This is a genomic window from Nonomuraea sp. NPDC049714 (genome assembly GCF_044465295.1).
In the GTDB taxonomy this organism is placed as follows: Bacteria; Actinomycetota; Actinomycetes; order Streptosporangiales; family Streptosporangiaceae; genus Nonomuraea.
The window spans coordinates 56,175-274,898 of record NZ_JBITLM010000004.1 but is presented as its reverse complement, the minus strand read 5'-3'; the positions used below and the strand labels follow the sequence as shown (position 1 = coordinate 274,898).

General features: G+C 69.5%; 242 protein-coding genes, 1 tRNA gene and 1 pseudogene (2 of these 244 running past the window's edge). 151 read left to right on the top strand and 93 right to left on the bottom strand.

Going from position 1 to position 218,724, the window contains the following annotated elements; translation table 11 throughout:
• From terL to ACIBQX_RS18695, 19 genes are all read left to right on the top strand, one after another.
• Positions 1-1,090: the 3' portion of a phage terminase large subunit gene (terL, locus tag ACIBQX_RS18785; protein ID WP_397006022.1), read on the top strand. The gene continues 464 nt to the left of window position 1, outside the view; the window shows 1,090 of its 1,554 coding nt (coding positions 465-1,554); its start codon lies off the left edge, out of view; it ends in the stop codon at positions 1,088-1,090.
• 17 nt (positions 1,091-1,107) lie between these two features.
• Positions 1,108-3,186 carry a hypothetical protein gene (locus ACIBQX_RS18780; RefSeq protein ID WP_397006020.1) on the top strand — a complete coding sequence of 693 codons (2,079 nt, stop codon included), beginning with the start codon at positions 1,108-1,110 and terminating at the stop codon, positions 3,184-3,186.
• Between the two features lie 9 nt (positions 3,187-3,195).
• Positions 3,196-4,437, top strand: coding sequence for a head maturation protease, ClpP-related (locus ACIBQX_RS18775; protein ID WP_397006018.1), 1,242 nt, complete (start codon positions 3,196-3,198; stop codon positions 4,435-4,437).
• A 3-nt stretch (positions 4,438-4,440) separates the two neighbouring features.
• Positions 4,441-4,833, top strand: a complete 393-nt coding sequence (locus ACIBQX_RS18770) for a capsid cement protein (protein ID WP_397006016.1) — start codon at positions 4,441-4,443, stop codon at positions 4,831-4,833.
• A gap of 9 nt (positions 4,834-4,842) precedes the next feature.
• Positions 4,843-5,769 (top strand): hypothetical protein, encoded by a 927-nt coding sequence (locus tag ACIBQX_RS18765; protein ID WP_397006014.1) that lies wholly within the window; start codon positions 4,843-4,845, stop codon positions 5,767-5,769.
• 9 nt (positions 5,770-5,778) lie between these two features.
• Complete coding sequence (locus tag ACIBQX_RS18760; RefSeq protein ID WP_397006012.1) at positions 5,779-6,111, top strand: hypothetical protein; 333 nt, start codon at positions 5,779-5,781, stop codon at positions 6,109-6,111.
• A 76-nt stretch (positions 6,112-6,187) separates the two neighbouring features.
• Positions 6,188-6,637 (top strand): hypothetical protein, encoded by a 450-nt coding sequence (locus ACIBQX_RS18755; RefSeq protein WP_397006010.1) that lies wholly within the window; start codon positions 6,188-6,190, stop codon positions 6,635-6,637.
• A gap of 9 nt (positions 6,638-6,646) precedes the next feature.
• A complete protein-coding gene (locus tag ACIBQX_RS18750; protein WP_397006008.1) occupies positions 6,647-7,096 on the top strand; it encodes a hypothetical protein in 450 nt (149 codons plus the stop codon).
• The gene (locus ACIBQX_RS18745) at positions 7,097-7,516 is read left to right on the top strand and encodes a hypothetical protein (RefSeq protein ID WP_397006006.1); all 420 of its coding nucleotides are present in this window, start codon (positions 7,097-7,099) and stop codon (positions 7,514-7,516) included. It begins immediately after the preceding gene.
• Positions 7,517-7,569: 53 nt separating this feature from the next.
• Entirely contained in the window at positions 7,570-7,893 is a 324-nt protein-coding gene (locus ACIBQX_RS18740) for a hypothetical protein (protein WP_397006004.1), read from the top strand.
• Complete coding sequence (locus ACIBQX_RS18735; RefSeq protein ID WP_397006002.1) at positions 7,893-8,171, top strand: hypothetical protein; 279 nt, start codon at positions 7,893-7,895, stop codon at positions 8,169-8,171. Before ACIBQX_RS18740 ends, ACIBQX_RS18735 begins: the two co-directional genes overlap by 1 nt.
• Complete coding sequence (locus ACIBQX_RS18730; protein ID WP_397006000.1) at positions 8,171-8,722, top strand: hypothetical protein; 552 nt, start codon at positions 8,171-8,173, stop codon at positions 8,720-8,722. Before ACIBQX_RS18735 ends, ACIBQX_RS18730 begins: the two co-directional genes overlap by 1 nt.
• Position 8,723: 1 nt before the next feature.
• Positions 8,724-9,182 (top strand): hypothetical protein, encoded by a 459-nt coding sequence (locus ACIBQX_RS18725; protein WP_397005998.1) that lies wholly within the window; start codon positions 8,724-8,726, stop codon positions 9,180-9,182.
• Positions 9,183-9,211: 29 nt separating this feature from the next.
• On the top strand, positions 9,212-9,424 hold the full coding sequence (locus ACIBQX_RS18720; RefSeq protein WP_397005996.1) for a hypothetical protein: 213 nt from the start codon (positions 9,212-9,214) through the stop codon (positions 9,422-9,424).
• A gap of 27 nt (positions 9,425-9,451) precedes the next feature.
• The gene (locus ACIBQX_RS18715) at positions 9,452-12,871 is read left to right on the top strand and encodes a hypothetical protein (RefSeq protein WP_397005994.1); all 3,420 of its coding nucleotides are present in this window, start codon (positions 9,452-9,454) and stop codon (positions 12,869-12,871) included.
• The gene (locus tag ACIBQX_RS18710) at positions 12,864-14,048 is read left to right on the top strand and encodes a hypothetical protein (protein ID WP_397005992.1); all 1,185 of its coding nucleotides are present in this window, start codon (positions 12,864-12,866) and stop codon (positions 14,046-14,048) included. The genes ACIBQX_RS18715 and ACIBQX_RS18710 overlap by 8 nt, the downstream gene beginning before the upstream one ends.
• 2 nt (positions 14,049-14,050) lie before the next feature.
• Positions 14,051-16,807, top strand: a complete 2,757-nt coding sequence (locus ACIBQX_RS18705; protein ID WP_397005990.1) for a hypothetical protein — start codon at positions 14,051-14,053, stop codon at positions 16,805-16,807.
• Positions 16,808-16,809: 2 nt separating this feature from the next.
• Positions 16,810-17,412: a hypothetical protein gene (locus ACIBQX_RS18700; RefSeq protein ID WP_397005988.1), complete on the top strand. Its 603-nt coding sequence runs from the start codon at positions 16,810-16,812 to the stop codon at positions 17,410-17,412.
• Entirely contained in the window at positions 17,412-17,585 is a 174-nt protein-coding gene (locus ACIBQX_RS18695) for a hypothetical protein (RefSeq protein ID WP_397005986.1), read from the top strand. Before ACIBQX_RS18700 ends, ACIBQX_RS18695 begins: the two co-directional genes overlap by 1 nt.
• 2 nt (positions 17,586-17,587) lie before the next feature.
• Here the strand turns inward: ACIBQX_RS18695 and ACIBQX_RS18690 are convergent, their stop codons facing one another.
• The gene (locus tag ACIBQX_RS18690) at positions 17,588-17,803 is read right to left on the bottom strand and encodes a hypothetical protein (protein ID WP_397005984.1); all 216 of its coding nucleotides are present in this window, start codon (positions 17,801-17,803) and stop codon (positions 17,588-17,590) included.
• A 152-nt stretch (positions 17,804-17,955) separates the two neighbouring features.
• Between ACIBQX_RS18690 and ACIBQX_RS18685 the strand changes: the two genes are divergently transcribed.
• The 4 genes from ACIBQX_RS18685 (at position 17,956) to ACIBQX_RS18670 (ending at position 20,781) form a co-directional block, all read left to right on the top strand.
• On the top strand, positions 17,956-18,276 hold the full coding sequence (locus ACIBQX_RS18685; RefSeq protein WP_397005982.1) for a hypothetical protein: 321 nt from the start codon (positions 17,956-17,958) through the stop codon (positions 18,274-18,276).
• 608 nt (positions 18,277-18,884) lie between these two features.
• The gene (locus ACIBQX_RS18680; RefSeq protein WP_397005980.1) at positions 18,885-19,586 is read left to right on the top strand and encodes a peptidoglycan recognition family protein; all 702 of its coding nucleotides are present in this window, start codon (positions 18,885-18,887) and stop codon (positions 19,584-19,586) included.
• 211 nt (positions 19,587-19,797) lie between these two features.
• A complete protein-coding gene (locus ACIBQX_RS18675; RefSeq protein WP_397005978.1) occupies positions 19,798-20,361 on the top strand; it encodes a hypothetical protein in 564 nt (187 codons plus the stop codon).
• Positions 20,362-20,415: 54 nt separating this feature from the next.
• Positions 20,416-20,781, top strand: coding sequence for a hypothetical protein (locus ACIBQX_RS18670; protein ID WP_397005976.1), 366 nt, complete (start codon positions 20,416-20,418; stop codon positions 20,779-20,781).
• 207 nt (positions 20,782-20,988) lie between these two features.
• Here the strand turns inward: ACIBQX_RS18670 and ACIBQX_RS18665 are convergent, their stop codons facing one another.
• From ACIBQX_RS18665 to ACIBQX_RS18575, 19 genes are all read right to left on the bottom strand, one after another.
• Positions 20,989-21,246 (bottom strand): hypothetical protein, encoded by a 258-nt coding sequence (locus ACIBQX_RS18665; protein WP_397005974.1) that lies wholly within the window; start codon positions 21,244-21,246, stop codon positions 20,989-20,991.
• On the bottom strand, positions 21,243-21,383 hold the full coding sequence (locus tag ACIBQX_RS18660) for a hypothetical protein (protein WP_397005972.1): 141 nt from the start codon (positions 21,381-21,383) through the stop codon (positions 21,243-21,245). The genes ACIBQX_RS18665 and ACIBQX_RS18660 overlap by 4 nt, the downstream gene beginning before the upstream one ends.
• Before the next feature lie 75 nt (positions 21,384-21,458).
• Complete coding sequence (locus ACIBQX_RS18655) at positions 21,459-21,596, bottom strand: hypothetical protein (protein WP_397005970.1); 138 nt, start codon at positions 21,594-21,596, stop codon at positions 21,459-21,461.
• Between the two features lie 216 nt (positions 21,597-21,812).
• Complete coding sequence (locus ACIBQX_RS18650; protein ID WP_397005968.1) at positions 21,813-21,992, bottom strand: hypothetical protein; 180 nt, start codon at positions 21,990-21,992, stop codon at positions 21,813-21,815.
• Between the two features lie 85 nt (positions 21,993-22,077).
• Complete coding sequence (locus ACIBQX_RS18645) at positions 22,078-22,257, bottom strand: hypothetical protein (protein ID WP_397005966.1); 180 nt, start codon at positions 22,255-22,257, stop codon at positions 22,078-22,080.
• Between the two features lie 248 nt (positions 22,258-22,505).
• Positions 22,506-22,718: a hypothetical protein gene (locus ACIBQX_RS18640; protein ID WP_397005964.1), complete on the bottom strand. Its 213-nt coding sequence runs from the start codon at positions 22,716-22,718 to the stop codon at positions 22,506-22,508.
• The gene (locus ACIBQX_RS18635) at positions 22,718-22,933 is read right to left on the bottom strand and encodes a hypothetical protein (RefSeq protein WP_397005962.1); all 216 of its coding nucleotides are present in this window, start codon (positions 22,931-22,933) and stop codon (positions 22,718-22,720) included. The genes ACIBQX_RS18640 and ACIBQX_RS18635 overlap by 1 nt, the downstream gene beginning before the upstream one ends.
• A gap of 266 nt (positions 22,934-23,199) precedes the next feature.
• Positions 23,200-25,317, bottom strand: a complete 2,118-nt coding sequence (locus ACIBQX_RS18630) for a hypothetical protein (protein ID WP_397005960.1) — start codon at positions 25,315-25,317, stop codon at positions 23,200-23,202.
• Positions 25,314-25,613 (bottom strand): hypothetical protein, encoded by a 300-nt coding sequence (locus ACIBQX_RS18625; RefSeq protein ID WP_397005958.1) that lies wholly within the window; start codon positions 25,611-25,613, stop codon positions 25,314-25,316. The genes ACIBQX_RS18630 and ACIBQX_RS18625 overlap by 4 nt, the downstream gene beginning before the upstream one ends.
• Positions 25,613-26,074 carry a DUF3307 domain-containing protein gene (locus tag ACIBQX_RS18620; RefSeq protein WP_397005956.1) on the bottom strand — a complete coding sequence of 154 codons (462 nt, stop codon included), beginning with the start codon at positions 26,072-26,074 and terminating at the stop codon, positions 25,613-25,615. The genes ACIBQX_RS18625 and ACIBQX_RS18620 overlap by 1 nt, the downstream gene beginning before the upstream one ends.
• On the bottom strand, positions 26,071-27,333 hold the full coding sequence (locus ACIBQX_RS18615) for a hypothetical protein (protein WP_397005954.1): 1,263 nt from the start codon (positions 27,331-27,333) through the stop codon (positions 26,071-26,073). The genes ACIBQX_RS18620 and ACIBQX_RS18615 overlap by 4 nt, the downstream gene beginning before the upstream one ends.
• Positions 27,330-27,659, bottom strand: coding sequence for a hypothetical protein (locus ACIBQX_RS18610; protein ID WP_397005952.1), 330 nt, complete (start codon positions 27,657-27,659; stop codon positions 27,330-27,332). Before ACIBQX_RS18610 ends, ACIBQX_RS18615 begins: the two co-directional genes overlap by 4 nt.
• Before the next feature lie 96 nt (positions 27,660-27,755).
• Positions 27,756-28,055, bottom strand: coding sequence for an HU family DNA-binding protein (locus ACIBQX_RS18605; protein ID WP_397005950.1), 300 nt, complete (start codon positions 28,053-28,055; stop codon positions 27,756-27,758).
• 99 nt (positions 28,056-28,154) lie between these two features.
• Positions 28,155-28,295 carry a hypothetical protein gene (locus ACIBQX_RS18600; RefSeq protein ID WP_397005948.1) on the bottom strand — a complete coding sequence of 47 codons (141 nt, stop codon included), beginning with the start codon at positions 28,293-28,295 and terminating at the stop codon, positions 28,155-28,157.
• Entirely contained in the window at positions 28,292-28,429 is a 138-nt protein-coding gene (locus ACIBQX_RS18595; RefSeq protein WP_397005946.1) for a hypothetical protein, read from the bottom strand. The genes ACIBQX_RS18600 and ACIBQX_RS18595 overlap by 4 nt, the downstream gene beginning before the upstream one ends.
• A gap of 124 nt (positions 28,430-28,553) precedes the next feature.
• Complete coding sequence (locus tag ACIBQX_RS18590) at positions 28,554-28,697, bottom strand: hypothetical protein (protein ID WP_397005944.1); 144 nt, start codon at positions 28,695-28,697, stop codon at positions 28,554-28,556.
• A complete protein-coding gene (locus ACIBQX_RS18585; RefSeq protein ID WP_397005942.1) occupies positions 28,694-28,918 on the bottom strand; it encodes a hypothetical protein in 225 nt (74 codons plus the stop codon). Before ACIBQX_RS18585 ends, ACIBQX_RS18590 begins: the two co-directional genes overlap by 4 nt.
• A gap of 76 nt (positions 28,919-28,994) precedes the next feature.
• Positions 28,995-29,159, bottom strand: coding sequence for a hypothetical protein (locus tag ACIBQX_RS18580; protein ID WP_397005940.1), 165 nt, complete (start codon positions 29,157-29,159; stop codon positions 28,995-28,997).
• 9 nt (positions 29,160-29,168) lie between these two features.
• Positions 29,169-29,375, bottom strand: coding sequence for a helix-turn-helix domain-containing protein (locus ACIBQX_RS18575; protein WP_397005938.1), 207 nt, complete (start codon positions 29,373-29,375; stop codon positions 29,169-29,171).
• A gap of 270 nt (positions 29,376-29,645) precedes the next feature.
• On the opposite strand from ACIBQX_RS18575, the gene ACIBQX_RS18570 reads away from it, so the two are divergent.
• The 7 genes from ACIBQX_RS18570 (at position 29,646) to ACIBQX_RS18540 (ending at position 34,507) form a co-directional block, all read left to right on the top strand.
• A complete protein-coding gene (locus ACIBQX_RS18570; protein WP_397005936.1) occupies positions 29,646-29,846 on the top strand; it encodes a hypothetical protein in 201 nt (66 codons plus the stop codon).
• A complete protein-coding gene (locus ACIBQX_RS18565) occupies positions 29,843-30,388 on the top strand; it encodes a DUF6879 family protein (protein WP_397005934.1) in 546 nt (181 codons plus the stop codon). Before ACIBQX_RS18570 ends, ACIBQX_RS18565 begins: the two co-directional genes overlap by 4 nt.
• 17 nt (positions 30,389-30,405) lie before the next feature.
• Positions 30,406-31,263, top strand: coding sequence for a helix-turn-helix domain-containing protein (locus ACIBQX_RS18560; RefSeq protein ID WP_397005932.1), 858 nt, complete (start codon positions 30,406-30,408; stop codon positions 31,261-31,263).
• 45 nt (positions 31,264-31,308) lie between these two features.
• Positions 31,309-31,668 carry a hypothetical protein gene (locus tag ACIBQX_RS18555; RefSeq protein WP_397005930.1) on the top strand — a complete coding sequence of 120 codons (360 nt, stop codon included), beginning with the start codon at positions 31,309-31,311 and terminating at the stop codon, positions 31,666-31,668.
• A gap of 364 nt (positions 31,669-32,032) precedes the next feature.
• Positions 32,033-32,401 carry a hypothetical protein gene (locus ACIBQX_RS18550; protein ID WP_397005928.1) on the top strand — a complete coding sequence of 123 codons (369 nt, stop codon included), beginning with the start codon at positions 32,033-32,035 and terminating at the stop codon, positions 32,399-32,401.
• A 72-nt stretch (positions 32,402-32,473) separates the two neighbouring features.
• Positions 32,474-33,259, top strand: a complete 786-nt coding sequence (locus tag ACIBQX_RS18545; RefSeq protein ID WP_397005927.1) for a hypothetical protein — start codon at positions 32,474-32,476, stop codon at positions 33,257-33,259.
• Positions 33,260-33,277: 18 nt separating this feature from the next.
• A complete protein-coding gene (locus ACIBQX_RS18540; RefSeq protein WP_397005925.1) occupies positions 33,278-34,507 on the top strand; it encodes a tyrosine-type recombinase/integrase in 1,230 nt (409 codons plus the stop codon).
• Between the two features lie 80 nt (positions 34,508-34,587).
• Here the strand turns inward: ACIBQX_RS18540 and ACIBQX_RS18535 are convergent.
• Positions 34,588-34,661, bottom strand: a tRNA-Pro gene (locus tag ACIBQX_RS18535).
• A 61-nt stretch (positions 34,662-34,722) separates the two neighbouring features.
• Positions 34,723-35,616, bottom strand: coding sequence for a metallophosphoesterase (locus tag ACIBQX_RS18530; RefSeq protein ID WP_397005923.1), 894 nt, complete (start codon positions 35,614-35,616; stop codon positions 34,723-34,725).
• Between the two features lie 59 nt (positions 35,617-35,675).
• Here ACIBQX_RS18530 and ACIBQX_RS18525 point away from each other — a divergent pair, with 59 nt between their 5' ends.
• On the top strand, positions 35,676-36,131 hold the full coding sequence (locus tag ACIBQX_RS18525; protein ID WP_397005921.1) for a GatB/YqeY domain-containing protein: 456 nt from the start codon (positions 35,676-35,678) through the stop codon (positions 36,129-36,131).
• Between the two features lie 115 nt (positions 36,132-36,246).
• Here ACIBQX_RS18525 and ACIBQX_RS18520 read toward each other — a convergent pair whose 3' ends face one another.
• The gene (locus tag ACIBQX_RS18520) at positions 36,247-38,517 is read right to left on the bottom strand and encodes a transglycosylase domain-containing protein (RefSeq protein WP_397005919.1); all 2,271 of its coding nucleotides are present in this window, start codon (positions 38,515-38,517) and stop codon (positions 36,247-36,249) included.
• 241 nt (positions 38,518-38,758) lie between these two features.
• Between ACIBQX_RS18520 and ACIBQX_RS18515 the strand changes: the two genes are divergently transcribed.
• A complete protein-coding gene (locus tag ACIBQX_RS18515) occupies positions 38,759-39,055 on the top strand; it encodes a WhiB family transcriptional regulator (RefSeq protein ID WP_148036282.1) in 297 nt (98 codons plus the stop codon).
• Between the two features lie 44 nt (positions 39,056-39,099).
• On the opposite strand, the gene ACIBQX_RS18510 is transcribed toward ACIBQX_RS18515, so the two are convergent.
• Positions 39,100-40,227, bottom strand: a complete 1,128-nt coding sequence (locus ACIBQX_RS18510) for an ArsA family ATPase (protein ID WP_397005917.1) — start codon at positions 40,225-40,227, stop codon at positions 39,100-39,102.
• Positions 40,224-41,225, bottom strand: coding sequence for an ArsA-related P-loop ATPase (locus ACIBQX_RS18505; protein ID WP_397005915.1), 1,002 nt, complete (start codon positions 41,223-41,225; stop codon positions 40,224-40,226). Before ACIBQX_RS18505 ends, ACIBQX_RS18510 begins: the two co-directional genes overlap by 4 nt.
• 78 nt (positions 41,226-41,303) lie before the next feature.
• Between ACIBQX_RS18505 and ACIBQX_RS18500 the strand changes: the two genes are divergently transcribed.
• The 4 genes from ACIBQX_RS18500 to ACIBQX_RS18485 are packed head-to-tail and all read left to right on the top strand — an operon-like array spanning position 41,304 to position 43,544.
• Positions 41,304-41,459, top strand: a complete 156-nt coding sequence (locus tag ACIBQX_RS18500) for a hypothetical protein (RefSeq protein WP_165959776.1) — start codon at positions 41,304-41,306, stop codon at positions 41,457-41,459.
• On the top strand, positions 41,456-41,914 hold the full coding sequence (locus ACIBQX_RS18495) for a RidA family protein (RefSeq protein ID WP_397005913.1): 459 nt from the start codon (positions 41,456-41,458) through the stop codon (positions 41,912-41,914). The genes ACIBQX_RS18500 and ACIBQX_RS18495 overlap by 4 nt, the downstream gene beginning before the upstream one ends.
• A 38-nt stretch (positions 41,915-41,952) precedes the next feature.
• Positions 41,953-42,759 (top strand): NUDIX hydrolase, encoded by an 807-nt coding sequence (locus ACIBQX_RS18490; protein ID WP_397006794.1) that lies wholly within the window; start codon positions 41,953-41,955, stop codon positions 42,757-42,759.
• Positions 42,756-43,544, top strand: coding sequence for an MBL fold metallo-hydrolase (locus ACIBQX_RS18485; RefSeq protein WP_397005911.1), 789 nt, complete (start codon positions 42,756-42,758; stop codon positions 43,542-43,544). The genes ACIBQX_RS18490 and ACIBQX_RS18485 overlap by 4 nt, the downstream gene beginning before the upstream one ends.
• Here ACIBQX_RS18485 and ACIBQX_RS18480 read toward each other — a convergent pair.
• Complete coding sequence (locus ACIBQX_RS18480) at positions 43,526-44,257, bottom strand: Crp/Fnr family transcriptional regulator (RefSeq protein ID WP_397005909.1); 732 nt, start codon at positions 44,255-44,257, stop codon at positions 43,526-43,528. The two genes, ACIBQX_RS18485 and ACIBQX_RS18480, sit on opposite strands and share 19 nt — an antisense overlap.
• A 199-nt stretch (positions 44,258-44,456) precedes the next feature.
• Here ACIBQX_RS18480 and nth point away from each other — a divergent pair, with 199 nt between their 5' ends.
• Both nth and ACIBQX_RS18470 read left to right on the top strand, forming a co-directional pair.
• On the top strand, positions 44,457-45,212 hold the full coding sequence (nth, locus tag ACIBQX_RS18475; RefSeq protein WP_397005907.1) for an endonuclease III: 756 nt from the start codon (positions 44,457-44,459) through the stop codon (positions 45,210-45,212).
• A 125-nt stretch (positions 45,213-45,337) separates the two neighbouring features.
• On the top strand, positions 45,338-45,985 hold the full coding sequence (locus ACIBQX_RS18470; RefSeq protein WP_397005905.1) for an NUDIX hydrolase: 648 nt from the start codon (positions 45,338-45,340) through the stop codon (positions 45,983-45,985).
• Here the strand turns inward: ACIBQX_RS18470 and ACIBQX_RS18465 are convergent.
• Positions 45,962-46,480 (bottom strand): HEAT repeat domain-containing protein, encoded by a 519-nt coding sequence (locus tag ACIBQX_RS18465; protein ID WP_397005903.1) that lies wholly within the window; start codon positions 46,478-46,480, stop codon positions 45,962-45,964. The genes ACIBQX_RS18470 and ACIBQX_RS18465 overlap by 24 nt on opposite strands.
• Positions 46,481-46,561: 81 nt before the next feature.
• Here ACIBQX_RS18465 and ACIBQX_RS18460 point away from each other — a divergent pair, with 81 nt between their 5' ends.
• The gene (locus tag ACIBQX_RS18460; protein WP_397005901.1) at positions 46,562-47,752 is read left to right on the top strand and encodes a MarP family serine protease; all 1,191 of its coding nucleotides are present in this window, start codon (positions 46,562-46,564) and stop codon (positions 47,750-47,752) included.
• 19 nt (positions 47,753-47,771) lie between these two features.
• Here ACIBQX_RS18460 and ACIBQX_RS18455 read toward each other — a convergent pair whose 3' ends face one another.
• The 4 genes from ACIBQX_RS18455 to acs form a co-directional block, all read right to left on the bottom strand.
• Positions 47,772-48,215, bottom strand: a complete 444-nt coding sequence (locus tag ACIBQX_RS18455) for a DUF309 domain-containing protein (RefSeq protein WP_397005899.1) — start codon at positions 48,213-48,215, stop codon at positions 47,772-47,774.
• Positions 48,212-49,132 carry an alpha/beta fold hydrolase gene (locus tag ACIBQX_RS18450; protein WP_397005897.1) on the bottom strand — a complete coding sequence of 307 codons (921 nt, stop codon included), beginning with the start codon at positions 49,130-49,132 and terminating at the stop codon, positions 48,212-48,214. Before ACIBQX_RS18450 ends, ACIBQX_RS18455 begins: the two co-directional genes overlap by 4 nt.
• Complete coding sequence (locus ACIBQX_RS18445) at positions 49,122-49,550, bottom strand: phage holin family protein (protein ID WP_397005895.1); 429 nt, start codon at positions 49,548-49,550, stop codon at positions 49,122-49,124. The genes ACIBQX_RS18450 and ACIBQX_RS18445 overlap by 11 nt, the downstream gene beginning before the upstream one ends.
• 373 nt (positions 49,551-49,923) lie before the next feature.
• Positions 49,924-51,897 carry an acetate--CoA ligase gene (gene acs / locus ACIBQX_RS18440; RefSeq protein WP_397005893.1) on the bottom strand — a complete coding sequence of 658 codons (1,974 nt, stop codon included), beginning with the start codon at positions 51,895-51,897 and terminating at the stop codon, positions 49,924-49,926.
• Between the two features lie 316 nt (positions 51,898-52,213).
• Between acs and ACIBQX_RS18435 the strand changes: the two genes are divergently transcribed.
• The 5 genes from ACIBQX_RS18435 to ACIBQX_RS18415 all read left to right on the top strand — a co-directional run bounded on the left by ACIBQX_RS18435 (position 52,214) and on the right by ACIBQX_RS18415 (position 57,603).
• Positions 52,214-52,993 (top strand): oxidoreductase, encoded by a 780-nt coding sequence (locus ACIBQX_RS18435; protein WP_397005891.1) that lies wholly within the window; start codon positions 52,214-52,216, stop codon positions 52,991-52,993.
• A 708-nt stretch (positions 52,994-53,701) separates the two neighbouring features.
• Positions 53,702-54,751, top strand: coding sequence for a septum site-determining protein Ssd (gene ssd / locus ACIBQX_RS18430; protein WP_397005889.1), 1,050 nt, complete (start codon positions 53,702-53,704; stop codon positions 54,749-54,751).
• Positions 54,748-55,908, top strand: coding sequence for a TadA family conjugal transfer-associated ATPase (locus ACIBQX_RS18425; protein ID WP_397005887.1), 1,161 nt, complete (start codon positions 54,748-54,750; stop codon positions 55,906-55,908). Before ssd ends, ACIBQX_RS18425 begins: the two co-directional genes overlap by 4 nt.
• On the top strand, positions 55,905-56,615 hold the full coding sequence (locus ACIBQX_RS18420; RefSeq protein WP_397005885.1) for a type II secretion system F family protein: 711 nt from the start codon (positions 55,905-55,907) through the stop codon (positions 56,613-56,615). The genes ACIBQX_RS18425 and ACIBQX_RS18420 overlap by 4 nt, the downstream gene beginning before the upstream one ends.
• 457 nt (positions 56,616-57,072) lie before the next feature.
• Positions 57,073-57,603, top strand: a complete 531-nt coding sequence (locus ACIBQX_RS18415) for a type II secretion system F family protein (protein ID WP_397005883.1) — start codon at positions 57,073-57,075, stop codon at positions 57,601-57,603.
• Between the two features lie 1,064 nt (positions 57,604-58,667).
• On the opposite strand, the gene ACIBQX_RS18410 is transcribed toward ACIBQX_RS18415, so the two are convergent.
• Together ACIBQX_RS18410 and ACIBQX_RS18405 are read right to left on the bottom strand one after the other, a co-directional pair.
• Positions 58,668-58,946, bottom strand: a complete 279-nt coding sequence (locus ACIBQX_RS18410) for a DUF397 domain-containing protein (protein WP_397005881.1) — start codon at positions 58,944-58,946, stop codon at positions 58,668-58,670.
• 11 nt (positions 58,947-58,957) lie between these two features.
• Positions 58,958-59,782, bottom strand: coding sequence for a helix-turn-helix domain-containing protein (locus ACIBQX_RS18405; RefSeq protein WP_397005879.1), 825 nt, complete (start codon positions 59,780-59,782; stop codon positions 58,958-58,960).
• An 844-nt stretch (positions 59,783-60,626) separates the two neighbouring features.
• Between ACIBQX_RS18405 and ACIBQX_RS18400 the strand changes: the two genes are divergently transcribed.
• Genes ACIBQX_RS18400 through ACIBQX_RS18390 form a run of 3 tightly spaced genes read left to right on the top strand, consistent with a single transcriptional unit; the run spans position 60,627 to position 61,484 of the window.
• Positions 60,627-60,950 carry a hypothetical protein gene (locus ACIBQX_RS18400; RefSeq protein ID WP_397005877.1) on the top strand — a complete coding sequence of 108 codons (324 nt, stop codon included), beginning with the start codon at positions 60,627-60,629 and terminating at the stop codon, positions 60,948-60,950.
• On the top strand, positions 60,947-61,231 hold the full coding sequence (locus ACIBQX_RS18395; RefSeq protein WP_397005875.1) for a hypothetical protein: 285 nt from the start codon (positions 60,947-60,949) through the stop codon (positions 61,229-61,231). The genes ACIBQX_RS18400 and ACIBQX_RS18395 overlap by 4 nt, the downstream gene beginning before the upstream one ends.
• A complete protein-coding gene (locus ACIBQX_RS18390; RefSeq protein WP_397005873.1) occupies positions 61,224-61,484 on the top strand; it encodes a hypothetical protein in 261 nt (86 codons plus the stop codon). The genes ACIBQX_RS18395 and ACIBQX_RS18390 overlap by 8 nt, the downstream gene beginning before the upstream one ends.
• A gap of 558 nt (positions 61,485-62,042) precedes the next feature.
• Here the strand turns inward: ACIBQX_RS18390 and ACIBQX_RS18385 are convergent.
• Together ACIBQX_RS18385 and ACIBQX_RS18380 are read right to left on the bottom strand one after the other, a co-directional pair.
• Entirely contained in the window at positions 62,043-62,531 is a 489-nt protein-coding gene (locus ACIBQX_RS18385; RefSeq protein ID WP_397005871.1) for an RDD family protein, read from the bottom strand.
• Between the two features lie 158 nt (positions 62,532-62,689).
• A complete protein-coding gene (locus ACIBQX_RS18380) occupies positions 62,690-62,893 on the bottom strand; it encodes a hypothetical protein (RefSeq protein WP_397005869.1) in 204 nt (67 codons plus the stop codon).
• Positions 62,894-63,156: 263 nt separating this feature from the next.
• Between ACIBQX_RS18380 and ACIBQX_RS18375 the strand changes: the two genes are divergently transcribed.
• The 5 genes from ACIBQX_RS18375 to ACIBQX_RS18355 all read left to right on the top strand — a co-directional run bounded on the left by ACIBQX_RS18375 (position 63,157) and on the right by ACIBQX_RS18355 (position 66,276).
• Positions 63,157-63,582, top strand: coding sequence for a hypothetical protein (locus ACIBQX_RS18375; RefSeq protein WP_397005867.1), 426 nt, complete (start codon positions 63,157-63,159; stop codon positions 63,580-63,582).
• 82 nt (positions 63,583-63,664) lie between these two features.
• The gene (locus tag ACIBQX_RS18370; protein WP_397005865.1) at positions 63,665-64,315 is read left to right on the top strand and encodes a hypothetical protein; all 651 of its coding nucleotides are present in this window, start codon (positions 63,665-63,667) and stop codon (positions 64,313-64,315) included.
• A 155-nt stretch (positions 64,316-64,470) separates the two neighbouring features.
• The gene (locus ACIBQX_RS18365; protein WP_397005863.1) at positions 64,471-64,794 is read left to right on the top strand and encodes a DUF4244 domain-containing protein; all 324 of its coding nucleotides are present in this window, start codon (positions 64,471-64,473) and stop codon (positions 64,792-64,794) included.
• Entirely contained in the window at positions 64,791-65,171 is a 381-nt protein-coding gene (locus ACIBQX_RS18360; RefSeq protein ID WP_397005861.1) for a TadE family type IV pilus minor pilin, read from the top strand. The genes ACIBQX_RS18365 and ACIBQX_RS18360 overlap by 4 nt, the downstream gene beginning before the upstream one ends.
• 703 nt (positions 65,172-65,874) lie before the next feature.
• Positions 65,875-66,276 (top strand): Rv3654c family TadE-like protein, encoded by a 402-nt coding sequence (locus ACIBQX_RS18355; protein ID WP_397005859.1) that lies wholly within the window; start codon positions 65,875-65,877, stop codon positions 66,274-66,276.
• 48 nt (positions 66,277-66,324) lie between these two features.
• Here the strand turns inward: ACIBQX_RS18355 and ACIBQX_RS18350 are convergent, their stop codons facing one another.
• Positions 66,325-66,705 (bottom strand): winged helix-turn-helix transcriptional regulator, encoded by a 381-nt coding sequence (locus tag ACIBQX_RS18350; protein WP_397005857.1) that lies wholly within the window; start codon positions 66,703-66,705, stop codon positions 66,325-66,327.
• A gap of 169 nt (positions 66,706-66,874) precedes the next feature.
• Between ACIBQX_RS18350 and ACIBQX_RS18345 the strand changes: the two genes are divergently transcribed.
• Together ACIBQX_RS18345 and ACIBQX_RS18340 are read left to right on the top strand one after the other, a co-directional pair.
• Positions 66,875-69,106, top strand: a complete 2,232-nt coding sequence (locus ACIBQX_RS18345) for an LLM class flavin-dependent oxidoreductase (protein ID WP_397005855.1) — start codon at positions 66,875-66,877, stop codon at positions 69,104-69,106.
• Positions 69,107-69,171: 65 nt separating this feature from the next.
• Entirely contained in the window at positions 69,172-69,855 is a 684-nt protein-coding gene (locus ACIBQX_RS18340) for an FMN-dependent NADH-azoreductase (protein ID WP_397005853.1), read from the top strand.
• 100 nt (positions 69,856-69,955) lie between these two features.
• Here the strand turns inward: ACIBQX_RS18340 and ACIBQX_RS18335 are convergent, their stop codons facing one another.
• Entirely contained in the window at positions 69,956-70,090 is a 135-nt protein-coding gene (locus ACIBQX_RS18335) for a hypothetical protein (protein WP_397005851.1), read from the bottom strand.
• A gap of 146 nt (positions 70,091-70,236) precedes the next feature.
• On the bottom strand, positions 70,237-70,986 hold the full coding sequence (locus ACIBQX_RS18330) for an SDR family NAD(P)-dependent oxidoreductase (protein WP_397005849.1): 750 nt from the start codon (positions 70,984-70,986) through the stop codon (positions 70,237-70,239).
• Between the two features lie 92 nt (positions 70,987-71,078).
• Between ACIBQX_RS18330 and ACIBQX_RS18325 the strand changes: the two genes are divergently transcribed.
• Entirely contained in the window at positions 71,079-71,687 is a 609-nt protein-coding gene (locus tag ACIBQX_RS18325) for a TetR/AcrR family transcriptional regulator (RefSeq protein ID WP_397005847.1), read from the top strand.
• A 315-nt stretch (positions 71,688-72,002) separates the two neighbouring features.
• On the opposite strand, the gene ACIBQX_RS18320 is transcribed toward ACIBQX_RS18325, so the two are convergent.
• Positions 72,003-74,399, bottom strand: a complete 2,397-nt coding sequence (locus ACIBQX_RS18320; protein ID WP_397005845.1) for a DEAD/DEAH box helicase — start codon at positions 74,397-74,399, stop codon at positions 72,003-72,005.
• A 395-nt stretch (positions 74,400-74,794) separates the two neighbouring features.
• Between ACIBQX_RS18320 and ACIBQX_RS18315 the strand changes: the two genes are divergently transcribed.
• The 4 genes from ACIBQX_RS18315 to ACIBQX_RS18300 all read left to right on the top strand — a co-directional run bounded on the left by ACIBQX_RS18315 (position 74,795) and on the right by ACIBQX_RS18300 (position 79,090).
• Complete coding sequence (locus tag ACIBQX_RS18315; RefSeq protein WP_101786510.1) at positions 74,795-75,145, top strand: STAS domain-containing protein; 351 nt, start codon at positions 74,795-74,797, stop codon at positions 75,143-75,145.
• Between the two features lies 1 nt (position 75,146).
• On the top strand, positions 75,147-75,572 hold the full coding sequence (locus tag ACIBQX_RS18310; protein ID WP_397005843.1) for an ATP-binding protein: 426 nt from the start codon (positions 75,147-75,149) through the stop codon (positions 75,570-75,572).
• Positions 75,573-76,112: 540 nt separating this feature from the next.
• A complete protein-coding gene (locus ACIBQX_RS18305; RefSeq protein ID WP_397005841.1) occupies positions 76,113-78,398 on the top strand; it encodes a sodium-translocating pyrophosphatase in 2,286 nt (761 codons plus the stop codon).
• A 215-nt stretch (positions 78,399-78,613) separates the two neighbouring features.
• Positions 78,614-79,090 (top strand): SixA phosphatase family protein, encoded by a 477-nt coding sequence (locus ACIBQX_RS18300; protein WP_397005839.1) that lies wholly within the window; start codon positions 78,614-78,616, stop codon positions 79,088-79,090.
• Between the two features lie 23 nt (positions 79,091-79,113).
• Here the strand turns inward: ACIBQX_RS18300 and serB are convergent, their stop codons facing one another.
• The 3 genes from serB to ACIBQX_RS18285 all read right to left on the bottom strand — a co-directional run bounded on the left by serB (position 79,114) and on the right by ACIBQX_RS18285 (position 82,164).
• Positions 79,114-80,331 carry a phosphoserine phosphatase SerB gene (serB, locus tag ACIBQX_RS18295; protein ID WP_397005837.1) on the bottom strand — a complete coding sequence of 406 codons (1,218 nt, stop codon included), beginning with the start codon at positions 80,329-80,331 and terminating at the stop codon, positions 79,114-79,116.
• 61 nt (positions 80,332-80,392) lie between these two features.
• Positions 80,393-81,403, bottom strand: a complete 1,011-nt coding sequence (locus ACIBQX_RS18290; RefSeq protein ID WP_397005835.1) for an S-adenosylmethionine:tRNA ribosyltransferase-isomerase — start codon at positions 81,401-81,403, stop codon at positions 80,393-80,395.
• Between the two features lie 104 nt (positions 81,404-81,507).
• Positions 81,508-82,164: an SDR family NAD(P)-dependent oxidoreductase gene (locus tag ACIBQX_RS18285; RefSeq protein WP_397005833.1), complete on the bottom strand. Its 657-nt coding sequence runs from the start codon at positions 82,162-82,164 to the stop codon at positions 81,508-81,510.
• Positions 82,165-82,257: 93 nt separating this feature from the next.
• On the opposite strand from ACIBQX_RS18285, the gene ACIBQX_RS18280 reads away from it, so the two are divergent.
• A complete protein-coding gene (locus tag ACIBQX_RS18280) occupies positions 82,258-83,373 on the top strand; it encodes a GAF domain-containing sensor histidine kinase (RefSeq protein ID WP_397005831.1) in 1,116 nt (371 codons plus the stop codon).
• On the top strand, positions 83,370-84,011 hold the full coding sequence (locus tag ACIBQX_RS18275) for a response regulator (RefSeq protein WP_397005829.1): 642 nt from the start codon (positions 83,370-83,372) through the stop codon (positions 84,009-84,011). Before ACIBQX_RS18280 ends, ACIBQX_RS18275 begins: the two co-directional genes overlap by 4 nt.
• 27 nt (positions 84,012-84,038) lie before the next feature.
• Here the strand turns inward: ACIBQX_RS18275 and ACIBQX_RS18270 are convergent, their stop codons facing one another.
• Positions 84,039-84,755 carry a hypothetical protein gene (locus ACIBQX_RS18270; protein WP_397005827.1) on the bottom strand — a complete coding sequence of 239 codons (717 nt, stop codon included), beginning with the start codon at positions 84,753-84,755 and terminating at the stop codon, positions 84,039-84,041.
• Between the two features lie 70 nt (positions 84,756-84,825).
• Between ACIBQX_RS18270 and ACIBQX_RS18265 the strand changes: the two genes are divergently transcribed.
• The 4 genes from ACIBQX_RS18265 (at position 84,826) to ACIBQX_RS18250 (ending at position 87,684) form a co-directional block, all read left to right on the top strand.
• A complete protein-coding gene (locus tag ACIBQX_RS18265; RefSeq protein ID WP_397005825.1) occupies positions 84,826-85,614 on the top strand; it encodes an ABC transporter ATP-binding protein in 789 nt (262 codons plus the stop codon).
• Positions 85,615-85,692: 78 nt separating this feature from the next.
• The gene (locus tag ACIBQX_RS18260) at positions 85,693-86,622 is read left to right on the top strand and encodes an SPFH domain-containing protein (RefSeq protein WP_397005823.1); all 930 of its coding nucleotides are present in this window, start codon (positions 85,693-85,695) and stop codon (positions 86,620-86,622) included.
• Positions 86,623-86,679: 57 nt separating this feature from the next.
• The gene (locus ACIBQX_RS18255) at positions 86,680-87,435 is read left to right on the top strand and encodes a sulfite exporter TauE/SafE family protein (RefSeq protein ID WP_397005821.1); all 756 of its coding nucleotides are present in this window, start codon (positions 86,680-86,682) and stop codon (positions 87,433-87,435) included.
• A 30-nt stretch (positions 87,436-87,465) separates the two neighbouring features.
• A complete protein-coding gene (locus ACIBQX_RS18250) occupies positions 87,466-87,684 on the top strand; it encodes a hypothetical protein (protein ID WP_189142088.1) in 219 nt (72 codons plus the stop codon).
• Here ACIBQX_RS18250 and ACIBQX_RS18245 read toward each other — a convergent pair whose 3' ends face one another.
• The 7 genes from ACIBQX_RS18245 to ACIBQX_RS18215 all read right to left on the bottom strand — a co-directional run bounded on the left by ACIBQX_RS18245 (position 87,685) and on the right by ACIBQX_RS18215 (position 93,559).
• Positions 87,685-88,518 carry an NAD(P)H-binding protein gene (locus tag ACIBQX_RS18245; protein WP_397005818.1) on the bottom strand — a complete coding sequence of 278 codons (834 nt, stop codon included), beginning with the start codon at positions 88,516-88,518 and terminating at the stop codon, positions 87,685-87,687.
• Between the two features lie 28 nt (positions 88,519-88,546).
• Positions 88,547-89,368, bottom strand: a complete 822-nt coding sequence (locus tag ACIBQX_RS18240; RefSeq protein WP_397005816.1) for a Rieske 2Fe-2S domain-containing protein — start codon at positions 89,366-89,368, stop codon at positions 88,547-88,549.
• Between the two features lie 120 nt (positions 89,369-89,488).
• A complete protein-coding gene (locus ACIBQX_RS18235) occupies positions 89,489-90,100 on the bottom strand; it encodes an HD family hydrolase (RefSeq protein WP_397005814.1) in 612 nt (203 codons plus the stop codon).
• Position 90,101: 1 nt separating this feature from the next.
• Entirely contained in the window at positions 90,102-92,291 is a 2,190-nt protein-coding gene (locus tag ACIBQX_RS18230) for a molybdopterin-dependent oxidoreductase (protein ID WP_397005812.1), read from the bottom strand.
• Between the two features lie 100 nt (positions 92,292-92,391).
• Positions 92,392-93,039, bottom strand: a complete 648-nt coding sequence (locus ACIBQX_RS18225; protein ID WP_397005810.1) for a hypothetical protein — start codon at positions 93,037-93,039, stop codon at positions 92,392-92,394.
• Positions 93,040-93,255, bottom strand: a complete 216-nt coding sequence (locus tag ACIBQX_RS18220) for a hypothetical protein (RefSeq protein ID WP_397005808.1) — start codon at positions 93,253-93,255, stop codon at positions 93,040-93,042.
• Positions 93,256-93,415: 160 nt separating this feature from the next.
• On the bottom strand, positions 93,416-93,559 hold the full coding sequence (locus ACIBQX_RS18215) for a hypothetical protein (protein WP_397005806.1): 144 nt from the start codon (positions 93,557-93,559) through the stop codon (positions 93,416-93,418).
• A gap of 328 nt (positions 93,560-93,887) precedes the next feature.
• Between ACIBQX_RS18215 and ACIBQX_RS18210 the strand changes: the two genes are divergently transcribed.
• Both ACIBQX_RS18210 and ACIBQX_RS18205 read left to right on the top strand, forming a co-directional pair.
• The gene (locus ACIBQX_RS18210) at positions 93,888-94,751 is read left to right on the top strand and encodes a helix-turn-helix domain-containing protein (RefSeq protein WP_397005804.1); all 864 of its coding nucleotides are present in this window, start codon (positions 93,888-93,890) and stop codon (positions 94,749-94,751) included.
• Positions 94,752-94,804: 53 nt separating this feature from the next.
• Positions 94,805-95,026, top strand: a complete 222-nt coding sequence (locus ACIBQX_RS18205) for a DUF397 domain-containing protein (RefSeq protein WP_397005802.1) — start codon at positions 94,805-94,807, stop codon at positions 95,024-95,026.
• A gap of 121 nt (positions 95,027-95,147) precedes the next feature.
• Here ACIBQX_RS18205 and ACIBQX_RS18200 read toward each other — a convergent pair whose 3' ends face one another.
• Together ACIBQX_RS18200 and ACIBQX_RS18195 are read right to left on the bottom strand one after the other, a co-directional pair.
• Entirely contained in the window at positions 95,148-96,596 is a 1,449-nt protein-coding gene (locus tag ACIBQX_RS18200) for a catalase (RefSeq protein WP_397005800.1), read from the bottom strand.
• Positions 96,597-96,607: 11 nt separating this feature from the next.
• Entirely contained in the window at positions 96,608-97,015 is a 408-nt protein-coding gene (locus ACIBQX_RS18195; protein ID WP_397005798.1) for a Fur family transcriptional regulator, read from the bottom strand.
• A 167-nt stretch (positions 97,016-97,182) separates the two neighbouring features.
• Here ACIBQX_RS18195 and ACIBQX_RS18190 point away from each other — a divergent pair, with 167 nt between their 5' ends.
• From ACIBQX_RS18190 to ACIBQX_RS18180, 3 genes are all read left to right on the top strand, one after another.
• A complete protein-coding gene (locus ACIBQX_RS18190; protein ID WP_397005796.1) occupies positions 97,183-98,259 on the top strand; it encodes a CapA family protein in 1,077 nt (358 codons plus the stop codon).
• Positions 98,260-98,278: 19 nt separating this feature from the next.
• Positions 98,279-100,072: an SDR family oxidoreductase gene (locus ACIBQX_RS18185; RefSeq protein ID WP_397005794.1), complete on the top strand. Its 1,794-nt coding sequence runs from the start codon at positions 98,279-98,281 to the stop codon at positions 100,070-100,072.
• A 122-nt stretch (positions 100,073-100,194) separates the two neighbouring features.
• Positions 100,195-100,764, top strand: a complete 570-nt coding sequence (locus ACIBQX_RS18180; RefSeq protein WP_397005792.1) for a TetR/AcrR family transcriptional regulator — start codon at positions 100,195-100,197, stop codon at positions 100,762-100,764.
• Here ACIBQX_RS18180 and ACIBQX_RS18175 read toward each other — a convergent pair.
• Positions 100,761-101,093: a hypothetical protein gene (locus tag ACIBQX_RS18175; RefSeq protein WP_397005790.1), complete on the bottom strand. Its 333-nt coding sequence runs from the start codon at positions 101,091-101,093 to the stop codon at positions 100,761-100,763. The two genes, ACIBQX_RS18180 and ACIBQX_RS18175, sit on opposite strands and share 4 nt — an antisense overlap.
• A 166-nt stretch (positions 101,094-101,259) precedes the next feature.
• Here ACIBQX_RS18175 and ACIBQX_RS18170 point away from each other — a divergent pair, with 166 nt between their 5' ends.
• Positions 101,260-101,790 carry a tetratricopeptide repeat protein gene (locus ACIBQX_RS18170; protein ID WP_397005788.1) on the top strand — a complete coding sequence of 177 codons (531 nt, stop codon included), beginning with the start codon at positions 101,260-101,262 and terminating at the stop codon, positions 101,788-101,790.
• A 72-nt stretch (positions 101,791-101,862) separates the two neighbouring features.
• Here ACIBQX_RS18170 and ACIBQX_RS18165 read toward each other — a convergent pair whose 3' ends face one another.
• The 7 genes and pseudogenes from ACIBQX_RS18165 to ACIBQX_RS18135 all read right to left on the bottom strand — a co-directional run bounded on the left by ACIBQX_RS18165 (position 101,863) and on the right by ACIBQX_RS18135 (position 109,964).
• The gene (locus ACIBQX_RS18165; protein ID WP_397005786.1) at positions 101,863-102,522 is read right to left on the bottom strand and encodes a hypothetical protein; all 660 of its coding nucleotides are present in this window, start codon (positions 102,520-102,522) and stop codon (positions 101,863-101,865) included.
• A gap of 221 nt (positions 102,523-102,743) precedes the next feature.
• Positions 102,744-105,314, bottom strand: coding sequence for an ATP-dependent chaperone ClpB (gene clpB, locus ACIBQX_RS18160; protein ID WP_397005784.1), 2,571 nt, complete (start codon positions 105,312-105,314; stop codon positions 102,744-102,746).
• Positions 105,315-105,381: 67 nt separating this feature from the next.
• Positions 105,382-105,669 (bottom strand): annotated as a pseudogene (locus ACIBQX_RS18155) (heat shock protein transcriptional repressor HspR); the annotation flags it as partial.
• 3 nt (positions 105,670-105,672) lie between these two features.
• Entirely contained in the window at positions 105,673-106,860 is a 1,188-nt protein-coding gene (gene dnaJ, locus ACIBQX_RS18150) for a molecular chaperone DnaJ (protein WP_397005782.1), read from the bottom strand.
• A gap of 19 nt (positions 106,861-106,879) precedes the next feature.
• Positions 106,880-107,470 carry a nucleotide exchange factor GrpE gene (gene grpE / locus ACIBQX_RS18145; protein ID WP_397005780.1) on the bottom strand — a complete coding sequence of 197 codons (591 nt, stop codon included), beginning with the start codon at positions 107,468-107,470 and terminating at the stop codon, positions 106,880-106,882.
• A complete protein-coding gene (gene dnaK, locus ACIBQX_RS18140; protein WP_397005778.1) occupies positions 107,470-109,341 on the bottom strand; it encodes a molecular chaperone DnaK in 1,872 nt (623 codons plus the stop codon). The genes grpE and dnaK overlap by 1 nt, the downstream gene beginning before the upstream one ends.
• 158 nt (positions 109,342-109,499) lie before the next feature.
• The gene (locus ACIBQX_RS18135; protein ID WP_397005776.1) at positions 109,500-109,964 is read right to left on the bottom strand and encodes a hypothetical protein; all 465 of its coding nucleotides are present in this window, start codon (positions 109,962-109,964) and stop codon (positions 109,500-109,502) included.
• A gap of 77 nt (positions 109,965-110,041) precedes the next feature.
• On the opposite strand from ACIBQX_RS18135, the gene ACIBQX_RS18130 reads away from it, so the two are divergent.
• Together ACIBQX_RS18130 and proC are read left to right on the top strand one after the other, a co-directional pair.
• Positions 110,042-110,923 carry a proline dehydrogenase family protein gene (locus ACIBQX_RS18130; protein WP_397005774.1) on the top strand — a complete coding sequence of 294 codons (882 nt, stop codon included), beginning with the start codon at positions 110,042-110,044 and terminating at the stop codon, positions 110,921-110,923.
• Between the two features lie 45 nt (positions 110,924-110,968).
• The gene (proC, locus tag ACIBQX_RS18125) at positions 110,969-111,763 is read left to right on the top strand and encodes a pyrroline-5-carboxylate reductase (RefSeq protein ID WP_397005769.1); all 795 of its coding nucleotides are present in this window, start codon (positions 110,969-110,971) and stop codon (positions 111,761-111,763) included.
• Positions 111,764-111,825: 62 nt separating this feature from the next.
• On the opposite strand, the gene ACIBQX_RS18120 is transcribed toward proC, so the two are convergent.
• Both ACIBQX_RS18120 and ACIBQX_RS18115 read right to left on the bottom strand, forming a co-directional pair.
• Positions 111,826-112,494, bottom strand: a complete 669-nt coding sequence (locus ACIBQX_RS18120) for a response regulator (protein ID WP_397005767.1) — start codon at positions 112,492-112,494, stop codon at positions 111,826-111,828.
• On the bottom strand, positions 112,491-113,618 hold the full coding sequence (locus ACIBQX_RS18115; protein WP_397005765.1) for a sensor histidine kinase: 1,128 nt from the start codon (positions 113,616-113,618) through the stop codon (positions 112,491-112,493). Before ACIBQX_RS18115 ends, ACIBQX_RS18120 begins: the two co-directional genes overlap by 4 nt.
• A 107-nt stretch (positions 113,619-113,725) precedes the next feature.
• Between ACIBQX_RS18115 and ACIBQX_RS18110 the strand changes: the two genes are divergently transcribed.
• The 9 genes from ACIBQX_RS18110 (at position 113,726) to ACIBQX_RS18070 (ending at position 120,855) form a co-directional block, all read left to right on the top strand.
• Positions 113,726-114,889: an acetoin utilization protein AcuC gene (locus ACIBQX_RS18110; RefSeq protein WP_397005763.1), complete on the top strand. Its 1,164-nt coding sequence runs from the start codon at positions 113,726-113,728 to the stop codon at positions 114,887-114,889.
• Positions 114,890-114,900: 11 nt separating this feature from the next.
• Positions 114,901-115,683: a phosphatase gene (locus tag ACIBQX_RS18105; protein ID WP_397005761.1), complete on the top strand. Its 783-nt coding sequence runs from the start codon at positions 114,901-114,903 to the stop codon at positions 115,681-115,683.
• 312 nt (positions 115,684-115,995) lie between these two features.
• Entirely contained in the window at positions 115,996-116,199 is a 204-nt protein-coding gene (locus ACIBQX_RS18100) for a helix-turn-helix domain-containing protein (protein ID WP_026214222.1), read from the top strand.
• Between the two features lie 180 nt (positions 116,200-116,379).
• Positions 116,380-116,478, top strand: a complete 99-nt coding sequence (locus ACIBQX_RS18095) for a 30S ribosomal protein bS22 (RefSeq protein WP_018654693.1) — start codon at positions 116,380-116,382, stop codon at positions 116,476-116,478.
• Between the two features lie 22 nt (positions 116,479-116,500).
• Positions 116,501-117,496 carry an NAD-dependent epimerase/dehydratase family protein gene (locus ACIBQX_RS18090; protein WP_397005759.1) on the top strand — a complete coding sequence of 332 codons (996 nt, stop codon included), beginning with the start codon at positions 116,501-116,503 and terminating at the stop codon, positions 117,494-117,496.
• 16 nt (positions 117,497-117,512) lie between these two features.
• Complete coding sequence (locus ACIBQX_RS18085; protein WP_397005757.1) at positions 117,513-118,346, top strand: lysophospholipid acyltransferase family protein; 834 nt, start codon at positions 117,513-117,515, stop codon at positions 118,344-118,346.
• Between the two features lie 68 nt (positions 118,347-118,414).
• On the top strand, positions 118,415-119,209 hold the full coding sequence (locus ACIBQX_RS18080; protein WP_397005755.1) for an SDR family NAD(P)-dependent oxidoreductase: 795 nt from the start codon (positions 118,415-118,417) through the stop codon (positions 119,207-119,209).
• A 72-nt stretch (positions 119,210-119,281) separates the two neighbouring features.
• Entirely contained in the window at positions 119,282-119,863 is a 582-nt protein-coding gene (locus tag ACIBQX_RS18075) for an RNA polymerase sigma factor (protein WP_397005753.1), read from the top strand.
• Positions 119,863-120,855: an LCP family protein gene (locus tag ACIBQX_RS18070; RefSeq protein WP_397005751.1), complete on the top strand. Its 993-nt coding sequence runs from the start codon at positions 119,863-119,865 to the stop codon at positions 120,853-120,855. Before ACIBQX_RS18075 ends, ACIBQX_RS18070 begins: the two co-directional genes overlap by 1 nt.
• 57 nt (positions 120,856-120,912) lie before the next feature.
• Here ACIBQX_RS18070 and ACIBQX_RS18065 read toward each other — a convergent pair whose 3' ends face one another.
• The 3 genes from ACIBQX_RS18065 to ACIBQX_RS18055 all read right to left on the bottom strand — a co-directional run bounded on the left by ACIBQX_RS18065 (position 120,913) and on the right by ACIBQX_RS18055 (position 123,148).
• Entirely contained in the window at positions 120,913-121,788 is an 876-nt protein-coding gene (locus tag ACIBQX_RS18065) for an HAD family hydrolase (protein ID WP_397005749.1), read from the bottom strand.
• 14 nt (positions 121,789-121,802) lie between these two features.
• On the bottom strand, positions 121,803-122,438 hold the full coding sequence (locus tag ACIBQX_RS18060; protein ID WP_397005747.1) for a DUF5667 domain-containing protein: 636 nt from the start codon (positions 122,436-122,438) through the stop codon (positions 121,803-121,805).
• Positions 122,439-122,509: 71 nt separating this feature from the next.
• Positions 122,510-123,148, bottom strand: coding sequence for a sigma-70 family RNA polymerase sigma factor (locus ACIBQX_RS18055; RefSeq protein WP_397005745.1), 639 nt, complete (start codon positions 123,146-123,148; stop codon positions 122,510-122,512).
• A gap of 178 nt (positions 123,149-123,326) precedes the next feature.
• On the opposite strand from ACIBQX_RS18055, the gene ACIBQX_RS18050 reads away from it, so the two are divergent.
• A complete protein-coding gene (locus ACIBQX_RS18050; protein ID WP_397005743.1) occupies positions 123,327-124,793 on the top strand; it encodes an antibiotic biosynthesis monooxygenase in 1,467 nt (488 codons plus the stop codon).
• On the opposite strand, the gene ACIBQX_RS18045 is transcribed toward ACIBQX_RS18050, so the two are convergent.
• A complete protein-coding gene (locus tag ACIBQX_RS18045; protein ID WP_397005741.1) occupies positions 124,790-125,026 on the bottom strand; it encodes a glutaredoxin family protein in 237 nt (78 codons plus the stop codon). The two genes, ACIBQX_RS18050 and ACIBQX_RS18045, sit on opposite strands and share 4 nt — an antisense overlap.
• A 126-nt stretch (positions 125,027-125,152) precedes the next feature.
• On the opposite strand from ACIBQX_RS18045, the gene ACIBQX_RS18040 reads away from it, so the two are divergent.
• From ACIBQX_RS18040 to hemL, 7 genes are all read left to right on the top strand, one after another.
• The gene (locus ACIBQX_RS18040; protein WP_397005739.1) at positions 125,153-125,830 is read left to right on the top strand and encodes a redox-sensing transcriptional repressor Rex; all 678 of its coding nucleotides are present in this window, start codon (positions 125,153-125,155) and stop codon (positions 125,828-125,830) included.
• Positions 125,827-127,083 (top strand): glutamyl-tRNA reductase, encoded by a 1,257-nt coding sequence (locus tag ACIBQX_RS18035; RefSeq protein ID WP_397005737.1) that lies wholly within the window; start codon positions 125,827-125,829, stop codon positions 127,081-127,083. Before ACIBQX_RS18040 ends, ACIBQX_RS18035 begins: the two co-directional genes overlap by 4 nt.
• Complete coding sequence (gene hemC, locus ACIBQX_RS18030; protein ID WP_397005735.1) at positions 127,080-128,003, top strand: hydroxymethylbilane synthase; 924 nt, start codon at positions 127,080-127,082, stop codon at positions 128,001-128,003. Before ACIBQX_RS18035 ends, hemC begins: the two co-directional genes overlap by 4 nt.
• Positions 128,000-129,547 carry a uroporphyrinogen-III synthase gene (locus ACIBQX_RS18025; RefSeq protein ID WP_397005733.1) on the top strand — a complete coding sequence of 516 codons (1,548 nt, stop codon included), beginning with the start codon at positions 128,000-128,002 and terminating at the stop codon, positions 129,545-129,547. The genes hemC and ACIBQX_RS18025 overlap by 4 nt, the downstream gene beginning before the upstream one ends.
• A complete protein-coding gene (gene hemB, locus ACIBQX_RS18020) occupies positions 129,544-130,527 on the top strand; it encodes a porphobilinogen synthase (RefSeq protein ID WP_397005731.1) in 984 nt (327 codons plus the stop codon). Before ACIBQX_RS18025 ends, hemB begins: the two co-directional genes overlap by 4 nt.
• 129 nt (positions 130,528-130,656) lie before the next feature.
• Positions 130,657-131,286, top strand: coding sequence for a bifunctional DNA primase/polymerase (locus ACIBQX_RS18015; RefSeq protein ID WP_397005729.1), 630 nt, complete (start codon positions 130,657-130,659; stop codon positions 131,284-131,286).
• Between the two features lie 85 nt (positions 131,287-131,371).
• A complete protein-coding gene (gene hemL / locus ACIBQX_RS18010; protein ID WP_397005727.1) occupies positions 131,372-132,661 on the top strand; it encodes a glutamate-1-semialdehyde 2,1-aminomutase in 1,290 nt (429 codons plus the stop codon).
• On the opposite strand, the gene ACIBQX_RS18005 is transcribed toward hemL, so the two are convergent.
• On the bottom strand, positions 132,658-133,950 hold the full coding sequence (locus ACIBQX_RS18005) for an ATP-binding protein (protein WP_397005725.1): 1,293 nt from the start codon (positions 133,948-133,950) through the stop codon (positions 132,658-132,660). The two genes, hemL and ACIBQX_RS18005, sit on opposite strands and share 4 nt — an antisense overlap.
• 150 nt (positions 133,951-134,100) lie before the next feature.
• A complete protein-coding gene (locus tag ACIBQX_RS18000; RefSeq protein ID WP_397005723.1) occupies positions 134,101-134,964 on the bottom strand; it encodes an EamA family transporter in 864 nt (287 codons plus the stop codon).
• Positions 134,965-135,147: 183 nt separating this feature from the next.
• Here ACIBQX_RS18000 and ACIBQX_RS17995 point away from each other — a divergent pair, with 183 nt between their 5' ends.
• The gene (locus tag ACIBQX_RS17995; protein ID WP_397005721.1) at positions 135,148-136,086 is read left to right on the top strand and encodes a LysR family transcriptional regulator; all 939 of its coding nucleotides are present in this window, start codon (positions 135,148-135,150) and stop codon (positions 136,084-136,086) included.
• A gap of 6 nt (positions 136,087-136,092) precedes the next feature.
• Here ACIBQX_RS17995 and ACIBQX_RS17990 read toward each other — a convergent pair whose 3' ends face one another.
• A complete protein-coding gene (locus tag ACIBQX_RS17990) occupies positions 136,093-136,953 on the bottom strand; it encodes an EamA family transporter (protein WP_397005719.1) in 861 nt (286 codons plus the stop codon).
• 91 nt (positions 136,954-137,044) lie between these two features.
• Between ACIBQX_RS17990 and ACIBQX_RS17985 the strand changes: the two genes are divergently transcribed.
• From ACIBQX_RS17985 to ccsB, 5 genes are read left to right on the top strand one after another with little or no spacing between them, the layout of a single operon-like run.
• The gene (locus tag ACIBQX_RS17985) at positions 137,045-137,686 is read left to right on the top strand and encodes a histidine phosphatase family protein (RefSeq protein WP_397005717.1); all 642 of its coding nucleotides are present in this window, start codon (positions 137,045-137,047) and stop codon (positions 137,684-137,686) included.
• Between the two features lie 55 nt (positions 137,687-137,741).
• Positions 137,742-138,320: a TlpA family protein disulfide reductase gene (locus ACIBQX_RS17980; protein ID WP_397005715.1), complete on the top strand. Its 579-nt coding sequence runs from the start codon at positions 137,742-137,744 to the stop codon at positions 138,318-138,320.
• A gap of 18 nt (positions 138,321-138,338) precedes the next feature.
• On the top strand, positions 138,339-139,061 hold the full coding sequence (locus tag ACIBQX_RS17975) for a cytochrome c biogenesis CcdA family protein (protein WP_397005713.1): 723 nt from the start codon (positions 138,339-138,341) through the stop codon (positions 139,059-139,061).
• A complete protein-coding gene (locus ACIBQX_RS17970; protein ID WP_397005711.1) occupies positions 139,061-140,620 on the top strand; it encodes a cytochrome c biogenesis protein ResB in 1,560 nt (519 codons plus the stop codon). The genes ACIBQX_RS17975 and ACIBQX_RS17970 overlap by 1 nt, the downstream gene beginning before the upstream one ends.
• Entirely contained in the window at positions 140,610-141,635 is a 1,026-nt protein-coding gene (gene ccsB / locus ACIBQX_RS17965; protein WP_397005709.1) for a c-type cytochrome biogenesis protein CcsB, read from the top strand. The genes ACIBQX_RS17970 and ccsB overlap by 11 nt, the downstream gene beginning before the upstream one ends.
• A 105-nt stretch (positions 141,636-141,740) precedes the next feature.
• Here ccsB and ACIBQX_RS17960 read toward each other — a convergent pair whose 3' ends face one another.
• Positions 141,741-142,040 (bottom strand): PLD nuclease N-terminal domain-containing protein, encoded by a 300-nt coding sequence (locus tag ACIBQX_RS17960; RefSeq protein ID WP_397005707.1) that lies wholly within the window; start codon positions 142,038-142,040, stop codon positions 141,741-141,743.
• A 181-nt stretch (positions 142,041-142,221) separates the two neighbouring features.
• On the opposite strand from ACIBQX_RS17960, the gene ACIBQX_RS17955 reads away from it, so the two are divergent.
• Both ACIBQX_RS17955 and ACIBQX_RS17950 read left to right on the top strand, forming a co-directional pair.
• Positions 142,222-143,355 carry a hypothetical protein gene (locus ACIBQX_RS17955; protein ID WP_397005705.1) on the top strand — a complete coding sequence of 378 codons (1,134 nt, stop codon included), beginning with the start codon at positions 142,222-142,224 and terminating at the stop codon, positions 143,353-143,355.
• Between the two features lie 10 nt (positions 143,356-143,365).
• On the top strand, positions 143,366-143,608 hold the full coding sequence (locus ACIBQX_RS17950; RefSeq protein WP_397005703.1) for a hypothetical protein: 243 nt from the start codon (positions 143,366-143,368) through the stop codon (positions 143,606-143,608).
• 161 nt (positions 143,609-143,769) lie between these two features.
• On the opposite strand, the gene ACIBQX_RS17945 is transcribed toward ACIBQX_RS17950, so the two are convergent.
• On the bottom strand, positions 143,770-143,991 hold the full coding sequence (locus ACIBQX_RS17945; protein WP_181616591.1) for a BldC family transcriptional regulator: 222 nt from the start codon (positions 143,989-143,991) through the stop codon (positions 143,770-143,772).
• Positions 143,992-144,271: 280 nt separating this feature from the next.
• On the opposite strand from ACIBQX_RS17945, the gene ACIBQX_RS17940 reads away from it, so the two are divergent.
• Positions 144,272-144,466 carry a DUF4229 domain-containing protein gene (locus ACIBQX_RS17940; protein ID WP_397005701.1) on the top strand — a complete coding sequence of 65 codons (195 nt, stop codon included), beginning with the start codon at positions 144,272-144,274 and terminating at the stop codon, positions 144,464-144,466.
• On the opposite strand, the gene ACIBQX_RS17935 is transcribed toward ACIBQX_RS17940, so the two are convergent.
• A complete protein-coding gene (locus ACIBQX_RS17935; RefSeq protein WP_397005700.1) occupies positions 144,463-145,668 on the bottom strand; it encodes a hypothetical protein in 1,206 nt (401 codons plus the stop codon). The two genes, ACIBQX_RS17940 and ACIBQX_RS17935, sit on opposite strands and share 4 nt — an antisense overlap.
• 77 nt (positions 145,669-145,745) lie before the next feature.
• Between ACIBQX_RS17935 and ACIBQX_RS17930 the strand changes: the two genes are divergently transcribed.
• From ACIBQX_RS17930 to ACIBQX_RS17850, 17 genes are all read left to right on the top strand, one after another.
• Positions 145,746-146,474: a demethylmenaquinone methyltransferase gene (locus ACIBQX_RS17930; protein WP_397005698.1), complete on the top strand. Its 729-nt coding sequence runs from the start codon at positions 145,746-145,748 to the stop codon at positions 146,472-146,474.
• A 156-nt stretch (positions 146,475-146,630) separates the two neighbouring features.
• Positions 146,631-147,884, top strand: coding sequence for a geranylgeranyl reductase family protein (locus ACIBQX_RS17925; RefSeq protein ID WP_397005696.1), 1,254 nt, complete (start codon positions 146,631-146,633; stop codon positions 147,882-147,884).
• Positions 147,885-147,960: 76 nt separating this feature from the next.
• Positions 147,961-148,356 carry an NADH-quinone oxidoreductase subunit A gene (locus ACIBQX_RS17920; protein ID WP_219504483.1) on the top strand — a complete coding sequence of 132 codons (396 nt, stop codon included), beginning with the start codon at positions 147,961-147,963 and terminating at the stop codon, positions 148,354-148,356.
• A gap of 2 nt (positions 148,357-148,358) precedes the next feature.
• Complete coding sequence (locus ACIBQX_RS17915) at positions 148,359-148,910, top strand: NADH-quinone oxidoreductase subunit B family protein (RefSeq protein WP_327108391.1); 552 nt, start codon at positions 148,359-148,361, stop codon at positions 148,908-148,910.
• On the top strand, positions 148,907-149,611 hold the full coding sequence (locus tag ACIBQX_RS17910; RefSeq protein ID WP_397005693.1) for an NADH-quinone oxidoreductase subunit C: 705 nt from the start codon (positions 148,907-148,909) through the stop codon (positions 149,609-149,611). The genes ACIBQX_RS17915 and ACIBQX_RS17910 overlap by 4 nt, the downstream gene beginning before the upstream one ends.
• Entirely contained in the window at positions 149,608-150,933 is a 1,326-nt protein-coding gene (locus tag ACIBQX_RS17905; RefSeq protein ID WP_397005691.1) for an NADH-quinone oxidoreductase subunit D, read from the top strand. Before ACIBQX_RS17910 ends, ACIBQX_RS17905 begins: the two co-directional genes overlap by 4 nt.
• Positions 150,930-151,586 carry an NADH-quinone oxidoreductase subunit NuoE gene (nuoE, locus tag ACIBQX_RS17900; RefSeq protein ID WP_397005689.1) on the top strand — a complete coding sequence of 219 codons (657 nt, stop codon included), beginning with the start codon at positions 150,930-150,932 and terminating at the stop codon, positions 151,584-151,586. Before ACIBQX_RS17905 ends, nuoE begins: the two co-directional genes overlap by 4 nt.
• Positions 151,583-152,872 (top strand): NADH-quinone oxidoreductase subunit NuoF, encoded by a 1,290-nt coding sequence (gene nuoF / locus ACIBQX_RS17895; RefSeq protein ID WP_397005687.1) that lies wholly within the window; start codon positions 151,583-151,585, stop codon positions 152,870-152,872. The genes nuoE and nuoF overlap by 4 nt, the downstream gene beginning before the upstream one ends.
• Positions 152,869-155,256 (top strand): NADH-quinone oxidoreductase subunit G, encoded by a 2,388-nt coding sequence (locus ACIBQX_RS17890; RefSeq protein WP_397005685.1) that lies wholly within the window; start codon positions 152,869-152,871, stop codon positions 155,254-155,256. The genes nuoF and ACIBQX_RS17890 overlap by 4 nt, the downstream gene beginning before the upstream one ends.
• Positions 155,253-156,563, top strand: a complete 1,311-nt coding sequence (gene nuoH, locus ACIBQX_RS17885; protein WP_397005683.1) for an NADH-quinone oxidoreductase subunit NuoH — start codon at positions 155,253-155,255, stop codon at positions 156,561-156,563. The genes ACIBQX_RS17890 and nuoH overlap by 4 nt, the downstream gene beginning before the upstream one ends.
• The gene (nuoI, locus tag ACIBQX_RS17880; protein ID WP_397005681.1) at positions 156,550-157,065 is read left to right on the top strand and encodes an NADH-quinone oxidoreductase subunit NuoI; all 516 of its coding nucleotides are present in this window, start codon (positions 156,550-156,552) and stop codon (positions 157,063-157,065) included. The genes nuoH and nuoI overlap by 14 nt, the downstream gene beginning before the upstream one ends.
• On the top strand, positions 157,058-157,816 hold the full coding sequence (locus ACIBQX_RS17875) for an NADH-quinone oxidoreductase subunit J (protein WP_397005679.1): 759 nt from the start codon (positions 157,058-157,060) through the stop codon (positions 157,814-157,816). Before nuoI ends, ACIBQX_RS17875 begins: the two co-directional genes overlap by 8 nt.
• On the top strand, positions 157,813-158,109 hold the full coding sequence (nuoK, locus tag ACIBQX_RS17870; protein WP_397005677.1) for an NADH-quinone oxidoreductase subunit NuoK: 297 nt from the start codon (positions 157,813-157,815) through the stop codon (positions 158,107-158,109). The genes ACIBQX_RS17875 and nuoK overlap by 4 nt, the downstream gene beginning before the upstream one ends.
• Before the next feature lie 73 nt (positions 158,110-158,182).
• A complete protein-coding gene (nuoL, locus tag ACIBQX_RS17865) occupies positions 158,183-160,039 on the top strand; it encodes an NADH-quinone oxidoreductase subunit L (RefSeq protein ID WP_397006792.1) in 1,857 nt (618 codons plus the stop codon).
• A complete protein-coding gene (locus ACIBQX_RS17860) occupies positions 160,039-161,604 on the top strand; it encodes an NADH-quinone oxidoreductase subunit M (protein ID WP_397005675.1) in 1,566 nt (521 codons plus the stop codon). The genes nuoL and ACIBQX_RS17860 overlap by 1 nt, the downstream gene beginning before the upstream one ends.
• Complete coding sequence (gene nuoN / locus ACIBQX_RS17855) at positions 161,601-163,187, top strand: NADH-quinone oxidoreductase subunit NuoN (protein ID WP_397005673.1); 1,587 nt, start codon at positions 161,601-161,603, stop codon at positions 163,185-163,187. The genes ACIBQX_RS17860 and nuoN overlap by 4 nt, the downstream gene beginning before the upstream one ends.
• Before the next feature lie 10 nt (positions 163,188-163,197).
• Positions 163,198-164,187, top strand: coding sequence for a polyprenyl synthetase family protein (locus tag ACIBQX_RS17850; RefSeq protein ID WP_397005671.1), 990 nt, complete (start codon positions 163,198-163,200; stop codon positions 164,185-164,187).
• On the opposite strand, the gene rarD is transcribed toward ACIBQX_RS17850, so the two are convergent.
• On the bottom strand, positions 164,155-165,075 hold the full coding sequence (gene rarD, locus ACIBQX_RS17845; RefSeq protein ID WP_397005669.1) for an EamA family transporter RarD: 921 nt from the start codon (positions 165,073-165,075) through the stop codon (positions 164,155-164,157). The genes ACIBQX_RS17850 and rarD overlap by 33 nt on opposite strands.
• Positions 165,076-165,195: 120 nt before the next feature.
• Between rarD and msrA the strand changes: the two genes are divergently transcribed.
• Complete coding sequence (gene msrA / locus ACIBQX_RS17840) at positions 165,196-165,855, top strand: peptide-methionine (S)-S-oxide reductase MsrA (RefSeq protein ID WP_397005667.1); 660 nt, start codon at positions 165,196-165,198, stop codon at positions 165,853-165,855.
• Positions 165,856-166,353: 498 nt separating this feature from the next.
• Here the strand turns inward: msrA and ACIBQX_RS17835 are convergent, their stop codons facing one another.
• From ACIBQX_RS17835 to ACIBQX_RS17825, 3 genes are all read right to left on the bottom strand, one after another.
• Entirely contained in the window at positions 166,354-167,025 is a 672-nt protein-coding gene (locus tag ACIBQX_RS17835) for an SMI1/KNR4 family protein (protein ID WP_397005665.1), read from the bottom strand.
• A 753-nt stretch (positions 167,026-167,778) separates the two neighbouring features.
• Positions 167,779-168,051 carry a hypothetical protein gene (locus tag ACIBQX_RS17830; protein ID WP_397005663.1) on the bottom strand — a complete coding sequence of 91 codons (273 nt, stop codon included), beginning with the start codon at positions 168,049-168,051 and terminating at the stop codon, positions 167,779-167,781.
• Positions 168,052-168,210: 159 nt separating this feature from the next.
• Entirely contained in the window at positions 168,211-169,446 is a 1,236-nt protein-coding gene (locus ACIBQX_RS17825; protein ID WP_397005661.1) for a helix-turn-helix domain-containing protein, read from the bottom strand.
• Between the two features lie 86 nt (positions 169,447-169,532).
• On the opposite strand from ACIBQX_RS17825, the gene ACIBQX_RS17820 reads away from it, so the two are divergent.
• Complete coding sequence (locus ACIBQX_RS17820) at positions 169,533-170,093, top strand: flavoprotein (protein WP_397005659.1); 561 nt, start codon at positions 169,533-169,535, stop codon at positions 170,091-170,093.
• A gap of 88 nt (positions 170,094-170,181) precedes the next feature.
• On the opposite strand, the gene ACIBQX_RS17815 is transcribed toward ACIBQX_RS17820, so the two are convergent.
• The 4 genes from ACIBQX_RS17815 to ACIBQX_RS17800 form a co-directional block, all read right to left on the bottom strand.
• Entirely contained in the window at positions 170,182-171,567 is a 1,386-nt protein-coding gene (locus ACIBQX_RS17815; protein WP_397005657.1) for a replication initiator, read from the bottom strand.
• A 663-nt stretch (positions 171,568-172,230) separates the two neighbouring features.
• On the bottom strand, positions 172,231-173,751 hold the full coding sequence (locus ACIBQX_RS17810) for a recombinase family protein (RefSeq protein WP_397005655.1): 1,521 nt from the start codon (positions 173,749-173,751) through the stop codon (positions 172,231-172,233).
• Positions 173,752-173,933: 182 nt separating this feature from the next.
• Positions 173,934-175,736 carry a sensor histidine kinase gene (locus ACIBQX_RS17805; RefSeq protein ID WP_397005653.1) on the bottom strand — a complete coding sequence of 601 codons (1,803 nt, stop codon included), beginning with the start codon at positions 175,734-175,736 and terminating at the stop codon, positions 173,934-173,936.
• 5 nt (positions 175,737-175,741) lie between these two features.
• Positions 175,742-176,428 carry a response regulator transcription factor gene (locus tag ACIBQX_RS17800; protein WP_397005651.1) on the bottom strand — a complete coding sequence of 229 codons (687 nt, stop codon included), beginning with the start codon at positions 176,426-176,428 and terminating at the stop codon, positions 175,742-175,744.
• A gap of 364 nt (positions 176,429-176,792) precedes the next feature.
• Here ACIBQX_RS17800 and ACIBQX_RS17795 point away from each other — a divergent pair, with 364 nt between their 5' ends.
• Entirely contained in the window at positions 176,793-177,269 is a 477-nt protein-coding gene (locus tag ACIBQX_RS17795; RefSeq protein ID WP_397005650.1) for a L,D-transpeptidase, read from the top strand.
• Between the two features lie 30 nt (positions 177,270-177,299).
• The gene (locus tag ACIBQX_RS17790; protein ID WP_397005649.1) at positions 177,300-177,503 is read left to right on the top strand and encodes a hypothetical protein; all 204 of its coding nucleotides are present in this window, start codon (positions 177,300-177,302) and stop codon (positions 177,501-177,503) included.
• Between the two features lie 135 nt (positions 177,504-177,638).
• On the opposite strand, the gene ACIBQX_RS17785 is transcribed toward ACIBQX_RS17790, so the two are convergent.
• The 4 genes from ACIBQX_RS17785 to ACIBQX_RS17770 form a co-directional block, all read right to left on the bottom strand.
• Positions 177,639-179,054 (bottom strand): oxygenase MpaB family protein, encoded by a 1,416-nt coding sequence (locus tag ACIBQX_RS17785; RefSeq protein ID WP_397005647.1) that lies wholly within the window; start codon positions 179,052-179,054, stop codon positions 177,639-177,641.
• Complete coding sequence (gene uppS / locus ACIBQX_RS17780; protein ID WP_397005645.1) at positions 179,051-179,788, bottom strand: polyprenyl diphosphate synthase; 738 nt, start codon at positions 179,786-179,788, stop codon at positions 179,051-179,053. Before uppS ends, ACIBQX_RS17785 begins: the two co-directional genes overlap by 4 nt.
• A gap of 193 nt (positions 179,789-179,981) precedes the next feature.
• A complete protein-coding gene (locus ACIBQX_RS17775) occupies positions 179,982-180,488 on the bottom strand; it encodes an SRPBCC family protein (protein WP_397005643.1) in 507 nt (168 codons plus the stop codon).
• A complete protein-coding gene (locus ACIBQX_RS17770; RefSeq protein ID WP_397005641.1) occupies positions 180,485-180,847 on the bottom strand; it encodes a metalloregulator ArsR/SmtB family transcription factor in 363 nt (120 codons plus the stop codon). Before ACIBQX_RS17770 ends, ACIBQX_RS17775 begins: the two co-directional genes overlap by 4 nt.
• A 44-nt stretch (positions 180,848-180,891) precedes the next feature.
• Here ACIBQX_RS17770 and ACIBQX_RS17765 point away from each other — a divergent pair, with 44 nt between their 5' ends.
• The 5 genes from ACIBQX_RS17765 to ACIBQX_RS17745 all read left to right on the top strand — a co-directional run bounded on the left by ACIBQX_RS17765 (position 180,892) and on the right by ACIBQX_RS17745 (position 187,424).
• Positions 180,892-181,221 (top strand): alpha/beta fold hydrolase, encoded by a 330-nt coding sequence (locus ACIBQX_RS17765; protein ID WP_397005639.1) that lies wholly within the window; start codon positions 180,892-180,894, stop codon positions 181,219-181,221.
• A 332-nt stretch (positions 181,222-181,553) separates the two neighbouring features.
• Positions 181,554-182,225, top strand: coding sequence for a hypothetical protein (locus ACIBQX_RS17760; protein WP_397005637.1), 672 nt, complete (start codon positions 181,554-181,556; stop codon positions 182,223-182,225).
• A 125-nt stretch (positions 182,226-182,350) separates the two neighbouring features.
• Positions 182,351-182,860, top strand: coding sequence for a hypothetical protein (locus ACIBQX_RS17755; RefSeq protein WP_397005635.1), 510 nt, complete (start codon positions 182,351-182,353; stop codon positions 182,858-182,860).
• Between the two features lie 95 nt (positions 182,861-182,955).
• Positions 182,956-187,197 carry an HAD-IC family P-type ATPase gene (locus tag ACIBQX_RS17750; RefSeq protein ID WP_397005633.1) on the top strand — a complete coding sequence of 1,414 codons (4,242 nt, stop codon included), beginning with the start codon at positions 182,956-182,958 and terminating at the stop codon, positions 187,195-187,197.
• A 101-nt stretch (positions 187,198-187,298) separates the two neighbouring features.
• Positions 187,299-187,424 (top strand): hypothetical protein, encoded by a 126-nt coding sequence (locus ACIBQX_RS17745; RefSeq protein ID WP_397005631.1) that lies wholly within the window; start codon positions 187,299-187,301, stop codon positions 187,422-187,424.
• Positions 187,425-187,437: 13 nt separating this feature from the next.
• On the opposite strand, the gene ACIBQX_RS17740 is transcribed toward ACIBQX_RS17745, so the two are convergent.
• The gene (locus ACIBQX_RS17740) at positions 187,438-188,574 is read right to left on the bottom strand and encodes a hypothetical protein (RefSeq protein WP_397005629.1); all 1,137 of its coding nucleotides are present in this window, start codon (positions 188,572-188,574) and stop codon (positions 187,438-187,440) included.
• 76 nt (positions 188,575-188,650) lie between these two features.
• On the opposite strand from ACIBQX_RS17740, the gene ACIBQX_RS17735 reads away from it, so the two are divergent.
• Together ACIBQX_RS17735 and ACIBQX_RS17730 are read left to right on the top strand one after the other, a co-directional pair.
• On the top strand, positions 188,651-189,853 hold the full coding sequence (locus tag ACIBQX_RS17735) for an MFS transporter (protein ID WP_397005627.1): 1,203 nt from the start codon (positions 188,651-188,653) through the stop codon (positions 189,851-189,853).
• Between the two features lie 66 nt (positions 189,854-189,919).
• Positions 189,920-191,038, top strand: a complete 1,119-nt coding sequence (locus ACIBQX_RS17730; protein WP_397005625.1) for a hypothetical protein — start codon at positions 189,920-189,922, stop codon at positions 191,036-191,038.
• Here ACIBQX_RS17730 and ACIBQX_RS17725 read toward each other — a convergent pair.
• A complete protein-coding gene (locus ACIBQX_RS17725) occupies positions 191,035-191,802 on the bottom strand; it encodes a MerR family transcriptional regulator (RefSeq protein ID WP_397005623.1) in 768 nt (255 codons plus the stop codon). The genes ACIBQX_RS17730 and ACIBQX_RS17725 overlap by 4 nt on opposite strands.
• 53 nt (positions 191,803-191,855) lie before the next feature.
• On the opposite strand from ACIBQX_RS17725, the gene ACIBQX_RS17720 reads away from it, so the two are divergent.
• The 4 genes from ACIBQX_RS17720 to ACIBQX_RS17705 all read left to right on the top strand — a co-directional run bounded on the left by ACIBQX_RS17720 (position 191,856) and on the right by ACIBQX_RS17705 (position 195,263).
• Positions 191,856-192,518: a hypothetical protein gene (locus ACIBQX_RS17720; protein WP_397005621.1), complete on the top strand. Its 663-nt coding sequence runs from the start codon at positions 191,856-191,858 to the stop codon at positions 192,516-192,518.
• Positions 192,515-193,093 carry a TetR/AcrR family transcriptional regulator gene (locus tag ACIBQX_RS17715; protein WP_397005619.1) on the top strand — a complete coding sequence of 193 codons (579 nt, stop codon included), beginning with the start codon at positions 192,515-192,517 and terminating at the stop codon, positions 193,091-193,093. The genes ACIBQX_RS17720 and ACIBQX_RS17715 overlap by 4 nt, the downstream gene beginning before the upstream one ends.
• 95 nt (positions 193,094-193,188) lie before the next feature.
• Complete coding sequence (locus ACIBQX_RS17710) at positions 193,189-194,076, top strand: SDR family NAD(P)-dependent oxidoreductase (protein ID WP_397005617.1); 888 nt, start codon at positions 193,189-193,191, stop codon at positions 194,074-194,076.
• An 89-nt stretch (positions 194,077-194,165) separates the two neighbouring features.
• Positions 194,166-195,263, top strand: coding sequence for a helix-turn-helix domain-containing protein (locus ACIBQX_RS17705; protein WP_397005615.1), 1,098 nt, complete (start codon positions 194,166-194,168; stop codon positions 195,261-195,263).
• Positions 195,264-195,726: 463 nt separating this feature from the next.
• On the opposite strand, the gene ACIBQX_RS17700 is transcribed toward ACIBQX_RS17705, so the two are convergent.
• Positions 195,727-196,761: an ion channel gene (locus ACIBQX_RS17700; RefSeq protein ID WP_397005613.1), complete on the bottom strand. Its 1,035-nt coding sequence runs from the start codon at positions 196,759-196,761 to the stop codon at positions 195,727-195,729.
• A gap of 99 nt (positions 196,762-196,860) precedes the next feature.
• The gene (locus tag ACIBQX_RS17695; protein ID WP_397005611.1) at positions 196,861-197,841 is read right to left on the bottom strand and encodes an NAD(P)-dependent alcohol dehydrogenase; all 981 of its coding nucleotides are present in this window, start codon (positions 197,839-197,841) and stop codon (positions 196,861-196,863) included.
• A 162-nt stretch (positions 197,842-198,003) separates the two neighbouring features.
• On the opposite strand from ACIBQX_RS17695, the gene ACIBQX_RS17690 reads away from it, so the two are divergent.
• Entirely contained in the window at positions 198,004-198,639 is a 636-nt protein-coding gene (locus ACIBQX_RS17690) for a DUF2306 domain-containing protein (RefSeq protein ID WP_397005609.1), read from the top strand.
• On the opposite strand, the gene ACIBQX_RS17685 is transcribed toward ACIBQX_RS17690, so the two are convergent.
• Entirely contained in the window at positions 198,620-199,285 is a 666-nt protein-coding gene (locus ACIBQX_RS17685) for a response regulator (RefSeq protein ID WP_397005607.1), read from the bottom strand. The genes ACIBQX_RS17690 and ACIBQX_RS17685 overlap by 20 nt on opposite strands.
• Entirely contained in the window at positions 199,282-200,415 is a 1,134-nt protein-coding gene (locus tag ACIBQX_RS17680) for a sensor histidine kinase (protein ID WP_397005605.1), read from the bottom strand. Before ACIBQX_RS17680 ends, ACIBQX_RS17685 begins: the two co-directional genes overlap by 4 nt.
• Before the next feature lie 123 nt (positions 200,416-200,538).
• Here ACIBQX_RS17680 and ACIBQX_RS17675 point away from each other — a divergent pair, with 123 nt between their 5' ends.
• The 4 genes from ACIBQX_RS17675 to ACIBQX_RS17660 all read left to right on the top strand — a co-directional run bounded on the left by ACIBQX_RS17675 (position 200,539) and on the right by ACIBQX_RS17660 (position 205,303).
• The gene (locus tag ACIBQX_RS17675; protein ID WP_397005603.1) at positions 200,539-201,756 is read left to right on the top strand and encodes a sensor histidine kinase; all 1,218 of its coding nucleotides are present in this window, start codon (positions 200,539-200,541) and stop codon (positions 201,754-201,756) included.
• A 15-nt stretch (positions 201,757-201,771) separates the two neighbouring features.
• Positions 201,772-202,398 carry a response regulator gene (locus tag ACIBQX_RS17670; protein WP_397006790.1) on the top strand — a complete coding sequence of 209 codons (627 nt, stop codon included), beginning with the start codon at positions 201,772-201,774 and terminating at the stop codon, positions 202,396-202,398.
• 81 nt (positions 202,399-202,479) lie between these two features.
• Positions 202,480-204,006: a choice-of-anchor I family protein gene (locus ACIBQX_RS17665; protein WP_397005601.1), complete on the top strand. Its 1,527-nt coding sequence runs from the start codon at positions 202,480-202,482 to the stop codon at positions 204,004-204,006.
• A 142-nt stretch (positions 204,007-204,148) separates the two neighbouring features.
• Positions 204,149-205,303 (top strand): serine hydrolase domain-containing protein, encoded by a 1,155-nt coding sequence (locus ACIBQX_RS17660; protein WP_397005599.1) that lies wholly within the window; start codon positions 204,149-204,151, stop codon positions 205,301-205,303.
• A 30-nt stretch (positions 205,304-205,333) separates the two neighbouring features.
• Here the strand turns inward: ACIBQX_RS17660 and ACIBQX_RS17655 are convergent, their stop codons facing one another.
• The gene (locus ACIBQX_RS17655) at positions 205,334-205,987 is read right to left on the bottom strand and encodes a TetR/AcrR family transcriptional regulator (protein ID WP_397005597.1); all 654 of its coding nucleotides are present in this window, start codon (positions 205,985-205,987) and stop codon (positions 205,334-205,336) included.
• Between the two features lie 104 nt (positions 205,988-206,091).
• Here ACIBQX_RS17655 and ACIBQX_RS17650 point away from each other — a divergent pair, with 104 nt between their 5' ends.
• Positions 206,092-206,280 (top strand): hypothetical protein, encoded by a 189-nt coding sequence (locus ACIBQX_RS17650; RefSeq protein ID WP_397005595.1) that lies wholly within the window; start codon positions 206,092-206,094, stop codon positions 206,278-206,280.
• A 21-nt stretch (positions 206,281-206,301) separates the two neighbouring features.
• A complete protein-coding gene (locus tag ACIBQX_RS17645; protein ID WP_397005593.1) occupies positions 206,302-206,697 on the top strand; it encodes a VOC family protein in 396 nt (131 codons plus the stop codon).
• An 8-nt stretch (positions 206,698-206,705) separates the two neighbouring features.
• Here the strand turns inward: ACIBQX_RS17645 and ACIBQX_RS17640 are convergent, their stop codons facing one another.
• The gene (locus tag ACIBQX_RS17640) at positions 206,706-207,557 is read right to left on the bottom strand and encodes a DUF72 domain-containing protein (RefSeq protein WP_397005591.1); all 852 of its coding nucleotides are present in this window, start codon (positions 207,555-207,557) and stop codon (positions 206,706-206,708) included.
• A gap of 102 nt (positions 207,558-207,659) precedes the next feature.
• Here ACIBQX_RS17640 and ACIBQX_RS17635 point away from each other — a divergent pair, with 102 nt between their 5' ends.
• The 12 genes from ACIBQX_RS17635 (at position 207,660) to rfbD (ending at position 216,997) form a co-directional block, all read left to right on the top strand.
• Positions 207,660-208,814: an alpha/beta hydrolase family protein gene (locus tag ACIBQX_RS17635; RefSeq protein ID WP_397005589.1), complete on the top strand. Its 1,155-nt coding sequence runs from the start codon at positions 207,660-207,662 to the stop codon at positions 208,812-208,814.
• Positions 208,815-208,833: 19 nt separating this feature from the next.
• On the top strand, positions 208,834-208,959 hold the full coding sequence (locus tag ACIBQX_RS17630; protein ID WP_397005587.1) for a hypothetical protein: 126 nt from the start codon (positions 208,834-208,836) through the stop codon (positions 208,957-208,959).
• A gap of 42 nt (positions 208,960-209,001) precedes the next feature.
• Positions 209,002-209,358 carry an MmcQ/YjbR family DNA-binding protein gene (locus tag ACIBQX_RS17625; RefSeq protein WP_397005585.1) on the top strand — a complete coding sequence of 119 codons (357 nt, stop codon included), beginning with the start codon at positions 209,002-209,004 and terminating at the stop codon, positions 209,356-209,358.
• On the top strand, positions 209,358-209,846 hold the full coding sequence (locus tag ACIBQX_RS17620; RefSeq protein ID WP_397005583.1) for a GNAT family N-acetyltransferase: 489 nt from the start codon (positions 209,358-209,360) through the stop codon (positions 209,844-209,846). Before ACIBQX_RS17625 ends, ACIBQX_RS17620 begins: the two co-directional genes overlap by 1 nt.
• A 68-nt stretch (positions 209,847-209,914) precedes the next feature.
• Positions 209,915-210,292, top strand: coding sequence for a hypothetical protein (locus tag ACIBQX_RS17615; RefSeq protein ID WP_397005581.1), 378 nt, complete (start codon positions 209,915-209,917; stop codon positions 210,290-210,292).
• An 18-nt stretch (positions 210,293-210,310) separates the two neighbouring features.
• Complete coding sequence (locus ACIBQX_RS17610; protein WP_397005579.1) at positions 210,311-211,201, top strand: DMT family transporter; 891 nt, start codon at positions 210,311-210,313, stop codon at positions 211,199-211,201.
• Between the two features lie 10 nt (positions 211,202-211,211).
• The gene (locus ACIBQX_RS17605) at positions 211,212-211,844 is read left to right on the top strand and encodes a GntR family transcriptional regulator (RefSeq protein WP_397005577.1); all 633 of its coding nucleotides are present in this window, start codon (positions 211,212-211,214) and stop codon (positions 211,842-211,844) included.
• A 106-nt stretch (positions 211,845-211,950) separates the two neighbouring features.
• Positions 211,951-212,301: a hypothetical protein gene (locus ACIBQX_RS17600; protein WP_397005575.1), complete on the top strand. Its 351-nt coding sequence runs from the start codon at positions 211,951-211,953 to the stop codon at positions 212,299-212,301.
• Between the two features lie 268 nt (positions 212,302-212,569).
• On the top strand, positions 212,570-214,015 hold the full coding sequence (locus ACIBQX_RS17595; RefSeq protein WP_397005573.1) for a sugar transferase: 1,446 nt from the start codon (positions 212,570-212,572) through the stop codon (positions 214,013-214,015).
• Between the two features lie 2 nt (positions 214,016-214,017).
• Complete coding sequence (locus ACIBQX_RS17590) at positions 214,018-215,085, top strand: glucose-1-phosphate thymidylyltransferase (protein WP_397005571.1); 1,068 nt, start codon at positions 214,018-214,020, stop codon at positions 215,083-215,085.
• On the top strand, positions 215,082-216,011 hold the full coding sequence (gene rfbB, locus ACIBQX_RS17585; protein WP_397005569.1) for a dTDP-glucose 4,6-dehydratase: 930 nt from the start codon (positions 215,082-215,084) through the stop codon (positions 216,009-216,011). The genes ACIBQX_RS17590 and rfbB overlap by 4 nt, the downstream gene beginning before the upstream one ends.
• Positions 216,008-216,997, top strand: coding sequence for a dTDP-4-dehydrorhamnose reductase (gene rfbD, locus ACIBQX_RS17580; protein WP_397005567.1), 990 nt, complete (start codon positions 216,008-216,010; stop codon positions 216,995-216,997). The genes rfbB and rfbD overlap by 4 nt, the downstream gene beginning before the upstream one ends.
• Here rfbD and ACIBQX_RS17575 read toward each other — a convergent pair.
• Positions 216,979-217,557, bottom strand: a complete 579-nt coding sequence (locus ACIBQX_RS17575; RefSeq protein ID WP_397005565.1) for a dTDP-4-dehydrorhamnose 3,5-epimerase family protein — start codon at positions 217,555-217,557, stop codon at positions 216,979-216,981. The two genes, rfbD and ACIBQX_RS17575, sit on opposite strands and share 19 nt — an antisense overlap.
• A 61-nt stretch (positions 217,558-217,618) precedes the next feature.
• On the opposite strand from ACIBQX_RS17575, the gene ACIBQX_RS17570 reads away from it, so the two are divergent.
• Positions 217,619-218,724, top strand: partial view of a methyltransferase domain-containing protein gene (locus tag ACIBQX_RS17570; protein WP_397005563.1) — the 5' portion only. Its footprint extends 97 nt past the window's final position; 1,106 of the gene's 1,203 nt are visible here — the first part of the coding sequence; the start codon lies at positions 217,619-217,621; the stop codon falls past the right edge of the window.

Here is a 218,724-nt window from a genome sequence, read left to right as displayed (position 1 = left end):
CGTCGACGTGCTCATCGTGGACGACCCGGTCGAGGGCCGGGCCGAGGCTGAGTCGGCCACGTACCGGAACGCGGCCTGGGACTGGTGGGAGTCCAACGGATCCACCCGCCTCTCGTCGCGGGCACGCGTGGTGCTGATGATGACCCGCTGGCACGAAGACGACCTTGCCGGCCGGATGGAGATCCGCGAGCCGGGCGACTGGCGGATCGTCCGCGTGCCCGCCATCGCAGGCCCCCGAGACCCGCTCGGCCGCCGACCGGGCGAGGAGCTCGCCTCCGTTCAAAAGCGCAAACCGGGCTACTTCCGGAAACTGGAGAAGACCCGGTCGGCGTACGTGTGGAACAGCATCTACCAGCAGGCGCCGACTGCGGCCGAGGGCAATCTATTCAAGCGGGCTGACTTCCGGTACTGGCGGGAGATGCCCGCCGATCTGGGGCGGCACGGCGTCATGGGTGGCCGCCGGATGGACCTCGGCGGCCGTGCGGTGATGCTGGACGACTGCTGGCGGTTCATGACCGTCGACCTCGCCGCGTCGAAGCGCACCTCGGCCGACTTCACGGTGGCCGCCGTGTGGGCCATCAGCTTGGACGGCGACCTGATCCTCCTCGACCGGGCCCGCGCCCGCGTTGAAGAGGCCGGCCACTGGGACCTGGTGCGTCCGCTGCGCGAGCGGTGGTCGGTCGACAGTGTGTTCGTGGAGCGCGGCTTCATCGGCACCACGCTGGTGATCGACGCGACGCAGTCGGGGATCCCGGTGCAGCCGCTGGACGCGGACACGGACAAGCTGACGCGGGCGCTCCCGGCGACGAACCGGGTGAAGCAGCACAGGGTGTGGTTCCCGGCCGGGGTGGAGTGGCTGGACGAGTGGTGCGACGAGCTCGCGTCGTTCCCCAGCGCCGCGCATGACGACCAGGTGGACACGCTCTCGTACGCGGCCCGGGTCGTCAGTGCGCACTGGCTGCCGATGGAGTCCGCTGACCAGGCGCACGCCCGTCGCGCGGCGCCGCCGTTGGATGACGTGATCGGGCAGGCGTACGCGGCGGCGACCGGCGGCAGCAATGGCCTCGACCTGATGAACCTCAACTATTGAGCGGGGTGAACACCGTCATGGCTAGCGCCCCGACCCGAGACATCGGACACCTCGACCAGCACTACGGCTTGTGGCTCGGCGACTGGCTGGAGCTCATCCCCGACCTCATCTGGCCCAACTCGGTCCAGACGTACTCCAGGATGCGGCACGACCCGCAGCTCACCGCCGTCCTCGCCGCCTACACGCTGCCCATCCGCAGGGCGACGTGGGCCATCGACCCGGCCGGCTGCCGTGACGAAGTCGTGCAGCTCGTCGCCGACGATCTCGGCCTACCCATCCTGGGCGCCGACGCAGAGCCCGGCCCGGCGCGCAGGCGCGGTGTGCGCTGGGCCGACCACGTCCGACTCGCGCTCGGCTCCCTGACCTACGGGTTCGCGCCGTTCGAGCGCCGCTACGAGATCGTCAACGGGCAGGCCCGGCTCGTCAACCTCGGCGAACGGCTGCCGCACACCATCGGCGCGATCAACCTGCACCGCGACGGCACCATCCAGTCGATCCAGCAGGACATCGCCCCCGTCTCAAGCCCGATCCCCGCCGAAAGGTTGGCGTGGTACGTGCACGAGCGGGAGGGCGCCAACTGGGCCGGACGCTCCATCCTCCGCGCGAGCTATGGCCCGTGGCTGCTCAAGCACGAGGTGTGGAGAGTCCACGCCACGTCGATCAGGCGTTTCGGCATGGGCGTCCCATCGGTCACCGCGCCCGTCGGCGCGACCCCGGGACAGGTAGCAGAAGCGCAGCGGCTCGCATCGGCGATGCGCGTCGGTGACCAGTCCGGCGTCGGCATGCCGGACGGGTTCAAGTTGGCGATCACCGGCATGACCGGCTCGGTGCCCGACGCGATGGCGTTCATCCACTACCTCGACCAGCAGATGAGCAGGTCCTGCCTGGCCGGGCTGATGGACCTCGGCGACACCAGCAACGGATCCCGCGCGCTGGGCGCCAGCTTCCTCGACCTGTTCCTCCTGTCGCTGCAGGCCGTCGCCGACGAGATCGCCGACGCCGCCACCTCAGGCCAGCCTGGCATCCCCGGTATCGTCACCCAGCTCGTCGACTACAACTGGGGCGAAGACGAGCCCGCACCGAAGGTCGTGGCACCGGACGTCGGCGACCGGCACGAGGTCACCGCCGAGGCGCTCGACCAGCTCATCACCTGCGGGGCGATCACGCCTGACCCCGAGCTTGAGGCGTACGTCCGGGCGTCGTGGAAGCTCCCCGAGCGCTCACAGACCGCGCTCCCGACGCCGCCGGCCCCGCGCCCCGACCCGGAGCCCACGCCCGCACCGCAGGCCCGTCGCCGCCCCCGCACCCCGCGTGCACGCCGGCCCCGCGCCGCCGCTGAGGAGGGCGCCACACGGCGCCAGCTCACCCTCGACGAGAGCACGTCCGGTATGGACCCGGCAGCCATCCAGCAGGCGTGGCAGGAGCAGCTCGACCAGCTGCTCGCCGACTGGCAGCCGATCGCCGAGGCCTGGCGGGCCGAGCTGGGTGAGCAGGTCGAGCAGGCCCTCGAAGACGGCGACCTCGCAGCCCTGGCCGCCATGAGTCTGGACAGCGCGGCAGCCGCGGCGCTCATCGCCGCCGCGATGGTAGCGATGGCGGGGACGGCGTCCGAGCAGATGGCGGCCGAGGCCGAATCGCAGGGCGTCACCGTCGAAGCGCCCGCCGTGGATGAGGAGGCGCTGGGCGCGATCGCCGCAGCGATCGCCGTCCTGCTCGCCGCGTGGCTCGCAGGGGCAGCCGCTCGGGAAGCGCTCCGCCTGGCCGTGCCCGGCGCTGCTGCCGCGGTGGTGGCCGCCGCGGTGGTGGCGTTCCTGGCTGGCCTGTCCGACAGGTTTTTGCGCGACCAGCTCGGTGCCGCGCTCTCCCAGGCGCAGGCGTCCGGCCGGTTCGCGGTGCTCGACGCCGCACCCGCCGCCGACCAGTACATCGCCTCCGAGGTGCTCGACGCCGCAACATGCGGGCCGTGCCGCGACATCGACGGCCACACCTTCGACGACCTCGACGCTGCCCGCGCCGCCTACGGCAACGGCAGCTACGTGCTGTGCGAGGGCGGCATCCGCTGCCGCGGCACCGTATTCGCCCTCTTCAACGACTAGGAGACGCCGGTGAGGCTCAAGACCGCACGCCCCCAGGCGCGCATCGGCGCCGCCGACTGGTACCGCATCCGCAACCTGGCCGACAACGAGGCCGAGGTCGTCATCTACGACGAGATCGGCTGGTTCGGAGTGTCCGCCCAGGACTTCATCCGCGAACTGCGCGACGTCACCGCCAACCAGATCACGCTCCGGGTCAACAGCCCGGGCGGCGAGGTGTACGACGGCATCGCCATCTACAACCTGCTCAGGAGCCACCCGGCGCATGTCACCGTCTACGTCGACGGCATCGCCGCCAGCATCGCCTCCGTCATCGCGCTCGCTGGCGACGAGATCATCATGCAGCCGCACTCTCAAATGATGATCCACAACCCGTGGGCGATGTGCATCGGCAACGCCTCCGACATGGCCGACATGGCAGCCCGGCTCAGCAAGCACGCTGACGACATCGCCGCCGTCTACGCCGACCGCGTCGGCGGCACCGTCGACGAGTGGCGTGAGCGCATGGCCGCCGAGACGTGGTTCTCCGCCGAGGAGACGGTCGAGGCAGGCCTGGCCGATCGGGTCGGGCAGCACACCGCCTGCCCCGCCGACGGCAACACTGACGCCGCCGTCAGCAACTCGTGGGATCTGTCCGTGTTCCGGTACGCCGGCCGCGAGCATGCGCCCGCCCCTGTCGCGGTCATGGCCGCGGCTTCACAGACTCCCCCGGCCGAGCCGGCCGCGGGGCCCCAAGAAACCCAGGAGGGGGACACCATGTCCACTCTGACCGAGGGGCTGCGTGAGCGGCTCGGCATCGCTGATGACGCCGAGCTCGACGACGACGCCCTGCTCGACGCGGTCGACCAGGCTCTGGCCGAGCGTGCCGAGCCATCCACTGCGGGGCCCGCCCCGGGGCCGGAGCCGGTCGCGGCCCGCATCCCGGACGGGATGCAGCTGATCGACGAGGCCACCCTCGCCGAGTTGCGCGCCAGCGCCGCCCAGGGCGTCGAGGCTCGCGCCCTGCAGCGGACCGAGGCCCGCGACCAGGCGCTCAACGACGCCATCCGCGTCGGCAAGTTCCCGCCCGCCCGGCGCGACCACTACGCCGCAGCGTGGGACGCCGACCCGGAGGGCACCCGACAGCTGCTCGATTCCCTCGCCGAGGGGCTCGTGCCTCTCGCCGACGTCGGCCAGCCCGGCGGCGAGCCCACCGACAACGGCTTCGACGCCGAGGTCGACCGTCTCTTCACCACGCCTGGACGGAGCGCCTAAGCCATGGCTGACTACCTGCCTATCTACACCCCGGCTGAGACTGCCACGTTCACCACCAGCGCCGCCGTCATTGGCGGGCAGCTGCTGCACGTGTCCGGCAACGGCACCGTCTCCCCGGCGCCCGCGGGTAGCGCGGCGTGGATCGGCGTCGCCTCTGGTGACGCCGCCTCCGGCGCCCGTGTCACTGTGTTCTGCCGCGGCACCGTCCACGAGTCCACCGCCGCTGGCGCCATCACGGCGGGCGCCCAGCTCGCCACCGGCGCGGCCGGCACCGTCGCCACGCTCGCGGCCGCCGCCGGCGCCGCAGCGGGCGACATCAACAACGCGCGTGGCGTCATCGGCGTCGCGCTCACCACAGCAGCGGACACAGCGCTCGTCCGCTGGATGGCCTGGTAAGGAGCCACGATGCCTGTTAACCCGTACGCTCCGCCGAGCCTGGCCGGTGACCTGCTCACCATCCACCGCCTGCTCGCCTCGCCGACGCAGATTCGGCGCCGCCTGCAGACCATCACCGACATGCGGTTCATCTCCGACCAGATCCTCACCCAGCGTTTCCGGTCCTCCGGCGGCGCGGTGCTGTACGAGGTCTCTGAGCCGATCTTTAACGAGCGTGACCCCGAGGCGGTTGGGCCGGGCTCGGAGTATCCGAAGGCCGTCACCCCGATCGGCGCTGCGGCGCTGGCCTCGGTTCTGAAGTGGGGTCAGGCCACCCGCATCACCGACGAGGCCATCAAGCGGAGTGTGCCCGCTGGTGCGCCGGTGGACCGGGCTCTACGCAAGGTGATCAACACGGTGATCCGGCACATCGACGGCATCACCATGTCGGCGGTCGCGTCCGCTGTCACGCAGACGCAGGCCGCCGGCGACGACTGGATCGCGACCACGGCGACGATCCTGCGGGACATCGAACTCGCCACGGCGAAGATCGACGACCTGCAGATGGGCTACATGCCCGACACGATCGTCATGTCGTCGACGAAGTACGCCTACATGGCGTCCGACGACAAAATCTCCAACCTGCGACGCAGGGAGGCGACCGACAACCCGGTCTACGGCGGAGACATCGAGCGGCTCGGCGGCCTGGTCGTCATCAAGGCGCCGCTGTCGTCGCTGCCGTCGGATGACGTGTGGATCCTCGACAGTAAGCAGCTCGGCGGCATGGCCGACGAGGCGAACGTCGACCCGGGCTACACCGTGTCGGAGATGGCGGTGCAGATCCAGACGGAGCGTCTGGCGACGAAGGACTCGTGGGAGATGTGGGGCCGGCGTATCACGGTGCCGGTCGTGCAGGAGCCGGGCGCCGCCATCAAGATCACCGGAACGAACCCGTAAGGAGGGGCCGTGACTAAGCAGTACAAGGTGACCGCGCCGTGCGTGGTCAACGTCCCGGTCTCCTCCGAGCAGGGCGCCCAGCTCACCACCTTCTACCGTGGCGCGCTCCTGCCCGAAGGGGTGCCCGCGGCACGGGTCAAGCACCTGCTCGACTCGAACCTTATCGAGCAGGTGAAGGACGGCGACGCCCCCGTCGAGCAGCCGCTCACCGTTAACTCCCGCTCCAGCAAGGAGCAGCTCGTCGCGTACGGGGTGGCTCAGGGCGACGACCGGGCCGCGCTGGAGGCGATGACGGTCAAGGAGCTGAAGGAGCTCTACGTCAAGGACGCCGAACCCCAGTAGATCGTGGCCCGGCCAGCGCGGATCCCCAGTACCCGCCGGCCGGGCCACCACCACAACCACATAGAGGAGGTGCGCGGTGGCCGATCCGTCGTGGACGCCGAGCCTGGAGCAGGTGGCCGACCACATCCCCACCCGCACCCGCGACGCCGCTCAGGCCGGCGACACGGCGCTTCTGGGCACCTTCAACAGCCAGACCGAGCCGACCGACGAGCAGGCGCTCCGGCACATCAAGGCCGCCGTGGCCGAGGTGCTCGGCGCCGTCGGCGGTGACATCCCGGCCACGCCTGCCTTCCTCGGCGAGCTGGCCGGCGAGGCGGCTGCTCTGCGTGCGGCGGCGGACATCGAGCTGGGCTACCCGAACCGGAACGCTGACGCGGACCGGTGGGCGCAGCTGGACCAGCGGGCGAAGGACGTGCTGCAGCGGCTGATCGACGCCGTCAACGACGCCGGGAGCGGCCCTGAGGGCGCGCTGCTGCCGGTCTACTCGTTTCCGGATCCGCCGTGGCACGGCGACTACCACCTCTGAGGAGGCGCTGTGGCTGACGTGCTGTGGGTGTGGAACGAAGCGGAGCTGTTCCGCGTGCTCAAGAGCTACAACGGGCCGGTCGGACTGCACATCGCCAAGCTCGCCCGCGAGGTCACACGGACATCCAAGCGGTACGCCAACGTGTCCCCGGCCGGGGACATCGATGCGGGCCGGCCGCCCGGCTACATGCGGGCAAAGATCCGGTGGGATCGCGGCCGTGACCTGATCGGCGTGTACGCCGACATCTCCTCCCCGGCGCGCACAGCGAGAGACGGCGCCCCGTACGGCCTGTTCATGGAGGTCGGCACGCGGCCACACATCATCCGGCCGAAACGCCCCGATGGCTGGCTGCGGTTCATGGTCGACGGCAAGGTCGTGTTCGCCCGCGTCGTCCACCACCCCGGCACCCGGCCGTACGCCTACCTGCGGCGCGCCCTCGCCACCCTGCGCGGAGCCTAGATGGCCCGCGTCGCGGCGACCGCCGCAGTCCTCGCCTGGGCCAACGCCCACCCGACCCTCACCGGCCCCGGCAACCCCTTGGATCAGGGCGCGTTCCGCGACCAGATCCGATCCCCGTCCCGGGGCGCCTATCTGGTGCTCGCCCGCATCGACGGCGCTGACGCGCTCGTTGCCGAGGCCCCGATCGATGAGGCCCGCGTCGCCGGGCTGGTGTTCGCCGCCACCGACGAGGCTGCGGAGACGGCCGCCGTGGCGTACGCCAACGCCCTGTCCGCGCTCACCGGCACGCCGACGCCGATGGGCGACGCGACGTGCCTGGTCGTGGACGCGATCACGGGCCCGCAGTTCCTCGACGACGGGGCCGGCGCGCGCGGGGAGCTCTACGCCTACCAGGTGGACGCGACGTTCTTCTTCGCTTGACCCCGCCCTTCTCCTCTCTTCTCCTTCCGCCGTGTCCTGACCTGGAGGTTCTTATGGCGGCTCTAACCCTGCAGGTGCTCGTACCTGGCGGGTCCGAATCCACCCTCGTTGCCGCGACCAGCGGCGGCGACACCTGCCCTGCCGGGCCGGGCGTGTTCCTGGAGGTTGACAACGGCGGCGCGTCGCCGTGCTCCGTCACGCTGGCCGCCCAGTACTCCACGTACGGCCTGGAGCTGGAAGATCTCGTGGTCGCGGTCCCGGCCGGCGAGCGGTGGAAGATCCCCGTTCCGAAGCTGTTCGCGGCGGCGGACGGGGCTGCGTCCATCACCTACTCCGGCGTGGACACGGTCACCGTCGGCGCCTTCAAGGCCGCGTGATGGCCGGCCGCCGCGACGCCAAAACGTCGCCCACCACCGCCGCCCAAGCGCCCGCCGCGCCGCCGTACTACATCGCCACCCGGCCGCTGTTCATCGGCGGCAGCCAGTTCAACCGGGCCCACAACGTCGGCGACCGCGTGCCGCCCGACCACGTCGAGGAGTACGGCTGGCACGCCGGCGTGCGCCTCCCGGACGGCTACGAACCGCCTCCGTCCAACCCCACCCCCGAGCCTGAGACCGCCACTGGCCAGGCCACCAGCAAGGAAGGTGACGTCTGATGGCTCGTGGAAACCCGGCCAACCTAGCCCTGGGCCCTGGAAAGCTGTACATCGCCGTGCTCGGCACCACCGAGCCGACCGATCTCACCACCCCGTGGGAGACCGTCTCCGCCGCGTGGATTCCGCTCGGCTACACCGACGAGGGCTCGACGTTCAACTACTCGGTGGACTCTGAGAACGTTGAGGTCGCCGAAGAGTTGGACCCGGTCGCCGTCGCGCTCACGTCGCGCGAGCTGGGCCTGTCCTTCGCCCTCGCGGAGATCACCGCCAGCAATCTCAAGCGGGCGCTCAACGGCGGCACCATCACCCCGGGCACCGGCATCGTCGTCTTCGAGCCGCCCGCCCTCGGCGAAGAGGTGCGCACCATGCTCGGCTGGGAGAGCGAGGACGCGACCGAACGCTGGGTGTACCGCAAGTGCCTCCAGATCGGCGCCATGGAGATGAGCAGGGCGAAGGGCGCGGCCAAGGCCACCATTTCGTGTGACTACCGGCTGGAGAAGCCCGCCGAGCTCCCCGCCTTTAAGGCCATCATGACGACGGCGAGGGCCTGACATGGCCAGGCGCTCCTACACCTCCCGCCGCGGCGACCAGCCCACCGCAGCCCTGCGGCCGTTCGACCTCGACGGCGTCACCTTCACCCCGCAGGGCAACGTGTCCATGATGGACGTGTCCGAGTTCGCCCGCCTCGCCTCCCAGGGCCTCGACTCCCAGAGCCCGGAAGCGGTCGGCTTCCTCGCCGACGTCTACCGGTCCCTGCTCGGCGACCAGTACGCGGCCTTCCGCGAGCACTGCCGCAAACACGGCACCGACGGCGCCGTCCTCGTCGAGATCCTCGGCGACATGGTGGCCGGAGCTGTGGAGGAGGAGACCGGCCGCCCTACCGTCAGGTCCTCGGACTCCTCCGATGGGCCGCCACCCGCCCCGGCTACGCAGACGGTCGTTTCCTTCTCCAAGCACACGGTCGAGACCCAGCCGGTGGAGGAGACCCCGCAGCTGGTCTCCTACGGCTGAGCGACCTGCCCCTGCCTGATCTGCTCGACGTGCTGCATGCCTGCTGGATCGACTGGCGGCAGCAGACGCTGCAAACCGAAGCGCTGCTGGCGCTGGCCGGGGCGGCGGAGAAGGTCGAGCCGGACGTGCATGTCCAGTTCGACGACCTGTACGGGGCTCCTACCCCGCCTCCGCCGCGTAGGCCGATGACCCCGCAGGAGCGCGAGGAGCGCATGCAAATCATCGCCCAGCTCGCCACATAGCTACCGAAGAGACGGGCTGGGGGTGCGATGGCTGCCACCCCCCTCGCCGAGGCGTTCGTCCGCGTCAGAGCGTTGACCGACCGGTTCAAGGACGACGTCGAGAAAGGCTTCTCCGGGCTCGGCGACGACTTCGGCAAGCAGTTCTCCCGCGAAGCGTCCGCCCGGCTCCGCAACGAACGTGGCCAGTTCGCGGGCGCCGGCAGCGAGGCCGGACGCGCCTTCGGCCAGGCCATGGCCACCGAAGGGGTTCTGACCTTCACCCGCGTCCAGGAGTACTTCCCCCTCGCCCGTGATCTCGGTGAGGCGGCGGGCGAGGAGGCCGGGGAGGCGTTCGGCCGTGGCTTGGCGGAGGAGGGCGCCGTCCGGTTCGGTGAGGACGGCAACACCTTCGTCCGGGCCGGCCGTGAGGTGGGCGGCGACGCGGGCGAAGCGGCAGGGGAGTCCTTCTCCTCCCGGTTCTGGCGTGACGCGAACGGCCGGTGGCGGGACGAGCGCGGCCGGTTCGTGTCGGAGGCCGAAGCGCTCGGCGAGGCTGCCGGGCGTGGCTTCTCCGACGGTTTCGACCGTGGCCAGGGCGGCGGGCGTGGCCGCGGGCAGCGGCATGGCCGGGACTTCGGTGACGGCTTCTCTGATGGGCTCGCAGGCGCTCTGTCCCGGGTGGGGGATCTGGGGCGGCGTGCGCTGGAGGCGATGCTGCCGTCGCTCGGCCGGCTCACCGCCGGGTTTGGTGGTGCCGCCTCTGCGGCTGGCGGGCTGCTGGCGACGGTCGGCAAGTGGACTGCGCTGGCGGGTGGCGTGGCTGCGGTCGGCGCCGCGGCGGCGTCGGCGGCCGGCTACGTGGTGGCCTTGTCGGCTGCGCTGGCGCCGCTGGGCGGGCTGCTGGCCGCGCTGCCGGGCGTGGCGCTGACGGGTGCTGCGGCGTTCTCAGTTTGGCGTCTGGCGACGGGCGGGCTCGGCGAGGCGATGGGCGCCGCCCTGTCGGGCAACGCGGAGGCGCTCGCCGCGGCGATGGGCAAGCTGTCGGAGGGCGGCGTCCGGTTCGTCAGCGAGTTTCAACAGGTCATCCCGCTGCTGAAGGACTTCAAGGCGGCGGCGCAGGACGCGTTCCTGTCGCAGATCGCGGGCGAGTTGGCAGGCTGGGCGTCGGCGATCGGCGGGTTGAAGCCCGCCGTCAAGGACCTGGCGTCCGAGTTCGGTGGGCTGGTCCGCACGTTCTTCGAGTTCGGCACCGCGCAGGGCACTCTCGTCCAGCTCGACGGCGTGCTGCGGGATACGCACTCGCTCGTCGGTGCGATCCACTCGGCGCTGGAGCCGCTGTTGCAGGGCTTCCTCGACCTCGGTGTGGTCGGGTCCGGCTGGTTGGCCAGCATGTCCGGCGGCCTGCAGGACGTGCTGGTCAGGTTCGGCCAGTGGATGTCGCGCATCGCCGAGAGCGGTCAGGCGCTGGCGTGGATGGACGGCGCCCTCCGGGTGCTCAAGCAGCTGGGCGCGCTGGTTAAGGACGTTTGGGACATCTTCGACGGGTTGATGGATGCCGCCAGGGAGGCGGGCGGCGACGTTCTCGGCGTGCTCGGCAGCCTGGTCGATGGGTTCGCGAAGTGGGTGAAGTCGGCTGAAGGCCAGGAGGTGCTGGTCGCCGTTTTCAGGGCGCTCAACGACATCGGCTCCGCGTTGCTGCCTGTCATCACCGCGCTCGCTGGTGCCATCGGTGTGCTCGCCCCGATCGTCGCTCAGCTGGCCGAGCTGATCGGCCCGATCCTGACGACGGCGGTCAACGCGCTTGGCCCGGCCATCGCCCAGCTCGGGCCTGGCGCGATTGCCGTGTTCACAGCCCTGGGCGCGGCGGTGCAGACGTTGGCGGATTCCGGCGCGTTGACGGAGATCGCGCAGGCGTTCGCCGCTCTTCTGACGGCCCTGGCTCCGCTACTTCCGGCGCTGGCTGATCTTCTGGTCCCGATTCTGCAGGGCTTGGCGGTGCTGGTCACGACGGCTGTTGCTCCGGCTCTGTCCACCTTGGTCGGCTGGATCCAGCAGGCTGTGACCTGGATCACGACGGCGCCGCTCAACGACGATCACCCGCTCGCACGCTTCGCCGCGTTCGTCACTGACACTCTCGTGCCTGCTGTGCAGACGGCGTGGGGGCACCTGAGCACGGCGTTCACCGAGCTCGCCGGCTGGATCGAAGCCAACCGCGCCACGTTCGAGGCGTGGGGCGTGAAGATCGCCGAACTGTACGCGACTGCTCAAACGATCTGGACGACCGTCTCGCAGCTGATCGGCGCCGTGTTCACCGACATCTCGACCTGGGTCAGCGAGAACCAGGGGAAGTGGACGGAGTGGGGCGACCGGATCGGGTCAATCGCCACCACGGTCGGGGACATCGTCGCTGGCGTCTGGGAATTTATCAAGATCGCTTGGGACACCTTTGGTGGTCCGTTGCTCGATCTGATCGGCGGCTTGTTCGGCGCGATCCTGCAGGTCATCGACGGCATCATGCAGGCCATCAAGGGCGTGATCGAAACCATCCTCGGCGTGATCACCGGCGACTGGGAGCGCGCCTGGAACGGCGTGAAAGACATCTTCGGCGGCATCTGGGAGGTGATCAAAGGCGTATTGTCCGGCGCGCTGGAGATCATCAAATTCCAGATCTCGAACGCGTTGGCGCTGGTCGGCGACACCTGGGACGGTGCCTGGGCCAAGATGGAGCGGGTCGTCGGCGACGTGTGGAACGCGATCACGTCATGGATCGGCCGGAAAGTCGACGAGGCCGGAGACATCATCAACCGGCTCTCCCAGATTCCTGGCCTGGTGAGCGACTGGTTCGGCCAGGTGCGGAACGCGATCGTCGACCGGTTCAACGACGCGGTCAACTTCATCCGTGGCATCCCCGGCATGATCACGGGTGCGCTCGGCAACCTGGGCGGGCTGCTCTACGGGGCGGGCCAGTCGATGATGCAGGGCTTGATCGACGGTTTGTACTCGATGTGGCAGGCCACCTACAACGCCGCGTCGGAGATCTTGAACCACATTCGTAACTTGTTCCCGTTCTCGCCGGCCAAGGAGGGCCCGTTCTCGGGCAAGGGGTGGACGTTGCATTCGGGCCGCGCCATGATCTCGGCTCTGGCTGACGGCGTCCTGGCGGAGCAGGGTGCGCTGACCTCTGCCATGGATCAGGTGATGCGGGCGGGTGCGGATGCGCTGGCTCCGTCGCTGACGGTGCCCGGTCTGTCGGCGATGGTGGAGCCGACGTCGGCTCCCGGTTTCGCGGGGTCGTTCGGGGCTGTTGCGGCAGGGGCGGGCGCGTCGGCGGGCCGGTCGATTCAGGTGGAGAACCTCATCCTTCAGGGCGTGTTCGACCCCACGAATCCGGTCTCGTATCGGCGGATGGTGGAGCGGCTGCGCGAGGCGATCATCGAGTTGGAGCAGGAGGGGTACGTCAATGGCTGACCTGCAGCTCGGCCGGCTCACCCTGCGGGAAACGATGCGCTTCACGGAGAGCGCCTACCAGGGGTGGAGCATGCACATCGAGGGCGTCGAGGTGTGCCCACTCCTCACCCGGGCGGAAACTTGGGACCGCTTCGACGGTGTGCTCGGCGGGCAGGGCGGCCTCATTGCCGCCTTGTGGGAGGAAAAGAGCGAGCGCAACGGCTACTACACCGTCAGCTCGGCGTCGGGTGAAGTGCGGGACCGGAAACGCCAGGGCATCACCGAGATCGCCTGGAAAGTCTCACTCCAGCGGCACGGCCCTGACTCCGACGTCGACCTGGAGTCGCGGCTGCCCGGCGCGGCGCGGCTGAATGACTTCAGCCTGACGGGAGAGCGGTGGAGCGCGCCGAGCATTGGCCACTACGCCTACTTCACCGGCGCCACGATCCCATCGACGTTGACCCGGGCGACGACGGATGGCGACATCATCGTCTACCGCGGTGTGCCGGCCGATGTCAGCCCGCGGTGGGGCTGCCGGGTGGAGGACTACCTCCGCGGCCGGGTGCGCGTGTTGAACTCCGGCGTGGAGCGGGTGGGTGCGGCGCATCCGCTCGACGCCAGCCAGTGGGAACTCGGCAACGGTCTCGTCAGGGTGCGTCCGATGTCGTCCGGCGGCAGCATTGAGGTGGCCAGCTTCACGGGCGGGGCGTGGAGGCCGAAAGCCTGGTGGGTGGACATCGGCGGCACCCAGATCACCGCGTGGGACTCGGCCAGCGTGCTGCAGAACGACCTCGAACGGTGCACGATTCGCCTGGCTGTGCGCCGGTCGCCGGTGGGCCGCGCCTACCTCGACCTCACTCTCCGGCGCGGAAGCCGCATCATCGAGGGCTACCTGCAGCGCGGTGACAGCGGCACCTTGTCGGTGTACCTGGCCAGCGCGGAGACGCTGACCGACTCGACCTCGTACGTGGTGCGCTCGACGAACGACGCCGACGGCAACCGGGTCGTCGCCGGGTCGGCGCGCAACTTCGACCCGCACGCCGACGGCGGCCTGACCCGCACCTTGAACACTGCCATGGACTTCTGGCTCGGCGTGGTCGCGGGCGGGGACAGCTCGGTGTCGGGCGACCAGGCGACGAACCTGCGGGATCAGTACATCGGGGCACTCCCTGAGGTTGTCGCAGCGGTGAGGAGGTAGCGGTGCCGGTCAACGAGAAGCTCATGGAGCTCGGAAGCTGGAGCTTCGAGCTGGTCGACGAGACCCCGAAGACGGTCCTCGACCAGATCGGCTACTTCGGCCACGTCGCCTTCGTGCCCGGCAAGCTGAACCCGGCGGAGTACGGCGACGAGCTGCTCGACATGGCCCGGTACGTCGGGGTCGTGATGGGCAAGAGCGTCGACCACCTGCGCAAAGTGGTCAGCGGGCAGGGCATGTCGCTGTGGCTGGCCGACAGCGACGGCAAGGGCGACCTGATCGAGACGCCCATCCAGATCACCGGGCAGACGTTCGCCAACGCGATCCGAGCCATCCTCGGATCGGGCACGGCGGTCGTCGAGGGCACGCTGCACAGCGGCGTCGCCGGGACGTACACCGGCCGGCACGTCTACCAGTCGCGGCACAAAGCGATCAACTTCATCTGCACCACGATGGGCGCGGAGTGGCGGGTCAACGGCCGGGGAGAGCTGGATGCTGGCCTGACCACGTCGTTGTACAACGAGACGCCGGACACGGTGATCGTGCGACGCCGGCCGAACCGACACACGGACGGCGATGATCTCTCGCTGCATGGGCTGCGCGGGGATATGGGCGTGGCCAGTGACGTCAAGGATTGGACGGACAGAGTCGTCCTGCTTGCCGAGGGCGAGGGGAATGCGATCGCGACGGCGAGCGCGGACAACCCCGATAATCCGTACCTTGACCTGCGCGGGCAGCCGATCCATCGAACTAGGGTGATCTCGGAGTCGACCACCGCGCCGGGGAACGCGGCGGCCAGGGCCGAGTACCAGCTCGCCAAGTACGTCACGCCTCGGTCGGCGCTCACACTGACGACGGACGATTACGACGTCAGCGGGGCGTTTGCGGTCGGCGACTGGGCGTGGATTTACAACGTCGCCGCTGGCCTCGTGGACACGCAGAACGAGATCACGTTCCGGGGCGAGCGGATCAATCCCATCCGCATGCGGATGGTGGGCGCGTCGTGGCCAATCCGTCGTGGCATGACGGTCGCCTACCGGGGCCAGGATGGCTCGTGGCTGGATTTGACGCCGTATGTGGTGTGGGAGGGCGGGGAAACCACGGTGACCGTGGGCGACCTGCTGAGGGCACTCTCTGATGGCAGTGTGGAGCCGGTGGGGCCCAGGCCGATCCCGGATTCGACGATCCCCGGCGTGGTGTCGTGGTCGCTGCCGTTCGAGTCGGGTGTCTACCTGGCCGCTGACGGCACTACCAGGGCGAAGATGCTGGTCAAGTGGGATCTGCCGTTGAACGTGGACGGCTCCACGATCCTTGACGGCGACCATTACGAGATCGGCTACGGGGTATCCCCGGTTGCGGTAGACGAGTGGCAGACCGCCTACGCCCCGTGGGGTGACCTGCAGGCGATGGTGAACGACCTGTCGCCCGGGGTGGACTACGACTTCCGGATCCGCGCGGTCGACTCCAGCAACAACCAGGGCGCCTGGTCGGCGACGCAGACGGAGCAGACGAACGCCGACACGATCGCGCCCAGCACTCCGGCGCCGCCGACGGTGGCCGGGTCGCTGATCGCGATCCAGATCACGCACACGCTGGGCATGGCCAGCGGTGGCGAGTGGAATCTGGAGCTCGACCTGCACCACCTGGAAGTGCACGTCGGCGCGACGAACACCTTCACGGCGGACGAGACGACCCTCAAGGGGGCGGTGTCCGCTCACGCGGGCATGATCGCGGCGCAGATCCCAGCGGTGGGCACGGTGCCCGTGGCCGAGACGACCGCGCGATGGGTGCGCGTGATCGCCGTGGACGAGGCTGGCAACCGGAGCGCTGCGAGTGCGGCGGTGACGGCGACGGCGGTGCTGATCGACGATGCGCACATCTCCGACCTGACCGTCACCAAGGTCACGGCGGGCACGGTCAGCGCGAACTGGCTGCTCGGCGCCTCCATTCGCACGGCGAACTCAGGGCAGCGGGTGGAGCTCAACCAGACCGGCCTGCACGGCTACAACAGCGGCGGAACCGAACTCGTCTCCCTGCTCAACACCGGCAGCTTCACCCTGCGCAGCGCCACGACGGGGGCGCGCGTCGAACTCGACAACTCCGGCTTCCGCGCCTACAACAGCTCATCCCAGCAGACCGTCGACATCGCCTCATCCACCGGCAACGTCACCATCGTCGGCCAGCTCAGCAGCGCCTTCTCCGGCCGCCGCATCATCTTCAACCCGTCCGGCACCACCGACCCTGAGATCAGGTTCCTGTCCACCATCGGGACGATCGCCACCAGCGCCCGCATCATGCTGGCCAACAGCGACAGCGACTGGACCTTTTTCAAGATCGAAGGCCCGACGGCGGGTGGATCGCCAGCTCAACTGCACCTCAGCCATGGTACAGGTGTCGGGTTCACACGGCTGGGAGAGGACAGCGCAGCCGACTCGTACGACGAGGGGCAGTTCATCGGGCTCGGCAACTCTTACAGCGACCGGCGGATCTGGTTCAGCGGACGCATCAAACCCGCCAATGACTCCGGGGTTCCCTTTGGTCACAGCGCCGTCATCCCCGGCTCGGTGGACGTCGACGGCACAGCTTTCACGATCTTTGACGGGTACTACGCAGGAGATCCCATGTACGCGATGTTCACCCCCACAGCCGGTAACGCTGTCGGCCACGCGGTGACCTCGAACGGCTCGTCGAGTTTCAGCGGCATAGTGTCGGTGGGGCTGTCCGGATCCGACCGGGTCACCTACTGGAACATCAGGTTGTGACCATGTCCGACTGGAGCATCATCCGCATCAAGGACGACGCCGCCGCGAAAGGGAGCGAACGCTGGACGATCGTCTACTCGGTGCCGGTCGAATACGCGCCCGATGGGGTGTTCTCGTTCTCGATCCCGAAGAACTCCCTGAACAGCGTGGCGGCCGCGTTCGAGTACGACATCGAAGACCACGACCAGGCGGACGCCATGTTCGATCATCTGATGACGTACCCGATGCTGACCGCGCCGGTGATCGGCGAGCCTGATGCGGGCGGGTTCGGCGCGCTGATGCGCTCCGGCTCTGCGACCGCCAGGCCGTTGGCCGGCGCGAAGGCTGCGGTGGATGGAACGAACCTGTACGCGCGCGATCCCGCCGAGCTGCGGGAGAGCATCATGGCGGGCATCGGCGAAATGAAGGCGGGGCTGGCCCGGCTCCAGCCTGCAGAGAAGGTGGAGCTGCACGAGGCTGGCCGGTTCGTCGCCATGGCGGACACGTCGGAGAACCCGAAATACCTGGTGATGCAGGACATGATGTCGCGGCTACTGCCCGGCAACATCGAAAAAGGCCGCGAGTTCCACCGCAGCAAGCGGGCGGCCCTCACGGGGAGGCGATGATGGACGGTCAGCGATGGTCGGTGCCGACGGATGCGGTGCTGGCGAAGGTGGAGGAGCAGCGCAACAGTCTGCTCACCGAGAACGCCACGCTGGCGGTGCTGGTCGACCAGCTCATGGCCGAACGCGACCAGGCGCTCGCCGACCTGGAGAAGCTCCGCGCCGACGCCAGCTAGATCTACCGGTAGTAGTAGGTGGTCTTCCGCTTCTTCCGGAACACCATCCGGAACAGCCACCACGGCAGCCAGACGAAGATCCCCCACACCCCGCACGTGCACACCGTCAACAGCAGATGCGTCGCATGCGACATCCCGGACAGGCCCCGCTGCTTGTGCACCGCCTTCACCTTGCGCGGCATCTGCGGCTGGCGGGGATCCGGCGGCGGGTAACCCATTGCAACTCCTGACGTCGGTGACCGTGTGAGACGCCCCAAGCATCCCCCCGGATGACAGCCCCCGCATGTCCACATCCGGACACCCCTTGATCGTGCCGCCCGCCGCTTGAGGGTGCCGGCGGGCGGCACACCCTTCCACGGCGAGGAGTGACGTGACCGATGCCCCATCCCCGGGCGAGCTCTCCCGCCGGATCGACCAGGTGACCATGTCACTGACACAACTCGTCCAAAGGACCGAATACACGGCAGACCGGCGCTACGACGACCGGCGGATCAGCGAAGTCGAGGCGGACGTGGCCGAAGTGCGCCGCAGCCTGGCCGACGAAATCAAGGCGCTGCGGGCCAGCATCGAAAACGCGACAGAGAAGCGCGGCACCAACATGCGGCAGGCCATCTACACAGGCATCCTGCCCGCCGTCTTGGTCCTGCTCGGCATCGTGGTGCAGATCTGGCTCGCCAGGCAGGGGTCGTGATGGGCGAGCATGTGCGGCGGATTCGCCGCAACTGGGTGCTCGTGGCCGCGGCTGGCGTGATCGGCGTTCTGGTCGTGTTCATCTCGATCCAGATTCACGCCCTCGGGGAGCAGCTGCGCAAAGCCGAGGAGGACAGTCACGTCCTGGCCGATCAGGTGGAGCGGCTGGGCGGGACGCCGCTGGTGTCGCCCGCGCCTGGCCCGACTGGGGCGCGTGGACCTGGCGGTTTACCTGGACCGCAGGGTGAGCCCGGCCCGGCAGGTCCTGCCGGGAGGGACGGTGCTCCAGGCCCAACCGGCGAGCCGGGTAGGGATGGCGCGCCGGGCCCCACGGGGCCGCCCGGGGCGCAGGGAAGCCCAGGCCCCAGGGGCGAGCCGGGAGAGACGGTCACTGGTCCGCCCGGCCCGAAGGGCGACAAGGGCGCAGACGGTGGCGACGGTAAAGACGGGGCCGCCGGGCTGAAGGGTGAACAGGGCGACCCGGGGCCGCGCGGCGAACCCGGCCCGCCACCCGCCTCCTGGACGTTCACCCACCTCGGCATCACCTACCGGTGCGCGCCAACAGAGCCAGAATCCACCATCTACACCTGTGAGCCGGGAGGCTGACAAATGCAGCTTGTGAAGCGTGCCGCGTTCGGCTGGGGCACGACAGGGGCCGCCTACGCGAAACCCCGGCAAGGGCTGGTCATCCACTACGACGGGTCCGACCAGAACCTGGCCGGGAAGCCGCACGCCTCGTGTGTGGACTACTGGCAGCGGACCCGCAAATTCCACACCGGGTCGAACCGGCAGTGGGTCGACATCGGATACAGCTTCGGGGCGTGCCCGCACGGGTTCGTGTTCGAGGGCCGCGGCGAGAATCACGCCCAGGCCGCCCAGCCGGGCGGGAACACCACCTGGTACAGCGTGACGCTCATGTCGGGTCCGGGCGAGAAGCCGACGCCGCCGCAGATTGAGGCGGTGCGCGAGCTGCGGGCGTATCTGATGGGCCGCGGACTCGGCGCCGCGGTGAAAGGCCACCGCGACTTTTACAGCACCTCCTGCCCCGGGGACAGCCTGTACCGGCTCGTCAAGGACGGCACCTTCACCAAGAGCCCGAGCGGCTCCAACATCATCGAGGAGGACGACGTGGACGTTAACGCTGTCTGGCATGACGCCCGGATCAAGATGAACAAGGGCGAGAAGACCGAGTCGGAGCGTTCGCCGGCCTCCGTCCTGCAGGAGCTGGAGACGGAGCAGGACCGCATCAAGTCCCGCCTCGACGAGCTGGGCGGGAAGCTGGACGAGGTTCTCGCCGAGCTCCGTAAGTGACGCGTTTCTGGCTGCAGTACTGGCCGTATCAGACGTGGCTGCCGCAGCATCCCGAGCCTGCCGAGGAGCTGCCCGAAGACGGGCGTATCCCGGGCCTCATCGACGAATCCAACTGACCGGCCTGGGGCCGCTCTTCCTGAGCGCGATCCCTGGTCTTGGGCGGGCTACGGCTTGCCCTTTCTCATGTCCCCCATCCTGAGGAGCATCCTCAATGCGCATCAACAAGTCCGCGACCCTGGCCGCCGCGGTCCTGACGGCCGCCGTCCTGACAAGCGGCACCCCGACGTCGGCCTCCGCAGAGATCGCGAATCTGAGTATCACCGCGATCAACTACAACTCTTACGGCGCGGACACCGTGACGAACAACACCGAGTACGTCGAGGTCAAGAACGTCCACGCCACCGACGCGGTCAACGTCAAGGACCTGCTCGTCCAGGACGCGTGGGCGCGAGGCCGCGACAAGACCACCGGCTGCAACACCTTCCGCCTCGCCGCCGGAGTCCTGCCTGTGGCTGCTGGCGGGAACGCCGACGAGCTTCCCGCGGGCGCCGTGCTGCGACTCCACATGGGTGCGGGCACGCCGGCCATCGACCGGTGGGGCATCCGGCACGTCTACCGGGCCATGCCTGCCGTCTGCGGCTACAACAGCAACGTCTTCAACAACAGCGGGCCCAAGAACAACCGGTTCGCCGAGTGGGACCGCGTCTGGGTCACCCTCGGCAGCGACGTCGAGTTCAAGGGCTACAACTTCTCGTTCGGCTACGTCGCCCGATAGCCCCCCTGTTTTCCGCCCCCACCCGAGGGGCGGCGAGTCCCTGAGGAGGGGCGCATGCAGGTCAAACTGTTCGGCCGCGAGCCCGCGGTCATCCTGTACGTCATCAACGCCGTCGTGGCGTTTCTGGCCACCGTTCCGGCGGTCGGCCTCACCGCGGAATCGTCCGGCTGGGTGATGACCATCGCCAACGGCGTCGTCGCCCTGCTGGTCGCCATGCTGACCCGTCCGTTCGTCGTGTCCGCCCTGACCGGCGCCATCTCGACGGTGTTGACCGGGCTGGCGGCGTTCGGGCTGCCGTTCACGGAGCAGCAGACGGGCGCGTTTGTGATGGTCGTGTCGGCGGTGCTCGGCCTGGTGTTGCGGGCGAACGTGTCGCCTTCGCCGGCGACGTCGGAGTATCCGCCTGGCACGCACGCTTAAGGTCGTCCCGTCTGCGGCTCTGTCGTGGGCGGGCGCGGGGCGGCTGGTTGCTCGGGACTTCCGGCCGCCCCGACAAACCGTCTGCTGAGTCCCGGCGCGTGAAAGCCCGTCCTCCCTGGTGGGAGGACGGGCCGTTTTGTTGTGCGCGCCTATCCTGATGTGTGGGAGCCCCGGCCCGTGGGGAAGCGTGGCCGGGGCTCTCTCCTGCTAACTGGCCGGCGCCTCGTCGGCCTGCCAGTACGTCTCGTCCAGGTAGGAGACGACCGTCAGCCGGCCGCCGTGGTCCTCGGCGTTGTGTTGCTCGGCGGATGCGCGGGCGGCCTGGTCGCTGCGGTAGTGGCTGGCGGTCCACCTGCAGCCGCCGCACCGCCAGGCGCGGTCGTAGCGGTGCGGGTTGGCCCACACGTCGATGCCGTGCCCCCACACCACCATCCCGGCCGGGATGGTCACGGTGGCGGCCGTCACTCGTCGTCGGGCTCCAGGCCGAGCGTGCGGGGGTTCTTCCTCCGCTCGGCTTCGGCCTCCATCTGCGGCTTGACGCCACGGCGGAGCAGCTCTCCGAGCAGCAGGGCCTTGCTGTCCGTCTTCGTCGTGTCCTTCACGCTGTATCCCTTCGTCGGTGCCGGGGCCTTGCCGCCCCCGGAGTCCCGCCCGACGGCTGCCGGGCGGGCGCAACGTCAGCGGCTTCTGGAGACGCGGCCGAGCCGCTCCCGCCAGGCCACCTCGTCCACGTGGTCGCGGTTGGCCTCCTGGTCCCGCTCGCGGTCGGCGTCCCGCTCCTCGTCGGTCCTGTCATCGATCGGCAGTGCGTCCATGTCGCTCCTCTCGTCGGGGGCCGGTCGCCCCGGGCACCCCACCCGACGTGGGCCGGATGGAGCGCCCCGGACGGCCGGGTCAGCGGGGCGCGACAGGCCGGCGTGCGTGGTATTCGAGGTCGAGGTCTGCGGCGGGTACGGCCCGGCGGCAGGTCGAGCACCGGAAGATGATCGGGCCCTCGTCGAGCGCGGTCGTGCAGCGCGGGCAGCGGCGGTTCACCGGGACCGCTCCCGGGCGACCGCGCGGCCGACGCGGGGCAGCTTCGCTTCCGCGTCCCGGATCCGCTTCTGGCTCGCCTGGTTGCGCGGGTCGTCCTCGCTCTCCACGTGTGGCGCGTCCCGCAGCGCGGCGGTGAGCTCGTCGCGGTCGGCCTTGTCGCCGAGCAGCTTGCGCATGCCGTTCTCCTTCTCGTCGTTTGGTGGAGCTGGCTGCTCCGGCCGTCCGCCCGACGCCCCTCATGCCGGGCGGACAACCGCAACGTCAGCGCTCCCTGCCCTCGCCCTTACGACCGGGAAGGGGCTCGCCGAGCATGGCGAGTAGCGCGGTTCCCGCTCTCTTCTGCGCGGCCACGCGAACCGGCGACCATTCCGGCCGGTGGGCGTTGTTCGCGACTTCGGACAGGCTGTCGAGGTACTCCTGCTGCTGCTTGTTCGATGCCATGTCGTGCTCCTTTCGCGTGGAGCGCTCTGCTCCGGACACCCCGCCCGTTCAGGCGGGCGGGGATCCGCAACCTCAGCGCCGGTGTCGGCCGGACCCTTCGCAGTCGGTGCAGATGACGGCGACGAGACGGCCACGGATGGGCTGCTGGAACCGGCCGGTCCCACCGCAGTCCCCGCACAAGCCCTGGGCGCGGGCCTCGGACGGGCCGAGGTTGCTGTTCCGCCACGCGGCCGGCCGCACTGACCCCGTCACGCCGAACCCCGATCGGACCCCACGCCCCCGAGCGGGTCGCGGCGGCGGTCACGGGCGAGCAGCCAGATCGAGCCGATGGCCAGCACCGCCTCGCCGAGCAGCGCCAGCCCGGCCAGGGCGCGCTGGTCGGCGAGCAGCAGCCACATCGTGAGCAGCGTCCCGCCGCAGATGGCGGTGGCGAGGGCGGCGAGCTTCAGGAAGACGGCCATCAGAACGACCCCCGAGCCTTGCGGGCGGCGTCCTTGATCCGCCGCTTGGCGTCACGCTCGCCGCGCTGCCTGACAAGTTCGGCCTGGGCCTTGCGCTGCTCGTCGCGGCTGACACCGAACCCGTTCGCCGTGTGGGCGAGCTGGTTGAGGTGGTTGGTGTTGCGCGCCTGCCCCTTGGCGCGGGCCAGCTTCTCGGGGCTCATCCGGTCGAACATGTGTACTCCTCTTAGCTGGTCGGGTGTGTGGGGAATGGGGGAGCGGATGCTCCGGGCGGCCCTCCCGAAGGGGGTGGGAGAGCACCCGCAACCACCGCTGCGAAGCGATCTTTAAGGGGTAGCGGCCCCGAGAGAGGTAGCGGCACCGCTACCGCAGGCCGCTACCGCCTCCATCAGGGAAAACACGCCAAGGTAGCGGGTAGCGGGAGCCCCTCACTGACGCCTCCAGATGCCCCTCAGAGGGGTTCAGAGGGGTCCGGCCGCCGCTACCCACGGCCGATCTCCCGCCGCTCCACAGCGGCATCCACAGCCGTCCGCTTGCATCCCTTCAACACCTGACCAGACGCCTTCACGTTCTCCGACGGGACATCCAGACCACGCAGCAGCGCCGACAACGACTCCGCCGTCACGTCGCCATACGCCTCCGGCCGGTGCTCCGCCAGCAACTCCGCCAGCCACTGCCACGGCAGCGCCGAACGACCCGCCGGCCACACCCGCTGAACGTCCACCAGCACATCCACCCGCGGCGTCTCCTCCCGGCCAGCCCACGGAGCAACACCGCCGCGGAGCTGCATCGCACGAGCCAGGATCTTCTTCGCTGTCTTCTCGTCCGGGAACTGCGAGCGCACAGCGGTCGGCGAGGCGAGGCCGGTCACCATCCCCCACCCGGCGTCGATCTCCGGCCGGAAGCTCGTGCCGGTGACACCCCGCTTGTACGAGCCTGTACCGAGGATCATGTCGTTCGCGATGTGGTCCTGCACCGCGAGACACCAGCGCATGTTGACGCAGCGGGTGATGCCGGGCGGCAAGCTGTCCTTGTCCGGGATCTGCGTCGCCAGGATGAAGATGATGTTGAGCGCACGGCCGCGCTTGATGGCCCGTTCCGCGTTCGCCGCGGCCTCCTTCGATGCGCCGAACAGCTCGTGCACCTCGTCCAGGACGACGATGACGGGGTGTAGGCCGACACCGGCGGCGGCGAGCTCAGGGGTCACCTTGCCCTCCGGCGCCTGGCCTTCCGCCCGGAACTTCTTGATCAGCTTGCCGCGCTTCTCAGCCTCCGCCAGGGCCCATGCGATGATGCGTTCGCCGTCCTCGATGGCCTCATCGTCGACACCGCACACGTACGTGGAGCACAGGCCGGCATCGTAGAAGTCGGTGAAGTCGCCCGTCCCCTTGTACTCAGCAATCTTGAACTCGACGTACGGGTCCAACGCGCCGACCAGCGCCAACGCCCGCGCGGCGTACGACTTGCCCGAGCCGGGCATGCCGCCGATCAGCCAGTTCCGAGCGAACAAGGGTGCGGCCACGCCACGCTGCCGCTGGTCAGCGCCGAACTCGACGGGCTCGAACACGCTCGTCCGCGCTCCGTCGGCGGCGATCGACCAGCGCGGCGGCTTCATCTTCGACGCGGGCTGGTAGCCGACCCACAAGTCCACCTGCCCGGCGTGGTCAGGGCCGACCGTCGGCCACACCTGGTCGACCGGCAGCCGCAGCGCGGAGGACAGGCCCTCGCGCGCCTCGCACACCTTGACCGCCTCAACGCCGAGCGGCAGGTTGATGCGGGCCAGCTGACCAGGCCCGTCGCGGTGAATCTGCGTCGGGAACGTGATCTTCTTCGGGTCCTTCAGGCCGCTGATGCTGAGCGCGCACAGCGCCTCACGCACCTTCTCCGCCGTCAGCCGCTCGTAGCGGGTCACCGTGACGGCAGGGCTGGTCAACGGCTTGTCGACCGGCCTGCCAGCGCGGGCCAGCCCGAACAGCACGCTGCCCCAAAGCGGCACCTGCGCCCACCAAGGCAGCGTCAACCACGCCGCTACGCCGCCACCGGCCGTCGCCACGATCGCGCCGCTGGCGAGCGGCAGCCGCGACTTGACGTTGTCCTTGCGCTTCGCCTTCAACCGCTCATACTCGTCGACGTTTCCGCTGGCGAGCACGAGCTTTCGGGCGGGCGTGGTCTCCATGTCCCAGGTCCATCGCCACCCCTTGGCGATGAGCCGGCCGCCGCCGACGGGCGCCCACCGCAGCGCACGCCCCACGTACACCGGAGCGCGGCTGGCCTGGAATGCGACCCGGTATCCGGCCTGGCCTGCGGCGTAGCGGGCCGCGGCCTTGATGTCCTGCTTGGAGCGCGCCCACGCGGGCACGATGGCCTGACGTTCGACGACCGCGCGGCCGGTGATGGTGGCGAACACCTGCGGCGGCTCCGGCTCGGCGGGCAGGTCGACGGGCGGGCCAGTCAAGGTCTCTTCGACGGCGACCTCCGCGTCCTGCTCCTGCGGGAGCTCGACCTCGCGGACGGCGACGTTGCCGCGCTGCTCGCCGCTGGGCTGGTCCATGGGCTCCTCTTCGGGCGGGTTGGGGACGACGTGGAATGGCCTGGTCACGACGCCTCCATGTGGATCGCTGACGGACTGGTCATGGCCTCGACGACGACTGCGGCGAGGGTGAGTGCGGAGCCGACGGCTGCGGCGGCATGCCAGCAGATCCGGCAGGCGTAGACGAGGACGAGCAGGGCGGCCACGATGGCTATTCGCAGCGTGCCGAGCAGGCATCCGGCCCAGCCGGCGCGGCGGGCCCGCTCCCGGTAGTCGCTGGTAGTGCGGGCGTCGGAGGTGACTGGCCGCAGGGAGAGCAGGACGAAGAACAGCAGGACGATGGCGCCGGTCAGGAAGTTCGACATCAGGCACCTCCGGCGATGGTCAGGGCTGCGACGAACAGGAACAGGACGTGGAAGGACTGGTCGAGCGCGTAGGCGCCGGTGCCGCACGGGGCCGTCTCCGGCGTGCCGAGCTGGTAGAAGTCGGCCTTGCCGAGACGGTCGGCCAGGCGGGCGAGCGTGCTGCGCCGGTCGGCCCAAAAGTGAGTCGCCGCGTCCACCGTCAGGCCGGCGGCCAGGTATGCGGGGTGAACGTCGAGTCCGGTCACGGTGGTGAGCGCGAGCAGGGCGGCCAGCTTGACGATGGTCAGCGCGATGACGTGGCGGGCGCACCAGATACGGCCCGCACGTCCGGGTGCACCCTTGCCGCACGCCTGCCGGTGCGTCTGCACCCAGTGGTCACCCACCTGGTGCGCGGCGTACAGGGCGCAGAACACCGCGGCGAAGACGGCCAGCTTGGTCAGCGTGTACATGTCCACGGTCACGCCTTCTTTCCAGGAAGTAGCGCCCGCCGGATCCGACCGTCCATCTCGGCCTTCCACTCGCGCGCCTTCTTGGCCCCGTACTGGGGCGAGCAGTTGCCCGCGACGGCGAGTTCGGCGCCGGTCGGGATGCGGCGCTCGACCTCGACGGATGTCTTCCAGTGACGCCACATGGCGTCGGTCGCGCGGGTTTCATCCGGGGTTTCGATCTCGGTTTCGTTCGGAGTTTCATCGCCGCCCTCCGCAGGGAGATCAACAGGGCTCTCTGCGGGCTCGGGTGAAACCTTGATCTCAACCTCGTGCGTGGTTTCGTTCTCGGTTTCGGTGCGGGTTTCGTCGGCGACCTCGTCGAGGACCGCGAGCGCCGCCGACTGCGCCCGGATGAGTGCGGCCTGCGCTGCCGTCACCTCGTCGCGGGTCCGGTCGAGCAGCACGCTCGTCTCCGCCGTCGTCTCCTCCGCCTGCACGGCGAGGATCGACGCGACGGGCGACTGCTCGCCATACCGGACGGCCCAGCGCAGCGCGGTCCAGGTCTCCGACCTCCACAGCAGCCACCGCAGCGCACTGAACTTGGGGGCGCGCGGGTCGATCAGGCCCTGCTCGCGGAGGGCTTGGCGGTGCTGGTGGCGGGAGTGCATCGCCCACAACCACGGCGAGAGGACGGACGCGCCGCCGAACATGACGGCCTGGTCGTCGAACCGCCAGTCGGGGGCGTAGTGGTAGTAGTTCAGCGCGCCCACACCGAGCGCGATGGCGTACGAGGTGACGCGCAGCCGCATCACCGAGTCACCCTCGATCAGCGCCGTGTGCGCGTGCCAGCCCACGTAGATGGCGATCGTCTCGATGACGGCCGCGGTAGCGATGGCCTGCAGCGGCGACCAGCCGAACCCATTCGCCTCCGTGCTGGCCGAAAAGGCGGTGACCTGGCCGACGACGGCGACGACGTTGACGCCGACGATCGCGCCGACGAGGACGAAGGCGTGCCACCACTTCTGCAGGCGGGCCTGCCAGGCGGTGACGCGCTCGCTGCGGGCGGTGGCACTGCTGGTCTTGCGGGTGCGCTTACGGTCCTGGCGGAGCTGCTCGCGTTCGGCGGCCCACTCCTCGTCGCGGCGGGCCCTGTCGCGCTTGGCCTCGTCGCGGATACGGTCGGCCTCAGCGCGGGCCGCGGCGTCGGCGGCGAGCCGCTCGGCCCGGCTGGGCCGGTGCGGTGCAGGCGGCGCGGTGGCGGTCCCGTTGACGCGCTCGTGCGTGGTGGTCATCGCTGCACGTCTCCGTTCGGGAAGGCCCGGTCGTATCCGGCGTCGAACTGCTCGCGGGTGCGGGCCAGCGGCCAGCGGCGGCGCGGGCGGCGCTGCACGGCCGCGAGCTCGCGCACGGCGGCCGCGATGTCAGCGAGGTCACCGCGCAGGCCGGTGAGGTCCTCGTGGATCGCCAGCAGGGCGTTGCCGATGCCGGCCTGCGCGTCGCGCTGCGCGGCGGCGGCACTGTCCCAGTCGTAGGCGTTCGTGGCGCGGCGGCAGTTGCCGTCGGCCGCCTTGTCGAGGAGATCGCGGGCCTGGTCGGCGCTGGTGGGTGTGGTGGTCATGGCTCCTGCTTCGTGTCTGTGGGTGGGTCGGCGTTGGTGCCCGCCCCGGGCGTTGCTCCCGGGGCGCCGGCTGGTTCCGGTCGGGCTGGGCGGGTGTTAGGCGTTGACGAGCGTCCGGCCGCCGCTGTTCACGACGTCCTTGAACCCGGCGCCGGGGCGGAACTTCGGCGCGTGACTCTCGGCGACGTCGACGTCCTCGCCGGTGGACGGGTTCTTCGCGGTGCGGGCGGGGCGGTGGACGCGCTCGAACTTGCCGAACCCGATGACGACGACGTCCTCGCCGGTGGCGACGGTGTCCTGGATGGTGTTGAAGACGGCGTTGACGATCTCGGCCACGTCGGCCTTGGTCTTGCCGGTGGTGGTGGCGACGGCGGCGGCGAGCTCGGTCTTGTTCATGTGCTTCTCCTTCGTGGTGGGAGTGGAGCGGCTCCCGTGGTGTGCTCCGAGTGCCCGTCTGGGACTCGCACCCAGAGGTCTGCTGGTCGGGCTGGTGAGTCAGGCCGGGGTGTTCCAGCAGTCGTCGCAGTCGCGGCACTGCCAGGTGTCGGCCAGGCGTCCGTCGTCGTCGCGGTCGTAGCCGCCGTGCATGGTGTTGGCGCTGCCGCAGCTGGGGCAGATGGGGGCGACGCCGGTCATCGCTTGCCCCGTGGCTTCGGGTCGTGCTCGTCGGTGGTTTCGGTGGGGCGGGCGGACTGCCAGCGGTTGAGCCGGTCCAGGTCGCCGGTCAGGTCCTGGGCGAGGCGCTCCATGGCCTCCTCGTGCGGGGTCATCGCTGGCCTCCGTGGTGGTCCCTGTCGGGACAGGGGACCTTGACCAAAATCCATCGCGTGGGGTCGAACTCGACCCAGTCGAGGCTGACGGTGCCCGTGCCGTCGCAGGTCGGGCAGGGGGCCGTCACCGCTTGCTGCACTTCGTGCAGCCGGGGTGGGTGCACCCGCCGCGGTCCATGAGGGTTCGGGTGCCGACCGGGCGGGAGGCGTTGGCCTTGAGGATCTGGTCGAGCTGCTTCTGCGTGTCCTTGATCTCGGCCGGGCTCACCGGGTCGCCGCCTTACGGTCGCGCCGGTCGGCGAGGGAAACCACGTTGGCGGGCAGGGGAGGGGCGGGCATGCCCGCCAGGGGGGCGTGGCCGGCGTGGTCGAGTTCGCTGGCGGCAACCATCGACAGTCGGGTGGCCCATTCGACCAGCTGCTGCAGCGTGGCGACGGGGACGGCGATCGTGTCGGGGGTGGTGGCGGGGATGCCCGTAGACTTGGGCATAGATCTCTCCTCCTGGGTGACGGGTTGGCGGGATCAGGCGGGGCCGGGTGGCGCAATCACCTCGGCCTCGCCGCTGTTAGAGCGAGATGTTGGTGAGGAAGACGGAGAGCTGGTTGGCCCCGGCGGTAACGCCGTGGATGACGGTGTTGACGGCGTCGGCGGCGTTGGCCGGGCGGGTAAACAGGTAGAACCCGATGAACGCGAGGACCACGTAGAGGGCCACCTTCTTGAAGCGGTTCATGATCGTCCTTCACTCTCCGTCCGGCTGATAGGCGGACATCTGCGCGGTCACGTCGGACTCGCGGAACCGGTACTGACCGCCTGGAGTCCGCGTCGAGGGGAAGCGGCCGGATCGCGCCCACGCGGTGACCGTACGAGGGGCCACGTTGAACACCTCCGCAACCTCCCATCGCGTGAGAAGCCGCTCCGAGGATGGCCGCGACTGAGTTCTGGGCACGGCGAACTACCTCCAGGGCGTGATCAAGGGAATCGGACTTTCAGTCGTGTCTGCGCTGCTTGAGCGGACACGTACTCATGCTGTCTCTGGCAATCGCATAAGTCAAGCATTGCGCGAAAAATGCTTGAGATGGCGTAGGCTCAATCAAGCCAGGTTCCGCGTTCCCGCACATCAGCCCCGTCCGACGCATCAGCTCAGGCGGGGCTGATTGCTATAACCGGCGCAACTTGCGAGCATTGATGTCGGGAATGCGAACCGGAAGGACGAGACATGCACATCGATTTCCTGTGGAAAGACGACGCCTCGGGCGGCGGCGGATGCCCCGCGCTGTACCGCACCCCCGGCGGCTACGTCGTCCAGGGCAAGAAGCTCGACCCCGAAACCCGGGCGCAACTACGCCAACTCCTTGACGACGAGGACGGCGTGTTCGTCCCCGACAACGTCCTCGACCGCCTCAAGGACCTGGCATGACCTCAGGTCGACCGCTCACTCCAGAGGAGTTCGGGGAGGAGATCCACCAGTTCGACCGCGACGCCTTTCGACTCGAACTCCAAGACCAGTACCTGGAAGATGAAGAGACGAGCCTCTTCGCCGCATGGCGTCGCAGCGAACCCTTCCCGCCGACCAAGATCTACCGAGCGTGGTACGACCACATCGCCGACCACGTCCGAGCAGGCCGACACGTGCAACGGGTTCGTGTCCAGCAGGACCCGCCAACCCCCTACCAGCAGTTCGAACGCTGGCTCGACCACTGGAACGTCCAGGCCGGCGAAGACATCCGCTACCTCACACGGCAGCAGGCGCACGACATCGGCCTACTGCCATCGGCAGGCAACACCGACTGGTGGCTTCTCGACTCGAACAAGCTCATCGTCATGCACTTCGACGAGCACGGCCACCGCATCCACAACGAGCTGGTCACCGACCCGCAGGTCGTGACCCAGGCGTGCACGTGGCGGGACCTGGCAGTCCACCACAGCGTCCTGGCGACAGGCCAGAACGCGCCCGTCTGAAGCAGAAGGAAAGAACCGTGGAATCCCTCCAGGACTGGTTGACCCAGCCCGACGGCATCGCCACCCGCCTGCGCATGCTCCGTGCGCAGGCGGGTCTGTCCGGCAAGGCGCTGGCAGACTCCCAAAGCTGGGCGCAATCGAAGGTGTCCCGCATTGAGAGCGGCGCGCAGATGCCAAGCCCTGCCGACATTCAGGCATGGGCGGTCGCGTGCAACGTCGGCGGCGCCGAGTTGGACGAACTACTCCGCCTTGGCGACACTGCCCGGGGTATGCGGGAGGCGTTCCGATCCCGCATGGCTCGTGGTCAGGAACATGTGCAGGCTGACCACAACGACCTCACAGCCCGATCTCACCTGATTCGATACTTCGAGACTGTGTGGGTTCCCGGGTTCCTGCAGGTGCCGGACTATACGCGTCGGGTTCTCACAGAGATGACCAGCCTGCACGATCTCCAGATCGACGACGTTGACGCAGCCCTGGCCACGCGCATGCAACGTCAGCAGATGCTCTATGACCCCAGCAAGCAGTTCGAGTTCCTGATTTGCGAGCCGGTCTTGCGCTGGCTGATATGCCCGCCCGCAGTGATGCGCGAGCAGCTCGACCGGCTCCAGAGCGTCATCGGGCTCCCGCGCATCCGCTTCGGCATCGTCCCGATGGGCGTGGAGCTGACGACGACGCCGCAGAACAGCTTTCAGATCTATGTCGGCGCAGATGGGCCTGTAGTGGCCGTCGAAACGTTCATCACCGAGACGTTCGTCCGTGGTGACGAGGCGGAAGCCTACGAGCGTGTAATGGCCAGGCTCTGGGAGCAAGCTGCGACCGGGGATCAGGCTCGGCGGCTCATCATCGCTGCGATAGAAGCTCTCGAACCGTAAGACATCAACGAGCTGGCCACGGCCAGCTGAACCGAAGGAGTCATCTTGCAGGAGCCTGGCCGTACCTTCCGTGAGGCGTGGATCGCCGGCGTGCACCGGCACTTCCCGGGCGAGCCGAAGCCCGGCTACGTCACACCGTGGGAGGACACCCCGGATTGGGAACGCTCGGCCGCTGCGGCGGTGGAAGAGCAGGTGCGTGCGTTCGTCGATGCTTCAGCCGGCCGGACGGCGCGGTTGACTCGGGAGCAGCGCGGCCGGTTTGTCGCGATCTGCTGGACGGCGCAGATTTTCCGGCACTTCGACGATCCGAAGCCGTCGTACGTGGCCGACTGGGCCGACTTGCCGGAGTGGCAGAGGGAGACGGACGCCGACATCTTCGACCGCATCGAGCAGGTGCCGGTGTAGGGGTGAGCGGCAGCAGCGAGGCGGTGGCGGCTGCCGTCATCGTGGACTGCGGGCGGGTACTCCTCGCCCGCCGTCGCGTTCCTGCAAGCGCATCTCGTGTAGCCCGTCCGGTCTGCCCTAAAATGTCATGGTCAATTACAAACGGTTGCTCCCACGACGCCCGCCCTGAATAGCGGAATTAGGGCAGCCAATTCTTACCTATCAGGTATAACCTGCGGATTCGCTGGGAAAACGAGCAAATGTCACGATCCAATAACGCGCCTTGCCCCCCGCAGGAAGTAAGCGTTAGGTGACTGGAAGGCAGGAAACAGGACGAGTGGGGCGTCCCAAACCCGGGCCCAAGCGGGACCCCAAACGTCAGGAGGTGGCGGCGATCAACAACGACGTTGACCGATCGGTCCAGACAGGCGAAACAGCAGCAACCAGCACCAACGAAACCACCGGGGACGGCTTCCTGCAACGCCGCCTCGCGCGTGCCGAAGGCCTGCTCGAAGCCGCCCTTCGAGAAAACTTCCGGCTGACCTGCCAAATACGCGACCTCGAAATGGGCCAGATGCCGCCCGAAGTCGAACACGGCCTGGCCAGCCGAACCGCACGCATGCGCCCCCTCCAAGTCGTCGTCGACGGCCAACCCCTCATCCTCGCCATCCCAGCACGAGGCATCCAAGAACCGGCCACACGCCGCCAAATGTGGCGCAGCCTCCACGAACGGTACGGAACACAGGAGCAGTAGAAAGTGCAGCGCCCCGACCGCTGGGAAATCGTAGAAATCGTAGAAGTAGAAAACCTGCTAGAAACCCTCTTCGTGCCCGCCGTCGCACGCCCAAAGAACGACGAGCACCTCATCATCGAAGTCGACGCGTCCCTACGCGGACGGGCACGAGCCGAAGCGATCAGCACCGTCCACAAGTCGGCCAAACACCGCCGCCACAGGGAAGCCCTGCTACCCATCCCCATCCTGGTCGGCGCCTGGGAGGCGGTACGCGCCTCCCAGCGGGGTGCGGTAGCCTCCGCCGCTGTCGCAGCCACCGTCGCAGCCGGGGCGCTCAGCCTCGCCGTCATCGAGCGGAACCCTCCACCGCTCGCCCAGCCCAGGGCGACGGCGGTCAGCACCGCGACCACGTCCCTCGCCACACCACCAGCCGCGACACCGACCACCACCCGACCAACCACACAGCCCACCCCCACCAGAGCGAAGCCGACCACCCGGCAGGCCCGCAGTGAGGAACCGCCACCCGCCCGCACCACGCCCACCAGACAGCCCCAAAAGACAACGCAGCCAGAACCAGAACTGACCCGGCAGCCGGACCACCCCGACAAGCCCACCCCCACCCGCAGCCGCGCTTCAACCCCGCCCCGCACCCGGTCGGCGAGCCTGGCCCGGCAGCCGACAGCCGCAAAGGCAGCGGAGGAGGAGGGAAACGAACCGCTGCCCACGGTTGTCGTGCGGCCTACAGTGGACGTGCCGGCGACCATCCCGGCGCCGGTCCCGCAACTCGAACCGACAGCGGGACTGGAGCTGTCAACCGGCGGGCGGAACTGCCGGCTGGTCGAGGTCGAGGTCGGCGAACTCGTTCGCGTCTGCCTGTAGTTCTCGGAAGGTGTCACCATGGCGTACATCCGCCGCCTCGACAGCGGCCTGTGGCAGGCCACCGTCCGCATGCCCAACGGCAAACGCACCACCAAGTCGAACCGGCTCAAGAGCGTGGTCGAAAAGTGGGCCAAGCAGCTGGAAGCCAAATTCGACCAGGGCGACGTCCGCGACCCGAAGGCCGGCCAAATCAAGGTCGCCGACTGGTATCAGCGGTACGCCGCCTCCCGCGTCATCGAAGCCCCCACCCGCACCAAAAACGACTCACTGTGGCGCACCCACTGCCAGAACCGGTGGGGCGACTGGCCCATGCAGGCCATCCAACGCGTCGACGCCCAAGCGTGGGTAGGCGACCTGCAAGAAACCCGCCGCGCCCGCCACCAAGGCAAACCCGCCACCTCATTCGACGACCCTGACGAGATCCCGTTCATCAGCGCGGCCACCATCCACGACGTCGTCCACCTGATGACCGGCATGTACAAGGCGGCCATCAGGCAGGACCCGCCCATCGTGCTGACCAACCCGTTCGTTGACCTGGAGCTGCCGAAGCGGGGCGCCACGCAGGTGGAGTTCTACGAGCGCGCTGAGGCGGACGCCCTCTACGACGCTCTGGAGCGGCTGTACGGCCCGAAGTGGCGGACCCTGGCTGAGCTCGGTATGGACGTCGGACTGCGGCCGGGTGAGATCTACGGGCTGCACGGGCATCGGGTGGACTGGATCCGCGGGCTGCTGTCCGTGGTGGACGTGGCCACCCGGCAGGGCCTGCGCGAGTACCCGAAGAGTATGAAGTCGAACCGGACGGCCCCGGTGCCGCCCAGGACGCTGGAGGGGATGAGCCGGCTGATGCAGGGCCGGCAGCGTACCGGTCTGGTGTTCACGGCGCCGGAGGGCGGCCCGGTCGATGACGGAGACTTCCGTAACCGCGTCTGGTATCCGGCGGTGGAGGCGGCCCGGCTGTGCGGCGGCCGGTCGCCGGGGGAGGCGGGCGACCGGGAGGTGTTCGTGGAGGGGGAGTGCGGCGCGGTGTGCGACAGTGCGGCGCATCGGATCCGCCGGTTCTCGCCGAGGATCATGCGGCACACCGCGGCCAGCTGGCTCGTGCAGGACGGGGTGCCGTTGTACGACGTTCAGGCGCTGCTGGGTCACGAGTCGTTTGAGACGACGCAGCGTTACGCGCATCTGGCTCCGGACGCCCATGAGAAGGTCGTCGAGTCGTGGAAGCGGCGTGCGTCCGGCAACGCCAATTAGCGATCTTGACGCATGGGTGACGCACGATCACGAAAAAGGCCCTTCCCGGATCTCTCCGGAAAGGGCCTTTCACCTGCGAGTCGGGGTGGCGGGATTTGAACCCACGACCTCTTCGTCCCGAACGAAGCGCGCTGCCAAGCTGCGCTACACCCCGCTGCACGCCAACTTGCTCGTGCCTGGGAAAGTCTAGCCGACTTCGCGGGTGCTTGTGACCATCATCGGCGAGGCACCAGCGTCAGCAGGGAGGCCTCGGGGAAGCAGGCGAACCGGGCCGGGGCGTACGGGGAGGTGCCGAGGCCGGCCGAGACGTGCAGCCAGGCCGCGTCGTGGCGGCTCAGGCCCTTGACGCGGGCCCTGTCGATGCCGCAGTTGGTGACCAGGGCGCCGTAGAAGGGGATGCAGAGCTGGCCGCCGTGGGTGTGGCCGGCCAGCAGGAGCTGGTAGCCGTCGTCGGCGAAGCGGGTCATGTTGCGCGGCTCGGGGGAGTGCATGACGCCCAGGCGGAGGTCCGCGTCGGTGGGGGCGGGGCCGGCCACGAGGTCGTAGCGGTCGCGGGAGATGTGGGAGTCGTGGATGCCCGCCACCGCGACGTCGAGGTCGCCCACCTTGATGCGGGCGGTGGTGTTGTTCATGTCGAGCCAGCCTTCGGCGGCCATGCCGGTGCCGAGCTCCTCCCAGGGGAGGGAGGGGATGTGCTGGCGGCGGTCGTTCTTGGAGGTGCGCCAGAGGTAGCGGGCCGGGTTCTTGGGCTTGGGCGCGTAGAGGTCGTTGGAGCCGTACACGAACAGGCCCGGGCGGGACAGGAGCGGCTCCAGGGCGTGCAGCAGCGACGGGACGGCGTCGGGGTGGGCGATGGAGTCGCCGGTGTTGACCACCAGGTCGGGCTCCAGGGAGCCGAGCGAGCGCACCCAGTTGATCAGCATCGTCCGGCGCGGTGTCAGGTGCAGGTCCGACAGGTGCAGGATGCGTACGGGACGCTGTCCGCGGGCCAGGACCGGCACGTCGAAGCGGCGCAACCGGAACCAGTTGCGCTCCACGACCGAGGCGTATCCGAGGCCGGCCAGGCCGAGGCCGAGCACTGACAGGGGTACCGCGACTGCTTTCCTCACCCTCTCATGATGCCCGACATCCGGCACAGCCCGTCCGCGCAGACGGCAAGATGGACGGCATGAGCGCATTGAAGGACAAGCTGAAGGCCGATCTGACGGCCTCGCTTAAAGCCCGGGACGAGGTTCGTCTCCGGACGATTCGAATGGCACTGGCGGCGGTGAACGTCGAGGAGGTCGCGGGCAAGCAGGCCCGGGAGCTCTCCGACGACGAGGTCGTCAAGGTGCTGACCAAGGAGGCCAAGAAGCGGCGGGAGGCGGCGGAGGCGTTCGGTAACGCCGGGCGCGCCGAGCAGGCCCAGGCGGAGCTCGACGAGCAGGCGGTGCTGGAGGAGTACCTTCCGGCGCAGCTGTCGGACGAGGAGCTGGGCAGGCTCGTCGACGAGGCCGTCGCGGAGACCGGGGCCTCCGGCCCGCAGGCCATGGGACAGGTCATGAAGGCCGTCAACCCGAAGGTGGCCGGGCGGGCCGAGGGCGGCCGTGTGGCCGCCGCCGTGCGGTCGCGGCTGGCGTCCTAGCACGTCCCAGCGCGTCCTTGCACGTCCCAGCGCGTCCTAGAACGGTCCCAGCACGTCCTAGCGGCGGCCGGCGCGTACGGGCCCCCGGCGGTGACTGCCGGGGGCCTGCGCCGCGTCAGTCGTCGTTGAGCAGCGGGTTGTCGCGCCAGTCGAGGCCGCCGCGGTCGCTGCCACGGTCGCCGCCCCGGTCACCACCGCGATCGTCGCCCCTGTCGTCGCCTCCGTCGTCGAAACGATCACCGAAGTCGAAGTCGAAGTCGTCGCCGTCCCTCTTCTTCTTTTTGGGCTTGGGCGCGCAGTGGTCACCGCAGCCGCCGAAGCGGGACTGGTCGACGGAGTGGAACCTGGCCGCCTCGACGCCCTTGAGCGCCGACATCATGGACTGCTTCCAGATGGGGCCGGCGATCGAGGCGCCGTAGACGTACGGGTAGTAGCGACCGCCGATGGTGACGCCGACGAGGTCGTGGGTGAAGGCGCCGCGCGGGTCACCGACGCTGACCGCGGACGCGAGGTTCGGGGTGTAGCCGGCGAACCACGCCGCGGTGTAGCCGTCGGTGGTGCCGGTCTTGCCGGCGGCGTCGCGGCCGATGCCGCCGACGGAGGCCATCGTGCCGCCGGGCGAGAAGACGCCCTTGAGGATGCCGCTGACGGCGTCGGCGACCTCCTCCTCCATCACCTGCGAGCACTTGGGCTTGAACCGGGTGACCTTGCCGTAGCGGTCCTTGACCTCGGTCACCGCGAGCGGCTTGCAGTACTTGCCGCGGGCGGCGAAGACGGCGTAGGTGTTGGCGACGGTGACGGGGTCGACCTCGTTGATGCCGAGGGTGAACGTCTCGAACTCGCCGAGCTTTCCGCCGTCGGCCCGCTTGAGGCCGATGCGCTTGGCCAGCTTGACGACCTTGCAGAGCCCGACCTCCTGCTCCAGCCGCATGAAGAAGGTGTTGACCGAGCCCCAGGTGCCCGTCTGCAGGGTCTTGAAGCCGCCGCCGCCCTCGCTGGAGTTGCGGACGGTGTGGCTCGGGTCGCCGACCGAATTGCCCTTGCAGTCCTTGAAGGAGCTGTTGCTGGCCGCTTCGTAGCCGGCGGGGGCCGGGAAGCCGTCCTTGTACTGCATGCCCTCTTCGAGTGCGGTGGCCAGGGTGTAGGCCTTGGCCGTCGAGCCCTGCTGGAAGCCGCGGCCGCCGCCGTGCGCGACGTCGGCGACCAGGTTGTAGCTGATCTCGTTCTTCTTCTTGTTGCCGCCGAACTTGCGGGAGGCCGCCATCGCCTTGATCTCACCGGTGCCCGGCACGATCATCGCCTGGGCGGCGACCGGCTTGTCCTTGGTGCTGACCATGTTCTTGATGGCCTTCTCGGCGGCCTTCTGCATCTTCGGGTCGATCGTGGTCTTGATGGTCAGCCCGCCGCGCTGCAGGAGCCTGAGGCGCTCCTTGGCGGTCTTGCCGAAGTCCTCGTTGAGCAGGATCTCGTTCTGCACGTAGAGGCAGAAGTACGGGTAGTCGCTGACTTCGCAGCCGCCGGGGAACTTGACGTCCTTGTAGCCGAGCTTCTTGGCCTTGGCCGCGTCGGCCTCTTCCCGCGTGATCTTCTTGAGCTCGGCCATCCGGTCGAGGACGATGTTGCGCCGCTCCAGCAGCAGCTTGCGGGACTTGGGGCCGACGTTCGGGTCGGTCCTGGCGGGGTTCTGGACAGCGCCGGCGAGGGTGGCGGCCTGGACCAGGTTGAGCTCGGAGGCCGGCTTGTCGAAGAAGCGCTTGGCGGCGGCCTGGATGCCGTGGGCTCCCGCGCCGAAATAGGCGATGTTGAGATACTTCATCAGAATCTCGTCTTTGGTGTATTTCTCCTCGATCGCCATCGCGTAGCGCAGCTCGCTGAGCTTGCGGGAGACCGTCGGCGCGATGGCCGCGGCCTGCTCCTCGGGCGTCTCGGCCGCGTTGAAGAGCACCTGCTTGACGTACTGCTGGGTGATCGAGGACCCGCCCTGGGTCACACCGCCGGTGGTAAGGTTTTTGATCAACGCCCGGGTGGTGCCTTCGAGGTCGAGCGGGCCGTGTTCGTAGAAGCGGAAGTCCTCGATCGCGATGAGTGCTGTCCGCATGATGGGCGCGACCTGGTCCAGCGTCACGGACTGGCGGTTCTCGAAGTAGAACTGGGCGATGCGCTTGCCGTCGGCGTCGACCAGCTCGGTGCGCTCCGAAAGCGGTGGCTCGGTGAGATCTTCCGGCTTGAGATCGAGCAGCTCCATGCCGCTCTTGGCAGAGACTCCGGCGCCTCCGACCGCGGGCAGCGCCACGGCGGCCGCCAGCACACCGGCGACGGAGCCGGCCACGATCAGCTTGACGACGTTGAGGACCGGCGAGGAACGATCTTTGCCACGAGCTTGCACACAACCAAGAGTACGTCGAAAGGGTGACGTTATCGGTATCGCACCACCATTTCGCCTTGACTGGCGGGGGTGACTAGTCATTCCCGGTCAAGACTACGGCGAGAAATTGGTCCTCTGGGGTCTGTCGGCCCGAACGTGTAGTTGCGTACGTTCTCAATGCGGCAACTGAATACGGAGGCTCGGCGCCCGCGCCCGTCGGCCCCAAATGACGACTGACCACCTAAGGGGAGTGGGGTCGAAAATGTGGATCACGGATTGGACCTCCCGTGCCGCCTGTCGGGGCGCGGATCCGGACGCGCTGTTCGTCCAGGGAGCCGCCCAGAACAGGGCCAAGCTGATCTGCCGAGGGTGCCCGGTCCGTACCGAATGCCTCGCCGATGCGTTGGACAATCGCATCGAGTTCGGGGTGTGGGGCGGTATGACCGAGCGCGAACGGCGAGCGCTGCTACGGCGGCGGCCTGACGTGGACTCGTGGCGTGAGCTGCTCGAGTCCGCGAAGGAAGAGTACGAACGGACCAATGAGCTGATCGCCGGCTGACGGTCCTCGCATGAGTACGGCCGGTGCCGTCGCCGGCCGTACTTTCATGCCTCAGCCAGGAGCTCTCCGATGCGGCGCAGGCCCTCCAGGTCGTGGACATCCCCGGCCATGGCGGCCACCTGCGCAACCGGCACCGTTGGGTGCGCGCTGACGAAGTGCTCCTGCTCCCGATGCTCGCGCGCGGCGAGCTGCATCCTGCCGGTGTGAAGGCGCAGCACGGCAGCGGTCAGCTCGTGCTCGCCCTTGGCCGCCAGATCCTCCGCCGCGGCGGCGCTGCGTACTCCTGAGAGCGTGGCGGCGGGAGATCTGTGAACCCGGTTGACCACCAGGCCCGCCAGCGGCATGCGCTCTTCGGCGAGCCGCTCGACGAAGTAGGAGGCCTCACGCATCGCGTCGCGCTCAGGGGCGGCCACGACCAGGAAGGCCGTGCCCGGCGCCTGGAGCAGCCTGTACGTCAGCTCGGCTCGCTGCCTGAAGCCGCCGAAGACCGCGTCGAGCGCCGAGACGAACGTCTGCAGGTCCGTGAGCACCTGGGCGCCGAGCAGCTTGGTCATGGCGCCGGCGACGATCCCGAAGCCGGCGTTGAGCAGCCGGAAGGCGTTGCGTCCACCTGCCTTGGCCGGCGCGGTCAGCAGGCGGATGAACCTGCCGTCGAGGAAGCGGCCGAGCCGTTCGGGCGCGTCGAGGAAGTCGAGCGCGGACCGGGAGGGCGGCGTGTCGACGATGATCAGGTCCCACTCGTTGGAGCGGCGGAGCTGGCCCAGCTTCTCCATCGCCATGTACTCCTGGGTGCCGGAGAAGCTCGACGACAGCGACTGGTAGAAGGGGTTCGACAGGATCTGGCGGGCCCGCTCGGGGTCGGCGTGCGCCTCGATGATCTCGTCGAAGGTGCGCTTCATGTCGAGCATCATCGCGAACAGCTGACCACCGCCGTCGCTCTCGCTGATCAGGCGCGGGGTGTTGTCCAGCTCGGTCAGCCCCATTGACTGGGCCAGGCGCCGGGCCGGGTCGACCGTCAGCACGACCACGCATCTGCCGCGCTCGGCGGCCCGTAGCCCGAGGGCGGCGGCCGTGGTGGTCTTGCCCACGCCGCCCGCGCCGCAGCAGACGATGATCCTGGTGCCTCGGTCGTCGAGGATGGCGTCGATGTCGAGGACGGCGGGCTTCTTCACGCTGCTCCCTGGGTGCGGATGCTCTCGGCCAGCTCGTACAGCCCTGCCAGGTCGACTCCCTCGGCGAGCAGGGGCAGCTCGTAGCCGGGGAGCGCGGCTTCGCTGAGCGACTCGCGTTCGGCCTGCTCCAGCTCGGTGCGGCGGGCGTGCTCGACGATCTCCTCGGCGAGTGCCTCGGCGAGGGAGGTGGCGTCGGTGCTGTCGGCCAGCCCGGCGGACTTGAGGCCGAGCGTGAGGTCGCCGACGTCGAAGCGGCCCTGGGCCGCCGCGTCGAGCGTCACCTGGGGCAGGAGGCTCTCGCGCACCATGTTGATGAAGATGCCACCGGTGGGCAGCCCTGCCTCGCGTACTTCGGCGATGCCGTCGAGCGTCTCCTGGACGGGCATCTCCTCAAGCAGGGTCACGAAATGCACCGCTGTTTCCGGACTTTTCACGACCCCGTGGACCAAGTCGGAATGGTTTTTGATCGGGCCGACCTTGGCCAGGCCGGCCACCTCCTGGGTGACGTTCAGGAAGCGCGTGATGCGGCCGGTGGGCGGCGCGTCGAGGACGACCGCGTCGTACACCCGCTTGCCGTCCTTGCCCCGCCGGCGCACGGCCTCGGTGGTCTTGCCGGTGACCAGCACGTCGCGGAAGCCGGGGGCCAGGGTGGTGGCGAAGTCGACGACGCCCATCTTGGTCAGCGCCCGGCCGGCCCTGCGCATCCCGTAGAACATCTCCATGTACTCGAGCATGGCCTGCTCGGGATCGATGGCCAGCGCGTACACATCACCCCCGTCGGGGGCCACGGCGATCCTGCGCTCCTCGTAGGGCAGCGGCGGCAGGTCGAAGATCTGTGCGATGCCCTGCCTGCCCTCCACCTCCACGAGCAGCACCTTGCGGCCGCCTGAGGCGAGCGCCAGGGCGAGGGCGGCGGCGACCGTCGTCTTGCCGGTGCCGCCCTTGCCGGTGACGACGTGGAGTCGCACGCCGTCCCAATCCGTGTCCGCAGAGTCCACGACTTCGAGGCTACCGAACGGTCACTTGCTGAAAGCCCGTGAGCACCCTTTGAGATTGCTCACACTACGCTGAGCCCCATGAAGAAATGGGAGTACCTCACGGCCCCGGTGCTGATTCACAACACCAAGATGATCCTGGACAACTTCGGCGCCGACGGCTGGGAGCTCGTTCAGATTCTGCAGGGCGCCACGCCCGAGCAGCTTGTCGCCTACTTCAAGCGGGAGAAGCAGTGAGTCCTGAGCAGAAGATCGCCGACCTCGGGCTGACGCTGCCCGAGGTGGTCGCCCCGCTGGCGGCCTACGTGCCCACCGTCCGCACCGGTGACCTGGTCTACACTTCGGGCCAGGTCCCGATGGTGGAGGGCAAGCTGCACCAGACCGGCAAGCTCGGCACCGACCTGGGCGTCGACGAGGGCCGCGCGCAGGCCCGCATCTGCGCGCTCAACGCGGTGGCCGCGCTCAAGGCCGAGGTCGGCGACCTGGCCAAGGTCAAGCGGATCGTCAAGGTCGTCGTCTTCGTCGCCAGCGCTCCCGACTTCACCGAGCAGCCCCAGGTCGCGAACGGCGCGAGCGAGCTGCTGGCCGAGGTGTTCGGCGACGCGGGCAAGCACGCGCGCAGCGCGGTGGGTGTGGCCGCCCTTCCGCTCGACGCTCCGGTGGAAGTGGAGATCATCGCAGAGGTCTCCTGAGCCGGATATGTCACCATGACGGGGTGAATGTGGCTGCTATTCGGTTCCCCGATGAGCTCGCCGAGCGAGCGAGGGGCGTCCTGGCCGGACGCGTCGAGCCGGCCCCCGCGCGGGACGCCGCCACGGTGGTGATCCTGCGCGCGGGCCATCCCGCCGGCATCCAGGTCTACCTGCTCCGCCGCAAGGCCACCATGGCCTTCGCGGCGGGTGCGTACGTCTTCCCCGGCGGCTCGGTGGACCCGCGTGACACCGACCAGGCCGTGGCCTGGGCGGGCCCGTCACCGGCTTACTGGAGCCGGGCCTTCGGCACCAGCGAGGCGGTGGCCAGGGGCCTGGTCTGCGCCGCCGTACGCGAGACGTTCGAGGAGTCGGGCGTGCTGCTCGCCGGCCATGCCCCCGGCTCCGTCGTCGAGGACACCACCGGCGACGACTGGGAGGCCGACCGGCTGGCGCTGATCGACCGGTCCCTGGCGCTGGCCGATTTCCTGGCCAAGCGCGGCCTCGTGCTCCGCGCCGACCTGCTCAAGCCCTGGGCGCACTGGATCACGCCCAGGGTCGAGCCCAAGCGTTTCGACACCCGCTTCTTCGCCGCCGTGCTGCCCGAGGGGCAGCGCACCCGTGACGTCGGCGGCGAGGCCGACCAGGTGATCTGGCAGAGCCCGGCGGAGGCGCTGGAGCTGGCGCGCAAGGGGGAGATCTTCCTGCTGCCGCCCACCTACCGCACGCTCAGCGAGCTGGCCGGACACGCCGACGTGAACTCCGTGCTCGCGGCCGAGCGGGAGATCGTCACGATCATGCCGGAGGTCGTGGAGGTCGACGGCGAGTTCAGGCTGGTGAGCCCATGAGCGGCCTGCACATCCCGCTGGACACCCCGGACGGCTCCCGCACCGAGCACGCCGAGAACCTGCTCGCCCCCAACCCGTCGATCATGACGCTCGACGGCACCAACACCTGGGTCATCGGCACGCACGAGGTGGTCGTCGTCGACCCGGGCCCGGACGACGAGACCCACCTGCGCAGGGTCCGCGCCCACCTGGGCGAGCGAAGGGTGACCGAGATCCTCCTCACCCACGGCCACTTCGACCACAGCGGCGGCGCCAAGCGCTTCGCCGAGCTGGTGAACGCCCCCGTGCGGGCCCTGGACCCGCGCCACAGGCTGGGGGAGGAGGGCCTGGCCGACGGGGACGTGGTGACCGTGGACGGGCTGGAGATCCAGGTGTACGGCACGCCGGGGCACTCCTTCGACTCCCTGTGCTTCTGGCTGCCGGCGGACCGGGCGATGCTCACCGGCGACACCGTGCTCGGCCGGGGCACCACGATCATCGCGAGCGACGGCGGCCTGGCCGACTATCTGCGCAGCCTCGACAGGCTCAGGCTGGCGGCCGAGAGCCTGGAGGCGCAGGCGCTGCTGCCCGGCCACGGCCCGGTGCTGCCCGACCCGATCGGCGCGCTCGACGGCTACATCGCGCACCGGCGCGAGCGGCTGGAGCAGATCAAGGAGGCGCGCAGGCAGGGCGCGCGCACCCCCAGGGAGATCGTGAAGATCGTCTACGCGGACGTGGACAGGTCGCTCTGGCCCGCCGCCGAGATGTCGGTGCGGTCCCAGCTCGACTATCTGGAGCGGTTGTAGAGCCGGTCGATGTCCAGGATGACGACGGCCTTGGCCTCGATGCGCAGCCAGCCACGCTGGGCGAAGTCGGCCAGGGCCTTGTTGACCGTCTCGCGGGAGGCGCCCACGAGCTGGGCCAGCTCCTCCTGGGTGAGGTCGTGGTGGACGCGCACGCCGTCGTCGGTCTTGGTGCCGAACCGCTCGGCCAGGTCGAGCAGCTGCTTGGCCACCCGTCCGGGCACGTCGGTGAAGACCAGGTCGGCCAGCACGTCGTTGGTCCGGCGCAGCCGCTGGGCGAGCGCGCGCAGCAGGTGCAGGGCCACCTCGGGGCGGCCGGTCAGCCAGGGGCGCAGGTCGTCGTGGCCGAGGCCGGCCAGCCGCACGTCGGTCAGCGCGGTCGCCGTCGCGGTGCGCGGTCGCGGGTCGAACAGCGACAGCTCGCCGAACATCTCGCTCGGGCCGAGCACGCTGAGGAGGTTCTCGCGGCCGTCGGGCGACGTGCGGGAAAGTTTGATCTTGCCGTCCAGCACGACGTAGAGGCGGTCACCCGTCTCGTTCTCGTGGAAGAGGGTCTGTCCCTTGGCCAGCTGGACCTCGGTGATGCTCGTGCGCAGCGCCGCGGCGCTCTCGCGGTCGAGCGCGGCGAACAGGGGAGCCTTGCCCAGCACATCTTCGGTGTTCACTCTGCCTCCTCTGCTGCCATTGTGACGCACCCCACTGCAGGCGGCACACATAGGTTAGAGGAATGCCCGATGGGCCAGGCTCGCCTCGTGTGTCGTAAGCCGGATGATTCGCGCGCTCTGTCGACCGCGGTGATCCCCAAGGCGAAGTGTACGAACAAAACCGGCGACATGCTTACTCGTACCCTTTCTTCGGCCCCTCTCCCCAACCGTCAGGGGCGCGAGCAGGAGCTCGGGGTTTTACCCTTGCGGCATGGCGACGAACGTGGCGGGTGCGCGCAGGCGTAAGCCGGAGACCCGGCTGGGACTGGTGCGGCGGGCCCGGCGGATGAACCGGATCCTCGCGGAGACCTACCCCGACGCCCACTGCGAGCTCGACTTCGGCGACCCCTTCCAGCTCCTGGTCGCCACGGTGCTGTCGGCGCAGACCACCGACGTGCGGGTCAACCTGACCACCCCGGCCCTGTTCGCCCGCTACCCGACCCCCGACGACATGGCCGTCGCCGACCCCGAGGAGCTGGAGGCCATCATCAGGCCGACCGGCTTCTTCCGGGCCAAGGCCAGGTCACTTCTCGGGCTGTCGGCCGGCCTGCGCGACCGCTTCGGCGGCAAGGTGCCCAGGACGCTCGACGAGCTGATCACCCTGCCGGGAGTGGGCCGTAAGACGGCCAACGTCGTGCTGGGCAACGCCTACGACCCGGAGACCGGCGAGCCGTTCGGCGTGCCCGGCCTCACCGTCGACACGCACTTCCAGCGGCTGGTCAGGCGCTTCGGCTGGACCGACGAGACCGACCCGGTCAAGATCGAGCAGATCGTCGGCGAGCTCATCCCCAAGAACGAGTGGACCGTCTTCTCGCACCGGGTGATCTGGCACGGCCGCCGCATCTGCATCGCGCGCCGACCCGCCTGCGGCGTCTGCCCGCTCGCGGCGCTCTGCCCCTCGTACGGCACCGGCCCCACGAGCGTCGAAGAGGCCCGCAAACTGGTACGACCCGGCCCCTTCTCCTGACCTGGAGGTCCTCAAGGCCTGCGACCCGGCCCTTTCCTGACTCCGGGAAGTCCTCAAGGTCTGGTACGCCCGCCCCCTTTCCTGATCCCGGGAAGTCCTCAAGGCCCTGCTGTGTTGGAGGTTGCGTGACTGACGTGCCCGACTGGCTCACCCGACTGGCCGCGCAGGCCGCCCTGACCCGTGTCCCCGCCATGCTGCGGCCGCCCGCGCGCGGTGGGCGGGCCGCGGCGGTGCTGCTGCTGTTCGGCGAGGGGCCGCTCGGCCCCGACGTGCTGCTCATCCAGCGCAGCGCGCACGGGCGCAGGCACGCGGGCCAGCCGGCCTTCCCCGGCGGCGGCGTGGACCCGGAGGACGACGGGCCGGTCGCGGCGGCGCTGCGCGAGGCCGAGGAGGAGACCGGTCTCGAACCCGCCGGGGTGCGCGTGCTGTGCACGATGCCCGAGCTCTACGTCGGCCACAGCGACAACCGCGTCACCCCGGTGGTCGGCTGGTGGCACACCCCGTCGGCGGTGCACGCGGCCTCGCCCACCGAGGTCGAGTCCGTCGAGCGGGTGCCCGTCGCCGAGCTGGTCGACCGGGACAACCGGATCGTGCTGCGGCACCCCAGCGGGTTCGCCGGGCCGGCGTTCCGGGTGCGGGGCATGCTGGTGTGGGGGTTCACCGCGATGGTGCTCGACGCGGTGCTGCGCGAGGGTGGGCTGGAGCGGCCCTGGGACCGCGACCGGGTGGAGGAGATCCCGCCCGACGTGCTAGACCTCGCGGCCCGTGGCTAGCGCGACGCCGAGCGAGGCCCAGCCGGCCACGTCGGCGTCGCTGTCGCAGGTCAGCCTGCGCAACATGTCCAGCCCGGCCCGGTCGGGCGGGTTGCCCAGCACGTGCTGCAGCGCGTAGGCCGCGCCGTACCTCACCCTGGAGTCGGAGTGGCCGGCTAGGTCGATCACCGAGGGCAGCGAGCGCGGGTCCGCCAAGTGGCCGAAGGCGATCAGCACCGAGTAGAGCACCATGGCGTCGTCCTCACCCGCCGCCAGATAGCGCAGTACGGGCAGCGTGCGGTCCACGTACGCGGGGAGCATGCCGAGGATGTCGACGCCCAGCAGCCGCTCCGCGACGCTGTCGGCGGCGCACAGCCGCCGCGCCTCGATGAAGCACTCGAGATCGCCCCGCTCCCGCAGCATGGAGATGACCTGCCAGCGCACCGGTCCGTCGGGATCGGGGTCGTCGAGAGCGGCCTCGATGAGCTCGCGAACTGTTCTCGGGGCCGGCGGCATACTGATCACGGTAGCCAGCGCGGTAACGCACCCTGGCGGAAGACGTGCACACTTGACCAGATCCCTGGTTAGCTTTGAAGAGTGCGCGGTGATCTGCTTGACCTCATATTGATCGGCCTCGTGATCGCCTTCGGCGTCTCGGGTTACCGGCAGGGCTTCATCATCGGCGTCATGAGTTTCGTAGGGTTCGTCGGTGGGGCGGTGCTCGGTGTCTTTATCGCGCCACCGATCTCCAGGGCCATCGTCGACGGTGACACTCCGCAGGCACTGCTCGCCATCGTGATCGTCTTCCTGTCCGCGACGATCGGTCAGTTCGCCTCCTCCACCATCGGGGCCGTGGTGCGCAGCCACGTCACCTGGGAGCCCGCCAAGGTCGCCGACGCGGTCGGCGGCACGTTCGCCAGCGCGCTGTCGGTGCTGGTGATCGCCTGGCTGATCGGTTCGCTGGTCGTCTCGACGTCGTTCTCCCCGCTGGTGGACCAGGTGAAGGGGTCGCTGCTGCTCACCACGGTCGACGACGCCATCCCGCAGGCGGCGCGCAACTGGCAGCAGCCGTTCAAGAAGTTCATCGACCGATCGGAGTTCCCGCCGGTCTTCGACGCGATCGGCGCCGGCCACATCGTGGACGTGCCGCCGCCCGCGCAGAGCGTCCTGCAGGGCGCCAAGCTGGGCCGTGCGCAGCGGGCCATCGTCAAGGTGCAGGGCAACGCCGAGAGCTGCAACAAGCACATCGAGGGCACCGGCTTCGTCTATGCCAGGGACCGCATCATGACCAACGCGCACGTCGTCGCGGGCGTGACGCGCGACCTGCAGGTCATCGACTCGGAGAACCAGCGCCACGCGGCCAAGGTCGTGCGCTACAACCCCCGCCGCGACATCGCCGTCCTGTACGTCCCGGGGCTCAACCTGCCGACCCTGGCCTTCGACGGCAGCGCCGAGAAGGGCGACAACGCGATCATCGCCGGATTCCCCAAGGGCAAGGGGTTCACCGCCGAGCCGGCCCGCATCCGTGGCCGCCTCGACGCCGAGGGCCCCGACATCTACCGCAGCTCCAACGTCACCCGCTCGGTCTACGCCGTCCGCGGCAGGGTGCTGCCGGGCAACTCGGGTGGCCCGTTGCTCACCGTCGACGGCCGGGTGTTCGGCGTGATCTTCGCGGCGGCGATCAGCCAGGAGGAGACCGGTTACGCGCTGACGGCCGCCGAGGTCAAGTCCGACGCCGACCGGGGCCGTACTGACATCACGGCCGCCGACACGCAGGGCTGCGACTGACCCCCGCGACCCCCGACGGTCAGCCCGGCAGCGCCTTCAGGACCAGCCTGATGGCCTGCGCCGGGTCGCTGTCGTGGCTCAGCCCGGAGGCCGCCCTGCCCACCGCGTCGTACGGCTCGCCGTAGCCCTGCACGCGGGCGGCTCCCCGGCCGAAGAGGGTCAGCGCGCCGCGCCCGTTGCCCCGCTGCAGGTGCGTCAGGCCCACGCAGATCTGCGCGAGCCCCTGCCACAGCTCGCGCTCCTCCTCCGGAGCGCACTTCCAGCGCCCCTCGAACACCTCGTGCGCGTTGAACGGCAGGCCCTCGCTCAGGAACCGGCGGCCGTCGGCCAGCGCCTGCTCGCTGCTCGGCGCGTAGTCGTCGGGCACCCTCGGCAGGCCCGGCGAGCCGTGCGGAAGCGGCCGGCCATAGGCGTCTCGCGGCCGGGAGTTACGCGGCCGTCCCTCGGGATCACGGTCTCTCATCGGTCGGGCTCCGGGTCCGCCAGCCAGCCGAGCAGCTCGTTGTCGAACACCTCAGGTGCCTCCTCATGAGGGTAGTGGCCCGCCCCTTCGAGCAGCCTCCACCGGTACGGAGCCGCGACGTAGCGGCTCGATCCCTGCGCGGTGCGCGGCAGGATGCACCGGTCCTGAGCTCCGTGCAGTTGCAGGGTGGGCGCCTCGATCTCGGTGCGCATGGCCTTGGCGTAACGCAGCCCGTCGGGGCGGAACTGGGAGCGGCCGAACCACCGGTGATACTCCAGCGCGCAGTGTGCCACGGCCGGGATCTGGAAGGCCTCACGATAGGTGCCGGCGGTCTCCTGATCCGGCCAGCCTGGCCGTGACCAGCCGTCGAGCAGCTTGCCGACCAGCGCGGCGTTGTCGCGGGTCAGCCGGCGCTCAGGCAGCAGCGGAAGCTGGAAACCGAGCCGGCGTCCGCTCGCCCTGAGCTGCCCGACCGGGTCGCCGAACACCGAGCTGCGCAACCGCAGCGGATGCGGCGCGGATACGGTGACCAGCCGGTATACGGACTTGGGCTCCAGCACCGCCATCGTCCAGCCGAGCAGGCCACCCCAGTCGTGGCCGACCACGATCGCCCCGGTCTCGCCGAGCGCCCGGATCAGCCCGGTCGCGTCGGCGGCCAGTGTGGGCAGGTCGTAGCCGCGCGGTGGCTTGTCGCTGCCGCCGTAGCCGCGCAGGTCCACCGCGACCGCCCGGAACCCCGCCGCCGACAGGGACCGTAGCTGCCGCCGCCAGGTCCACCAGAACTGCGGGAAACCGTGCAGGAGCAGCACCAGCGGGCCGTCACCGGCCTCCACGACGTGGAAGCGGGTGCCGCCGGCGTGCACGGCACGGTGTGTCCACGGCCCCTCGATCCGGACGACCCCCTCGTCAGGTGCCATCACGACTCACCGGCCCGGCCACCGGGAGAGGCTGCTCCTCCGGTGTGGCGATGTCCTTCAGGCCCTTGAGTGATCTGGTGGTCCGCTTCATCCCGGCCAGGCCCTTCAGCCGGCGCATCCCGATGAAGACCAGCAGCCCCGCGACGATCAGGTAGAACACCGTCACGATGAGAAAAGACGCCCACAGGGGCAGCCACTCGGCCAGCAAGAACGCGATCGTGAACGAGGCCAGGATCAGGCACAGGTGCGCGATGAAGGCGGCGCCGGCGAACAGGCCACCCGCCGTGCCGACCCGCTTGGCGTCGAACCTGAGCTCGGCCTTGGCGAGCTCGATCTCCGAGCGGACGAGGTCGGAGATGTGACTGCTCGCCTGAGCGACCAGCGAGCCCAGGGATTCTTCCTCGGGAGTCTGCGGCATGAACGTCTCCTATCGAGGCCTGGTGGCCGTGTCAATCATCATTCAGCGCTTTCGTACCTCGTACGTAAATCGGCGCTGTCGTATGTCCCGGCGGCGGAGCCCTCGCGACGGCCTCGCCGGTCCGAGCCGCACAGCCGGCCGGCCGAACACCCCACGAACCTGCCCACCACGAGCCCCGCAATCACCACTCACAGAACTACCCGATCAAAGAACATAGCGCCGAGGGCTGACGCGCCCGGCGTCACCCCGAGCGTGTGCCCCGAGCGTGTACCCCGAGTCTGTACGGAGCCTATCCACGGGCCGGGCCGGTAACAGGCGCGGCCGTACATCCCGAAATTTCGAGATGTACGGCCGATTGCCGGACTTTGTGGGCTTACTCCTCGGTCTTGGCCGAGGGGAGCTTCTCCGAGATCAGGTTCATCACCGTGCTGTCGGCCAGCGTGGTGACGTCGCCGATGCTGCGGTTCTCCGCCACGTCGCGCAGGAGACGGCGCATGATCTTGCCGGAGCGGGTCTTGGGCAGCTCAGGGACCACCAGGATCTGGCGCGGCTTGGCGATCGGGCCGAGCGTCTTGGACACGTGGGCCCGCAGCTCTCCGGCGATGTCCGCGCCCTCCTCGGCGCTGCCGCGCAGGATCACGAACGCCACGATGGCCTGGCCGGTGACCGGGTCGGTGGCGCCCACCACGGCGGCCTCCGCCACCTTCGGGTGGCTGACCAGCGCGCTCTCCACCTCGGTGGTGGAGATGTTGTGGCCGGAGACGAGCATGACGTCGTCCACGCGGCCGAGCAGCCACAGGTCGCCGTCCTCGTCCTTCTTGGCGCCGTCGCCGGGGAAGTACATCCCCTCGAACCTGCTCCAGTAGGTGTCGATGTAGCGCTGGTCGTCGCCCCAGATGGTGCGGAGCATGGCCGGCCACGGCTCGCGGATCACCAGGAAGCCGCCGCCGCCGTCCGGCACGCTGTTGCCCTGGTCGTCGACCACGTCCGCGCTGATGCCTGGCAGCGGCCGCATGGCGGCGCCGGGCTTGGTCGCCGTGACGCCCGGCAGCGGGCTGATCATGATCGCGCCCGTCTCGGTCTGCCACCAGGTGTCCACGACCGGGCAGCGGTCACCGCCGATGTGCTCGCGGTACCAGACGTAGGCCTCCGGGTTGATCGGCTCGCCGACCGAGCCCAGAACGCGCAGGCTGGACATGTCGAACTTGGCGGGGATGTCGTCGCCCCACTTCATGAACGTCCGGATCGCCGTCGGAGCGGTGTAGAGGAGCGTCACCTTGTACTTCTGGACGATCTCCCAGAACCTGCCCCGGTGCGGGGTGTCCGGTGTGCCCTCGTAGATCACGCTCGTCGCGCCGTTGGCCAGCGGGCCGTACACGATGTAGGAGTGCCCGGTCACCCAGCCGATGTCGGCCGTGCACCAGTAGATGTCCTTGTCCGGCTTGAGGTCGAAGACCGCGTCGTGCGTCCAGGCGGTCTGCGTCAGGTAGCCGCCGGTGGTGTGCAGGATGCCCTTCGGGTTACCGGTCGTGCCGCTGGTGTAGAGGATGTAGAGCGGATCCTCGGCGTCGTTGGACACGGGGGTGTGCTGGTCGCTCTGCCGGTCGACCACGTCGTGCCACCACACGTCGCGCTCGTTGACGGCGACCTCCTGACCGGTACGGCGCACGACCAGGACCTTCTCCACCTGCGGGCACTCCGCGACGGCCTCGTCCACCGTCGGCTTGAGCGCCGAGGGGGCGCCACGGCGGTAGCCGCCGTCGGCGGTGACGACGAGCTTGGCGTCGGCGTCGTGGATGCGGCTCTTCAAGGCGGTCGCGGAGAATCCGCCGAACACCACCGAGTGGATCGCGCCGATGCGCGCGCAGGCCAGCATCGTGATCGGCAGCTCGGGGATCATCGGCAGGTAGACCGCCACCCGGTCACCCTTGCCCACACCCAGCTCCTGGAGGGCGTTGGCCGCCTTGGAGACCTCCGCCTGCAGATCGCTGTAGGTGAGGGTGCGGCTGTCGCCCTCCGGCTCACCCTCCCAGTGGTAAGCGACCTTGTCGCCGTGACCCGCCTCGACGTGACGGTCGACACAGTTGTAGGCGACGTTCAGCTCTCCACCGACGAACCACTTGGCGAACGGGGGGTTCCACTCCAGGGTGGTGTCCCACCGCTTCGTCCAGGTCAGCCGCTCGGCGGCACGGTCCCAGAAGCCGAGATTGTCGGCGGACGCCTCGGTGTAGGCGTCCGCGGTCACGTTGGCGGCCGCCGCCAGGTCGGCCGGTGGCGCGAACCTGCGGTTCTCGTGCAGCAGGTTGGACAGCGCCTGGGGTTCGTTGCCGGGGGTCTCCGGGGCCACCTCGTGCTCCTTCTACGGCCAGATGGGATAGGTCGTCTCCCACTTCACCAGGTCAGGGGCCTCCACCACAAGAGGTCTAGACAGGTCTGTACCGTTGACTGGAGCTGCCTCCTTGTCAGTCAGGACGCATGACAAAAGCTATTAAAACGTTGTCATCTCGGGATCCATTAATTATGGAACGAAGCAATGAAGCAGCTTTTTTCGTGCTTTTTGGGTCCCCGTGCGGGTTTACGGGGATTGCTTCTTGCCAGGTCGCGTCGGCGTCGGCGTCGCCTGCCAGCGGGTCCGGGCGGGCTCGCGGGTAGGGTCGGGTCCTGTGACTGACCCTTTGGCCGCGATCGCGCAGCTCCCCGGCGTCGCCGAGGCGGTCGACGCCGCCCGCGAGGCCGTGGACCGGCTCTACCGCCACCGTGTCCTGCGCCGTGCCAGCCCGGCGGTGTCCACGGAGTCCTCCCTGCGTGGCGCCCGTGCCTCCGCGGCGATCGAGGGCGTGGACGTACCTCTTGAGTCCCTGCGCAGGGACGAAGCGCACGATCCGGTTCTCCAGGGCGCGCTGCGCGCGTCCGCCGAGCTGGGCCGGCTGGGATCCACCTGGCGGCGGGCGCCCAGGCAGGTGCTCGCCCGGCTACACACCGTGGCCGCGGCGGGCCTGGCGGACGAGCCGGACCTGGGCCGCCCCCGAGCCGTCCCGAACGCCCCGGATCCTCTGGGCCTGGGCCCGGCGCCGACCGTCGAAGAGGCGTCAGCTCGTCTGGAAAGCCTGTTCACCCTGCTGTCCGCCCCGACGAAAGCACCGGCGCTCGTGCTGGCCGCCGTCGTGCACGCCGAGCTGGCGGTGCTGCGGCCGTTCGGCACGGCCGACGGCGTCGTCGCGCGCGCCGCCGAGCGGCTCACCCTGGTGGAGTACGGCCTGGATCCCAAATCGCTGGTCGCCGTGGAGGTCGGGCATCTCGATCAGCCGTACGCCGAGGGCTTGCGCGCCTACCTGACAGGTACGCCCGAGGGGGTGGCGCAATGGATACAACAGTGTGCCTCGGCGGTCACGCTCGGTGTACGCGAGACGGCGGCGATCTGCGAAGCGATGCAGAGGGGCTGACCGCGGCCGGTGGCATAGCTGACGGCGTCTCAGTCATGAGACGCCGTCTGCCGGTGCATCACACCGGGTTACCAAGCGTGCACCTCTATTCGTCGGATCGGGTCAAGCCCGTCTCGACGCGCCTCCCGCGGCTGGTCGCGCGTGGGTGCCCGGTGGATGCACCCGGACAACTGGTCCGTGACACCTTTGTACGACGGATCCGCCCTGATGGGAACCCCTGGGACCAAGACCTTTACCCGGCCATGGCGGCTACGCAGCGTGCAGGGCCGGGGGGTGCTCGGGCGTGGCGGTCATCAAGCCGTTACTGTCACTGACAGTGATCATCTTTATGTGATCGTTATCTCATTGGCAAAAAACTTGGCGAAAACGCGAGTTTGCTCCTCGACGAAAGTCGAGTCGATCGGGCAGCATACGGGGGTATCACCCGAAACTGCAGCGAGTGTGCATGGGGATTGGTTTCCACTCCCCTGCTGTGCCGTGGTCAAGTGATGAAAGCTTTCTTCTGAAACGGGACCGGCTCTACCCCCCCAGAGCCGGACCGGTCAGGCGACCCCCGCTCTCCCCCCCGGCGGGGGTCGCCCCTTTTTCCCGGGCTTTTCCACAGCCTGTGCGGCCAGAGAGCCCGCTGTCCACAGAATCCCGTTCGCCTCCTCGCGGCGGCCCAGGGTTCGCGCATGGTTGACCTCCCCGAACGACAGGGAGGCCCGCATGCACCGCCCACTGGTCATCACCGAGGATCGAGACCTGCTCGACGACCTCGTCCGCATCGCCGCCGCGGCCGGAGCGCAGCTCGACGTCGCCCACGTCCCGGCCCACGCCCGTCCCTTCTGGAGCCTCGCGCCCCTGGTGGTGGTCGGCGCCGACCTGGCCGACGCCCTGGCCGCCGCCGCGCCGCCCGCCCGCGACCGGGTGTTTCTGGTGACCCGCGATCCCGATCATCCGGACACGTGGCGAAGATGCGTCACCGCGGGCGCCCAGGCGGTGGTGTCGCTGCCCGAGGAGGAGCGCCGCCTCGTGGACGAGTTCGCCGACGCGATGGAGCCCCACCCGCGTTCGGGCGCCGTCCTGTGCGCGATCGGCGGCCGGGGCGGCGCGGGAGCCAGCGTGCTGTCCGCCTGCCTCGCCCTGCGCGCCTCCGGCGACCACCTGCGCACTCTTCTCGTGGACGCCGATCCGCTGGGCGGCGGCCTCGACGCGCTGCTCGGCGAGGAGGAGACTCCGGGCGCCAGGTGGGCGGACCTCGTGGCCAGACAGGGCCGCATCAGCTCCGCCGCACTTCAGGCCGCGCTGCCGTGCTTCGGCGACCTGGCGGTGCTCTCGTTCCACCGAGGCGCGACCGAGGCCATCCCTGCGCAGGCCATGCGGTCGGTCCTGGAGGCGGGCCGCCGCGGCTTCGACCTGGTGGTCGTCGACCTCCCGCGCCATCTCGACCCGTCCGCGATCGAGGCGCTCGGCCGGGCGAGCCGCACCCTCCTGGTGGCCACCGCCGACGTGCGCGGAGTCCTGGCCGCCGCCCAGGTCCTGGAGCAGGCCGGTCGGCACACGGCCGACATCCGCGCGGTCTTCCGCCCCGGCATCCTCGACCCCGACGTGGCGGCCGCCTCCCTCGGCATCCCCGCCGCCGGGCAGCTGGTCGACCAACCTCGCCTGACGGCCACCCTCAACCGCGGCGACCTGCCGAAACTCGGCCCCCGCACCGTGCTGGGCGGCTTCTGCGCCTCCCTCCTCCGCGACCTGCTGCCGTCCGAGCCCGCATGAGCGCGCACGTGTCCGCACAGCTCGTCGAAGCCGTGCGCGTACGGCTCGCCCGCGCGGGAGTCGAGCCCACCGCCGCCCAGGTGGCCGTGGCCCTCCGGGCGGAGCGATCGGTCTACGGCGACGCCGAGATCCTCGCCGTCGCCCGTGCCCTGTGCGCCGACCTCATCGGCGCGGGCCCACTGGAGCCCCTACTCGCCGAGCCCGACGTCACCGACGTGCTCGTCAACGGCCCCCGAGAGGTGTGGGTCGACGACGGGCAGGGCTTGCGCCTCACCTCGGTCACCTTCACCGACGACGGCGCGGTCCGCAGGCTCGCCCAGCGGCTGGCAGCCGCCGCGGGCAGACGACTGGACGACGCCTCCCCGTACGTCGACGCCCGCCTGACCGGAGGCGTCCGCCTGCACGCCGTCCTGCCGCCCATCGCCTCCGGCGGCACCTGCGTCTCCCTCCGCCTGCCACCGAGACGTACGTTCACGCTCGACGACCTGGTGGCGGCGGGCACGATCACGCCGCCGGTGGTCCCGATGCTCACCACCCTGGTGTCGGCCAGGCGAGCCTTCCTGGTGACAGGCGGCACGGGCACGGGAAAGACCACCCTCCTGTCGGCCCTGCTGTCGCTGGCGGACCCGGGGGAGCGGCTCCTGCTGGTCGAGGACTCCGCCGAGCTGCGCCCCCTTCACCCACACGTCGTCCGCCTGGAGTCCCGGCCGGCCAACCTTGAGGGCGCGGGCGGCGTGAGCCTGCGCGACCTGGTGAGACAGGCGCTGAGGATGCGTCCGGACCGCCTCGTCGTGGGAGAGGTGCGCGGCTCGGAAGTGGTGGACCTGCTGGCCGCCCTCAACACCGGCCACGAGGGCGGCTGCGGCACCCTGCACGCCAACACCGCGGCCGACGTGCCCGCCCGCCTGGAGGCGCTGGGCTGCGCGGCGGGCCTGACCCGGCAGGCCGTGCACAGCCAGCTCGCCGCGGCACTGGACGTGGTCATCCATCTGACCCGCACCCGCCCCGACGGCCGCCGCCGCGTCTCGGAGATCTGCCTGCTGTCCAGATCGTCGGCGGGCCTGGTCGAGGCCGTCCCCGCCGTCACTTTCGACCCCGACGGTCGCCCCTCCCCGGGCCCCGGCTACGCAGCCATGACGGCGAGCTCCAGATCATGACCGGGCTCCTGGTCACCGCCTTTTCCACAGCCCTGGCCGTGTGGCTGTGGACAGGACCGGAGATCGCGGCCCTCCGGCTTCACAGGCTGATCCTCCGAGAGCACGATGTCCGCCGGCGCCGGCCACATGAGCTGCTCAGACGCCCCAGCCCCGCCCGCCGTGCGGAGGCGTGGCGCCGGGCGTCGACAGAGCTGTGCCAGGCGCTGTCCGCCGAACTGTCCGCCGGTCGCACCCCGGGGGAGGCGTTGACCAGGGCCGTCTCGGCGGTGGACCTTCCCGACCCTGAGGTGCTGCGCCCGGTTCTGGCCGCGGCGAGAGACGGCGGCGACGTGTCCCGCGCCCTGGTGTCCGCGGCCCCGGCCCAAGGCGGCGAGGGGCTGATCCGCCTGGCCGCCTGCTGGGACGTGGGCGTGAGCGCGGGCGCCGGGCTCGCCGCCGTGGTCGAACGGGTCGGCGCCGCACTACGGTCCGCTCAGGCTCACCGCCAGGACGTCGCCGCGCAACTGGCGGGCCCGCGTGCCACGGCCAGAATGCTGGCCGCGCTGCCGGCTCTGGGCCTCCTCATGGGCGCGGGCCTCGGCATGCGACCGCTCGACTTCCTGCTCGGTGGCGTCCCCGGCCTGCTCTGCCTGACCAGCGGGATCGCCCTCGACGCCTGCGGCCTGTGGTGGACCCACCGGATGGCCGCACGCGCCACAGAGTCCTGACCGGCCCGAATCGGACGAGCCTTTGATACTGGAGCTCATTTCCACGATCTGCGCGGCTCTGGCCGCCTGGCTGTGGACACCTGCCGCCACACCGTCGCAACGCCTGGCAAGGCTGCGTCCCAGGTCCTACGAAGCGAGCCGGCGCCCTCCACGGGCACCCCTCAGCCGCTCGTCCGGCAGTGCCGGCTCTCGCGGATCCCGGCTTCGCAAGGCCCGGCTCCGCGAAACGCGGCCTCGCGAAGCCGGGCCTCGCGGCACCGGGCCGGACTCCGGCGAGGCGTCTTCGCCCGTCCGGCCCAGCACGGAGGAGGGTCAAACCAGGACAATCCACCCCGGCCCAGCGGAGCAGCCCCTGCCCACCTGGCTGGACGAGCCGCCGGCACGTCGGCTGACCGGCCGCACAGTCATCCCCGCCGCCTGCACGGGCCTCGTCATCGGCCTGCTCATCGGCGGCGTCGTGGGCGTAGTTGCGGCTCTGCTCCTCACCCCCGTGTCGGCCGCCATCCTCCACAAGAGAGAATCCCCGGAGCTTCAACGAGATCGCCGCCGGATCGCCGCCGATCTCCCCTTCGCCGCCGACCTCATGGCCGCCTGCCTCCTCGCCGGCCAGCCGGTCACCGCCGCCACCCAAGCATCCGCGACGGCGCTAGGGGGCCCGTTGGGCGACCGCCTGAGCTGGGTCAGCGCTCAGCTACGCCTCGGCGCCGACCCCGAACCCACCTGGGCCTTCCTCGCCCGCGACCCCGCCATGGCCCCGCTTGCCCGAGCGATGAGCCGAGCAGCCCAAAGCGGCGCACCCGTCGCGGACGTACTGGCTCGCCTGGCGGACGACGCCCATGCCGCCACCCGAGCCGCCTCGGTGGCGGCGGCACGCAGCGTGGGCGTCAAGGCAGTGGCCCCACTGGGCCTGTGCTTCCTACCGGCCTTCGTCCTGCTGGGCATCATCCCCGTGGTCGCCGGGCTGGCCTCGGCGATTATCCTGCCGTGAGCAGTAACTACCCAGCTCTCTGACCGCCTCGAAGAGCCGGGCAATCCGGACGCCCGGCCCGTCCGGCGACGCTGAGGGCAGAGTGGCCGGGTTACCCGGCCCTGCCCGTTAGGCCACCGCGGAGGCCTTGCCTCTCACCCCGCCCGCATCGAAGTCCGTCCCAGCTTCGGCTGCGGTCACCGGGCGTTGAAGGGCCGGCATCGGTGCTGCAAGGGCCAGCACCGATGCGCAAGAGGCGCTTCTCAGGGTTTGCCTTGCGCCGCACAGCACACCGCTCATGAGGGCAGCTGCTCCTGAGGAACACGATGCTGTGGGCAACACCCGTATTGGGGGTACGGCGTTGGGCGGTCGGCCGTCCGCTCAGCCAACGGATTACACCAATCCACAACCGCGCGCTCTTACTTCCGCCGATATCCACAGAAGAACATAGGCCACCTGTGGATTCTGGAGAGAGATCGTTGCGACCCTGGTCAGGGGGTTGACGGCTGTCTGACCTGGGGAAAGGTGAGAGAGGGGGAATCGGGGTGTCTCACGGAGTCTCACCGGTGCTCACTGTCGCTGACTGTTCGCGGGCCACACACGGGCCAAGATGTCCGGGCGTGAGCTGGGATTTCCTCCCTAAGGGGTCGCCTTGTGCGCCTTCCCGTCTGTCGTCGCCCACCCGTCAGGGGAGCATGCCAGGGCCTGGGGGTAAAGATGGAGCTCCCCACGGAAGAACGATCTTTACCCCCAGGCCCTGGCATGCTCGGCTCGTTCTGGGCGATGGCAGACGGGAAGGCGACCCCCTACAGCAACCTTTCAACTGCCCCCAGTGGCATGATCATCGCCATCCCGGAGTCTGAGCCCCCGCCGGAGGCGGGTCCTTCAAGCCCTTCGGTCTTTCTCGGGCCTACGTCGAGTCCAGCGGGCCGCCAGGCACGCATCACGGTGGCCGACCCGAGGGGGTTCCCAAAAGATCTCAAACGCTCTTTGTCTTAGCCGCTCCTCACCTCTCCGGTGCGCGAACGCCCAGGCCACGAGCAATAGTCGGGCGTTCGCGCTTTACGACTCCCCTGGGAGACGTGTCAAACAACTGCAACGCCTTGGTGGCCAGCGATCAAGGATGCGGAGCTGAAGTCACCCTCGGCCACGCCAGCGAGAAAGGCGTCCCACTCGGAGACGGTGAAGACCTGAGGCTCACGGTCTCGGTTCTTGGTGTCACGAAGGGCCACAACGAACTCTTCGTCAGCCTTGTTAGGAACACCGGCGTCACGACCACGTAGGACGGCGACCTCAACGCAGCTTGCCCCGTTGCCGCTAAACCGGCTCGTTCGCCACTTGGCCTTGGAAAGGTCGGACTGCACCCTAGCTCCTCTCAATCGTGATCTTCGCTCAGGGATGTCAGTAGCGTCACCGTTTCGGAAGGGCTGAGCGCTATGGCGCGAAGATGCTCAAAAACCATGTTATGCCTGATTAGCTCGGCTTCCTCTTCGAGGAAGAGATCGCCGCCCATGCTGTCGATGTAGACGATGTCGGGAGCGATCGGGCCGAAGCGCAAGATGATGAAACTGCCGGGCATGCCTGGATGGGCACCGGCCTTGAACGGGACCACTTGGATTGTGATGTGCGGGTTACGTGCCTGAGTGGCCAGGTGAAGAAGCTGGTCACGCATGACGGAAGATCCACCGACGCGACGGTGCAAGGCGGCTTCATCGATGACGGCCCAAAGCTGCGGGGCCTCTGGAACGCTCAAGAGTTCTTGGCGCTTTAGCCTGGCGTCAACGCGGCGCTGGATGTCGTCGTCGGTCGCGGTGGGAAGGACACCTGCGATGACTTCCCGAGCATAGTCCGGGGTCTGGAGCAGGCCGGGGATGAAGATGGCCTCAAAGTTGAGGATTTCGCGGGCCTCTGCCTCGAAGTTGATATACGCCGTGTACTGCTCGGGAAGGCCGGAGTCAGACGTGTTCAACCAACCTCGCTTACCGGCGTCCTTCTGTAGGAGGATCAAGGCTTCGCGATTGGGGCCAGTCACTCCGTAGGTGTCTAGGAGTGCATTGAGAGTTCTGAGCTGTGGCTTGGTCCGGCCTGTTTCGATCCGGTAGAGGGTAGCGACGTTCACACCGGTTTGGCCCGTGACGTCTTCCTGCGAGAGCCCGGCAGCATCGCGGAGGCGACGAAGCTCGGCGGCCAACCGGCGCATGCGAACAGTAGGCGGCTGTCGTCTCGTCGGCACACGGACATCATCTCGCATGTCGGGGTCTTTTTGCATCGTGATAGTCCTCCTGATATTTGCAAGGTATGCATCTTCAGGTCTTGCAGATGCAGGGTATCCAGGTGCACACTGAGCCTTACGGACAGCCTCTCAGTCGGGCGCGAGCGATGAAGATGGAAGTAGAGTTTTCCCAGCTAAGAACGGTAGTTCGGGGTGCTACTCCATGCGCTTGGCGTCCTTGTGGGAGCGAGTGTCGCAGGCGACTGAGATCGCCTGCCAACGTCCTGAATGCATGGTTGGCATTCATAGAGACATCTGGATCATGCCCGAACTCCGCAAGGTAGGTGACCATGCGAGTAGCCGTGTCAGAGCGTCCATACGCAGGCGTCAAGGTGTGGCTGTTCAGTGAGCTGGACGACTGCGCTCTGCTTCCCGCGCTGGCCCGTCGTGAGCTTCGAGGGTGGATGGGCGAGCATCCGGCCCTTGGCGATCTACAGCTCATCGCCTCCGAACTGGTTACGAACGCGCTGGTTCATGGGTGTGGTGCGTGGGTGCGGATGAGCCTCGTGCCGACCGTGGAGGGAGAGCGGCGCTATTGGCGGCTTGCCGTCGTCGGTCCTGGGACGTCCGAGGCTATGCCGTTACCGCGCATCCCTGGCCCTGACGAATCGACGGGGCGAGGTCTGTGGGTGGTGGATGACCTGACACGCGGGTGCTGGGGCACCGATCTCACGCCAGTAGGCGCGCGCGTGGTGTGGGCTCTCCTGCCTCGACTGGGAGGGAGGGCGTGAAGGTGGATGGCCGTAGTCGCGTGCGCCCGAGTGTTGGGGAGATGAGCCCGGCAGGGCGGATGGCGCGGGTGCTGGCTGATCATCTGGCCAGGCGTGGGGTCGAGTCGCGGATCTCCGAGAGCGATGGGGTCGCGCTAGTGGGGATGTGGGCGGTGGGTCTGAACGTGTGGTGCGAGTGGAGCGGGCGGGAGTGGCGCTTTCGCTGGTCGCTGGACGCGCCCACGGAGCCGGGTCGGTGGCGCTACACGTCGTGTCCGTGTTCGGCGTTGGAGACGGCGGCGCGGCGGATCGCGGGGCTGTATCGGGAGCGGTTCGAGGCGATGTATCCGGCGGCTGCGGCACGTCAGGGCGGGGCGGCGCGATGAGTGAGGCGGGCAAGAGCAGGCAGGAGGAGATCGTTGAGTGTCTGGCGGGGTTCCCGGACGGGGCGACGGTGGATGAGGTGCGCGCGTTCTTCGATTGCGTGAACACGCGGGAGTACTTCCAGCGGCAGTTGCGGAGGCTGGTCCTGGCGGGCGTGGTGGTGAAGATCGCGCCGACGCAGCGTAAGGCGTTCGCGGGGGATTATGCGCGGGGGCCGGTGCGGCGGCTCAAGTTCCGGCTTGCCGATCAGGCGCAGACGGGCGAGGGGGCCGGTCGTGGGTAGCGGGGACGGGCGGCGACTGTCGGAGTTGCGGGCCGCGCATGATCGGGTGTGGGAGATCAGCACGGCGTTGGTGTGGGGTGCGGCGGCGTGGCGGCGGCAAGGGCTGGATGCGGGCGGCGTGGCCCGTGGGCTGGTCAACGTGGTGGTGGCGTCGGACTTGGAGACGTTGGCGGTGCGGCTGGCCGGGCAAGCGGCTGTCGAGAACGACGGGGCGGTGCCCAGCGACGGTCTTGGAGTGAGCTACAGCGTGTGAGATGCCGTGTGGAGACGCCCCCGGTTCGGCGTGTCTGCTGCCGCTGAGCCGGGGTGCTGGCTGTCCCCGGTCGGAGGGGCGGGATTGACCCGGACCGAACCGCCGCTGTCGGTCTGGTGGTCTCTCGCCTGGTGTGGCCTGTCGGGATGTGCGTGTCCCCCGTCACGCATTCCCGGTGGGTTCTGGCCGGGGGCTCTGCGGGTTTGCGGGGTCTGGTGGGGTGTGGCGTCGGCGGGGTGGGTGCCGGTTCGGCGGTCGGGGGCGGGGGGGGTGGGGGGGGGGGGGGGGGGGGGGGGGGGGGGGCGGGGGGGGGGGGGGGGGGGGGGGGGCGTGCCGTCAGGCGGCGAGGGCGAGCACGGCGCCTTGGCGCCGCGCGCAGTCCCGATGCCGCCTGCCGGCGCGTCACGCTGCCCCCGGTCGCCTGGGCGGGTTCCCCGGTGCGGGTGTGTTCCCGGGATGCTGCCGACCCCCTGAGCAAGATCGTTCCCCGGCGGGGTTCCGCCCAGCTCGGCCGGGGGCGCAGGCCAGCGGGTGGTAGCCAACGCATCATGTGCGCCTTCAACGCATGATGACAGCACTCTTGACGATTTTGTCGTGCAAGCACTGGCAGTTGGGTCGGTCCCAGAAGGACCACATATGATCAAGTACCAGAAAGATGCAGGATGCCGTCATTACGGCGTGCGAAAGATGGCGAGTCAATGCGCGCCAATAACTGATGTTGCCGCCATGGTATTTGTCTGGAATGCCAACACGAACGACTCTAATGCGGCAGACGAGCTTGCCAAGCGTGCCGCCCCACCTTGCCGTCATAATAGGCGAGTACAGGAAGGGCAGAAGGAGAAGTATGGGCACGACCATGGAGCGCGCATCTCTCTCGGTCATATCAACGAAGATGACGGGCGCAAGGCTAGTCAAGGTCATCGTGAAAACTGCAAGAAGGGCGCAGTCGATGAGAAAGGCGCTTAAACGCAGACCATGGGATGCGAGAGAAGGTTGGTCTGAGGGCTCGCTTGGCCGCTCAGGGAGTGGCGTGCTGGAGGTGTTCAATGGCCTCGTCCTCTTACGCAAAGCCAGCAATGACCGGTCCGGCGCTCAGGCGCAGGCTTCCAAGTTGAGCGTATCGTGTCCTTGACTCTCCTGGACACTGGCAGTTGCGGGGCTTCCGCCCGGCGTGCCGGGCGTGCTTGATCTAGTAGGGAAACTCATCACACAGGAAGACCGCTGCTGATCAGCCACGCGCGGGCGAGCACGTCCCGGATCTCTTTACAAATTGTTGAACAATCCTTGGAAGTTTTTTTTAGCGCGCTGGTGTGGAGAATCGTGGAGGCGCCTGCGACTGCAGCCAATCCGAACAGGATCTGATGCCAAGCCGGGGCGGATGCGAAGTTGGACGCGATGCTGCACAGCATCGTTCCTCCGGACAGCGCGGCCGTGAGCACTAGCCCATCGGGGCGCTTACCCCTATTCCGATGCCGCCGTGCCCGCCCTCCCATACATCGAGCGTACGCGCGCGGCGGGGGCTGCGGCGCACGCGCGCGCATTTAGCATGCACGAGGGATTGGCGCGTGCCGGTATGCCGCGACGGCATCGCATTGAACCGTTCGAACTCATGTTCGAGTACTGCCTGCCATCGTGGGTGTCACGGGGACACCCGCAGGATGGAGGTAGACGGATGCGATTCCCGATCGACACGAGTCAGTTGGGGTTCACGGTGACCTCGCCGCCGATGGCGGCCAAGGACTTCTCCACCAAGAAAGTCAAGGTGACCGAAGAGGGTCTACCGGTCATGGTGGTGAAGCTGCTGGCGATGGACGGCAGCGACTCCGCGATGATCAAGTTCAACCTCGCGGGCGAACAGCATCACCTGGTGCCGGGCATGCCGGTGCGGGTGGAGGGGTTGGCCTACGGGATGGCCAAGGACGGGGAAGTGCGGTGGTGGAGCGCGACGGCGGTCGTGCCGATGCACGCGGCCAGCACTGCGGGCGGTGCTCCGGCCGGGCGTAACCCGCGCGCCGCGACACCGCCCCCGGCTCCTGCGGCTGCTCCGGCCGGTGCGGGGGCGCGGCACTCGGGGCGTGCGGGCGAGGGTGAGGGGTGATGGATCTCCTCATCGGTCCGGCCGGTTCGCGGGCCTACGCCTGGCGGGTGCCGGACGGCTGGCCGCTGCTGAGTTCTGCCTCATGTTCTACGCGGGCGTGCGGCCTTCGGAGGGCCTGCACCTGAAAGTCCAGCAATGCCGTCTGCCCATGGGGGGCCGGTGGGGCAGCATCACCCTGGAGGGGGCCTGCCCCGACATCGGCGAACTGTGGACCGATGACGGCGCACGGCACGACACGCGCGGACTCAAGCACCGCAGTACCAAGACGGTCCGCGTCGTCCCGATCCCTCCCGAACTGGTGGTAATCCTGCGCCTGCACCTGCTGACCTTCCCCCCGGCTCCGGACGGCCGGCTGTTCTATGACGGCCCTGACCAAGACAAGGTGCCCGGTCAGGTGTACCGGTCGGTCTGGCGACGTGCCCGCAAAGCCGCTCTGAGCCCCACAGAGCACGCCTCCGACGTTGCCAGACGGCCCTATGACCTGCGGCACGCCAACGCAAGCATGCTGATAGCGGCGGGCGTGGACACTGCCGAGATCGCCCGGCGACTGGGCCACTCCATCCGCACTCTGCTTAGCACCTACGCCCATTGGATCAAGGGCGGAGAAGACGCAGCAAACGCTCTGATCGAAGCGGCTCTAACCGCCGAAACGATCACTAAAGAGGCGCTGACCAGCGAAAACGCTAGTGACGGGCCACTCACGGGCCAACCGGGCCAACACGGGGCAGCGTAGCCGTAAAACCCCAGGTCAACCCCCTGATTGTGGACAATCGATCGTTCTCCACAGAACGACGCTCGGCTCGTTGGCGCAAGGCCCGCTTCGGCGAGCCTAGGAATCCACACGCCGGTCCCCTCCTCATGATCGGCAACTAGCACCGGGAGAAACCCATGCCTGAAAGTGCCATCACCCCGAACAAAGCCACCAACTCAGATGGGCCCAGTGTCACGGCGGACAACGCGCGGTCCTCCAGGAGGAGCGGCCTGAGGGCCCGAAGCCGGCGCCTGGGTGTCCGCTGCCAGCACTGGTGGTTCGACAGACGAGCCCGTTTCACGGGTGCCCACCAGGACCGAGGCATGTCCACGGCGGAGTACGCGGTGGGCACGATCGCGGCCTGCGCATTCGCCGCGCTGCTCTTCAAAATCGTCAACAGCCCAGAGGTCAACGAGATGCTCTCATCACTCATTGACCGCGCACTCAAGATCAACGGATGACCCCCCATCCGACGCCACTTTCAAAGACAACGCGACGATCGACATCCCGAGGCTCGGTGACGGCCGAGACCGCCGCGATGCTGCCCGCGCTCATGGTGGTCCTGGCAGCGGCGCTCTGGGCCATCCAGTCCGTAGCGGTCCAACTCGAGTGTGTCGACGCGGCGCGAGTCGCAGCACGAGCAGCCGCCAGAGGTGAGTCCTTGGACGAGGTCCGCGCCCTCGTCCGAGCAGCCACCGGCCAGAAAACCCAGGTCAACGTAAGTCGCACCCCAGAACAGACAAGGATCCACATCTCCGTCGAAGTACGACCCCCCTGGGGCCCGACACTCCCCGCAGTCCAAGTCACCGCATCCGCAACCGCCGCCACGGAGTCCTGACTCAGCGTCCATCCATCCCGACCAGTGCCATCCCAGAGCACCCCTAGCCAAAGCCGTCCGTTCAAAATCGACAAGAGCCGTCCACCCCGCACCAACCCCCCGCACTCGCACTTCCGTGAACCCGAGCCCTCAGCCTGAGCCTTGAGCCGAGTTCGGAGATGAGCCCGAGCCCGAACGGTGCCGCAGCCCGCCGTCAGCACTTCGGGCACGTCATCGACACCGCCTTCACCTGGGGGAGTTGCGCGCCTTGGCCTGGGAACCGAGCAGGCACCTTGCCAGTCGGATCGTCAGGCATCTGCCGGTCCGACACACAGTCAAGACGCCGACCTGGCACCACAGACAAAATGACGGTCCGCCGCTGTTCGTTGGCGGTTCAGCATCTCGTCGGTGCCGGACCAGTGTTCGCCGGTCGCCTGGAGTTCCGTGGCCAGGCCCGACGAATTTCTTCCACATCGAGCCGACGCTTTGCTTCTAGTTCGGGTCAGCACTTCGCCCTACGTCGCGTCGGCGCTTCGTTCCATGTCGGGTCGGCGGATCGCCGACGTCGGGCTGACACGTTCTCCACGGCCAGGTCGGCTTTTGTTCTTGCGTCGGTGTTCGTAGCCCGGATCCGGGTGCCACACCTGCGAGCCGGATCGGCACCTTGCCGCTAACTGGATCGACCCTTCGTTGCGTACCAGATCAGAGCCCCCAAGGGAGTCAAATGTCTGCCAGACGTAGTGACAGAGGATCGGCCACCCTGTGGGCCGTCGCCCTCATGGGCCTCCTCATGGCCGTGGCCACGGCTCTCGCCATGGTGGGTTCCGTACGCGTCGCCCGTCACCGATTGAACGATGCCGCCGACCTGAGTGCTTTGGCGGCGGCCAAACTAGCCGTCATCGACCCGAAGTCAGCCTGTGCTCATGCGGCGGCCCTCGCTGAGGAGAACGGTGTCGAGCTGTCCAACTGCACGATCACCGGCGAAGTAGCAGACGTCTGGACGTCGCTGGAGATCTCACTCCCCGGTTTCGGTACGCGCACCCTGACCGGTAGATCGAGAGCAGGACCAGCCCGTCCAGAGCATCCCGGCCCAGTGAATGAGGACGCTCCAGCCAGCTGGGTGTGATCATGAGCCGGCTCGCGCCGTGCGGTCTCTCGAGACGTGGCAGAGCGATCACGCACTCGAAGCGGACGCGCCGGGGTCGTCGTTCCACCGCCGGACGTAACCGGCGATGGGTTGGAGCGCGGCCAGGAGATCGGTCCCTCGCGGCGTGAGGTGATAGCGCACGGATACGGGCGTCGTGGGTACGACCGTACGTTCGACCAGCCCGGCGCTCTCGAGTTGCTTCAGCCGGAGGGTGAGCATGCGTGCGGAGATGCCGGCAACCGATGCGGCGATGTCGGTGAACCGCTCGGCGCCGCGGGCCAGGGCGAGCAAGATGCCGGGTGCCCAGCGCTGGCCGACGACCTCCAGGGCAAGGCTGGCGCGGCGGCACTCGGCCTCGTCGCTGTGGTCCCACTGCGTCTGCGGTCGGGTAGGTCTCGGTGAAGGCACTTACTAATCGTAAGTCCATTTACCGCCGAGAAGCCAGTCACTCGCGGTGCGCGGCAGGGGCTTCAGCGCGCCAATTAGGAGACGTCACGACAGACTGAAGGGACTTACTTTTCGTAAGTCAGTTACTGCTTGTTTGTGGTTCCTGGTGAGGAGCCGACAGCATGGAGCCATGCCCGATTATGGTCACGAGCTGCGGTTCGGCAGCTTCATCACACCTATCAACGCCAGGCCGCAGCAGGTGGTCGATCTGGCCGTGCTGAGTGAGGACGTGGGCCTGGACGTGGTCACGTTCCAGGACCACCCGTACCAGGCAGGGTTCCTGGACACTTGGACCCTGCTGACCTGGGTGGCCGCCCGCACCTCCCGGATCCACGTCTCCGGCAACGTGTTGAACCTGCCGATGCGTCCGCCCGCCCTGCTCGCCCGGTCCGTGGCGAGCCTGGACCTGCTCAGCGGCGACCGGGCTGTGCTCGGACTCGGGACGGGAGGATTCTGGGACGCCATCGCGGCGATGGGTGGCCCCCGGCGGACCGCGGCTGAGTCGGTGAGCGCGCTCGACGAGGCGCTTGACGTCATCCGCGGGATCTGGGCCGGTGGCGACCCCGGCCCGCTGCGCTTGGACGGCCGGTTCTACCAGGTCGGCGATGTGGAGCGCGGGCCATCCCCGGCGCACGAGGTTCCCGTCTGGCTGGGCGCGTACAAGCCGCGGATGCAGCGCATCATCGGCCGGAAGGCCGACGGGTGGCTGCCCAGCCTGCCCTGGCTCAAGCCCGGTGACCTGGCGCGCGGGAACCGCATCATCGACGAGGAAGCGACCCGGGCGGGTCGCGATCCGCGGGACATCACGCGGCTGCTGAACGTGACCCCCGGTGACAAGGCCGAGGACCTCGCTCGGATCGCCGTCGAGGACGGGGTGAGCGTGTTCGTCGTGGCCAGCGACGACCCGGCGGAACTGCGTCGCTTCGCCCAGAGCGCCGCCGCCGAGATCCGCGAGCGCGTCGCCGAGGCCCGCTCAGGGCACGCGGCCGTCTCCCGGCGGGTCGTCGCGTTCGGTGGCGATCCGGTGCCCGAGGGCCTGGCGGCCCGGGCGCTGACCCCGGGCGACCGCGGACACGCCCGCTACACCGCTGGTTACTTCCGGGGCGCCGACCCCGGCCTGGTGTTGCGTCCGCGGACACCGGCTGAGGTGCAGCAGGCTGTCCAGTACGCCGCCCGGCACCGCGACGTACCGCTGGGTCTGCTCAGCGGCGGGCACGGGCTGTCCGGACGCTCGCTCAACGACGGCGGTATCGTGATCGCTCTCGGCGCGCTCGACGACGTCACGGTCCTGGACGGCCACCGCGTCCGGATCGGTCCCGGCGCCCGCTGGGGAGACGTCGCCCGCCGACTCGCCCCGCGCGGCCTCGCGATCACCGCCGGCGATCACGGTGGCGTCGGCGTGGGCGGGCTGGCGACCACGGGCGGCATCGGCTGGTTCGTCCGGCAACACGGCCTGACCATCGACCATATCCGCTCGGTCGACGTCGTCACGGCCTCCGGCGACCTCGTCCACGCAAGCGACGACGAGAACCCCGACCTGTTCTGGGCCATGCGCGGCGCCGGCGCGAACTTCGGCGTCGCGGTGTCCTTCGAGATCGACGCCCAGCCCGTCAGCGAGCGGGTCGGCTTCGCGATGCTGACGTTCGTCCCCGACGACGTCGCGGCGTTCCTGCACGGCTGGGGTGCAGCGATCGAGAACGCCCACCCCAGCGTCACCGGCACTCTCATGATCGGCCCCGCCCGTCCCGGAGGCCCCGCCGCCGTTCAGGCGCTCGTCGTGGTCGACTCCGACGACCCGGACACGGTCGTCGAGCGCCTCACCCCACTCGGGGACCTGGCCCCGCTCGCCGACCAGTCGATCCAGCTCACGCCGTACAGCGCGCTGCTCACCCTCGCCCCGGAAGATGAGCTGCAGCACGGTCGTGGCGAGCCCGTCTCGCACGCCGGGCTCGTGCGGCACCTCACCGGCGAGACCACTGAAGCGATCGCCGACCTGCTGGCGACGAACAGCAGGTTCATCCTCACGATCCGCTCCGCCGGGGGTGCCGCCGCTAACACCTCCGTGGAAGCCACCGCGTACGCCTGGCGCGACGCCAACTTCCTGATCGCGGCCCTCGGGGGCGGTTCGCCTGAGTACGAGGAGCGCTGGCGCCGTCTCCTCCCGCTGTTCGAGGGCACGTACCTCAGCTTCGAGACCGACACCGGCCCGGACGCCCTGGCACGCGCCTTCCCGCCCGCACATCTACGACGGCTCCGGGACCTCAAACGCCGGTGGGACCCGACCGGCCTGTTTCGCGACAACTTCGCCATCGCCCCTGCGGCGGGCGCGCATACACCGACCTCTGACGACACGCGGCGCTGACGTTTCCGGCCGGGCACGTGCTGCCCGGACGTTCACCGCACCATCACACCGCCTCAAGGAGAACCATGTCCCTGTTCCGCCTCGATTCCAGCATCCGCAGCGAGGGCTCCACCAGCCGCGCTCTCGCCGACATCATCGAACGACGCTGGCGCGACGCCGTGCCGGAATCCCCCGTGACCCGCAGGCACCTCGGCCTCGCCCCCCTCCCCAGCAACGCGTGGGCCGGCGCCGTCACCGCCTCGGCCACCCCCGAGGACCTGCGCACGCCCTCCCAGCGGGCCGCGCTCGACCTGGCCAGTACGCTGGTCGACGAGCTCGCCGGCGCCGACGCCTATCTCTTCGCCGTCCCGCTGTACAACTTCGGCGTGTCCCAGCATTTCAAGACCTACGTCGACCTCGTCGCCACCGACCCGCGCATGGCCACGGACATCCGGTCCGTGACCTCGGGCAAGCCGGCAGTCCTGGTCACCGTGCAGGGCGGCAATTACTCCCCGGGCACGCCCAAGGAGGGATGGGACCACGCCACCGCATGGATGCGCCGCATCCTCGCGGACGTCTGGGAACTCGAACTCGACGTGGTCACCCGCGAGTTCACCCTCGTCGGCGTCAACCCCGCCCTCGACCAGTTCGCCGACATGGCCGAGCGGATCAGGATCGACGCCGAGAACCAGGCGAGCGAGAGCGGACGTACCCTCGTGACCCGCGCTCGATCTGGGAGTGAATTGTCAGCTGGCCGGCGATCGGCATAGGCGCGCGCCGGCGTTCATCCCCACCAGTGACCCGGGACAAGGGCGACGGTTCTGCACAAGATCGTCTTATCTGCTGCTTCATCGCCGGACTGTGGCCTCTTCAACCCGATTCCTGCGCGAGCGAGCGCAGGAAGTCGGCGAGGAGGGTGTGGCTGCCGGTGCCGCATATGCCGACCACGCCCGGTGATACGCCGTACTCGCGGCGGAATGCACCGGTGCGGAGGCAGGGCACCACGCGAGACTCTTCGGGCTCTGCTTAGGCCGGTGCCGTTCGCGCAGGTCGAGGGCTAGTCGCTTCTCGATCGCCTGGTACGGCCGGCCGGACGACGGGCTCTTGGTCGGTGGCGACGATGGCCGGCGGGGCGCCGCCGGGTAGCGGGCTCAGATCTGGTTCTCGCCTCCGTCGATGTACAGGTTGGTGCCGATGATGTAGCTGCTGTCCGCGGAGGCGAGGAAGGCCACGGCGGCGGCGACCTCCTCCGGGCGTCCCATCCGGCCTATCGCGACGTCGGCGCCCAGGTTCGCCTTGAAGGCGGCCGCGTTCTGCTCGCCGACGAGTTCGGTGATTCCGGAGGTGTCGATCGGCCCCGGCGAGATCGCGTTGACGCGGATGCCCCGGTCCTTGAGCTCGTTGGCCCAGGTCCGTGCGAATGACCGGACGGCGGCCTTGGACGCCGCGTACGCGCCGAAGGCAGGTGTGCCGTTCTCGGCGGCGGTGGAGGCGTTCAGGATCACTGAGGCGCCGTCGTTGAGCAGTGGCAGCGCCTTCTGCACGGTGGCGAGCGTGCCCTTGACGTTGACTCCGAAGATGCGGTCGTAGTCGTCCTCGGTGATCTGCTCAAGCGTCGCGAACGAGGCGGTGGCCGCGTTGGCGAACAGCACGTCGAGGCCCTGGCCACGGTCCCGGACCGCGTCGTACAGCCGGTCCAGGTCGGCCGGGTCCGTGATGTCGCCCGGTATCGCGGTGGCCGCCGAACCGATGGTGCCGACGGCCTCGTCCAGCTCGGCCTTGCGCCTGCCGGTGATGAACACGTGAGCCCCCTCGGCCGCCAGCCGTGCGGCGGCGGCTCGGCCGATGCCCCGCGTGCCGCCGCCGGTGACGACGGCGGTCTTACCTTCTAGCCTTCGCATCTATGACCTCCACCTATTTCCAGACCGATCGGTACTGAACGAGACCGTAGCACTTCCGTGCCGTTCGGTACAGAAGGGGTATGATGCGGAATGTGGAAAGCACTCGGAGGGCGCCGATAGGTCGGCCGCGGGGGTTCGACGCCGACGAGGCCCTCGAGCGGGCAGTGCTGGTGTTCTGGGAGCAGGGCTACGAGGGCGCCAGCCTGACTGACCTGACCAGCGCCATGGGCATCACCCGCACGAGCATGTACGCGGCCTTCGGCAACAAGGAGGAACTGTTCCGTAAGGCCCTGGAGCGCTACACCGAAGGTCCGGCCGCGTACGCGGCACGTGCGCTGGAGGAGCCGACCGCCCGGGGAGTGGCCACGGCCTTCCTCGCCGGCTCCGTGAGGGCGTCCACCCGGCCCGGCTGCCCCGCCGGATGCTTGGGCGTCCAGGGCTCGCTGGCCGCCGGCGAACCCGGGCGAGTCGCCCGCGACACCCTCGTCGCCTGGCGCGACGAGGGCCGTTCACGCCTGCGTGACCGGTTCCAGCAAGCCGTCGACGAAGGCGATCTGCCCCCGGATGCCGATCCGGGGCTGCTCGCCCGCTACGTCATGACCGTGGCGAACGGCATCGCCGTCCAAGCAGCCGGCGGCACCGGCCGCGACGAACTCCAGCAGGTGGTCGACGCCGCCCTGCGAAACTGGCCGCCCGGCTGACGACTACGTGCCCCCGTTATAGACGTAGGGCCAGTCGGCTCTTCTCGCCATCCTGGCCGGTAACTGTCTCCTGGGGCCCCTGTGACGGCTGGAACGTTTGCGCAACGGCTCAAGGGCTCCTGTCCGAAGATTTACGGTCAATCTCATGACATCTGTACGTACTTGAGGTGACAGAACTGGTCGGGCGTAGGCAAGGCGGTCTGGAGACGGATTGAGCCGCGCCGCGCCTGGTGAACTCCGCCGGCGCAGGCTCGCCTCCATGCACGCCCCTGCCCGGATCCCGCTCGCCGCTGCGGAGGAGGCGGCGGCGTGTGGTCAGGGGGTGAGGAGGGTGGCGAGGAGGCGGAGGGCGCCGCGTTTGTCCAGGGGCTCGTTGCCGTTGCCGCACTTCGGGGACTGGATGCAGGAGGGGCAGCCGCGTTCGCATTCGCAGGAGGCGATGGCCTCGCGGGTGGCGGTGAGCCAGTCGGTGGCGCGGGCGTAGCCGCGTTCGGCGAACCCCGCGCCGCCCTCGTGGCCGTCGTAGACGAACACGGTGAGCAGGCCCGTGTCGGCGTGGAGTTCGGTGGAGACGCCGCCGATGTCCCAGCGGTCGCATGTGGCGAACAGGGGGAGGAGGCCGATGGCGGCGTGTTCGGCGGCGTGGGCGGCGCCGCCGAGGTCGAAGCCTTCCTCGGCCAGGGCGGCCACCTCGGAGGCCGGCAGCGTCCACCAGACGGCGCGGGTGCGCAGGGTGCGGGGCGGTAGGTCCAGGGGTTCGTCGCCGAGCATCTCGCCTGACTGGAGTCGGCGTTTGAGGTAGGAGACGACCTGCCGGGTGACCTCCACCTCGCCGAAGTGCAGGGTGCCGGGGCCCAGGGCGTGGGAGCGGAGGGTGGAAAGGAGGGAAATATCGGTGATGTCGCGGGCGAAGGTGGAGTAGTCAGGCTGTGCGCTGGACACCAGGGCCACGCCGGCTTCGAGGTCGAGAAGCTCTACCAGGAACGTCTCGCCCTGGTGGATGTAGACGGCGCCCGTGTGGACCATGGTGTGCGCGGACGGCTCGTCGACGCTGCCCAGCAGGCGGCCGGTCGAGGACTCCACGACCTGGATCGGCGCGCCGCCGCCACCCCGGATGTCGGCCAGGTCGGTGGCGCGCTCGCGCTTGGTCCAGAACCATCCGGCCGGGCGTCGGCGCAGCAGGCCGTCGGTGACGAGGGTGTCGAGTACGGCGGCCGCGGTGTCGCCGAAGATGGGCAGGTCATCTTCGCTCAGGGGGATCTCGGCGGCGGCGGCGCACAGGTGGGGGCCGAGGACGTACGGATTGTCGGGGTCCAGGACGATCGCCTCGACGGGCCGGCCGAACAGGGCGTCGGGGTGATGGACGAGGTAGGTGTCCAGGGGGTCGTCGCGGGCGATGAGCACCGCCAGCGCGTCCTGGCCGTCGCGGCCCGCCCGACCGGCCTGCTGCCAGAGGGAGGCGCGGGTGCCGGGCCAGCCGGCGATCAGGACGGCGTCCAGGCCGGACACGTCCACGCCGAGTTCCAGCGCGTTGGTGGTGGCCAGTCCCATGAGCGTGCCCGAGCGCAGCGCCTTCTCCAGGAGCCTGCGGTCCTCGGCCAGATAGCCGGCCCGATAGGCGGCGACCTTCTCGGGCAGGTCGGAGACCTCCGGCAGCGCCCATGCCCGAGCGTCGTCGGCCTGAGGACCGGCGGGCCCGCCCACCTCAGCGGGCGGTTCGCCCGCCCCGGGCCGACCGGAGAGGCCCAGCCCCGAGCCGACCCGGTCGGACGTGGGCGAGCCGGGACCGACCCGGTCGGACGTGGGCGAGCCGGGACCGGGCCGGTCGGCGCTGGGCTGGTCGGTCAGGGGTTCGTCCGTCCCAGGCCCTGCGCCCGTGGCAGGGGCGGTCTCGACCGTGTCAGGCCGGCCGGGCGCATCGGGCAGGGCCGGGCCTGTAGGGACGGTACGGGTCGTACCGAACTGGTGGGACAGGGAGAAAGCCACGTCGGCGAGTTTGGCGCGGGCGGCGAGGGCGACCGTTTCGGCGCCGCGGCGGGAGCGGACGAAGGCGAGGGTGCGGACGTCCGCCAGCACCAGGTCCGCCAGCAAGTCGGCCGCCTCGGCGGTGGCCGTGCGCCGCACCGGCGCCCCTCCCTCGCCCCGCAGCTCCGTCAGGGGCGGCTCCCAGAGCGCGACGGTCGTCGAGCCCTTCGGCGAGGCGTCCGTCGTCACCTCGGCCATCTCAAGCCCGGTGAGCCGCTTGGCGAACGTGCCGGGCTCGCTGGCGGTGGCCGAGGCGAGCAGGAACGTGGGCTGCGCGCCGTAGCGGGCGCAGACGCGGCGCAGGCGGCGCAGGATCTGGGCGACGTGGGAGCCGAACACGCCGCGGTAGCCGTGGCACTCGTCGATGACCACCAGCCGCAGCCGCCGGAAGAACGCCGACCACTGCGCGTGCCGGGGCAGGATGCCGCGGTGCAGCATGTCGGGGTTCGTCAGGACGTAGTTGGCGTTCTTGCGGACCCAGGTGCGCTCCTCGAACGGTGTGTCACCGTCGAAGCAGGCGGCCCGCACCTGGGTGATGCGCAGGTCGCGGATGCCGCGGAGCTGGTCGGCGGCCAGGGCCTTGGTCGGCGTGAGGTAGAGAACGGTGCCGCCGTCGAGACAGGAGGCGACCGCCGGGGTCAGGTAGGCGAGTGACTTCCCGGAGGCCGTACCGGTGGAGATGATCACGTTTCGGCCACGATAGGCCAGGTCGGCGGCCTCGTACTGGTGCGGCCACAGTCCCGTGACGCCGTGGTTCGCCGAGCGCGTAACCAGGAGTTCGGGCGCCCAATCAGGCCATTTGGCTTGACCGGCCTGACGTGCTGGAACATGCTCCACATGGGTAACACGCTCATGACGTGCGGGAACTCCGAGCAGGTGTTGGAGGAGTGGACCCGTTCGGTGTGGGGAGGATGCGGAGGAAGTCACTGTTTCCAGTCTGCGTCCGTGGGCAAAGTCGTCGGGAATCGTGATTTCGTGTAGACACAAGCCAGGCGCGTGGTTGAATGCCGCGCGTCGGGGTCCGGCACTCCAGAGTGCCAGGCCCGCAAGGGTAGTTTCGCAGGCGAGGCGCTGGAGGATCTGTGGATCTGAAGTTGGATCACCGCACCGAAGACGGACTCACCATCGTGGAGGTCGAAGGTGAGATCGATGTCTACACGGCGCCGAGATTGCGTGAGCTTCTCATCGACCTGGTGAACAAGGGCAACTTCCACCTGCTCGTCAACATGGAGAAGGTGGACTTCCTGGACTCGACGGGTCTTGGTGTCCTGGTCGGTGGGCTCAAGCGAGTTCGTGCGCACGACGGCTCCCTGGAGCTGGTGTGCACCCAGGAGCGCATCCTCAAGATCTTCCGGATCACCGGGCTGACCAAGGTCTTCGGGATCTACGCTTCGGTCGACGAAGCCAAGGAAGCTCACGGCAAAGACAAGTAGCATGGCTACCGTCGAGCTGACGTTCAGCGCTCTTCCCGCCCATGTGCGGACCGCCCGGTTGGTGGCGACGGCGATAGCCCGCCGCACCGGCGTGGAGGAGTCCCTGCTGGACGAGGTCCGGCTCGCCGTGGGTGAGGCGTGCTCCCGGGCGGTCGAGGCGCATCGCGCACACTGCCCGGGCGAGCCCATTCGCATCGAGCTCAAGGACGACTCTGGGCGGTTCGAGGTCACGGTCAGTGACCAGGCGCCCAGTGATGAGATCAAGCAGGAGCAACCCCTTGATCTGGGCATGCTCTCCGACTCGTTCATGTCCGGTTTCGGCATCGCCGTGATCGCGGGCCTGGCCGACGACGTGGAGGTCTTTCCCAGCCCCAAGGGCATGCGCATCCGCATGAGCTGGCCCGCCGTCAACGGCCACCCGAGCTGACCGGGCCTCCCGTAGGAGCGTTCCGGAGGCTCCAGGAAGCCCGCAGGCCGGCGTTAAGGACACCTGCGACACCCAAGTCACCCACGGTCGCGTAGCGTCGCAGAGGGGCGTTCAGGGCGGTGTACGGCGCGACCCGCCGGCGGCGTCGGCCGCCGCCGGACGTGCTCGTGTGCCGTGAGACCGGAGTCTCCGAAGATTTTTACGGAGGCTCCGGTCTTGCTCATGTGCGCGCGACTCGCCGGGCGGTTTCGGTCGGCACTTTTTTCTGCGCAGTCATGCCCGTAAAGCCGGGGAAATACCGCCTGTCAGATCCCAAAACGCCCCGCTGTCAGGCGCTTACTGGACAGGCGCACAATTCCCCGCGTCCAGAGCCTTCATATCTGAGAATCCCCTGCGTAGACTCCCGGCACCGGCCAAGGTGATCTGGCGAAACCGCGGATTCAACCGGAAGCGGCACCCATAACCCGGATGGTGCCGCACCCGCCCAGCCGACATTGCAGCGCCACCCGGGCAGGACGACCGGTCTTGCCGAGGAGAACGATGTCTAGGCACTTGCTGGCACTGGAGCCAGCGTCCAATCTGGCCCTGAGCTCTAACAACCTCACCATCGTGATCGTGGTCGCCGCGGTCGCACTGATCGCGCTAGCCGTCGCAGGCGGCCTGGTGCGCGAGGTGCTGGCCGCCGACCAGGGCACGGAGCGCATGCAAAATATCGCCCGTGCCGTTCAGGAGGGGGCCGCCGCCTATCTTACGCGGCAGTTCCGCACACTGGCGATCTTCGTCGTCATCATCCCCTTCCTGCTGCTTCTGCTACCGGGCGAGACCGACGTACGCATCGGCCGCTCGATCTTCTTCGTGGTCGGCGCGGTGTTCTCCGCCCTGACCGGGTTCATCGGCATGTGGCTGGCCGTGCGCGGCAACGTCCGCGTCGCCGCCGCGGCCCGTGAGTCGGGCGAGAAGCTCGCCATGCGCATCGCCTTCCGCACCGGCGGCGTGGCCGGCATGTTCACCGTCGGCCTGGGCCTGCTGGGCGCGGCGGTGGTCGTCTTCGTCTACCAGGGTGACGCGCCGGGCGTGCTCGAAGGCTTCGGCTTCGGCGCGGCGCTGCTGGCGATGTTCATGCGCGTCGGCGGCGGCATCTTCACCAAGGCCGCCGACGTCGGCGCCGACCTGGTCGGCAAGGTCGAGCAGGGCATCCCCGAGGACGACCCGCGCAACGCGGCGACCATCGCCGACAACGTGGGCGACAACGTCGGAGACTGCGCCGGCATGGCGGCCGACCTGTTCGAGTCGTACGCCGTCATGCTGGTCGCCAGCCTCATCCTGGGCCGGGTCGCCTTCGGCGAGGAAGGCCTGATCTTCCCGCTCATCGTCCCGATGATCGGCGTGATCACCGCGATCATCGGCATCTTCGTCACCCGCATGCGCGACGGCGACCGCAACGGCATGGCCGCCATCAACCGCAGCTTCTTCATCTCGGCCGCGATCTCCGCGGTCCTGGTCGCGGTGGCGGCCTTCTGGTACCTGCCCAGCAGCTTCAGCGCCCTGTCCGGTTCGGGCGTGCAGTCCGACGCCGACCCGCGGATCATCGCGATCGGCGCGGTGCTCATCGGCCTGGTCCTGGCCAGCGCCATCCAGCTGCTGACCGGCTACTTCACCGAGACCACCCGGCGCCCCGTGCGTGAGATCGGCGAGAGCTCGCGCACCGGCGCGGCGACCGTCATCCTGGCCGGCATCAGCGTCGGCCTGGAGTCGGCCGTCTACTCTGCGCTGATCATCGGTGGCGCGGTCTACGGCGCGTTCCTGCTCGGCTTCGGCAACGTGACGGTCGCGCTGTTCGCGGTCGCGCTGGCCGGCACCGGGCTGCTGACGACGGTCGGCGTCATCGTCTCGATGGACACCTTCGGTCCGGTCTCCGACAACGCGCAGGGCATCGCCGAGATGTCCGGCGACGTCGAGGGCGAGGGCGCCCAGGTGCTCACCAGCCTCGACGCGGTCGGCAACACGACCAAGGCCATCACCAAGGGCATCGCGATCGCCACCGCGGTGCTCGCGGCGACGGCGCTGTTCGGCGCCTTCAGGACGGCGGTGGAGGGCGAGCTGCCGGCCGGATCCGCGTTCAGCCTCAGCGTGGACGCGCCCAACGTGCTGGTCGGCCTGATCATCGGCGCGTCGGTGGTGTTCCTCTTCTCCGGCCTGGCCATCTCGGCGGTCGGACGGGCCGCGATGCGGGTGGTCTTCGAGGTACGCGACCAGTTCCGCAACAACCCCGGCATCATGGACGGCACGGTCAAGCCGGACTACGGCCGGGTGGTCGACATCTGCACCAAGGACTCGCTGCGCGAGCTGGCCACGCCTGGCCTGCTGGCGGTCCTGACGCCGATCGCGGTCGGGTTCGCGCTGGGTTACGCGCCGCTGGGCGCCTTCCTGGCGGGCGCCATCGCGTGCGGCACCCTGATGGCCGTGTTCCTGTCCAACTCCGGCGGCGCCTGGGACAACGCCAAGAAGCTCGTCGAGGACGGCCACCACGGCGGCAAGGGCTCCGAGGCGCACGCCGCCACGGTCATCGGCGACACGGTCGGCGACCCCTTCAAGGACACCGCAGGCCCGGCCATCAACCCGCTGATCAAGGTGATGAACCTGGTCGCGCTGCTGGTGGCGCCCTCGGTGGTGCTCTACGCGAGCAACCCGGCGGTGCGCATCGGCATCACGGTGCTCGCGGTCGGCGTGGTCGTGGGCGCGATCATCGTCTCCAAGCGCCGTACGGTCACCGTCGAGCCGATCAACAACGACAACGACAGGAAGACGGAGCCCGTGGCCTCCTGACCTGCCTGACGACGCCCGCTCCACGTACGACCGGAGCGGGCGTCGTGCCGTGTCGGGGGGCGTTGGCCGGGCGGGCGGTCACGGTGCGAAACTTGGCGGATGGAAGACAAGCCGCCCTCCGGTGGAAAGACGCTGGCCATGATCCTGCTCGTGATGCTGGCCATCCTGGCGGTGCTCGTCGGACTCGCCATCTGGGCGTCGAGAGGATGATCACGATGCGCACGCTGATCGTGCTGCGCCATGCCAAGGCCGGCCAGGCGCCTGGCGTTCCCGACCACGACCGGCAACTCACCGATCGCGGCGAGCTGGACGCCAAGCGGGCCGGTGCGGAGATCCGCGGCCTGGGCCTGGAGCCCGACCTGGTGCTGTGCTCGCCGGCGCAACGCACCAGGCGCACCGCCCAGCTCGCCCTGCCCGAGGTCGAGACCGACTATCAGCGGCTGATCTATCAGGGCATGGCCGAGGAACTCCTGGAGCTGGTGCACCAGGCCGAGCCGGAGCGGCGGACCGTCGTGTTGTGCGGCCACAACCCGGGCGTGCTGGACCTGGCCCTGTCGCTGACCGGAGAGGACTTCGGCTTCTCGCCGGGCGCGTTCGCGGTGATCCGGACGGAGTCGGCGTGGGCGGATCTCTGGCCGGGCGACGGCAGCCTGGTCACCCTGTGGAGTCCCAAGGAGCACCAGGGCCACTGAGAACCACTGAAACCACTGACAACTCAGCGGGACAGCAGGCCGTCCTCGGCGTCGGCGGCCTCCACCTCCGCCCTGGAGATGCCCAGCAGATAGAGGATCGAGTCGAGGTACGGCGTGTTGACGGCGGTGTCGGCGGCCTGCCTGACGACGGGCTTGGCGTTGAACGCGATGCCCAGCCCGGCCGCGGCGATCATGTCGAGGTCGTTGGCGCCGTCGCCGATCGCCACGGTCTGGCTGATCGGCAGCCCGGCCTCGTGCGCGAAGCGCTCCAGCGCCTTGGCCTTGCCCGGCCGGTCGACGATCTCGCCCACCACCCGGCCGGTCAGCTTGCCGTCGACGACCTCCAGCACGTTCGCGGCGGAGTAGTCGATGCCCAGGTCGTCGACCAGGGCGTCGGTGATCTGGGTGAATCCGCCGCTGACGATGGCGAAGCGGAAGTCGAGCCGCTTGAGGGTGCGCACCAGCGTGCGGGCGCCGGGAGTGAGCACGACCTCCTTGCGCACCTGCTCGAAGACCTCGGCGGACAGCCCTTCGAGCAGGGCGACGCGACGGCGCAGCGACTCGGCGAAGTCGAGCTCGCCCCGCATGGCCTCCTCGGTGACGCGGGCCACCTCTTCGAGGCAGCCCGCGTGGGCCGCCAGCAGCTCGATGACCTCGCCCTGGATGAGCGTGGAGTCGACGTCCATCACGATGAGCCGCTTGGCCCGCCGTGACAGGCCGGTGCGTTGCACGGCCACGTCGACCTGCTGGGCGGCGGCCTCGGCGGCCAGGTCGATCCTGAGCTGGTCGGGGTTGGCGCCGGAGACCGACAGCTCGATGCAGGTGACGGGCCACTGGGCGAGGCGTTCGATGCGGTCGATGTTGGCGCCGGCGGCGGAGATCCGTCCGGCGATGCCGGCGATGGCCGCCGGCTGCAGGGTGGCGCCCAGGACGCTCACCGACAGGCGGCCACGGCGGCGGTGCTCCCTGGTCTGGGACCCGGTGGAGAGCTCCACCTCCATTCCGAGGTCCTCGGCGACGCGCTCCACGGCGGTCCACATGGCGCCGAGCGTGCTGCCGGTGCCGGTGGACGGGCCGCCGGCGTAGGTCACGAGGACGCCGAGCGTGAGGCGGCCACGGATGACGACCTGCTCGATGTCGGACACGGTCACGGGGAAGCCGGACAGGACGGAGAACAGGCGCGAGGTGACGCCTGGCCGGTCAGGGCCGGTGAGAGTGATCAGGAGGGTACGCTGGTCCACATTCGACCACGGTACTGCGCCCGAGTTGGTGCTCGCGTAGCAGGTACGGCTTTCGCGTAGATCAGCCGGTCATGATCAGGTGTGTGTCGCCGAACTCGTGCCACAGATAGCCCTCCCGCAGGGCCGCCTCGTAGGCCAGGCGCAGCGCCGGTCGCCCGGCTATCGCGCTCAGCATCAGCAGGTGGCTGGAGCGCGGCTCGTGCAGGCCGGTGATCAGCCCGGTGACCACCCGCACGCCCGCCTCGGGGGTGATGACGCGGGTGGTCCAGCCGGCCGACGCCGTCACCCGGCCGTCGCCGTCCACGGCCGTCTCCAGCGCCCGCACCACGGTGGTGCCCGCCGCCACCACCCGGCCGCCGCCGCTCCTGACCAGGTCGACCTGGCGGGCGGTGGCCTCGGGCACCTCGTAGCGCTCGGCGTAGGGCGGCTCGTCCTTCTCCGGAGAGGCCACCCCCGTGTGCAGGGTGATGGGCGCGATCCCGATGCCGCGGGCCACCAGGGCCGTCACCAGCTCCGCGGAGAAGGGCCGGCCGGCGCTGGGCATCTCGGCGCTGCCCGGCACGGTGGCGAACACGGTCTGGTAGGCCTCGATCGGCCAGTCCCGGTCCACGTACGAGTAGCGGATCGGCCGTCCGTGCTCGCGCAGGTACGCCTCCACGTCCCGGTCCAGCTCGGCCCGCCACAGGCGCGGCGTCTCGCGCCCGAGCAGGCGCAGCGTCGCCCGTCCCGGCATCGGCAGCCACTCGCCCGGCTCGCCGCCGTCGTACGGCTCACTCGCGGTGGAGGTACGGCGGCGTAGCTCGATCAGCCAGGTGCCGTCCTCCCGTGCGGTGGAGAAGTGCACCGCGAGCCGGTCCAGCCGGACGGCGGCCGGGAGCGTCGCCGAGTTGTTGACCACGATCAGGTCGCCGGGGGAGAGCAGGCGGGGCAGGTCGGTGAAGCGGTGGTGCGCGGGCTCGCGGTCGCCGCTGGAGACGAGCATCCGGACCGCGTCCCGGGCGAGTCCCCGGGCCTCCGGCGGCTCGTGCGCGGACAGCGCGGGCGGCAGCGTGAAGTCGAGCGGCGTGATCATCGAAGTGGTCGTTGAAGTGGTCGTCGGAGGGGTCGTCGAAGAGGCCGTCGAAGTGGTCGTCGGAGGGGTCGTCGCAGGGGTGATCGGCGGAGTCGCTGCAGGAGTCATTGCAGGCTCACCCGGCCGTTGGCGGGCCTGGAGCGCACCAGGTCGAGCAGGGTGGCGGCGACCTTGGCCGGGTCGGTGGCGGCGGCGGCCTCCTGCTCGCCGACCGCGTCGGCCAGCATGCGGGTGTTCATCTCGCCGGGGTCGGCCCACCAGACGGCGACGCGGGGCTCCTCGGCCGCCAGCACGTTCGACAGCTGCTCCAGCGCGGCCTTGGTGGCGCCGTACGCGCCCCAGCCCTCGTAGGCGCCGCTCGCGGCGTCGGAGGTGACGTTCACGATCGCGCCGTGACGGGCGCGCAGCGTGGGCAGCGTGGCCTGGATCAGCGCCAGCGGGGCGGTCACGTTGGTCTCCAGCAGGTCCCTGAACGCCTCCAGCGGGTAGCCGGCCAGCGGCGGCAGCGGGGTCGCGCCCAGCCCGCTCGCGTTGTTGACCAGCAGGTCCAGCTCGGGTGCGGCGCGGGAGAGCCGGGCGACGTGCGCGGGATCGGTCACGTCGCCGGGGATCGCGGTGGCGCCCAGCTCGGCGGCGGCCCGCTCCAGGTCGGTGGCGCCACGGGCGGTGAGGACGAGATGCCAGCCCGCCGCCGCCAGGGACCTGGCAAGGGCGAGGCCGAGTCCGCGGGAGGCGCCGGTGATGAGTGCGGTGTTCGTCATGTCTCGACGGTAGGAATCGGCCGCCGCGCGCACATCGGGCGGAAGGCCCGGCAGGGCCTGGGCATATCGTCCTAGGACCATAGAGTGGGTGCCGTGCCTGCCGAACGAGCCGAGATCCTGCAGGCGGTGAGCTCCGCCGTCCTCGCCGTCACCCGTCACCTGTCGGTGCGCGAGGTGCTGCAGGTGATCGTCCGCTCGGCGCAGCGGCTGCTGGACGCCCGCTACGCCGCGCTCGGCGTGCCCGACGAGGAGGGCTCCTTCGCCGAGTTCGTCGCCGAGGGCATCACCGACAAGCAGTGGGACGCCATCGGGCCGCTGCCGCGACAGCATGGCATGCTCGGCGCGATGCTCCGCGAGGGGGCTCCGGTCAGGCTGCCCGACCTGCGCGACGACCCCAGGTTCGAGTGGTGGCCGAAGGCGCATCCGGTGATGAAGGACTTCCTCGGCGTCCCGATCCTCGACGGCGGCGAGGTGCTCGGCATCATCTTCCTGGCCAACAAGCGCACCCCCGGCGGCTTCACCGAGGACGACCAGGACCTGCTGACGCTCTTCGCCGCGCACGCCGCCATCGCGCTGGCCAACGCCAGGCTGTACGAACGCGGTCGCGAGCTGGCCATGCTGGAGGAGCGCAACCGGGTGGCCCGCGAGCTGCACGACGCCGTCACCCAGAAGCTCTTCTCGCTCAGGCTGACCGCGCAGGCGGCCGGGGCCATGCTCGACAGCGCCCCGGACAAGGCCGCGGTCGAGCTGGAGCGGGTGCAGCGGCTGGCCGGTGAGGCGCTGTCCGAGCTGCGCGCGGTGATCGTCGAGCTGCGGCCGGCCGAGCTGGACCGGCACGGCCTGGCCGAGACCCTGCGCAAGCACGTGCGGATGCTCGACCGCCTGCATCCCTCGCTGGTCACCTTCGAGGCCGGGGAGCTGCCGCCGATGGACTCCGCGGTCGAGGTGGCGGTGCTGAGGGTGGCGCAGGAGTCGCTGCACAACGCGCTCAGACACTCCGGCGCCGACCAGGTGTCGGTGCGGCTGGCGTACGAGAGCGGCAGGTTGTCGCTGACCGTGCGGGACGACGGCGTGGGCTTCGAGCAGGGCGGGTCGCGGGGTCTGGGGCTGGTGTCGATGCGGGACCGGGCGGAGTCCGTGGGCGGGGTGATGACCGTGAGCTCGGCTCCGGGCCAGGGGACGACGGTGTGTGTGGAGGTGGGCGTGTGATCCGGGTGCTGATCGCCGACGACCATCCGGTGGTGCGGCAGGGCCTGCGCACGTTCCTGGATCTGCAGGACGACATCACGGTCGTCGGCGAGGCGGGCGACGGCGCGGAGGCCGTCGAGCTGGTCGAGCGGCTGACGCCGGACGTGCTGCTGCTGGACCTCAAGATGCCGGTGCTCGACGGCCTGGCCACGCTGGGCAGGCTCACCGGCACGGCCACCCGGATCGTCGTGCTGACCTCGGTGAGCGACCGGGCGGACGTCGCGCCGGCGATGCGGGCCGGAGCGGCGGGCTTCCTCTACAAGGACGTGGACCCGTCCGCGCTGGTGCAGGGCGTGCGCGCCGTCCACGGGGGACAGGTGCTGCTCGCGCCGGAGGCGGCCGAGGCGATGCTGGCCGACGGCCAAAGCAGCCAAACCGGCCAAAACAGCAACACCGTGCCGGCGCCCACGTCGCTGACCGAGCGCGAGCGGGAGGTGCTCGCGCTGATCGCGGCGGGCTGCTCCAACCGGGAGATCGCCCGAAATCTGGCCGTGGCCGAGAAGACGGTCAAGACCCATGTCTCCAACGTGCTGATGAAGCTGGGCGTGCAGGACCGGACCCAGGCGGCTCTCTACGCCGTCCGCCACGGCCTTGGTTGATCTCTACCGCACGACCTGACCCGGTCCCTACTGGTTGCGCAGCGGCTCGAAGATGGCGTGGTGCGCGGCCACGACCGCACGCCGTACGGCCCGGTCGAGCTCGCGCAGCACGGCGCCGCGCGTGGCGATCTGCCCCGAGGTGAGCCCGCGCTCCTCGACCAGCCGCAGCACCGCGCCCAGCCGGGTGGCCAGGGCGGAGACCCGGTGGGCCCGCGCGGGATAGCCGGGCGCGAGCTCGCCGCCGCGTCCCAGGTCGTCAGGGCGGCTCTGCGCGGGGCCGTCCACGGACGCCAGCGCGTCCGTCGCCGACCGCACGGCGTCCGACAGCTCCCGCTCCGCCTCCGCCACCGAAGGCAGGTCCAGGCGTACGGGGCCCGTCTCGTGCACGTCCAGCCGTACGCCCACGTAGGACGACCCGCGCAGGTCCAGCGAGGGGACCAGCCCGAGACACCGGTCGGGGAGCACGGCGATGGCGGCCTGCCCGGCGTCGACCGCGGCCGAGTTGAACGCCGCGGGCCCGGACAGCCCCAAGGGGTCGCCGGGCGCCGGCAGCGCGAGCCGGAGCTCGCTCAGCCGGTCGACGCGCAGGTTGGCAAGGTATTTACGCAACGGCACCTGGCCCACGACGGTGGGTCCGGCGACGGCTTCCACGTGGTCAGCCGCCTCGTCGAGACCGACGTGACCGGCGAGCCAGGCGTTGCCCCAGGCGACGAGCGCGGGGCAGACAGGCGATTCAGGGCGCACCGATCCACGATATGCGCTCGCCCTGCAATAGGTTTGTCCCCGTGGGTTACTCCTAAGGGGGGAACGAGGAATGGGTGGTCAGGTGCTGCGCTTCCAGGATGTCGCGTTCAGACGCGATGGGGCGACCCTGCTTCGTGGCATCGACTGGACCGTCAACGAGGACGAGCGGTGGGTCGTCCTCGGTCCCAACGGGGCGGGCAAGACGACGCTGCTGCAGCTGGCGGCCACGACGCTGTTCGCGAGTGACGGGATCGTCGAGGTGCTCGGGGAGCGGGTGGGGCAGGCGGACGTGTTCGACCTGCGGCCGCGCATCGGGCTGGCGAGCTCCGCGCTGGCCGAGCGCATCCCGGCGGACGAGAAGGTCATCGACCTGGTGCTGACGGCTTCCTACGCGTTGCTGGGCCGGTGGACCGAGGAGTACGACTCCAACGACGTGACCCGTGCGGTCGAGCTGATCGACATGATGGGCGCCGCGCATCTGATCCGGCGGCGGTTCGGCTCGCTGTCGGAGGGGGAGCGCAAGCGGGTGCAGATCGCCAGGGCGCTGATGCCCGATCCCGAGGTGCTGCTGCTCGACGAGCCCGCGGCCGGGCTCGACGTGGGCGGTCGCGAGGACCTCGTGCGCCGGCTGGCCGTGCTCGCCGGCGACTACCGCTCGCCCGCGCTGGTGCTGGTGACGCATCACGTGGAGGAGGTGCCGAGCGCGTTCACGCACGCGCTGCTGCTGCGGCACGGCGCGATCGTGGACCAGGGGCCGATCGAGCACGTCCTGACGGCCGACAGCCTGTCGCAGACGTTCGGGGTGCCGCTGACGCTGGACCGCAATGCCCAAGGCCGTTGGTACGCCAGGCCGTACTAGATCGCTCTATTACGGCCACTCACCGTATAAACCAAATATCATTCACGAAGTCGGATCATTCCACTTCGGAGCGTCGCCATGACCGTGGAGCAGCTCATCGTCGCCCTCGTCGTGGTCGCGGCGGTGGGTTTCGGAGTGGCGCGGACGATCCGCATCATCCCGCAGGCCACGGCCGCGATCATCGAGCGGCTCGGCCGCTACCACCGCACCCTCGATCCCGGACTGAACCTGGTGGTCCCGTTCGTCGACCGGATCAAGGAGCTGATCGACCTGCGTGAGCAGGTCGTCTCCTTCCCGCCGCAACCGGTGATCACCTCCGACAACCTGGTCGTCTCCATCGACACCGTCATCTACTTCCAGGTCACCAACCCCAAGGCCGCCACCTACGAGATCGCCAACTTCCTCACCGGCGTCGAGCAGCTCACCGTCACCACGCTGCGCAACGTCGTCGGCGGTATGGACCTGGAGCGCACGCTCACCTCCCGCGAGGACATCAACACCGAGCTGCGGGGCACTCTCGACGAGGCCACCGGTAAATGGGGCATCCGCGTCAACCGGGTGGAGCTCAAGGCCATCGACCCGCCGGCCTCCATCCAGGACTCGATGGAGAAGCAGATGCGCGCCGACCGGGACAAGCGGGCCGCCATCCTCACCGCCGAAGGGCAACGGCAGGCGGCCATCCTGGAGGCCGAGGGCGAGCAGCGGGCGGCCGTCTTACGGGCCCGCGGCGACGCGGAGGCGGCGGTCCTGCGCGCCCAGGCCGACGCGGAGGCCGAGGCCATGCGGGCCAAGGGGCAGGCGGACGCGATCGGCATGGTCTTCAAGGCCATCCACGAGGGCAAACCCGACCAGCACCTGCTGGCCTACCACTACCTCCAGACCCTGCCGGAGATCGCCAAGGGCGACGCCAACAAGCTCTGGATCGTCCCGTCGGAGATGGGCAAGGTGCTGGAGAGCCTCGGCGGTCTCTTCGCTCCCGACAAGTCCCCGAACCCCCCGGACGCCTGACCCACGGTCCCCCTCTAAGCTCGGCTAGCAATATCGGGGGACATAAAAGGGGTCAGAGTGACGGTCTGGGAGGCGCTCGCCGTGTGCGCGGCGGGGTTGGCGGCCGGGGCGATCAACGCGGTCGTCGGGTCCGGGTCGCTGATCACCTTCCCGACCTTGGTGGCCGTCGGCATCGACCCCGTGGTGGCCAACGTCTCCAACAACATCGGCCTGGTGCCGGGGTCGGTCACGGGCGCCTACGGTTACCGCGCCGAGCTGCGGGGGCAGCGTGACCGGCTGGTGCGGCTGGGCATGGGCTCGGCCCTGGGGGCGCTGATCGGCGGCATCCTCCTGCTCTATCTCGACCCGGACGTCTTCCAGGTGGTCGTGCCGGTGCTCATCGGCCTGGCCTGCGTGCTGGTCCTGATCCAGCCCAGGCTGAACGCGTGGCTCGCGGCCAGGCGTGATCAGCCGCGCCCGCACGGCGGCGCGGCGCTGTGGCTGGGGGTCTTCGGGGCGGGGATCTACGGCGGGTACTTCGGCGCCGCCCAGGGCGTGCTGGTCGTCGGACTGCTCGGCGCCTTCCTGGACGACGGCCTGCAGCGGATGAACGCGGCCAAGAACGTGCTGGCGCTGCTGGTGAACGCGACCGCGGCCGTGCTGTTCCTGCTGATCGCCGACGTGGACTGGTGGGCGGTGCTCGCGGTGGCGGTGGGCGCGATGCTGGGCGGCTTCCTGGGCGCCAAGGTCGGCCGCCGCATCCCCGCGCCGGTGCTGCGAGGCGTCATCGTGTGCGTGGGCGTTGTGGCGATTTTCGTACTGGTGTACGGATAATTTCCTGCTCTTGTGGGTATAAATCCGTACATGAAGGGTGATCGGGTGGAGATCGTCATCGACGCGGGCGGCACCCCGCGCACCTACGAGGTCATAGCCACCCGCGCGGGCCGCCGCGTCGAGGTGGCCACCCGGCGAGGGCTGGTCGAGGTGAGCGAGGTCACCCGCAGCGGCACGGCCATCCGCACCGCCCGTTTCATGTCGAGCCGCATCCTCGCCCTGGTGGAGCACCCCGCCGACGAGAAGTGATCAGCGGAAGTCGGCCGCGTGGTCCCGCGCCCACGCGCGGAAGGTCAGCGCCGGCCTGCCGAGCAGCTTCTCCACCGTGTCGGTGACCTCCTCGGGCGCGTCCACGAACGCCCCCCAGGCCGCCAGCGCCGTGTCCACGAACGTGGCGTCACCCCAGGCCGCCAGCAGTTGCTCCCGCGCCTCCTGCGGCGACTGCTCCTCCCAGCGGACCGCGCGCCCGACCGCCTCGCCGATGACGGCCACCTGCTCGGCCTGCGTCAGCCTCTCGGGCCCGCTCAGCTGGTACGCCGCCCCGCCGTGCCCGGCCGAGGTCAGCACGTGCACCGCCACGTCCGCGATGTCCTTCTCGTGGATCAGCGCCCTGGCGGCCTGCCCGTACGGCCACCGGACGACTCCCTGCTTGATCTGTTCGGCCCAGCCCAGGGTGTTGGCCGCGAAGCCGCCCGGCCGCAGGAACGTCCAGTTCAGGCCGGAGTGCCGGATGGACCGCTCGATCTCCTGGTGGAAGGTGATCGGCTCGTCGCTGTCGGAAACGTGGGCCGACAGGTAGACGACCTTGCGGGCGTGCTCGGCGATCAGGTCGATCACCGGCTGCGCGGCCCGCGCCTCGAACCCGGGCCAGAGCAGGAACACGGTCTCGACGTCCGCCAGCGCCGGCGCGACGGTCCCGGGCACGGTGAGGTCGCCCGTGGCCACCTCGACGCCATCCGGCAGCGGCCCGGCCCGGCCGGGGTCGCGCACCAGGGCGCGGACGGGGACACCTCCCTCGGCGAGCGTGGTCACCAGATGCCTGCCCACATTGCCGGTCGCACCGGTTACAAGAATTCTGTTCATGTGGCGACCGTAGGACCTCAACAAAGGTTTAGGTCAAGCTCGGCCGCACCTGGATCGTGCCGTCGCGCCGGACCCGGGTCTCGAATGTGGGCGCCGGGGCGGTGGCGGGACCGTGCTTCACCGAGCCGTCCTCAAGTCTGAAGGTGCTGCCGTGCCAGGGGCAGACCACGCAGGGCTCGCCGTTCTCCATGACGAGCCTGCCCTGGTGGAGGGGGCCGGCCAGGTGCGGGCAACGGTCGACGAGCACGGTCACGCCCTCGTTGTGCCGCAGCACGAACAACTGCAGATAGCCCAGCCGCCGCGAGACCGCCCGGCCCTCCGGCAGGTCCTTGTACAGGCACAGGTCGTGCCAGCCCAGCGGCACCAGGTGGGACACCTGGGGAGCGTGGTTGGACCCCGCGGCGAGCCGGTAGGCCAGGTGGCCGCCCAGGTAGCCGCCCAGGCCGACCGCTGTGAGGCCGGCGTAGGAGAGCATGCGGCCGGCGCGCTGACGGCCCCGCACCCGCGACACCAGGGACGCGGAGAACAGGCCGAGCGCGGTCACGTTCGACAGCATGTGGACGAAGCCCACGCGCTGCTGCTCGCGGTGCAGCGACGACCAGTCGGTCACACCGGCCGCGGCGGTGGGCAGAGAGCTCAGTATCCCGGCGGCCAGCAGCACCCGGACGGCACGGGGATCGGCTTTGGCCAGATCGAGCAGGGCGGCGGACATCCAGCAGCCGAGGGTGACCCCGGCCAGGGGCGGGTGGAGGGGTTTGCCGGTCGGCACGCCGTGCAGCACGTCCCGCAGCAGACCCGGCCGGATACGCGCGCGTACGGCCTTGGCCAGCCCCATGATCGGCCTGTCCATGGACTTGGACCTTTCGAGCCGATCGGTCAGGTCGACCGGCCCCACGAAACGCCGCAAGTGCCGACGTCTCGCCCGAACTGTCTCTTTCACGACGAGTCCCCTACCCCAGCGATACGGGGGTCACTCGGGCAGGTGCCCGTTGGCCACGGACGACTCGACCAGTTCGCGGGCGTAGGCGCCGAGAGAGGGCGAGCCCTCCGCGATGATCCGGACCTTCTCCCTGACCTGCGCCGCCGTCACCTTGAACAGCGGCCAGGTGCCGCCCTCGGTGTGGTGATTGGCCAGGATCGGCGCGAACCGGTCGATCGCCTTGGCGAACCTGGCCTCATCCGTCTCACGGGCCTCGAACTCGTCCCAGAGTGCCCGTAACCGCGCGCCCTGTTCGGCGGGCAGGATCGCGAAGATCCGGTCGGCGGCGGCCCGCTCGGCCTCGGCCTGCTCGGCCACCGCGACGGGGTCGTAGATGAAGGTGTCCCCGGCGTCGATCTCCACCAGGTCGTGCACGAGCAGCATGGCGATCACATGCTGGACATCGGTCCCCGGTGGGGCGTGCTCGCCCAGCACCATGGCCAGCGTGGCCGCATACCAGGAGTGCTCTGCGTCGTTCTCCCGTCGCGAGCCGTCTATCAGGAGGTTGCGGCGGATGATCCGCTTCAACTTGTCGATCTCGACGGCGAAGGCGATCTGGGTGGTCAGGCGGTCCTCTTCTGGCACGATAGTCACGCGCGACACCCTAATGTGCGGTGATCATACCGGTTGGCGAAATACTCACCGGAACTCCGTTGAACACTGCGTTACCAGACGGTATGTCGATGGCGGACTCGTCGGTGAGCGCGTTGACGCTGACCCCCGCGTGCGCGGCCGCCACCGCCTGCGCGCTGCCCGCGTGTCCCCACCCGTGCGGCAGGCTCACCACGCCGGGCATGATCGTGTCGGTCGGCTCCAGCGCCACCGTGAGCTCGCCCTTGGCCGACCGGACCACGGCCTCGCCGGACAGCCCGAGCCGGGCCACGTCGGCCGGGTGGATCTGCAGCGTGCACGTGTTGCTGCCGCCGACCAGCGCGCGCACGTTGTGCATCCAGCTGTTGTTGGAGCGCAGGTGCCGCCGCCCGATCAGGACGATCTCCGGCGGCTCCTCCTCCAGCCGGGCACGCAGCCGCTCCACGTCCTCGATGAGCTGCGGCGGCGCCAGCTCGACCAGCCCCGAGGCGGTCCTCAGCACCTCGGGGAGCCGTGGCCGCAGCGGTCCCAGGTCGAGACCGTGCGGATTGTCGAGCAGCTTGCGCAGCGACAGGTCGCCCTTGCCGGCCCACTCGCCGTAGGGGCCGAGCTTGAGCATGAGGTCGAGGCGCAGCTCCGCGCCCGTGCGCCCGTCGAGCGCCGCGCGCAGCTCGGCCACCTCGCGCCCCTCGACGCCCGAGCCGGGCGTCTCCACGGCCTTGGCGAGCAGCTGACCGATGAGGAACTCGTCCAGGTCACCCTCCAGCCCGGAGGCGATCATGGTCAGCCTGGCCAGGATCTGCGCCTCGGACGGCTGCCCGTCCAGCGGCAGCAGCGGCGGCGAGTAGCGGGTGTAGTTGCGCACCGCGAGCCCGAGCAGCGCGAAGTCGTAATGACCCGCCTGCAGCACCCGCGGCGGCGGCAGGATGACGTCGGCGTGCTTGGTGGTCTCGTTCAGGTACGGGTCCACGCACACCATGAAGTCGAGCTCCGCGAACGCCCGGTCCAGCCGGTCCCCGTGCGGCGCCGACAGCACCGGGTTGCCCGCCACCGTGACGAGGAACCTGATCTGGCCGTCGCCGGGCGTCTCGATCTCGTCGGCCAGCGTCGCCACGGGCAGCTCGCCGTTCGCCTCCGGCAGCCCCCGCACCCGGCTCTTCCACCGCCCCACCGTGTACGGCCGGCGCCGGCCGCCGGACTCGGTGGCGGGCTTGGCGAACATGGCCCCGCCGGCTCTGTCGAGGTTGCCGGTGAGCACGTTCAGCACGTCCACCAGCCACTGGGCCAGCGTGCCGAACTCGGTCGTACAGGTGCCGATGCGGGCGTAGACGGCCGCCGTCCTCGCTCCCGCGAGCTCGCGCGCCAGCCGTACGATCACCTCGGCCGGCACGCCCGTGCGGCGGGCCACCACGTCGGGCGGGAAGTGCTTGGCGGCCTCGCGCACCTGGTCGAGCCCGTTGACCGGGCCGGAGACGCGGGTCAGGTCCTCGGCGAACAGCGTGTGCACGAGGCCGAACAGCAGATAGGCGTCCGTGCCGGGCCGGACGAACACGTGCTCGTCGGCCAGCCGCGCGGTCCTGGTGCGGCGCGGATCGACCACGACCAGCCTGCCGCCCCGCTCGCGCAGCGCCCTGAGCCTGCCGGGGAAGTCCGGGGCGGTGCAGAGCGAGCCGTTGGACTCCAGCGGGTTGGCGCCCAGCATCAGCAGGAAGTCGGTGCGGTCCAGGTCGGGCACCGGGATGGCGAGCGGATGGCCGAACAGCAGCCCGCTGGCCACGTGCTTGGGCATCTGGTCGGCGGTGCTGGCGGAGAAGATGTTGCGGGTGCCCAGCGCCCTGATGAGCGGCGCGCCGTACAGCGCCCCCGCCATCGTGTGCGCGCTGGGGTTGCCCAGGTAGATGCCGGTCGACTGGCGGCCGTGCCGCTCCACGACCTGGTCGAGGCCCCGCTTGACGGCGGCGAACGCCTCGTCCCAGCCGACCTCCCGCCACAGGTCGCCCTCCCTGACCAGCGGCCTGCTCAGACGGTCGGGGTCCTCGTCCAGTTTGCCGAGGCTCGCGCCCTTGGGGCAGATGAAGCCCTTGCTGAACGGGTCGTCCTGGTCGCCCCGCACGCTCGTCACGTGCCCGCCGTCGTCGAGGGTCAGCGTCAGGCCGCAGACGGCTTCGCACAGGGGACAGGTCCTGTGGACGGTCGAGGTCATCGCCACTCCTGAGTTCGTCCGAGGAACTCATCTTGAACCGTACGGCCCGCAGGGGGAAGCCCCGGAGCCCCCGCGGTCTCCGGGGCTCGCGCGCAGGCCCCTAGCCCAGTTGCGGAAGGACCAGGGTCCCGCGCAGATCAGGCGGCTCCTCAAGCTCGGACCGCAGCGCGACCCAGGCTCGCCTGCCGTAGAGCCGGTCCAGACCGGGGGAGGCGGTGCCGGCGACCTCGTCCCGCCGGACGATCTCCACGATCACCAGGTTGGCCCGCTGCTGGTGGCGGTAGACGTGGGAGCTCCTGGACCAGCAGGCCGCGGCGATCTCCTCGCTGTAGGCCTCGAACTCCTCGGCGCTGATGCCGGCCCTCGTCAGGATCAGTGCCTTCTCGCCCGTGCGGGTCGGCGTGATCCACAGCACCAGGGGGATCCGGCCGGCCCTGGTGTGCATCGTGGTCTCCAGGCAGACCCGCTGCAGCCGGTGCCTGGAGATCACGCACCATACGTGCGCCATGACCCAGTTGCGGCCCGTCCTGGTCACGGCCGGCGCCGAGACCGCGCTGCTCACCAGGATGAACGGCAGCCACGCGCCCTGCCGGGTCGCGCTCAGCAAGGTCATGGCTATCAGAACGAGTGCCGCCACCAGTAGTAACTCGGTACGGATCCGCCAGAGCCGGACGATCGGCCCCGAGCCGCCGGCCGCGGGCAGGTCCTCGTTGGCCGGGTACATCTGGTTCCGTGGGTTTCTCGACACTCAGGACACCTCCTCCGGCACTCGGCGACCGAGCTTGAGCTGGTCGAAGCGCGGGTCACGGTAGCGGCGGGCGCCGAAGCCGGCGCGCGTCACGGTCCAGCCCCTACGGCAGGCGAACTCGTCGGGTTCCAGGCAGATGTCCCGGTCGGCGCGAGCGATGAGATCCTGGATCCAGGACTTGATTCGACTGAGTCTCTTGGTACCTTGTGAGTACATAGAAGACCCCTTTCGCGGCATTATTCGAGGTGGCTTCTTTCGCCGGACTGCAGGCCGACGGCCGCTTTCGTCGCAGGGTGGCAGCCCTTTGACGCGACGAGCGGGGTCGGTCTCGGTCCGGCTCTCAGGTGCTCGAACGAGCGACGGTCGCGGTGGTTCTTCAGCTGAGTGAGAGATCCTTCCGGCAGGTGGCCTCCCTGGGGTAGTCGTTCAGATCCGGGACGGCGACGTTGCCGGTGTGGCGGCCCGAGTGGCCGCTCGCGATGATGGGCGGAAGCTCCGATATGAGGGGCCGCGTCATCATCCTTCGGCCTCCTCTTCCCCCGGTGCCTTCCTGGTGTCGATCGTCCCCCGCGGTCATCTGTGCTGCAATACCTTGCGCAAGAAAGATTCTGTTTTCTTAACATGTTGTTCATGCCCTTGCGGAGCATGTTTACATGCAACTTGCACGCAACTGCGTGCGCCCCGGAACGCTTCTTGCTCCTAGGCTCTCCCCGTGTCAGCCTGCTGGCAAGCCCTGGTGCCACTACACGTGCAAGTTGCAGTGTAAGATTGGGTGAACGGCCCAAAACCGCGGGCTCGAAACGATCCCTTCCGGCTACACCTCCATTTCCGGCAAGGAGAGGTCGACGGTGCCATCGAAGCAGGGCAGTCCCACTGTCCGCAGGCTCAGGCTCGGCCAGGAGTTGCGCCTCCTGCGTGAGCGACGCAAGCTGACCGGAGCCAAGGCCGCCGGCGAGCTCGGCTGGTCGCCGAGCAAGATCAGCAGGATCGAGGCGGCCAAGACCATGCCGGTCGCCGACGACATCAAGGCGATGGCCACGCTCTATCGCATCGACAGTGACAAACTTGACGAACTCTTCGGCCTGTTGCGTGACGCGGACCAGCGCGGGTGGTGGGAAGATTACGAAGACACCCTGCCCGGGGAGTACACAAGATTCCTCGGGCTGGAGGCGGAGGCCACATTCCAGCGCAACTGGGAACCCCAGGTCGTGCCTGGCCTCCTCCAGACCGAGGACTATGCGCGGGAGGTCATCCTTGCGACCCGCGGCATCGCCCGGATCACCCACAGCGGCGTCCGCAGCCGTGTCGAGGCACGCCTCGATCGGCAGCGGCGTGTCCTGCACAGAGCCGATCCATCTCGGTTGACCGTGGTGCTGGACGAGTCGGCGCTCATGCGCCGTTTCGGCGAGCCCGCGGTGATGCGCGAGCAGATGGAGCATCTCCTGGAGGTCTCCCTCCTGCCGCACGTCAGCGTCCAGGTGTTGACTTTGGAGGCACTCCATCCGGTCAACACAGGTGCGTTCATCCATCTGAAGTTCGCGGCATTCGACGATGTTGTGTATCTGGAGCAGTTGTACACTGCTGACTTTGTCGAAGATCTCGAACGTGTAGCGGGATATGAGACCGCCTATGATCATATGCGGTCGGAAGCGCTGGACGAGGATGAATCACGCGTCCTTATCCAGCGTAAAGCAATGCTATGGCGACGTTGATGTAATAGGCACGATAAGGGGCAATGGCGCCCCTTTACCCATTTGGGGAGAAAATGCAGATCGACACCACAGCGGCTTGGCAGAAGAGCAGCTTCTGCAATGGCGCAGCCACCTGCGTCGAGGTTGCCCCGCTGGCAAACGGCAGTGTCGCAGTGAGGGACGGCAAGGAGCAGGACGGCCCCGTGCTCGTGTTCACCCCGGAGGAGTGGGCCGCCTTCACCGCCGGGGTCCGCGAGGGCGAGTTCGACCTGACCGCGCTCACACCCAGCCTTTGACGAACGGCTTCGGCTGATCGCGACAGTGAAGAAACAGTCGTATCCGTACGAGAACCGATAAATATATAAAAACGGCCCGTGTTCCAGAAATATGGAACACGGGCCGTTTTTCCTGGCGTGGTCAGGCGAGGCCGAGGCCCTGGCTGACGCCGTGGCCGAGGTCCTTGTGGATGTTGGTCCAGTACTCCACGACCCGCTTCTTCATGTCGTCCGTCACCTCGGGGGCCGAGGCGTGGCCGACGATGTTGCTCACCATGTGGGCGCGGTCGGTGTCCGACAGCACGTTCTCCCACAGGGCGCGCGGCTGGGCGTAGTCGTCGTCCTCGGCGTGCCTGCCGGCCGCGGCGCGGATGAGGTCGCCCGTGACGTGGTAGTGCTCACCCTCGTACAGCGACGGGTCGGCCGTGGGGCCGCCGAAGCTGTTGGGGGTGTAGATCGGGTCCTGCGGGTTGGTGTAGGCCATCGGGCCGTCGACGTTGTAGCTGTGGACGGGCGACTTCGGCTGGTTGATCGGCAGCTGCAGGTAGTTGGGGCCGATGCGGTAGCGGTGGGCGTCCGGGTAGGAGAACAGCCGGCCCTGGAGCATCTTGTCCGGGGACGGGCCGATGCCGGGCACCATGTTGGCGGGCTCGAAGCTCGACTGCTCGACCTCGGCGAAGTAGTTGACCGGGTTGCGGTTGAGGGTGAACCGGCCGATCGTGATCTCGGGGTAGTCGCTGTGCGGCCACACCTTGGTCAGGTCGAACGGGTTGAACCGGTAGTCCGCGGCGGCCTCGAACGGCATGACCTGCACGTTGACCGTCCAGGACGGGTGGTCGCCCTGCTTGATCGCGTTGAACAGGTCACGCGTGTGGTAGTCGGCGTCCGTGGCGGTCAGCGCGGCGGCCTCGGCGGCGGTGAAGTTCTGGATGCCCTGGTCGGTCTTGAAGTGGTACTTCACCCAGAACTTCGCGCCGGCGGCGTTGTACCACAGGAAGGTGTGGGAGCCGAAGCCGTGCATGTGCCGCCAGCTCGCGGGGGTGCCGCGGTCGGTCATCAGGAAGGAGACCTGGTGGGCGGACTCGGGCTGGAGCGTCCAGAAGTCCCACTGGTTGTTGTGGTCGTGCAGGTGGTTGTCGGCGCGCCGCTTCTGGGTGTGGATGAAGTCGGAGAACTTCTGCGGGTCGCGGATGAAGAAGATCGGCGTGTTGTTGCCGACGATGTCGTAGTTGCCCTCTTCGGTGTAGAACTTGATCGCGAAGCCACGCGGGTCGCGGGCCGTGTCGGCGCTGCCGAGCTCGCCCGCCACGGTGGAGAAGCGCACGAAGAGCGGGGTCTCCTTGCCCTTCTGGAACAGCCCGGCCTTGGTGAACTGGCTGACATCCTCGGTGATCCGCAGGATGCCGTGGGCGCCTCCGCCCTTGGCGTGCACGACGCGCTCGGGAACGCGCTCGCGGTTGAAATGCGCCATCTTCTGGATCAGGTAGTGATCCTGAAGGAGCAGGGGGCCGTTCGGGCCGACGGAGAGCGAGTGGTGGTCACTCGGGGCGGGAACGCCCGAATCGTCGGTGGTGATAGGCCTGTTGGTCATAGTCGCGATCCTCATCTTTGACAGCTCGGGCACACGCCCCAGAACGTGATGTCGGCTTCGTCCACGAGGTAGCCGGCGGAGTCGACGGGATCGAGACAGGGGGCGACCCCTGTCGCGCAGTCGACGTCCGTCACGGTGCCGCACCGCCTGCAGACGAGGTGGTGGTGGTTGTCGCCCACCCGGGCCTCGTAGCGGGCGGGGCTGCCCATCGGCTCGATCTTCCGGAGAAGACCGGCGCGGTGCATCGCGTGCAGCGAGTCGTAGACGGCCTGCAGGGACACCTGGCCCACGCGCTCGCGCACGCCGCGGCAGACGGCGTCCACGTCGAGGTGGTCGCCGGCACGCACGGTCCGCATGATCGCCAGCCGTGCCGCGGTCACTCGCAGCCCGGCGTGACGCAGCAGGTCAGCGTCTCCCATGCACTCCAACCTAGGCCCTAAACCTGAATGCTTCAAGTTTGAGAACCACTCCAGTCTGTGTGTCGCCACTCCCGGCCAGCTGGGAGGACATAGGGGGACAGACACCAATCGGTCGTACATGGCATGCTCGGTCCCTGAAAGTGTGAATCGAGCTGAAATGGCGACCGATGAAACTCCCCCATGCCCTCGCGGTGATGGCTGTCGCCGCCTCCCTCATCGCCTGTTCAGCCACCGAATCCCCGGCACCCGAGCGCGAACGGCAGGCCGGCGCAGCCAAGGCCAGCCCCTCCACCCCCGCCACCCCCGAGCGGCGGCCGTACACGATCTCCTTCGGCGGGGACGTGCACTTCGAGGGGATGCTCCGCCCCAAGCTCGCCGACCCGCGCACGGCGCTCGGGCCGATCGCCGGCGTGCTGCGCAAGGCGGACCTGGCGATGGTGAACCTGGAGACCGCGATCACCACCGGCGGCACCCCCGCCCCCGGCAAGCAGTTCACCTTCCGGGCGCCCCCCACCGCGCTGACCGCGCTCAAGGCCGCCGGGGTGGACGTGGTGTCGATGGCCAACAACCACGGCATGGACTACATGCAGACCGGGCTGGCCGACTCCTTAGCCGCGGGCAAGAAGGCCAGGTTCCCCGTGGTGGGCATCGGCGCCGACGAGGCCCAGGCGTACAAGCCGTACAGGAAGACCGTCAACGGCAACCGGGTGGCGATCATCGGCGCGACCCAGGTGATGGACAGCGAGTTCATCCAGGCCTGGACGGCCACCCCCGACCAGGGCGGGCTGGCCTCGGCCAAGAACGAGGCGCGCCTCATCAAGGAGGTACGCCGGGCGCGCAAGAACTCCGACACCGTGATCGTGCACCTGCACTGGGGCACCGAGCTGCAGAAGTGCCCCAACCAGGCCCAGCTCTCCCTCGCCCCCAAGCTGGTCAGGGCCGGCGCCGACGTGGTGGTCGGCGGGCACGCGCATATCCTGCTCGGCGGCGGGTACCTCGACAACGCCTACATCCATTACGGCCTCGGAAACTTCGTCTTCTACAACTCCAACCCGGCGACCACCGGGCGGACCGGGGTGCTGACGCTCACCATCAACGGCCGCAAGGTGCTCAAGGACACCTGGACGCCGGCGACCATCCAGGGCGGCCTGCCGGTGCCCATGACCGGCGCGGCGCGGACCCAGGCCGTCGCCGACTGGAAGGCGCTGCGCTCCTGCGCGGGGCTGTCCGCCCGCCGCGGCTGATCGTCCACAGGGAGGTGCGATGCGCTGGGTGCGGTCCCCCGACGCGCGGTCCTCTGGCGTGCGGTCCCCTGACGAGCGGTCCGATGGCGTGCGGTCCGGTGACGTGTGGACAGGTGACGTGCGGCTGGCCGTGGTCGAGGAGGGTGACCCGGACGATCCCACCATCGTGCTCGTGCACGGCTATCCCGACACCCACCGCGTCTGGGACGAGGTGGCCGCACGCCTGCGCGACCGCTTCCACGTCGTCCGCTACGACGTGCGTGGCGCCGGCGCCTCCACCGCGCCGCGCGGACGCGACCACTACCACCTGGACCGGCTGACCGCCGACCTGGCCGCCGTGCTGGAGGCCGTCGGCAAGCCCCGGGTCCACCTGGTCGGCCACGACTGGGGCGCGATACAGGGCTGGGACGCGGTGGCCAGGCCGGGCCTCCGCGAGCGCGTCGCCTCCTTCACCTGCTTCGGCGGCCCCGGACCGGGCCAGTTCGGCCGCTTCCTGCGGCACGGCAGGCGGCGCGAGGTCGCCGCGCAACTGGCCAGGTCCTGGTACATCGGCGTCTTCCAGTTTCCCGTCCTGCCCGAGCTGGCCTGGCGCACGGTCCTTCCGTGGGTGTTCGAGCGGACGCTACGGTTCGCCGAAGGGCTCGAGCCGCGCCCCGGGCATCCGGCCGCCACGCTCCGCGAGGACGCCGCCCACGGCGTTCAGCTCTACCGCGCCAACACGCTCACCGGGCGGCCCGCCGCCGAGCCGTACGTGGACGTGCCCGTACAACTCGTCGAATGCCTGCGCGACCCGTTCGTCACCCCCGCGCTGCTGCGGTCGCAGGTGCGGGGGGTGACGCGGCTCTGGCACCGCAGGGCCGACGCCGGGCACTGGGCGCAGCGTGGCGCCCCGGACCTGATCGCCAGAATGATCGGCGAGTTCGCCGAGCACATCGAGGGTGGAGAGGCGGCGAGGAGCTTGCGCGGCGCGAAGGTCGCACAGGGCCGTAAGGCGTTCGCGGACAGGCTGGTGGTGGTCACCGGCGCGGGCAGCGGCATCGGCCGCGCCACCGCGCGTGCCTTCGCCGCGCACGGGGCGGAGGTGATCTGCGCCGACCTCGACGCCGAGGCGGCGCGGCACGCCGCCGACGACATCGCCGAGGACCTGGGAGGTACGGCACACGCGGCGCACCTCGACGTCGCCGACGCCGCGCGGATGGAGGAGTTCGCGAGAGACGTCCGGTCCCGGTACGGAGTGCCGGACATCGTGGTGAACAACGCCGGGAACGTGGTCGCCGGAGGCTTCCTCGACCACACCCTGGAGGACTGGCACCGGGCCGTCGACGTGAACCTGTGGGGCGTGATCCACGGCTGCCGGCTCTTCGCCGCCCAGATGGTCGAGCGCGGCGAGGGCGGCCACATCGTGAACATCGCCTCCCTGGGCGCGTTCACCCCGTCGCGGGCCCTGCCCGCCTACTCGGTCGCCAAGGCGGGGGTGAAGATGCTCAGCGACTGCCTCAGGGCCGAGCTCGCCGGCCACGGGATCGGGGTGAGCGCCATCTGCCCCGGCTTCGTGTCCACCTCCATCGCCTGCAACGCCACCTACGTGGGCACCGCCTCCCGCAAGCTGTCGGAGGAGGCCGTCCGGCGGCGCGGCTACCCGCCGGAGCGCGTCGCCGCGCACATCCTGCGAGCCGTGCACCGTAACGAGGCCGTCGTACCGGTCAATCTCGAAGGGAAGATCGGCTACGCGCTGTCCAGGATCTCGCCCACGGTGGTGCGCGGCCTGGCCAGGTTGGCGGCCTTCCCGGGAAATCCGCGCATTCCCAGGTAACGATCGGCCCATGGGGGGAAGATGGGCCTGTGTCCTCGCCGCAAGTTGAACAGATCTGTGCGCAGCCCAAACCGCTGCGGCGCCAGCCCACACAGCGCCGCAGCGCCCGTCGGGTCGAGCGGATGCTCGACGCCTGCGCCGAGCTCCTCGACGAGATCGGCTACGAATCGCTGTCCACCACGCGCATCGCGGGCCGAGCAGGCGTCGCGATCGGTTCGGTCTACCAGTTCTTCCCGGACAAACGTGCCATCACCCAGGAGCTGACCAGGCGCAACGTCGAGCAGTTCGTCTCCAGGGTCGGGCGCAGGTTCATGGAGGAGGACTACACGGGGTGGTGGGAGGCCGTCGACGCGATCATCGACGAGTACGTCGACATGCACCGCACCGTGCCGGGCTTCAAGAGCCTGCACTTCGGTGACGCCGTCGACCTCAACCTGCTCGACTCCGACTCCGACAACAACGCCGTGATCGCCGGACGGCTGCGCGGGCTGTTGCTCAGTGAGTACGGCCTGGCCGACAGCCATGAGCTGGACGTGGCGGTGCTGGTGGCCGTGGAGGCCGGAGACGCGGTGCTCAAACTGGCCTTCCGCCACGACCCGGACGGCTCACCGGAGATCGTCGACGCGGCCAAGCAGCTTGTGCGCGGCTTCCTGGCCCGCCAGCTCAAGTCCTGGACCCCCCAGGCGAGTTAGCCGCCCCGAGTGGATCCGGCTCCGCCGGGCCGTCCCCGGTCGCCGTGCCGTCCGGCCCGGCGCTCGTCCGGTTCGAGCGCCGCGGCCGGAGGCTGCCGCTGAAGCTGCTTCGGCGGGCCGGGCGGGCGCAGGCAGCGGATCGGGATCGACACCGTCCGGACCCCTCTCGCCTCGCGGGCCTCCAGTCTCGCCTCCAGCGCGCGCAGGCTCCGCTCGGCCGACTCGATGGCCTCCAGGCGGGCCGAGACATAACCGGCGAGTCCGGGAATCACGGCCGAGGCGACGACCGCGCAGGCCAGTGCGAAGGCCATCTGCTTGGACGATCCCATCCCAGCCCCTCTCGCCCGCTGCCGCTGAGCATCGGTTATATGCCCGGTGACGTGCGAAGATAAGCGGACGGTGAGCAGGCTTGGACAACGCGTTGCCATGCCGGCGCGGGATCGGCGATGTGGATTGACGGGGCAAAACCGCACCGCGCTCGGTAGTCTCCAGGTTGTGGCGCATGTGACCCGTGAGCACCTTGATCGCCTGCTTGAGCAGGCGCTGCTGGCCGACGACCACAGCTCGTTGGCCAGACGGCTGTACGACGTGGCGCTCGGCTACTCCACCGGCGACGTTTCCAGGGCATCGATCCTGGTTCAGGCCGCCGAGGAGTGGAGAGCCGCCGGGCAGCCCGCGCGGGCGCTGGAGTGTTTCCAGCGCGCGCTCGAAGACGGTGGCGACCCTGGCTTCGACCCGCGTGCCGGCATCGCCGACACGCTCTTCGAGCTCGACCGGCACGACGAGGCGAGGCAGGTCATCGAGACCATCCGCGCCGAGGGCGAGGTCTCGGCGGCGACCGCGCACAGCATCGCCGAGACCCTGGTCGCCTATGGAGACCTGCGCGCGGGGCACGAGTGGGTGACCCAGGCCGTGCTGTCGTGCGACAAGGACGACCCCGAGCACCTGGCCATGCTGCGCACCCGCTACCGCATCCGGGTCGACCTGGGGCTGCCCGAGGACGAGCTCGACGCGCTGATCTCGTGAGCGGCGCCGGGTGACACCGGGGTGACAGGGGTGCGGCCCTGTCACCCGCGGCTGACGCCTGCCGTGACGGCCTCAGTTCATGCCGAGGCCGGGCAGGAGGTCCGTGAGGCCGGTGAGGCCGCTCAGCGAGTCCTGTGCGTCCGGCAGCCGGCTGCCGTGGGTCAGCCCGTCGACCGTGGTGGGCACCTGCGGCAGAGTCCGGTCGATGAGGTCGTTCTTGATCTCGTTGACCGGCGCGGGCATGTCGAGCGGTGCCTCCATGCCGTCGCCGGCCACCTTGGCGGGATCGGGCAGGTTGCCGAGGGTCATCCCGACGGGCAGGTCGGACACGCCCGGGAGCTCCGGCAGGCTCGGCAGGTCCGGGACGTCGGGGAGCTTGGCGAGACTCGGCAGGCCGCCGGGCCGGGCCGGAGCGCTCGACGTCAGCGCGGGCATGCCGGAGGTCGCGGCGATGCCGCCCAGATCCGTCAGGCCCATCGCGGATCGCGCGGAGGTGAGCCCGGTCAGGCCGAGGCGCTGGGCCATCCTCGCCGTGCCGGTGGCCAGCTCGTCGGTCTGCGAGGTGAGGAGCCGGCTGCCGCCGATCGAGCCGTCGTCCAGGCGGATCTTGCGGAGGTCGTCGCAGAGCGTCGCCGTCGTTCCGGCGCGCACGGTCGTCGGTTTGGTACGGCACTCGTCCGCCGCCACGGGGCCCGCCCCCAGCCAGGTGACCCCCGCGGTCAGAGTGACCATGGCAAGGATGCTTCGGATGCTCCGAGATGACACTTCACGTCCCCCTGATCGTTCTCGGTGATCTGACGAACGCTGAAGTTAGTCAGCGAGCCCACGCGCGTGAGGCGGCTTGTCCGAAGCCTGGAGCGAACCTTAAGGACCCGGCGCGGTGATGACCGGAGCGTGAAACGCCGGCGCCCGGAGGCCGACCGGGCCTCCGGGCACTCTTGGGATGTGCGGGATCAGGCCCGGCGGACCGTCAGCTCGTCGTCGCCGAGATCCACCAGGACCGTGTCGCCGTCGGCCACCGCGCCGGAGAGCACCGCCTTGGCCAGCTTGTCGCCGATGGCCGACTGGACCAGCCGTCGCAGCGGGCGCGCGCCGTACAGCGGGTCGTAGCCCGTCAGGGCCAGCCACTCGCGGGCGGCGGGCGTGACGTCCAGCGTCAGCCTGCGCTCGGACAGCCGCCGCGCGAGCCGGTCGACCTGCAGGTCGACGATCCTGGTCAGCTCCTCGGAGCCGAGGGCGTCGAACAGGATGACGTCGTCCAGCCGGTTGAGGAACTCCGGCTTGAACGCGCCCCTGACCGCGCTCATCACGGCCTCGCGCTTGGCATCGCTCTCCAGCGTGGGATCGACGAGGAACTGCGAGCCCAGGTTGGAGGTGAGGATCAGGATCGTGTTGCGGAAGTCGACCGTGCGGCCCTGGCCGTCGGTGAGCCGCCCGTCGTCCAGCACCTGCAGCAGCACGTCGAAGACCTCAGGGTGGGCCTTCTCCACCTCGTCCAGCAGCACCACGGTGTACGGCCGCCGCCTGACGGTCTCGGTGAGCTGGCCGCCCTCCTCGTAGCCGACGTAGCCGGGAGGCGCGCCGACGAGCCTGGCGACGCTGTGCTTCTCGGCGTACTCGCTCATGTCGATCCGGGTCATCGCCCGCTCGTCGTCGAACAGGAACTCCGCCAGCGCCTTGGCCAGCTCCGTCTTGCCGACTCCGGTGGGGCCCAGGAACAGGAACGAGCCCGTGGGCCTGTCGGGGTCGGCGATGCCCGCGCGGCTGCGCCGTACGGCGTCGGAGACGGCCTGTACGGCCCTGCGCTGGCCGATGAGGCGCTTGCCCAGCTCGTCCTCCATGCGCAGCAGCTTGGCCGTCTCCGCCTCCAGCAGGCGGCCCGCCGGGATGCCGGTCCAGGAGGAGATGACCTCGGCGATGTCGTCGGCGCCGACCTCCTCCTTCACCATGGCGTTCTCGTCCGGCGCGGCCTCGGAGGCCGCCTTGAGCGCCTGCTCCAGCCGGGGCACCTCGGCGTACATCAGCCGGGAGGCGTTCTCGAAGTCGCCGTCGCGCTGCGCCCGCTCGGCCGCGCCGCGCGCGTCGTCGAGCTGCTTCTTCAGCTCGCCGACCTTGTTGAGCCCGGACTTCTCGTGCTCCCAGCGGCCGACCAGGGCGTTGAGCTCCTCCTGGCGGTCGGCCAGCTCCCGCCGCAGCCGTTCGAGCCGTTGCACGGAGGCCTCGTCGGTCTCCTTCGACAGCGCCAGCTCCTCCATCTTCATCCGGTCGACGTTGCGCTGGAGCTGGTCGATCTCCACCGGGCGGGAGTCGATCTCCATGCGCAGCCGCGAAGCGGCCTCGTCGACCAGGTCGATGGCCTTGTCCGGCAGGAAGCGGTTGGTGATGTAGCGGTCGGACAGGGCGGCGGCGGCCACCAGCGCGCCGTCGGAGATCTGCACCTGGTGGTGGCCCTCGTAGCGGCCCTTGAGCCCGCGCAGGATCGCGATCGTGTCCTCGACCGTGGGCTCGCCCACGTACACCTGCTGGAAGCGGCGCTCCAGCGCCGGGTCCTTCTCGATCCGCTCGCGGTACTCGTCGAGCGTGGTGGCGCCGATCATGCGCAGCTCGCCGCGGGCCAGCATCGGCTTGAGCATGTTGCCCGCGTCCATCGCGCCCTCGGCGGCCCCCGCGCCGACGACGGTGTGCAGCTCGTCGATGAACGTGACGACCTGCCCGTCGCTCTCCTTGATCTCCGAGAGCACGGCCTTGAGCCGCTCCTCGAACTCGCCCCGGTACTTGGCGCCCGCCACCATCGCGCCCAGGTCGAGCCCGATCAGCCGCTTGTTGCGCAGCGACTCGGGCACGTCACCGGCCACGATCCGCTGGGCCAGGCCCTCCACGACGGCCGTCTTGCCGACGCCCGGCTCGCCGATCAGCACCGGGTTGTTCTTGGTCCGGCGGCTGAGCACCTGGACCACGCGGCGGATCTCGGAGTCACGGCCGATGACCGGGTCGAGCTGGCCGCTGCGGGCCTGCTCGGTCAGGTCGACGCCGTACTTCTGCAGCGCCTGGTAGGTGTCCTCGGGGGTCTCGCTGGTGACGCGGGCGTGGCCGCGTACCTTCTCGAAGGCGTCGAGCAGCGCCTGCGGGGTCGCGCCGTGCGACTTGAGCAGCTCGGAGATCGGGCCGCCGTCGGCGGCCAGGCCCACGAGCAGGTGCTCGGTGGAGACGTAGAGGTCCTCCAGCCGGTTGGCGTGCTGGGCGGCGGTGTTCATCACGGTCAGGAGGTGGCGGGAGCTCGACGGCGCGCTCACGGTCGAGCCCTGCGCCTTGGGCAGCGCGGCGAGCTGCTCCTCGGCCTTGGCCCGGAGCGTGCGCCAGTCGGCCCCGACCACTTCGAGCAGCGGGATGGCGGTGCCGCCCGTCTGGGAGAGCAGGGTCGTCAGCAGGTGCGCCGGAGCGATCTCCGGGTTGCCCTCCGCGGCGGCGCGCCGCATGGCGCCCGAGAGCGCCTCCTGACTTTTCTGGGTGAGCTTGTAGTCCATCTTTCTAGGCCCCCGGTGGCAGCTCGTAGCGGATCAGCGCCCTGACCATCTGCATCTCGGCGCGCAGCCGGTGAACCTCCTCACGCAGCCGCAGCGCGTCGTTCTCCAGCTCCAGGATCCGCTTGATGCCGGCGAGGTTGATGCCCTCCTCCTGGGAGAGCCGCTGCACCTCGCGCAGCTGGATGATGTCGCGTGTCGAATAGAGGCGGCCGCGCCCCGCCGTGCGGCCGGGGCAGACCAGTCCGAGCCGGTCATACTGCCGCAACGTCTGCGGGTGGAGCCCCGACAACTGCGCGGCCACCGAGATCACGTAGACGGGAGTGTCATCTGACAGGTCGAAATAGTTGGCGTCCATCGGCTACTCGCTTCTGGCCCTCTGGATGAGATCAGCCCGCGGGTCCTCGGCCGCGGTGGCGGTGTTGAACTCGTTGAGGAGCTCGCGTGACTTGTCATCCAGGGTCTTCGGCACGACCACCTCGACCGTGGCGAGCAGGTCGCCCATGGTGCCGTCCTTGCGCGTGACTCCTCTGCCGCGCACCCGGAAGGTCCGCCCGTTGGGCGTGCCCGGAGGAATGCGCAGCGTGACCGGCATGCCCTTGAGGATCGGCACCTTGATCTCGGCGCCGAGAGCGGCCTCGGTGAACGTCACAGGCACGGTCACCGTCAGGTTGTCGCCCATCCTGCCGAACACGGCGTGCGGCTTGACGTGCGTCTGGATGTAGAGGTCGCCGGCCGGACCGCCGTTCTCGCCCGGCGCGCCCTTGGCCTTGAGCTTGACCCGCTGGCCGTCGGCCACCCCCGCCGGGATGCGCGCCTGGATGGTGCGGGTGCTCTTGGCCCGGCCGCTGCCCTCGCACACGGGGCAGGGGTCGTCCACGAGCAGCCCGCGGCCCTTGCAGTCGCGGCAGGGCTCGGAGAAGGCGAAGTTGCCCAGGTTACGGCTGGCCGCCCCGGTGCCCTCGCAGGTCGGGCAGACCCGCGGGGTGGTGCCGGCCTTGGCGCCCGTCCCGCTGCAGGCGGTGCACGCCGCCGAGCTGGTCAGCCGCAGGGACACGGTGGCCCCCTCGACCGCCTCCCTGAACGACAGCGTCACCTCGGACTCGATGTCCTGCCCGCGGCGCGGCCTGGTCGTGGTGGAGGTGCGGGTCGTGCCGCCGCCGCCACGGTTGAACAGTCCGCCGAACAGGTCGCTGAAGCGCTCCCCGGTGCCCTGACCGCCCTGCTGCTGCCCGGCGGTGCCGCCGAACAAGTCCCCGAAGTCGAACGGGAAGCCGCCACCGCCAGGCGCCCGCTGGCCGCCCACCCCGGACCCGAACAGCGTGCGCGCCTCGTCGTACTCCTTGCGGCGCTTGCTGTCGGACAGGACGTCGTAGGCCTCGGAGACCTCCTTGAACTTGGTCTCCTTGGTCGCGTCACCCTGGTTGGTGTCGGGGTGGTACTGCCTGGCCAGCTTGCGGTAGGCCTTCTTGATCTCGTCGGCGGTGGCTGACTTGGGCACACCAAGGACGGCGTAGTAGTCCTTCTCCAGGTAGTCCTTGGTGCTCATCTACGGCCCTTCGTGCTCGTCAGTTTTCGTCTTCGTCGGACGCCGCAGGGGCGTCCCCCGGCTCTGCCACGGCGACCCGCGCCGGGCGCAGCACCCTGTCACCCATCCGGTAACCGGGCTGCAGCACCTCGATCGCGGTCGGCTCGGTCACATCCGGCGAGTAGCTGTGCATCAGCGCCTCGTGGATCACGGGGTCGAACGGGTCGCCCTTCTGGCCGAAGGGGTTGAGGCCGAGCTTGGTGAGCGCCGCCTCCAGTGACTCTGCCACCTTCGCGAAGCCACCGGTGAGCTCGCCGTGATCGCGAGCCCTGCCGATGTCGTCGAGCACCGGGAGCAGCTCCGTGAGGGCGCCCGCGATGGCCTGCTCGCGGACGACGATCCGGTCACGCTCCACGCGCCTGCGGTAGTTGGTGTATTCGGCCTGGACACGCTGGAGGTCGGCGGTCCGCTCGGCGAGCTGCGCCGACAGCTCGCCGTCGGCCGGCGCGAGCGCCTCGGGCTCGACGGCGGGACCACCGTCGGCCTGCACCCGCGCCTCGCCCGTCTCCGGGTCGATCTTGCGGTTGTCGCGGATCACCGGCTCCTCGTGCCCGTTGTCACGCGGCGGCATCACTGGTCCTTCTTCGGCTGGTCTTCGTCGACGATCTCGGCCTCGACGACGTCGTCGTCCGCGGCCTTCTGCTCCTGGCCGGGCGTGGCGTCCTGGGGAGCGCCGTCACCGCCGGAGGCCTGCTGGCCCTGGGCGTAGATGGCCGAGCCCATCTTCTGGCTGACCGTGGCGAGCTTCTCCGCCGAGGTGCGGATCACGTCGGTGTCGGTGCCCTCAAGAGCCTTCTTCAGCTCGCTGAGCGCGTCGTTCACCTCGGTCTTGATGTCGCCGGGGACCTTGTCGTCGTTCTCGCGGAGGAACTTCTCCGTCTGGTACGCCAGGCCGTCGGCGTTGTTGCGGACCTCGGCCTCCTCGCGGCGCTTCTTGTCCTCCTCGGCGTAGGACTCGGCCTCGCGCATCATCCGCTCGATGTCGTCCTTCGGCAGCGCGGAGCCGCCGGTGATCGTCATCGTCTGCTCCTTGCCCGTGCCCAGGTCCTTGGCGGAGACGTTGACGATGCCGTTGGCGTCGATGTCGAAGGTGACCTCGATCTGCGGGATGCCGCGCGGCGCCGGGGCGATGCCGGTCAGCTCGAACGTGGCGAGCTTCTTGTTGTACGAAGCGATCTCGCGCTCGCCCTGGTAGACCTGGATCTGCACCGACGGCTGGTTGTCCTCGGCCGTGGTGAAGACCTCGGAGCGCTTGGTCGGGATCGTCGTGTTGCGCTCAATGATCTTGGTGAAGATGCCGCCCTTGGTCTCGATGCCCAGCGACAGCGGGGTCACGTCGAGCAGCAGGACGTCCTTGACCTCACCCTTGAGCACACCGGCCTGCAGGGCGGCGCCGATGGCGACGACCTCGTCCGGGTTGACGCCCTTGTTGGGCTCCTGGCCGCCGGTCAGCTCCTTGACGAGCTCGGAGACGGCGGGCATACGGGTCGAGCCGCCGACCATCACGACGTGCGCGATGTCGGAGACCTTGATGCCGGCGTCCTTGATGACCTGGTTGAACGGGCCCTTGGCGCGCTCGAGCAGGTCGGCGGTCAGCCGCTGGAACTCCGCCCGGGTCAGCTTCTCGTCGAGGTGCAACGGGCCCTCGGCGGAGGCCGTGATGTAGGGCAGGTTGATGTTGGTCTCGGACTGGCTGGACAGCTCGATCTTGGCCTTCTCCGACGCCTCACGCAGGCGCTGAAGGGCCATCTTGTCCTTGGCCAGGTCCACGCCGTGGGCGTTCTTGAACCGCTTGACCAGCTCGTCGACGACCCGCTGGTCCCAGTCGTCGCCACCGAGGTGGTTGTCGCCGCTGGTGGCCTTGACCTCTACGAAGCCGTGGCCGTCCTCCTGGCCGACGTCGAGCAGGGACACGTCGAAGGTGCCGCCGCCGAGGTCGAAGACCAGGATCGTCTGGTCCTTCTCCTTGTCGAGCCCGTAGGCCAGGGCCGCCGCGGTCGGCTCGTTGATGATGCGGAGCACGTTGAGGCCCGCGATCGTGCCGGCCTCCTTGGTGGCCTGCCGCTGGCTGTCGTTGAAGTAGGCCGGGACGGTGATCACGGCGTCGGTGATCTTCTCGCCCAGGTAGGCCTCGGCGTCCTGCTTGAGCTTCTGCAGCACGAAGGCGCTGATCTGCTGCGGCGAGAACTTCTTGCCGTCGATCTCCTGCGACCAGTTGGTGCCCATCTCGCGCTTGACCGAGCGGATCGTCCGGTCCACGTTGGTGACGGCCTGCCGCTTGGCGACCTCACCGACCAGGACCTCGCCGTTCTTCGCGAAGGCGACCACGGACGGCGTGGTCCGCGAGCCCTGCGCATTGGCGATGACGGTGGGCTCACCGCCCTCGAGGATGGAGACGACGGAGTTGGTCGTCCCAAGGTCGATACCTACCGCACGTGCCATGAGTACGTCCTTGTAGTCAAAGTTGAGTCGGTCAGACTCAACGTACGAATGCCTGCTGTCTTTGTCAAACGACTTGAGCCTATCCGACTCAACCCCTGAGGTGGCGGAATAGTTCCCGCTCTCGGGACAAACAGGTCATGACAAACAGGCAGACGTGCTCAGGACTTGGCACCGTCCACGATCTTGCGATCGCCGAGAGGGGACTTGAGCTTGACCGTGGTGGTCTTCTCCACCGCGATCATGATGCAGGAGATGTCCTCCGCCTTGGGGGCGGCGCCCTCGTACAGGGTGATGGTGACCCGCTTGCCGGTCTCCTTGACCTTCACCCGGTCGAGCACCGTGCACGGCTCCACGCCCGACCACCAGACGAGCCGCACCTTGCGGCCCTTGGACACTGGCTTGGCGGAGGTCCAGCGGGCCTTACGGGTGTTGATCGCGTTGCCGACCGGCTTGACCTGCTTCGGGCCCTTGGTCGGCGGTGTGCTCGTCGGCACCTCGGTGCTGGACACCGGCGTGGCGGGCGTGGTGGAAGCGGCCTGCCGCACCGGGGCCGTCGTGCCGCAGCCGGCCGCGAGCACCAGGCATCCGGCCAGGAAAGTCGTCGTCGCTGTTCGCATACCCATACGACGAATGTGACAGCCGACCGGTTCAGTCGGCGAATCCCCGCGGCCGCGGGCATCGGTGAAGTTAGGGTGATGACGTGCTGCGTCAGGCTCTTCTCGCCATCTCCCGGAGCGATCGCGCCGAGCGCGTCGTGTCCACCTCGCCGCTGACCGCGGACGTGGTCAGCCGCTACGTCGCCGACGACGTCGGCCGGGTCGTCGACGAGCTGACCCGCAAGGGCCTGCTCGTCAGCGTCGACCACCTCGGCGAGGACGTCCACGACAGGACCCAGGCGGAGCGGGCCGTCCAGGCCTACCTGGCCCTGCTCGAACGCCTCCCCGAAGGCGCCGACGTGTCGGTCAAGCTGACCGCGCTCGGGCTGCGCCTGTCCGAGCAGCTCGCCCTCGACAACGCGGCCACCATCTGCGAGCACGCCGTGCCCAGGGGCATCACGCTGACCCTCGACGCCGAGGAGCACGACACCATCGCCGGGCTCCACTCCATCCACGCCACGCTCCGCAAGGAGCACCCGGACGTGGGCGTCGTGGTGCAGGCCTACCTGCGCGACTCGGTCGAGCGCTGCCACCGGCTGGACGGGGCCAGGGTGCGCCTGTGCAAGGGCGCCTACACGGCTCCCGGCGCGCACACCTCGGCGGCCGACATCGACCGCTCCTTCGCGCGCTGCCTGCGCGTGCTGATGTCCGGCACCGGCTACCCCATGGTCGCCACGCACGATCCCCGGCTGGTGCGCATCGCCGCCGCGCTGGCGGTGCTCGAAGAGCGCGACCAGTCCGGCTTCGAGTACCAGATGCTGTACGGCGTGCGTCCGGACGAGCAGGAGCGCCTGGCGGCCGAGGGCGCGAGGGTGCGCGTCTACGTGCCCTACGGCGCCGACTGGTATCCCTATCTGATGCGCCGCCTGGCCGAGCGCCCCGCCAACCTGGCCTTCTTCGCCCGGTCGCTGCTGACGCGCGGCTAGCCGCCGGTAGGCTGCGGCCAGCGTCGACCAGGTGAGAGGCAGAAGATGATCGCGATTCTGGGCACCGGCAAGATGGGCGAGGCCCTGCTGTCCGGGTTGCTGCGGGCGGGGTTCAAGCCGGGCGAGATCCTGGCCACCGTGCGCCGGCCCGAGCGCGCGGTGGCACTCCGGGAGACCTACGGGGTCCGCACGGTGTCCAACATCGAGGCCGCCAAGTCCGCCGACACCCTGGTGCTGGCGGTCAAGCCGCAGGACATGGCGGCGCTGCTGGCCGAGATCGCCCCCTACGTGCCGGCCGACCGCCTGGTGATCTCCGCGGCGGCGGGCATCACCACGGCCTTCGTCGAGCAGCGCCTGGGCGTCGAGGCGCCCGTGGTCAGGGTGATGTCCAACACGCCCATCCGCTTCGACGAGGCGATGAGCTGCATCTCGGCCGGCTCCCACGCGGGGGAGGAGCACCTGCGGCGCACCGAGGGCCTGCTCGAACCCGTCGGCAAGGTGCTGCGCATCCCCGAGTCGCAGCAGGACGCCGCCACGGCGCTGTCGGGCAGCGGCCCCGCCTACTTCTTCTACCTGGTCGAGGCCATGGTGGACGCGGGCATCCTGCTCGGCATGCCGAGGGCCTCGGCGCTCGACATGGTCACCCAGTCGATCGTGGGCGCGGCGGTGATGCTGCGCGACTCGGGCGAGCATCCAGTGATCCTGCGCGAGGCCGTCACCTCTCCGGGAGGCACCACCATCGCGGCGATCGCCGAGCTGGAGCGGCACAGCGTCCGCGCCGCCTTCCTGGCCGCCATCGAGGCGGCCCGCGACCGCGGCCGCGAGCTCGCCTCCGGCTGAGACGCCGCGTTCGGGCGGGGTGACCAGGGCGATCCGAGCGGCCTCGGATCGAGGCCGGTGGACTACTCGCCGGGGCTGATCAGGGCGGCCTCGTAGGCCACGATCACGGCCTGTGCCCGGTCCCGGACCCCGATCTTGGCGAACAGGCTGGTCACATGGTTCTTGACGGTCGAGGCCGCGACGCCGAGCCGCTCGGCGATCTCGGTGTTGGACAGGCCGCGCGCGATCAGCACCAGGATCTCCCGCTCGCGCTCGGTGAGCCGGGCCAGCGCGTCCCGGTGCGGCGACGGGGTGACACGACGCCGCTCGGGAGCCCGTACGAACGTGCCGATCAGACCGGTGAGCAGGCGCGGCGCGACCGCGGCCTCGCCCCGGTGTACCACGCGCACGCCCTCCACCAGCTCCTCCGGCGAGACGTCCTTGGGCAGGAAACCGCAGGCGCCCGCCCGCAGCGCCGCGAGCACGTTCTCGTCCAGGTCGAACGTGCTCAGCGCGAGCACGCGCACGCCGGGGAGTTCGCCGGTGATCTGCTCGGTGGCGCGCACCCCGTCGACGCCGGGCATGTGCAGGTCCATCAGCACCACGTCGGGGTCGAGCCGTCTGCTCAGCCGCACCGCCTCCGCGCCGTCCGCGGCCTCGCCGACGACGGTCAGGTCCGGCTGCGCGTCGAGCATCAGCCTGAAGCCCTTGCGCACCAGCTCGTGGTCGTCCACCAGCAGCACCGTGATCATTTCTTCTCCAGGGGGATGCGCGCGCACACGCGGAAGCCGCCCTGCGAGCGCGGGCCGGTCCATAAGTCCCCGCCGCACAGCGCCACCCGCTCGGCCATGCCGCTCAGGCCGAAGCCCGTGGACGCGGGCAGCTTGGCGGCGCCGTCGTCGACCACCTCGACCTCGATCGCCGTGGGGTCGTAGGTCAGCAGGACGCTGGCGCGGGCGCCGACCGTGTGCTTGCGGGTGTTGGTCAGGGCCTCCTGGACGATCCGGTAGACGGCGTGGTCCACGGCGGTGGGCAGGGTCACGGGCTCACCCGTCACGGTCAGGCTGGCGGGCAGTCCGGCGGTCCTGGCCTCGTCCACCAGCGCCGGCAGCCGGGCGGCGCCCACCCCGGTCGCGGCGTCGGCGGCGCTGCCCCCGTCGGCTCTGAGCACGTCCAGGAGCTGGCGCATCTCCGCCAGGGCCTGGCGGGCCGTCTCCTCCGCGCCCGTCAGCGCCTCACGGGTGACGTCCTGTCCCGGGGGCAGCGTGGCCCTGGCGCCGCCGACGAGGGCGTTGATGACGCTCAGATGGTGGGCCACCACGTCGTGCAGCTCCCTGGCGATCCGCCGCCGCTCGGCCCGTACGGCGCTGTCGGCCATCTCGCGCTGCGCGCGCTCCCTCAGCTCGGCCCGCACCCGCACGAGCTGACCGAAGCCGACCGGGATGAGGGTCACGAACACGCCGGCGGGCCAGGACCCCGACGCCGGGTCGAACAGCGCGAGGCCGGTCGCGTAGAGGGCGCCGCCGAGCAGTGCGACGATCAGCGCGGTACGGCCCCGCGTGTAGCGGCCCACGCTGTAGTACGCGATCGTCGCGGCGAGGTTGCCACCGCTGGTGAGGCCGGTCGCCAGGCCGGCGACGTCGAGTACGGCCACCAGACCGGCGGCGAGCAGCGGCCGGGTCCGCCGTACCAGCAGGGGGAGCATGGAGACGACGAGGAGCGCGGCGCTCATGGCCATGTCGGGGCGCCCCGACGACCAGGAGATGACGGCGCCGATGGTCGCCGGCACGGTCACCACGATGACGAGCAGGGCGTCGAAGACCCGTGGGCGGCGGAAGAATCGCCATGCGGCCTGAAATGGACGCACGAAGCGCATGATCAGAGGCTACGCGATGTTTCCTCGCCGTTGCCGGGCGATCCGCCTGGACGGCGGCCGTTGACGCTGCGGTAACGTCACCTCAAGGCGAGGGAAACGGAGCAGGCATGAGCCAGTCGGCGCGGGTCATCTGGGACGACGCCCTCACCTCCTACGATTTCGGTCCCGCACATCCACTCGCCCCCGTCAGGGTCGAGCTGACGATGGCGCTGGCCAGGGATCTCGGCGTGCTCGACAAGATCGAGATGGGCGGTTGCGAGCCGGCCACGGACGACGAGCTGGCCCTGGTGCACGATCCCGCCTACATCGAGGCCGTCAAGCGCGTCTCGGCCTCCGGCCGGGCGGACCTGTCGGTAGGGCTCGGCACGACGGACAACCCGGCGTTCGCCGGGGTGCACGAGGCCTCCGCGCTGATCGCGGGCGCCTCGCTGGCCGCGGCCCGCGCGGTCTACGACGGATCGGTGGAGCACGCGGTCAACGTCGCGGGCGGGCTGCACCACGCGATGCCCGGCTCGGCCAGCGGGTTCTGCGTCTACAACGACCCGGCGCTGGCCATCGCCTGGCTGCTGGAGCAGGGCGTGGAGCGGATCGCCTACGTGGACGTGGACGTGCACCACGGCGACGGGGTGCAGGCGATGTTCTACGACGACCCGCGGGTGCTGACCATCAGCCTGCACGAGAGCCCGCTCACGCTGTTCCCCGGCACGGGCTCGGCCGGCGAGACGGGCGCCCAGGGCAGCGCGGTCAACGTGGCGCTGCCCGCGGGCTGCGGCGACCCCGGCTGGCTGCGGGCCTTCGACGCCGTCGTCCCGCCGCTGCTGCGCGAGTTCCGGCCGGACTTCCTGGTGACCCAGCACGGATGCGACAGCCACGCGCTGGACCCGCTCGCCCACCTGATGCTCAGCGTCGACGGCCAGCGGACCGCCTACGCGGCGCTGCACCGCCTGGCGCACGAGACGGCCGGCGGCCGCTGGATCGCGACCGGCGGTGGCGGCTACGAGCTCGTGCAGGTCGTGCCGCGGGTGTGGACCCACCTGATCGCCGAGTTGTCGGGCCACCCGCTCGACCCGGCCACCCCGACGAGCGAGAACTGGCGCCGGCTCGTACGGGAACGTACGGGGGAGGTGCCCCCGCTGACCATGACGGACGGTAGAAGCCCGGAATTTCAGGATCTATCCCGTGGTTATGATCCAGCGGACCCCATCGACCGTGCGGTCATGGCGACCCGGCATGCGGTTTTCCCTCTGCACGGCCTCGACCCGATGCCCTAAGGACCCGAAAAGTGCTGAGCCGCGACGAACTCCGCGAGCATCTGATCCACAGCCGCATCGCCGGCGACGTCGCGACCGCGCGCGAGAACAACCTGGACCACTACAGCTCGCTGGCCAACCAGGACCCCTACTACATGCTGGGCCTGACCTTCGAGCAGCGGTGGACGTTCCGCGACGTGCTGGCGCTGATGGCCAAGGCCGCCGGCGTGGTCGCCGACCCCGGCCACCGCTGGGGCCAGGACACCATCGACCCCGACCGCACCATCGACGCGCTCGACGCCATGGCCGACCGGATAGCCGCCGCGCTGTCGGCGGAGCGGCCACGGGTGCTGTTCGCCACCGGACACCCCACCGGCCTGCTGGCCGTGCACCTGCCGCTCGCCAGGCTCGCGCTGGAGTGCGGGGCGAGCCTGCTGACGCCCGCCGAGGGCTGGGCCTACTCCGGGTCGGGTTTCGGCCGGCCGCGCCGGATCCGCTACCTGGGCGATGTGGCGATGCTCGACGAGAAGGGCGCGTTCGTGCACACGCATGACGCGGCCCCGATGGAGCACATGCTGGCCGAGCTCGGTGAGGCGCACCCGGACCTGGTTATCGCCGACCACGGGTGGGCAGGGGCCGCTGGAGAGGCGGGAGTGCCCACTGTGGCTTTCGCCGACAGTAACGACCCCGGGCTCTTCGTCGGAGAGGCCGAGGGCAAGATCGATGTGGTGGTGCCGCTTGACGACAATGTGCTACCGCGTTATTACACGCCGTTGACCGAGCGCTTGGTCACAAGAGTCACACGAGCCCTATGAGTCGAAATCGGTCATCCCGATACCGTCTTTTCGCGCCTGCATTCCAAGAGGCTCGCCGTCCCTTTGCCAACTTTTGATGAGGCCTGGGCGACTCTTATGGGTGACAGGTTGCACAGGTTCAGGGTTCAGGCGAGGGGCTCGATCCGGCGGCTGGCCAGGGAGTTTGCTGGTTCTGCTGACAGACGACTCCGCGGACTGAGAAACTAGGGGGTTTGCGCACTCGGAGTCCCGACTTACGCTGACGGCAGTACACGTGCGTGAGCAATGGCACCAGTGGGGATAACCCGGAAACACGTGCGGAAGAGGCGTCCGATGGGTGCAGGCGAAAGACCTCTCAGCGAGGTGAAGTTCCTGACGGTGGCCGAAGTGGCCACGGTCATGCGAGTGTCGAAGATGACCGTTTACCGACTCGTGCACTCGGGCGAGTTGCCGGCCATCCGCGTCGGCCGCTCGTTCAGAGTGCCTGAACAGGCGGTGCACGACTATCTTCGCGAGGCCTACATCGAGGCAGGCTGAAACTGGAGTAGCGGCGCGCCGTGAGCACGCCGTGAATACCGTCGCGGGAGAGGCCCGGCCGACACTCGAGCGGCCGGGCTCTCACCCCGGGGGGCGATCTACCGCCGATCGCCGGTAGTCTGGCACCCGGTGTGCGCTCGCACACCGATTCAGACGTGTGATCAGTTACCTGGGGGTCCCGTGGGCTCTGTTATCAAGAAGCGCCGCAAGCGGATGGCCAAGAAGAAGCACCGCAAGCTGCTCAAGAAGACGCGCATCCAGCGGCGTAACAAGAAGTAGTCGACGCAGCTGCGAGGCGCTGATGACCCACACCGTGCTTGTCACCGGGGTCTCGCGCCACATCGGCGCACGGGTGGCGAGTGTTCTCGCGGCGGACCCGGACGTCAGCCGCGTCATCGGAGTGGACACCGTGCCGCCGCCCTCGCTGACCCGTGATGGCGGCGTCTCCCTGGGCCGGACGGAGTTCGTCCGGGTCGATCTGCGCAGCCCCGACATCGCCCAGGTGATCGCGGCCGCCGACATCGACACCGTGGTCCACATGAGCCTGGTGAGCGCCCCCTCCAGGGGCACCGGCCGGGCCGCCATGAAGGAGCACAACGTCATCGGCACCATGCAGTTGCTCGGTGCCTGTCAGCGCTCCGCGACCGTGCGGCGCGTGGTCGTCCGCTCGACCACGGCCGTCTACGGATCCTCTCCCAGGGATCCGGCGGTGTTCACCGAGGACCTGGAGCCGCACGACGGTCCCAGCCACGGCTACGCCAAGGACGCGGCCGAGGTCGAGGGCTACGTGCGCGGTTTCGCGCGCCGGCGTCCCGACGTCAGCGTGTCGCTGCTGCGCTTCGCCAACTTCATGGGGCCGGGCGTGGACTCGCCGCTGACCCGTTACTTCACCCAGCCGGTGCTGCCGACCGTCTTCGGCTTCGATCCGCGGCTGCAGTTCGTCCATGAGGACGACGCGGTCGAGGTGCTGCGCCGGATGGCGAAGGAAGATCACCCCGGCACGTTCAACGTGGCCGGGGCGGGCGTGTTGCTGCTGTCGCAGTGCGCGCGCAGGGCGGGGCGGGTGTCGCTGCCGCTGCTGTCCCCCGCGGTCCGGATGCTGGGCGCCGTGGTGCGCCGGACCGGGCTGGTCGACTACTCACCCGAGCAGCTGCGCCTGATGAGCCACGGCCGCGTGGTCGACTCGGGCGCCCTGGAGGCCGAGCTGGGCTGGAAGCCGAAGTTCGGCACGGGCGCGGCGTTCGACGACTTCCTGCGCTCGCGCGGGCTGCGCCCGTTCGGGGAAGAGCGCCGGTGAGCGGGGAAGAGCGCCGGTGAGCGGCCCCGACGAGCTGCTGGCCTTCCTGCGCAGGCGGGTCACCGGCGACTACGAAGTGGACGAGTTCGGCTACGACGCCGAGCTGACCGACAAGGTGCTGCTCGAACTGCTGCGGCCGCTCTATCACCGCTGGTTCAGGGCCGAGACCCTGGAGCTGGAGCACGTGCCCCCGGAAGGCGGCGCGCTCATCGTCGCCAACCACGCGGGCACCCTGCCGGTCGACGCGCTGATGCTGCAGGTGGCGCTGCACGACGAGGCGGACCGGGCGCTGCGCCTGCTCGGCGCCGACCTGGTCTACCAGCTCCCGATGCTGAGCCACCTGTCACGCAAGACCGGGCACACGCTGGCCTGCCCTGAGGACGCCGACCGGCTGCTGCGCAAGGGCGAGCTGGTGGGGGTGTTCCCCGAAGGCTTCAAGGGCGTCGGCAAGCCCTTCTCCGAGCGCTACAAGCTGCAGCGGTTCGGCCGGGGCGGTTTCGTCGCCGCGGCCATCCGAGCCGGGGTGCCGATCGTGCCCACCGCCATCGTCGGCTCCGAGGAGATCTACCCCAAGATCGGCGACCTGCCGTCCCTGGCCCGGCTGCTCGGCCTGCCCTACCTGCCGATCACGCCGTTCTTCCCGCTGCTCGGGCCGCTGGGCCTGGTGCCGCTGCCGTCGAAGTGGCTGATCGAGTTCGGCGAGCCGATCAGGACCGACGACCACGATCCGTCCGCCGCCGACGATCCGATGCTGGTGTTCAACCTCACCGACCAGATCCGCGAGGTCATCCAGCGCATGCTCGACCAGCTCAGACTGCGGCGCGGGCACGCCTTCCCGCCCTTCCTCTAGCCCGCTGCAACCACCCCCGCCCGACCGGTGTTCTCCCCCTGACAGCGCACACTTGAAGGGGAAACATCATGGATCTGCAGCTTTCCGGCCGCGTCGCCCTGGTCACCGGCGCGTCCAAGGGCATCGGCCTGGCCATCGCCAGGACCCTCGCCGAGGAGGGCGCGCACGTCGTGGCCGTCTCCCGTACCTCTCCCGGTGAGCTGCCCGGCAAGGTGGTGCACGTACCGGCCGACCTGATGGACCCGCAGGCCCCGGCCAGAGTGGTGGCACGCGCGGTCGAGGAGTTCGGCGGGCTCGACATCCTCGTCAACAACGCCGGCGGTCCGCCGCCCGGGGTGTCCCTGCCCAGGATGAGCTTCCTGGCCCCGGACGACGCCGAGTGGCAGAAGATGTTCGAGTTCAACCTGTTCTCCGCTGTACGGGCGATTCGCGCGGCCGTGCCGGTCATGCTGAGCCGGGGCGGCGGCTCGATCGTCAACATCTCCTCCACCATGGCCGTGCAGCCCGGCGCGATGAACGTCGACTACGGCGCCGCCAAGGCGGCCATGAACCACCTCGGCAAGTCCCTGTCGGAGGAGTACGGCCCGCAGGGCATCAGGGTCAACACCGTCTCGCCCGGCCCGGTGCTCACCGACTGGTGGACCAAGAACGGCGGCGCGGCCGAGATCATCGGCGGTTTCGCCGGAGCCGACCGGGACAGCGTGATCGCTCAGGTGGCGCCCGAGATGATGCGCCTGGTCACCGGCCGCCTCGTGGCCCCGCAGGAGGTCGCCGACGCGGTGGCGCTGCTCGCCTCGCCGCGCTCGGGCAGCACCACGGGCGCCGACTTCATGATCGACGGCGGCTCCCGCAAGGAGCTGTGACCGCCCCGCGTGAACCACGATGGTGGGTTGTGGCAAGACATCTTCGACTGATTCCCCCACAGAAGGGCGGAGATGATCACGCAACCCGCCATCCAGGGCGCGGACGCTGAGCTCATCAGCGCCTCCTGGTCTCAGCCGGAGGCGTTCGCCGAGCTGTTCGACCGCTACTCCGCCATGCTCTACAGGTACGTCTCCAAACGGCTCGGCCCCGAGCCCGCCGAGGACCTCGTCGGTGAGACGTTCCTGGTCGCCTTCTCCCGCAGGAAGAGCTACGACCTCGGCTATCCCGACGCCAGGCCGTGGCTCTTCGGCATTCTCACCAAGCTCATCTCCCGGCACCACCGCACCGAGGCGGCCCGCTACAGGGCGCTGCGGCGCGCGCCGATCGACCTCGACGTGGAGTCGCCCGCCGACCGGGTGGCCGCGGGGGTGACCGCGCGGGCGGCCGGGCCCGCCCTTGCCGGCGCGCTGGCCGCGCTGCCCGCCAAGGACCGCGACGTGCTCCTGCTCATCGCCTGGGGCGATCTGACGTACGAGGAGGCCGCGCAGGCGCTCGGCATCCCGATCGGGACCGTGCGCTCCCGCCTCAACAGGGGCAGGCGGAAGGTACGCGCGGCGCTGGGCGACACCAATCCGATGCGGGGGCAGGAGTGATGATGGACGACGACCTGAGGATGCTCCGCGACTTCGGCGAGCGGCTGGAGCACGAGCCCCCGGCGACGCTGGCGCGCCAGCGTGAGCGCGTGCTGCGGGCCGGGCCGCGCCGCAGGGGGTTCGGCTGGACGATGACGGCCCTGGTCGCCGTCGTGACCGCGGCGGTGGTCGCCGTGCCCACGCTGCTGATCGGCGGCTGGGACACCGTCCGCCCGCCGGCGGGCCAGCGCCCCGCCGAGGTGACCGGCGCGCTGAACGTGTTGCTGGTCGGCACCGACGACCGGGCGGGTTCGGCGCAGGTCGACCAGGGGACCCGCACCGACACGATGATCGTGCTGCACCTGCCGGCCGACCGGAAGAAGGTCACGGCCGTCAACATCCCCCGGGATTCGATCGTCGAGATCCCGCGGTGCGGCTCCCAGGCCGCCCGCACCGACATGATCAACTCCGCCTTCGACCGTGGCGGGCTGACCTGCGCGGTGAAGACCGTGGAGACGCTGACCGACGTACGGATCGATCACATGGTCGAGGTCGACTTCGCCGGGTTCAAGCGGCTCGTGGACGCGCTCGGCGGGGTCGAGGTCACGCTGGCGCGGCCGGTGGACGACCCGAAGTCGAAGCTGAGGCTCCCAGCGGGCAAGAGCGTCCTCGACGGAGAGCGGGCGCTCGGCTACATGCGGCTGCGTGATCATGGCGACGGTTCGGACCTGCAGCGGATCAAGCGCCAGCAGAAACTCATCCAGGCGATGGCGAAGAAGGTCAGGCGGACCCTCGACGACCCGGCCGAGCTGCGCGCCTTCCTGACCGTGGCGGCGAAGTCGGTCAAGACCGACGAGGCGCTGGACGTGGAGACCATGATCGGGCTCGCCACGAGCCTGGAGGGGGCTTCGGCGACCTTCCTCACGGTTCCCTGGCAGCCTCATCCCCAGGACCAGAACAGGATCCAGTGGAAACAGCCGGAGGCGGACCGCCTGTTCGACACCCTGAGGTGAACCGCCCCCGGTCAGCGGTGGCTCGGGCGGCCGGGCCGCCCCCGGAGGCGGGCCGGGTCAGCGGGTGGAGCGGTAGAGCTTGCGCAGGGCGAGGCCGGCGGCCACGCCGCCGGCCACCGCGCCCACGCCGGCCGCGATGGGCAGCGCGGTCAGCGTCGCCTTGCGGCCGGTGCGGAAGTCCTTGATCTCCCAGTCGTGCTTCCTGGCGTGCTCGCGCAGCTCGCTGTCAGGGTTGATGGCCACCGCGTGACCGGCCAGCGACAGCATGGGCAGATCGTTGGCCGAGTCGCTGTAGGCGGTGCACCGGGTCAGGTCGAGGCCCTCGCGGCGGGCCAGCGCCCGCACCGCCTCGGCCTTGGCCGGGCCGTGCAGCAGGTCGCCGACCAGGCGCCCGGTGTAGATGCCGTCCGTGGTCTCGGCCACGGTGCCGAGCGCCCCGGTCAGGCCCAGCCGCTGGGCGATCACCCGCGCCAGCTCCACCGGCGTGGCGGTGACCAGCCAGACCCGCTGGCCCTGGTCCAGGTGGCTCTGCGCGAGCGCCCTGGTGCCGCCCCAGATGCGGTCGGCCATGACCTCGTCGTAGATCTCCTCGCCGAGCCGTACGACGTCGTCGACCTTGGCGCCCGCCACGAACGCCAGCGCGGTCTCGCGGGCGACGGCGATGTGCTCGGGATTCTCGTTGCCGCGCAGCCGGAACACCGCCTGCCCGATGGCGAACTTGAACAGGTCGGTGGTGTTGAACATGCCTCGCGTCGACAGGCCCCTGGCGAAGTGGTAGATCGACGCGCCGCGCATCATCGTGTTGTCGACGTCGAAGAAGGCCGCGGCCTGGAGGTCGGGCTCGGTCGGGGGCGCGACGACAGCGGCTGCCGCTGCGACCTCACCGGCGATCTCCGCCTCGGACTGCTGCCGTCGTCGAATTAGCCGCCACATGGGCTTCAGCCTACCTAGCTCGGAGCGGCGAGCCCGTCGATGTAGTCCAGGTAGCCGACGGCCTGGTCCTGCTCCACACCGTCGAGCTGTTCGAGCATCGGCTCCACCATGTTGCGCTGGTCCTCGGCGAAGCGGTCGATCTTCGGCGAGCGCGGTTCGGCGCGTCGCAGCCTGGTGATGCCGGCTCGGGTCGACTGCTCCATGTCCTTGAGCGTCCTGCGGACCAGCGGCCCGGCGCTGGAGGAGCCGAGGAGCTGGGCGACCTCCTCCGCCCGGGTCTTGGCCGAGACGAGCTCGCGCTCGCCGCGCACGACGTCGTCGGTGCTGAGCCGGACCAGGGTGCTCTCCGCCGCGCGCTTGAGCGGGTAGAGGGTGTCGCCGGGCACCGCGTGGTAGGTGGCGAACGCTGCCAGCAGCATGGCGGCCACCAGGCCGATCGGGGCGATCGGGGCGGACAGGGACCGCTTGGGCCGGGGCCGCCGGTGGGTGCGCCGGGCCGGCCGTACCGGCTCCTCGCCGGGCTGGGCGGAGGTGAGCCGCTCGCGCAGGCGCGCGCGGAAGGCCGCGTCCGGGCCCCCACCGCGGGACAGCGCTCCCAGCTCTGTGAGGTGACCGAGCACGCGCTCCTGTGCCCTGCGCGCCCTACCCATGACCGCTCCCTGACGCCCCCGCGAATCGTTGCTGTGGTGACACCTGCCTAACGACGTCGCGCGCCGCGAGGTTACGCAAGGTCGTGCTTGAGAGCTCTGGCCAATGTACGGATCGCGCGGAACTGCAGTGCTTTGATCGCTCCACTCTTCTTTCCCATGATGAGCGCGGTTTCCGCGAGCGACAGCCCGTGCAGGAAGCGCAGGACCACGCACTCCTGCTGCTCGGGGTTGAGATCCCGGACGGCGCGGAGCACCCGGTCGTTGATGATGGCCGTCACCACGGCGTTCTCCGGGATGTGCGCTCCTTCGAGGGGAACGTCGATCACTTCTCCGGTGGAGACCTCCAGGCGATAGCGGCCGGATTTGAAATGGTCGGTGACCAGGTTCCTGGCGATGGTCACGAGCCAGGCGCCGAAGTCACGGCCCTGCCACGTGAAGTCGGCGATTCGGCGCAGTGCGCGCAGGAAGGTCTCGCTGGTGAGATCCTCGGCGAGCGGATGGGAGCCGACCCGAAAGTAGATGTAGCGATAGACGAGATCCACATAGCGGTCATAGAGCGTGCCAAAGGCTTCCGTGTCCCCGGTCTTCGCGTGGAGGACCAGGGTGCGCAGGTCGTCGGTGACGTCCGCACGCACGGCAAGCTCGGTCGTCCGGGCAGAGCCAGCCGTTGCTGGCGTGAGCAGCCCGGAGAACGGCCACGAGTCAGGCATCCGGTATCCCTAGGGCTAAGGGGTGCGCCGTGCTCGAACACTCTAGAAATCAACCGGAAATTCCACAATCCGCGTCCTCCTTGCATGTCTCCGCGTAATCGGCAGATACGGTGTGGACCGACCCTTTCCCTCTTCGGCTACCGGCTGGGAGGCATAGTCCGGCAGCATTGGAGTCACCATGGAGATCCTCGTTGCTGTCATAGCGTTCGCCGGTGCGCTCCTTGCTGCGATCGCCTCCGTCGCGCTGGTCCGCCGGCTGCGTGAGGAGCCCGAGGGCTGGCTGATCGCCTGGACCATCGCCGGACCCGCACTGTGCCTGTCGCTGGCGATGATCGGCCTGGGCTACCTCGTCGGGTTCGGGGTCCTCACCTTCAAGGTGCTGCAGATCACCGCGTCGATGCTGGCGCCGCTCTGGCTGGCCATCGGGCTGATCCAGCTGCTCGCGGACAAGGTGCCGCCGAAGTTCCTGGCCTGGCTGTTCGGCATCGGCTACACGATCGTCGCCCTGGTGATCATGGTGGTGGACCCGCTCATCAGCGAGGAGATGGGCAAGTCGGTGCCCTCGGCCGCCGAGCACTGGGCGGTCATCCCCGCCTATCTGCTCACCGGCCTGCACGTCATCGCCGCGCTCATCATGCTGGGCACCATGGTGGTCGCGGCCCTCAGGTGGCGCGGCGGCGACGAGTACGACACCGACAACCTGCACGCGGTCCTGGTCATCGCCCCGTCAGGGCTGGCGCTCATGGGCGCCATGCAGTTCACGGTGCCCGCCTTCTTCACCGTCATGCTGCTCATCGCCGCCGCCGCGGCCATCTGGTACACCGTGCTGCGCCCGCTCGCGCCGTACGAAGACGACGACGAGGACGACGACGATTTCGTCGACCAGCACGAGAAGCGGCCCGTCGGCGGCCGGCGCGAGCAGCGCCCCGTGGGCCCCCGGCCGCAGGAGCAGCCGCCGCCGGGTCACCGCCCGGTGCCCGAGCCCGTCCCGATGGCCGCCACCGAGCCGCCGCGCCAGCGCAGGTCCGGCCTGGGCGACCTGGTGGCCGAGTATCGTGCCAACGACCAGGAGGTCGACTACGCCGCCCGGATGTCGCCGCCGCCGGACGCGGGCCCGTCGACCGGCTACATCATGAACGGCCGGCACGGCGGCCCCGCGCCGCAGCCGGAGCCGCGCGACCACGCGATGCCCGGCACCGGCGCCGCCTATCCGGGCGCCGAGCTGTTCGCCCCCCGGATGCCGCAGACCGGCCCCCATCCCGTGGTGCCGCCCGCCCCGCAGACCGGGCCGCAGCAGCAGACCTCGGGCAGGCCCTCGCCGAACATCTACGGCATGCTGACCGTCTTCACGCTCATCGACGGCTCGGGCGCCGCCTTCGACCAGCTGGCCGACGCGACCGTCGAGGCGGTCAGGCGCGGCGAGCCCGACACGCTGATCTACGCCTGCCACGCGGTCAAGTCCGCTCCGCTGCAGCGCATCGTCTACGAGCTCTACCGGGACGAGGTCGCCTACCGCGACCACCAGCGCCAGCCGCACATCGAGCGGTTCATCAACGAGCGTCAGGTCATGGTGCTGGCCACCAACATCATCGAGCTCAACGTGAACGCCGCCAAGGTCGTGCCCCTGCCGATGGCGATGTTCTAAGCGGTCAGGGCCTCTCGCAGGCGTTCTTCCGAGACCCGCCAGAAGTCGTGCTGAACACCGTCGATCAGGGTGACCGGGATCATCTCCCAATAGCGCTCCCGCAGCTCGTCGGAGGAGTTGATGTCCACTTCCTCCCACGGCACGCCCAGCTCACCGGCGACCCGGGAAATGATCTCGCGCGCGTCCTCACACAGGTGGCAACCGGGCTTTCCAAGCAGCGTGATGCGGTGCATGACGTCCACCGTAGCGTCCGAGGAACGGTGACTTTGTGCATCGGTTCACAAAAGGATTAACCTGAAAGACGGTTCCATCCCCAGTCACGCGGTCCAAGGCCGCCCGTTCCCCTGGAGCTCCGGCAAGTGAAGAGCCCGTCCCAGCCTCGTGACCGAGGCATACCCGAAGCGACGGTCGCACGGCTCCCGTTGTACCTTCGGGCACTGCACGGGATGGCAGAGCGTGGCACCGCGACCGTCAGCTCCGAGGATCTCGCCGCGGCCGCCGGGGTCAACTCCGCCAAGCTGCGCAAGGATCTGTCACACCTCGGCTCCTACGGCACCCGAGGCGTCGGCTACGAGGTCGAATACCTCGTCTACCAGATCTCCCGCGAGCTGGGCCTGACCCAGGACTGGGCCGTCGCCATCGTCGGCGTCGGAAACCTGGGCCGCGCGCTCGCCAACTACGGCGGCTTCGTCTCCCGGGGATTTCGCATCGCGGCCGTGTTCGACGCCGACCCCGAAGTCGTGGGCGACGACATAGCGGGGTTGAATGTTGAGCACATCGATGAACTGGAGACCGTGATCAAGCGGCGTGGGGTCTCGATCGTGGTGCTGGCGACGCCGGCGGTGGCGGCGCAGGAAGTATGCGATCGTGTGGTGACCGCCGGGGTGACCAGCATTCTCAATTTCGCCCCGGTCGTTCTCACTGTTCCGGACGGCGTCGATGTCCGTAAGGTCGACCTATCCATCGAACTGCAGATCCTCGCGTTCCACGAGCAACGCAAAGCTGGGGGGCCACTCATGGCAGTGGACAGTCAATGAGTGTTCTGGCAATCGGACTCAGCCACCGGACCGCGCCGGTGGCCCTGCTCGAACGCGTGTCGGTGAGCGGCGAAGCGCTCGTGAAGCTGCTGCACGACGTGCAGCAGGACCCGTGCGTGGCGGAGGCCTTCGTGGTCTCGACCTGCAACCGGGTCGAGGTCTACGTCGCCGTGGACCGCTTCCACGCGGCCGTCACGGCCGTCACCGGCCTGCTCAGCCTCCACTCGGGCGTGCCCGTCGACGAGCTCACTCCACACCTGTACGTGCACTACGAGGAGCAGGCCGTCGAGCACCTGTTCTCGATGGTGTGCGGCCTGGAGTCCATGGTCGTGGGCGAGGGCCAGATCCTCGGCCAGACCCGCCAGGCGCTCAAGCTGGCACAGAAGCACGGCACCGTCGGCGCCACCCTGAACGAGCTGGTCCAGCAGGCGCTGCGGATCGGCAAGCGGGCCCACACCGAGACCGGCATCGACCAGGCCGGGGCCTCGCTGGTCAGCGCGGGCCTCGCGCTCGCCGGCGAGCTGGCCGGGCGGCGCGCCCTGGTGATCGGCGCGGGCTCCATGAGCTCGCTGGCCGCCACCACGCTGGCGCGCGCGGGCGTCACGGACATCGTGATCGCCAACCGCACGTACGAGCGCGGCGCACGGCTGGCCGGGACGGTCGGCGGCAGGGCGGTGGAGTTCTCCGCCGTCGCCCGTGAGCTGGCGGCGGCCGACATCGTCATCACCTGCACCGGCGCGGGCCGCCATCTGATCAGCGCCGACATGGTGTCGCGGGAGACCTTCCTGCTCGACCTGGCGCTGCCGCACGACATCGACCCGGCGGTGCGCGCCGTCCCCGGCGTCACACTGGTGGACCTGGAAACCATCCGTGAGTCCGGAATCGGCTCACGCGAGGGTGACGCGGTAAGGTCCGTGCGCAAGATAGTCGCGCAGGAGCTCGCCGCCTACCTGGAGTCGGAGCGGGCCGCCAAGGTCACCCCGACCGTGGTGGCGCTGCGCAGCAAGGCGGCCGGCGTGGTCGAGTCCGAGCTCGGCCGCCTGATGATGCGCATGCCCGATCTCGACGGCAAGCTCAGGGACGAGGTGACCCTCACCGTGCAGAGAGTCGTCGACAAGCTGCTCCACGAGCCCACCGTGCGTGTCAAGCAGCTCGCCACCTCGCCAGGAGGCGATCATTATGCCGAGGCGCTGCGCGAGCTGTTCGACCTGGACCCGAAGACGCCCGAGGCCGTGAGGGAGGTGGAGCTGTGACTCCACGGACGGAAAGCGCGCTGCGGCTCGGCACGAGACGCAGCCTGATGGCGACCACGCAGTCGCAGATGGTCGCCGACGCCTACACCGAGCGGACCGGCCGGCCGATCGAGCTGGTCGGCGTCACCACTTTCGGCGACGTGACCAAGGCGCACCTGGCCCAGCTCGGCGGCACCGGCGTGTTCGTCAGCGCGCTGCGCGACAAGCTGATCGAGGGCGAGATCGACTTCGCCGTGCACTCGCTCAAGGACCTGCCGACCAAGGCCGACCCGCGCATCGCGCTGGCCGCCCTGCCCGCCCGGCACGACCACCGCGACGCGCTGGTCGGCCCGGTCAAGTTCGCGGACCTGCCCGCCGGCGCCCGCGTCGGCACCGGCTCGCCGCGCAGGGTCGCCATGCTGCGCGCGCTGCGGCCGGATCTGGAGTACGTGCCGATCCGCGGCAACGCCGACACCCGGATCGGCAAGGTCACCTCCGGCGAGCTGCACGCCGTGGTGCTCGCCTCAGCGGGCCTGACCAGGATCGGCAGGGACGCGGAGATCGCCCAGATCTTCGAGATCGAGGAGCTGCTGCCCGCGCCCGGTCAGGGCGCGCTCGCCGTCGAGTGCCTGTCCGACCGCGCCGACCTCGTCGACTTCCTCGGCGTGCTCGACGACCCGCGGACCCGCTCCGCGGTGGCGGCCGAGCGTGCCGTCCTGGCCGCACTCGAAGCCGGTTGCTCGGCTCCCGTGGGTGCGTTCGCCCTCGATGACGGGCACACTCTGAACCTGACCGCCGCAGTCGTCGCCGTCGACGGCACGCGAGCGGTACGCAAGTCCGCCGCCGGCACTCCTTCGGAGGCTGAAGACCTGGGACGCCAGCTCGCGACCCAGATGCTTCGCGAAGGGGCCGACAAATTGATGGGGGAGCATTCCCATTGAGCTCCGATAGTCCAACCTCCGCTTTCGTCGCTTTCGTAGGCGCGGGGCCAGGAGATCCGAACCTCCTCACGCTCCGCGGTGCCGAGCTGCTCTCCAAGGCCGACGTGGTCGTGCTCGGGGACGAGTCGCACGGCCCGTTGCTACGACACTGCCGCGAGGGTGTGCACGTCGTCTCCGACGGCGACTACCTCAAGCACGCCAAGGCCGGGCAGTTCGTCGTGCGCCTGTGCGAGGGCGACCCGATGCTGTTCTCCTCGATCGCCGAGGAGGTCGCGGCCTGCGCCGCGGCGGAGGTGGACTTCGAGGTCGTGCCCGGCGTCCCGCCCGCGACCGCCGTGCTCACCTACGCGGGCATCCCGCCCGCGGCCTCGGTGCCCGAGTTCAGGGTCGTCGACGCCGCCCAGGAGCAGGACTGGTCCTCCCACGCCACCTGCCCCGGCACGCTCGTCATCTACAACGGCGTCGCCGAGGCCGTGGCGATCGGCAAGGCGCTGATCTCCGGCGGCAAGCCCGACAGCACCCCGGTGGCGGTCAGCAGCGGCGGCACCACGACCGAGCAGTACACCGTGGTCTCCACGCTCGGCAGGCTGCAGGCCGACCTCAAGCACGCCGGATTCACCGAGCCCGCGCTGATCGTCGTGGGCGAGGCGGTCGGCCTGCGCGACAAGCTGTCCTGGTTCGAGACCAAGCCGCTGTTCGGCTGGCGGGTGCTGGTGCCACGCACCAAGGAGCAGTCCAAGAGCCTGTCGGAGCAGCTCATCTCGTACGGCGCGGTGCCGGAGGAGGTGCCGACCATCTCGGTCGAGCCGCCCCGCACCCCGCAGCAGATGGACCGCGCCATCAAGGGCCTGGTCACCGGCCGCTACGAGTGGGTGGCCTTCACCAGCGCCAACGCGGTCAAGGCGGTGCGCGAGAAGTTCGAGGAGTACGGCCTCGACGCGCGCGCGTTCGCCGGGCTCAAGGTGGCCGCCGTGGGCGACGCCACCGCACGGGCGCTGGTCGACTTCGGCGTCAAGCCCGACCTGCTGCCCTCGGGCGAGCAGTCGTCGGAGGGGCTGGTGGCCGAGTGGCCGCCGTACGACTCGATGCTCGACCCGATCAACCGGGTGCTGCTGCCGCGCGCCGACATCTCCACCGACACGCTGGTGGCCGGGCTTACCGAGCTCGGCTGGGAGTGCGACGACGTCACGGCCTATCGGACCGTGCGGGCCGCGCCGCCGCCCGCGCCGATCCGGGAGGCGATCAAGGGAGGCGGGTTCGACGCGGTCCTGTTCACCTCGTCCTCGACCGTGCGCAACCTCGTGGGCATCGCGGGCAAGCCGCACAACGTCACGGTGATCGCCGTCATCGGGCCGCAGACGGCCAAGACCGCCGAGGAGTTCGGGCTGCGCGTCGACGTCATGGCCGACAAGGCGTCCGCGTCGGCCCTGGCGGCCGCGCTGGCGGCCTACGGCGCCGAACAGCGCCAGGCGGCCGTCCTCGCCGGTGACACCCCGCGCAGGCCGTCCCAGAACCGCAGGGGAGCCAGGAGGAGAGCGAAGTGAGTGCCGAGTTCCCCGTCGCCCGCCCCCGCAGGCTGCGCCGCACCTCGGCGCTGCGCAGGATGGTGGCCGGCACCAGGCTGCACGCCGCGGACCTGATCCTGCCCATGTTCGTCAAGGAAGGCATCGGCGAGCCGCACCCGGTCGCCTCCATGCCGGGCGTCGTCCAGCACACGCGCGACTCGCTGCGCAAGGCCGCCCGCGAGGCGGCGGAGGCCGGGGTGGGCGGGCTGATCCTGTTCGGCATCCCGGCGGTGAAGGACGCGCGCGGCTCGGCGGGCGACGACCCCGACGGCATCCTCCAGGTGGCGCTGCGCGACGTGCGCGCCGAGGTCGGCGACGCCGTCGTGGTCATGGCCGACACCTGCCTCGACGAGTTCACCGACAACGGGCACTGCGGCATCCTGACCGAGTCGGGCGACGTCGACAACGACCGCACGCTGGAGCGCTACGCCTCGATCGCGGTCGCGCAGGCCACCGCCGGCTCCCAGATGATCGCGCCCAGCGGGATGATGGACGGCCAGGTGGGCGCGATCCGGGCGGCGCTGGACGCCGCCGGCTTCGCGGACCTGCCGATCCTCGCCTACTCCGCCAAGTACGCCTCCGCCTTCTACGGGCCGTTCCGGGACGCCGCCGAGTGCGCGCCGCAGTTCGGCGACCGCAGCACCCACCAGCAGGACCCGGCGGGCCCGCTGGAGGAGGCGCTGCGTGAGGTGCGCCTGGACCTGGCCGAGGGCGCCGACGCCGTCATGGTCAAGCCCGCGCTGGCCTACCTCGACGTCATCAGGCGCTTCCGCGACGAGGTGGACGTGCCCGTCGCCGCCTACCAGGTGAGCGGCGAGTACGCGATGATCGAGGCCGCCGCCGCCAACGGCTGGGTCGACCGCGACCGGATGATCATGGAGTCGCTGGTGTCGATCAAGCGCGCGGGCGCCGACCTGATCCTCACCTACTGGGCCACCGAGGTGGCGCGCCGTCTCTAACCAAGGGGTTTGCCGTCAACTCGTGAGGCCTGTGCGTTAGAGTGGCATGAGAAGTGCTGGTGTGTCCCGCGTGTGCGTACGGCCCGGAGCCGGGACCGCTTCACGCACAGACTTGACGGGAGACACCATATGGTGGGGGTACCTCTAGCTCGGCGTTCCAAAAAGCGGTCACGAGCGACGCGAATCGACTCCGTGCTGGGTTATGCCGCCCTCGGGTGGCCGTGTGTGCCCGGCGCCTCCCCGCTGCGACGAGGCTCCCGCGCGTGCTCCTGCGACCGCGTGGGCTGTCCCGACCCGGGCGCGCACCCGATCTCGCCCGCCTGGCACATCCAGGCCACGACGGACGCCACCCAGCTCACGCGCTGGTGGCAGCGTGACCCCGAGGCCAACGTCATCTTGCCCACCGGACGCGTGTTCGACGTCTTCGACGTCCCCCTGCCCACCGGCCTGTCCGCCCTCACGCGGATCGACAACGCCGGAGCTGACTCGGGCCCGGTCGCCGCCAACGGTGACCGGGTCCTTTTCTATGTGGCCACCCGGGGCAACCCCGAGGACGAGGACGAGTGGTGGTCCTGTCAGCTCGACTGCGACCCGGCCACCATCGAGGACACCCCGGGACTGCGCTGGCACTGCCGCGACAGCTACGTCCTCGCGCCGCCGTCCACGCTCCCCACGGGCCAGCCGGTCTCCTGGCTCCGCCCCCCGGACGGCCGCCCGCTGCCGGACCCGCTACGCGTCCTGGAGTGGCTCGCCGACTAGCTCGTCGGTGTAGGACAGGCATCGAGGGCGGGCGTGGGTGTCGGCCGATGCCGGGAGCGCCTGGGGCGGGTTCTAATCTGGTCGGGTGAGCCGTACACAGAACTCCGAGGACCTGTTCGCCCGCGCCTGCGCCGTCGTGCCGGGCGGCGTCAACTCGCCGGTTCGCGCGTTCGGCGCCGTCGGGGGGACGCCGCGCTTCATGGTCTCGGGTCAGGGGCCCTACATCACCGACGCCGACGGCAACCGTTACGTCGACCTGGTCTGCTCCTGGGGGCCGATGATCCTGGGGCACCGGCATCCCGCCGTCGTGGAGGCCGTGTCGAAGGCGGTGGCACACGGGTTCTCCTACGGCACCGCGACGCCGGGCGAGGTGGCGCTGGCCGAGGCGATCGTGGCCCGGGTCGCGCCGGTGGAGAAGATCCGCCTGGTCAGCTCCGGCACCGAGGCGACGATGAGCGCGGTGCGGCTGGCCCGTGGGTTCACCGGGCGCTCCAAGGTGGTCAAGTTCGCCGGCTGCTACCACGGCCATGTCGACGCGCTGCTCGCCTCCGCCGGGTCGGGGGTGGCGACGTTCGGGCTGCCGGACACGCCCGGGGTGACCGGGGCGTCGGCCGCCGACACGATCGTGCTGCCGTACAACTCGATCGAGGCCGTCGAGGCGGCGTTCGCGTCCGCCGAGATCGCCTGCGTGATCACCGAGGCCTGCCCGGCCAACATGGGGATCGTGCCGCCGCTCGACGGGTTCAACGCCCGCCTGCGGGAGCTCTGCACCGCCAACGGCGCGCTGCTGATCGTCGACGAGGTCCTCACCGGCTTCCGCGTCTCCCACTCCGGCTGGTACGGCCTGGACCCGGTGGAGCCGGACCTGGTGACGTTCGGCAAGGTCATGGGCGGGGGGCTGCCGGCGGCGGCGTTCGGCGGCCGGGCGGACGTCATGGCCCACCTCGCGCCGGAGGGGCCGGTCTATCAGGCGGGCACCCTTTCGGGTAACCCGCTGGCCTGCGCGGCGGGCCTGGCCACGCTGCACGCCCTGGACGCGGAGGCGTACACGAAGATCAACGCGGCGGCGTCGACGGTCGCGACGGCGGCGGCGCACGCGCTGGAGGCGGCGGGAGTGCCGCACCGGCTGCAGACGGCGGGCAACCTGTTCTCGATCTTCTTCACCGACCGCCCGGTGACGAACTTCGCCGAGGCCCGGACGCAGAGCACGGCGGCCTACCAGGCGTTCTTCCACGCGATGCTGGACCGGGGCGTCTACCTGCCGCCGTCCGCCTACGAGGCGTGGTTCCTGTCGGCCTCCCACGACGACGAGGCGCTCAGCCGCGTCGCCGACGCGCTGCCGGCCGCGGCGAAGGCCGCGGCGGCGGCCCTCTAACCGGCGCCACCGGGCAGCCGCGGCCGGAGCACGCCGGGCTCGGCGTGGTCCCACAGCGCGGACAGCGGAGTGAAGAAGATGCGGTCACCGGAGGGCAGGTTCGTGTCGCCCAAGTGGAGCACATAGCCGGCGCGGAACCTGTCGCCGAGAGTGTCCCTCAGCCAGCGAAGGTGTCTCGCGTCCTCGGGTTTGGGCGTCGCGGAAGCCTTCACTTCTATGCCGATGACGCTCCCGTCCCGGCGTTCGAGGATGAAATCCACCTCCCGCTTGTCCCTGTCGCGGTAGTGCCGCACCACGACGTGCCGGCGGGCGAAGGTGGACAGCTTGAGCAGCTCCGCGAAGACGAACGTTTCGAGCAGCCCGCCGAGTGCGGGATGTCCTGGCGCCAGCAGGGACTCGGCGTCCACGTCGAGCAGGTGCGCGGCCAGGCCGCTGTCGGTCACGTAGGTCTTGGGCGCATGCGTGACCCGCGCGGAGAAGTTGTTGGACCATGCCGGTGCGGAGGCGACCAGGAAGACCGTTTCCAGATAGGCCAGATAGGAGCGGACGGTCGTCGCGTCCAGCCCCAGGCTGTTGGAAAGGTGCGAGAGGACCAATTGGCCGCCTGCGCGAGCGGCCACAAGGGCGATGAGGTCGGGTATCGCCCGCACCTTGTTGACCTGGGCGAATTCCTGGATGTCGCGGAAGATCACCGTGTCCAGATAGCCCCGGAACCATTGCCTGATGGCGACGGGCGAGGTCAGCCGGAGCACTTCCGGGTAGCTGCCGTGGCAGATGAGCTTGATGTAGTCATCCCTCGTCCATGCCGATGCCCGCTGGGTCACGGAGCTCGGGTCCGCGAAGAGCTGATCGCAGAAGCCGCCCGTGCCCCCAGTGCGTTCGGTGACCGCGAACGGCCACAGATCCACGAAGGCCACGCGTCCGGCGAGGGACTCCGACAGGGTCGGCACGCTGAGGAACCGGGTGGAGCCCGAGAGGACGAACTGTCCTGGGCTCCAGTCCTCGTCGACCACCTGTTTGATCGCAAGGATCAGCGGATCACCGGCACGCTGAATCTCATCGATGATCACCGGCTGCGGTCGGCGACGAGCCAAGGTGCGTGGGTCGTCCATGGCGAAGGCCAGATGCGAGGGGTCGTCGAGGGTGACGAAGGTCGCATCCCCGAACTTCCTGCAAGCCTGGAGCAGCGTGGTCTTGCCGCACTGCCGTGGTCCGTTGACGACGACGATCCGCAGCTCGGCGAGCAGATCTTTGAGCCCCTCGGCGGCAAGTCTAGGGAGTAGCTCCATCAGGCTCCTCACCTGGGAAGTCAGTGCGTCTCACTGCATCTTCCCAGATCTGCGAGCCGAGTTTCCCAGATCTGCGAGCGGACTTTTCGTGATTCTGCGAGCGGAGTTTTCCTGTTTTCGCGAGCGGGGTCGTCCTGCAAATGGTGTGTCTCAGTGGGCCAGGGCGGGCTTCAGGGCGCGGGGGCGGGTGCCCGCGTACAGGACGCCGGTCACGATGAGGGCGGCGGCGAGGAGCTGGAGCCAGGAGACGGCCTCGCCGGTGACCAGGGCGGCCGAGGACATGCCGAAGACCGGGACCAGCAGCGTGTAGGGCGCCACGGTCGAGGCGTCGTAGCGGCGCAGCAGGAAGCCCCAGACGCCGAAGCCGCCGAGGGTGGAGACGAAGGCGACGTAGGCCAGGGAGAGCCAGCCGGCGGCGGGGGCGGCCAGGTCGGGGACGCCCTCCACCAGGAGGGAGAGCAGCAGCAGCGGGGGCGCGGACAGGGCGCTGACCCAGACCATGAAGCGCAGCGAGTCCGGCGGGGCGGCCTTGCGCTGGGCCACGTTGCCGAGGCCCCAGGCGGCCGCCGCGGCCACGCAGAGGGCGAACGCGCCCACCGGGCCTGACATGCCGAAGTCGAAGGCGACGAGGGCCAGGCCGCCGAAGGCGACGGCCAGGCCGGCGACGCGTCGGGCGGTGAGCCGCTCGCCGAGCAGCGTCACCGCGAACAGGATGGTGAACAGGACCTGCATCTGCAGGACCAGGGAGGTCAGCCCGGCCGGCATCCCGGCTCGCATGCCGACGAGCAGCAGGCCGAACTGGCCGACTCCGATGGTGGCCGCCACCGCGACGACCCAGCGCCACGGCACCCCCGGCCGCCCGACCAGGAGCAGAGCGGGGAAGGCCGCCAGGGCGAACCGCAACGACGCGTACAGCAGGGGCGGGAAGTGCTCCAGGCCCACCTGCATGACGACGAAGTTGACGCCCCAGACGGCGGCGAGGCCGATGGCGAGAGCCAGGTGGCCCGGCCTCACGCGGTGGCGGGCTTGCGGGAGCGGCTGCGCTGGTTGCGGGCCTGCTCGGCGAGGCTCTGGAGGTAGGAGACGGACTCGGTACGGTTCTTCTTCGCCTTAATGATTCTCATGCATATATGTTCCAACGCTACAGAGTTCACCACAAGCGAGACTTTCTACGCTTAACCCTTTAGGCTGGCTTACATGTTGGACTTGAACCGCCTCAAGGCCCTTCACGCCGTCCACGTGTACGGCTCGGTCGGCGCCGCGGCGGACGCGCTCATGGTCACCCCGTCGGCCGTGTCACAGCAGCTCGCCAAGCTGGAGCGGGAGACCGGGGCCCGCCTCATCGAGCGCAACGGGCGCGGCGTCAGGCTGACGGACGCGGCCGGACTGCTCGCCGAGCACGCCGAGCGGATCCTGGCACTGGTCGAGACCGCCGAGGCGGACTTCGAGGCGCTGCGCGGCGAGGTCGTCGGCCGGCTCAACGTGGGCGCGTTCCCCACGGCGGCCCGGGGGCTGATGCCCCCCGCGCTGACCGAGCTCAGGCAGCGCCACCCCGACCTGTGGATGCAGCTGTACGAGCGCGAGCCGGAGCGGATGCTGCGCGAGGTGGCCAGGGGCGAGCTCGACCTAGTGGTGGTGCAGGACTGGCTCAACAGGCCGATGGCCATCCCCGACGGACTGTCCAGGAAGACGCTGATCGACGACATCGCCGACGTGGCCGTGCCCCTGGACCATCCCCTGGCCGGCAACAAGGAGATCGAGCTGTCCGCGCTGCGCGACGAGCGGTGGATCGCCTCCTCGCCCGGCACCATCTGCCACGACTGGCTGGTCTTCACGCTGCGCGCGGCGCAGATCGAGCCCGAGATCGCCTACATGGCCGACGAGTACCCCACCCATCTGGCCCTGGTCGCGGCCGGGCTCGGCTGCTCGATCGTGCCCCGGCTCGGCCGCGACCCGGTGCCGGACAACGTCCGCCTCATCCCGCTGCGGCCCAGGCAGACCCGCCGCATCTACGCCCTGTGGCGCACCGACGCGGCCCGGCGGCCGGCCATCAGGGCCACCGTCGAGGCGCTGGTGCGGGCCAGCGCGACGCAGGAGAACGCGTGGGCGAGCGAGCCGGAGCTGACCGTCAGCTGAGGGCGATCAGCTGAGCGCGATCGCGACGATCCCGAAGAGGATCACGCCGGCCGCCACCAGCCGGTGCCGCAGCCCGTGCTCGGCGAGCAGGCTGCCGCCCAGCACGACGGCGATCAGTACGCTGATCTCGCGGGCCGGTGCCACCACGCTGACCGGCGCCATCGTGAAGGCGATCAGCACCAGCAGGTAGGACACGAAGGTCAGCACCGCGGCGCCGAGCACCCCGGCGCGGTGTTCCCGCCAGACCGGCAGGATCAGCGCCCTGCGCCGCCCGCCGAGCACCGCCGGGGCGAGCGCCAGCGCCCGCCCCACCTCGCCCAGATAGTTGAGCATGAGCGGCGCCACCGCGAACACGCCCACCACCCGCGAGTCCCACACCGTGTAGCCCGCGATGAACAACCCGGTCGCCAGCCCGGACGCCAGCCCCTTCAGATCGCCCCGGCCGCTCCCGCCGCTCATCAGGAACACGCCCACCCCCACCAGGACGATGCCGGCGACGCCCACAGCGGTGGGACGCTCGCCCAGGAACAGCACGGCGACCAGGCTCGCCAGCATCGGCCCGGTGCCCCGCGCGACGGGATAGACGATGGACAGGTCGCCCTTGCCGTAGCCGCGCTGCAGCAGCACGAAGTAGCCCAGATGCAGCGCCGTGCTGCCACTGATCACCGCCAGGTCGCCCCACGACAGCGCGGGCCTGGCGATCAGCAGGAACCCGGCGAACAGCGGGCTCCAGATCACCGCCGCCACGGCGGCCACGAGCCAGATGAAGACGAGGCTGTCCGCCTGGGCGGCCCTCTTGCTCAGCAGGTTCCAGGTGGCGTGCGCGATGGCGGCGACGAGGACGAGGACCAGCGCCCTGGGGTCCAAGCGGGCGGCTCCTTCCGATCGCCCCGACTCTACTCACGGGTGATCAGGCCTGGCGGGCAAGGGGAGGGAACCGGCTAAGCTGAGGCCCACCATGGCTGAAACCACCGTCGTTCACCTTTTGCGTCACGGTGAGGTGCACAATCCCAGTGGCATCCTCTACGGTCGGCTGCCCGGCTACAACCTGTCGGAGAACGGGCAGTTGATGGCCAAGACCGTCGCCAAGGCCTTGGCCGGACGTGACATCAAGGCCGTCTACAGCTCGCCGCTGGAGCGCGCCCAGCAGACCGCGACCCCGGTCGCGGCCACCCTCGGCCTCGACATCATCACCGACGAGCGGCTGGTCGAGGCGGGCAACCTGCTGGAGGGGCGGACGGTCGGCAAGGGCCTGCGGATCCTGCGCAGCCCACGCAACTACCGCTACTTCTGGAATCCGCTGCGCCCCTCCTGGGGGGAGCCGTACCCCGTGATCGTGGCGCGGATGCGCTCGATGATCGAGGACGCCCGGGAGGCGGTGCGCGGCCACGAGGCGGTGCTCGTCAGCCACCAGCTGCCGATCTGGGCGATCCGGATAACGGCGGAGGGCCGGCGCAGGCTCTGGCACGACCCGCGGCGCAGGCAGTGCGCGCTGGCCAGCCTCACCACGCTCACCTTCGACGGCGACCGCCTCGTCAGCGTCGGCTACAGCGAGCCGGCCGGATCGCTGCAGAGGGGCCCCAGCGTCCCGGGCGCCTGACACCGCCGGTAGAGTTGCAAGCTCTACCGGCTGTAGTACAAGGAGATCTTCCTCCGTGCGCGCGAAGTCAATCTCCGTGTCAGTCTCCATCGCCGTGCTGGCTCTGCTGGCCGCCGGCTGCGCGGGAAGCCAGAGCGGCCAGCCCACGGCGGGCGACACCCGGTTCGTCGCGGGCGACGGCAAGATGCAGGTGTTCGAGGCGGCCGACCGTCAGCCCGCGCCCGCGATCGAAGGGCCCACCCTCGACGGCGGCACCACCTCGCTGGCCGCGCACAAGGGCAAGGTCGTCGTGATCAACTTCTGGGCGTCCTGGTGCGGGCCCTGCCGGGCCGAGGCGCCGGTGCTCAAGGAGGTCGCGGCCAAGACCAAGGGCGCCGGGGTGGAGTTCATCGGCGTCGACTTCAAGGACCGGAAGGCCGACGCGCTGGCGTTCGAGCGCACCGAGCAGAGCGGCTACCCGAGCATCTTCGACCAGCCCGGCAAGGTCGCGCTGGCCTTCCAGGGCACGGTACCGCCCGCCGCCATCCCGTCCACGCTGATCATCGACGAGCAGGGCAGGATCGCCGCCAGGGCGCTCGGCGCGGTCAAGTACACCGACCTGATGAACACGGTGACCAAGGTGCGCGATGAGTGACTGCGATGAGTGACCCCGATGAATGACATCGTCGCCTCCGGCTCGCTGCTGCTGGCCGTGCCGATCGCGGTGCTGGCCGGGCTCGTGTCGTTCCTGTCCCCGTGCGTGCTGCCGCTGGTGCCGGGCTATCTGTCGTACGTGACCGGGATGAGCGCCGACCCCAAGCGGGGGCGGCTGGTGCTCGGCACGTCGCTGTTCGTGGCCGGGTTCGGGGCGGTGTTCGTGGCCACCGGCGCGCTGTTCGGCGGGCTCGGCAGGCTCCTGCTGGTCAACGCCGACCTCATCACGCGCGTGCTCGGCGTGCTCACGATCCTGCTCGGGCTCGCCTTCCTCGGCGTGATCCCCGGGCTGATGCGTGACGTGCGCATCCACCGGATGCCCGCCGCGGGGCTGGCCGGCGCGCCGCTGCTCGGCGTGGTGTTCGGGCTGGGCTGGACGCCGTGCATCGGCCCCACCCTGGCCGTGGTGCTCGGCCTCGGGCTGAACGAGGGCAGCGCCTCACGGGGCGCGCTGCTCGCCGTGGCCTACGCGCTCGGGCTCGGGCTGCCGTTCGTGGCCGCCGCCTTCGCCTACAGCAGGGCGCTGCGCACCTTCAGCGCCATCCGCAAGCACTCGCGGCTGATCACCAGGATCGGCGGCGTCATGATGGTGGCCGTCGGGCTGGCGCTGGTGACCGGCCTCTGGGGGGAAATGATCGCGACCATGCAGGGCCTGATCGGCGCCTTCAGGCCGGTGATCTGATGAGCGTCGGCGAGCTGGAGCGGGAGCAGTCGCCCAACCGGGTGGGCATGGGTCTCACCGGCTGGCTGCGCTGGGGCTGGCGCACGCTCACCTCGATGAAGACGGCGCTGATCCTGTTGTTCCTGTTCGCGCTGGCGAGCGTGCCCGGCTCCCTGCTGCCGCAGCGCGGCGTCGAGCCGGGCAAGGTGGCGACCCTCTACCAGGAGAGCCCGGCGCTGGCCGGGTGGTACGACCGCTTCCAACTCTTCGACGTCTTCACCTCCGTCTGGTTCGCGGCGATCTACCTGCTGCTGTTCACCTCGCTGATCGGCTGCGTCCTCCCGCGCACCGCCACCTACGTCCGCGAGCTGCGCCGCAGGCCGCCCGCCGCGCCGCGCAACCTCTCCCGCCTGCCCCACTCCGCCTCCTTCGCGGGCGAGCTGACCGTCGAGGAGTCCGCCCGGCGGCTGCGCAAGCTGCGCTTCCGCGTGGACACGGGCGACGGCTGGGTGTCCGCCGAGAAGGGCTATCTGCGCGAGACCGGCAACCTGCTCTTCCACATCTCACTGCTCGGCCTGCTGGTCGCCGTCGGTTTCGGATCCTTGTACGGCTACCGCGGCAACGTGCTGGTGGCCGAGGGCGACGGGTTCGCCAACACCGTGGCCGCCTACGACCGGTTCATCCCCGGCCAGCAGGTGTCGGCGGAGTCGCTGGAGCCGTTCAGCTTCGAGCTGACCGACTTCAGGGCCACCTACCAGGTCGGGGGCGACAAGAAGGGGCAGGAGCTCGACTACTCCGGCTTCCTGAAGGTCACCGACTCACCGGGGGCGGCCGCCCGCGACTACGAGCTCAAGGTCAACGAGCCGCTGGAGGTCGACGGCACGCAGACCTACCTCCTCGGCCACGGTTACGCCCCCGTCTTCAAAGTGACCGACGGCAAGGGGCAGGTCGCCTTCGAGGGGCCGGTGCCGTGCCTGATCGAGGACAAGCCGTCGCTCACCTCGGGCTGCGTGGTCAAGGTCCCCGACGCGCGGCCGTCGCAGCTCGGGTTCCTGCTCAGGTTCCTGCCCACCAGCGTGCCGCTGACCGACGGCACCTTCGCCTCGGCGTTCCCCGGTGCGCTCCAGCCCGAGGTGCAGGTCCTGGGGGCGTTCACCGGCGACCTCGGGGTGCGCTCCGGGCAGCCGCAGTCGGTTTACGAGCTCGCCCCGCCCGAGGTGATGAAGAAGCTCAAGCCGCTGGTCATGGGCACCGCCGTGCCCGAGCCGCTCGCGGTCGGGGAGTCGCTCGACCTGCCCGATGACGCGGGCAAGCTGGAGTTCGTCGCGGTCAAGGAGTGGATGACGCTCCAGATCGCCTACGATCCCGGCCGGGTCCCCGCCCTGGTGGCGGCCGCCCTGGCCACCGTTTCCATCGTGCTGTCGCTGATGATCCGCCGCCGCAGGGTATGGGTGCGGGTCAAGGACGGCACGGTCGAGGTGGGCGGGCTGACCCGCACCGAAGGTTCGGCGGCGGGTTTCTCGGAGGAGTTCGACGACATCGTGAAGGTTCTACAAGCAGGAGACAAGGATGACCGCTGAAGGACTCGCCGAACTGAGTGACCTGTTCGTGGTCGCAGCAGTCCTGCTCTACCTGTTCTCCATGGTCGGTTTCGCGGTGGAGCTCGCCTTCGGCCGGGCTCGGCCCGACCGGGCGTCCGTGCGTGAGCGGGCCAAGGCTCCCGCGGCCGTGGGGGCCGCGGGATCCGGCACACCGGGCGAGATCCAGGTGGACGAGGCGGACGCGGGCGCCGAGGTGGCCGGGCACGGCGACAGGCCGGACCGGTCGCATGGGCCGGACGGGGCGGACCTGCCGAACGGGCCGGACGGGCCGGACTGGTCGCTCAAGGCCGGGCTGGTGGCCCTGGGGCTCGCCTGGCTCGGCTGGGCCGCCAACCTCGGCGCCATCGCCACCCGCGGCCTGGCCGCCGACCGGTGGCCGTGGGGCAACATGTACGAGTTCGTGGTGGGCATCTGCTTCGCCGCGGTGACCGCCTTCCTGGCCACCCAGTTCCGGCGGAACGTGCGCTTCCTCGGCGCCTTCGTCATGGTCACCGCCGCCCTGGGCCTCGGCCTGGCGGTGAAGGCGCTCTACACCTCGGCGGGGCCCGTGGTGCCCGCGCTCGACTCCTACTGGATCGCCATCCACGTCACCGCCGCGATCCTGGCCAGCGGCCTGTTCATCATGGCCGGGGTGGCGGGCATCCTCTACCTCGTCCGCAAGGAGGGCCCCTCCCGGCTGCCGTCGAAGGCGGAGCTGGAGAAGGTGGCCAACCGCGCGATCGTCCTGGCCTTCCCGGTGTGGACCTTCGCCGTCATCGCGGGCGCGCTCTGGGCCGACCGGGCCTGGGGCCGCTACTGGGGCTGGGACCCCAAGGAGGTCTGGTCCTTCATCACCTGGGTGGGCTACGCGGCCTACCTGCACGCCCGCGTCACGGCCGGCTGGCGTGGCCAGCGCGCCACGATCGTCCAGCTGGTGGCCTTCGCCTGCCTGCTGTTCAACCTGTTCGGCGTGAACATCTTCATCTCGGGCCTGCACAGCTACGCGGACGTGTGATCGCCGGGATGTCGTACGGCGCGGCCTGGTAGAGGCGTGCCGAGGTAGTGGTGGGGCGTCGCCCGGGGGGTGAGGGCGGCGCTCTCGTGTGGTTTCTCTTCGCCGTTATTTCTCTTCGCCGCGCATGCGGCGCTCAAGCTCGCGGAGGAAATCGGGGTCGTCGTCCGGCCCCTTGGGGGCGGGTTCGCCTTCGGCCCGCGGGGTCACGGACCAGGTCTCGCGCGCGACTCTCGGACGGCCGCGCATCATCCAGAACAGGCCGCCGATCAGAGGGAGCGCGACGACGATGATCAACCAAACGGCTTTTGGTGAGTGCCTGACCTCTTCCTCGGGGGTCGTAGCGACGTCGAACAGTGAAAACAGCCAGAAGGCCAGCAGAGCCAGGCCGACAAGGACACCTGCCATGCCCGAACTGTAAGCCATCCTCAGCGTGATCGTGCCACCTTGATGTCCCATTCCGGGTGACTAGGGAAGATCGGCGTCGTACGGTGGAACACGATTCGGCGCAGTCTGCCCCGGCTGGGCCGCGCATCCAGGCGGCCTCGGTATCCGGTGTGGTGAGCGTCATGGGGTGGTGAGAGGTGCGATGGCTTTCTCCAACGACAAAGGACGTCATCGGCGGGGACGCTGGTGGCGGCGCGGCTCGTACCTCTTCTCGCGTCGCACCGAGGCGCCCGACGCGGAGCGGTCGATCTGGACGAACGACGGCGGGCGGGCGCGTGAGCGCGGCCGGCGCCTGTCCGGCCGGCGAGGTGCCGGCGTGCGTGACCTGAGCCTGGCGGGTGGAGAGGAGCCGATGGACCGCGATCGTCGTCTGAGCGGGCGTGAGGAGCCCAGTGGCCGAGAACGGGGCCGAGAACGCCGCGGCCTGATGGGCGGCTACGGATTCCGCGACCGGGACCGGGCGCGCGAGGAGCCCGAGCAGGCGTGGCCGCCCGGCGGTCAGGTCGGTCAGGGTGGTCAGGGCCGTCAGCGGTGGGAGGGCGGTGAGCGCCGCTGGGATCAGGGCGAGCGCCTGTCCGCCGCCGTGGTGGAGCGCCCTCGTTACACCTGGCAGGACTTCGAGCTCGACGACGCCTTACCCAGGGCGCAGCCGAACCGTCCCGACGCGCCTCTGCAGGGCGACGGGCTGCGCCACTGCGGAAAACTGGAGGCGATCCTGCACCGGCAGTGGGACGCCAGGAGAGGCCGGCCGTCGATGGACGTCGTGCGGGCCGTGGAGAGCCTGGCCAGGCTGCCTGACCGGATCAAGGAAAGGCTCGTCAACGGGCTCGAAGGCATCTATGTGGGGCCCGGTGGGGTGCCGGACCTGGACGACATGGGTTACCTGCGGGGCGCGCCCCTGCCGTCGGGCCGGGCGACGTGGGACATCTGCGCGGGGGCCTACGGAGATCGCAAGATCGTGGTGGGGGACCGGCCCTCACCGACACCGGACGTGATGATGCACGAGGTGGGGCACGCCATCGACGACATCGACGCGGCGCTGGGCGTCTGGGTGTCGGACACGCCGGAGTTCGTGGCGCTCTTCGAGGAGCTCACCCCGCTCCTGGCGTCGTCCTTCCATCGCCAGGGCGGCGGGCTGGGGCGCAAGGAGTTCTTCGCCGACGCCTTCGCCGCCATCGCCTCGCGTCAGCGGCCGGCCCTGGTGGACATGCTCGGCGGCAACACGCGGATGGCGCTCGACGTGATGCTGTTCTTCAACCGGCGCTACGGAATCTAGGTGATCGGCAATGTACGTCATCCGCCTCGCTGACGGGACCCTGCGCGTGCCGCAGAGCCTGACCAGCGAAGACGGGCGCCTGATCGGGAACGCGTACGTCGAGGTCGAGCCGGGCGATCCCGAGTACGACCGGTGGTTGCAGGAGTCGCTGACCGAGGATGAGGCGGCCGAGCGCCGTCGCCGCTGGGCTGAGGAGAACGACGAGCTGGAGCGGGAGTTCCTGGCGTTCAAGGCCGACCAGGAAGGCGCGTGAGCGAGGGGGCGCTGTGAACGCGCTGTGAACTGGCCAGGCGCCAGCCACGATCGGTGGTTGACGCCTTTCCCGTGCTCGCCGTACGGATGGTGCGGTTGGCACGCGGACAGAGGTCCCGTCTCGGTGACCCTGCGTACAGGATCACCGACTTGGACGGTACGTCAAACGCGCGGGGACTCGCCTGTTGGCCTGTCGGCCGTAAGAACATCCTCACCACGGAGGAGGGCGTGCACTTCCGATTCACGGAAGCGCCGGTGCCCTCCGGGGGTGCGGATACTGCTGATGCGGCCTGCCGCGGCCCAGCGCGTAACCGTTTTTGGGTCTACCCGGAAGAGGGCGGCAACCTCTCCAGGGGTCAGCAGACGCTCGCTGCTACTCTCCACCAATCTCTCCCCCTCGCATCCCGCTTCCTGCCAGCGGGCGGACAGGTAACTAGTGTGTCGAGCGAAGCCTGATTTATCCGTGGTTTTCTACAAAGATCACGGGTTGTTATCAGCTGACTGCCCGATTGTTATATCATAGAGCCTCTTTGGGGCTCTCGTGGGTGTTTCTTTACGAAACATCCTTACTGGGAACAGTAGCAGCGCTCGCGCCCGATGCGAAGAGCGACCGGATGCCCCGGGCGAGTAATCTCGACCTGTGCGTCCTGTTCTCGTTTACACCATGTCGCGGATCGGCCTGTTTCTCGTAACTCTGGGTGTGCTGTGGCTGCTCGGTGTCGCTAACCCACTGTGGCTGATCATTTTGTCCTTCGTGATCAGCGGAGTCGCCAGCTACGTCCTGCTGTCCAAACAGCGCGATGCCATGAGCGCGCGCATCAGCGACAAGATCGACCACCCGAAGCCGCAGGGCGACTAGGGCAGAGGGAACATGCCAATCCGGGCATGGTACTCCCGTCCGAGTCGGGTTGTGTCGCTACCGACTAGTAGTCCGCCGCGGTGCGCCAGAAAGGCCTTCACGCCGATCCCGCGCTCCCGGCCGGGATTCCAACTCAGCGCCTTTCCGGTGCGTGGATGAATGGCGCCGATGCCCTCACGCGGCACCGCTCCGGGGCCGGCCGAGTCGCGGCCCCTCGGGTTGTTCAGCCACCGCTGGTGGCCGCCCACGTAGACCGCGCCGCCCGTCACCGACACCGCGTACAGAGAGTCGCCGCCCGTCCAGTTGACCCAGGTCGGTTTGATCCGCTGCCCGCTCGCATAGGTCTCGAACCTGGCCGCGGTGTCGCACATGCCGCTCCGGGGCCCGCCCGTGGTGACGACCACGAAATAACGCCCGTCGGGCGAGAAGTCCAGGCCGCGTACGTAGGAGGGAAAGGTGTCCTTGCACTTTTTCAGGTACGCCTCGCTGCGCCAGTTCGCGAGCTTGGCCGTGGCGCCGCTGATGTCGATCAGCCCGAGCTGCGGCCGGGACCGCCCGTCGAGGGTGGTGAAACTGCCGTCGACCAGGAGCCGGTTGGCCGTGGCCGCGATCGCGTGCACCCGCACGTTCCTGGTCAGCGGTTCGCCCGGCGTGATCGTGAAGCGGGGATCGGCGGCGCCTGTCGTGGCGTTCAGGCCGGCCAGCCCGACGCGCGGCCGGGTGAAGTCGCCGCCGGCGTAGAGGTCGGAGCCGCGACGGGCCAGCGTGGTGACCGAGCCGCCGGAGATCTCCGGCGCGAACGAGCGCACGGGCTGTCCCGTGGCCACGCTGAGGCGCGCCAGCGACCGGATCCGGGTGTTGTCGATGGAGTGGAAGTCGCCGCCGACGTAGACGGTGCCGGACTCGCCCGCGACCAGGCTGTGCACCGGGCCGCGCACGCTCGGCGCGAAGTCGGGCAGCACCCGGCCGGTGGCCAGGTCGTAGGCGAACAGGTTGGCGCGTGAATAGCTGGTGGTCCTGGTCGAGTCGGCGACGGCGGTGAACGAACCGCCGACCACGACGGTGCCGCCGACCAGCGCGATGGCGTTCACGATGCCGTCGAGCACATGAGGGGTGCTGTCGACCGGGTCGGCCGAGACCACGCGGGTGTGCGCGGTGGGGGCCGCTGCGATGATCGCCGCAAGGGCGACTCGGGCAAGCATTCGCCAATTTTTAGCAGACGGAAAGTAGCCGTGCTGCTACTTTCCGTCGATTGTCGGGATAGCCATAGTCTTGAGGTATGACGCGCGCTCAGTTGGACAAGCAGCCGGACGAGGTCGCCGCGATGTTCGATCGCACCGCCCGGCGTTACGATCTCGTCAACGATCTGATCTCCTTCGGGCAGGTCCGGCTGTGGCGTAAGGCCGTGGCCGCCGCCGTCGACGCGGGGCCCGGCGAGATCGTCCTCGACCTCGGCGCCGGCACCGGCACCTCCACCGACTCGTTCACCACCTGGGGCGCCAGGGCGATCGCCTCCGACTTCTCGCTCGGCATGTTGCGCACGGGGGTGCGGCGGCACGGCGGCAACGCGCTGACCGGTGCGGGGGTGCCGTTCGTCGCGGGTGACGCGATGCGGCTGCCGTTCGCCGACGACGTCTTCGACGTGGTGACCATCTCGGTGGCGCTGCGCAACGTGCACGACACCGAGCAGGCGCTGCGCGAGATGCTCAGGGTGACCAAGCCCGGCGGGCGGCTGGTGATCCTGGAGTTCTCCCATGTGACGGTCGACGCCTTCGACCTGGTCTACCGCGAATACCTGATGAGGATGCTGCCGAAGGTGGCCGGGATGTTCGGCTCCAACGACGACTCCTACGAGTATCTGGCCGAGTCGATCAGGGACTGGCCGGACCAGGCGACGCTGGCCGGCGTCATCCAGCGGGCCGGCTGGGAGCGGGTCGCGTGGCGCAACATGAGCATGGGGATCGTGGCGATGCACCGGGGGTTCAAGCCGCCGGTCTCGAAAGGGTGAGGGCTGACGTGATCTACTAGCGCCTGACGGCCCCCCGGCTGCCACTTTGTGCACGAAAAGGGTTAGACTTCGGGCCGAACAGTTTGTGAAGGGGTTCACAAAGGAACGAAGGCGAACTTACCCCGTGCCTTCGAGTGTGTAGGACAGGACAGTCCAGTGACCGTGCCAGCAGCCATTCAGGCTGACGCCGACGTCATCGTCGTCGGCGCCGGTCCCGCCGGTTCCGCCACGGCCTTCTACCTCGCACAGGCCGGGCTCGACGTGCTGCTTCTGGAGAAGACCCGGTTCCCCAGGGAAAAGGTGTGCGGCGACGGCCTCACCCCGCGCGCGGTCAAGCAGCTGATGAACATGGGCGTCGACATCGACGCCCCCGGCTGGGTCCGTAACAAGGGCCTGCGGGTCGTCGGCGGCGGCCTCCGCTTCGAGCTCGACTGGCCTCAGCTGGAGCGCTTCCCCGACTTCGGGCTCGTACGCACCCGCAAGGACTTCGACGAGATCGTCGCCGCGACGGCGGTGAAGGCCGGGGCGCGCCTCAAGGAGGGCGTCACCGTCACCGGCCCGATCCTCGACGACCGCAGCGGCCACATCGTGGGGGTGACCACCAAGGACGGCGCCACCTACCGCAGCCGCCTGGTGGTGGCCGCCGACGGCAACAGCACCCGGCTGGCGCTCGGCATGGGCCTGCACAAGCGCGAGGACCGCCCGATGGGCGTGGCGGTGCGCACCTACTTCGAGAGCCCGCGCCACGACGACGACTACCTTGAGACCTGGCTGGAGCTGTGGGACGACGAGACGTTGCTGCCCGGCTACGGGTGGGTGTTCGGCGTCGGCGACGGCACCGCCAACGTCGGGCTCGGCCTGCTCAACACCAGCGCCTACTTCAAGAACATCGACTACCGCGATCTGCTGATGCGCTGGTGCCGGTCGATGCCCGCCGAGTGGGGCTTCACCGAGGAGAACATGACGGCGCCCATCCGCGGCGCCGCGCTCCCGATGGCCTTCAACCGGCAGCCGCACTACACGCGCGGCCTTCTGCTCGCCGGCGACTCCGGCGGATCGATCAACCCCTTCAACGGCGAAGGCATCGCCTACGCCCTGGAGACCGGCGAGATCGCCGCCGAGGTCGTCGCCAAGGCCCTCAAGGGCACCACCCCCGCGCAGCGGGAGCGGATCCTGCGGACCTACCCGCAGACCCTGAAGGACGCCTACGGCGGATATTTCACGCTGGGCAGGTTGTTCGTGGAGGCAATCGGGAAGCCGGGTGTGATGAGCTTCGGCACCAGGCACGGATTGCCCCATCCGAGGCTGATGCGCTTCGCGCTCAAACTCCTTGGTAATCTCACCGACCGGCGAGGCGATGCGTCGGACAAGATCATTAACGCACTCTCGAAGGTCGCGCCACGAGCATGAATCCCAGACTCACCCGGCAAACACATAGATCAGGCTGCGCGCCCGCGCGCGTGGCGACTCCAGAGGAGGTGTAGCGATGGACCTTTACGTGCCCATCCTGGTGCTCGCCGTTCTCGCGGGGGGCTTCGCGATCTTCTCGGTCGCCATCGCTCCCTTCACCGGTCCCAAGCGCTGGAACCGCGCCAAGCTCGACGCCTACGAATGCGGCATCGAGCCGACGCCCCAGCCAGTCGGTGGCGGACGGTTCCCGCTCAAATACATGATCACCGCGATGCTCTTCATCGTGTTCGACATCGAGATCATCTTCCTTTACCCGTGGGCGGTCTCCTTCGCCCCGCTCACCAACGACGCGGGCAGCGTGATCTCCTCGGGTCTCGGGGTGTTCGCGCTCGTCGAGATGCTGCTGTTCATCGTCACCGTGCTCGTCGCCTACGCCTACGTGTGGCGCCGCAAGGGTCTGGACTGGGACTGAAAATGGGACTTGAAGAGAAACTCCCCAGCGGGTTCATCCTCAGCACGGTCGAGCAGGCCGCAGGATGGGCGCGCAAGAACTCCGTATGGCCGGCCACGTTCGGGCTCGCCTGTTGCGCCATCGAGTTGATGGCCACCGGTGGCCCGCACTACGACCTGGCGCGCTTCGGCATGGAGCGCGCTTCGGCGTCTCCTCGCCAGGCCGACCTCATGATCGTCGCCGGTCGAGTGTCGCAGAAGATGGCTCCCGTCCTGCGGCAGATCTACGACCAGATGGCCGAGCCCAAGTGGGTCATCGCCATGGGCGTGTGCGCCTCCAGCGGCGGCATGTTCAACAACTACGCCATCGTGCAGGGCGTCGACCACGTCGTGCCGGTCGACATCTACCTGCCCGGCTGCCCGCCGCGGCCGGAGATGCTGATCGACGCGATCGTCAAGCTGCACGACAAGATCCAGAACACGAAGTTCGGCGCGCACCGCGCCAAGCAGGTCGAGGAGCTCGAACTGCAGGCGCTGCGCACGCTGCCGCTGATCGACCAAGGGGCCGCCAAGTGACCTCCCCCGACAACCTCCCCGGGAGCCCGGACAGCGGGGAGACCCCCGAGGTTCCGGTTCCCGCGGTGCCCGAGGCGCCTGTCGCCAGGCGCGGCATGTTCGGGGCCCAGGACAGCGGCGACACCTCCGGCTACGGCGGCCTGGTCGTCCGCCGGGCGCCGCAGCTGTCCACCCCGCGCCCGTACGGAAGCTACTTCGACGAGATCGTCGACGGCCTCGGCCTCGACGACGCCGTCGAGCGCGTGGTCGTCGACCGCGGCGAGCTCACCCTGCACGTCAAGCGGGAGCGGCTGGTCGAGGTCTGCCAGAAGCTGCGCGACGACCCGGCGCTGCGCTTCGAGCTCTCGCTCGGCGTCTCCGCCGTCCACTACCCGCACCTGGCGGGCGAGGAACTGCACTCGGTCATCCACCTGTGCTCCATCACCAACAACCGTCGCGTGCGCGTCGAGACGAGCTGCCCGGACGCCGATCCGCACGTCCCGTCCACCGTCGGCGTCTACCCGGGCCACGACTGGCACGAGCGTGAGGCGTACGACTTCTTCGGGATCGTCTACGACGGCCACCCCGGCCTGACCCGGATCATGATGCCGGACGACTGGGACGGCCACCCGCAGCGCAAGGACTACCCACTGGGCGGCATCCCGGTCGAGTACCGCGGCGCGAAGATCCCCGCACCGGACCAAAGGAGGTCCTACTCGTGAGCACCGCATACGACGAGGCGACCGAGGGCAAGGTCTATTCGGTCAACGGCGCGGACTGGGACGAGGTCGTCAGCGGGGTCCGCGACTCCGAGGACGAGCGCCTGGTCGTCAACATGGGCCCGCAGCACCCGTCCACGCACGGCGTGCTGAGGCTGGTCCTGACCCTCGACGGTGAGACGGTCACCGAGGCGCGCGGCGTCATCGGCTACCTGCACACCGGCATCGAGAAGAACATGGAGTACCGGACGTGGACCCAGGGGACCACGTTCGTCACTCGGATGGACTACCTGTCGCCGATCTTCAACGAGACGGCCTACTGCCTCGGCGTCGAGAAGCTGCTCGGCATCGAGGACCGGATCCCGGACCGCGCGCAGGCCATCCGGGTGATGATGATGGAGCTCAACCGGATCTCCTCGCACCTGGTCGCGATGGGCACCTTCGGCATGGAGCTGGGCGCGACCACGCCGTTCCTGTTCGGCTACCGCGACCGCGAGCTGATCATGGATCTGTTCGAGTACATCACCGGTCTGCGCATGAACCACGCCTACGTGCGGCCGGGCGGCGTGAGCGTCGACCTGCCCGCGGGCGCGGTCGACAAGGTCGGTGAGTTCCTCAAGGAGATGCCCAAGCGGATCAAGGACATCCGCAAGCTGCTCGACGAGAACCCCGTCTTCGTGGGCCGCACCAAGGACGTCGCCTACCTCGACCTGACCGGCTGCATGGCGCTCGGCATCACCGGGCCCATCCTGCGCTCCGCGGGTCTGCCGTGGGACCTGCGCAAGTCGCAGCCCTACTGCGGCTACGAGACCTACGACTTCGACGTGGCCACCGAGCGCGGCTGCGACGTCTACTCGCGCTACCTGGTGCGCATGCGGGAGATGGAAGAGTCCCTCAAGATCGTCGAGCAGGCCCTGGACCGCATCGCCGGTCCGCTCAAGGGCGACCCGGTGATGATCGAGGACAAGAAGATCGGCTGGCCCGCGCAGCTCGCGCTCGGCCCTGACGGCTTCGGCAACTCTCCCGACCACATCGCGCACATCATGGGCAGCTCCATGGAGGCCCTCATCCACCACTTCAAGCTGGTGACCGAGGGCTTCCGGGTGCCGGCCGGCCAGGTCTACGTGCCGATCGAGTCGCCCAAGGGCGAGCTCGGCGCGCACATCGTCAGCGACGGGGGCACCCGGCCCTACCGCTTCCACTTCCGCGAGCCGTCGTTCAACAACCTGCAGGCCTTCCCCGCCATGGCGGAGGGCGGCCAGGTCGCCGACGTGATCGCCGCGGTGGCATCTATCGACCCCGTCATGGGAGGTGTGGATCGGTGACGTATTCACCGGAAGTCCGGGAGCGTCTCGAACGGGACGCCAAGGAGATCATCGGCCGTTACCCGAAGACGCGGTCGGCGCTCCTGCCGCTGCTGCACCTGGTGCAGTCCGAGGACGGCTACGTCTCCGACGACGGACACGAGTTCTGCGCGCAGCTGCTCGGCCTGAGCAAGGCCGAGGTCGTCGGCGTGTCGACCTTCTACACCATGTACAAGCGCAGGCCCGCCGGGGAGTATCACGTCGGTGTCTGCATCAACGCGCTCTGCGCCGTCATGGGCGGCGACGAGATCTGGGAGCAGCTCTCGGAGCACGTCGGGGTCGGCCACGAGGAGACCACCTCCGACGGCAAGGTCTCGCTGGAGCGCCTGGAGTGCAACGCGGCCTGCGACTTCGCCCCGGTCATGATGGTCAACTGGGAGTTCTTCGACAACCAGACGCCCGAGTCGGCCAAGCAGCTCGTCGACGACCTGCGTGACGGCAAGGACGTGCGGCCCACCCGCGGCCCGAAGAAGCTGTGCTCGTTCAAGGACGCCTCGCGCGTCCTGGCCGGGCTGCCCGACGAGCTGGCGGGCGACGGCCCCTCGGCGGCCGGGCCCTCACTGGAGGGTCTCAAGGTCGCCAAGGCCAATGGATGGAAGGCCCCCGAGGCATGACGACTACCCTTACCCCGGTCCTGACCGCCAACTGGGACCAGGCCAACTCTTTCACCCTCGACGGCTACGGGCCGTACGACGCGGCCAAGAAGGCGCTGGGCATGGAGCCCGACGCCGTCATCCAGGCCGTCAAGGACTCCGGCCTGCGCGGCCGCGGCGGCGCCGGCTTCCCGACGGGCATGAAGTGGGGGTTCATCCCCCAGGGCGACGGCAAGCCGCACTATCTCGTGGTCAACGCCGACGAGTCGGAGCCGGGCACCTGCAAGGACATCCCGCTCATGATGGCCAACCCGCACGCGCTGATCGAGGGCGTCATCATCACGGCCTTCGCGATCCGGGCCAACCACGCCTTCATCTACGTGCGCGGCGAGGTGCTGCACGTCATCCGGCGGCTGCACGCGGCCGTGCGTGAGGCGTACGACAAGGGCTATCTCGGCACCGACGTCTTCGGCTCCGGCTACGACCTGGAGCTCGTCGTGCACAGCGGCGCCGGCGCCTACATCTGTGGCGAGGAGACGGCGCTGCTCGACTCGCTGGAGGGCTTCAGAGGTCAACCGCGTCTCAAGCCTCCGTTCCCGGCCGTGGCGGGGCTTTACGCCTCACCTACTGTTGTGAACAACGTGGAATCTGTGGCCAGTGTTCCCGCCATCATCGCCAACGGGGCCGACTGGTTCGCGGGGATGGGGACGGAGAAGTCCAAGGGCTTCGGCATCTTCTCCCTGAGCGGCCACGTCACCAGGCCCGGCCAGTACGAAGCGCCGCTGGGGATCACGCTGCGCGAGCTGCTCGACATGGCGGGCGGGATCCGCGCGGGCCACCAGATCAAGTTCTGGACCCCCGGCGGCTCGTCCACGCCGATCTTCACCGACGAGCACCTCGACGTGCCGCTCGACTTCGAGGCGGTGGGCGCCAAGGGCTCCATGCTCGGCACCCGCGCGCTGCAGATCTTCGACGAGACCACCTGCGTGGTCCGCACGGTGCTGCGCTGGACCGAGTTCTACGCCCACGAGTCGTGCGGCAAGTGCACGCCGTGCCGCGAGGGCACCTTCTGGCTCAAGCAGGTGCTCAAGCGCCTGGAGGCCGGTCAGGGCTCCGAGGAGGACCTGTCCACGATCACCGACATCGCGGACAACATCCTCGGGCGCTCGTTCTGCGCGCTCGGCGACGGGGCGACCAGCCCCATCCACTCCTCGGTGAAGTACTTCCGCGAGGAATACCTCAAGCACTTCGAGGTCGGCGGCTGCCCGTTCGACGCGAAGAAGTCCACTGTGTGGGGTGACCGGTGACCGCAACCGCTGTAGAGACCAACCTGGTGACCCTGACGATCGACGGGTTCCAGATCAGCGTCCCCAAGGGCACGCTGATCATCAGGGCGGCCGAGCTGCTCGGCATCCAGATCCCCAGGTTCTGTGACCACCCGCTGCTCGACCCGGCGGCGAACTGCCGCCAGTGCCTGGTCGACATCCCCGACGCGGGCAACGGCCGCGGCTTCCCCAAGCCGCAGCCGTCGTGCGCGATCGAGGTCGCCGAGGGCATGGTCGTGCAGACCCAGCTCACCTCGCCGGTCGCCGAGAAGGCGCAGCGCGCGGCGATGGAGTTCCTGCTGATCAACCACCCGCTGGACTGCCCGGTCTGCGACAAGGGCGGTGAGTGCCCCCTGCAGAACCAGGCCATGTCCAACGGTCAGGGCGAGTCCCGGTTCCAGGAGCAGAAGCGCACCTTCCCCAAGCCGCTGCCCCTGTCCACGCAGGTGCTGCTCGACCGCGAGCGCTGCGTGCAGTGCGCGCGCTGCATCCGCTTCTCCGACCAGATCGCCGGCGACCCGTTCATCGAGTTCTTCGAGCGCGGCGCCAAGGAGCAGATCGGGGTCGCCGACGGCGAGCCGTTCCAGTCCTACTTCTCCGGCAACACGGTGCAGATCTGCCCGGTGGGCGCGCTGACCGGCGCCGCCTACCGGTTCCGGGCCCGCCCGTTCGACCTGGTCTCCACGCCGAGCGCGTGCGAGCACTGCGCGTCGGGCTGCTCGCAGCGCACCGACCACCGCCGTGGCCGGGTCACCCGCCGGCTGGCGGGCAACGACCCGCAGGTCAACGAGGAGTGGAACTGCGACAAGGGCCGCTGGGCGTTCACCTACGCCACGCAGCCCGACCGGCTCAAGACGCCGCTGGTCCGCAACGCCGACGGCGTGCTGGAGCCCGCCTCCTGGCCGGAGGCGCTCAGCGTCGCCGCCCAGGGCCTGGCCGCCGCCCGCGGCAGGGCCGGCGTGCTGGTCGGCGGCCGGGTCACGGTCGAGGACGCCTACTCCTACGCCAAGTTCGCCAGGCTCGCCCTGGGGAGCAACGACATCGACTTCCGGGCCAGGCCGCACTCCGCCGAGGAGGCCGCCTTCCTGGCCCACGAGGTCGCGGGCAAGGGCATCGAGATCTCCTACGCCGACCTGGAGAGCGCGCCGGCGGTGCTGCTCGTCGGGTTCGAGCCCGAGGAGGAGTCGCCCATCGTCTTCCTGCGCCTGCGCAAGGCGTGGCTGAAGCGGGGGCTCAAGGTCACCGCGATCGCCCCGTTCGCCACGCCGGGCGTGGTGAAGATGGGCGCCACGCTCATCCGCACCGCGCCGGGCGGCGAGGCCGACGCGATCGGCGAGCTGGTCGGCACGCTGGCCGAGGGCACGATCGTGCTCGCGGGCGAGCGGCTGGCCACCGTCCCCGGCGCGCTGTCCGCCCTGGCGCGGCTGAGCGCCGCCTCGGGCGCCAGGACGGCCTGGATCCCGCGCCGCGCCGGCGAGCGCGGCGCCCTGGAGGCCGGCGCGCTGCCCAACCTGCTGCCGATCGGCCGCCCGGTCGACGACGAGAGCGCCAGGGCGGAGGTCGCCAGGGTGTGGAACGTGGCCTCGCTGCCCGCCACGCCGGGCCGCGACACCATGGGCATGCTCGCCGCCGCCCTCGACGGCGAGCTCGACGCGCTGGTCGTGGCCGGGGTCGACCCGTACGACCTGGCCGACCCCGCCGCCGCGCTGGCCGCGCTGGAGAACACCCCGTTCATCGTCAGCCTGGAGACCCGCGCGAGCGCCGTCACCGACCGGGCCGACGTGGTCCTGCCGGTGGCCACCGTGCAGGAGAAGGGCGGCACGTTCGTCAACTGGGAAGGCAGGGGCCGCTCGTTCGAGGCGCCGATCAAGGTGCCCGGCCTGCAGAGCGACCTGGCCGTGATCGGTAACCTGGCCGACCGGATGGACGTCCACCTGGGCCTGCCCGACGCCAAGGCCGCCCGGCGCGAGCTGTCGGCCATGGGCTCCTGGCGCGGCACCCGCGTCGCGGCGCCGAGCACCGGCGTCCGCACCCGGCCCGCGCCCGCCGCCGGTGAGGCGCTGCTGGCCACCTGGCACCTGCTCCTCGACGACGGCCGCCTGCAAGACGGCGAGCCGTACCTCGCGGGCACCGCCCGCGCCGCCGAGGCGCTGGTCTCGGCGGCCACCGCGACGGAGATCGGCGTCGTGGACGGCGACAAGCTCGTCGTCGGCGGCACCGGGCCCCAGGCTGTCACGCTGCCCGTCCGCATCGCCGACCTGCCGGACCGGGTGGTCTGGGTGCCGTCGAACTCGGGCGGCTGCTCGGTCACGCGCGATCTCGGCGCCGTGTCGGGCGACATCGTCACGATCGGGAGCGCCTCATGAAAATCGTTCTCGCGGCCGACCTTGCCGACTTCGGCAAGGATCCACTCTGGATCACCATCATCAAGGCCGTGATGCTGTTCGTCTTCCTGATGCTGGGCGTGCTGTTCGGCGTCTGGTTCGAGCGCAAGCTCATCTCCAGGATGCAGAACCGCTACGGACCGAACCGGGCCGGCAAGTTCGGCCTCCTGCAGTCCGTGGCCGACGGCCTCAAGATGGGCCTGAAGGAGGACCTGTTCCCGAACACCGTGGACAAGGTCCTCTACCTGCTGGCCCCGATCATCATGGTGGTGCCGGCCTTCCTGGCCTTCTCCATCGTCCCGTTCGGGCCGGTGGTGAACCTGTTCGGCGTGCAGACGCCGCTGCAGCTCGTGGACCTGCCGGTGGCCGTGCTGTTCATGCTGGCCATGGGCGCCGTCTCGGTCTACGGCGTGGTGCTCGCCGGCTGGTCCTCGCGCTCGCCGTACGCGCTGCTCGGCGGTCTGCGGTCGGCGGCGCAGGTGGTCTCGTACGAGATCGCGATGGGTCTGTCGTTCGTGGCCGTCTTCCTGTTCGCCGGGACGCTGTCCACGTCGGAGATCGTCGAGGCGCAGGAGGCGACCTGGTTCGCGGTGCTGCTGCTGCCGTCGTTCCTGGTCTACGTGGTCTGCATGTTCGGCGAGGCCGCGCGCATCCCGTTCGACCTGCCCGAGGGTGAGGGCGAGCTGGTCGGCGGCTTCCAGACGGAATACTCCTCGTCGCTGAAGTTCGCCGTCATCATGATGGCCGAGTACATCCACACCTTCACCGCCAGCGGCATCGCCGTCACGCTGTTCCTCGGCGGCTGGCGGGCGCCCTTCCCGATCTCGATGTGGGAGGGGGCGAACGTCGGCTACTGGCCGGTGCTCTGGTTCTTCATCAAGTTCGTGCTGACGTTCTGCTTCATCGTCTGGGTGCGCGCGTCTCTGCCGCGGGTCCGCTACGACCAGCTGATGTCGCTGGGCTGGAAGGTCCTGATCCCGGTCAACCTGGCGTGGATCCTGCTGGTCGCCGCCGTGCGCAACGTCCTGTTCGTCAACAACGGGACCTTCGAGGGCGATCTGTACGTCTCTGCCGGTCTCGGTGTGATCATCGTCATCGGCGCCCTGGCCATCTGGATGCGGTTCGACACGGTGAACCAGCGACGCAAGGAAGCCAGGAAGGCGGAGGTCGAAGCCGAGTTCGAGGAGCTGTCCAACGAGCCGACGGCAGGCGGCTTCCCTGTGCCGCCGCTCGATCTGCCGCACTACCACGGGGTGCAGCACAAGGAGATTCCCAGTGGGACTAACTGATTGGCTGAACCCCGTCAAAGGCTTCGGGGTCACCTTCCACACGATGTTCAAGAAGCCCGTCACGACCAACTATCCGGAGGAGAAGAAGCCGACGGCCCCTCGCTTCCACGGACGGCACCAGCTCAACCGCTGGCCCGACGGGTTGGAGAAGTGCATCGGGTGCGAACTGTGCGCCTGGGCGTGCCCGGCCGACGCCATCTACGTGGAGGGCGCGGACAACAGCGAGGACGAGCGCTTCTCCCCGGGGGAGCGCTACGGACGCACGTACCAGATCAACTATCTGCGGTGCATCCTGTGCGGTCTGTGCATCGAGGCCTGTCCGACCCGCGCGCTCACCATGACCAACGAGTACGAGCTCGCCGACAGCAATCGCGAGAGCCTCATCTTCACCAAGGAGATGCTGCTCGCCCCGCTGACCCAGGGGATGGAGCAGCCTCCGCACCCCATGCGGCTCGGCGAGACCGAAGAGGACTACTACCGGCTGGGACGGACCAATGGGTGAGACCATCACTTTCTGGGTGCTCGCCGTCATCTCCGTCGGCGCGGCGCTCGGCATGGTCTTCAACCGGAAGGCCGTCTACTCGGCGCTGATGCTCGGGACCGTGATGCTCTGCCTCGCGGTCCTCTACGCCGTGCAGGAAGCGCCCTTCCTGGCCGCCGTGCAGATCATCGTCTACACCGGCGCCGTCATGATGCTCTTCCTGTTCGTGCTCATGCTGGTCGGCGTCGACTCCTCCGACTCGCTGGTCGAGACGCTCCGGGGACAGCGGTTCTGGGCGATCATCGCCGGCCTCGGCTTCGCGGCGCTGATCGTGCTGGCCGTCGGCAACGCGGTCTTCTCCACCCAGGCGGGCCTGGCGGCGGCCACGGCGCAGGGCGGCTACATCCGCTCCATCGCGCTGCTGCTGTTCACCAAGTACGTCTTCGCGTTCGAGATCACCTCGGCGCTGCTCATCACCGCCGCGCTCGGCGCGATGGTGCTGGCGCACCGGGAGCGCACCGAGAAGAAGGCGACGCAGAAGGACCAGTCCCGCGCCAGGTTCGCAGGCGACAGGCCGTCGCCGCTGCCCGGGCCCGGCACCTACGCCCGCAACAACGCCATCGACATGCCGGCGCTGCTGCCGGACGGCTCGGTCGCCGAATCCTCGGTCAACCGCTACATCGCGCGGTACGACGTGGAGCAGGGGCTCCTCCCTGAGGATCCCAAGCTCGCCGAGGCCATCAAGCACAGGGCCGAGGAGGAGTCCAAGTGACCACGCAATACCTCATCCTGTCCGGCCTGCTGTTCGCGATCGGCGCGATCGGCGTGCTTACCAGGCGCAACGCGATCGTGGTGTTCATGTGCGTCGAGCTCATGCTCAACGCCTGCAACCTCGCCTTCGTCACCTTCGCCAGGCAGGTGGGCAACCTCGAAGGCCAGATCATCGCGTTCTTCGTGATGGTGGTGGCCGCGGCCGAGGTCGTGGTAGGCCTGGCAATCATCGTGACGATCTTCCGAACCCGCAGGTCAGCGTCGGTCGACGACGTCAACCTGCTGAAGTACTAAGAGGTGACTGGTGGAATCTCCTGCTGAGATCATCCAGCACACCGCTGGTGGCGCGATCGGGTTGTCCTGGCTGATGATCGTGCTCCCGTTGCTGGGGGCGCTCATCCTGCTGGTGCTCAACCGCCGCTCCGACCGGTGGGGCCATCTGCTGGGCGTGGCCATGTCCCTCGCCTCGTTCGTCGTGGCGGTGCTGGCGTTCGTCGAGCTGCTCGGACTCGGGGAGGCTCAGCGCCGTCAGGCCGTGCACCTGTACGAGTTCATCCCGGGCATGGTGGACATGAGCCTGCTGATCGACCCGTTGTCGATCAGCTTCGCCCTGTTGATCACGGGTGTCGGATCGCTGATCCACATCTACTCGATCGGCTACATGTCGCACGACCCCGACCGGCGCCGGTTCTTCGCCTACCTGAACCTGTTCGTCGCCGCGATGCTCCTGCTGGTGCTGTCCGACAACTACGTCGGCCTGTTCATCGGCTGGGAGGGCGTCGGCCTGGCCTCCTACCTGCTGATCGGCTTCTGGCAGTTCAAGCCGTCGGCCGCCGTCGCCGCCAAGAAGGCGTTCGTCGTCAACCGCGTCGGCGACCTCGGCCTGCTGGTCGGCATGTTCATCATCTGGACCTCGTTCAGCACGCTGAACTTCAGCGAGCTCACCCCGAAGGTGCTGGAGCAGTCGGGGGTCTCCACGGGGACCATCACCGCCATCGGCCTGCTGCTGCTCCTCGGCGCCTGCGGCAAGTCGGCCCAGGTGCCGCTGCAGTCCTGGCTGCTGGACGCGATGGAGGGCCCGACCCCGGTCTCCGCCCTCATCCACGCCGCGACCATGGTCACCGCCGGCGTCTACCTGGTGGTCCGCTCCGGCCTGTTCTTCGAGGCCTCCAGCGTCGCCTCGCTGGTCGTCACCATCGTCGGCGTCGTCACGCTGCTCGCCGGTGCGATCATCGGTTGCGCCAAGGACGACATCAAGAAGGGCCTGGCCGGCTCGACGATGTCGCAGATCGGCTACATGATGCTCGGCGCGGGCCTCGGCCCGGCGGGTTACGCCTTCGCCATCGCGCACCTCATCGCGCACGGCTTCTTCAAGGCCGACATGTTCCTCGGCGCCGGCTCGGTCATGCACGGCATGAACGACGAGGTGGACATGCGCAAGTACGGCGGTCTCCGTAAGTACATGCCGATCACCTTCGCCACGTTCATCGTCGGCTACCTGGCCATCATCGGCTTCCCGTTCCTGTCCGGTTTCTACACCAAGGACGGGATCATCGAGACGGCCATGGAGCACGGCGCCTGGATGGGCTGGCTGGCCGTCCTCGGCGCGGGCATCACCGGCTTCTACATGTCGCGCATGATCTTCATGACGTTCTTCGGCGAGAAGCGCTGGGAGAAGGACGCCCACCCGCACGAGTCGCCCTCGGTGATGACGGTGCCGCTGATCCTGCTCTCCATCGGCTCGATCGTCCTCGGCTACTTCCTCATCATGGACAACCGGCTGATGGACTTCCTGGCCCCCGCCGTGGGCCTGCCGGAGCACCGTCCGGAGTTCCACGTCTTCAGCACCACCACCGTGGGCCTGTCCACGCTGGCGCTGGTCGCGGTGGGCGCCGCCTACGCCTGGTTCAAGTACGGCCGCTCCCCGGTGCCCGCCGTGCAGCCGCGCGGTTCGTTCCTCACCACGTTCGCCCGGCGTGACCTGTACGGCGACGCGATCAACGAGTCGCTGCTCATGCGGCCCGGCCAGTGGCTGACCCGCTTCGCCGTCTACTTCGACAACCGTGGCATCGACGGGCTGGTCAACGGCCTGGCCGCGGGCATCGGCGGGAGCTCAGGGCGCCTGCGACGGCTCCAGACGGGCTTCGCACGAACGTACGCGCTGTCCATCCTGATCGGTGCCGCCCTGGTGACCGGCGCCCTGCTCCTCGTTGGGAACATCTGATGTCGGCACTCTGGCTCCCGATCATCATGGCGGTGCCCGTGCTGGGCGCCATCGTGGTGGCCCTGCTCCCCAAGGGCAGCGACAAGCTGGCCAAGCAGGTCACGCTGGCGGTCTCGCTGGTGGTCCTGGCGCTCACGCTGGTGATGGCGTTCCAGTTCCCCGGCGCCGCCGGTGACCGGTTCAAGTTCGAGGCGGTCTACGACTGGATCCCGTCCTTCGGGGTGCACTTCGGCGTCGGCGTCGACGGTGTGGCGCTGGTGCTGATCGCCCTGTCGGCGGTGCTGGTGCCGATCGTGGTGCTCGCCTCCTGGCACGACGCCGACGGCGTCAAGGCCGCCGACGGCACCGTGGTCGCGCCCAAGCGGTCGGTGAAGACGTACTTCTCGCTCCTGCTGGTGCTGGAAGCGATGATGATCGGCGTCTTCGCGGCGACCGACGTCTTCCTGTTCTACGTCTTCTTCGAAGCCATGCTGATCCCGATGTACTTCATGATCGGGTCGTACGGCGGCGCCCAGCGGTCCTACGCGGCCGTCAAGTTCCTGCTGTACTCCCTGTTCGGCGGCCTGCTCATGCTGGTCGCGGTCATCGGGCTGTACATCATCGCCGACAAGCAGACGTTCATGTTCCCCGAGCTCATCGGGGCCATCCAGGACCCGGCCACGCAGAAGTGGCTGTTCGCCGGCTTCTTCATCGCCTTCGCCATCAAGGCGCCGCTCTGGCCGGTGCACACCTGGCTGCCCGACGCCGCCGCGCAGGCTCCGGCCGGTGCCGCCGTGCTGCTCGTGGGCGTGCTCGACAAGGTCGGCACGTTCGGCATGCTCCGCTTCTGCCTGGAGCTGTTCCCCGACGCGGCCAAGGCGTTCACGATGCCGATCGTGGTGCTCGCGGTCATCAGCATCATCTACGGCGCGATCGTGGCCATCGGGCAGACCGACATGAAGCGCCTGATCGCCTACACGTCGATCTCGCACTTCGGCTTCATCGTGATGGGCGTGTTCGCCATGTCGCAGGTCTCCCAGGCCGGCGCGACGCTGTACATGGTCAACCACGGCTTCGCCACCGGCGCGCTGTTCCTGGCCGCCGGGTTCCTCATCGCCAGGCGGGGCTCGCCGCACATCGCCGACTACGGGGGCGTCCAGAAGGTCGCCCCGATGCTCGCCGGCTTCTTCCTGATCGCCGGCCTGGCCGGGCTGTCGCTGCCGGGGCTGTCGACGTTCGTCAGCGAGTTCATGGTGATGATCGGCGCCTACTCCAGCACGGCTTCCGGGTCGGGCGCGTTCGTGGCGGCGGCGATCGTCTCCGCGGTGGCCGTCATCCTGGCGGCCGTCTACATCCTGTGGATGGTGCAGCGGACCCTGAACGGGCCCACGAGCGAGCCGGTGAAGGCGTTCAAGGACCTCAACGCACGCGAGATCTGGGTGATGGCGCCGCTGATCGCCCTGATCATCGGCTTCGGGTTCTACCCCAAGCCACTGCTCGACGTGATCAACCCAGCGGTCACCAGCACGCTGACCAACGTGGAAGTGGACAATCCGGCTATCGCTGAGAAGGGAGCCGGTCAGTGAACAACACCATCGTGGCGCCGACGATCGAGTACGGCACGCTGGCGCCGCTACTGCTCATCTTCGGCGCCGCCATCGTCGGCGTGCTGGTGGAGGCGTTCGCGCCCCGCTATCTGCGCAAGTCGATGCAGGTGCCCATCACCCTGCTCAGCATCGCGGGCGCGTTCGCCCTCGTCATCCTGCAGGTCGTCTCCGGCGACGTGCCGACCACGCCGGTCGCCATGGGCGCCCTCGCGGTCGACGGGCCGTCCCTGTTCATCTGGGGCGTCATCCTCGTCCTGTCGTTCGTCTGTGTGCTGCTGATCAACGACGAGGGTCACTTCGTCGCGTCGGCCGCCGCGGTGCCCGGCAGCGCCGACGAGGAGGAGGCCGAGCGTGCCGGCAGCGCGCACACCGAGGTCTACCCCCTCGCGCTGTTCGCGATCGGCGGCATGCTGCTCTTCCCGGCCGCCAACGACCTGCTGACGATGTTCGTCGGCCTTGAGGTCATGTCGCTGCCGCTGTACCTGCTGTGCGGCCTGGCCCGCCGTCGCCGCCTGCTGTCGCAGGAGGCGTCGATGAAGTACTTCCTGCTGGGCGCGTTCTCCTCGGCGTTCTTCCTGTACGGCACCGCCATGATCTACGGCTACGCCGGCACGGTCTCCTTCGCCGGGATCAGCCAGGCCATGGCGACGGGCGCGCTGCTCGACCCGCTGCTGCTGCTCGGGTTCTCGCTGCTCGGCGTCGGCCTGCTGTTCAAGCTCGGCGCCGCGCCGTTCCAGGCCTGGAAGCCGGACGTCTACCAGGGCGCGCCGACGCCCATCACCGCCCTCATGGCCTCCGGCACGCTGGTCGCGGCCGTGGGCGCCCTGCTGCGGGTCTTCTGGGCCGGCCTGGGCGGCCTGGACTGGAACTGGCGTCCGGTCATCTGGGTCATCGCCGCGCTCACCATGATCGTCGGTTCGATCCTGGCGATCACCCAGACCGACATCAAGCGGATGCTCGCCTACTCCTCCATCGCGCACGCCGGCTTCCTGCTGGTGGGCGTGGTCGCCACGTCCAGCACGGCCGCGGGCAACGCCATCTCCATGCAGGCGATCCTGTTCTACCTGCTGGTCTACGGCCTGGCCACGGTCGGCGCGTTCGCGGTGGTCACGCTGGTGCGCGACCCGGGCGGCGAGGCGAACCACCTGTCCCGCTGGGCCGGGCTGGGCAAGCGCTCGCCGATGCTGGCGGGAGTCTTCGCCTTCTTCCTGCTGGCCTTCGCCGGAATCCCGCTGACCAGTGGTTTCTTCGGCAAGTACGCCGTGTTCACGGCGGCGCTGGCCAGTGGCAGGGAAGCCGGCGACTCGCTCGGCAACTGGATGACCGGGCTGGTCGTGGTGGGCGTCGTCGCCTCGGCGATCGCGGCGTTCTTCTACGTCCGGGTCATCGTGCTGATGTTCTTCAACGAGCCGGCGGCGGACGGGCCGTCGATCGCGATCCCCAGTGCGGGGACCGTGGCGGTCATCGCGATCGCCATGCTGGTTACGGTAGGGGTCGGGGTGTTCCCGGAGCCCGTGCTCCAGCTCGCCCACAACGCCGCTGCCAGCCTTTTCGTCAGATAGGGGATTTTATATGTCCGCGCCTCCCGTGGTTGACCTTCCCATCGAGGATGAGCGGTTGGCGCAGGATGTGGCCAACGGACTGGCCGCCGTCGAGAAGCTGCTGCGAACCTCGGTGGAGAGCGAGGACGCCTTCGTCACGGCGGCGTCCATGCACCTCATCCAGGCCGGCGGCAAGCGCTTCCGCACCCTGATGGTGCTGCTGGCGGCCCAGTTCGGCGACCCCTCGGCGCCGGGCGTGGTGCCCGGCGCCGTGGTGATCGAGCTGACCCACCTCGGCTCCCTCTACCACGACGACGTCATGGACGAGGCCCCGGTGCGCCGGGGCTCCCCGTCGGCCAACGCCCGATGGGACAACACCGTCGCCATCCTCACCGGCGACTACCTGTTCGCCCAGGCGTCCGACCTGCTGGCCGACCTCGGCCCCGAGCTGATCCGGATCCAGGCGCAGACGTTCTCCCGCCTGGTGCAGGGGCAGATCCGCGAGACCGTCGGCCCGCGCGCCGACGAGGACCCGGTGACCCACTACATCAGCGTGCTGGCCGACAAGACCGGCTCGCTGATCGCCGCCTCCGGCCGCTTCGGCGCGCTGCTGTCCGGCGCCCCCGCCGAGGTCGAGGAGCGGCTCAGCAGGGCCTGCGAGGCGATCGGCGTGGCCTGGCAGCTCGGCGACGACCTGCTGGACGTGGCCTCCACGTCCACGGAGTCGGGCAAGACGCCGGGCACCGACCTGCGCGAGGGCGTCAGAACTCTGCCGGTCCTCTACGCACTGGCCGACGACCCGGCCTCCAGGCTGTCGGAGCTGCTGTCGGGCCCGGTGGCGGAGGCGGACGTCGAAGAGGCGCTGACCCTGCTGCGGGCGCACCCGGCGATGGCCAGGGCCCAGGCCGATCTGGACGACTGGGTGAACCGGGCGCGGGACGACATCTCCAGCCTGCCCGACATCCCGGCCAGGGGCGCCTTCCTGTCGCTATGTGACTACGTGGTCGAGCGGTCGGGTTGACCTGGCCATCCGTGCGGCACGCGCCGTACGGAAGCTGTCGTACGTGAAGATCGCCAGCGCGAGCCACACCAGCGAGAACCCGATCCACCGGCTCGGCGGCATGGTCTCCCTGGCGATCAGCACCCCGCACAGGAACTGCAGGACGGGCGCGATGTACTGCATCAGCCCGATCGTGCTCAGCGGCACCCGGTTGGCGGCGGCCGTGAAGCACATCAGCGGCACCGCCGTGATCACACCCCCGCCGACCAGCAGCAGGGCGTGCCCCACGCCCGCGGTCCCGAACGTCGCCTGGCCCGCCTGCTGCAGGAACACCACGTAGCCCAGCGCCGGCAGCAACAGCACCAGTGTCTCCACGGTCAAGCTCTCGCCGGCGCCCACGTTCGCGTGCTTCTTGATCAGTCCATAGCCCCCGAAGCTGACGGCCAGCACCAGCGCCATGTACGGCGGCCGCTCGTAGTTGGCGGTCAGCACCAGCACGGCCAGCACCCCGAACCCCACGGCCACCCACTGCAGCCGCCGCAGCCGCTCACGCAGCAGCACGACCCCGAACACCACGCTCACCAGCGGGGTGATGAAGTAGCCGAGCGCGGCCTCCACCACGTGACCGGTGTTGACCGCGTAGATGTAGGTCCCCCAGTTCACCGTGATGACCATGGCGGCCAGGGTCAGCAGCCCGAGCTTCCCGGGCTGAGCCACCAGCTCCTTGATCCACGACCAGTGCCGCCGTACGGCCAACATGGCGACCACGGCGACCAGCGACCACACGATCCGATGGGCCAGGATCTCCACCGCTCCCGCCGGCTTGAGCAGCGGCCAGTAGAGCGGGAACAAACCCCACATGATGTAGGCGGCCACTCCGTACAGAACACCGCGTCGCGCGTCAGGCATGAACCCCATATTCGGGCATTACCACCCTTCACTACAAATGCGAGCATCTGTACGGGACTATGTAGGAACCGTAAAGCGTTGGCGCGTCTGTAGAGTGGAAGAGCCTGTGGAGGTGGCGCGATGGGTTGGCTGTTCGGCAACAAGACATCGATGGTCAGTCGCGAGGACGCCCTGCCGGGGCGCGCCGAGACCATGCCCGTCCCGGCGCGACACGCCGTCCTCGACGCCCCTCTCGCCCCGCCCTACCCCGACGGTCTCGAGGTGGCGGACTTCGGGCTGGGGTGCTTCTGGGGCGCCGAGCGGAAGTTCTGGCAGACCCCCGGCGTGGTCACGACCGCCGCCGGCTACCAGGGCGGCTACACGCCCAACCCCACGTACGAGGAGGTGTGCAGCGGACGGACCGGGCACACCGAGGTGGTCCGGGTCGTCTTCGACCCCGCCGAGATCTCGTACGAGGAGCTGCTCAAGGTCTTCTGGGAGGCCCACGACCCTACCCAGGGGATGCGCCAGGGCAACGACGTGGGGACGCAGTACCGCTCCGCGATCTACCACCACTCGCCGGAGCAGCGGAAGGCGGCGGAGACGTCGCGAGACGCGTACGAGCAGGTGCTCAAGACGGCCGGATACGGAGAGATCACCACTGAGGTGGCTGCCGCGGGTCCGTTCTACTTCGCCGAGGATTACCACCAGCAGTACCTTCACCGCAACAAAAGCGGCTACTGCGGGATAGGAGGGACTGGGGTCGCTTGCCCGGTAGGCATCGCGCCTGCTGGTGAGTGAACCGAGCGGTCTTCAACGAGGTCTCGGTCCTCTGGGCCGAGCACCTCGGCCAGCCGTTCCCGGGTATGGGGGACGACGTTTTCTCGGACTTCGTGCTCGCTGATGCCTACATGGCGGGCATCGTGACCTCGTATGTCGGCTCTCAGCGTGGCGTTCTCACGGAGGAGCAACGTCGTATCTTGAGCTCATGCGCACGTGATCTTCGTTGGGTACTCAGGCGCGTCGGTGGTCTGGAGGCGCGAGCTTTCGTGGCCCGATCAGTGCGCATCACAGACCTGATCCTGGGCCGAGCAACACTGGAAGAGCGTCATAGGCAGTAACACCGGCGACAATCTTCTCTACAGGGTCGAGGGCAGTTCGCCTGCGGCGACCTGCCGCGCTTCGGGGCGGTCGCTGGCCGCGCTGCGGCTCTTCGGCCGGTCGCGGCCAGCGCCGCCCACGCGCATGACCACCGCCACGAAGGACCCGAGTCGGCGAAGCTCAACGACGAATGGGACATCAACTCGGGTATCGCATTCGCAGCTCGTCCATTGCGAGGTCCCAGAAGGACCTGTAGCGCCTAGCGCCAGCCAGCCATGGCGCGAGATACCAGGCTTCCCACTCACCTTCAGAGGTGTTGACGTGGGGATTGAGGAGAACGACTCCATCGTCCCAATACCCGGCCAGAAGGGTGTCGGCTACATACTCCCCTCTCATGTTGCCGGAGACTTGCTCGTGTCCGTAGACGAAGTAGAGCTCGTCGGGCACGCTCCATGAGTTCTCGGGCTTGGGTTCTGACCAGCTCTCGGCGATCGAGGGATCGACATCACGGAGCCAGCCGACTTCTTCGACACGCAGCAGGCAGCAGTCATCGTCGCTACCCCACCCGTTGGCGAACAGGAGAAACTGCCGGTAACTCGGCGGCAGCTCCACACCCAGCCCCTCTTCAAGCTTGCGGACCTCTGCTTCGGTAGCCGGGGGATACAGATCGCCGAGTGGACTGACCGCCGGGTGATCAGAACCTTCGGTCACTGGAGGCCTTGCAGGGAAGCGTTCAGACCATGCGTACTGGGCACTCATTGTGAAGTAGATATCCCGTTTCGAGTTGCTGCACGTGCAGCACAAAGCTAGGGCTGTCCCTCCCGATAACTCCAGGTGTGGGACATACGCGAGATGATCAAGGTATGGCATCTATCGATGCTTAGCATCCCCGCAGGTCACCCAGCACGCCGGACCACAGGAGCGCCGTTCTCCTAACGCGGGTGTCCTCCGTGAGAGCCCTGCTAGGGCCATGACGATCGCCACTTCGGTGCTGTCCATGCGGGCTGGGGCGATCGCTGCCGCGACCCTCCTTCGTCAGGTCTTGCCAACGGGCAGGGTGGTGCTGTTGACGGCAACATCGGCTTCCATGAGCATACGGCGGCAGCCGTGCACGACCTTCGGACCTCATGTTGGGGCAAGACGATCAGGGTGATCGCGCCGCCTGTAAAGCGGAAGGTCACGTTGTTACAGCAGCCAGGCGAATGCACTCGTCGCAGGTGTGGGCCAATGTGGGGGCGAACGGCATTGGCCAATCGCCGATCATCAATGGACGCACCGGTTCGCCGCACAATCCCCTGGCCTGTTTCGGCGGTACCGCGTGCCTGAGTCTTTCGAGACCGGTCGCACATACGCCCGTGCCGTAACTCGTAGCGGGTTCGGCCGGTGCGGGCATCGCGGGCTCTACGAGGAGGTCGTCCCAGTGGACGGGCCAGCGGCGGACGCCGTCGGGTAGTTCGGATGCTTGGCCGTCGAGTTCGACGAGGGCAACTGTGCCGTACTTCAGTACGGCTACGACCGTGCCGCATCTGCCGAGGAGCCACCTGGCGTAGGACCTGGTGCGGGCGTGGCTGTGCAGCAGGTCCACGATCTTGACTCGGCTGCCTACTCCTGGCTGCTCCTGGTTCACCGCGGGTCCTCAGCCGTCTTCGGCGACCCGTTCATGGCTGAGGCGACTGTCTCCGACTGGGGATGAGTCTCCTGCAGTTGGGCGTAGCGGCGGGCTATCCGGGTGGCGGCTCGATTCGGCTCCACCGCAGGATGCCAAGCGTAGACGGGCCTGCTGCGCCGGGCGTCCCAGCCGCTGCGCCACCAGAAGCGGTCGCCATAGCACCAGACCACGAGGCCGACCCACACGGACACCAACGCCAGCTCGTAGCCGTCGTGAACGTCGGCCACGATGCCATGGGGTATCAGGAAGTGTCGGAGGCGTTCGGCCGCATCAACGGCGTACGTCGATGACTGCGACGGACCTTCGCTTGCCCTGAACGGTCCTCTCGCCTGGGGACTTGTGGCGTCCATGCATCGAAGCGTGCACGCCCGTGAAGGTCATAAGTTTCACGACCTTGTGATACTCCGGGATCGTCCCAAGCCCATACGTGAGGCGACGCCGCGCAGGTTCTCGGGGATGCGCCGTTGAACGTCGAGGAGGCGTCCCACCGTTTCGCGGGCCATCGGGTGATAGCGGGTCCGCTGGGGGGCGATCGTCTCGGCGGTCAGGACGCAGCTCAGGGCCTTGTCACGCTTGCCCGCCCACAACCACGCGCGGGACAGGTCGATGTAGTGATGGCTGGCACGCTCGGCCGGGACGGTTGCGGCCAGGGTGAGAGTGGCGCCACGGCGGATGGCTTCGTCGGCGTCGCCCAGCTCCACCGCGACCGCGACGTCGTGAATGGCGACGTTGCTGGGGCCGAAGAAGAGTCCGTAGTCGTTGGTGTCGCGTTGCAGGCGCTTGGCCGTCTCGTCTGCCTCTTGCATGTACGCCCAGGCGGCGGACGAGCGGTTGCCGCGAGCGGCCAGGATCGCGGCTCGAAGCTGCACGGTGCCGTACACGCTGAGCGTGGTTCGGTTGCCTGTGCGGTGCACGTCTCCCAGTCGCCGGGAGGTTCGGTCGAGGAGCCGTAGGCCGCCGTCCCATGCGCCTGTCGCCATGAACGCCATGCTTCGCCGTACGTCTGAGACCGGCTTCAGCATCGGATCATCAGCGTGCTCGGCGGCCCATGTCATGCGCTGTACAGCGACGTGGAACAGGTCGAGATAGCCGAGCTTGTAGACCATGGAGTCGGCTGCGGAATACGCGTGGCTGAGAAGGCCGAAGGCTCTGGCGCGCTGAGGCCCGCTGAGCTCGTGGACGGAGTAGGTCAGCTCTTGGATCAGGCCGGGCAGCACGGTGCCAAGTTCCACGTACTGCGCGGCCTGCCGCAACTTGCCGATCCGGATGACCTCGGTCTCTAGATCCTCAAGGTTGCGTGCGGGAGTCTCCAGGTCTGGAGGGACGTCGCCGTACACCAGGGCTTGCCGAAGCTCGGAGACCGTGGCGTGGATGCGGTCGGTGCGGGCCGTACGGCCACGGTACGGCTGGCCGGTCAGCTCGGTCACGTCCACGTTGACCGCCCTGGCCACGGCTGCCACCAGGGACGGGGTAGCGGGTTTGTGTCCGCGTTCCACCTGGGCGATCAGGCTCTTGGAGCAGGGGACTCGCTGGGCCAGCTCGTTCTGTGTGAGGCCGCGCAGCTTCCGCACGTGCGCGATCCTCGCCCCGATCGGCTCGCCGTCCAACCCGATGTCATGCACAGGGGACTCCTCCGCTCGCGCGACGGGACATTCCCAGCGTAGCCAGGCCGCCCACGCTGGCCGGGTGATTGGACTTGAATGCCTTCATGAACGTGCCAGATCATCCGCAGCGCCCTGTGCTCTATGTCGTCGTCTGCGCCACCCCGCGGGCCCGTGTCATTGGCGAGCTTGTCGCGCTGGCCGCCGAACGGGGCTGGACTCCATGCGTGGTCGCCACGCCGGAGGCGATGAAGTTCGTGGACAGCGAGGCTCTCGGGGAGCTCACCGGCTACCCGGTGCGTCACAAATACAAGAATCCGGACGAGCCCGATGTGCTTCCGAGCCCTGACGCCATACTGGTCTGTCCTGCGTCCTTCAACACGATCAACAAGTGGGCTGCGGGGATCAGCGACACGCTGGCTCTGGGACTGATCACTGAGGCTATTGGCATGGGCATTCCGTTGGTCGCGGCTCCGGCGGTCAACAGTGCCCAGGCCGCCCATCCTGCGTTCGAGCGGAACATCAACGAGCTGCGGGGGGCGGGCGTGAAGGTGCTGTACGGCCCTGGCGTCTGGGAACCAGCCCCGCCGCGGAGTGGCGGAGCTCCGTTCGTCTGGGAGCTCGCGCTTGATGCGCTCGACGAGTTCCGCGCCCCGTCTGCCGGATAGCAGCCGTGGTGCCGCCGGCCCCAACCGCTGCGCGGCCCTTCGGGTGCTTCGCATTGGCGCCGGCCGCACCACTCCGCCCGGGCCAGGGTCAGGCGATCTGCTTGTCTCGCTCGCGTGCGATGCGGCGGGCTATTGCGATCTGTTGGCGGGCTAGTCTGGCCCAGAAGGGCTCTCCGTTGCGGAGACCGCTCCCGGCATAGCGCCACTCGGCGACCGTGACGGTTTCGGCCGGGGACGGCAGTCCGGAGAGCAGGCGTGCGTGCTCGGCGCGGTAGTCGGCCCGTGCCTGTCGTAGGTCTCCGAGCCTGATCGAGTAGTGGCGGGACTTGGTGGAGAAGTGGCCGCGGTAGCCGAGCATGTGGGCCCATTGCCGGAGACGCAGGCTCTTGTAGTCGGCAAGTTCCGCCAGGCTGAAGCACGTGTAGATCATGCGGCGGGCGTGCTCGGTCACCGTCAGCCGGGCGATCTCCCATGGTTGCCGGATGGGGCGGTCCACGGTTCCGGCTGACTCGGCGCCCTTGGTGGCGTACTTGGCCACGTACGCGGCCACGCGCTGATCACTGACACCGTCCAGTTCGGTCGCGACGTAGATCGGCCGGACGTCGAGTTGATCGCCCCAGCGGACGGACTCCTGCGTCAGGTCGAGGTGGACGCGACCGGCGGTCTGGCGGATGGCTCGTTCGAGCAGCTCGACCGTGCATCGGTCTGAGGGAGGGGCGGTAGGGCCGTCCGGTCCGTCGAGGCGGATCACGGCGTGGAAGTGGACCAGGCCGCGCGCCTGGTACTCGGCGACCTTGGCGTACGACAGCCGGACCATCCTGCGCAGCTCGCCGCGGGAGATGCCGAGCAGACGAGCAAGCACGGACGGCATGGCCTTGGTGAACTCTCGCCACAGCGCGCCCGCGTGAGCGTTCCACAGCACAGCTCCGATGTAGTCATAGCAGTCCACGCACAGCGGTTGCCCGACCTGGGGGTCATCGCGGTCATGCCGCCGCCCGCACCCCTCGGGCCGCCCGTGTGGGCAGACGGGATGGTCGCGGCGAGGACGGCATGGCCGCGTCTTGCCTGTTTGCTCGCGGTGAGCGTGGACCGCGCCGAAGGACGGGGCGGTGAAGGTGGCGAACACCCGCGGATGCCCGCTGACCTCCTCGGGGACGCCCTTGCCGCCGCGCAGCCCGGAGATGATCATGTGGTAGGCGTCGTCCTTGTAGACCGCCGAGCAGGCTGGACACCGTGACGCACGTCGGTTGCCGCAGGCTGTGAGCAGGTACCCGGTCGGCTCGTCGGCGGTGCGGTACACGTCCAGGACCTCGCCCGTCCGGCTGTCCAGGGTGAGCCTTTCGCCGTGCAACCGGACGGGCTGAGCGCATCCGCCGGTGGCGTACACCATGCGTTGCCAGCGGGCGAAGTCCGGCATGGCCGCGCGTTCCATCGCGGCCACTATGTCGGCGGAGAAGGTAGGGGACACGGTCACGCGGCCTCCTTGCCTGACGCGTCGTCGGGCAGGGAGGCGGGGGCAACGCAGACACCGAGGACCGTGGCAATGCGCTGCCATTTCTCCTCGGACCAGCGAGGAGATCGAGTGGCTTGTTGCCTGCCCCACTCCTGGGCAGACAGGGGGGTTTCAGGGTTCAGGTGGCCTCCTTCCCTCGTGGATGGAGCCACCGCCGCACCTGACGTCCACGACGAAGCGCACGCCGTCAGGGCAGCCCGAAGACAGCCGTTGGCGGGTGGAGCGCAGCAGCGAGAAAGATCAGTAATGGAGTGCGGCGAGGATGTGAATGGCGCGCTCTGTGTGGACACCTACCGCCGGGCCGGGGCCCTCCGACGGATCATCGGTGGTCGAGAAGTGGTGTGCCCGGGCTCGTGTATGCGCCTGAGGTGATTCGCCGAGATGCTCGCTGTGTCGTGCTGTGGGTGGGTCGGTAGCATCTTGCGTAGATCGGTTGTACCACTAGGTGGACGCGTTCACGCAGGCCAAAGTTCCTGCCGGATCGCGTCTGAAGACGTCCGTTGACGTCCGGCTGCATACCGCTGCGTCCCGTGACGTCCGGCTGCCTACGGCTGCATACGTGTGAAAGCAAGAGAGTTGTGACCCCCGAGTAAGGGCCCACCTCCCCAAGACGTCCAGGACGTCTCAGCCCTGGCGCCAGATCGGCTCAAGCAGATCCGGATTGAACGGCTTCCGCCCCTTGCCGCTGGGATAGATGATCACGGCGTGGAGGGCTTCACGGATGTAGGTCCGCTTCACAGACAAAGGCAGGCCGCCCTCTGCCTCAGGCAAGTACCACCGCCGCCGGATCTCTGCCACATCTGTGTTCGAGCGGCTTCGCTGGCGCTGGAGCGATGCGGTGAAGCTCTGGGCTTCGTTGCGAAGCCGGGAGATTCGTTTTTCCAGTTCGGCAGCGCTGGAGAAAAAGAGATCGTTGCTGATGTTCCCGGCTGTCCACTGGGTTCGGAGTGTGTCCAAGCGGCTCTTCGCGTCCTCGTACTCGGACTGCTTGGGCCAGGCGCTTGGCTCAGCTGAGGTGGCGAGCTGCACCTCTTCAAGCTTCGCCAGCACCGCCTCCGAGATGTACAGGTCCACCATGTCGCCGCGCCGACCCACGCCACCGCACCCTCCGGCTGATCTACCGGGACAGATGTAGATGTGCTGGACGCAGTCCTTGCTGTGAGTAACCCGGAGGGAGGTGTTGCAGAGCGATCCGTCCGCCTTGGGACGGCCGCAGCGCAGGATGCCGGTCAGCAGGTAGTTGGGCTCTCGGAAGTCCTGCGCCAGGATGTGACCGACGCGTCCGTCTGGATAGATGAAGTGGCCCTTGCGTGCGTCGAAGATGTTCCGCACGGCCATCCACTGCGCGGGGGTGACGATCGGCTCCCATTGACCTACAACGGGGTCTCCGTTGCCGTCCCTGACGAGTTCGCGGTTGATCTCACGCCATCCGCAGATGCGCGGGTTCGAGACCGTGATCTTGAGCGAGGCGGACGTCCACTCGTTGCCCAGCGACGTCTTCACGCCATCCTTCTGCCACTGCATCGTGATCGAGTGGAGGGACCGTCCGGCGATCAGATCGAGGACCGCTTGCCGTACCAGGGGAGCCTCTTGGGGGTCGAGCGTCAGACGGTCAGGCTTCCATCCGAAGGGGCGCGTCCCGCCCACAGGCATGCCCTGCTCTGCGCGCGTCCTGTGGGAGCGGCGCATGCGGCGCTGCATCTTGCGGACCTCCATCTTGGAGATCACCGCGCCGAAGAGCCCCATGCTCTCGGCGTCCTCGTTGTAGAGGTCCTTCGCGCCGCGGGCATCGGCGAAGACTCGACCGTCCTGATAGGTGATCGCTTCGGCGAAGCGCTCGTAGTCGCCGGGCCGCCGGGCAAGCCGGTCTTCGGCCACGATCACGACGCCTTGCACCGCCGTGCCATCGGGCAGTTCTCCCGAGCGAAGCGCCTTCAGCATGGATTCGAAGTCGTCGCGGACCACGTCGGCTTTGGCCGCTGACTTGTCGTTGTCCGTGTACTCGTGGACGACCGTCCAGCCAAGGCGGGCCGCGGTCTCGCGGTTGAGCTTGTGCTGATCCTCAACTCCGTGTTGGTCCCGCCTGGTGTCGGCGGAGATGCGAGCGTAGGAGACGACGGGGATAGCCGAGCCGAGCTGAGCCATGGGGGACCTCCGCCAGAATTATTGCGTCAGTCGAAGGTCTATCACCAGCAGTACCTTTTCAAGGAGCCGAACGGCTACTGCGGCATCGGCGGCACCGGGGTCTCCTGCCCGATCGGGCTGACGTCCGGCGACGCGTAGGCATACGCAGCGGCCGATCCTCGCTCAAGCGAGGATCGGCTTTTTTACGGCTTGGGGGCGAGTTGCGACGGTAGGCGCAGGGTGAACGTCGTGCGGATGCCGGAGACGCTGGTGGCCGTGGCTGTGCCGCCGTGTGCCTCGGCCAGGTTGCGGACTATGGCGAGCCCGAGCCCGCTGCCGCCGGTCCGCCGGTTGCGGGACTTCTCCGCCCGCCAGAACCGGTCGAAAATGTGGGGGAGGTGGTCGGCGCGGATTCCGATGCCCGTGTCGGTCACCTCGATGACGACCTGGTCACCATCCTGGTATGCGCCCAGCGTGATGTGCCCGCCGCGCGGGGTGTAGCGCAGGGAGTTGGTGACCAGGTTGCCGATGGCTTGGCGGAGTCGTACCGGATCCGCGGTCAGCGAGGGGGCGTCGGTGATCACGGTGGTCAGCGTGAGGCCCGCGGCTTCGGCCCGGCCTCGGTGCGCGGTGGTCACCTGGTCGAGCAGGTCGCCGAGGTGAACGGGTTCGACATGCAGACGGAGCTTGCCCACGTCGGCGAGGGCGAGCTCCTGAAGGTCGTCGACGATGTGCTGCAACAGCAGGGTCTCCTCCACCAGCGAGGCGATCAGCGCCGGGTCCAACTCGGCGACGCCGTCCTGGGCCGCCTCCAGCCAGCCCCTCAGGTTGCTCAGCGGGGTGCGCAACTCGTGGGAGACGTCGCTGACCATCGCCTTGCGCTGTTTCTCCATGCGCTGAAGGTGTTCGGACATCTCGTTGAACGCCGTGGCGAGCTCGCTGATCTCGCTGCTGGTCCTCAGCGTGACGCGGGCGGAGCTGTCCCCGTCACGCATGCGCCGCGCGGCGTGGGTGAGCGCGTTGACGGGCCTGACCAGGCGTCTGGCCGCCATGACACTCACGCCCACGGTCAGGACGAGCACGAGGAGGGCGGCACCGGCGATCGAGGGCAGCGGGATGCGCGGGGCGGTGGTTTCGGTGGGGGAGCCGATGTACAGGTACGCCGCGGGGGCGACGTAAGGATCGAGTTGCTCCTTGCGGGCGGTGATGATGCAGGAGGAGATCGTCTGATCGAGTTCGGCGGCCGGCGACGCCGGCTGCTTCTTCTTCGAAACCCAGGTGAAGTCGAGGCCGACCGAGCCCCGTTCTGTGCTCTTGCCCTTGAGACACCTGCTGACCAGGAGGTTGAGCTGGCGCAACGCGGTCTTCTCGGTGCGGGTCGGCGCGTTCAAGGTGGTGGCGTCGCAGACGACCATCTCCGTGGGGACCGGGCTCGTCATCGGGCTCGGCACCGGGCTCGGCTCCTGAACGGCACCCCTGCCGGTCGTCGTCACGAGCGGCCTGCCGGTGTTCGAGACGGTCGTCTCCACGGCCTGCCCGGTACGGCGGGCGCAGGCGGCGTAGGAGTTGGCGGCCTTCGTCAGCCGGGTGCGATCACGGGCGGGCAGCAGGAAAGGACCCACCGCGCGTGGATCGATTCGATCATTGGCCGCCCCCGGCACCAGGGTCACGTCCACGGCCAGCGGGTCGACGACGGCCGACACCCTGGCGGGCAGCGGAGTCCCGGCGGTCGCCGAATCCGCGATGAGGGTGCCGTTCTCGGTGGTCACCGCGATGCGGCGGTTGTTTCGGGTGGCGAGTTCGCGCACCGTGGCGGCGACGTCCGACCAGTCCGGATGGCGAGAGGCGTAACCGAGCAGGCTGTTGTTGATCTGGGCGTCGCTGGCCAGTGTCTGGCCCTGTTCGCGCTGGATGGCGCCGGAGGTGCTGCTGGCGGCCAGCCACGCCGTGGCCGTGATCGAGCAGAGCGCCACGACAGCGGAGCTCGTGAGCAATCTGACGAACATCGACCTCATGCGCGGGTCAGTTTGTAGCCGACGCCGTACACGGTCAGCAGCCGGACCGGTCGGCGCGGATCAGGCTCGATCTTCTTGCGCAGGTTCATCACGTGCACGTCGACGGTGCGTTCGGTGATGAACCGGTCGAAGCCGTGGATGCGCTCCAGCAACTGCTTCCTGGTGAACACCCGCTCGGGTTCGGCGGCCAGCGTCTCGATGATCCGGAACTCCGCGAGCGTGCACTCCACCGGGGTGTTCGCCGCGGTGACGGTGTGCCTGACCGGGTCCACGACGAGATCGCCCGCCTGGAACTGCCGCCGATCGGCGTCCTGGGCCTTGCGGGTGCGGCGCAGCAGCGTCCGCACGCGGGCCATCAGCTCACGCGGGCTGTACGGCTTGGCCACATAGTCGTCAGCACCGAGGTCGAGCCCCAGCAGCAGGTCGTCCTCGGTGGACCTGGCGGTCAGCATCAGGATCGGCAGGAGGGATTCGGCACGCAGCACCCGGCACACGTCCAACCCGTCGACCTTCGGCATCATCACGTCGAGCACCACGAGGTCAGGATCCACCCGCCGTGCCTCGTCGATCGCGGAACGCCCGTCGTGCACGACGAGGACCTCATGGCCCTCACGCTCCAGATAACGCCTGAGCAGTTCGGCCTGCTTGGGATCGTCCTCGGCGACCAGCACGTACGCGCACATGAGCTGAGGCTATGCCGCATGCCGGGGGTGCATATGGGATCCGCATGACAACCAAACAGGTTTCACACATTCTGTCGCCAGGCTGCCGCGGGTGAGAACCAACCTGCCACGTACGGCCGCTGCGGCGATGCTCGCCTTCCTGGTGACCGGCTGCGTGAGTAGCGCGAGTAGCGCGAGCAGCCCGAGCAGTGCGAGCCGCCCGAGCAGCTCGAGCAGTGCTGTACGGGCCGAGCCGGCGAGCGGCGTCAGAGCGAAGATCGCGAGGGTCAAGGGATCTCGGATCACGGTCTACCGGAACAAGGAGGGGGCGGCTCAGAGGACGGTCACAAGCCCCAACGGCTACGGCGCCACACGTGTCTTCCTGGTGGAACGCGATGAAGGTGCGTGGCTCCAGGTGCTGCTGCCGATCCGGCCGAACGGCAGCAAGGGTTGGATCAAGGCCGCCGACGTAACGCTCGCGGAGACCTCCTACCGGGTGGAGATCGATCGCGAGGCGTTCACCTTCAAGGTCTACGACGGTGACCGGGCCGTGCGGACGGGCAAGGTCGCGACGGGCGAAGCGGGGACGCCGACACCTCCGGGACGCTACTTCTTCACCGAGTTGGTGAAGCCCGCCGACGAGGGCGGGGCCTATGGTGCCTACGCCTTCGGGCTGAGCGGCTTCTCGCCGGTGCTGAAGAGCTTCGCCGGCGGCCCGGGCCAACTGGCGATCCACGGGACGAACAAGCCCTCCGCCATTGGCAGGCGGGTCAGCCACGGCTGCGTCCGGATCAGCAACGACGACATCACCTGGATGGCGAAGAACCTGGCGATCGGCACTCCGGTCGTCGTCAAGGGCTGAAGCCCGACTCGAATGAACAGGGGAACCCATATGAAGATCAAAGCAACGCTCATCGGCATCATCGCGGCGCTGGCCCTGACCGCGGGCTTCGTGGGCCTCTCGGGCACGGCCTCGGCCGATCCCAAGGAGCCAACCGTCGCGCCCTCCCCGGTGCCGTCCGAACTCCAGCCCACGGCCAAGCCGTCGGCGGGCCCCGAGGAGCCCGCCGTTGGCAACCCTGCCTACACCGGCTGATCACAGTACGTCGCCTCCCCTGCCCGCGGTCGCGTCAGCGACAAGAGCTGGCGCACCCGGATCATCCGATGATGTTCCGAGATAAGGCGTGTATCGCGGATACTGCGCGGGGCCGGAGTATCCGCGCTCGACCGCCTACGACAGGAGGGAGTCGTAGGCGGTCGATCGCTGTTGGCCGGACATGAAGGACAGGAACTGCCTGACGAAAGCGCTGCGTGAGTAGGTGCCGGCGCTGCCGGTCAGGTCACGGTGGAAGGCCGTGCGGAACAACTTCTGGTATTCCTGTGCGTCGATCAGCTGGTCGTCGTCGACATCGGTGACGTCGAACAGCACTCCGGCGATCTTGATCAGCCCGGAGCTGGGCAGCGAGGGAGCTGACGCGGCGTACTCCTGGCGGGTGACACGTCCGTCGCCGTCGGCGTCGAGATTGGTCTGCAACTCCCGCCACCAGGCGGCGTAGGCGTTGTACAGCCGCTCCTCGTTCTGTTCGTCCAGGTCGAGCCGGGTGGCGATCTCTCTTGCCATGGCCGCCAGGTCAGGCCAGGCGAGATGGCCGTCGCCGGTCTGGTCCAGGACCTCGGCGAAGAACCGGTCAGCCGAGAGCGAGGTCTGGCCGACCTCGTCGGGAGCCGGGGTGATGAGCCGGAGCATGGCCGCGGCCTGGCCCGCTTTGCGCCATATGCTCTCCCACGGTCCAGCACCACCGGAGTGGTCGGGATCCAGCAGGCGCATGAACGAGCCGGCGTTCATCCAGCTGTCCGGCAGCAGGCGGGTGGACAATCCGATGGTCAGGTAGGCCCCGTGCATGAGCGTCCGCGCCCCTGGGAGGTCAGGCAGGGCGAAACGCCGGCAGAGGTTCTCCGGAAGCGACGCGATGGTGATCGCGGCGGCCGCCGGGCCCGCCACGGCCCGGCCCACGGCCCACACCGCGGGATGGCCGCGCAGCAGGGGTGGCGCGGGCACGTTGGCGAAGAGCCGATAGAGGATGACGCGCACCGCCTCGGTGCTCTCCAGGCGATGGTGGATCATGTGATCGTAGTAGGGCCAGAACTCCTGCAACGTCGCGGGCAGCCGGTCGCTGTCGCCTTCGAGCAGGGCCAGAATCGTACGGAACTCGGTGTAGAGCTGTTCCATCGCGGGCCCGTCGAGTGCCTCGCCGGTCAGCCGGTACATCGTCACCGCCGATTCGAACAGGGTCGCCACCACCCAGGCGCGTGCTTCGGCGTCCATCGCGTCGTAGTGGCGGCCTTGGGGGTCGGTGCCCGAGATGCGGGCGTGCAGGCGGTTGAGGCGAGCCGTCTCGCGGCTGCGAACGTGCTGGTCCGGGTCGAGTATGCGTTGCGTGCTCACCAGGGTGTTGCGCAGCCGCCGCCACGGGTGTGTCACGAACGTCGAGTTTCCGATCAACGCCGCGCCGATCTGCGGATGCGCGGCTTCCAGCACCGTGGCACGGGTCACCGCGAGGGCCCACCGTGGCTCGTTGACGAGGCTGCGCAAGATCGAGTCCGGCCCGAAGACGTCGGCGGTCTCCTCTGCGGTGGTGCGGGTCATCGAGGCTCATCTCCCGTGATGGTGGTTGACCGGCGGACGTCGCCGAACCGGCGCTGGCGCCATCGGTAGGCGTCAAGGCATTCCCAGAGGTGGGTCGCACGGAAGTCGGGCCATAACACCTGGGGGAAGACCCATTCCGCGTAAGCCACTTGCCAGAGCATGAAGTTGGAGATTCGTTGCTCTCCGGAGGTGCGGATGACCAGGTCCACATCCGGTGTGTCCGGGTAGGGGAGGTGCCGGGCGAAGGTGGCCTCGGTGATCTGCTCGGCGGGGACGGCGGCACGGATCAGCGAACGAGTGGCTTCCACGATGTCGCGGCGTCCCCCGTGATCGAAGGCGACCGTGAGCGTCATTTGCCGGTTTTCGCTGGTCAGCGCCATCAGATCGGTGATGTCCTGGACCAGGGGTGGCGGGATCCGCGGATCGGACATGCCCAGGAACCTGCACCGGACGCCCCGCGCGTACAACGCCGGCGCATGCTTGCGGATGGCCCGGCGCACGAGCCTCATCAGGATGTCGATCTCACCCGCCGGCCTCCGCCAGTTCTCGGTGGAGAAGGCGTACAGGCTCAACCACGTGATGCCGGCCGAGTGTGCCGCATCGATGATGTCGATGACGGAGGCCTCTGCCGCCTCGTGGCCTGCGGTGCGCGGTAGCGATCGCTGCGCGGCCCACCGCCCGTTCCCATCCATCACGCAAGCCACGTGACGCGGCAGTCCGCTGACGATTCTCATAGCTGAGTGTAACTATATCAATACTCAAAGTATTGTCGAGCGTGCTGCGTCAAGGGGACGGCGGGATGGCGCCTTGGGCAGGACCTTGCCGGCCGCGCACGCGTGGCGCCAAGGGCGCCGGAGTGAGCCGCCCCGGTCGGCTGACCTCCGAAACCTTCGGGACTGCTCGGAGGTCCCTCGTGTCTGCCTGGTCCTACGCCAGGTCAGTCCCGGACTGGTCGTCGAAGTACGGCTTCATCGCGGGGTAGTAGTCGTCGAAGTCCGGCATGGGGGAGCCCTCGCGTGCGGCCACGAGCATGTCCAGGTAGTACTCCCAGCCGGGGCCGACCTCGCCGATACCGTCCTCGGTGGTCAGGTGGTGCACGAATCGCAGCTCCGTCGAGCCGTCCGATTCGGACAGCAGCAGCTCCACCCGCCAGGACCCGGACTCGTCGGTCATCGACAGGGCCAGCCGCAGTGGGGGGTCGCATGCGTCGATGCGCAGGTCGCACCACGGCGTCTGCTCCTCGAACGCCAGCTGCACCTTGACCGTCCGGCCGGGCGCGGCGTCGCCCTCCCAGGGGCCGAACCAACGGGCCGTGCGTTCGGGTTCGGTGAGGCTGGCCCACACGTCCTCGGCGGACGCGCGGAAGCTGCGGGTGAGAACGAGGTCTGCTCCGGTGCCGGTACGGAACAGCCGGCCGGTGGGCATGGGACTCATGCGGTGTTCTCCTTTTCCTGGCCGGTCATGCCGTGGTCACGGCGTTCGCGGCGGGTCCGGTAGATCTCTGTCTCCAGGGCGTCGAAGTGGTGCTCCCACCCGGAGGGACGGTTGAGGAGGGCGATCCATTCGGTGAGTTCGGTGAGCCGCTCGGCGTGGAGCACGTAGAACCGCTGCCTGCCCACCAGCTCGACCTGGACCAGCTCGCTGTCCCTGAGGACGCGAAGGTGGCGGCTCACGGCGGGCCGGGTGATCGTGAAGCGTTCGGCGATCTCTCCGGCGGAGAGCCGCTGGTCGCGCAGCATCATCAGGATCGCCCGCCGCACAGGATCCGCGATCGCCCCCGCCACCTTGTCCACGCCGGAAGCGTAACCTATTGGTTACGCGTTAAGCAATCCCTTAGGTGCTGCGGGTGAGCTTCGTGGACAGCACTGTCGTCCACCGCTTCGATCAGCGTGGATGCGGCCGATCCGACCCCTCTGACGACCAACGCATGGACCGCTTGGTCGCTGACTTCGACAACCTGCGCCGACACTGGGGATACGACCGGTGGATCGTCATCGGCCACGCCTTCGGTGCCACGTTTGCGCTTGCCTATGCCTGGACCCATGGCACGACTCGCCCAGCTTGGCGCGCTGCCGCAGCGCTCCGATGTAGCGGAACGGGAGTTCCGCGCCCTGGCGTGGTTCACCGACCACGCCGATCACACGCGGGCATGGGAGTGGGCCGTTGAGGACGCCGCTGCTCCGTACCCGATCAACTGGACCGCCAACCGCCGTCTGGTAGCGGAGACGGATTCATGGTCGGACGACGGCGTGCGCCGCCGGTGCCTTCGCGCTTCGGGAGGTTCTGCCGGACCGCACCAGCGCGCTGCTTCTGCCGGAAAGCCGTGAATAGCGTCCTGAAGTGAAGTGCTGCCACCAACGGTATTTGTTCGATTAGTCGAACGGGTTGGTGGCATCTTCGCCGCAAAGGGTCTCGGTTTCCGGATCATATCCATCGTTGTTCTTCGTGGGTACGTAACGTATGTTGCGGCTGTGTGCCGTCGATAGTCAGGGAGAAGTCGTGTCCGAACTCGTGGCGCCCCAGCTTGTCGTCAACAGTCGGATGATCTACTTCGGCTGGGTTCCGGCCGACCCTGAAGCCGTCGCGGCCCTGGTGCCTGATGGTCTGAAGCCCATGGCCAACCGCCAGGTCTTCATGAACCAGTACGTCGTCGACCGGCCTGAGCAGACCTCGGGGTTCGGCGCGTACTCGCTCACCTACATCGGGCCGGACCTGGAGGACGCCTACGCTCCCGACGGTGTGACCCCCGGCCGCTGGTGGACGCACTACTTCAACTCCAGTGTGGTGGTCCGCGAGTACGCGGCCGCCCGGGGTGCGCCCGCGACCGCGGGCCGTACCACGATCGAGGTCAGTGGCGGGGAGTTGGTCGCGACGACGGAGTCGGACGGGGTGCCGGTGATCCGCACGACCGCGCGGGTCGGTGACACCGGTACGGCGGTCAACCGTGGCCAGTTGCGCTACATCACGGAGGTCGGCGGGCAGAGGCTCAGTGGGATCTATCCGTTCGTGGCGGAACCGGTCGACCCGTTCGAGATCGTGTCACTGGAGTTTCTGGAGCCGAGCCACCCCGTCCATGCACTCCGCCCCGCCGAGCCGCTGCAGATCGTGTGGGGCTTCTACTCGCCCCGGTCATCCTTTGCCTATCCCGGCGGGGAATCGGTAATGGTCTGACGCCCGTCGCCGGGTAAAAGTAAAACTTTCTCCGGCCAGGGAAAATTATCAAATGTGACCCATCCGGAATAAGGTGCTGGATCTGTGGATAGGAGGACATGAAGTTCCTGTCCAGAGGAGAGGTCATGACCGCTACCCAGCAGCAGGGCCGTGACGAGGCCACGTCTAACGGGAAAGAGCCCAAGCGGATCGACATGCCGATGCTCGGCATCGAGGTCCGCCGGCGCCAGGTCGAGATGCCCCACGTGTCGATGCCGCATGTCCCGATGCCGCACATCAGCAAGCAGGAAGTCGGACACTACGTCGACGTCGCCCGGACGATTCTCCCGCCACCCGAACGCGTCGCCTACTACGGAGCGCTCGGCGCGATGGCGGTCTTCGGGGCCATCGAGTGGCCGGTCGCCGCCGCCATCGGCGTGGGCATGGCCATCACGCAGCGAGGGCGGCAGGGGCAGGCCAAGCCTGACGGGGAGGGCGAGACCGCACAGGCACAGCAGCGGGCCCAGACCCAGGCCCAGAAGCAGGCCCAGGCCCAGAAGCAGGCCCAGAAGCCGAAGAAGCGCGACGCGCCCGACGTACAGCGGGCGGTGGCCGAGGCTGTGAGCAAGCGCAAGAGCACCCCGCAGAGCAAGTGAGCAGCGACATCGCCATAGACGGGAGAACATGAGGACGTATGGCGCTGTTGGGCATGTTCTCCACTGACGCGCTGCTTGACATGCTTCCGCAACCGGTGCGGAGCGTCCTCCCGCGTTCCCGCCGGGTACGGCCATGCCCAGGGGGCGTACGGATCGAGCTGAGGAGCATCGGCGGGCCCGGCACCGAGGGGCCCGCTCGCGTTCTGGAAGAGCGGCTGCGCGCGGCCGGCGCGCCGCGCGCGGAGGTGAACGGGGCGCTCGGCAGCGTGTTCGCAGGCTGCGACGAGACGACGGACGTCGCCAAGCTCGTGGCCATCGTGGAGGAGTGCGACGCCGACGACGGGCCGCCCGGCCCGGCTCGCGTCCTCGACGGCGTGGAGCAGCAGGCAAGGGCCGCGATGAGCCTCGGTCTGCACCTCGCCGGCGCCGGGCTGGCCGCGACCGGCCGGCTGGTCCGCCTGCCCGCGCTGCCTGCCGCCGTGCCCAGTTTCGTCGCGCTGGCCGAACACACCCCGCGGGTGCGTACGGAGCTGGAGCAGCGCATCGGCAAACCCGCCGTGGACGCGGTGCTGATGACGTCCAGGATCGTCTCGCAGACGCTGAGCATGCGGCCCGCGTCGCTCCTGATCGACTCCGTCGCCGCGGCCGCACGCTACATCGAGGCCCGCGCCGGGCGGCAGGCGTGGGCGCGGCGCGAGGAGGAGTTCGCGGCAGCGCCGGGGGCGTACCGGCACATCGCCGCATCGGCGGCGGCGCGGCCGGCCCCGCTGCCACGTGGGCCCGTGGAGCGGTACGCCGACGCGGCCGGCGCCGCGTCGCTGGCCGCGCACGGAGTGACCTCGATCATCAGCCGGAGCCACCGGCGCGGGCTGTCCGTGCTGATCAGCGGCACCCCCAAGGCGGCGAGCCTCGGCAGGGACGCTTTCACCAGTGCCGTCGGGCGTGGTCTGGCCGGGCGCGGCACGATGGTGCTCGACCATGAGGCCCTGCGCCGCATGGACCGTATCGACACTGTCGTCCTGGACGCCGCCGTGCTCACCACGGGCGCGTGGACGATCGACGGCGTGCTGCCGCTCGCCCCCGACGTGGATGTGGACGACCTGCATGCCCGGCTGTACACGCTGCTCGACCTCACCGACCCCGGCGCTGAGCGCGACCGCGACGGGTTCCGCGCGCGACCGCACACGGAGATGCCCGAGCAGTGGGGGGAGCATGGCGTACGCGCGGTCGAGGTGGCACGGGACGGCACCCCGATCGCCCTGGTCGGCCTAATCCGCGAGTTGCATCCTGCCGCCGAGGCCCTGGTCACGGCCGCGAAGGGGACGTGCGAGGTGGTCCTGGCCGGTGGGGAGCCCGGCCTCGCCCGGCGGCTGGGCGTGGAACGTTCCATCGACGGCGGGGACAGGCTCGCCGCGTCGGTGCGGGGTCTGCAGTCCGAGGGGTGTGGTGTGGCGGTGGTGTCGCGGCGCGGGCGGGGTGGGCTGCGCCAGGCCGACCTGGGGATCGGCCTGCTCGACGGTGTGCGGCGGGTCCCGTGGGACGCCGATGTGATCGCCGAGCTTGACGGCGTGCACCTGCTCCTCCGCTACCTGGCCTCGGCCAGGAAGGCGAGCGCGCGAGCGGTGTACGTGGCCGCCGCCGGCTCGGTCGCCGGCGTCGGGCTGGCGCTCCTCGGCCCGGCCACGACCGCGATCGCGCGCGCGAACCTGGTGCGCGACTGCACCTCGCTGGCCTCCTTCGGGGCCGGGCAGTGGACGGCCAGGGGCGTCGGGCGGGAGGCCCCGCCGATCCGCGCCGACCACACGCCCTGGCACGCCATGGCGGCCCGCGACGTCGTGGAACGGCTCCGCACGTCGCCCCACGGGCTGACCGAGGCGGAGGCCGAACGCCGCAGAACCGTCCGCCCGGCGGCCAAGGAGCCGCAGTCCCTGGTCGGTGCGTCGGTGGAGGAGCTCGTCAACCCGATGACCCCCCTCCTGGCCACGGGGGCGGGCCTGTCGGCCGCGTTCGGCTCGGTGCTCGACGCGCTGCTGATCGGCGGCGTGGCCGTGACGGGTGCGCTGCTCGGCGGTGCTCAGCGGCGGGGCGCCGACCACGCGCTGCACCGTCTCACCGAGAGAACCGCCGTCCGGGTACGGCTCCGCCGCCCCTCCGGCCTCGTGCCGGGCGACGCCGACGGCCTGGTGCCCGGGGACGTGATCGAGCTCAGGGCCGGCGACGCCGTACCGGCCGACGGGAGGTTGATCAAGGCGGCCGGGCTGGAGATGGACGAGGCCCCCCTCACCGGCGAGTCCCAGCTCGTCGGCAAGACCGCCGCGCCGACCGCGGCGCCCGCCATCGCGGATCGGGCGTCGATGGTCTATGCGGGGACGACCGTCGCGGCAGGGCACGGGCTGGCCGTGGTCGTGGCCACGGGCGAGGCGACCGTGGCGGGCAGGACCGCCAGGCTGAGCCAGGAACAGCCGCCGCCGAGCGGGGTGGAGCTGCGGCTGCGCGCCCTGGGCCGCAAGATCCTGCCGGCCGCGCTGGGCTCCGGCGTGGTTCTGCTGCTGGTCGAGCTGATCCGCGGCGCGCCGCCGGCCCAGGCGCTCGCCCCGGCGGTGAGCATGATGGTGGCGGCGGTGCCGGAAGGGCTACCGTTCGTCGCCACCGTGGCCGAGCTCGCCTCGGCCAAGCGCCTGTCCACCCGCAACACGCTGGTACGCAATCCGGCCACGATCGAGGCACTGGGTCGGGTGGACGTGCTCTGCTTCGACAAGACGGGAACCCTCACGGAGGGTCACATCAGCCTGCGCATGGTCTCGGACGGCCGGGTCGAGCAGACCGTGGAGGAGGCCACACCCGAGCTGAGGGCCATCGTGGGCGCGGCGCTGCGCGCCGGACCCAGGTTCGACGGCGGGCGGGCCATTCCGCACCCCACGGACCGCGCGGTCGTGGCAGGCGCCGAGGGGCTCGGCATCACCCCGGAGGACGGGCTCCGAACGTGGCAGCGCGTGGACGAGCTGCCCTTCGAGCCGGCTCGCGGCTACCACGCCGTACTGGGCCGGTCGGAGTCGGGACAGCTGCTGAGCGTGAAGGGCGCGCCCGAGATCGTGATCTCCCGGTCCACCAGCATGGTGGTGGACGGAAAGATCGTCCCGCTGGACGAGCGCATCAGGCGGGAGCTGGAGCAGGGGATGGAACGGCTGGCACTGCAGGGCTACCGTGTGCTCGCCGTCGCCGAGCGGCCCGCTTCCAGCCGCGCCGACCTTGACGAGTCGCGCATCGAGAACCTGCGCTTCCTCGGGTTCCTCGGCATGGCCGACCCGGTGCGCCCGACGGCCAAGCGCAGCGTGGAGCAACTCACGCGGGCCGGCGTACGGGTCGTCATGCTCACCGGCGATCACCCCAGCACGGCGGAGGCCATCGCGGCGGAGATCGGGGCGCTGAACGGGCTGCGCGTGATGACCGGCCCCGAACTCGAGGCGCTCGACGACGACGCCCTGACGGAGGCGCTGACCGAGGTGGCGGTGTTCGCCCGGGTCACGCCCGAGCACAAGGCGCGGATCGTCACCAGCTTCCGCGAGGCGGGCAAGGTCGTGGCCGTCACCGGCGACGGCGCCAATGACGTGCCCGCGATCCGGCTCGCCGACGTGGGCATCGCCCTCGGAACGAACGCCGCCCCCGCCACCAGGGCCGCCGCCGACATCGTCATGGCAGACGACCGCATCGAGACGATCATCGACGCGATCATCGAGGGCCGGGGCATGTGGGCCTCCGTACGCGACGCGCTGGGCATCCTGCTCGGCGGCAATATCGGAGAGATCGCCTTCACGCTCGGATCCAGCCTCCTGACCGGCCGGAGTGCGCTGAACACCCGCCAGCTCCTGCTGGTCAACCTGCTCACCGACATGCTGCCCGCCATGGCGGTGGCCAGCCGGCCGCCCAGCGCGTCCAGTCCCGAGCGCCTGCTGTCCGAGGGGCCGGAGGCCTCGCTTGGCGTCGCCCTGACGCGGGACATCTACCTGCGCGCCGTCGTCACGGCGGCCGCCGCCACCGCGGCGTGGTCGCTGGCCCGGGTGAGCGGCACACGGGGGCGGGCGGATACGGTCGGTCTCATCGGCCTGGTGTCGGCGCAGTTGCTGCAGACGCTGGCACTGGGCAGCCGTGACCGGATGGTGGTGTTCGCCGTGGTGTCGTCGCTGGCCGCGCTGGGCGTGATCATCTCGGTGCCGGGGCTCAGCCGGCTCTTCGGCTGCCGCCCGACCGGCCCCCTCGGCTGGAGCATCGGCCTGGGCTGCGCTGCGGCCGCGACCGTGGTGGGCGCCATGGTCGATCGGCGACTCATCAGGGAATAGTCACCGACAGTTCACCGAACTGATAGCTCTATCGGTACCGCTTTGACACCTTTGTGGCGAATTATGCTCGTAAATGCCACCATGACCCGTTAGGTAGAGAGTTGTCTGAGTTCTTCGCCTCCCTGCTCGCAAAGGCCGCTTTCATGCTGCTCGAAGCGCTGATCATGCGCTTCATCCAGAGCTTCGCCGCCTCCCTCTTCCGTCCTGCGGGGGTGCGGCTCGCCTAGGTGACTCCAGGGCTCAGCGGGTCGCCGTTCCCCCGGTGTAGCGGCGGGGGAGGATCATGAGCGGGTTGTCGTCGAGGATCACGTCGGGTGGGCCGTAGCGGGCGGCGACCTCCCGGATCTCCGGGGTGTCGAGGAGCAGCAGGCGGCCGTCCTCGACGAACGGTTCGCCGTCGACGTGGATGGTGGGCCGGTCGATCTGGCAGTCGCAGTGCGCGAAGCCGGGGCTGGTGGTGATCGGGGCGCCGTCGCTCAGCGCGTCGAGGCCGCAGTAGAAGGCTCCGGCGTGCTTCTCGCGCTCGAACTGGGTGCCGCCGGCGAGCCGGGTCTTGGGGTTGAGGCCGATCAGGGCGTGCCGGAGGTAGTAGCCGTCGGGTGAGGCGCGGCGGAGGTGCTCGGCGGCGATCCCGCCCTCGATCTTCCGCACCAGGTTCTCCTCAAGAGTGATGCGCAGAGGCTGTTCCGGCACGCCCGTGAAGGTGGAGTCCTCGATGACGAGGAGGCCTTCGGTGGCGGTCGGATGGAAGTTGGCGCCGCCGTACGGGAAGGGCTGCCAGTCGCCGGGGCCCAGGGGGCCCTCGTCGAGGGTGAAGGTGAAGCGCGACAGGGTCAGGTCGGTGCCCAGGGCGGAGGTCACGCGAATGCTCTGGGCCGTGTTGAGCCTGGTCAGGGCCCGATGCTTGATGGCGTAGTAGACCTCGTTGGGGAAGCGGGCGCCGGTGAGCATGGCGCCGGCCGTCGCCGCCATGTGCAGCGAGGCGAAGCGCAGGGGCAGGGCTCTGATCTGGTCGAAGAAGAGGGGTGCCGTGTGCACCTCGCCCCACCAGGTGGCGCTGATCACGACGTCGGCCTCCCGTACGGCGGCCGTCTCGATCTGGTGGGTCACGTCCGTGTCCCACCCCCCTGGGCTGAACGGCGCCACGGACAGCACATGCACGTCGGCGTCGCGGTAGGCCGCCGCCGCGGCGATGGCCTGTACGACGACGGGGTCGGCCGTGTGCTCGACCAGCAGCAGCACCCGCTCGCCGGCCGCCACCTGGGCGTGGTGCATCAGGTTGCGCGCGCCGGGCATCAACTCGACGATCGAGTACGGGGTCGCGCCCGGCATGGAGGCGTAGCTGAAGGGTGCGGCGGCGTAAGGATTGACGGTCATCGGGCTTCCATCCGTTGCGAATACGTTCCTCTGCGTAATAGTACAATTACGGCGAGTAACTATTGTGGGAGCGCGCATGGATGCCCAGCTGAGCCTGGCCAGGACGAACCTGGCCCTGGCCACGTTGTTCTTCGGGGTGTTCGTGCTGGGCTGCGCCGAAATGCTCGTGGTCGGCGTGCTGAACCTGATCGCCACGGATCTCCGGGTCTCCGTCGCCGCGGCCGGCACGCTGGTGACCGCCTACGCGCTGGGGATGGCGATCGGCGGGCCGATCCTGACCGCGCTGACGATCAGGCTGGACAAGCGGGCCGTGCTGGTGGGCACGCTCATCCTGTTCGCCCTGGCCAACCTGGTCCTGCTGCTGGTCCCGGACCTTGGGCTGTTCGTCGCCGCGCGTGTCCTGGCCGGCGCGGTGCAGGGGCTGTTCATCGCCGTCGGGTTCGTGACGGGCATGGCGCTGGTCCCACCGGAGCGCGCGGGCCGGGCGATCTCCGTGATCATCTCCGGGATCTCGGTGTCGGCCGCGCTGGGCGTACCGCTGGGCACGCTGGTCGGGCAGACGGTGGGGTGGCGCGGCTCGTTCACCGGGATCATCCTGCTCAGCGTGGTCGCGTTGATCGCCACGGTGGCGCTGGTGCCGTCCGTGCCGCGCACCACCGGCGGCGTCGCGGGCCAGGCCAGATACGCCTTCGCCCCACGCGTGCTCGCCGTGCTGGCATTGAACTTCCTGGTCTTCGCGGCGGTCTACTCGGCGCTGACCTACATCGTGCCGTTCCTGGAGGGTGTCACGGGCATCTCCGGTGCGCTGATCAGCGTGTTCCTGCTCGCCTACGGCCTGGCCAACGCGATTGGCGCGTTCGGCGGCGGCCGGTTCGCCGACCGGAACGCCGCCCGTACCCTCATCGTGGCGACGGTCGGCACCGCGGCCTGTCTGCTGGCGCTCCACCTCGTCGGCGCGGTCGCGCTGCTCGTCGCGCTGGTGATGTCGGCCTTGGGGTTGTTCGTCGGCGGCACGGTGCCCTCGCTGCAGGTCCGCGTGGTGATCCTGGCCGGTCCGGGTGGCGCGCTGGCGTCCGCGCTGCCCGGTTCCGCGATCAACGTGGGCATCGCGGCCGGCTCGGTCGCCGGTGGCGTGGCGATCAGCGGCTCCGGCGCGTCGGCCCCGTTGATCACCGGTCTGCTCATCGCCCTGATCACCATCCCGGTCGCCTGGGCCACCGGCTTCCTCAAGCCGCCGGCGGTCCAGGCAGCGGCGGAGCTCACTCCTGACGCCGTATGAAACCGGGGTTTGCGCGTTCGTGAAAGATCTCCGTATCGTTAGGCGTCGCCGATGATCGGAGTCTCGATGCCTGAGCTGCCGCCCCCCGTTGACCAGTTTGACGATTGGGCTACGGAGCCGAGAATCCCCCAACACTGGCCGGGACTCGGCAGTGATCGTCGGTCGGACGGTTTCGAGATCGACCGCAGGGGCGTGAAAGCCGTTGGCGGCAAGCTGGCCGGTCTGGCCTTCGGCGTCATCCCGTACGCCAACCTTGGCGTCGGCCCTGCGAGGGCCATGGACGTCGCCTGGGCACTGCCTCGCGATCTCGGTCCCCTGCTCTCTGCCGCCGACGATGCGGTGAGCAAGGTCTGGAAGGACCTGCACGCGGAGGTCGGTATGGCCGGACTCCTGCTCGAACGCGCGTCCACCAGGTACGACCTCGCGGATGATCCCCGGTTCGGCGACATCCCTATCGCCCGGCTCGACGAGCGAATGAACGAGATATCGTCGTTTCCTCTGCACAGCCGAGCTTTCGATGGTCCGAGCGACCTCTACCCGAACGGCAGTGTGTCGCTACATCTCCCCGAAGCGGTCTATTACGGCGTCGACAACATGACCGCCGATCAGGCGAGGCGGGACATGAACAGCATCGTCGGCGGTGCTCCTGCGTGGTACTACGACGAGATGGCCGGCGCCCTGGCCGAACTGGCGAAGTCGCTGGAGAGCCGGGCGCGGGACCTGCGCGACGCCCCATGGTCCGGCGAGGCCGCCGACAAGGCGCAGACCGCGCTGCGGCAGATCTACGGGAACGCGACGGCCCTGGCCGCCGTCGCCGGCAACATGTATACCGTGTCCGCAAGGTTCGCCGAGATCATCGACTGGACCCGCGCGAACTTCGAGACGGTGGTGGATCCGGACCGTGGCGCATTCAATGAGTTCTGGGGCTTCGACGGCACGGCGGACACCCGGGCCCGGAGCTTCCTCGCACGGGCCAACGACGAGTTCCTCGACGTCTACCGCATGATGCCCAAGCGCATCGAGGAGAATCTGCCGGGCCTGCTCGTGACCGACGAGAACCTCACCGAGCTCCGCAAACAGGTCCCCTATGTGGAGATCACGCCCCGGTGGCAGACGGAGGGGGGTTGGCTGGAGAAGCAGTCGACCGTCCGGGCCTACGAGAAGGCCGAGAAGGCGTACGGCTAGAGGGCTGCGGCCGAGCTGAACGTACGGCCCTGAAGGCGTCCGGGCCGGTCCTGGGCGCCCTCGTGAGCGACGGGCACCTCCAGGGCGATGGCGTGGGCGCCGTCGGCGTCGACGAGGTGCTCCTCCACAGTGGGGCCGTCGACGGTCAGCCGGTGGCGGCTCAGCCAGCCGAACAGATCCTGTCCGGCGCGGACGATCCCCACCGAGGGCGGGACGATGGCCCGTACGACGTTTCGGGCTTGCAGTGTGAGCTGCTCGCCGGCGCGCTCGGTGGTCACCGCGGCGGCGAATCGGCCCGTCGGCGGGCCGTACAGCCAGGTCAGCAGTGTGGTCGGTGGCGTCGCGCAGAGGCCGGCCAGCTCGGCGGCGTGCGCCACGCGCAGGTGGCGGACGCGCAGGTGGCGCGGGCCCACGGTGGCCTGCTGCGGCAGGATCGACATCGGCGTGGCGAGGTGGTCCTGGGCGTGCGCGGCGGTCGCGGCCAGCGTGGCGATGTCGCGTTCGAGGCCGGCCACGACCTCGGCCAGCGCCTGCCGTACCTGGGTCTCGGGAGCGTCCAGTAAGTCGGCGATCTGACGCAGCGGCAGGCCGAGGCGTTGCAGGCCGCGGATGCGCTCAAGCCTGGACAGTTCGGTCACTCCGTACCATCGGTAGCCGTTTTCCCCGTCGATCGCGGCGGGAACGAGCAGGCCGATCTTGTCGTAGTGGCGCAGCGTACGTTCGGACACGCCCACCATGCGCGCCAGCTGCCCGATCCGCCACATGACATCCCCTCGTGTTGACCTTGCCGCCGCGTCAGGGTTCTACCGTCACCGCCATGACCGATCCTCGTAGCCGGCTCATCGGCGTACTGTTGCTGACCTCGTTGGTAGCCATGATGACCGGTGCGGTCATCGTGGTGCCATCGGGGTTGACCCTGAATCCGTCCGACCCCGCCGCCACACTCGCCGCCGTGGGCGAGCAGGCCGGCCTGCATCTGACCGAGCTCGCCTTCGACGTGCTGGGCTGGCTGGCGCTGACCACCGCCGGGCTGGCCATGACCGCCCGCCCGGCCGGGCCGGTGGCGGGCGGTCCGGTGGCGGGTGGCCTGCTGGCCGCGGCGGGGCTGGCGGGCCTGCTGCACGACGCCGGGAACCTGGCGTTGACCCAGCTGGCCGCCGTCCCCGCTGCCGTCCCCGCCGCTGCCTCGGCGGCCCTGGCGGTCATGCTCACCGCCAAGTGGCTGGTCAACCTGGCGGGGCTGCTGTGGGTGGCCGCCACCGTCGCCGCCGCGTCCGGCGTTCCGATGCCTGCCCGCCTCCGTGTCGCGGGCCTGGTCGCGGCCCTTTCCGGGCTGGCCGCGGTCGCGCTCCCGTGGACGACCGGAACCGCCGGCCCGACGGTGGCGCTGGAGCAGCTCGGATACGTCCTCCACCTGCCGATCATGCTGTGGTACGGCGTTCTGGGCCTGCGGTTCCTGCGGCTTAGACTGGGCCGGTGACACCCGATCCCGAGCGAGGCGCGACGTTGCGCGCGGATGCCGCGCGTAACCGTGAGCGGGTGTTGCGGATCGCCCGCGAGCAGCTGGCCGCCGGTGACGACTCGCTCATGTTCAACTCCATCGCCCGGCTCGCCGGGGTGGGCGTCGGGACCGTGTACCGGCATTTCCCCACTCGGCAAGCGATGCTGGAAGCGCTGTTGGTGGAGCGCTTCCAGCACATGATCGGCGAAGTGCGGGCCGCGGCGGCCGAGGAGGACGCTGTTACGAGCCTGCATCGGCTGCTGCGGCTCACGCTCCAGCGCATGCTGAAGGATTCCGGGTTCGCCGCGGTGTTCGAATCCGACAGCGATGCCGACGGGCGGATGTCGGCGATGAAGGGCGAGCTGGAGCTCGCCCTCACGCACCTGCTCGACCGCGCTCGCGAGGCGGGGGCGGTTCGGCCTGGTCTCGGAGCCGACGATGTCCGCCGGCTGATCTGCGGCATCGGGCATGCGGTTCGCATCGGCGATGACCAGGCCAAGTACGCCGAGATCTACCTCGCCGTACTCCTTGAGGGCCTGCGCCCGCCGCGCTGACGTTCAACAACCGGATAGCCATCCGGTTATGCTACCGTGCCCACAGGCAACTGGATAGCTATCCGGTTATGGCTGACCGGGCGAAGGGCGGGGTCATGGACAAGCGGGCTGTGGTGACGGCGGGGACCGGGGGGATCGGCCTGGAGACCGCGATCGGGCTGGCGGCCCTCGGTTACGCGGTGACGGTGGTGGGCCGGAACGCCGAGCGTGGTGCGCGCGCGGTCGAGCGGATCGACGCGGTGGCGACGGGCCCGAAGCCGACGTTCATCGCGGCCGACCTGGCCTCGCTGGATGCCGTACGAGCTCTTGCCGCTCAGCTCACCGGGCCGTGGCACGTTGTGGTGAACAACGTCGGCGCGATGTTCAAGGAGCGACAGCGAACGGTGGACGGAATCGAGGCGTCGTTCGCCGTCAACCACCTCTCCCCGTACCTTCTGACCGAGCTCCTGCTGGACCGGCTCCGGGCAGGAGGGCCGAGCCGGATCGTCAACGTCACCTCAGGCTCCGTCGTGGCCGCCAAGCGCTCCTTCGACGCGGTGGAGCCACCGGGCGGCTACTACGCCTTCCACTGGTACGGCCGGGCGAAGCTCGCCAACCTCGCCTACACCCTGGACCTGGCCGAACGCCTGAGAGGCACCGGCATCGCCGTCTTCGCGGCCGACCCCGGCGGCGCAGCTACGGACATGACGGACGGCACCATGCAATCGCCCAAGATCGTCTCGCCCGGGTTGCGGTTGCTCTGGCCACTGGTCCGGCGGCGCTTCGACCGCGCCACCTCCGTCTCCCCGGCCGTGGCCGCCCGGCCCTCGCTCCTCGCGGCGGCCGACGCCTCACTGGACGGCCAGACCGGCCTGGTCATCGGCCCCCAGGCCCGTCCCGTCGCCCCCTTCCGCCCCGCCACCGACCCCCACCTGGCCCAGGCCGTCCTCCGCCTCAGCCGCGAGCTGGCCCCGCTCGCCCCTCCCGGCAAGGTGATGGCATGAAATCGCAGTAAAGCGCTCTCGAGATAACGATTGCCTGGGGCTGGCTGGAGGAGGTCGCGCTGTACGCATGCGTCGTGCGATATCGCACTATGAGGGATCCTGCAGAGTGGGCGGACATAGGCGAGCGTGTACGCGAATGTCGTCTAGCAGCTGACATGTCGCAGGAGCAGCTTGCGTCAGCCCTGAATCTCGATCGGACAATGATCGCCAAGATCGAGCGAGGGGTTCGTCGAGTCGATGCGCTCGAACTGGCCAAGCTGTCATCAGTGCTCGATGTTCCGCTACGTTACTTCCTCGATACGCCACCGCTGGTCGTGTCCCGCCGGACGGACCTGGCCGACGACACAGTCACGGATGCGACTCGACAGTCCTACCGGTTGGAAATCGCCCTGTCCACGTGGGTGGCCGACATTCGGCAGCTCATGGAGATCGGACAGTTCTCCCCACCTGCGATCGAGCGAGGTCCAGAAGCGATTCAGGATGCGCCGAGCGCCCGTCGTGCGGCCCTTTGGGTCAGAGATCGGCTCGGTCTGGGATTGGATCCCATCGATTCGCTCATGAGTGTGTGCGAACGATTGGGTCAGCTCGTTGCGGTGGTCGAGACGCCTGGCGAAGGCGCTTCATTGATGGAGGGCGACCTCGCTGTCGCGGTTGTCGGCAGGCAGGGTGATCCTGGTCGCCGCCGCGCGACTGCGGCTCATGAGTTGGGGCACCTGATCGTCGGGGACGAGCACTCCACTGATATAGGCGTGCATGCCTCTCGGGATGAAAGGGAGGCGACCATCGACGCCTTCGCGGTGGAGCTCCTTCTCCCCACCGAGGTGGTCCGGAATGCCGCTTCGCCGGGTGGGGCCGTAAGACGAGAGGACCTGGTGGCTCTGGCCGCACGTTTCAGAACGTCCTGGTCTCTGACCATGCGGCAAGCCGTCACAGCGGAAGTCATCGACAGGGGGATCGCTAAAGAAATGCGCCGGCGGAACCCGACCCGCGCGGAGTTGATGGAAGCGGTGGGATGGGCGCCGCAACCTGATCTGGAAACGGTTCGAGTCCCGCCGAGCTATGCGCATGCGGTGATGGAATCCTACAAGAAGGCATTTATCACCGGGTCGCGAGCCGTCGAGCTCATGCGTGGTCAGGTAGCGGCAGCAGATCTGCCCTTGCGCGACGATGCGGATCTTGAGCCTTGACCAGCGCTGGACAGGCCCCCGTCCTGGTATTCGACGCGATGTGCCTTAATCATTTCGCCCGTGCGGAGCGCCTTGACGTGCTGCGCGAGGAGATGCGCGAAGGGGTGCGGGCGTAACCGGTCCTTCAGGCCGTGCTGGACACGGATTGGCTGCACTTGGCAAGGCTGGACACTCTCGAAGAGATCAGATGCTTCACCAAGTGGGTGAGGCGTATCGGATCTTCGGAGCGTAATCTCGGGGAAGCCAGCGTGTTTTCGGCAGCTGAACTGTCTCGCGGGATCGCCATTATGCGTTTTCCGTGTTCGGCTCCACTTTCGGACTCTATGTCCGGCGGAATATCGGACCGTAATTGATGCGCACGGCGTGTCGATGCGCAGCGGGATCGAGCTGAGCATCGTCACCCTGGACGGCGCGGTCATCTGCTCCGCCGCCCAGTGGTCGGTCCCGTACTTATCCGCGCGGGTCAGCCGGCTTCGCGTACTGCCTTGGCGATCTCGTCGGGGGTGAGGCGGCGGGAGCCGACGTAATAGAGTACGGCTCCCGTCGGCAGCTCGGTCTGCCAGCTGGGATTGACCAGCAGCTTGTCACCGGTGCGCGCGGCGAGCATGGTGGCGCCGTACCTTCTGCCGAGCGTCATCTGGCAGCGGTCGACCCGCACCTGGCCCAGGGAGTCCGGCAAGCGCACCGAATAGGTGTCGGCGCCGTTGTGCGTCATCAGGTGGGTGTAGATCTCGGTGATGCCGGGGTCCTTCAGCTCCTCGGTGATCATGTGCGGGCTGTGCCACTGGACGCAGCGTACGGACTCGTTGACATAGCGCAGTTGGCGGATCTTGGCGATGTCGCGGAGCGCGACGACGAGATGGGCGCCGTCGGCGACGTGGTCGGCGGTGAGCGTGACCGTCAGGGCCTCGTTGTCGTCGCGGGCGTCGACCAGCACGCTGAACGCCCGCTGCACGCCGGCCCGGCGGAGGACGCCGTCGTCGGTCAGGTCGCCGCGTACGAAGGTGACATCGCGGTCGGGCATCGGGTGGGTCGGCACGTCGTCGAAGGCGCACAGGACGATGCCGGTCGAACCGTCGGCGATCAGTTCGTCCACCATCTGCTCGGTTCGTCCAGGCGTGTAGCCGAGCAGCACGATGTGGCCGGAGTTCTCCGCTGTGATGGCGCCCTGCATGCGTCGTCCCTTCGCTCGTTCCAGTGCTGTCGCCAGCCGGGCGAACACCGTGGTCAGCGTCGCGATGCCGCCGATGATGACGTAGGTGCCGACGGCGTGGCCCGCGGCCGTCTCCGGGTACAGGTCGCCGTATCCGACGGTGGCGGCGGTCACCACGAAATACCACCAGTAGTTGGCCGGCTCGACGATCGCGCTGTCGGCGGGCTCCGCGAGGGCCATCAGGGGCCAGCTGGTGAGGAACACCAGGCTGAAGACGAGAACCGGCGTCCACCACGTTCCCAGCGCCGCGATCCTGGTCAGCATGCGAGCCAGTAAGAGCAGCATGCTTCCTCCAGTTTCACCCGCTTCAGTGCGGCCACTCTAACCGGACGAATCCATCGAAGCAGCCCCTGATCGGGTCTATCCGGGCGGTGGCATGAGGGCTCAGATCGTGACGACGACCTTGCCTGAGGCGTGCCCTTCCTCCTGGTATCTGAGCGCTTCCGGGATCTCCTCGAAGGAGTAGGTGCGGTCGATGACCGGGGTGACCTTGCCGGTTTCGATGAGTTCGGTCAGTGTCATCAGGTTTCGCTTGTTCTCGGTGCAACCGATCACGTCGGCCATGGTCATCGTCTGCGAGACGAACGGCGACAGCATGACCGCGGCCATCGTGTGACCGGCGGGCTGGACCCAGCGTCCGGCTTTTCCGCCGATGACGACATAGGTGCCCTTACGGGTCAGAACCTGGCGGCAGGCGAGGGCCGAGTGGCTGCCGGCGATGTCCAGTACGAGGTCGTAGCGCTGCCCGAGCTGGGTGAAGTCCTGCTTGGTGTAGTCGATGACCTCGTCCGCGCCGATCGAGCGGACCAGGCCGACGTTGCGGCTGCCGCAGACGCCGGTGACCGTGGCGCCGAACGCCTTGGCGAGTTGCACGGCGAACGTGCCCACGCCCCCCGAAGCGCCGTCGACGAGCACCCGCGTGCCTGGCTGGACCCGGTCCTTCAGGGCCACGAGGGCGGTGTTGGCCGCCACCGGCACGGCCGCTGCCTGCTCGAACGTCAGGTTCGTGGGTTTCGGGGCCAGTTCGGCGGCCTTGACGCAGGCGTACTGGGCGAAGCCGTTCCCCTTGGACATCGCGTACACCTCGTCGCCGGGACCGAACTCGGTCACGTCTGCGCCGACCGCCTCGACCTGGCCGGCGAGGTCGCCGCCCAGGATGTCGATCTTCGGCCTGCGCGGACCGAGAGGGCCGCCCATCAGCCGCGCGATGTACGGCTGGCCTCTCATGAGATGCCAGTCGAACGGCTGGACGGAGGTGGCACGTACCCGGACCAGTACCTCGTCGGGGGCGGGGACGGGCCGGTCGAGGTCGGTGAGCTTCAGGACGTCGGGTGAGCCGTACGAGCGCAGGACGAACGCCTTCATGGCATGCTCCTCAGGGCGAGATGGGAACTATGCGATCAGCGTAAAAGTCCTGGAAAAAGGGGTCATCAGCCGAAAGTACGCCTGATTGGCGGACGATCGACCAGCTCAGCGGGGACCGTTCCGCTGATGGAAACCATCCCTCCAGTCGTCACGCTCAGGGGCATGACAGACAAGATGGCGACGGAACGCCGCAAGACGCAGTGGCGGGTGCCCGCCGCGCTGATCGGGCTCGCCTTCGTGCCCGTGCTCGCCGGCGGCATCCGCCTGACCGAGCTGACCGGCGGCGCGGAGATCACGCCGGACAACGCCCGGTTCTTCGCGGCGCCCGTGCCGGTGGTGCTGCACATCATCACCGTGACCGTCTACAGCGTCCTGGGGGCGTTCCAGTTCGTGCCCAGGCTGCGCCGGAAGCGGGGCTGGCATCGCGTCGCCGGGCGGGTGCTGGTCCCCTGCGGGCTCATCGCGGCGCTGACCGGGCTGTGGATGAGCGTGTTCTACGCCCTGCCGGCGATGGACGGCCCGCTCGTGGCCGCCTCCCGGCTCGTGTTCGGCACGGCCATGGTGGTCGCCATCGTGCTCGGCTTCGCCGCGATCCGGCGGCGGGACTTCGCCCGGCACCGCGCCTGGATGATCCGCGGTTACGCGATCGGCATGGGCGCGGGCACCCAGGCCTTCACCCATGTGCCCCTGTTCGCGCTGGACGGCACACCTGGCGAGCTGCCCAGAGCGGTGGCCATGGCCGCCGGCTGGGTGATCAACCTCGCCGTGGCCGAATGGATCATTCGTAGGAGTTCTTGACCCGGTTGGTCTCGTACGCCCACATGGCGATCTCGACGCGGTTGCGGGCGCCGAGCTTGGCCATCAGGCTGGCGATGTGGGACTTGACCGTGCTGAGCGAGATGTGCAGCTCGTCGGCGATCTCGCTGTTGGTGCGCCCGCGCGCCACGGTCACCAGGATCTGCTCCTCGCGGTCGGTGAGCGCCTCGATGGGCCGCGCGGGCGGTGACGCGGGGCCGGTGCGGGCGAAGGCCCCGAGCAGGCGAGCGGTGATGCTCGGGGCGATGAGCGCGTCGCCGTTGGCGGCGGCGTGGACCGCCTCGGACAGTTGCCGGGCGCCGGCGTTCTTGAGCAGGAAGCCCCGGGCGCCGGCCCGCAGCGCGGCGTAGACGTACTCGTCGAGGTCGAACGTGGTGATGACGACGACGGCGAGCGGGTCCGCGACGCCCGGCCCGGCGAGGGAACGAGTGGCGGTGATGCCGTCGAGACCGGGCATCCGGATGTCGAACAGGCACACGTCCGGGCGCAGCCGCCGCGCCAGCTCGACGGCCCGCCGACCGTCGGCCGCCTCGCCGACGACCTCGATGTCCGGCTGGGCGTCCAGGATCATCGCCAGTCCGGTGCGGACGATCTCCTGGTCGTCGGCGACGAGCACCCGGACGCTCACGTCGCCGCCCCCGCGCGGGGCAGCACGGCGGTCACGGTCCAGCCGCGGTTGGGGCCGGGACCGGCCACGCAGGTGCCGCCGAGCAGGTCGGCGCGTTCGATCATGCCGATGAGGCCGTAACCGGGCGGCTGGCGGACGAGAATGCTCTCGCCGTCGTCGCTCACCCGCAGGTGCACCGAGGTGTCGTCGGCGGCGACGCGGACCTCGATGCGGGTGGCGTGCCGCGCGTGCCGCCGGGCGTTGGTGATCGACTCCTGGGCGAGGCGGTAGATCGCGGCCCCGACCGACGGCGGGAGGTCGCCGAGGTCGCCGGCGATCTCCACATGGACGGCCGGGCCGGACGGGCCGTGGCTCGCGAGCTGTTCGAGGTCGGTGATGCCGCGGCCGGGCTCCAGATCCGCCGGCTGGTCCTGGCGCAGGACGCGGACCATGGCGCGCATCTCGTCCAGGGCGCGGGCCGCCTCCGCCTCGATCACGTGCAGCGCGTCGGTCGCGGCGTCCGGCCGCGTGGCCGAGGTCGCTAAGCCCGCCTGGGCCCTGATCGCCATGGCCGAGATGTGGTGGGCGACGGTGTCGTGCAGGTCGCGGGCCAGTTGCTCGCGTTCGAGCAGCTTGACCTGATCGAGCTCGCGCAACCGCGCCCTGGCCCGGAACCGCAGGGCCACCCCCAGGGCGATGGCCGCGGACATGACGGCGAACGCGCCGATCAGGTCGGGGGCGGCGAGCCGCCTGAAGAGGATGGACAGGAGGACCGAGCCGAGCGCGATCGCCAGCCCGATCACCGCCTCACGCCCGGCCCCCCACCGGAACAGCGCGTACACGAAGATCAACATGTACGCCATCGTGTACGTCTCGCCGGAGGCACCGGCGGTGAGCAGCGTGGCCAGGTTGCCGGCGGTGAAAATGATCACAATCACCAGCAGTGGCCTGGTGCGGCGCCAGAGCAACAGGGGCGCCAGCCCGATGGTGACCGTCACCGAGACGGCCCGCCACGGAAGATCCGGCCGCAGGGCTCCTTCGAGCGCCGCCAGCGCAACGATCACCCCGACAAGCACCCAGTCGCGCCACACCCGCGCGGGCGGGTCGGGGGGACGGGGCTCGTTCCACACGGAGCGGATGAGCCTGTGCACCCCCTCATCGTACGAGAGCCCGCCCGCACTCCGAAGCCCGCGACGCAAGCCGTGGAGCGGCGTGCTCGTCCCGGTTAGGCTGGGTGTCATGGTCGCTGGTGGCACCATGGCCGGGGTTCGCCGATGGTGAGCGGCGACGTCCCGCGCTGGGATCGCGCCCGGCCCGCCGTCCCCTACCTTTTCTTCCTGCTGCCCGCCGGCTTCGCCCTGCTCCGGGAGTGGCGGCTGGAGCTGCTGGTCCTGGCGGTGCTCGCCGTGGCCTGGCACTGGTTCATGGTGGGCCGGCGGCCCGGCTGGGGCGAGCGGCCGTGGGCGCCGGCCGGCTACTTCGTGGTGCTGCTCGTCCTCGTCGGGGCGCTGGTCAGGATCGACGGGGTGTTCTCGGTGGCCGGGGTGGGGGCGTTCATCCAGGCTTTCACCGTGTTGCCCGGTCGGTGGGCGTACGCGGGGGTGGCGGCGACGGCAGCGGTGCTCGTGGTGGTGCCCGAGGGGCGGTCGCCCGAGCAGATGGTCTTCTCGTTCCTCGTCGCGACCCTGGTCGCCGCCACGGCCGGACTCTCGATCCGTGCCATCTCCCAGCAGAACGACCAGCGCAAGGTGCTGATCGAGCAGCTCAGGCGGACCGGCGCCGAGCTGTCCGCGCTCGCGGCGGCGAACGCGGACCTGCAGGCCCAGCTGCTGACCCGGGCCCGCGAGGCCGGCGTGCTGGGGGAGCGGCAGCGGATGGCGAGGGAGATCCACGACACCGTCGCGCAGGGGCTGACCGGCATCATCACCCAGCTCGAAGCCATCGACGGCGCGGTCGACGACCCCGTGCTCGGCTCGCGGCTGGCCGCGATGCGCGCGCTGGCCGGGGACAGCCTGAACGAGGCCCGCCGATCGATGCAGGCGTTACGCCCGGCTCCGCTGGAGGAGGCGCAGCTGCCCGCCGCCCTGGCCGGCGTCGCGGCGACATGGTCGCGGGCCACCGGCACGCCCGCCGGCTTCTCCGTGACCGGTGACCCCCGGCCGCTGCACCTGGCGGTGGAGAGCACGCTGCTGCGCACGGCGCAGGAGGCGCTGGCCAACGTCGCCAAGCACGCCGGCGCCTCCCGCGTCGGCCTCACGTTGTCGTACATGGAGGATGTCGTGGTTCTTGACGTACGCGATGACGGCTCCGGGTTCGTCCCCGAGGAGACCGGGCCCTCCGACGCCGGTGGCTTCGGGCTCGTCGCGATGCGCCAGCGCGTCACCCGGCTGGCCGGCGACCTGGTGATCGAGGCCGCGCCGGGTCAGGGCACCGCGATCTCCGCCAGCATTCCGGCCATCCCGGCCGATCCGTCCTCCACCGAGACGGGGTGAGCCGTGCCCATTCGCATGATCATTGTCGACGACCACCCCGTGGTACGCGACGGGCTGCGCGGGATCTTCACCGGCGACGACGCCTTCGAGGTCGTCGGCGAGGCGGCCGACGGGCCGGAGGCGCTGGTCGTGGCTCTGCGGACCGCGCCCGACGTGGTGCTCATGGACCTCCGGATGCCGAAGATGAGCGGCGCGGAGGTCATCCGCCGGCTCCGCGAGCAGACGCCCGGCATCCACATCCTGGTGCTGACCACGTTCGACGACGACGCCGACGTGCTGCCCGCGATCGACCAGGGCGCCACCGGCTACCTCCTCAAGGACACCCCGCGCGCCGACCTGCGCCGCGCCGTGCAGGCGGCCGCCCGTGGCGAGACGGTGCTGTCCCCGTCCGTGACCGGCGTGCTGACGCAGCGGTCGCGGGAGCCCGAACGGCGGACGCTGAGCCGCCGGGAGCTCGAAGTCCTCGCGCTCATCGCCCGGGGCGCGACCAACCGTGAGGTGGCCGCGAAGCTGTTCATCACCGAGGCGACGGTGAAGACGCACCTGCTGCACCTGTTCGGCAAACTCGGCGTGAAGGACCGGGCGGCCGCGGTCGCGGCGGCGTACGACACCGGTTTGCTCAAGCCGGGCGCGGATAGTTGATCCCGGCCTGAGATCGATGGTTCATTTCGTGCTCATTCGCGAGACATGGGAAGGTCACGGGCCTTCGTGACACTGCGCCTCATGCGCACGACGACCTTCGCCCGCCTCACCACCGCCGGCCTGGTGCTTTCCGCACTCTTCACGGCCACCCCCGCCGCCGGTTCGGCCGAGACCGGGGGGATCGAGCTGTCCTTCCTCGGCCGATACTCCGCCGGCTCCGTCGGCACCAGCGCCGCCGAGATCCCGGCCTACGATCCCGCCACCCGCCGGGTGTTCGTCGTCAACGCGCAGGCGGGCACGGTCGACGTCCTCGACCTGCGCGACCCGCGCCGGCCGCGCAAGGTCACCACCCTGGCCACGCCGGGCGCCAACAGCGTCGCCGTGCACGGCCGGATGCTCGCCGTCGCGCAGCAGGCCGAGGCCAAGACCGAGCCCGGCAGCGTCGCCTTCTTCGACACGCGCACCGGCAGGAAGCTCCGCCAGGTCACGGTGGGCGCGCTGCCCGACATGCTGACCTTCACCCCGGACGGCAGGCAGGTCGTCGTCGCCAACGAGGGTGAGCCCACCTCCTACTGCGATGACCAGGTGAACGACCCCGAGGGCTCGGTCAGCATCGTCGACGTACGGCGCGGCACCGTACGGACCGCCGACTTCCGGGCGTGGAACGGCCGGGAGGACGAGCTCCGCGCCAAGGGCGTGCGGATCAGCGGCCCGAAGGCGAGCGCGGCCCAGGACCTGGAGCCGGAGTACGTCACCGTCGAGGGCGACACGGCGTGGGTGACCCTCCAGGAGAACAACGCGCTGGCGGTCGTCGACCTGCGCAGGGGGACGGTCCGCGACCTCGCGCCGCTCGGGCTGAAGGACCACGCGGCCGCCGGGAACGGGCTGGACGCCTCCGACAAGGACGACAAGATCGACATCCGGCCCCACCCGGTCAAGGGCATGTACCTGCCGGACGCGATCGCCGACTTCCGCTCCCGTGGCCGGACCTACCTGGTGACCGCCAACGAGGGGGACACGCGCGACTGGGACTGCTACACCGACGAGGTGCGGGTCAAGGACCTGAAGCTGTCCTCCTCCGCCTTCCCGGACGCGGCCGAGCTCCAGAAGGACACCGAGCTGGGCCGGCTCACCGTCGCGGCCGACTCGCCCAAGGACGCGGACGGCGCGCACACCGCGCTGCACGTCTTCGGCACCCGCTCGCTGTCGATCCGGTCGGCCTCCGGCGAGCTGGTCTGGGACTCCGGTGACGAGCTGGAGCGGCTGATCGCCCGCGAGCTGCCCGAGCACTTCAACACCGACAACGAGGAGGACGACTTCGACTCCCGCAGCGACAACAAGGGGCCGGAACCCGAAGGCGTCACCGTCGGCACGATCAAGGGCCGCACCTACGCCTTCGTGGGCCTGGAGCGCGTCGGCGGCATCGTCGCCTACGACGTGACCGACCCGCGCCGGCCCCGCCTGGCCGACTACGTCAACACCCGGGACGGCGACCTCGGCCCCGAGGGGCTGGCCTTCGTCCCCGCGCACGACAGCCCGACCAGGCGCCCGCTGCTCATCGTCGGCAACGAGGTGAGCGGCACCACCAGCACGTACGAGATCCGCTGACGCCGAACCCGACCACGTGAGGTAGGGCCAGCGGTACCCCTGCTGTTCAGGCTGCGGGATCGATCACGGCCGGGGCCGGACGCGATGCTTATCAGCGTCAGAGCAACGCACCGGTAAAGACCCCAGTCAGGAAGTGGTCCCCATGTCCAAGCTCGTCGAAGCCCCCGCCCGAACCCTCAGGCGTGGCGTCCTGGCCGCCGCCGCGGTCGCCGCGATGACCGGCCTGGTCATGGCGGGTCTGCCGGCCACGGCGGCCACCGACCCGGTGCAGACGAGCCTGGACCAGCTGGTCGGCAAGCACAGGTTCCCCGGCGTCATGGCCTCGGTGCGTGACGCCGACGGGAACGTCACCGACTACGTGGCCGGTGTCGCCAAGCTGAAGACGAAGAAGGACGTGCCGGTCGACGGCTACGGCCGCATCGGCAGCGCCAGCAAGATGTTCACCGCGGTGGTGCTGCTCCAGCTCGCCGGGGAGGGCAAGCTGAAGCTGGACGCGCCGATCGAGAAGTACCTGCCCGAGCTGGTGCGCGGCAAGGGCATCGACGGTCGTGAGATCACCACCCGCCAGCTGCTGCAGCACACCTCCGGCCTGCCGAACTACACCGACCTCATCCCGGACTACGTGAAGATCCGGCACACCACCTTCGAGCCGCGCGAGCTGGTCGACCTGGCCCTGGCGAAGAAGGCGTCCTTCGCGCCCGGCAAGAAGTGGGCGTACAGCAACACCGGCTACATCCTGGCCGGGATGGTCGCGGAGAAGGTCACCGGGCGGTCGATCGCCGAGCTGGTCGAGAAGCGGGTCATCGACAAGCTGGGCCTGAAGGAGACCTACTGGCCCGGCAAGGGCGTCGAGACCCTGCGCGACCCCCACCCCCGCGGCTACCTCGCCGTCACGCCGAAGAAGCCGCTGCTGGACTACACCAAGATGGACCCGTCCTGGGGCGGCGCGGCCGGACAGCTCATCGCCACCCCCAGTGACGTCAACCGCTTCCTCGTCGCCTTGCAGGATGGCCGGCTGCTCAAGCCGAAGCAGTTCAAGGAGATGACCACGACGGTCAAGACCACCTTCCCGCCCAGGTGGAACTGGCGGTACGGGCTGGGCGTGATCAAGATGAAGCTCAGCTGCGGCGTCACCGCGATCGGCCACGGCGGCGACATCCACGGCTACGAGACCCGCGACGCCGTCACCTCCGACGGCCGCGCCGCCACGGTCATCGTGACCTCCCTGCCGCAGAGCGAGGCCGCCGGCGACGCGGTGATCGCCGCGGTGGACCGCGCCCTGTGCGCCGGCAGGTAGTGCCACCTCCTCCGGGGAGAGCTGGGCCGTTCAGGCGGTGGCGTAGTGGGCGAGGGCGGGTTCGAGCAGGTCGAAGGCCTGGGTGGCCTCGCCGGCGATGACGCGGGCGATCTCGTCGTTGGACCGGCCCGCCAGGGTGAGGTCCTGGATGCGCTGGAACAGCACGCGGTGGACGGTGCCCAGCAGTCCGGCGGCGATGTGGACGGTGATGTCATCGGGTGCGGTGCCGGTGGCGGCGGCCAGGGCCTGGGCGAGGCGGTGCTCGCGCTGGTCGTGCAGGCCGCGCAGGCAGGCGGTCAGGGTGGGGCTGTCGGCGATCATGCGGGCGAACTCCGGGCCGGAGAACCCGGCGACCGGGTCCTGGGCGGCCACGGATTCCTGGAAGGCCCGGTGCAGGGCGGCCAGGGCCGACTCGCCGGGGCGGCGGGCGGCGACGGTGTCGGCCAGGGCGGCGGTGAACTCCTCCTGGTGGTCCAGGGCCAGGTCTTCCTTGCGGGCGAAGTAGTTGGTGACGGTCTTCTTGGCGATGCGCGCGGCGGCGGCGATCTCGGCGATGGTGGTCCGCTCGAAGCCCTGGGCGATGAACAGCCGGGTGGCGTGGTCGGAGATGAGCTGCCGGGTCTCCTGTTTCTTGGATTCGCGCAGGCCGGGGGGCTGCGCGGGCGGTGTCGTGTCGGTAGCCATGAGGCAATCTTACCCTCATCCTATTTTTATGTTGACACTCTTGCGCCACTGGGCTAAGTTTACGTCCGTAGCAAGTTTACGACCGCAGGAAGAAAGAAGAGCGTATGTCTGAACTCCACCGCGTCTCGGTCTTCGTCCCCACGATCGATTTCGGCGGGACCCTGGCCGGGCGGGACGGCCGCGACCTCGCGCCGCGCCGTGCCCCCGACCTCCGCCACCTGGCCGCCGACCGCCCCGTGCGCCGGCCCGAGCCTCGCGTCGTCCGCAACATCCCCCGCCGCCGCAGCTACTGACCCGCTAGTTTGGAGCCCTTCTTGCAGATCACCGCGTCCACCGTCTCGCTCACCGTCGACGACGTCACCGCTTCCCAGGCGTTCCTCACCACCCACCTGGACTACACCGTCCAGGCCGCGGCCGACGGCTTCGCCTCCCTCACCCGCGCCGACGCGGTGGACATCGTCCTGCTCGCCCGCGGCATCGAGGTCCTGCCACCCGACCAGCGCGACCAGCACGCCACCGGCCTGATCCTGGCCTTCACCCTCGCCGACGGCCTCCAGGACCAGGAGAAGCGGCTACGCGAGGCCGGAGTCGAGATCACCATGCCGCTGCGCGAGGAGCCCTGGGGCGAGCGCCTGTTCCAGATCACCGACCCCAACGGCGTGATCATCCAGTTCGTCGAGTGGGCCACTCCTGCCCACACCGAGTCGTGATCGGTACTTCAGAAGAGGGTGAGGGGCTCGATGGGCTGGGGTTCAGGTAGCGGGTCGAGCTCGGGGAGGCGGGAGCGGACGTCGTCGTGGAACCGGCGGGCGAGCGTCAGGGCGTCGGCGTTGTCCGGGGTGTGGATGAAGACGGTGGGGGAGCGGCCTTCGCGGAGCCAGCCGGTGACCGTGTCGAGCCAGGGCCGCCAGCCCTCGATGGTGCGGGTGGTCGCGTCCCGGCCCAGGTAGCGGACGATCGGGCGGTCGGTGAGGGCCGAGGAGCGACGGGCGACGCGAGGCTTCTTCGTCCACGCGTCCCGCTCGGCGTCGCTGGTCGGCGGGCTCTGGAAGAAGGCCGTGGTGTCGAACGGGATCCACTCGGCGTCGGCGCCGGCCAGGACTCCTTCGAGTAACCGGGCTGAGCGCGGGTCGTCGAAGAAGGCGCGGTGGCGGACCTCGACGGCGCATCTGTAGGCGCCGGGCAGCCGGCGGAGGAAGCCGGCCAGGGTGCCGAGATCTGTCGGGGCGAAGGAGCCGGGCAGCTGGATCCAGAGGGCGTGGGCGCGGGGGCCGAGTGGCTCGATCGCCTCCAGGAAGGCCCGGAGTGGCTCGTCGACGCCGGTGAGGCGGCGGTCGTGGGTGATGGGTTTGGGCAGCTTGACCACGAAGCGGAAGTCGGGGGAGGTCTGCGCCGCCCAGGTCTCCACCGTGCTCCTCGCCGGGGTGGCGTAGAAGGTGGTGTTGCCTTCGACCGCGTTGCACCAGGTCGCATAGGACCGCAGGCGCTCGCCGGGCGGGAGCGGGTGAGGCAGGAAGCGGCCCTGCCATGACGCGTGAGTCCACATCGCGCATCCCACGTGAAGCCGCATGGTCCCGACGCTACCGGAGGACGGTCAGTCCTCGTCCGTGGGCAGCGCGAACAGACGGATGTGGACGGGTCCCCCGCAGACGCGCGGCCCGCACGTCCGGGCATGGTCCTCGTGCACGGCGCCGGCACCGGCACCCCCAGGACCAAGCTGATGGCCGAGGCCGTCGAGTTCGCCCGCAGGGGCATGTCCGTCCTGGTCCACGACAAGCGATCCGAGGGCTACTCGCTCTTCCAGCGCTCGTACGCGCAACTCGCCGACGACGCGCTCGGCGCCGTGGCCACGCTCCGCCGGCAGCAGGGCGTCGACCCGGCCAAGGTCGGCATCTGGGGACTGAGCGAAGGCGGCTGGGTGGCCCCGATCGCGGCCTCCCGCACCGCCGACATCGCCTTCGTGGTCCTCGTCGGCGCCAACAGCCTGCCACCGCTGCGGCAGCAGGTCTGGGCGGTGGCGGCCGGCCTGCGTAAGGCGGGGGTGTCAGGCTCGGTCGTGGACCGGGCCGAGCACAACTTCTACCGGATGATCGCCGACGGCGGCATGTTCCCCGAGCCCTACTATGACCCCGAGCCGGCCCTGACCGCCCTTCGTCAGCCGCTGCTCGGCATCTGGGGAACCCACGACCTGCTGACCCCGCCCCGGGAGAGCCCGCCGCTGTTCGCCAAGGCCCTGGACAAGGGCGGCAACCAGCACTACACCTTCCGCTTCTTCGCGGACGCGGACCACGCCGCCCACCGGACCCCCGACGGGGGCGTCACCCGGCTGCCGGAGCTCGCCCCCGGCCGGCGGCAAGCTGGCCTATCCCGGTCCGATGCTGCTGGACCGGCCGCTGATCTGGCTGGCCCTGCAGGGGCTGGCGGTGGCCGCCGTGGTCGCCGCCGTGCTCACCGGGCGGGCCTGGCGGCGCGCGTCGCCGCCGGCAGGAGAGAGAGTACGGCTCGGCGTCCTGCTCGCGAGCGGGGCGGTGTTCGTACCGTGGGCCCTTTACTGGGGGTTGCTGTTGCCGTGAGAGCGGTCGAACCAGCGGCCGGCGCTCGGCAGGAGCAGCAGGATGATGACGATCGACGGCAGGGACAGGACAGCCCGCATGAACGTCCGGGCGGTGAGCCCCGGGTCCGTCGCCTCGACGATCAGCTCCGTGGTGATCACGAACACTTCGAACCCCACGACCGCCCAGCGGACCCGATGCCTCCGGCCGCCCAGGTGCCGCATCAGCCAGCCCTGCGCCGCCAGGGTCGCGGCCAGGAGCAGCACGAGCGCTAAGGCCGGAAGGCTGCCCGACATGATCACGCCGGACAACGCGAACGTGAGCCCCACCAGGGCGAAGACGAACTGGAGCGCCATCACGAACGTGACCGCGCGCACCAGGACGGGCACCCGCGCGACCCTTTCGGCCACCATGCGTTGATCATAGGCGCGAAATGTCAGGAGGGTTTGGTACACAGAGGGCATGGGAGTGAGCGTCGAAGAGTTCCTTGAGCTGCTGGACAGTCTGCCCGAGGTGCAGGTGAGCGACGGCGGGAGCTGGGTCGGGCTCAAGGTGCGCGACAAGGGCTTCGGCTACCTGTGGGAGGAGACCGAGACCGTCGGGCTCAAGGCGACCATCGAGGAGCAGCTGGCGCTGGTGGCCGAGCGGCCCGAGGTGTTCGAGATCCAGTTCACCGCCGGCCGGTTCGGCTGGGTGGTCGTCCATCTCGATCGGATCGAGATGGACGAGCTGTTCGAGCTGACGGCGGAGGCATGGTGCCTGACCGCCCCCAAGCCCCTTGTCGCCGCATTCGAGGAGGCCCATAAAATCGGTCAGTAATGAGATATGTACGACTACGTGCGTGGCGTGACGAGGACGCCCCCGTGGTGTTGCGGGCCTTCAGCTCGCCCGACATGAGCAGGCAGGCCGCCTGGCCGATCGTCACGCTGAAGGACGCGGTCGGCTGGATCGCCAGCTGGGCGGAGGTGGGCCACGCGTTCGCCGTCGTCACCCTCGACGACCAGGTCGTCGGCAATGTCGCGGTGACCGATATCGACGCGCACGAGAACGGCTGGGTCTCCTACTGGACGGTGCCCGAGGCCCGGGGGCGCGGCATCGCCGTGGCGGCGACCGAGGAGCTGGTCCGGTGGGCCTTCGGCGAGCGCGGCCTCTACCGGCTGGAGCTGGGCCACCGCGTCGACAACGCGGCCTCGTGCCGGGTGGCCACCAAGGCGGGCTTCCGGCCGGAGGGCGTCGAGCGGGGCAGGCTGCACTACGACGGCGTCCGCTACGACGTCGAGCGCCACGCCCGCCTGGCCACCGACTGACCCGCTGATCCGGTTTTTCCAGGATGCTCGCCTGGCGACCGGCTGGTCCGCTGATCTAACCTTTGCGGGTGGACGGCGAGAGCGCGGCCGCGGCCGCGCTGCTGGCGGCGCTGAGCCGGGCGACGGGGATTCTCGCCGAGTTACGCCATCCCTTCGCGCGCAGCCGGCCCTTCTCCTACTTCTTCCCTCCCGCCGGGGCGCGCACCGGCACCGCGTTCGTGCTGCCGGACGGCCGGGAGCTGAGCTTCGAGGTCTCCATCGCCGTCTCCGGCGACGCCTTCCACGTCGACGGGTCGGTCACGGTGGAGGGTGAGGTGCTGCTGGATCTGCCCCGCCGTCGCACGTCCGGCGTCCACGAAGGGGTGGCGATCCTGGAGGAGTACGCGGCCGAGGTGGCTCAGCCCGCCGGTCGGCTGCTGGACCAACTACTGGACGAAATTGTCTAGTTGTCAGACAATGGAGGAATGAAGAACGGACCTCTCGCCGTCGTGGCCGCCGCCGTCCTGTGGGGCACGGCCGGCACCGCCGGGCTGCTCGTCTCCGCCGACTCCGTCGCGCTGGCGGCGGCCAGGCTCGTCATCGGCGGGGCCGCGCTGGCGCTGTTCGCGGGCGCGGGGATCGGCCGGGTGCTCCGCCCCGGCCTGGTGCTCGCCTCGGTCGCGGTCGCGGCGTACCAGCTGTGCTTCTTCGCCGCCGTGGCCCGCACCGGCGTGGCCATCGGCACCGTCGTCGCGATCGGCAGCGGCCCGGTTTTCACCGGGCTGCTCTCCTGGTTGATGCACCGGCAGCGGCCGAGCGCCCGGTGGGCGCTGGCGACCTCGGCGGCCGTGGCGGGCTGCGCGGCGCTGATCGCCGGCGGCGGCGCTCAGGCGGGCGGGCAAGTGGTGTCCGGGGTGCTGTTCGCTCTGCTCGGCGGGCTGCTCTACGCCTTCTACGCGGTCAGTGCCGCGCGTGCGATCTCGGGTGGCGCGCCGTCCGGCGCGGTGATGGGCGTGCTGTTCGGCGGGGCCGCCGTCATCATGCTGCCGGTCCTGCTCTGGCAGGGAGTGGGCTGGCTCGGCGAGCCGCGCGGCCTGCTCGCCGCCCTCTACCTCGGCTTCGCCGCCACCGCCCTGTCTTATGTCCTGTACGGCAGGGGTCTGCGGTCCACGCCGGTGGCCACGGCCGCGACGCTGGCGCTGGCCGAGCCGGCGGTGGCCGCGCTCCTCGGCCTGGTGGTGCTCGGCGAGCGGCTGGCCCCCGTCTCGATCGCGGGCCTGGCCCTGCTGGCCGTGAGCCTGGTGGTCGTGGCGCTGCCGGAGCGCGGAGCCGGGCGGGCCGCCGTAGAACAAGTGGCATCGGCCGCGGGACGTTAGAGTCGCAGCTGTGACGGTGCCGATCAAACCCCTGTCCGCCGTCGGCGCGCTGGCCGACGCGTTGCGCCGCAGGGTGCTCTCCGGTGAGATCGAGCCCGGCACGCCGCTGCCCGAGCAGGAGATCGCCGCGGCGTACGGCGTGGCCAGGCCGACCGTCCGCGAGGCGCTGGCCCGGCTGGTGCACGAGGGGCTGCTCAGGCGCGAGCGCAACCGCAGCGCCTACGTCCCCGAGGTGACCCTCGCCGACCTCGACGATCTCATGTTCGTACGCAGGCCGCTGGAAGATCTGATGGCCCGGGCGGTGGCGGGGCGGCGGGTGCCGGAGGCGGAGGCGGCGCTGGCGCGGATGGACGCGCTGGGCGTGGAGGCGCCGTGGTCGGAGTCGGTGGCCGAGCACATGGCGCTGCACCAGGCGTTGATCGAGGCGGTGGGCAGCCCGCGGCTGGAGCGGCTCTACGGCTCGCTGGCCGCCGAGACCCGGCTGGGGCTGGTCCGGCTGCGCCGGGTCTACGAGGACCGGGACGTGCTGGTGCACGAGCACCGGGAGCTGCTGGACGCCATCGCCAACGGCCCGGAGCAGGCGGCGCGGGCGGCCGTTGCGGCCCACCTCGGCCACTCGTGGGGCGAAGATCCACCCCCGTGAGGGGCAAGATCCACTCCCGTAAGGGGAAAGATCCCTTGTCTCGTCATCTGCTCCTGTGTGCGCGAACCCTTGCGGTACAACCCCACTACTCGCAAGAATCGCGGCCATGCACGGCAACCCGATGCCGGACTCCTACGTGTACGTCACGGAAGAGGGCGTGACCCGTCACTACGCGGACGGGAGCGTCGAGGCGCTCGCGTGGGAGGACGTCGTCGAGGTCCGGGTGGTGACCGAGACCGAGGCCGACGTTCTGTTCATCCTGCTGGACCGGGACGGCGAGGGGTGCGTGGTGCCGCGTTCGGCCACCGACGCGACCTTCCTGGCGCGATTGCGCTATTTGCCGGATTTCGATCTGGACCGTTTGACGATGGCGGCCGACTCCGCGCACGACGGTGTGGTGGTCGTATGGCGGAGCCCGGATCCCCCGTCCGCCCTGCCGGATCTGGAGTATGACTAGCCGGCAACGTATGCCGCAATCTGCCGAAATATCGCGGTAAACGGCACGATTTCCGCGAAGAACGCATCACTTTTGGATCGTTCCGTCAAGCCCTGAAAAGCGCTGATCTCGTCCGATTGTGGACAGGAAGCGAATGTTCCCCATCACAAGACTGATCTTTACTCTTTAGTGGGGGCCGCCGCCCTTGGTTGTGCATGGGTTGTTGTCAACCGGTGCGATCCGAAGAACGTCATGTTAAAGCCGTGCACGGATTTAACAGGGTGGTGCTATGAGGGTGGAGTCCGCTGTCGTGCTCCTTGAGGCCGTGCCACGCAGCGCGTCGAGCATCTGGACGCGTGCGTACCTGCGACTTCTGCTGTGCGGTGACACGGCCTGCGTGCTGCTCGCCTGTGTGTGCGTGCTCGGTGTCCGGCTGATGTACGGGGTGTACATCCCGTGGGCCGAGTTTCTGCTGGGGCTGGGCCTGGTGCTCGTCTGGCCGCTCGCGCTCATGCTCGGCGGCGCCTATCACCAGCGGGCCAATGGTGAGGGCACCGAGGAGTTCAAGGCGGTCTTCAACGGCGGGGTGAGCCTGATGGCCGCCGTCGCCATCGGCGCCTATGCCACGCAGACCGTCATCGCGCGCAGCTTCGTGATGGCGATGCTGCCCCTGGCGCTCCTCGCCACGCTGTTCTTCCGCTACAAGATGCGTAAACGCCTGCATCGCAGGAGGGCCGACGGCGAATACCTGCGTCAGGTGATCGCGGTCGGGCACCGGGAGTCGATTCTCGACCTGGTGATGCAGTTCCGCCGCCAGCCGTACCACGGGATGCGGGTGGTGGGAGCCTGCCTGCCGCCGGACCGGATGGACGCCGACCTGGACGGGATCGAGGTCCTGGGCACCTTCAACGACGTCGCGGACGTGGTGGAGCGGACCCGCGCGGACGCCGTGGCCGTGCTGGCCTGCCCGGAGCTCGACGGGGCGGCGCTGCGCCGGCTCGCCTGGAGCCTGGAGACGGATCGGACCGACCTGTTCGTGGCCCCTGCCCTGATGGACGTGGCGGGCCCGCGCATCAGCATCCGCCCGGTGGCCGGGATGCCGCTGCTGCACGTCGAGCACCCCGAGTTCAACGGCGTCCGGCAGTTCGTCAAGACCGTGTTCGACCGGCTGGTGGCCGGTGCGGCGCTGCTCGTGCTGGCGCTGCCGTTGCTGGCGATCGTGGTGCTGATCCGGCTCACCAGCTCGGGGCCCGCGCTGTTCCACCAGACGCGCGTCGGCAGGGACGGCCGGCCGTTCCGGCTGGTGAAGTTCCGCACCATGGTGGTGGACGCCGAGCGGCTCAAGGGGGCGCTGGCCGAGTCGAACGAGTTCGACGGCGTGCTGTTCAAGATGCGGAACGATCCACGGATCACCCCCGTGGGCGCCTTCCTGCGCCGCTACTCGCTGGACGAGCTGCCCCAACTGCTCAACGTCGCCCGGGGCGAGATGTCGCTGGTCGGCCCCCGGCCGCCGCTGCCGGAAGAGGTCGCCCAGTACCGCACCGACGTGCGCCGCCGCCTGGTCGTCAAGCCGGGGATGACCGGGCTCTGGCAGGTGAGCGGCCGCTCCGACCTCACCTGGGACGAGTCGGTCCGCCTCGACCTGCGGTACGTGGAGAACTGGTCGCTCATCCTGGACCTGCAGATCCTCTGGAAGACCTGGTCCGTCGTGACCCGTGGAGAAGGGGCTTACTGACGGTGAAAGCACTCGTGCTCGCCGGGGGATCGGGCACACGGCTACGACCCATCACGCACACCTCGGCCAAGCAGCTCGTCCCCGTCGCGAACAAGCCGGTGCTCTTCTACGGCCTGGAGTCCATCGCGGCCGCCGGGATCCGGGAGGTGGGCCTGGTGGTGGGCGACACCCAGGCCGAGATCGAGGCGGCGGTCGGCGACGGCTCGGCGTTCGGGCTGGAGGTGACCTACCTGCGCCAGGAGGCGCCGCTCGGGCTGGCGCACGGCGTGCTGATCGCCCGCGACTACCTCGGGGACGAGGACTTCGTCATGTACCTGGGGGACAACTTCGTCGTGGGCGGCATCGGCGACATCGTGGCGCGCTTCGCACGGGAGCGGCCCGCCGCGCAGATCATGCTCACCCGGGTCGGCGACCCCCGGCAGTTCGGGGTCGCCGAGCTCGACGGGCGGGGCCGGGTCATCGGCCTGGAGGAGAAGCCGGCCCGGCCCAAGAGCGATCTGGCGCTGGTCGGCGTCTACCTGTTCAGCCCGGCCGTGCACGCGGCGGTGGCCGAGCTCAAGCCGTCGTGGCGGGGCGAGCTGGAGATCACCGACGCCCTGCAGTGGCTGCTGGAGGCGGGCCTGCGCGTGGAATCCTCGGTGATCACCGGCTACTGGAAGGACACCGGCAACGTGACCGACATGCTGGAGGTCAACCGGATGGTGCTGGAGCGGTTGGACCCGGGCATGTCCGGGCAGGTGGACGAGACGAGTGAGCTGATCGGGCGGGTCCTGGTGGAGCCGGGCGCCGTGGTCGAGCGCTCGCGTCTGGTCGGCCCGGCGATCATCGGCGCGGGAGCGGTCATCCGCGACAGCTACATCGGCCCGTACACCTCGATCGGCGCGGACTGCGCCATCACGGGCAGCGAGATCGAATACTCGATCGTGCTGCCCAGGGCCTCCATAGCGGGGGTCGGCCGGATCGAGTCGTCGCTCATCGGCCACGACGTCGAGGTGACTCCGGCGCCCACCACTCCAAGAGCCCACCGTCTCGTGCTGGGCGATCACAGCAAGGTGCAAATCAGCTCATGACGACGATTCTGGTCACTGGTGGCGCTGGCTTCATCGGCTCGCATTTCGTCCACGGCCTGCGGGGCGCGGACGTCACCGTGCTCGACAAGCTCACCTACGCGGGCAACCGGGCCAACCTCGACGGGGTGCCGCACACGTTCGTGCACGGCGACATCTGCGACCCTGACCTGCTGCGCGAGGTGGTGCCCGGACACGACCTGGTGGTCAACTTCGCGGCCGAGTCGCATGTGGACCGGTCGATCGACGGGGCGGCGGAGTTCGTCCGCACGAACGTCCTGGGCACCCAGACGCTGCTGCAGGCCTGCCTCGACGCCGGGGTGCCGAAGGTCGTCCAGGTGTCTACCGACGAGGTGTACGGCTCGATCGACTCCGGCTCCTGGGACGAGTCCGCCCCGCTCCGGCCGCGCTCGCCGTACGCGGCGGCCAAGGCCGGCGGGGATCTGATCGCGCGCTCGTACGCGATCACCTACGGCCTGGACGTGTCGATCACCCGGTGCGGCAACAACTACGGCCCCCGGCAGTATCCTGAGAAGATCATCCCGCTGTTCGTCACGCGGCTGCTGCGGGGCGAGAAGGTGCCGCTGTACGGCGACGGCGGCAACGTGCGCGACTGGATCCACGTCGAGGACCACTGCGCGGGCATCCGGCTGGTGGCCGCGCAGGGCCTGCCGGGTGACGTCTACCACATCGCCGGCACCGCGGAGCTGACGAACAGTGAGCTGACCGGACGCCTGCTGGAGGCGTGCGGCCAGGGCTGGGACCTGGTGGAGCAGGTGGCGGACCGCAAGGGCCACGACCGCCGCTACTCCCTGGACGACGGCCGGTTGCGCGCGCTCGGCTACCGCCCGCGCATCGGCTTCGAGCAGGGGCTGAAGGAGACCGTCCGGTGGTACGCGGATCACCCTGACTGGTGGGCCGGCCTATGAGGTGGCTGATCACCGGCGGCGGCATGCTGGCCGCCGACGTGCTGGTCAAGGCGGCGCTGACCGGGGAGCCCGTGCTCGCTCTGGGCAGGTCCGAGCTGGACCTGTGCGACGTCCGGGCGGTACGCGACGCCGTCGCCGACCACCGGCCCCAGGTGGTGATCAACTGTGCCGCCTGGACGGCGGTGGACGCGGCGGAGACCCGCGAGGACGAGGCGCTGGAGATCAACGGTCACGCGGTCGGCACGCTGGCGCGGGTGTGCCGGCGGGCGGGCGCGCGCCTGCTGCACCTGTCCACCGACTACGTCTTCGACGGCGAGAGCGGCCGGCCGTACCACGAGGACTCGCCGACCGGGCCGGTCAACGCCTACGGCCGGACCAAGCTCGCCGGGGAGCGCGCGGCCCTGGACCACGGCCACTACGTGGTCCGCACCGCCTGGCTGTACGGCGCGGGCGGGCCGAACTTCGTCCGTACCATGATCGAGCTGGCCGGCACCCGCCCCACCGTGGACGTGGTGGACGACCAGCGCGGCCAGCCCACCTGGTCCGCGGATCTGGCCGGTTTCCTGGTCAGGCTGGCGCGCTCGGACCTGCCGCCGGGGATCTATCACGGCACCAGCGCGGGGGAGACCACCTGGCACGGGCTGGCCACCGAGGTCTTCAGGCTGCTCGGCGCCGATCCCGGCCGGGTGCGCCCGGTGCCCGGCACGGCCTTCCCACGCCCCGCGCGGCGGCCCGCCAGCGGCGTGCTGGCCTGCACCCGGTGCGCACCGATCCGGCACTGGCGGGAGGCGCTGCACGCCGCCTGGCCGGCGGTGAGCGGGCCTGTGACGGGCGGGCCTGTGACGGGCGGGTCAGTGGTGAGCGGGCCAGTTACGGGCGGGCCAGTCACAGGCGGGCCAGTTACGGGCGGGCCAGTCACAGGCGGGCCAGTTACGGGTGGGTCAGTCACGGGTGGGAAGGCGGGACGTCAGTGCAGCGTCGCGTAGAACCGCCGGCACGAGTCGTAGTCCGGAAGCAGCCCGGCGGCGAGCGCGGCCTGGACCGTGGGCGCCGTGGCGTCCTTGTCCGACAGCACCGGCTCGACGTCCCCCGGCCAGGCGATGCCCAGATCCGGGTCGAGCGGGTGCACCCCGTGCTCACGGGCCGGGCTGTAGGGCCGCGAGCACAGGTAGACGACCGTGGCCCGCTCGCTGAGCGCCATGAACGCGTGCCCGAGCCCCTCGGCGATCAGGACGGCCCGATGCTCCCGGTCGTCCAGCCGCACCGCCTCCCACCGGCCGAACGTGGGCGAGCCGGCGCGCAGGTCCACGACCACGTCCATGACGCTGCCGTACGCGCACATGACGTACTTGGCCTGGCCGGGCGGGACGTCGGCGTAGTGCACGCCGCGCAGCACCCCCCGCACCGAGACCGAGCTGTTGACCTGGGCGAGATCGAACCCGTGGGGCAGGTCGGCGGCCCTGAAGGCCTCGTGGAACGCGCCACGTGGGTCGGTGTGGACGCGTGGTGTGTGACACCAGGCGCCCTCGATGCCGAGGGGATCCATGCCGCGCACAGTAACGACAGAGCCTGCCGGAACGAAATATCAACTTGTCTGGAGTGTGTGAATGACGACCTGCCGGCTGTGCGGCTCGGGCGACCTGGCCTCGGTGGTGGACCTGGGGGCCACGCCGCCCTGCGAGCGTTTCCTCACCGCCGACCGGCTCGACGAGCCGGAGGTCGCCTACCCGCTGCACCTTCGCGTGTGCACCTCGTGCTGGCTGGCACAACTCCCGCCGCTGATCACCCCTGAGGACACGTTCACCGACTACGCCTACTTCTCCTCCTACTCCACCTCCTGGGTGGAGCACGCGCGGGCGTTCGTGGCCGGGCTGCGGCTGAAGCCGGACGCGTTCGTGGTGGAGGTGGCCAGCAACGACGGCTACCTGCTGCGTCACGTCGTCGAGCGGGGCGTGCGGTGCCTGGGGATCGAGCCGTCGGTGAACGTGGGCGAGGCGGCCAGGAAGCGCGGAGTGCCCACGCTGACGGCCTTCCTCACCCCGGAGACGGCCCGCGCGGTGGCGGCGGAGCACGGCAGGGCGGACCACGTGGTGGCCAACAACGTCTACGCGCACATCCCGGACGTGGCCGGCTTCACCGAGGGGCTGCGCGCGCTGGTGGCCGACGACGGGTGGGTCACCATCGAGGTGCAGCACCTGCTCACGCTGATCGAGCAGAACCAGTACGACACCATCTACCACGAGCACTTCCAGTACTACACGGTCGCCTCGGCGCAGCGGGCGCTGGCCGCCGGCGGGCTGACCCTGGTGGACGTCGAGCTGCTGCCGACCCATGGCGGCTCGATCCGGCTGTGGGCCAGGCCGTCGGGCACGCCGACCCAGCGGGTGAGCGACGTGCTGGCTCTGGAGAAGGCCGCCGGGCTGCACGAGATCTCCGGCTACGTCGACTTCGCGGCCCGGGTCGCCACGGTCAGGCGGGACCTGCTCGGCTTCCTGATCAGGGCGGCCGAGGAGGGTCGCACGGTGGTCGGCTACGGGGCGCCCGGCAAGGGCAACACGCTGCTCAACCACTGTGGCATCCGGCCCGACCTGCTCCCGTACACGGTGGACCGCAACCCGTACAAGCACGGCAGATTCACCCCCGGCGCCCGCATCCCGGTCCTGGAGCCGGAGCGGATCGCCGCCGACCGGCCGGACTACGTCCTCGTCCTGCC

What these genes read in the sequence shown, in the direction of transcription:
- ACIBQX_RS18780 (WP_397006020.1), top strand. Translation starts at nt 1,108, where the DNA reads ATGGCTAGCGCCCCGACCCGAGACATCGGACACCTCGACCAGCACTAC.
- ACIBQX_RS18770 (WP_397006016.1), top strand. Translation starts at nt 4,441, where the DNA reads ATGGCTGACTACCTGCCTATCTACACCCCGGCTGAGACTGCCACGTTC.
- ACIBQX_RS18765 (WP_397006014.1), top strand. Translation starts at nt 4,843, where the DNA reads ATGCCTGTTAACCCGTACGCTCCGCCGAGCCTGGCCGGTGACCTGCTC.
- ACIBQX_RS18745 (WP_397006006.1), top strand. Translation starts at nt 7,097, where the DNA reads ATGGCCCGCGTCGCGGCGACCGCCGCAGTCCTCGCCTGGGCCAACGCC.
- ACIBQX_RS18740 (WP_397006004.1), top strand. Translation starts at nt 7,570, where the DNA reads ATGGCGGCTCTAACCCTGCAGGTGCTCGTACCTGGCGGGTCCGAATCC.
- ACIBQX_RS18735 (WP_397006002.1), top strand. Translation starts at nt 7,893, where the DNA reads ATGGCCGGCCGCCGCGACGCCAAAACGTCGCCCACCACCGCCGCCCAA.
- ACIBQX_RS18730 (WP_397006000.1), top strand. Translation starts at nt 8,171, where the DNA reads ATGGCTCGTGGAAACCCGGCCAACCTAGCCCTGGGCCCTGGAAAGCTG.
- ACIBQX_RS18725 (WP_397005998.1), top strand. Translation starts at nt 8,724, where the DNA reads ATGGCCAGGCGCTCCTACACCTCCCGCCGCGGCGACCAGCCCACCGCA.
- ACIBQX_RS18715 (WP_397005994.1), top strand. Translation starts at nt 9,452, where the DNA reads ATGGCTGCCACCCCCCTCGCCGAGGCGTTCGTCCGCGTCAGAGCGTTG.
- ACIBQX_RS18710 (WP_397005992.1), top strand. Translation starts at nt 12,864, where the DNA reads ATGGCTGACCTGCAGCTCGGCCGGCTCACCCTGCGGGAAACGATGCGC.
- ACIBQX_RS18700 (WP_397005988.1), top strand. Translation starts at nt 16,810, where the DNA reads ATGTCCGACTGGAGCATCATCCGCATCAAGGACGACGCCGCCGCGAAA.
- ACIBQX_RS18695 (WP_397005986.1), top strand. Translation starts at nt 17,412, where the DNA reads ATGGACGGTCAGCGATGGTCGGTGCCGACGGATGCGGTGCTGGCGAAG.
- ACIBQX_RS18690 (WP_397005984.1), bottom strand. Translation starts at nt 17,803, where the DNA reads ATGGGTTACCCGCCGCCGGATCCCCGCCAGCCGCAGATGCCGCGCAAG.
- ACIBQX_RS18680 (WP_397005980.1), top strand. Translation starts at nt 18,885, where the DNA reads ATGCAGCTTGTGAAGCGTGCCGCGTTCGGCTGGGGCACGACAGGGGCC.
- ACIBQX_RS18675 (WP_397005978.1), top strand. Translation starts at nt 19,798, where the DNA reads ATGCGCATCAACAAGTCCGCGACCCTGGCCGCCGCGGTCCTGACGGCC.
- ACIBQX_RS18670 (WP_397005976.1), top strand. Translation starts at nt 20,416, where the DNA reads ATGCAGGTCAAACTGTTCGGCCGCGAGCCCGCGGTCATCCTGTACGTC.
- ACIBQX_RS18655 (WP_397005970.1), bottom strand. Translation starts at nt 21,596, where the DNA reads ATGGACGCACTGCCGATCGATGACAGGACCGACGAGGAGCGGGACGCC.
- ACIBQX_RS18650 (WP_397005968.1), bottom strand. Translation starts at nt 21,992, where the DNA reads ATGCGCAAGCTGCTCGGCGACAAGGCCGACCGCGACGAGCTCACCGCC.
- ACIBQX_RS18645 (WP_397005966.1), bottom strand. Translation starts at nt 22,257, where the DNA reads ATGGCATCGAACAAGCAGCAGCAGGAGTACCTCGACAGCCTGTCCGAA.
- ACIBQX_RS18640 (WP_397005964.1), bottom strand. Translation starts at nt 22,718, where the DNA reads ATGGCCGTCTTCCTGAAGCTCGCCGCCCTCGCCACCGCCATCTGCGGC.
- ACIBQX_RS18635 (WP_397005962.1), bottom strand. Translation starts at nt 22,933, where the DNA reads ATGTTCGACCGGATGAGCCCCGAGAAGCTGGCCCGCGCCAAGGGGCAG.
- ACIBQX_RS18625 (WP_397005958.1), bottom strand. Translation starts at nt 25,613, where the DNA reads ATGTCGAACTTCCTGACCGGCGCCATCGTCCTGCTGTTCTTCGTCCTG.
- ACIBQX_RS18615 (WP_397005954.1), bottom strand. Translation starts at nt 27,333, where the DNA reads ATGACCACCACGCACGAGCGCGTCAACGGGACCGCCACCGCGCCGCCT.
- ACIBQX_RS18610 (WP_397005952.1), bottom strand. Translation starts at nt 27,659, where the DNA reads ATGACCACCACACCCACCAGCGCCGACCAGGCCCGCGATCTCCTCGAC.
- ACIBQX_RS18605 (WP_397005950.1), bottom strand. Translation starts at nt 28,055, where the DNA reads ATGAACAAGACCGAGCTCGCCGCCGCCGTCGCCACCACCACCGGCAAG.
- ACIBQX_RS18600 (WP_397005948.1), bottom strand. Translation starts at nt 28,295, where the DNA reads ATGACCGGCGTCGCCCCCATCTGCCCCAGCTGCGGCAGCGCCAACACC.
- ACIBQX_RS18595 (WP_397005946.1), bottom strand. Translation starts at nt 28,429, where the DNA reads ATGACCCCGCACGAGGAGGCCATGGAGCGCCTCGCCCAGGACCTGACC.
- ACIBQX_RS18585 (WP_397005942.1), bottom strand. Translation starts at nt 28,918, where the DNA reads ATGCCCAAGTCTACGGGCATCCCCGCCACCACCCCCGACACGATCGCC.
- ACIBQX_RS18580 (WP_397005940.1), bottom strand. Translation starts at nt 29,159, where the DNA reads ATGAACCGCTTCAAGAAGGTGGCCCTCTACGTGGTCCTCGCGTTCATC.
- ACIBQX_RS18570 (WP_397005936.1), top strand. Translation starts at nt 29,646, where the DNA reads ATGCACATCGATTTCCTGTGGAAAGACGACGCCTCGGGCGGCGGCGGA.
- ACIBQX_RS18565 (WP_397005934.1), top strand. Translation starts at nt 29,843, where the DNA reads ATGACCTCAGGTCGACCGCTCACTCCAGAGGAGTTCGGGGAGGAGATC.
- ACIBQX_RS18540 (WP_397005925.1), top strand. Translation starts at nt 33,278, where the DNA reads ATGGCGTACATCCGCCGCCTCGACAGCGGCCTGTGGCAGGCCACCGTC.
- ACIBQX_RS18525 (WP_397005921.1), top strand. Translation starts at nt 35,676, where the DNA reads ATGAGCGCATTGAAGGACAAGCTGAAGGCCGATCTGACGGCCTCGCTT.
- ACIBQX_RS18515 (WP_148036282.1), top strand. Translation starts at nt 38,759, where the DNA reads ATGTGGATCACGGATTGGACCTCCCGTGCCGCCTGTCGGGGCGCGGAT.
- ACIBQX_RS18500 (WP_165959776.1), top strand. Translation starts at nt 41,304, where the DNA reads ATGAAGAAATGGGAGTACCTCACGGCCCCGGTGCTGATTCACAACACC.
- ACIBQX_RS18485 (WP_397005911.1), top strand. Translation starts at nt 42,756, where the DNA reads ATGAGCGGCCTGCACATCCCGCTGGACACCCCGGACGGCTCCCGCACC.
- ACIBQX_RS18480 (WP_397005909.1), bottom strand. Translation starts at nt 44,257, where the DNA reads ATGTGTGCCGCCTGCAGTGGGGTGCGTCACAATGGCAGCAGAGGAGGC.
- nth (WP_397005907.1), top strand. Translation starts at nt 44,457, where the DNA reads ATGGCGACGAACGTGGCGGGTGCGCGCAGGCGTAAGCCGGAGACCCGG.
- ACIBQX_RS18465 (WP_397005903.1), bottom strand. Translation starts at nt 46,480, where the DNA reads ATGCCGCCGGCCCCGAGAACAGTTCGCGAGCTCATCGAGGCCGCTCTC.
- ACIBQX_RS18455 (WP_397005899.1), bottom strand. Translation starts at nt 48,215, where the DNA reads ATGAGAGACCGTGATCCCGAGGGACGGCCGCGTAACTCCCGGCCGCGA.
- ACIBQX_RS18450 (WP_397005897.1), bottom strand. Translation starts at nt 49,132, where the DNA reads ATGGCACCTGACGAGGGGGTCGTCCGGATCGAGGGGCCGTGGACACAC.
- ACIBQX_RS18445 (WP_397005895.1), bottom strand. Translation starts at nt 49,550, where the DNA reads ATGCCGCAGACTCCCGAGGAAGAATCCCTGGGCTCGCTGGTCGCTCAG.
- ssd (WP_397005889.1), top strand. Translation starts at nt 53,702, where the DNA reads ATGCACCGCCCACTGGTCATCACCGAGGATCGAGACCTGCTCGACGAC.
- ACIBQX_RS18425 (WP_397005887.1), top strand. Translation starts at nt 54,748, where the DNA reads ATGAGCGCGCACGTGTCCGCACAGCTCGTCGAAGCCGTGCGCGTACGG.
- ACIBQX_RS18420 (WP_397005885.1), top strand. Translation starts at nt 55,905, where the DNA reads ATGACCGGGCTCCTGGTCACCGCCTTTTCCACAGCCCTGGCCGTGTGG.
- ACIBQX_RS18405 (WP_397005879.1), bottom strand. Translation starts at nt 59,782, where the DNA reads ATGCGCCGGTTGGCCGCCGAGCTTCGTCGCCTCCGCGATGCTGCCGGG.
- ACIBQX_RS18400 (WP_397005877.1), top strand. Translation starts at nt 60,627, where the DNA reads ATGAGCCCGGCAGGGCGGATGGCGCGGGTGCTGGCTGATCATCTGGCC.
- ACIBQX_RS18395 (WP_397005875.1), top strand. Translation starts at nt 60,947, where the DNA reads ATGAGTGAGGCGGGCAAGAGCAGGCAGGAGGAGATCGTTGAGTGTCTG.
- ACIBQX_RS18380 (WP_397005869.1), bottom strand. Translation starts at nt 62,893, where the DNA reads ATGCTGTGCAGCATCGCGTCCAACTTCGCATCCGCCCCGGCTTGGCAT.
- ACIBQX_RS18375 (WP_397005867.1), top strand. Translation starts at nt 63,157, where the DNA reads ATGCGATTCCCGATCGACACGAGTCAGTTGGGGTTCACGGTGACCTCG.
- ACIBQX_RS18370 (WP_397005865.1), top strand. Translation starts at nt 63,665, where the DNA reads ATGTTCTACGCGGGCGTGCGGCCTTCGGAGGGCCTGCACCTGAAAGTC.
- ACIBQX_RS18365 (WP_397005863.1), top strand. Translation starts at nt 64,471, where the DNA reads ATGCCTGAAAGTGCCATCACCCCGAACAAAGCCACCAACTCAGATGGG.
- ACIBQX_RS18360 (WP_397005861.1), top strand. Translation starts at nt 64,791, where the DNA reads ATGACCCCCCATCCGACGCCACTTTCAAAGACAACGCGACGATCGACA.
- ACIBQX_RS18355 (WP_397005859.1), top strand. Translation starts at nt 65,875, where the DNA reads ATGTCTGCCAGACGTAGTGACAGAGGATCGGCCACCCTGTGGGCCGTC.
- ACIBQX_RS18345 (WP_397005855.1), top strand. Translation starts at nt 66,875, where the DNA reads ATGCCCGATTATGGTCACGAGCTGCGGTTCGGCAGCTTCATCACACCT.
- ACIBQX_RS18340 (WP_397005853.1), top strand. Translation starts at nt 69,172, where the DNA reads ATGTCCCTGTTCCGCCTCGATTCCAGCATCCGCAGCGAGGGCTCCACC.
- ACIBQX_RS18330 (WP_397005849.1), bottom strand. Translation starts at nt 70,986, where the DNA reads ATGCGAAGGCTAGAAGGTAAGACCGCCGTCGTCACCGGCGGCGGCACG.
- ACIBQX_RS18310 (WP_397005843.1), top strand. Translation starts at nt 75,147, where the DNA reads ATGGCTACCGTCGAGCTGACGTTCAGCGCTCTTCCCGCCCATGTGCGG.
- ACIBQX_RS18305 (WP_397005841.1), top strand. Translation starts at nt 76,113, where the DNA reads ATGTCTAGGCACTTGCTGGCACTGGAGCCAGCGTCCAATCTGGCCCTG.
- ACIBQX_RS18300 (WP_397005839.1), top strand. Translation starts at nt 78,614, where the DNA reads ATGCGCACGCTGATCGTGCTGCGCCATGCCAAGGCCGGCCAGGCGCCT.
- ACIBQX_RS18290 (WP_397005835.1), bottom strand. Translation starts at nt 81,403, where the DNA reads ATGATCACGCCGCTCGACTTCACGCTGCCGCCCGCGCTGTCCGCGCAC.
- ACIBQX_RS18285 (WP_397005833.1), bottom strand. Translation starts at nt 82,164, where the DNA reads ATGACGAACACCGCACTCATCACCGGCGCCTCCCGCGGACTCGGCCTC.
- ACIBQX_RS18265 (WP_397005825.1), top strand. Translation starts at nt 84,826, where the DNA reads ATGGGTGGTCAGGTGCTGCGCTTCCAGGATGTCGCGTTCAGACGCGAT.
- ACIBQX_RS18260 (WP_397005823.1), top strand. Translation starts at nt 85,693, where the DNA reads ATGACCGTGGAGCAGCTCATCGTCGCCCTCGTCGTGGTCGCGGCGGTG.
- ACIBQX_RS18250 (WP_189142088.1), top strand. Translation starts at nt 87,466, where the DNA reads ATGAAGGGTGATCGGGTGGAGATCGTCATCGACGCGGGCGGCACCCCG.
- ACIBQX_RS18245 (WP_397005818.1), bottom strand. Translation starts at nt 88,518, where the DNA reads ATGAACAGAATTCTTGTAACCGGTGCGACCGGCAATGTGGGCAGGCAT.
- ACIBQX_RS18240 (WP_397005816.1), bottom strand. Translation starts at nt 89,368, where the DNA reads ATGGACAGGCCGATCATGGGGCTGGCCAAGGCCGTACGCGCGCGTATC.
- ACIBQX_RS18230 (WP_397005812.1), bottom strand. Translation starts at nt 92,291, where the DNA reads ATGACCTCGACCGTCCACAGGACCTGTCCCCTGTGCGAAGCCGTCTGC.
- ACIBQX_RS18220 (WP_397005808.1), bottom strand. Translation starts at nt 93,255, where the DNA reads ATGTACTCACAAGGTACCAAGAGACTCAGTCGAATCAAGTCCTGGATC.
- ACIBQX_RS18215 (WP_397005806.1), bottom strand. Translation starts at nt 93,559, where the DNA reads ATGATGACGCGGCCCCTCATATCGGAGCTTCCGCCCATCATCGCGAGC.
- ACIBQX_RS18205 (WP_397005802.1), top strand. Translation starts at nt 94,805, where the DNA reads ATGCAGATCGACACCACAGCGGCTTGGCAGAAGAGCAGCTTCTGCAAT.
- ACIBQX_RS18200 (WP_397005800.1), bottom strand. Translation starts at nt 96,596, where the DNA reads ATGACCAACAGGCCTATCACCACCGACGATTCGGGCGTTCCCGCCCCG.
- ACIBQX_RS18195 (WP_397005798.1), bottom strand. Translation starts at nt 97,015, where the DNA reads ATGGGAGACGCTGACCTGCTGCGTCACGCCGGGCTGCGAGTGACCGCG.
- ACIBQX_RS18190 (WP_397005796.1), top strand. Translation starts at nt 97,183, where the DNA reads ATGAAACTCCCCCATGCCCTCGCGGTGATGGCTGTCGCCGCCTCCCTC.
- ACIBQX_RS18185 (WP_397005794.1), top strand. Translation starts at nt 98,279, where the DNA reads ATGCGCTGGGTGCGGTCCCCCGACGCGCGGTCCTCTGGCGTGCGGTCC.
- ACIBQX_RS18180 (WP_397005792.1), top strand. Translation starts at nt 100,195, where the DNA reads ATGCTCGACGCCTGCGCCGAGCTCCTCGACGAGATCGGCTACGAATCG.
- ACIBQX_RS18175 (WP_397005790.1), bottom strand. Translation starts at nt 101,093, where the DNA reads ATGGGATCGTCCAAGCAGATGGCCTTCGCACTGGCCTGCGCGGTCGTC.
- ACIBQX_RS18165 (WP_397005786.1), bottom strand. Translation starts at nt 102,522, where the DNA reads ATGGTCACTCTGACCGCGGGGGTCACCTGGCTGGGGGCGGGCCCCGTG.
- clpB (WP_397005784.1), bottom strand. Translation starts at nt 105,314, where the DNA reads ATGGACTACAAGCTCACCCAGAAAAGTCAGGAGGCGCTCTCGGGCGCC.
- dnaJ (WP_397005782.1), bottom strand. Translation starts at nt 106,860, where the DNA reads ATGAGCACCAAGGACTACCTGGAGAAGGACTACTACGCCGTCCTTGGT.
- grpE (WP_397005780.1), bottom strand. Translation starts at nt 107,470, where the DNA reads ATGCCGCCGCGTGACAACGGGCACGAGGAGCCGGTGATCCGCGACAAC.
- dnaK (WP_397005778.1), bottom strand. Translation starts at nt 109,341, where the DNA reads ATGGCACGTGCGGTAGGTATCGACCTTGGGACGACCAACTCCGTCGTC.
- ACIBQX_RS18135 (WP_397005776.1), bottom strand. Translation starts at nt 109,964, where the DNA reads ATGGGTATGCGAACAGCGACGACGACTTTCCTGGCCGGATGCCTGGTG.
- proC (WP_397005769.1), top strand. Translation starts at nt 110,969, where the DNA reads ATGATCGCGATTCTGGGCACCGGCAAGATGGGCGAGGCCCTGCTGTCC.
- ACIBQX_RS18120 (WP_397005767.1), bottom strand. Translation starts at nt 112,494, where the DNA reads ATGATCACGGTGCTGCTGGTGGACGACCACGAGCTGGTGCGCAAGGGC.
- ACIBQX_RS18115 (WP_397005765.1), bottom strand. Translation starts at nt 113,618, where the DNA reads ATGCGCTTCGTGCGTCCATTTCAGGCCGCATGGCGATTCTTCCGCCGC.
- ACIBQX_RS18110 (WP_397005763.1), top strand. Translation starts at nt 113,726, where the DNA reads ATGAGCCAGTCGGCGCGGGTCATCTGGGACGACGCCCTCACCTCCTAC.
- ACIBQX_RS18100 (WP_026214222.1), top strand. Translation starts at nt 115,996, where the DNA reads ATGGGTGCAGGCGAAAGACCTCTCAGCGAGGTGAAGTTCCTGACGGTG.
- ACIBQX_RS18090 (WP_397005759.1), top strand. Translation starts at nt 116,501, where the DNA reads ATGACCCACACCGTGCTTGTCACCGGGGTCTCGCGCCACATCGGCGCA.
- ACIBQX_RS18080 (WP_397005755.1), top strand. Translation starts at nt 118,415, where the DNA reads ATGGATCTGCAGCTTTCCGGCCGCGTCGCCCTGGTCACCGGCGCGTCC.
- ACIBQX_RS18075 (WP_397005753.1), top strand. Translation starts at nt 119,282, where the DNA reads ATGATCACGCAACCCGCCATCCAGGGCGCGGACGCTGAGCTCATCAGC.
- ACIBQX_RS18070 (WP_397005751.1), top strand. Translation starts at nt 119,863, where the DNA reads ATGATGGACGACGACCTGAGGATGCTCCGCGACTTCGGCGAGCGGCTG.
- ACIBQX_RS18065 (WP_397005749.1), bottom strand. Translation starts at nt 121,788, where the DNA reads ATGTGGCGGCTAATTCGACGACGGCAGCAGTCCGAGGCGGAGATCGCC.
- ACIBQX_RS18060 (WP_397005747.1), bottom strand. Translation starts at nt 122,438, where the DNA reads ATGGGTAGGGCGCGCAGGGCACAGGAGCGCGTGCTCGGTCACCTCACA.
- ACIBQX_RS18055 (WP_397005745.1), bottom strand. Translation starts at nt 123,148, where the DNA reads ATGCCTGACTCGTGGCCGTTCTCCGGGCTGCTCACGCCAGCAACGGCT.
- ACIBQX_RS18050 (WP_397005743.1), top strand. Translation starts at nt 123,327, where the DNA reads ATGGAGATCCTCGTTGCTGTCATAGCGTTCGCCGGTGCGCTCCTTGCT.
- ACIBQX_RS18045 (WP_397005741.1), bottom strand. Translation starts at nt 125,026, where the DNA reads ATGCACCGCATCACGCTGCTTGGAAAGCCCGGTTGCCACCTGTGTGAG.
- ACIBQX_RS18035 (WP_397005737.1), top strand. Translation starts at nt 125,827, where the DNA reads ATGAGTGTTCTGGCAATCGGACTCAGCCACCGGACCGCGCCGGTGGCC.
- ACIBQX_RS18015 (WP_397005729.1), top strand. Translation starts at nt 130,657, where the DNA reads ATGGTGGGGGTACCTCTAGCTCGGCGTTCCAAAAAGCGGTCACGAGCG.
- ACIBQX_RS18005 (WP_397005725.1), bottom strand. Translation starts at nt 133,950, where the DNA reads ATGGAGCTACTCCCTAGACTTGCCGCCGAGGGGCTCAAAGATCTGCTC.
- ACIBQX_RS17995 (WP_397005721.1), top strand. Translation starts at nt 135,148, where the DNA reads ATGTTGGACTTGAACCGCCTCAAGGCCCTTCACGCCGTCCACGTGTAC.
- ACIBQX_RS17985 (WP_397005717.1), top strand. Translation starts at nt 137,045, where the DNA reads ATGGCTGAAACCACCGTCGTTCACCTTTTGCGTCACGGTGAGGTGCAC.
- ACIBQX_RS17975 (WP_397005713.1), top strand. Translation starts at nt 138,339, where the DNA reads ATGAATGACATCGTCGCCTCCGGCTCGCTGCTGCTGGCCGTGCCGATC.
- ACIBQX_RS17970 (WP_397005711.1), top strand. Translation starts at nt 139,061, where the DNA reads ATGAGCGTCGGCGAGCTGGAGCGGGAGCAGTCGCCCAACCGGGTGGGC.
- ccsB (WP_397005709.1), top strand. Translation starts at nt 140,610, where the DNA reads ATGACCGCTGAAGGACTCGCCGAACTGAGTGACCTGTTCGTGGTCGCA.
- ACIBQX_RS17960 (WP_397005707.1), bottom strand. Translation starts at nt 142,040, where the DNA reads ATGGCAGGTGTCCTTGTCGGCCTGGCTCTGCTGGCCTTCTGGCTGTTT.
- ACIBQX_RS17955 (WP_397005705.1), top strand. Translation starts at nt 142,222, where the DNA reads ATGGCTTTCTCCAACGACAAAGGACGTCATCGGCGGGGACGCTGGTGG.
- ACIBQX_RS17950 (WP_397005703.1), top strand. Translation starts at nt 143,366, where the DNA reads ATGTACGTCATCCGCCTCGCTGACGGGACCCTGCGCGTGCCGCAGAGC.
- ACIBQX_RS17940 (WP_397005701.1), top strand. Translation starts at nt 144,272, where the DNA reads ATGTCGCGGATCGGCCTGTTTCTCGTAACTCTGGGTGTGCTGTGGCTG.
- ACIBQX_RS17935 (WP_397005700.1), bottom strand. Translation starts at nt 145,668, where the DNA reads ATGCTTGCCCGAGTCGCCCTTGCGGCGATCATCGCAGCGGCCCCCACC.
- ACIBQX_RS17930 (WP_397005698.1), top strand. Translation starts at nt 145,746, where the DNA reads ATGACGCGCGCTCAGTTGGACAAGCAGCCGGACGAGGTCGCCGCGATG.
- ACIBQX_RS17920 (WP_219504483.1), top strand. Translation starts at nt 147,961, where the DNA reads ATGGACCTTTACGTGCCCATCCTGGTGCTCGCCGTTCTCGCGGGGGGC.
- ACIBQX_RS17915 (WP_327108391.1), top strand. Translation starts at nt 148,359, where the DNA reads ATGGGACTTGAAGAGAAACTCCCCAGCGGGTTCATCCTCAGCACGGTC.
- nuoF (WP_397005687.1), top strand. Translation starts at nt 151,583, where the DNA reads ATGACGACTACCCTTACCCCGGTCCTGACCGCCAACTGGGACCAGGCC.
- nuoH (WP_397005683.1), top strand. Translation starts at nt 155,253, where the DNA reads ATGAAAATCGTTCTCGCGGCCGACCTTGCCGACTTCGGCAAGGATCCA.
- ACIBQX_RS17875 (WP_397005679.1), top strand. Translation starts at nt 157,058, where the DNA reads ATGGGTGAGACCATCACTTTCTGGGTGCTCGCCGTCATCTCCGTCGGC.
- nuoL (WP_397006792.1), top strand. Translation starts at nt 158,183, where the DNA reads ATGATCGTGCTCCCGTTGCTGGGGGCGCTCATCCTGCTGGTGCTCAAC.
- ACIBQX_RS17860 (WP_397005675.1), top strand. Translation starts at nt 160,039, where the DNA reads ATGTCGGCACTCTGGCTCCCGATCATCATGGCGGTGCCCGTGCTGGGC.
- ACIBQX_RS17850 (WP_397005671.1), top strand. Translation starts at nt 163,198, where the DNA reads ATGTCCGCGCCTCCCGTGGTTGACCTTCCCATCGAGGATGAGCGGTTG.
- rarD (WP_397005669.1), bottom strand. Translation starts at nt 165,075, where the DNA reads ATGCCTGACGCGCGACGCGGTGTTCTGTACGGAGTGGCCGCCTACATC.
- msrA (WP_397005667.1), top strand. Translation starts at nt 165,196, where the DNA reads ATGGGTTGGCTGTTCGGCAACAAGACATCGATGGTCAGTCGCGAGGAC.
- ACIBQX_RS17835 (WP_397005665.1), bottom strand. Translation starts at nt 167,025, where the DNA reads ATGCCATACCTTGATCATCTCGCGTATGTCCCACACCTGGAGTTATCG.
- ACIBQX_RS17820 (WP_397005659.1), top strand. Translation starts at nt 169,533, where the DNA reads ATGAACGTGCCAGATCATCCGCAGCGCCCTGTGCTCTATGTCGTCGTC.
- ACIBQX_RS17810 (WP_397005655.1), bottom strand. Translation starts at nt 173,751, where the DNA reads ATGGCTCAGCTCGGCTCGGCTATCCCCGTCGTCTCCTACGCTCGCATC.
- ACIBQX_RS17805 (WP_397005653.1), bottom strand. Translation starts at nt 175,736, where the DNA reads ATGTTCGTCAGATTGCTCACGAGCTCCGCTGTCGTGGCGCTCTGCTCG.
- ACIBQX_RS17800 (WP_397005651.1), bottom strand. Translation starts at nt 176,428, where the DNA reads ATGTGCGCGTACGTGCTGGTCGCCGAGGACGATCCCAAGCAGGCCGAA.
- ACIBQX_RS17790 (WP_397005649.1), top strand. Translation starts at nt 177,300, where the DNA reads ATGAAGATCAAAGCAACGCTCATCGGCATCATCGCGGCGCTGGCCCTG.
- ACIBQX_RS17785 (WP_397005647.1), bottom strand. Translation starts at nt 179,054, where the DNA reads ATGACCCGCACCACCGCAGAGGAGACCGCCGACGTCTTCGGGCCGGAC.
- uppS (WP_397005645.1), bottom strand. Translation starts at nt 179,788, where the DNA reads ATGAGAATCGTCAGCGGACTGCCGCGTCACGTGGCTTGCGTGATGGAT.
- ACIBQX_RS17775 (WP_397005643.1), bottom strand. Translation starts at nt 180,488, where the DNA reads ATGAGTCCCATGCCCACCGGCCGGCTGTTCCGTACCGGCACCGGAGCA.
- ACIBQX_RS17755 (WP_397005635.1), top strand. Translation starts at nt 182,351, where the DNA reads ATGACCGCTACCCAGCAGCAGGGCCGTGACGAGGCCACGTCTAACGGG.
- ACIBQX_RS17740 (WP_397005629.1), bottom strand. Translation starts at nt 188,574, where the DNA reads ATGACCGTCAATCCTTACGCCGCCGCACCCTTCAGCTACGCCTCCATG.
- ACIBQX_RS17735 (WP_397005627.1), top strand. Translation starts at nt 188,651, where the DNA reads ATGGATGCCCAGCTGAGCCTGGCCAGGACGAACCTGGCCCTGGCCACG.
- ACIBQX_RS17730 (WP_397005625.1), top strand. Translation starts at nt 189,920, where the DNA reads ATGCCTGAGCTGCCGCCCCCCGTTGACCAGTTTGACGATTGGGCTACG.
- ACIBQX_RS17725 (WP_397005623.1), bottom strand. Translation starts at nt 191,802, where the DNA reads ATGTGGCGGATCGGGCAGCTGGCGCGCATGGTGGGCGTGTCCGAACGT.
- ACIBQX_RS17720 (WP_397005621.1), top strand. Translation starts at nt 191,856, where the DNA reads ATGACCGATCCTCGTAGCCGGCTCATCGGCGTACTGTTGCTGACCTCG.
- ACIBQX_RS17710 (WP_397005617.1), top strand. Translation starts at nt 193,189, where the DNA reads ATGGACAAGCGGGCTGTGGTGACGGCGGGGACCGGGGGGATCGGCCTG.
- ACIBQX_RS17705 (WP_397005615.1), top strand. Translation starts at nt 194,166, where the DNA reads ATGAGGGATCCTGCAGAGTGGGCGGACATAGGCGAGCGTGTACGCGAA.
- ACIBQX_RS17700 (WP_397005613.1), bottom strand. Translation starts at nt 196,761, where the DNA reads ATGCTGCTCTTACTGGCTCGCATGCTGACCAGGATCGCGGCGCTGGGA.
- ACIBQX_RS17695 (WP_397005611.1), bottom strand. Translation starts at nt 197,841, where the DNA reads ATGAAGGCGTTCGTCCTGCGCTCGTACGGCTCACCCGACGTCCTGAAG.
- ACIBQX_RS17690 (WP_397005609.1), top strand. Translation starts at nt 198,004, where the DNA reads ATGACAGACAAGATGGCGACGGAACGCCGCAAGACGCAGTGGCGGGTG.
- ACIBQX_RS17675 (WP_397005603.1), top strand. Translation starts at nt 200,539, where the DNA reads ATGGTGAGCGGCGACGTCCCGCGCTGGGATCGCGCCCGGCCCGCCGTC.
- ACIBQX_RS17670 (WP_397006790.1), top strand. Translation starts at nt 201,772, where the DNA reads ATGATCATTGTCGACGACCACCCCGTGGTACGCGACGGGCTGCGCGGG.
- ACIBQX_RS17665 (WP_397005601.1), top strand. Translation starts at nt 202,480, where the DNA reads ATGCGCACGACGACCTTCGCCCGCCTCACCACCGCCGGCCTGGTGCTT.
- ACIBQX_RS17660 (WP_397005599.1), top strand. Translation starts at nt 204,149, where the DNA reads ATGTCCAAGCTCGTCGAAGCCCCCGCCCGAACCCTCAGGCGTGGCGTC.
- ACIBQX_RS17655 (WP_397005597.1), bottom strand. Translation starts at nt 205,987, where the DNA reads ATGGCTACCGACACGACACCGCCCGCGCAGCCCCCCGGCCTGCGCGAA.
- ACIBQX_RS17650 (WP_397005595.1), top strand. Translation starts at nt 206,092, where the DNA reads ATGTCTGAACTCCACCGCGTCTCGGTCTTCGTCCCCACGATCGATTTC.
- ACIBQX_RS17640 (WP_397005591.1), bottom strand. Translation starts at nt 207,557, where the DNA reads ATGCGGCTTCACGTGGGATGCGCGATGTGGACTCACGCGTCATGGCAG.
- ACIBQX_RS17635 (WP_397005589.1), top strand. Translation starts at nt 207,660, where the DNA reads ATGGTCCTCGTGCACGGCGCCGGCACCGGCACCCCCAGGACCAAGCTG.
- ACIBQX_RS17630 (WP_397005587.1), top strand. Translation starts at nt 208,834, where the DNA reads ATGATCACGCCGGACAACGCGAACGTGAGCCCCACCAGGGCGAAGACG.
- ACIBQX_RS17625 (WP_397005585.1), top strand. Translation starts at nt 209,002, where the DNA reads ATGGGAGTGAGCGTCGAAGAGTTCCTTGAGCTGCTGGACAGTCTGCCC.
- ACIBQX_RS17620 (WP_397005583.1), top strand. Translation starts at nt 209,358, where the DNA reads ATGAGATATGTACGACTACGTGCGTGGCGTGACGAGGACGCCCCCGTG.
- ACIBQX_RS17610 (WP_397005579.1), top strand. Translation starts at nt 210,311, where the DNA reads ATGAAGAACGGACCTCTCGCCGTCGTGGCCGCCGCCGTCCTGTGGGGC.
- ACIBQX_RS17600 (WP_397005575.1), top strand. Translation starts at nt 211,951, where the DNA reads ATGCACGGCAACCCGATGCCGGACTCCTACGTGTACGTCACGGAAGAG.
- ACIBQX_RS17595 (WP_397005573.1), top strand. Translation starts at nt 212,570, where the DNA reads ATGAGGGTGGAGTCCGCTGTCGTGCTCCTTGAGGCCGTGCCACGCAGC.
- rfbB (WP_397005569.1), top strand. Translation starts at nt 215,082, where the DNA reads ATGACGACGATTCTGGTCACTGGTGGCGCTGGCTTCATCGGCTCGCAT.
- rfbD (WP_397005567.1), top strand. Translation starts at nt 216,008, where the DNA reads ATGAGGTGGCTGATCACCGGCGGCGGCATGCTGGCCGCCGACGTGCTG.
- ACIBQX_RS17575 (WP_397005565.1), bottom strand. Translation starts at nt 217,557, where the DNA reads ATGGATCCCCTCGGCATCGAGGGCGCCTGGTGTCACACACCACGCGTC.